At 50.4% G+C, this 230686-nt stretch carries 201 protein-coding genes, 2 tRNA genes and 12 pseudogenes (2 of these 215 only partly in view); 132 read left to right on the forward strand and 83 right to left on the reverse strand.

Annotated elements, in window-relative coordinates; all coding sequences use genetic code 11:
* Window positions 1-163, reverse strand: partial view of a two-component system sensor histidine kinase YpdA gene (gene ypdA / locus KXD89_RS06630; protein ID WP_000544359.1) — the start only. The gene continues 1535 nt to the left of window position 1, outside the view; only the first 163 of its 1698 coding nucleotides appear in the window; its start codon is at window positions 161-163; the stop codon falls past the left edge of the window.
* Between the two features lie 375 nt (window positions 164-538).
* Here ypdA and alaC point away from each other — a divergent pair, with 375 nt between their 5' ends.
* Complete coding sequence (gene alaC / locus KXD89_RS06635) at window positions 539-1777, forward strand: alanine transaminase (protein ID WP_000785931.1); 1239 nt, start codon at window positions 539-541, stop codon at window positions 1775-1777.
* Between the two features lie 64 nt (window positions 1778-1841).
* Here the strand turns inward: alaC and ypdK are convergent, their stop codons facing one another.
* Window positions 1842-1913, reverse strand: a complete 72-nt coding sequence (gene ypdK, locus KXD89_RS06640; RefSeq protein WP_010723117.1) for a membrane protein YpdK — start codon at window positions 1911-1913, stop codon at window positions 1842-1844.
* A 355-nt stretch (window positions 1914-2268) separates the two neighbouring features.
* Window positions 2269-3189: a kdo(2)-lipid IV(A) palmitoleoyltransferase gene (lpxP, locus tag KXD89_RS06645; protein ID WP_000484404.1), complete on the reverse strand. Its 921-nt coding sequence runs from the start codon at window positions 3187-3189 to the stop codon at window positions 2269-2271.
* A 352-nt stretch (window positions 3190-3541) separates the two neighbouring features.
* Here lpxP and KXD89_RS06650 point away from each other — a divergent pair, with 352 nt between their 5' ends.
* Window positions 3542-3784 (forward strand): YfdY family protein, encoded by a 243-nt coding sequence (locus KXD89_RS06650; protein ID WP_000609275.1) that lies wholly within the window; start codon window positions 3542-3544, stop codon window positions 3782-3784.
* 76 nt (window positions 3785-3860) lie between these two features.
* Here the strand turns inward: KXD89_RS06650 and ypdI are convergent, their stop codons facing one another.
* On the reverse strand, window positions 3861-4136 hold the full coding sequence (ypdI, locus tag KXD89_RS06655; RefSeq protein ID WP_000867631.1) for a colanic acid biosynthesis lipoprotein YpdI: 276 nt from the start codon (window positions 4134-4136) through the stop codon (window positions 3861-3863).
* Window positions 4137-4431: 295 nt separating this feature from the next.
* Between ypdI and KXD89_RS06660 the strand changes: the two genes are divergently transcribed.
* The 5 genes from KXD89_RS06660 to yfdE all read left to right on the forward strand — a co-directional run bounded on the left by KXD89_RS06660 (window position 4432) and on the right by yfdE (window position 10811).
* Window positions 4432-5067, forward strand: a complete 636-nt coding sequence (locus KXD89_RS06660; protein WP_000825600.1) for a YfdX family protein — start codon at window positions 4432-4434, stop codon at window positions 5065-5067.
* A 512-nt stretch (window positions 5068-5579) separates the two neighbouring features.
* On the forward strand, window positions 5580-6830 hold the full coding sequence (frc, locus tag KXD89_RS06665) for a formyl-CoA transferase (RefSeq protein ID WP_000106759.1): 1251 nt from the start codon (window positions 5580-5582) through the stop codon (window positions 6828-6830).
* A gap of 53 nt (window positions 6831-6883) precedes the next feature.
* Window positions 6884-8578 (forward strand): oxalyl-CoA decarboxylase, encoded by a 1695-nt coding sequence (gene oxc / locus KXD89_RS06670; RefSeq protein WP_001283490.1) that lies wholly within the window; start codon window positions 6884-6886, stop codon window positions 8576-8578.
* Between the two features lie 69 nt (window positions 8579-8647).
* Window positions 8648-9592, forward strand: a complete 945-nt coding sequence (gene yfdV, locus KXD89_RS06675; protein ID WP_000955028.1) for a transporter YfdV — start codon at window positions 8648-8650, stop codon at window positions 9590-9592.
* A gap of 73 nt (window positions 9593-9665) precedes the next feature.
* On the forward strand, window positions 9666-10811 hold the full coding sequence (gene yfdE, locus KXD89_RS06680) for a CoA:oxalate CoA-transferase (RefSeq protein WP_001296867.1): 1146 nt from the start codon (window positions 9666-9668) through the stop codon (window positions 10809-10811).
* A gap of 55 nt (window positions 10812-10866) precedes the next feature.
* Here the strand turns inward: yfdE and evgS are convergent, their stop codons facing one another.
* Window positions 10867-14460 carry an acid-sensing system histidine kinase EvgS gene (gene evgS, locus KXD89_RS06685; RefSeq protein WP_001326970.1) on the reverse strand — a complete coding sequence of 1198 codons (3594 nt, stop codon included), beginning with the start codon at window positions 14458-14460 and terminating at the stop codon, window positions 10867-10869.
* A 4-nt stretch (window positions 14461-14464) separates the two neighbouring features.
* On the reverse strand, window positions 14465-15079 hold the full coding sequence (gene evgA / locus KXD89_RS06690) for an acid-sensing system DNA-binding response regulator EvgA (RefSeq protein ID WP_000991370.1): 615 nt from the start codon (window positions 15077-15079) through the stop codon (window positions 14465-14467).
* A gap of 415 nt (window positions 15080-15494) precedes the next feature.
* Here evgA and emrK point away from each other — a divergent pair, with 415 nt between their 5' ends.
* Window positions 15495-16658 carry a multidrug efflux MFS transporter periplasmic adaptor subunit EmrK gene (gene emrK / locus KXD89_RS06695; RefSeq protein WP_000435167.1) on the forward strand — a complete coding sequence of 388 codons (1164 nt, stop codon included), beginning with the start codon at window positions 15495-15497 and terminating at the stop codon, window positions 16656-16658.
* Window positions 16658-18196: a multidrug efflux MFS transporter permease subunit EmrY gene (gene emrY, locus KXD89_RS06700; protein WP_001018714.1), complete on the forward strand. Its 1539-nt coding sequence runs from the start codon at window positions 16658-16660 to the stop codon at window positions 18194-18196. The genes emrK and emrY overlap by 1 nt, the downstream gene beginning before the upstream one ends.
* A gap of 107 nt (window positions 18197-18303) precedes the next feature.
* Here emrY and dsdA read toward each other — a convergent pair whose 3' ends face one another.
* Window positions 18304-19632 (reverse strand): D-serine ammonia-lyase, encoded by a 1329-nt coding sequence (dsdA, locus tag KXD89_RS06705; protein WP_000426427.1) that lies wholly within the window; start codon window positions 19630-19632, stop codon window positions 18304-18306.
* A gap of 17 nt (window positions 19633-19649) precedes the next feature.
* The gene (dsdX, locus tag KXD89_RS06710; protein WP_000556048.1) at window positions 19650-20987 is read right to left on the reverse strand and encodes a D-serine transporter DsdX; all 1338 of its coding nucleotides are present in this window, start codon (window positions 20985-20987) and stop codon (window positions 19650-19652) included.
* A 217-nt stretch (window positions 20988-21204) separates the two neighbouring features.
* Here dsdX and dsdC point away from each other — a divergent pair, with 217 nt between their 5' ends.
* The gene (gene dsdC / locus KXD89_RS06715; protein ID WP_001326971.1) at window positions 21205-22140 is read left to right on the forward strand and encodes a DNA-binding transcriptional regulator DsdC; all 936 of its coding nucleotides are present in this window, start codon (window positions 21205-21207) and stop codon (window positions 22138-22140) included.
* Window positions 22141-22323: 183 nt separating this feature from the next.
* Here dsdC and torI read toward each other — a convergent pair whose 3' ends face one another.
* The 6 genes from torI to yfdP form a co-directional block, all read right to left on the reverse strand.
* A complete protein-coding gene (gene torI, locus KXD89_RS06720; RefSeq protein ID WP_001163428.1) occupies window positions 22324-22524 on the reverse strand; it encodes a response regulator inhibitor TorI in 201 nt (66 codons plus the stop codon).
* 131 nt (window positions 22525-22655) lie between these two features.
* Window positions 22656-22961: a protein YfdT gene (yfdT, locus tag KXD89_RS06725; RefSeq protein WP_000206809.1), complete on the reverse strand. Its 306-nt coding sequence runs from the start codon at window positions 22959-22961 to the stop codon at window positions 22656-22658.
* The gene (locus tag KXD89_RS06730) at window positions 22961-23323 is read right to left on the reverse strand and encodes a phage protein (protein ID WP_001242717.1); all 363 of its coding nucleotides are present in this window, start codon (window positions 23321-23323) and stop codon (window positions 22961-22963) included. The genes yfdT and KXD89_RS06730 overlap by 1 nt, the downstream gene beginning before the upstream one ends.
* Complete coding sequence (gene yfdR, locus KXD89_RS06735; protein ID WP_000008183.1) at window positions 23314-23850, reverse strand: 5'-deoxynucleotidase; 537 nt, start codon at window positions 23848-23850, stop codon at window positions 23314-23316. Before yfdR ends, KXD89_RS06730 begins: the two co-directional genes overlap by 10 nt.
* A 127-nt stretch (window positions 23851-23977) precedes the next feature.
* Window positions 23978-24802, reverse strand: coding sequence for a YfdQ family protein (locus KXD89_RS06740; RefSeq protein WP_000081278.1), 825 nt, complete (start codon window positions 24800-24802; stop codon window positions 23978-23980).
* A 65-nt stretch (window positions 24803-24867) separates the two neighbouring features.
* Window positions 24868-25230: a protein YfdP gene (gene yfdP / locus KXD89_RS06745; RefSeq protein WP_000135673.1), complete on the reverse strand. Its 363-nt coding sequence runs from the start codon at window positions 25228-25230 to the stop codon at window positions 24868-24870.
* Window positions 25231-25248: 18 nt separating this feature from the next.
* On the opposite strand from yfdP, the pseudogene KXD89_RS06750 reads away from it, so the two are divergent.
* The 5 genes and pseudogenes from KXD89_RS06750 to KXD89_RS06770 form a co-directional block, all read left to right on the forward strand.
* Window positions 25249-25956 (forward strand): annotated as a pseudogene (locus KXD89_RS06750) (helix-turn-helix domain-containing protein); the annotation flags it as partial.
* Window positions 25953-26447, forward strand: a complete 495-nt coding sequence (locus tag KXD89_RS06755) for a PerC family transcriptional regulator (protein WP_001393497.1) — start codon at window positions 25953-25955, stop codon at window positions 26445-26447. The pseudogene KXD89_RS06750 and the gene KXD89_RS06755, both read left to right, overlap by 4 nt.
* Window positions 26447-26713: pseudogene (locus KXD89_RS06760) on the forward strand (phage N-6-adenine-methyltransferase); the annotation flags it as partial. The gene KXD89_RS06755 and the pseudogene KXD89_RS06760, both read left to right, overlap by 1 nt.
* Window positions 26655-27290, forward strand: a complete 636-nt coding sequence (locus KXD89_RS06765; protein ID WP_042405267.1) for a hypothetical protein — start codon at window positions 26655-26657, stop codon at window positions 27288-27290. The pseudogene KXD89_RS06760 and the gene KXD89_RS06765, both read left to right, overlap by 59 nt.
* A 26-nt stretch (window positions 27291-27316) precedes the next feature.
* Complete coding sequence (locus tag KXD89_RS06770; RefSeq protein WP_001106835.1) at window positions 27317-27757, forward strand: tail fiber assembly protein; 441 nt, start codon at window positions 27317-27319, stop codon at window positions 27755-27757.
* On the opposite strand, the pseudogene KXD89_RS06775 reads toward KXD89_RS06770, so the two are convergent.
* Window positions 27729-28019 (reverse strand): annotated as a pseudogene (locus KXD89_RS06775) (tail fiber assembly protein); the annotation flags it as partial. The gene KXD89_RS06770 and the pseudogene KXD89_RS06775 sit on opposite strands and share 29 nt — an antisense overlap.
* Window positions 28020-28190: 171 nt before the next feature.
* On the opposite strand from KXD89_RS06775, the gene KXD89_RS06780 reads away from it, so the two are divergent.
* Window positions 28191-28337: a protein YodE gene (locus KXD89_RS06780; protein WP_211180502.1), complete on the forward strand. Its 147-nt coding sequence runs from the start codon at window positions 28191-28193 to the stop codon at window positions 28335-28337.
* 34 nt (window positions 28338-28371) lie between these two features.
* Here KXD89_RS06780 and KXD89_RS06785 read toward each other — a convergent pair whose 3' ends face one another.
* The 8 genes and pseudogenes from KXD89_RS06785 to KXD89_RS06815 form a co-directional block, all read right to left on the reverse strand.
* Window positions 28372-29703 carry a hypothetical protein gene (locus KXD89_RS06785; protein ID WP_001030215.1) on the reverse strand — a complete coding sequence of 444 codons (1332 nt, stop codon included), beginning with the start codon at window positions 29701-29703 and terminating at the stop codon, window positions 28372-28374.
* Window positions 29700-30536 (reverse strand): annotated as a pseudogene (locus KXD89_RS06790) (glycosyltransferase family 2 protein); the annotation flags it as partial. The pseudogene KXD89_RS06790 and the gene KXD89_RS06785, both read right to left, overlap by 4 nt.
* A 30-nt stretch (window positions 30537-30566) precedes the next feature.
* A protein-coding gene (locus tag KXD89_RS06795) for an IS3-like element IS3 family transposase (RefSeq protein WP_085947771.1) occupies window positions 30567-31729 on the reverse strand; the annotation gives its coding sequence in 2 pieces (ribosomal slippage) (window positions 30567-31468 and window positions 31468-31729; 1164 coding nt in all).
* A 65-nt stretch (window positions 31730-31794) separates the two neighbouring features.
* Window positions 31795-31881 (reverse strand): annotated as a pseudogene (locus tag KXD89_RS22280) (hypothetical protein); the annotation flags it as partial.
* A complete protein-coding gene (locus KXD89_RS06800; protein ID WP_000915541.1) occupies window positions 31878-32240 on the reverse strand; it encodes a bactoprenol glucosyl transferase in 363 nt (120 codons plus the stop codon). The pseudogene KXD89_RS22280 and the gene KXD89_RS06800, both read right to left, overlap by 4 nt.
* 152 nt (window positions 32241-32392) lie before the next feature.
* Window positions 32393-33550, reverse strand: a complete 1158-nt coding sequence (gene intS, locus KXD89_RS06805; RefSeq protein WP_000958671.1) for a prophage integrase IntS — start codon at window positions 33548-33550, stop codon at window positions 32393-32395.
* 161 nt (window positions 33551-33711) lie between these two features.
* A tRNA-Arg gene (locus KXD89_RS06810) sits at window positions 33712-33786 on the reverse strand.
* A 75-nt stretch (window positions 33787-33861) separates the two neighbouring features.
* A complete protein-coding gene (locus KXD89_RS06815; RefSeq protein WP_000368140.1) occupies window positions 33862-34794 on the reverse strand; it encodes a formate/nitrite transporter family protein in 933 nt (310 codons plus the stop codon).
* A 293-nt stretch (window positions 34795-35087) separates the two neighbouring features.
* Here KXD89_RS06815 and mlaA point away from each other — a divergent pair, with 293 nt between their 5' ends.
* Complete coding sequence (mlaA, locus tag KXD89_RS06820; protein ID WP_000776765.1) at window positions 35088-35843, forward strand: phospholipid-binding lipoprotein MlaA; 756 nt, start codon at window positions 35088-35090, stop codon at window positions 35841-35843.
* Window positions 35844-36024: 181 nt separating this feature from the next.
* Here mlaA and yfdF read toward each other — a convergent pair whose 3' ends face one another.
* Window positions 36025-37083 (reverse strand): protein YfdF, encoded by a 1059-nt coding sequence (yfdF, locus tag KXD89_RS06825; RefSeq protein ID WP_000937788.1) that lies wholly within the window; start codon window positions 37081-37083, stop codon window positions 36025-36027.
* Window positions 37084-37448: 365 nt separating this feature from the next.
* Window positions 37449-38789 carry a long-chain fatty acid transporter FadL gene (gene fadL, locus KXD89_RS06830; protein ID WP_001295701.1) on the reverse strand — a complete coding sequence of 447 codons (1341 nt, stop codon included), beginning with the start codon at window positions 38787-38789 and terminating at the stop codon, window positions 37449-37451.
* Window positions 38790-39160: 371 nt separating this feature from the next.
* Between fadL and KXD89_RS06835 the strand changes: the two genes are divergently transcribed.
* The 11 genes and pseudogenes from KXD89_RS06835 (at window position 39161) to yfcO (ending at window position 50867) form a co-directional block, all read left to right on the forward strand.
* Window positions 39161-39445, forward strand: coding sequence for a YfcZ/YiiS family protein (locus tag KXD89_RS06835; protein ID WP_001296261.1), 285 nt, complete (start codon window positions 39161-39163; stop codon window positions 39443-39445).
* 180 nt (window positions 39446-39625) lie between these two features.
* Window positions 39626-40936, forward strand: coding sequence for an acetyl-CoA C-acyltransferase FadI (gene fadI, locus KXD89_RS06840; protein WP_000531952.1), 1311 nt, complete (start codon window positions 39626-39628; stop codon window positions 40934-40936).
* Window positions 40936-43080, forward strand: coding sequence for a fatty acid oxidation complex subunit alpha FadJ (gene fadJ, locus KXD89_RS06845; protein WP_000426176.1), 2145 nt, complete (start codon window positions 40936-40938; stop codon window positions 43078-43080). Before fadI ends, fadJ begins: the two co-directional genes overlap by 1 nt.
* Before the next feature lie 202 nt (window positions 43081-43282).
* On the forward strand, window positions 43283-43768 hold the full coding sequence (gene sixA, locus KXD89_RS06850; RefSeq protein WP_001195819.1) for a phosphohistidine phosphatase SixA: 486 nt from the start codon (window positions 43283-43285) through the stop codon (window positions 43766-43768).
* A gap of 680 nt (window positions 43769-44448) precedes the next feature.
* Window positions 44449-45012, forward strand: coding sequence for a fimbrial protein (locus KXD89_RS06855; RefSeq protein WP_000033316.1), 564 nt, complete (start codon window positions 44449-44451; stop codon window positions 45010-45012).
* Window positions 45013-45093: 81 nt separating this feature from the next.
* A pseudogene (yfcU, locus tag KXD89_RS06860) lies at window positions 45094-47739 on the forward strand (fimbrial usher protein YfcU).
* Between the two features lie 19 nt (window positions 47740-47758).
* Window positions 47759-48511, forward strand: a complete 753-nt coding sequence (locus KXD89_RS06865) for a fimbria/pilus periplasmic chaperone (protein ID WP_001281606.1) — start codon at window positions 47759-47761, stop codon at window positions 48509-48511.
* On the forward strand, window positions 48511-49023 hold the full coding sequence (locus KXD89_RS06870) for a fimbrial protein (RefSeq protein ID WP_001311011.1): 513 nt from the start codon (window positions 48511-48513) through the stop codon (window positions 49021-49023). Before KXD89_RS06865 ends, KXD89_RS06870 begins: the two co-directional genes overlap by 1 nt.
* Entirely contained in the window at window positions 49020-49508 is a 489-nt protein-coding gene (locus KXD89_RS06875; protein WP_001232541.1) for a fimbrial protein, read from the forward strand. Before KXD89_RS06870 ends, KXD89_RS06875 begins: the two co-directional genes overlap by 4 nt.
* Window positions 49505-50044, forward strand: a complete 540-nt coding sequence (locus tag KXD89_RS06880) for a fimbrial protein (RefSeq protein WP_001043398.1) — start codon at window positions 49505-49507, stop codon at window positions 50042-50044. Before KXD89_RS06875 ends, KXD89_RS06880 begins: the two co-directional genes overlap by 4 nt.
* Window position 50045: 1 nt before the next feature.
* A complete protein-coding gene (gene yfcO / locus KXD89_RS06885; RefSeq protein WP_072647328.1) occupies window positions 50046-50867 on the forward strand; it encodes a fimbrial adhesin YfcO in 822 nt (273 codons plus the stop codon).
* 70 nt (window positions 50868-50937) lie between these two features.
* On the opposite strand, the gene smrB is transcribed toward yfcO, so the two are convergent.
* Window positions 50938-51489, reverse strand: a complete 552-nt coding sequence (smrB, locus tag KXD89_RS06890) for an endonuclease SmrB (RefSeq protein ID WP_000730806.1) — start codon at window positions 51487-51489, stop codon at window positions 50938-50940.
* 165 nt (window positions 51490-51654) lie between these two features.
* Between smrB and prmB the strand changes: the two genes are divergently transcribed.
* The 6 genes from prmB to KXD89_RS06920 are packed head-to-tail and all read left to right on the forward strand — an operon-like array spanning window position 51655 to window position 56204.
* Entirely contained in the window at window positions 51655-52587 is a 933-nt protein-coding gene (gene prmB, locus KXD89_RS06895) for a 50S ribosomal protein L3 N(5)-glutamine methyltransferase (RefSeq protein ID WP_001300582.1), read from the forward strand.
* A 34-nt stretch (window positions 52588-52621) separates the two neighbouring features.
* On the forward strand, window positions 52622-53707 hold the full coding sequence (gene aroC, locus KXD89_RS06900) for a chorismate synthase (protein WP_001333535.1): 1086 nt from the start codon (window positions 52622-52624) through the stop codon (window positions 53705-53707).
* A 3-nt stretch (window positions 53708-53710) separates the two neighbouring features.
* Complete coding sequence (gene mepA / locus KXD89_RS06905) at window positions 53711-54535, forward strand: penicillin-insensitive murein endopeptidase (protein WP_001043825.1); 825 nt, start codon at window positions 53711-53713, stop codon at window positions 54533-54535.
* Window positions 54535-55344 carry a sulfite exporter TauE/SafE family protein gene (locus tag KXD89_RS06910; protein ID WP_000447361.1) on the forward strand — a complete coding sequence of 270 codons (810 nt, stop codon included), beginning with the start codon at window positions 54535-54537 and terminating at the stop codon, window positions 55342-55344. The genes mepA and KXD89_RS06910 overlap by 1 nt, the downstream gene beginning before the upstream one ends.
* Complete coding sequence (epmC, locus tag KXD89_RS06915) at window positions 55344-55892, forward strand: elongation factor P hydroxylase (RefSeq protein WP_001089222.1); 549 nt, start codon at window positions 55344-55346, stop codon at window positions 55890-55892. Before KXD89_RS06910 ends, epmC begins: the two co-directional genes overlap by 1 nt.
* A gap of 33 nt (window positions 55893-55925) precedes the next feature.
* Window positions 55926-56204: a YfcL family protein gene (locus KXD89_RS06920; RefSeq protein ID WP_000559764.1), complete on the forward strand. Its 279-nt coding sequence runs from the start codon at window positions 55926-55928 to the stop codon at window positions 56202-56204.
* Window positions 56205-56324: 120 nt separating this feature from the next.
* On the opposite strand, the gene mnmC is transcribed toward KXD89_RS06920, so the two are convergent.
* Window positions 56325-58331: a bifunctional tRNA (5-methylaminomethyl-2-thiouridine)(34)-methyltransferase MnmD/FAD-dependent 5-carboxymethylaminomethyl-2-thiouridine(34) oxidoreductase MnmC gene (mnmC, locus tag KXD89_RS06925; protein WP_000683799.1), complete on the reverse strand. Its 2007-nt coding sequence runs from the start codon at window positions 58329-58331 to the stop codon at window positions 56325-56327.
* Between the two features lie 158 nt (window positions 58332-58489).
* Between mnmC and fabB the strand changes: the two genes are divergently transcribed.
* Window positions 58490-59710 (forward strand): beta-ketoacyl-ACP synthase I, encoded by a 1221-nt coding sequence (fabB, locus tag KXD89_RS06930; protein WP_000817178.1) that lies wholly within the window; start codon window positions 58490-58492, stop codon window positions 59708-59710.
* Between the two features lie 264 nt (window positions 59711-59974).
* Entirely contained in the window at window positions 59975-61153 is a 1179-nt protein-coding gene (locus KXD89_RS06935; protein WP_000127781.1) for an MFS transporter, read from the forward strand.
* Here the strand turns inward: KXD89_RS06935 and flk are convergent.
* The gene (flk, locus tag KXD89_RS06940) at window positions 61150-62145 is read right to left on the reverse strand and encodes a flagella biosynthesis regulator Flk (protein WP_000615834.1); all 996 of its coding nucleotides are present in this window, start codon (window positions 62143-62145) and stop codon (window positions 61150-61152) included. The genes KXD89_RS06935 and flk overlap by 4 nt on opposite strands.
* Before the next feature lie 98 nt (window positions 62146-62243).
* On the opposite strand from flk, the gene pdxB reads away from it, so the two are divergent.
* The 16 genes from pdxB (at window position 62244) to rpnB (ending at window position 77446) form a co-directional block, all read left to right on the forward strand.
* Window positions 62244-63380, forward strand: a complete 1137-nt coding sequence (gene pdxB / locus KXD89_RS06945; RefSeq protein ID WP_000699148.1) for a 4-phosphoerythronate dehydrogenase PdxB — start codon at window positions 62244-62246, stop codon at window positions 63378-63380.
* Between the two features lie 65 nt (window positions 63381-63445).
* Window positions 63446-64459: an aspartate-semialdehyde dehydrogenase gene (locus KXD89_RS06950; protein WP_001289167.1), complete on the forward strand. Its 1014-nt coding sequence runs from the start codon at window positions 63446-63448 to the stop codon at window positions 64457-64459.
* Window positions 64459-65271 carry a tRNA pseudouridine(38-40) synthase TruA gene (gene truA / locus KXD89_RS06955; RefSeq protein ID WP_001283586.1) on the forward strand — a complete coding sequence of 271 codons (813 nt, stop codon included), beginning with the start codon at window positions 64459-64461 and terminating at the stop codon, window positions 65269-65271. The genes KXD89_RS06950 and truA overlap by 1 nt, the downstream gene beginning before the upstream one ends.
* Before the next feature lie 82 nt (window positions 65272-65353).
* The gene (locus KXD89_RS06960; protein ID WP_000364335.1) at window positions 65354-66013 is read left to right on the forward strand and encodes a DedA family protein; all 660 of its coding nucleotides are present in this window, start codon (window positions 65354-65356) and stop codon (window positions 66011-66013) included.
* A 155-nt stretch (window positions 66014-66168) separates the two neighbouring features.
* Entirely contained in the window at window positions 66169-67083 is a 915-nt protein-coding gene (gene accD / locus KXD89_RS06965; RefSeq protein ID WP_072647329.1) for an acetyl-CoA carboxylase, carboxyltransferase subunit beta, read from the forward strand.
* Between the two features lie 69 nt (window positions 67084-67152).
* Window positions 67153-68421, forward strand: coding sequence for a bifunctional tetrahydrofolate synthase/dihydrofolate synthase (gene folC / locus KXD89_RS06970; protein ID WP_000584546.1), 1269 nt, complete (start codon window positions 67153-67155; stop codon window positions 68419-68421).
* Complete coding sequence (gene dedD, locus KXD89_RS06975) at window positions 68411-69073, forward strand: cell division protein DedD (RefSeq protein ID WP_000146992.1); 663 nt, start codon at window positions 68411-68413, stop codon at window positions 69071-69073. The genes folC and dedD overlap by 11 nt, the downstream gene beginning before the upstream one ends.
* Before the next feature lie 258 nt (window positions 69074-69331).
* Window positions 69332-69820 carry a colicin V production protein gene (cvpA, locus tag KXD89_RS06980; RefSeq protein ID WP_000262111.1) on the forward strand — a complete coding sequence of 163 codons (489 nt, stop codon included), beginning with the start codon at window positions 69332-69334 and terminating at the stop codon, window positions 69818-69820.
* A 36-nt stretch (window positions 69821-69856) separates the two neighbouring features.
* On the forward strand, window positions 69857-71374 hold the full coding sequence (purF, locus tag KXD89_RS06985; protein ID WP_000334220.1) for an amidophosphoribosyltransferase: 1518 nt from the start codon (window positions 69857-69859) through the stop codon (window positions 71372-71374).
* A gap of 94 nt (window positions 71375-71468) precedes the next feature.
* Window positions 71469-72038 (forward strand): flavin prenyltransferase UbiX, encoded by a 570-nt coding sequence (gene ubiX, locus KXD89_RS06990; RefSeq protein ID WP_000825700.1) that lies wholly within the window; start codon window positions 71469-71471, stop codon window positions 72036-72038.
* A 265-nt stretch (window positions 72039-72303) separates the two neighbouring features.
* Window positions 72304-73086: a lysine/arginine/ornithine ABC transporter substrate-binding protein ArgT gene (gene argT, locus KXD89_RS06995; protein WP_000748271.1), complete on the forward strand. Its 783-nt coding sequence runs from the start codon at window positions 72304-72306 to the stop codon at window positions 73084-73086.
* A 220-nt stretch (window positions 73087-73306) separates the two neighbouring features.
* On the forward strand, window positions 73307-74089 hold the full coding sequence (gene hisJ / locus KXD89_RS07000; protein ID WP_000737621.1) for a histidine ABC transporter substrate-binding protein HisJ: 783 nt from the start codon (window positions 73307-73309) through the stop codon (window positions 74087-74089).
* Between the two features lie 89 nt (window positions 74090-74178).
* Window positions 74179-74865 carry a histidine ABC transporter permease HisQ gene (gene hisQ, locus KXD89_RS07005; RefSeq protein ID WP_000965522.1) on the forward strand — a complete coding sequence of 229 codons (687 nt, stop codon included), beginning with the start codon at window positions 74179-74181 and terminating at the stop codon, window positions 74863-74865.
* Window positions 74862-75578, forward strand: a complete 717-nt coding sequence (locus tag KXD89_RS07010; protein ID WP_000569958.1) for an ABC transporter permease — start codon at window positions 74862-74864, stop codon at window positions 75576-75578. Before hisQ ends, KXD89_RS07010 begins: the two co-directional genes overlap by 4 nt.
* A 7-nt stretch (window positions 75579-75585) precedes the next feature.
* Entirely contained in the window at window positions 75586-76359 is a 774-nt protein-coding gene (hisP, locus tag KXD89_RS07015; RefSeq protein ID WP_001293613.1) for a histidine ABC transporter ATP-binding protein HisP, read from the forward strand.
* A gap of 196 nt (window positions 76360-76555) precedes the next feature.
* Entirely contained in the window at window positions 76556-77446 is an 891-nt protein-coding gene (gene rpnB / locus KXD89_RS07020; RefSeq protein ID WP_000156149.1) for a recombination-promoting nuclease RpnB, read from the forward strand.
* Window positions 77447-77493: 47 nt separating this feature from the next.
* On the opposite strand, the gene KXD89_RS07025 is transcribed toward rpnB, so the two are convergent.
* Genes KXD89_RS07025 through yfcG form a run of 3 tightly spaced genes read right to left on the reverse strand, consistent with a single transcriptional unit; the run spans window position 77494 to window position 79474 of the window.
* Window positions 77494-78387 carry a TIGR01777 family oxidoreductase gene (locus KXD89_RS07025; protein ID WP_001028341.1) on the reverse strand — a complete coding sequence of 298 codons (894 nt, stop codon included), beginning with the start codon at window positions 78385-78387 and terminating at the stop codon, window positions 77494-77496.
* A 20-nt stretch (window positions 78388-78407) separates the two neighbouring features.
* Entirely contained in the window at window positions 78408-78770 is a 363-nt protein-coding gene (folX, locus tag KXD89_RS07030; protein ID WP_000068457.1) for a dihydroneopterin triphosphate 2'-epimerase, read from the reverse strand.
* Between the two features lie 56 nt (window positions 78771-78826).
* A complete protein-coding gene (gene yfcG / locus KXD89_RS07035) occupies window positions 78827-79474 on the reverse strand; it encodes a GSH-dependent disulfide bond oxidoreductase (protein ID WP_000566471.1) in 648 nt (215 codons plus the stop codon).
* Between the two features lie 135 nt (window positions 79475-79609).
* Between yfcG and yfcF the strand changes: the two genes are divergently transcribed.
* The 3 genes from yfcF to yfcD are packed head-to-tail and all read left to right on the forward strand — an operon-like array spanning window position 79610 to window position 81461.
* On the forward strand, window positions 79610-80254 hold the full coding sequence (gene yfcF, locus KXD89_RS07040) for a glutathione transferase (protein ID WP_000042442.1): 645 nt from the start codon (window positions 79610-79612) through the stop codon (window positions 80252-80254).
* A gap of 55 nt (window positions 80255-80309) precedes the next feature.
* On the forward strand, window positions 80310-80861 hold the full coding sequence (gene yfcE, locus KXD89_RS07045) for a phosphodiesterase (RefSeq protein ID WP_000772452.1): 552 nt from the start codon (window positions 80310-80312) through the stop codon (window positions 80859-80861).
* 57 nt (window positions 80862-80918) lie between these two features.
* Window positions 80919-81461: an NUDIX hydrolase YfcD gene (gene yfcD / locus KXD89_RS07050; RefSeq protein WP_000437935.1), complete on the forward strand. Its 543-nt coding sequence runs from the start codon at window positions 80919-80921 to the stop codon at window positions 81459-81461.
* Window positions 81462-81493: 32 nt separating this feature from the next.
* Here yfcD and yfcC read toward each other — a convergent pair whose 3' ends face one another.
* The 3 genes from yfcC to ackA all read right to left on the reverse strand — a co-directional run bounded on the left by yfcC (window position 81494) and on the right by ackA (window position 86625).
* Window positions 81494-83014, reverse strand: a complete 1521-nt coding sequence (gene yfcC, locus KXD89_RS07055; protein ID WP_001274493.1) for a putative basic amino acid antiporter YfcC — start codon at window positions 83012-83014, stop codon at window positions 81494-81496.
* Window positions 83015-83203: 189 nt separating this feature from the next.
* A complete protein-coding gene (gene pta / locus KXD89_RS07060; RefSeq protein ID WP_000086722.1) occupies window positions 83204-85348 on the reverse strand; it encodes a phosphate acetyltransferase in 2145 nt (714 codons plus the stop codon).
* Window positions 85349-85422: 74 nt separating this feature from the next.
* Window positions 85423-86625, reverse strand: coding sequence for an acetate kinase (ackA, locus tag KXD89_RS07065; RefSeq protein ID WP_000095707.1), 1203 nt, complete (start codon window positions 86623-86625; stop codon window positions 85423-85425).
* 337 nt (window positions 86626-86962) lie between these two features.
* Between ackA and yfbV the strand changes: the two genes are divergently transcribed.
* The 4 genes from yfbV to KXD89_RS07085 all read left to right on the forward strand — a co-directional run bounded on the left by yfbV (window position 86963) and on the right by KXD89_RS07085 (window position 90575).
* Entirely contained in the window at window positions 86963-87418 is a 456-nt protein-coding gene (gene yfbV / locus KXD89_RS07070; RefSeq protein WP_000106627.1) for a terminus macrodomain insulation protein YfbV, read from the forward strand.
* Window positions 87419-87500: 82 nt separating this feature from the next.
* Window positions 87501-87995, forward strand: coding sequence for a YfbU family protein (locus KXD89_RS07075; RefSeq protein WP_000426124.1), 495 nt, complete (start codon window positions 87501-87503; stop codon window positions 87993-87995).
* 10 nt (window positions 87996-88005) lie between these two features.
* Complete coding sequence (gene hxpA / locus KXD89_RS07080; protein WP_001203392.1) at window positions 88006-88656, forward strand: hexitol phosphatase HxpA; 651 nt, start codon at window positions 88006-88008, stop codon at window positions 88654-88656.
* Window positions 88657-88742: 86 nt separating this feature from the next.
* Window positions 88743-90575 (forward strand): SLC13 family permease, encoded by a 1833-nt coding sequence (locus tag KXD89_RS07085; protein ID WP_001012899.1) that lies wholly within the window; start codon window positions 88743-88745, stop codon window positions 90573-90575.
* A 58-nt stretch (window positions 90576-90633) separates the two neighbouring features.
* Here the strand turns inward: KXD89_RS07085 and yfbR are convergent, their stop codons facing one another.
* Window positions 90634-91233, reverse strand: coding sequence for a 5'-deoxynucleotidase (gene yfbR / locus KXD89_RS07090; protein WP_000813859.1), 600 nt, complete (start codon window positions 91231-91233; stop codon window positions 90634-90636).
* An 83-nt stretch (window positions 91234-91316) separates the two neighbouring features.
* Window positions 91317-92534, reverse strand: a complete 1218-nt coding sequence (alaA, locus tag KXD89_RS07095) for an alanine transaminase AlaA (protein WP_000074527.1) — start codon at window positions 92532-92534, stop codon at window positions 91317-91319.
* A gap of 919 nt (window positions 92535-93453) precedes the next feature.
* Between alaA and lrhA the strand changes: the two genes are divergently transcribed.
* From lrhA to nuoN, 14 genes are all read left to right on the forward strand, one after another.
* Window positions 93454-94392 carry a transcriptional regulator LrhA gene (gene lrhA, locus KXD89_RS07100; RefSeq protein WP_000622280.1) on the forward strand — a complete coding sequence of 313 codons (939 nt, stop codon included), beginning with the start codon at window positions 93454-93456 and terminating at the stop codon, window positions 94390-94392.
* Between the two features lie 630 nt (window positions 94393-95022).
* Window positions 95023-95466, forward strand: a complete 444-nt coding sequence (gene nuoA / locus KXD89_RS07105; protein ID WP_000062997.1) for an NADH-quinone oxidoreductase subunit NuoA — start codon at window positions 95023-95025, stop codon at window positions 95464-95466.
* Window positions 95467-95481: 15 nt separating this feature from the next.
* Complete coding sequence (gene nuoB / locus KXD89_RS07110; protein ID WP_000386733.1) at window positions 95482-96144, forward strand: NADH-quinone oxidoreductase subunit NuoB; 663 nt, start codon at window positions 95482-95484, stop codon at window positions 96142-96144.
* Window positions 96145-96237: 93 nt separating this feature from the next.
* Window positions 96238-98040 (forward strand): NADH-quinone oxidoreductase subunit C/D, encoded by a 1803-nt coding sequence (gene nuoC / locus KXD89_RS07115; RefSeq protein ID WP_000247879.1) that lies wholly within the window; start codon window positions 96238-96240, stop codon window positions 98038-98040.
* A gap of 2 nt (window positions 98041-98042) precedes the next feature.
* Window positions 98043-98543, forward strand: coding sequence for an NADH-quinone oxidoreductase subunit NuoE (nuoE, locus tag KXD89_RS07120; RefSeq protein ID WP_000545042.1), 501 nt, complete (start codon window positions 98043-98045; stop codon window positions 98541-98543).
* Window positions 98540-99877, forward strand: a complete 1338-nt coding sequence (gene nuoF, locus KXD89_RS07125) for an NADH-quinone oxidoreductase subunit NuoF (RefSeq protein WP_000789500.1) — start codon at window positions 98540-98542, stop codon at window positions 99875-99877. Before nuoE ends, nuoF begins: the two co-directional genes overlap by 4 nt.
* A 52-nt stretch (window positions 99878-99929) precedes the next feature.
* Complete coding sequence (gene nuoG / locus KXD89_RS07130; RefSeq protein ID WP_000190939.1) at window positions 99930-102656, forward strand: NADH-quinone oxidoreductase subunit NuoG; 2727 nt, start codon at window positions 99930-99932, stop codon at window positions 102654-102656.
* Window positions 102653-103630, forward strand: a complete 978-nt coding sequence (gene nuoH / locus KXD89_RS07135) for an NADH-quinone oxidoreductase subunit NuoH (protein WP_000118507.1) — start codon at window positions 102653-102655, stop codon at window positions 103628-103630. The genes nuoG and nuoH overlap by 4 nt, the downstream gene beginning before the upstream one ends.
* A 14-nt stretch (window positions 103631-103644) precedes the next feature.
* Window positions 103645-104187, forward strand: a complete 543-nt coding sequence (gene nuoI / locus KXD89_RS07140) for an NADH-quinone oxidoreductase subunit NuoI (protein WP_000172749.1) — start codon at window positions 103645-103647, stop codon at window positions 104185-104187.
* A gap of 11 nt (window positions 104188-104198) precedes the next feature.
* On the forward strand, window positions 104199-104753 hold the full coding sequence (gene nuoJ, locus KXD89_RS07145) for an NADH-quinone oxidoreductase subunit J (protein WP_000393511.1): 555 nt from the start codon (window positions 104199-104201) through the stop codon (window positions 104751-104753).
* Window positions 104750-105052 (forward strand): NADH-quinone oxidoreductase subunit NuoK, encoded by a 303-nt coding sequence (gene nuoK / locus KXD89_RS07150; RefSeq protein ID WP_000612644.1) that lies wholly within the window; start codon window positions 104750-104752, stop codon window positions 105050-105052. The genes nuoJ and nuoK overlap by 4 nt, the downstream gene beginning before the upstream one ends.
* Window positions 105049-106890 carry an NADH-quinone oxidoreductase subunit L gene (nuoL, locus tag KXD89_RS07155; protein ID WP_072647330.1) on the forward strand — a complete coding sequence of 614 codons (1842 nt, stop codon included), beginning with the start codon at window positions 105049-105051 and terminating at the stop codon, window positions 106888-106890. The genes nuoK and nuoL overlap by 4 nt, the downstream gene beginning before the upstream one ends.
* Before the next feature lie 163 nt (window positions 106891-107053).
* On the forward strand, window positions 107054-108583 hold the full coding sequence (nuoM, locus tag KXD89_RS07160) for an NADH-quinone oxidoreductase subunit M (RefSeq protein ID WP_000926441.1): 1530 nt from the start codon (window positions 107054-107056) through the stop codon (window positions 108581-108583).
* Between the two features lie 6 nt (window positions 108584-108589).
* Window positions 108590-110047, forward strand: coding sequence for an NADH-quinone oxidoreductase subunit NuoN (gene nuoN, locus KXD89_RS07165; RefSeq protein ID WP_000156701.1), 1458 nt, complete (start codon window positions 108590-108592; stop codon window positions 110045-110047).
* An 83-nt stretch (window positions 110048-110130) separates the two neighbouring features.
* On the opposite strand, the gene yfbP is transcribed toward nuoN, so the two are convergent.
* Both yfbP and yfbO read right to left on the reverse strand, forming a co-directional pair.
* The gene (yfbP, locus tag KXD89_RS07170) at window positions 110131-110979 is read right to left on the reverse strand and encodes a tetratricopeptide repeat protein YfbP (protein ID WP_000767280.1); all 849 of its coding nucleotides are present in this window, start codon (window positions 110977-110979) and stop codon (window positions 110131-110133) included.
* A 58-nt stretch (window positions 110980-111037) separates the two neighbouring features.
* A complete protein-coding gene (yfbO, locus tag KXD89_RS07175) occupies window positions 111038-111460 on the reverse strand; it encodes a protein YfbO (RefSeq protein ID WP_000188051.1) in 423 nt (140 codons plus the stop codon).
* 208 nt (window positions 111461-111668) lie between these two features.
* Here yfbO and yfbN point away from each other — a divergent pair, with 208 nt between their 5' ends.
* A complete protein-coding gene (gene yfbN, locus KXD89_RS07180) occupies window positions 111669-112385 on the forward strand; it encodes a protein YfbN (protein ID WP_000455114.1) in 717 nt (238 codons plus the stop codon).
* Between the two features lie 272 nt (window positions 112386-112657).
* Here the strand turns inward: yfbN and KXD89_RS07185 are convergent, their stop codons facing one another.
* Window positions 112658-113161: a YfbM family protein gene (locus tag KXD89_RS07185; protein WP_000525360.1), complete on the reverse strand. Its 504-nt coding sequence runs from the start codon at window positions 113159-113161 to the stop codon at window positions 112658-112660.
* 102 nt (window positions 113162-113263) lie between these two features.
* On the reverse strand, window positions 113264-114235 hold the full coding sequence (locus KXD89_RS07190; RefSeq protein ID WP_000719999.1) for a M28 family metallopeptidase: 972 nt from the start codon (window positions 114233-114235) through the stop codon (window positions 113264-113266).
* Window positions 114236-114372: 137 nt separating this feature from the next.
* On the opposite strand from KXD89_RS07190, the gene KXD89_RS07195 reads away from it, so the two are divergent.
* Window positions 114373-116100, forward strand: coding sequence for a VWA domain-containing protein (locus KXD89_RS07195; RefSeq protein ID WP_001244806.1), 1728 nt, complete (start codon window positions 114373-114375; stop codon window positions 116098-116100).
* A gap of 70 nt (window positions 116101-116170) precedes the next feature.
* Here the strand turns inward: KXD89_RS07195 and elaD are convergent, their stop codons facing one another.
* Window positions 116171-117382 carry a deubiquitinase ElaD gene (gene elaD, locus KXD89_RS07200; RefSeq protein ID WP_001393504.1) on the reverse strand — a complete coding sequence of 404 codons (1212 nt, stop codon included), beginning with the start codon at window positions 117380-117382 and terminating at the stop codon, window positions 116171-116173.
* A gap of 187 nt (window positions 117383-117569) precedes the next feature.
* Window positions 117570-118487, reverse strand: coding sequence for a ribonuclease BN (rbn, locus tag KXD89_RS07205; RefSeq protein WP_001300687.1), 918 nt, complete (start codon window positions 118485-118487; stop codon window positions 117570-117572).
* 64 nt (window positions 118488-118551) lie between these two features.
* Between rbn and KXD89_RS07210 the strand changes: the two genes are divergently transcribed.
* The 9 genes from KXD89_RS07210 to pmrD all read left to right on the forward strand — a co-directional run bounded on the left by KXD89_RS07210 (window position 118552) and on the right by pmrD (window position 126823).
* On the forward strand, window positions 118552-119013 hold the full coding sequence (locus KXD89_RS07210; RefSeq protein ID WP_000574091.1) for a GNAT family N-acetyltransferase: 462 nt from the start codon (window positions 118552-118554) through the stop codon (window positions 119011-119013).
* A gap of 54 nt (window positions 119014-119067) precedes the next feature.
* Window positions 119068-119373, forward strand: coding sequence for a stress response protein ElaB (elaB, locus tag KXD89_RS07215; protein ID WP_000070621.1), 306 nt, complete (start codon window positions 119068-119070; stop codon window positions 119371-119373).
* 78 nt (window positions 119374-119451) lie between these two features.
* Window positions 119452-120747, forward strand: coding sequence for an isochorismate synthase MenF (gene menF / locus KXD89_RS07220; RefSeq protein ID WP_001191419.1), 1296 nt, complete (start codon window positions 119452-119454; stop codon window positions 120745-120747).
* A gap of 88 nt (window positions 120748-120835) precedes the next feature.
* On the forward strand, window positions 120836-122506 hold the full coding sequence (gene menD, locus KXD89_RS07225) for a 2-succinyl-5-enolpyruvyl-6-hydroxy-3-cyclohexene-1-carboxylic-acid synthase (RefSeq protein ID WP_001295284.1): 1671 nt from the start codon (window positions 120836-120838) through the stop codon (window positions 122504-122506).
* Window positions 122503-123261: a 2-succinyl-6-hydroxy-2,4-cyclohexadiene-1-carboxylate synthase gene (gene menH, locus KXD89_RS07230; RefSeq protein ID WP_000600499.1), complete on the forward strand. Its 759-nt coding sequence runs from the start codon at window positions 122503-122505 to the stop codon at window positions 123259-123261. Before menD ends, menH begins: the two co-directional genes overlap by 4 nt.
* 14 nt (window positions 123262-123275) lie before the next feature.
* Entirely contained in the window at window positions 123276-124133 is an 858-nt protein-coding gene (gene menB / locus KXD89_RS07235) for a 1,4-dihydroxy-2-naphthoyl-CoA synthase (RefSeq protein WP_000639996.1), read from the forward strand.
* Window positions 124133-125095: an o-succinylbenzoate synthase gene (gene menC / locus KXD89_RS07240; protein WP_001255628.1), complete on the forward strand. Its 963-nt coding sequence runs from the start codon at window positions 124133-124135 to the stop codon at window positions 125093-125095. The genes menB and menC overlap by 1 nt, the downstream gene beginning before the upstream one ends.
* Entirely contained in the window at window positions 125092-126447 is a 1356-nt protein-coding gene (gene menE, locus KXD89_RS07245; protein ID WP_000577625.1) for an o-succinylbenzoate--CoA ligase, read from the forward strand. Before menC ends, menE begins: the two co-directional genes overlap by 4 nt.
* Before the next feature lie 109 nt (window positions 126448-126556).
* Window positions 126557-126823 carry a signal transduction protein PmrD gene (gene pmrD, locus KXD89_RS07250; RefSeq protein WP_001295285.1) on the forward strand — a complete coding sequence of 89 codons (267 nt, stop codon included), beginning with the start codon at window positions 126557-126559 and terminating at the stop codon, window positions 126821-126823.
* Here the strand turns inward: pmrD and arnF are convergent.
* Genes arnF through arnB form a run of 7 tightly spaced genes read right to left on the reverse strand, consistent with a single transcriptional unit; the run spans window position 126817 to window position 134167 of the window.
* The gene (arnF, locus tag KXD89_RS07255) at window positions 126817-127203 is read right to left on the reverse strand and encodes a 4-amino-4-deoxy-L-arabinose-phosphoundecaprenol flippase subunit ArnF (protein ID WP_000523880.1); all 387 of its coding nucleotides are present in this window, start codon (window positions 127201-127203) and stop codon (window positions 126817-126819) included. The two genes, pmrD and arnF, sit on opposite strands and share 7 nt — an antisense overlap.
* Window positions 127203-127538 carry a 4-amino-4-deoxy-L-arabinose-phosphoundecaprenol flippase subunit ArnE gene (gene arnE, locus KXD89_RS07260; RefSeq protein ID WP_000638031.1) on the reverse strand — a complete coding sequence of 112 codons (336 nt, stop codon included), beginning with the start codon at window positions 127536-127538 and terminating at the stop codon, window positions 127203-127205. The genes arnF and arnE overlap by 1 nt, the downstream gene beginning before the upstream one ends.
* Window positions 127535-129187, reverse strand: a complete 1653-nt coding sequence (gene arnT / locus KXD89_RS07265) for a lipid IV(A) 4-amino-4-deoxy-L-arabinosyltransferase (RefSeq protein WP_000844057.1) — start codon at window positions 129185-129187, stop codon at window positions 127535-127537. Before arnT ends, arnE begins: the two co-directional genes overlap by 4 nt.
* Window positions 129187-130077, reverse strand: a complete 891-nt coding sequence (gene arnD, locus KXD89_RS07270) for a 4-deoxy-4-formamido-L-arabinose-phosphoundecaprenol deformylase (protein ID WP_000169728.1) — start codon at window positions 130075-130077, stop codon at window positions 129187-129189. The genes arnT and arnD overlap by 1 nt, the downstream gene beginning before the upstream one ends.
* Window positions 130074-132056 (reverse strand): bifunctional UDP-4-amino-4-deoxy-L-arabinose formyltransferase/UDP-glucuronic acid oxidase ArnA, encoded by a 1983-nt coding sequence (gene arnA / locus KXD89_RS07275; RefSeq protein ID WP_000860273.1) that lies wholly within the window; start codon window positions 132054-132056, stop codon window positions 130074-130076. The genes arnD and arnA overlap by 4 nt, the downstream gene beginning before the upstream one ends.
* Entirely contained in the window at window positions 132056-133024 is a 969-nt protein-coding gene (gene arnC, locus KXD89_RS07280) for an undecaprenyl-phosphate 4-deoxy-4-formamido-L-arabinose transferase (protein WP_000461657.1), read from the reverse strand. Before arnC ends, arnA begins: the two co-directional genes overlap by 1 nt.
* A 3-nt stretch (window positions 133025-133027) precedes the next feature.
* Entirely contained in the window at window positions 133028-134167 is a 1140-nt protein-coding gene (gene arnB, locus KXD89_RS07285) for a UDP-4-amino-4-deoxy-L-arabinose aminotransferase (protein WP_001295286.1), read from the reverse strand.
* Window positions 134168-134474: 307 nt separating this feature from the next.
* On the opposite strand from arnB, the gene ais reads away from it, so the two are divergent.
* Entirely contained in the window at window positions 134475-135077 is a 603-nt protein-coding gene (ais, locus tag KXD89_RS07290) for a lipopolysaccharide core heptose(II)-phosphate phosphatase Ais (RefSeq protein WP_000879112.1), read from the forward strand.
* Window positions 135078-135115: 38 nt separating this feature from the next.
* Here the strand turns inward: ais and nudI are convergent, their stop codons facing one another.
* Window positions 135116-135541, reverse strand: coding sequence for a nucleoside triphosphatase NudI (gene nudI / locus KXD89_RS07295; protein WP_001300564.1), 426 nt, complete (start codon window positions 135539-135541; stop codon window positions 135116-135118).
* 278 nt (window positions 135542-135819) lie between these two features.
* Between nudI and KXD89_RS07300 the strand changes: the two genes are divergently transcribed.
* The 6 genes from KXD89_RS07300 to yfaU all read left to right on the forward strand — a co-directional run bounded on the left by KXD89_RS07300 (window position 135820) and on the right by yfaU (window position 142053).
* The gene (locus KXD89_RS07300) at window positions 135820-136362 is read left to right on the forward strand and encodes a YfaZ family protein (RefSeq protein ID WP_001300392.1); all 543 of its coding nucleotides are present in this window, start codon (window positions 135820-135822) and stop codon (window positions 136360-136362) included.
* A 99-nt stretch (window positions 136363-136461) separates the two neighbouring features.
* Window positions 136462-137664 (forward strand): nicotinamide mononucleotide deamidase-related protein YfaY, encoded by a 1203-nt coding sequence (locus tag KXD89_RS07305; protein WP_000921621.1) that lies wholly within the window; start codon window positions 136462-136464, stop codon window positions 137662-137664.
* 219 nt (window positions 137665-137883) lie between these two features.
* A complete protein-coding gene (locus tag KXD89_RS07310) occupies window positions 137884-138666 on the forward strand; it encodes an IclR family transcriptional regulator (RefSeq protein ID WP_000894185.1) in 783 nt (260 codons plus the stop codon).
* Between the two features lie 14 nt (window positions 138667-138680).
* Window positions 138681-139886 carry an L-rhamnonate dehydratase gene (gene rhmD, locus KXD89_RS07315; protein ID WP_001319848.1) on the forward strand — a complete coding sequence of 402 codons (1206 nt, stop codon included), beginning with the start codon at window positions 138681-138683 and terminating at the stop codon, window positions 139884-139886.
* Window positions 139887-139942: 56 nt separating this feature from the next.
* Complete coding sequence (locus KXD89_RS07320) at window positions 139943-141232, forward strand: MFS transporter (RefSeq protein ID WP_000100890.1); 1290 nt, start codon at window positions 139943-139945, stop codon at window positions 141230-141232.
* A 17-nt stretch (window positions 141233-141249) separates the two neighbouring features.
* Entirely contained in the window at window positions 141250-142053 is an 804-nt protein-coding gene (yfaU, locus tag KXD89_RS07325; protein ID WP_000992954.1) for a 2-keto-3-deoxy-L-rhamnonate aldolase, read from the forward strand.
* A 40-nt stretch (window positions 142054-142093) separates the two neighbouring features.
* Here yfaU and KXD89_RS07330 read toward each other — a convergent pair.
* The 5 genes and pseudogenes from KXD89_RS07330 to glpA form a co-directional block, all read right to left on the reverse strand.
* Window positions 142094-142291, reverse strand: a pseudogene (locus KXD89_RS07330) (hypothetical protein); the annotation flags it as partial.
* Complete coding sequence (locus tag KXD89_RS07335) at window positions 142292-143191, reverse strand: ISNCY family transposase (RefSeq protein WP_000140592.1); 900 nt, start codon at window positions 143189-143191, stop codon at window positions 142292-142294.
* Between the two features lie 192 nt (window positions 143192-143383).
* Window positions 143384-144574, reverse strand: a complete 1191-nt coding sequence (glpC, locus tag KXD89_RS07340) for an anaerobic glycerol-3-phosphate dehydrogenase subunit GlpC (RefSeq protein WP_001000379.1) — start codon at window positions 144572-144574, stop codon at window positions 143384-143386.
* Complete coding sequence (glpB, locus tag KXD89_RS07345; protein WP_001209927.1) at window positions 144571-145830, reverse strand: glycerol-3-phosphate dehydrogenase subunit GlpB; 1260 nt, start codon at window positions 145828-145830, stop codon at window positions 144571-144573. The genes glpC and glpB overlap by 4 nt, the downstream gene beginning before the upstream one ends.
* Complete coding sequence (glpA, locus tag KXD89_RS07350; RefSeq protein ID WP_000857257.1) at window positions 145820-147448, reverse strand: anaerobic glycerol-3-phosphate dehydrogenase subunit A; 1629 nt, start codon at window positions 147446-147448, stop codon at window positions 145820-145822. The genes glpB and glpA overlap by 11 nt, the downstream gene beginning before the upstream one ends.
* Before the next feature lie 272 nt (window positions 147449-147720).
* Here glpA and glpT point away from each other — a divergent pair, with 272 nt between their 5' ends.
* Window positions 147721-149079, forward strand: coding sequence for a glycerol-3-phosphate transporter (gene glpT, locus KXD89_RS07355; protein WP_000948731.1), 1359 nt, complete (start codon window positions 147721-147723; stop codon window positions 149077-149079).
* Between the two features lie 4 nt (window positions 149080-149083).
* On the forward strand, window positions 149084-150160 hold the full coding sequence (glpQ, locus tag KXD89_RS07360; RefSeq protein WP_000779105.1) for a glycerophosphodiester phosphodiesterase: 1077 nt from the start codon (window positions 149084-149086) through the stop codon (window positions 150158-150160).
* Window positions 150161-150201: 41 nt separating this feature from the next.
* Here the strand turns inward: glpQ and KXD89_RS07365 are convergent.
* Window positions 150202-150444: pseudogene (locus KXD89_RS07365) on the reverse strand (LysR family transcriptional regulator); the annotation flags it as partial.
* On the opposite strand from KXD89_RS07365, the pseudogene KXD89_RS22285 reads away from it, so the two are divergent.
* Both KXD89_RS22285 and inaA read left to right on the forward strand, forming a co-directional pair.
* A pseudogene (locus KXD89_RS22285) lies at window positions 150439-150543 on the forward strand (hypothetical protein); the annotation flags it as partial. The pseudogenes KXD89_RS07365 and KXD89_RS22285 sit on opposite strands and share 6 nt — an antisense overlap.
* 79 nt (window positions 150544-150622) lie before the next feature.
* Window positions 150623-151273: a lipopolysaccharide kinase InaA gene (inaA, locus tag KXD89_RS07370; RefSeq protein WP_000301050.1), complete on the forward strand. Its 651-nt coding sequence runs from the start codon at window positions 150623-150625 to the stop codon at window positions 151271-151273.
* 53 nt (window positions 151274-151326) lie between these two features.
* On the opposite strand, the gene yfaE is transcribed toward inaA, so the two are convergent.
* The 3 genes from yfaE to nrdA all read right to left on the reverse strand — a co-directional run bounded on the left by yfaE (window position 151327) and on the right by nrdA (window position 155230).
* Window positions 151327-151581 (reverse strand): ferredoxin-like diferric-tyrosyl radical cofactor maintenance protein YfaE, encoded by a 255-nt coding sequence (gene yfaE, locus KXD89_RS07375; protein WP_000135040.1) that lies wholly within the window; start codon window positions 151579-151581, stop codon window positions 151327-151329.
* Window positions 151581-152711, reverse strand: a complete 1131-nt coding sequence (nrdB, locus tag KXD89_RS07380) for a class Ia ribonucleoside-diphosphate reductase subunit beta (RefSeq protein ID WP_000332037.1) — start codon at window positions 152709-152711, stop codon at window positions 151581-151583. The genes yfaE and nrdB overlap by 1 nt, the downstream gene beginning before the upstream one ends.
* Window positions 152712-152944: 233 nt before the next feature.
* The gene (gene nrdA, locus KXD89_RS07390) at window positions 152945-155230 is read right to left on the reverse strand and encodes a class 1a ribonucleoside-diphosphate reductase subunit alpha (RefSeq protein ID WP_001075164.1); all 2286 of its coding nucleotides are present in this window, start codon (window positions 155228-155230) and stop codon (window positions 152945-152947) included.
* A 127-nt stretch (window positions 155231-155357) separates the two neighbouring features.
* On the opposite strand from nrdA, the gene ypaB reads away from it, so the two are divergent.
* Together ypaB and yfaL are read left to right on the forward strand one after the other, a co-directional pair.
* Window positions 155358-155501 carry a protein YpaB gene (gene ypaB / locus KXD89_RS22425; protein ID WP_001753443.1) on the forward strand — a complete coding sequence of 48 codons (144 nt, stop codon included), beginning with the start codon at window positions 155358-155360 and terminating at the stop codon, window positions 155499-155501.
* 424 nt (window positions 155502-155925) lie between these two features.
* On the forward strand, window positions 155926-159678 hold the full coding sequence (gene yfaL, locus KXD89_RS07395) for an AIDA-I family autotransporter adhesin YfaL/EhaC (protein ID WP_001220077.1): 3753 nt from the start codon (window positions 155926-155928) through the stop codon (window positions 159676-159678).
* Between the two features lie 127 nt (window positions 159679-159805).
* Here yfaL and ubiG read toward each other — a convergent pair whose 3' ends face one another.
* Window positions 159806-160528: a bifunctional 2-polyprenyl-6-hydroxyphenol methylase/3-demethylubiquinol 3-O-methyltransferase UbiG gene (gene ubiG, locus KXD89_RS07400; RefSeq protein ID WP_000990765.1), complete on the reverse strand. Its 723-nt coding sequence runs from the start codon at window positions 160526-160528 to the stop codon at window positions 159806-159808.
* A gap of 146 nt (window positions 160529-160674) precedes the next feature.
* On the opposite strand from ubiG, the gene gyrA reads away from it, so the two are divergent.
* From gyrA to KXD89_RS07430, 6 genes and pseudogenes are all read left to right on the forward strand, one after another.
* A complete protein-coding gene (gyrA, locus tag KXD89_RS07405; RefSeq protein ID WP_072647331.1) occupies window positions 160675-163302 on the forward strand; it encodes a DNA topoisomerase (ATP-hydrolyzing) subunit A in 2628 nt (875 codons plus the stop codon).
* 148 nt (window positions 163303-163450) lie between these two features.
* Window positions 163451-165139: a DUF2138 domain-containing protein gene (locus KXD89_RS07410; protein WP_000012305.1), complete on the forward strand. Its 1689-nt coding sequence runs from the start codon at window positions 163451-163453 to the stop codon at window positions 165137-165139.
* Window positions 165136-165759, forward strand: a complete 624-nt coding sequence (locus KXD89_RS07415) for a DUF1175 domain-containing protein (RefSeq protein WP_001295211.1) — start codon at window positions 165136-165138, stop codon at window positions 165757-165759. Before KXD89_RS07410 ends, KXD89_RS07415 begins: the two co-directional genes overlap by 4 nt.
* A gap of 23 nt (window positions 165760-165782) precedes the next feature.
* Window positions 165783-170297, forward strand: a pseudogene (locus tag KXD89_RS07420) (alpha-2-macroglobulin).
* On the forward strand, window positions 170298-171947 hold the full coding sequence (locus tag KXD89_RS07425) for a YfaQ family protein (RefSeq protein ID WP_001104549.1): 1650 nt from the start codon (window positions 170298-170300) through the stop codon (window positions 171945-171947).
* Between the two features lie 4 nt (window positions 171948-171951).
* Window positions 171952-172728: a YfaP family protein gene (locus tag KXD89_RS07430; protein WP_001225852.1), complete on the forward strand. Its 777-nt coding sequence runs from the start codon at window positions 171952-171954 to the stop codon at window positions 172726-172728.
* A 73-nt stretch (window positions 172729-172801) separates the two neighbouring features.
* Here the strand turns inward: KXD89_RS07430 and atoB are convergent, their stop codons facing one another.
* The 6 genes from atoB to atoS all read right to left on the reverse strand — a co-directional run bounded on the left by atoB (window position 172802) and on the right by atoS (window position 180052).
* The gene (gene atoB, locus KXD89_RS07435; protein WP_000786547.1) at window positions 172802-173986 is read right to left on the reverse strand and encodes an acetyl-CoA acetyltransferase; all 1185 of its coding nucleotides are present in this window, start codon (window positions 173984-173986) and stop codon (window positions 172802-172804) included.
* A 30-nt stretch (window positions 173987-174016) separates the two neighbouring features.
* Entirely contained in the window at window positions 174017-175339 is a 1323-nt protein-coding gene (locus KXD89_RS07440) for a TIGR00366 family protein (RefSeq protein ID WP_000580275.1), read from the reverse strand.
* The gene (gene atoA, locus KXD89_RS07445) at window positions 175336-175986 is read right to left on the reverse strand and encodes an acetate CoA-transferase subunit beta (protein WP_000339065.1); all 651 of its coding nucleotides are present in this window, start codon (window positions 175984-175986) and stop codon (window positions 175336-175338) included. The genes KXD89_RS07440 and atoA overlap by 4 nt, the downstream gene beginning before the upstream one ends.
* A complete protein-coding gene (gene atoD / locus KXD89_RS07450) occupies window positions 175986-176648 on the reverse strand; it encodes an acetate CoA-transferase subunit alpha (protein ID WP_000850540.1) in 663 nt (220 codons plus the stop codon). Before atoD ends, atoA begins: the two co-directional genes overlap by 1 nt.
* A 195-nt stretch (window positions 176649-176843) precedes the next feature.
* Window positions 176844-178229, reverse strand: coding sequence for an acetoacetate metabolism transcriptional regulator AtoC (atoC, locus tag KXD89_RS07455; RefSeq protein WP_000125282.1), 1386 nt, complete (start codon window positions 178227-178229; stop codon window positions 176844-176846).
* Complete coding sequence (gene atoS / locus KXD89_RS07460) at window positions 178226-180052, reverse strand: two-component system sensor histidine kinase AtoS (protein ID WP_000559125.1); 1827 nt, start codon at window positions 180050-180052, stop codon at window positions 178226-178228. Before atoS ends, atoC begins: the two co-directional genes overlap by 4 nt.
* A gap of 166 nt (window positions 180053-180218) precedes the next feature.
* On the opposite strand from atoS, the gene rcsC reads away from it, so the two are divergent.
* Window positions 180219-183068 carry a two-component system sensor histidine kinase RcsC gene (rcsC, locus tag KXD89_RS07465; RefSeq protein WP_000876011.1) on the forward strand — a complete coding sequence of 950 codons (2850 nt, stop codon included), beginning with the start codon at window positions 180219-180221 and terminating at the stop codon, window positions 183066-183068.
* Between the two features lie 199 nt (window positions 183069-183267).
* On the opposite strand, the gene rcsB is transcribed toward rcsC, so the two are convergent.
* Together rcsB and rcsD are read right to left on the reverse strand one after the other, a co-directional pair.
* Window positions 183268-183918 carry a response regulator transcription factor RcsB gene (gene rcsB / locus KXD89_RS07470; protein ID WP_001061917.1) on the reverse strand — a complete coding sequence of 217 codons (651 nt, stop codon included), beginning with the start codon at window positions 183916-183918 and terminating at the stop codon, window positions 183268-183270.
* A gap of 16 nt (window positions 183919-183934) precedes the next feature.
* Window positions 183935-186607 carry a phosphotransferase RcsD gene (gene rcsD / locus KXD89_RS07475; RefSeq protein WP_001249081.1) on the reverse strand — a complete coding sequence of 891 codons (2673 nt, stop codon included), beginning with the start codon at window positions 186605-186607 and terminating at the stop codon, window positions 183935-183937.
* A 738-nt stretch (window positions 186608-187345) separates the two neighbouring features.
* On the opposite strand from rcsD, the gene ompC reads away from it, so the two are divergent.
* The 6 genes from ompC (at window position 187346) to mqo (ending at window position 194987) form a co-directional block, all read left to right on the forward strand.
* Window positions 187346-188449, forward strand: coding sequence for a porin OmpC (gene ompC / locus KXD89_RS07480; protein WP_000865568.1), 1104 nt, complete (start codon window positions 187346-187348; stop codon window positions 188447-188449).
* Between the two features lie 111 nt (window positions 188450-188560).
* The gene (apbE, locus tag KXD89_RS07485; RefSeq protein ID WP_000406064.1) at window positions 188561-189616 is read left to right on the forward strand and encodes an FAD:protein FMN transferase ApbE; all 1056 of its coding nucleotides are present in this window, start codon (window positions 188561-188563) and stop codon (window positions 189614-189616) included.
* Between the two features lie 73 nt (window positions 189617-189689).
* Window positions 189690-190754, forward strand: coding sequence for a bifunctional DNA-binding transcriptional regulator/O6-methylguanine-DNA methyltransferase Ada (gene ada / locus KXD89_RS07490; protein WP_000710375.1), 1065 nt, complete (start codon window positions 189690-189692; stop codon window positions 190752-190754).
* Window positions 190754-191404 carry a DNA oxidative demethylase AlkB gene (gene alkB / locus KXD89_RS07495; protein WP_000884971.1) on the forward strand — a complete coding sequence of 217 codons (651 nt, stop codon included), beginning with the start codon at window positions 190754-190756 and terminating at the stop codon, window positions 191402-191404. Before ada ends, alkB begins: the two co-directional genes overlap by 1 nt.
* Before the next feature lie 75 nt (window positions 191405-191479).
* Complete coding sequence (gene yojI / locus KXD89_RS07500) at window positions 191480-193123, forward strand: microcin J25 efflux ABC transporter YojI (protein ID WP_000422182.1); 1644 nt, start codon at window positions 191480-191482, stop codon at window positions 193121-193123.
* 217 nt (window positions 193124-193340) lie between these two features.
* Window positions 193341-194987, forward strand: coding sequence for a malate dehydrogenase (quinone) (gene mqo / locus KXD89_RS07505; protein WP_000758077.1), 1647 nt, complete (start codon window positions 193341-193343; stop codon window positions 194985-194987).
* Window positions 194988-195475: 488 nt separating this feature from the next.
* On the opposite strand, the gene eco is transcribed toward mqo, so the two are convergent.
* Both eco and yojO read right to left on the reverse strand, forming a co-directional pair.
* Window positions 195476-195964 (reverse strand): serine protease inhibitor ecotin, encoded by a 489-nt coding sequence (eco, locus tag KXD89_RS07510; RefSeq protein ID WP_000849209.1) that lies wholly within the window; start codon window positions 195962-195964, stop codon window positions 195476-195478.
* A gap of 134 nt (window positions 195965-196098) precedes the next feature.
* Window positions 196099-196263: a protein YojO gene (gene yojO, locus KXD89_RS07515; RefSeq protein ID WP_001310984.1), complete on the reverse strand. Its 165-nt coding sequence runs from the start codon at window positions 196261-196263 to the stop codon at window positions 196099-196101.
* A 108-nt stretch (window positions 196264-196371) separates the two neighbouring features.
* On the opposite strand from yojO, the gene napF reads away from it, so the two are divergent.
* Genes napF through ccmH form a run of 15 tightly spaced genes read left to right on the forward strand, consistent with a single transcriptional unit; the run spans window position 196372 to window position 208511 of the window.
* Window positions 196372-196866 carry a ferredoxin-type protein NapF gene (gene napF / locus KXD89_RS07520; RefSeq protein ID WP_000686723.1) on the forward strand — a complete coding sequence of 165 codons (495 nt, stop codon included), beginning with the start codon at window positions 196372-196374 and terminating at the stop codon, window positions 196864-196866.
* The gene (napD, locus tag KXD89_RS07525) at window positions 196856-197119 is read left to right on the forward strand and encodes a chaperone NapD (protein ID WP_000557378.1); all 264 of its coding nucleotides are present in this window, start codon (window positions 196856-196858) and stop codon (window positions 197117-197119) included. Before napF ends, napD begins: the two co-directional genes overlap by 11 nt.
* Entirely contained in the window at window positions 197116-199602 is a 2487-nt protein-coding gene (gene napA / locus KXD89_RS07530) for a periplasmic nitrate reductase subunit alpha (RefSeq protein WP_000778061.1), read from the forward strand. Before napD ends, napA begins: the two co-directional genes overlap by 4 nt.
* A gap of 6 nt (window positions 199603-199608) precedes the next feature.
* On the forward strand, window positions 199609-200304 hold the full coding sequence (gene napG, locus KXD89_RS07535; RefSeq protein ID WP_000091291.1) for a ferredoxin-type protein NapG: 696 nt from the start codon (window positions 199609-199611) through the stop codon (window positions 200302-200304).
* Window positions 200291-201154, forward strand: a complete 864-nt coding sequence (gene napH, locus KXD89_RS07540; protein ID WP_000013515.1) for a quinol dehydrogenase ferredoxin subunit NapH — start codon at window positions 200291-200293, stop codon at window positions 201152-201154. Before napG ends, napH begins: the two co-directional genes overlap by 14 nt.
* A complete protein-coding gene (napB, locus tag KXD89_RS07545) occupies window positions 201151-201600 on the forward strand; it encodes a nitrate reductase cytochrome c-type subunit (protein WP_000835174.1) in 450 nt (149 codons plus the stop codon). Before napH ends, napB begins: the two co-directional genes overlap by 4 nt.
* 9 nt (window positions 201601-201609) lie before the next feature.
* Window positions 201610-202212, forward strand: a complete 603-nt coding sequence (napC, locus tag KXD89_RS07550) for a cytochrome c-type protein NapC (protein ID WP_000528376.1) — start codon at window positions 201610-201612, stop codon at window positions 202210-202212.
* A 12-nt stretch (window positions 202213-202224) separates the two neighbouring features.
* Entirely contained in the window at window positions 202225-202848 is a 624-nt protein-coding gene (gene ccmA / locus KXD89_RS07555) for a cytochrome c biogenesis heme-transporting ATPase CcmA (RefSeq protein WP_000525587.1), read from the forward strand.
* Window positions 202845-203507, forward strand: a complete 663-nt coding sequence (gene ccmB, locus KXD89_RS07560) for a heme exporter protein CcmB (protein WP_000971730.1) — start codon at window positions 202845-202847, stop codon at window positions 203505-203507. Before ccmA ends, ccmB begins: the two co-directional genes overlap by 4 nt.
* A 41-nt stretch (window positions 203508-203548) precedes the next feature.
* Window positions 203549-204286, forward strand: a complete 738-nt coding sequence (gene ccmC, locus KXD89_RS07565; protein WP_001295447.1) for a heme exporter protein CcmC — start codon at window positions 203549-203551, stop codon at window positions 204284-204286.
* Window positions 204283-204492: a heme exporter protein CcmD gene (ccmD, locus tag KXD89_RS07570; protein WP_000186540.1), complete on the forward strand. Its 210-nt coding sequence runs from the start codon at window positions 204283-204285 to the stop codon at window positions 204490-204492. Before ccmC ends, ccmD begins: the two co-directional genes overlap by 4 nt.
* Window positions 204489-204968: a cytochrome c maturation protein CcmE gene (gene ccmE / locus KXD89_RS07575; RefSeq protein ID WP_001026418.1), complete on the forward strand. Its 480-nt coding sequence runs from the start codon at window positions 204489-204491 to the stop codon at window positions 204966-204968. Before ccmD ends, ccmE begins: the two co-directional genes overlap by 4 nt.
* Complete coding sequence (gene ccmF, locus KXD89_RS07580) at window positions 204965-206908, forward strand: cytochrome c-type biogenesis heme lyase CcmF (protein ID WP_000982447.1); 1944 nt, start codon at window positions 204965-204967, stop codon at window positions 206906-206908. The genes ccmE and ccmF overlap by 4 nt, the downstream gene beginning before the upstream one ends.
* Window positions 206905-207462 (forward strand): thiol:disulfide interchange protein DsbE, encoded by a 558-nt coding sequence (gene dsbE, locus KXD89_RS07585; protein WP_000824439.1) that lies wholly within the window; start codon window positions 206905-206907, stop codon window positions 207460-207462. Before ccmF ends, dsbE begins: the two co-directional genes overlap by 4 nt.
* Window positions 207459-208511 carry a cytochrome c-type biogenesis thiol:disulfide oxidoreductase CcmH gene (ccmH, locus tag KXD89_RS07590; RefSeq protein ID WP_001211575.1) on the forward strand — a complete coding sequence of 351 codons (1053 nt, stop codon included), beginning with the start codon at window positions 207459-207461 and terminating at the stop codon, window positions 208509-208511. The genes dsbE and ccmH overlap by 4 nt, the downstream gene beginning before the upstream one ends.
* 210 nt (window positions 208512-208721) lie before the next feature.
* Here the strand turns inward: ccmH and narP are convergent, their stop codons facing one another.
* Window positions 208722-209369 (reverse strand): nitrate/nitrite response regulator protein NarP, encoded by a 648-nt coding sequence (gene narP / locus KXD89_RS07595; protein WP_001113639.1) that lies wholly within the window; start codon window positions 209367-209369, stop codon window positions 208722-208724.
* A 319-nt stretch (window positions 209370-209688) separates the two neighbouring features.
* Between narP and KXD89_RS22550 the strand changes: the two are divergent.
* The 3 genes and pseudogenes from KXD89_RS22550 to yejO form a co-directional block, all read left to right on the forward strand.
* Window positions 209689-209757: pseudogene (locus KXD89_RS22550) on the forward strand (hypothetical protein); the annotation flags it as partial.
* A 66-nt stretch (window positions 209758-209823) separates the two neighbouring features.
* A complete protein-coding gene (locus KXD89_RS07600) occupies window positions 209824-210804 on the forward strand; it encodes an IS5-like element IS5 family transposase (protein WP_000019403.1) in 981 nt (326 codons plus the stop codon).
* A gap of 131 nt (window positions 210805-210935) precedes the next feature.
* Window positions 210936-213479: pseudogene (gene yejO / locus KXD89_RS07605) on the forward strand (autotransporter YejO); the annotation flags it as partial.
* 102 nt (window positions 213480-213581) lie between these two features.
* Here the strand turns inward: yejO and KXD89_RS07610 are convergent.
* From KXD89_RS07610 to KXD89_RS07620, 3 genes are all read right to left on the reverse strand, one after another.
* A tRNA-Pro gene (locus tag KXD89_RS07610) sits at window positions 213582-213658 on the reverse strand.
* Window positions 213659-213732: 74 nt separating this feature from the next.
* The gene (gene yejM / locus KXD89_RS07615; protein ID WP_000256203.1) at window positions 213733-215493 is read right to left on the reverse strand and encodes an LPS biosynthesis-modulating metalloenzyme YejM; all 1761 of its coding nucleotides are present in this window, start codon (window positions 215491-215493) and stop codon (window positions 213733-213735) included.
* A gap of 19 nt (window positions 215494-215512) precedes the next feature.
* On the reverse strand, window positions 215513-215740 hold the full coding sequence (locus KXD89_RS07620; RefSeq protein WP_001135667.1) for a YejL family protein: 228 nt from the start codon (window positions 215738-215740) through the stop codon (window positions 215513-215515).
* A 181-nt stretch (window positions 215741-215921) separates the two neighbouring features.
* Here KXD89_RS07620 and yejK point away from each other — a divergent pair, with 181 nt between their 5' ends.
* Complete coding sequence (gene yejK, locus KXD89_RS07625) at window positions 215922-216929, forward strand: nucleoid-associated protein YejK (RefSeq protein ID WP_000050793.1); 1008 nt, start codon at window positions 215922-215924, stop codon at window positions 216927-216929.
* 138 nt (window positions 216930-217067) lie between these two features.
* Here yejK and rplY read toward each other — a convergent pair whose 3' ends face one another.
* Window positions 217068-217352, reverse strand: a complete 285-nt coding sequence (gene rplY / locus KXD89_RS07630) for a 50S ribosomal protein L25 (RefSeq protein ID WP_000494183.1) — start codon at window positions 217350-217352, stop codon at window positions 217068-217070.
* A gap of 124 nt (window positions 217353-217476) precedes the next feature.
* Window positions 217477-219237, reverse strand: coding sequence for a DEAD/DEAH box helicase (locus tag KXD89_RS07635; RefSeq protein ID WP_000578061.1), 1761 nt, complete (start codon window positions 219235-219237; stop codon window positions 217477-217479).
* A gap of 148 nt (window positions 219238-219385) precedes the next feature.
* Between KXD89_RS07635 and rsuA the strand changes: the two genes are divergently transcribed.
* From rsuA to KXD89_RS07650, 3 genes are all read left to right on the forward strand, one after another.
* On the forward strand, window positions 219386-220081 hold the full coding sequence (rsuA, locus tag KXD89_RS07640) for a 16S rRNA pseudouridine(516) synthase RsuA (RefSeq protein WP_001234850.1): 696 nt from the start codon (window positions 219386-219388) through the stop codon (window positions 220079-220081).
* Window positions 220082-220108: 27 nt separating this feature from the next.
* Window positions 220109-221299, forward strand: coding sequence for a multidrug efflux MFS transporter Bcr (gene bcr / locus KXD89_RS07645; RefSeq protein ID WP_000213361.1), 1191 nt, complete (start codon window positions 220109-220111; stop codon window positions 221297-221299).
* Between the two features lie 332 nt (window positions 221300-221631).
* On the forward strand, window positions 221632-221976 hold the full coding sequence (locus tag KXD89_RS07650; protein WP_000202798.1) for a YejG family protein: 345 nt from the start codon (window positions 221632-221634) through the stop codon (window positions 221974-221976).
* A 3-nt stretch (window positions 221977-221979) separates the two neighbouring features.
* Here the strand turns inward: KXD89_RS07650 and yejF are convergent, their stop codons facing one another.
* The 7 genes from yejF to lpxT form a co-directional block, all read right to left on the reverse strand.
* Complete coding sequence (gene yejF, locus KXD89_RS07655; RefSeq protein WP_000194927.1) at window positions 221980-223569, reverse strand: microcin C ABC transporter ATP-binding protein YejF; 1590 nt, start codon at window positions 223567-223569, stop codon at window positions 221980-221982.
* A 1-nt stretch (window position 223570) separates the two neighbouring features.
* Entirely contained in the window at window positions 223571-224596 is a 1026-nt protein-coding gene (locus KXD89_RS07660) for an ABC transporter permease (protein ID WP_000088923.1), read from the reverse strand.
* Window positions 224596-225690 carry a microcin C ABC transporter permease YejB gene (locus KXD89_RS07665; protein ID WP_000501604.1) on the reverse strand — a complete coding sequence of 365 codons (1095 nt, stop codon included), beginning with the start codon at window positions 225688-225690 and terminating at the stop codon, window positions 224596-224598. The genes KXD89_RS07660 and KXD89_RS07665 overlap by 1 nt, the downstream gene beginning before the upstream one ends.
* Complete coding sequence (locus KXD89_RS07670) at window positions 225691-227505, reverse strand: extracellular solute-binding protein (RefSeq protein ID WP_000637046.1); 1815 nt, start codon at window positions 227503-227505, stop codon at window positions 225691-225693.
* An 81-nt stretch (window positions 227506-227586) separates the two neighbouring features.
* Window positions 227587-229143, reverse strand: a complete 1557-nt coding sequence (locus KXD89_RS07675; RefSeq protein ID WP_000470560.1) for a cyclic di-GMP phosphodiesterase — start codon at window positions 229141-229143, stop codon at window positions 227587-227589.
* A 180-nt stretch (window positions 229144-229323) separates the two neighbouring features.
* The gene (gene mepS / locus KXD89_RS07680) at window positions 229324-229890 is read right to left on the reverse strand and encodes a bifunctional murein DD-endopeptidase/murein LD-carboxypeptidase (RefSeq protein ID WP_000241011.1); all 567 of its coding nucleotides are present in this window, start codon (window positions 229888-229890) and stop codon (window positions 229324-229326) included.
* Between the two features lie 411 nt (window positions 229891-230301).
* Window positions 230302-230686, reverse strand: the 3' portion of a protein-coding gene (gene lpxT, locus KXD89_RS07685) for a Kdo(2)-lipid A phosphotransferase (protein WP_000594599.1). It continues 329 nt past the right edge of the window; the window shows 385 of its 714 coding nt (coding positions 330-714); the start codon falls outside the window, past its right edge — the gene reads right to left on this strand; it ends in the stop codon at window positions 230302-230304.

The raw sequence follows: 230686 nt of genomic DNA on the forward strand, positions 1-230686 counted from the left end.
ACAGCGAGAAAATGGCGGTAACGGCGAGCAATTCTTTTGGGGAGTGCGCCGACTTGTGCAACAGTTCGCGAAACAGGCGGATACGGATGAGAAAGAACAGGCAGATAAGCATTAACGCTGCCCGATCGAAGACCGCCAGCAGCATGTTGAATATTTCGTGCACGGGTGACTCTGAATAAGGATTAAACCTCTATGATAGGTAACCTGAAGGCTGATGACCAGCAGGCCGTTTTTGAGGAAAAACCACAATTTTAAAAGGGGATTGATAGATAAATGGTGTATTAGCAATGCATCTCTTGATAATGCACTTCTGGTTAGTAAATTTATTGAAATTATTATGTTAATAAAATGAGTGGTAATTTTCTTGTTAGCGCAGATAAATTTCCTGTTTTTAAAGCAGAGTTCCTCATTTAACGTCATTAATAAAATGTTCTAAAACGCTGGACAGACAGAAATTAATCAGGCTATTTTCAAAACAGCCACCATCGTGGCAGCGTCGCTCGGACGGTCCGGGCGCTAACGTTAATCTGAGGAAATTATGGCTGACACTCGCCCTGAACGTCGCTTTACGCGCATTGATCGTCTCCCGCCCTACGTTTTTAACATCACCGCTGAACTGAAAATGGCTGCGCGTCGGCGCGGCGAAGATATTATCGATTTCAGCATGGGTAACCCGGACGGTGCGACTCCGCCGCATATCGTCGAAAAATTATGTACTGTGGCCCAGCGCCCGGACACGCATGGTTACTCCACTTCACGCGGCATTCCGCGGTTACGTCGCGCCATTTCCCGCTGGTATCAGGATCGCTACGACGTTGAAATCGACCCGGAATCAGAAGCCATCGTCACTATTGGTTCGAAAGAGGGCCTGGCGCATCTGATGCTGGCGACGCTGGATCATGGTGACACGGTGCTGGTGCCGAATCCAAGTTACCCGATCCATATTTATGGCGCGGTGATTGCCGGGGCGCAGGTACGCTCAGTGCCGCTGGTGGAAGGTGTCGATTTCTTCAACGAACTGGAGCGAGCCATTCGTGAAAGTTATCCGAAACCGAAGATGATGATCCTCGGCTTCCCGTCAAACCCAACCGCGCAATGCGTGGAACTGGAGTTCTTCGAAAAAGTAGTGGCGCTGGCGAAACGCTACGATGTGCTGGTGGTCCATGACCTGGCCTATGCCGATATCGTCTACGATGGCTGGAAAGCGCCGTCAATTATGCAGGTACCGGGTGCACGCGATGTGGCAGTCGAGTTCTTTACGCTGTCGAAAAGCTACAACATGGCGGGCTGGCGTATCGGCTTTATGGTTGGCAACAAAACGCTGGTCAGCGCCCTGGCTCGTATTAAAAGCTATCACGATTACGGCACCTTTACGCCGTTGCAGGTGGCGGCGATTGCGGCGCTGGAGGGCGATCAACAGTGCGTGCGCGACATTGCCGAACAGTACAAACGCCGCCGTGATGTATTGGTTAAAGGGCTGCATGAAGCGGGCTGGATGGTTGAAATGCCGAAGGCTTCGATGTATGTCTGGGCGAAAATCCCGGAACCATATGCGGCCATGGGATCGCTGGAATTTGCCAAGAAGCTCCTTAACGAAGCGAAGGTTTGTGTCTCGCCGGGGATTGGCTTTGGCGACTATGGTGATACGCATGTTCGCTTTGCACTGATTGAAAACCGCGACCGTATTCGTCAGGCCATCAGAGGGATTAAAGCGATGTTCCGTGCCGACGGTTTACTACCCGCCAGCAGCAAACATATTCACGAAAACGCGGAATAAACACCGTCGTCAGAAATGCAAACAGGAGCCTGATGGCTCCTGTTTTTCATTGCACAGTTTGCTTTTAGATCATCAGGGCAAAAGTACCGGCCCAAACGATGACCATAAAAGAAATGCCCATAAAGAAATATTTCACTTTACATCTCTCCGCGTAATTACTGTTACGCCTGAATGACTTCATTACACCTGATACAGTGAGTTGACACCGGGCAAAGCGACCTTAAAAGCCCTGTATTTTACCGTGGGCATCACCCCAGAATTCTGAGCTAAACTGCTCGAGACGGCGCTAATGTACGCCTAAAACTGAAACGAGACAAGAGGCATTTTCTTATTTACTTTTAGTAACTTACAAGTGTCTCATATCGGCGACAGTTTAATTTCTGACGGTAATAATTAGATATTCAGCGAAGGAAAAAACCTTAAGAAAAAAGCCATAAAAACCATGAGGTTATTATGGCCGATTTGAGGAGGGAAAGAGTAAGAGCAGTTTGTTAAATGTACAACGACGATTCTCCCACCGGGCGCGTTTTAAAGCGACGGTGGATCCAGAGGTACTGCTCCGGTGCGCGCATGATCTCTTTCTCGATAATCTTGTTCATATAGGCAGCGGCTTGATTTTCATCTGTCGGGTAGCCTTCCATCTCTGGGGTGATGAACAAACGATATCCGCTGTAATCCGCTTTTCTTACCATCGTTACGGTCAACATGGCTGCGCCAGAGAGACGGGAGAGAACATAGGTGCCATTGGTTGTGGCGACATTTTCCACCGCAAAGAACGGCGCGAAGGAGCTGCCTTTACGACCATAATCCTGATCGGGAGCAAACCATACCGCTTCACCTTTCTTCAGTGCACCGACAATGCCGCGCAGATTATTTCTGCCGATCATCGCTTTGTTAGAGCGCATGCGCCCACGGGTCTGCACCCATTCCATCAGCTGATTATTATGTGGACGATAGGTAGCCATCATTGGTTGGCACAGTCCCATCACGCGGCCGCCCAGTTCCAGCGACATAAAATGGACGCCGACAACCATTACGCCGCGATTTTGCATTTGTGCGCGTTTAAGGTTATCCAACCCTTCAACATCAAACCATTTACGTACGCGACTGTCGGGCCAGAACCATGCCATGCCGGTTTCTACCAGCGCCATGCCGAGTGAACGAAAGTTTTCGGCAATCATCTTCTCGCGTTCTTCCGCAGAATGCTGCGGGAAACAAAGTTCCAGGTTTTTACGGGCGATAGATTCACGACGTTTCAGGAATGGTCGCGCCATTGCGCCAATACGCGTGCCGAGAAAGCAGAGAACAGGATAAGGAAGCTGTACCCAAAGCCAGAGTACACCAAGCCCAAACCATGTGAGCCAGTAGCGAGGATGTAGAAACTCGCGGGAAAATTTGCATTGTGGAAACATAGTTACCTTCTGTAGATACGAATTGTTGTATCGCAGAAGATTCCATGTCGACAGCGGTACACTCAATTGGTTGGGCCATCATGTACGACAATGGTTCCTGTAAAGAGTGTAAAGACTAGTCAGGACATAACCACGAGGAGCATGAATGCGGTATCTGTACTTTATCACTCGCTGACTGCTTTCAGCTACTGATTATTAATCGTGCAAAGTAAATATTTTTCCGTACACAACAGTCTTGCATTTAACATGCTGTTTTCATTGATGCTTAGCAAAAATTGCCAGAGGTTAAGGATTGTCTTACTATTAAAGTGACTGAAGTTACAGGTTTTTTAGCGCGGCAGGAGGTTGAGCTATGATTAATTTATGGATGTTTCTCGCCCTGTGTATTGTCTGCGTAAGCGGCTACATCGGTCAGGTACTGAACGTGGTATCGGCGGTCTCTTCTTTCTTCGGCATGGTGATCCTCGCTGCACTCATTTATTACTTCACCATGTGGTTAACTGGCGGTAATGAACTAGTGACGGGGATATTTATGTTTCTTGCCCCGGCTTGTGGCTTGATGATTCGCTTTATGGTGGGGTATGGCAGGCGGTAGTGGGTCAGGATGGCTCATTTGGGCAGGTGTTCACATCAGCATCAGACATGATTGTTCACCTGCCATGTGAAAGACGCTATCGCACAGGATGAATAAGATAATTCGCCTTTGTCGGAAAAGGGGGCGGCATTTCTTCTGTGAGGTTTAATGGTGGCGCATCTTCTCTCATCTTAAACAAAATCGCCTGTGATGGCTGAAGTTTTGTAGAGTGTGTGGTCGTCATCGCTGATGTTTTTTCAGTCTCTTTATAGCTCCTCTCACTTCCACCACCCGAAATGGAAAATGCAAAAACATTGCATGCCATAATAGAGACCAATAAAAATAAGCTGAAAAGTATTAAGTTTACTTTCATAGAAAGTTATCCTGAAAATGGTTCACTGAGAACCTACGATGTTATGGCTGTATTTACATTTAATTAATCAGTATTTACATCGATATAATAAATGACATCTCTTTGTGGTATATAAGAATAGTTCTCTGCGACAGGAAGCATATTCCTACAATTGTAAGACTAAAATACTTCTTGCGATAATAACTACAACTGTAAGATAACCCTTTCAAAATGACCGTTGCTCTCTGATTTCTCATTTCATGCTCACCCAATATGATGGCGGCGTTTTCTAAAACTGTTAAAGAATGAGGTAAGTATGAAACGTTTAATTATGGCCACGATGGTCACAGCAATTCTGGCATCTTCAACTGTATGGGCTGCTGATAATGCTCCGGTAGCGGCACAACAGCAAACTCAGCAAGTTCAGCAAACCCAGAAAACGGCAGCGGCAGCAGAGCGTATCTCTGAACAAGGTTTATATGCGATGCGTGACGTGCAGGTAGCGCGCCTGGCTCTGTTTCATGGCGATCCAGAAAAGGCAAAAGAACTGACCAATGAAGCTTCCGCTTTGCTGTCAGATGACAGTACCGAATGGGCAAAGTTCGCTAAGCCAGGTAAAAAGACCAATCTCAATGATGACCAATATATTGTCATTAATGCATCTGTCGGAATTTCTGAGAGTTATGTAGCAACTCCCGAAAAAGAAGCCGCGATAAAAATTGCCAATGAAAAAATGGCGAAAGGGGATAAAAAGGGCGCAATGGAAGAGCTTCGCCTGGCCGGTGTTGGCGTAATGGAAAACCAATATCTGATGCCACTTAAACAGACTCGTAATGCACTTGCTGATGCGCAGAAACTGCTTGATAAAAAGCAATACTACGAGGCAAACCTGGCGCTTAAAGGTGCGGAAGATGGAATCATCGTCGATAGCGAAGCACTGTTTGTGAACTAATGCTGACAGGCAGTATATTGAGGTAAAGGATTTAACTCCCTCCAGCCGACAATTTTTTATGACCACAATACGACAGGTTGTGGTCATAAAATTATTTGGCGCTCGCGGTGCTATAAACTCGCATTTTATATTCCTCAAAGTAAACCGCAATAATCCCGTGTCATCACAAATCATTTATTATGTTATGTTTTATGGTACGCTTTAAAAAGCGTAATCATACCCTTGCTTGTAAATCACCGGCGCTTCTTACAGTTGTAAGAATAACATCACAAATGTCGCGACTCTCTCTGATTACCACGAATCAATATTTATCATATTCTTCTTTTCGTCCTCACTACTTACCATGCAGAAAGGAATTGGAAGTGGCGATGAAATGATTTTCAGCACTTGATACAGGATTTTAAAAATATCGAGTGCAGCTACGACGATATTTTGCGGGTTATTTATAGAAGATATTACGCCTTAAATAAACGCTAAATTAACACATATTTAATTAACTAATAGGTATTGCTATGTCAACTCCACTTCAAGGAATTAAAGTTCTCGATTTCACCGGTGTGCAATCTGGCCCATCTTGTACTCAAATGCTGGCCTGGTTTGGCGCTGACGTTATTAAAATTGAACGTCCCGGCGTTGGTGACGTAACGCGTCACCAGCTGCGAGATATTCCTGATATCGATGCGCTTTACTTCACCATGCTTAACAGTAACAAACGTTCTATTGAGTTAAATACCAAAACAGCGGAAGGCAAAGAGGTAATGGAAAAGCTGATCCGCGAAGCTGATATCTTAGTCGAGAACTTTCATCCAGGGGCCATTGATCACATGGGCTTCACCTGGGAGCATATTCAAGAAATCAATCCACGTCTGATTTTTGGTTCGATCAAAGGGTTTGATGAGTGTTCGCCTTATGTGAATGTAAAAGCCTATGAAAACGTTGCTCAGGCAGCGGGTGGCGCGGCATCCACTACGGGTTTTTGGGATGGTCCGCCGCTGGTAAGCGCTGCAGCGTTGGGTGACAGCAACACCGGAATGCATTTGCTGATCGGTTTACTTGCTGCTTTGCTGCATCGCGAAAAAACGGGGCGTGGGCAACGAGTCACCATGTCAATGCAGGATGCCGTATTGAACCTTTGCCGCGTGAAATTACGTGACCAGCAGCGTCTCGATAAATTGGGTTATCTGGAAGAATACCCGCAGTATCCGAATGGTACATTTGGTGATGCAGTTCCCCGCGGTGGTAATGCAGGTGGTGGCGGTCAGCCTGGCTGGATCCTGAAATGTAAAGGCTGGGAAACCGATCCTAACGCCTATATTTATTTCACTATTCAGGAGCAAAACTGGGAAAACACCTGTAAAGCCATCGGCAAACCAGAATGGATTACCGATCCGGCATACAGTACAGCCCATGCACGACAGCCACATATTTTCGATATTTTTGCTGAAATCGAAAAATACACTGTCACTATTGATAAACATGAAGCGGTGGCCTATTTGACTCAGTTTGATATTCCTTGTGCACCGGTTTTAAGTATGAAAGAAATTTCACTTGATCCCTCTTTGCGCCAAAGTGGCAGTGTTGTTGAAGTGGAACAACCGTTGCGTGGAAAATATCTGACCGTTGGTTGTCCAATGAAATTCTCTGCCTTTACGCCGGATATTAAAGCTGCGCCGCTATTAGGTGAACATACCGCTGCTGTATTGCAGGAGCTGGGTTATAGCGACGATGAAATTGCTGCAATGAAGCAAAACCACGCCATCTGATATTAACGGGGGCTTCTGGCTCCCAATTTATAAAAATTTCGAGGTTATTAATCATGTCAGATCAACTTCAAATGACAGATGGTATGCATATCATCGTTGAAGCATTAAAACAGAATAATATTGACACTATTTATGGTGTTGTAGGTATTCCTGTGACGGATATGGCACGCCATGCCCAGGCGGAAGGCATTCGTTATATTGGTTTTCGTCATGAGCAGTCGGCAGGCTATGCCGCTGCGGCAAGCGGTTTTCTTACCCAAAAACCGGGGATCTGCCTGACAGTTTCTGCGCCAGGATTCCTCAATGGTTTGACCGCATTGGCCAACGCAACGGTAAATGGTTTTCCGATGATCATGATTAGCGGCTCCAGCGACCGCGCGATCGTCGACCTACAGCAAGGTGATTATGAAGAGCTGGACCAAATGAATGCGGCAAAACCGTATGCCAAAGCAGCATTTCGCGTTAATCAGCCGCAGGATCTTGGCATTGCATTGGCACGCGCTATCCGGGTCTCTGTATCGGGTCGCCCTGGCGGAGTTTATCTTGATTTGCCAGCAAATGTCCTGGCCGCGACGATGGAAAAAGACGAAGCGTTAACCACGATTGTTAAAGTTGAAAATCCGTCGCCAGCATTATTGCCATGCCCGAAGTCAGTCACTAGCGCAATTTCGCTTTTAGCAAAAGCTGAACGGCCATTAATTATCCTTGGCAAAGGCGCGGCGTATTCACAAGCTGATGAACAGCTTCGTGAATTTATTGAAAGTGCTCAGATTCCATTCCTGCCAATGTCTATGGCGAAAGGGATCCTTGAAGATACGCATCCACTTTCTGCGGCAGCTGCGCGTTCGTTTGCCCTGGCAAATGCTGACGTTGTCATGCTTGTTGGTGCACGACTGAATTGGTTATTGGCACACGGTAAAAAAGGATGGGCGGCAGATACACAGTTTATTCAACTGGATATTGAACCGCAGGAAATTGACAGCAACCGCCCCATTGCTGTGCCAGTCGTTGGTGATATTGCATCCAGTATGCAAGGTATGCTGGCAGAACTGAAACAAAACACATTTACGACTCCACTGGTATGGCGCGATATTTTAAATATCCACAAGCAGCAAAATGCACAAAAAATGCATGAAAAATTAAGTACAGATACTCAACCATTAAATTACTTTAATGCATTAAGTGCTGTGCGCGACGTATTGCGCGAGAACCAGGATATTTATTTAGTTAATGAAGGTGCAAATACCCTGGATAATGCACGAAATATTATTGATATGTATAAACCACGTCGTCGTCTGGATTGTGGTACCTGGGGTGTCATGGGCATCGGTATGGGCTATGCCATCGGTGCTAGCGTGACTTCTGGTTCTCCGGTTGTCGCCATTGAAGGTGATAGTGCTTTTGGTTTCAGTGGGATGGAAATTGAAACGATTTGTCGATATAACCTGCCGGTGACGATCGTTATTTTTAATAATGGCGGCATCTACAGAGGAGACGGTGTTGATCTCAGTGGCGCTGGTGCACCATCACCAACGGATCTGTTGCACCATGCAAGGTATGACAAATTAATGGATGCGTTTCGTGGCGTTGGCTATAACGTCACCACGACAGATGAACTTCGTCATGCTTTAACCACCGGTATTCAGTCGCGCAAACCGACCATTATTAATGTGGTCATCGACCCTGCAGCAGGAACTGAAAGTGGCCATATTACCAAACTTAACCCAAAACAAGTCGCTGGTAATTAAATACTGACATCGTCTCCTCTTGCCAACTCATTATGCGATGGTGAGGGGACCCTTATCGGAAATACTATTATGCTAACATTTTTTATTGGCGATTTATTGCCTATTATCGTAATCATGCTGTTGGGTTATTTTAGCGGCAGACGAGAAACATTTTCAGAAGATCAAGCTCGGGCATTTAATAAACTGGTATTAAACTACGCGCTTCCTGCGGCTCTATTTGTATCTATTACTCGGGCAAACAGGGAAATGATTTTTGCGGACACTCGTCTGACCCTTGTATCACTTGTGGTTATTGTCGGATGTTTCTTTTTCTCCTGGTTCGGTTGCTACAAATTTTTTAAACGTACCCATGCAGAAGCAGCTGTATGTGCATTAATTGCAGGTTCACCTACCATTGGATTCCTGGGGTTTGCAGTTCTCGATCCTATTTATGGTGATTCCGTATCAACAGGTTTAGTGGTAGCAATTATTTCTATTATTGTTAACGCAATTACTATTCCTATTGGTCTGTATTTGCTGAATCCTTCTTCAGGAGCGGATGGTAAGAAGAATAGTAATCTGAGCGCATTAATTTCTGCGGCAAAGGAGCCAGTAGTATGGGCACCTGTTCTGGCAACGATCCTGGTGTTGGTTGGGGTAAAAATTCCGGCAGCATGGGACCCAACCTTTAATCTGATTGCGAAGGCTAACTCAGGGGTAGCGGTATTCGCTGCGGGGTTGACTCTGGCTGCACATAAATTCGAGTTCAGTGCCGAAATTGCTTATAACACCTTCCTGAAGCTGATTCTGATGCCACTGGCACTGCTTCTCGTTGGTATGGCATGTCATTTGAACAGCGAACATCTGCAGATGATGGTACTGGCAGGCGCATTACCGCCGGCATTCTCCGGAATCATTATTGCCAGCCGGTTTAATGTCTACACCCGTACTGGTACAGCGTCATTGGCTGTGAGCGTACTGGGCTTTGTCGTCACGGCTCCCTTGTGGATTTATGTCAGTCGACTGGTTTCATAATTAATCATGTTATTGATTTTACATAAATGCCGAAGTGTCTTTTCACCTTCGGCTTTTTTCAAGGCATAAGCAAATGACAAATAATGAAAGCAAAGGGCCGTTTGAAGGCTTATTAGTTATCGATATGACACATGTCCTTAATGGACCTTTCGGAACTCAACTTCTTTGTAATATGGGCGCAAGGGTAATTAAAGTTGAGCCGCCGGGTCATGGTGATGATACCCGCACATTTGGTCCCTATGTGGATGGACAGTCACTCTATTACAGTTTTATTAATCATGGCAAAGAGAGTGTGGTTCTTGATTTAAAGAATGATCACGATAAAAGTATATTTATAAATATGCTCAAACAAGCTGATGTATTAGCTGAGAATTTTCGCCCAGGTACAATGGAAAAACTGGGGTTTTCATGGGAAACGCTTCAAGAAATCAACCCGCGCCTCATATATGCTTCATCGTCAGGTTTCGGACATACCGGTCCGCTAAAAGATGCTCCTGCCTACGATACCATCATTCAGGCAATGAGCGGGATAATGATGGAAACAGGATATCCTGATGCTCCGCCAGTGCGCGTTGGTACATCTCTTGCGGATCTATGCGGCGGTGTCTATTTATTCAGCGGAATAGTGAGTGCACTTTATGGCCGCGAAAAGAGCCAGAGAGGGGCGCATGTCGATATAGCGATGTTTGATGCCACGCTGAGTTTTCTGGAGCATGGTCTGATGGCATATATCGCAACTGGGAAGTCACCACAACGTCTGGGAAATCGCCATCCCTACATGGCACCTTTTGATGTTTTCAATACTCAGGATAAGCCGATTACGATTTGTTGTGGTAATGACAAGCTTTTTTCTGCGTTATGCCAGGCACTGGAGCTTACGGAACTGGTTAATGATCCCCGATTTAGCAGCAATATTTTACGCGTACAAAACCAGGCTATTCTTAAACAATATATTGAGCGGACGTTAAAAACGCAGGCAGCTGAAGTTTGGTTAGCCAGAATACATGAAGTTGGTGTACCCGTCGCGCCGTTATTAAGTGTGGCTGAGGCCATTAAATTGCCACAAACTCAGGCGAGAAATATGTTGATTGAAGCCGGGGGAATAATGATGCCGGGTAATCCGATAAAAATCAGCGGCTGCGCGGACCCGCATGTTATGCCGGGAGCGGCAACGCTCGACCAGCATGGGGAACAAATTCGCCAGGAGTTCTCATCATAAATGTAAGATGTGCTGGTAAATAGCTCCCACATTTGAACATTGTGGGAGCCGCTATTTAGTCATTTTTCTGACAGAAAACAGCAATCTCCTGGTCCAGCTCTGCAATGTGTTCTTTTACAGAGTTCAGCAACTGAAGAATTTCAGGCTTACTGTCATCTGAAACAGGTGTTATTTCTAACTGATGGCTAATATTAATCAACTTTTGCAAATTCAGGATGTTAGCCGCACCGTGGATGCGATGAATACACTGATGGAAAGTTCTGTTATCGCCAGCTTCTAGTGCTTGAAACGCAGCGGGTAGATCTTTATGCGTTTCATGCTGGAAAGTCATGAGAATCTCCTGCATCAGTTGTAGATCGTTCGCCGTATTATTTTTCAGGGCTTCGATATCAAGGTGGCGATACTGAGGTGCAATATGCGCAACTTGGTGTAACTGACTTAAATGTGTTTTCAGTACATCCAGGGTCAACGGTTTGAACAAACATAAGTTCATGCCGCAACTTAACCCTTTTTCACGTTCGTTAGCCTGTGCGTTGGCTGTAAGCCCCCAGATGGGTAAGGAAGAATTTTGCTCACGGAGTTTGCGAGTCAACTCAAAACCATCCATATTCGGCATATTAACGTCAGTAATAAGCAGATCATAATGTTGCATACTGACTTTGTGTAGCGCTTGCACACCATCAGTGGCTTCATCAACATCATATCCTAATAGATTTAGCTGGCGTTTGAGTAATAGCCTGTTGGTCGGATGATCATCCGCGATTAATATGCTCAACTTTTCAGGTAGTGTGATGGGTTGTTCTGCTTTTGCCTCGACAGTCGCCACTTGCTGGCTAATTTCTACCGGGATTGTGATCGTAAATGTTGTTCCTATGCCTGGATGACTTTCTAATGACAAATCGCCCTGCATATTTTTAATTAATTCTTTGCAGATCATTAAGCCTAAACCAGAACCTGTTTGCTGACGACCTGCACTTGTTTGGCTGTAGCGTTTAAACAGTTGTTGTTGTTCTTCCTGCGATAATCCACTTCCAGAATCCATAATCGTCATTTTGATAACAGCGTGGTTGTCATCAATGTGACCCAGGGAGGTCGTAATTTTTACTGCCCCCTCGGTGGTAAATTTGAGAGCATTACTCAGTAAATTTGATAAGACCTGCTTAAACGCCTGAGGGTCGATCTTAACCAGGTAATGTTCAGGAAACGTACTGCTGCAACTTAATGCGATCGATTTGCTTGCAGCAATCGCACCGAAAGAGTGACAAGTGTTCTGGACTAAAGTAGGGATATCGACCCATTGTGGTTGAAGTTGATAGTTACCCGATTCAATTTTGTCGACATCAAGGATTTCACCAATTAAGCCGAGGAGTGATTGTCCGGTGGCGTAGGCAAGTGAAATCGCCTCCACCCGTTGCTCCTTGCTAAGACCAGAACCCGACAGAAGTTCCAGGAAGCCCATAATAGAGCTTATTGGTGTTCTTATTTCGTGACTCATCGTTGCCAGAAACTGACTTTTTGCTACGGTAGCCTTTATCGCTTTATTTTTTTCTACCTCGAGTGCATTAATTAGATCACGCGTTTCAGTAATATCTTGCCAACCACAAATATATACTGCATTGTCACTTGCAGGAAGATTGCATAATGTATGCCAGTGATTAATGCATCTTTTCTCGATGCCATTATCAATTTCAAATACCTGTGTGTATATTGTTCGATTTTCTTTCGTTTCTGCTGTGACTTCATGCGCATTAGAAAAAACATCTTTAAAGGGTGAGTCACTGTTTTCTAATGGTAACATTGCATTTTTGTAGTAATCCGCAGTGAAATAATGTTCAAAAGCACTATTATGACTAATGACATTACCTTGCCAGTTTACAACATAAGTTGGATTCGGTAAGGAATCCGAGAGTGCTTTTCGGAATGATATTTGGTTTTCTAAATCACCCTGAATGACTTTACGACGACGAACTGAGCGTAACAGGTAGAATCCCCATAAAAGGCTACTGCCAACTAATAAAACGGATAATGTCGTAACAATATAAAATTGCTCGCTATATAGGTCCCATGTGTCAATGGTCACATTGGGCATTTTAATCCATTTTTCCGTCAGGCGCAGAACTTCGCTTGGGGGAATTGCATTCAGTGCTTTATTAATAATATCCTTAAGTTCCGGTTCTCCGCGAGGAAAAGCGAACGAAAGCGATGCATTCGGAACGCCAGGAATAAGAAAATGATAAAGTTCATTAGGATAGTAATGATCGATCATGTAACGCGAATTTAGCTGTGTCGCGACCAGAGCATCAAGTTCACCTTCCTTAACCTTGTGAAATGCAGCGCTGGCATTATCGACCTGTATCCATTCAACCTCCGGATACATCTCTTTTAATTGCGAATGCAGCTCATAATAATATGGAATGGCAACTTTCATTCCTTTTTTTAATGTTTGTTCACTGTCAGGCGCTTTTTGCATGACAAAAACGTAAGGCGTTGTTATGAAGGCTTCAGCAAATAAAACATTATTTTCTCGATCTTCACTATAAATAGCGCCAGGTATTATATCCCATCCTCCGGGGCTAAGCTGTGTTCCAGCATGGATATTGTGTGAAACGGTGATCGGAGAAAAATTTAAACCTGTTTGCAAGGTAATAATATTAAGAATGTCCCCCATAACGCCCCGAACCGAGCCATTTTCATCCGTCATAGAATAGGGGGGCGAGTAAGGATTTTCCAGCACCTTTAAATTGGGATGCTGCTTAATCCACTGTTTTTCATGTTCAGTGAGTTCTAATGGTTTGTTCAGAAAGGCCAGGTTTCCTGTATCAAGCCAATTTTGTGATACTTCATAGCGAACTTCATTTGTTAAAGCATCAACAAATCTATTGAGTACTTCATTAAGAATGACAGATTCTTTTCTGGTCAAGAAAAAATTATATTGACGCGGCGAGTTATAATATTTCACTACATTTAAGGAGTGAGTGAAATAGCGGGAAATCATACTGCTGGTAATGATGTTACTACCAATAAAGTAATCATTGTGCCCAGCTGAGACGGATGCTAATGCCTGATATAAATTTGTAAAAGAGATAATTGTTGCTTTTGGAAATGATTGATGAATTACCTCGTCTGGGGGGTAATTTGCTACCCGAGCAATATTTACTGGTTTTGGTGAGGTAAGCGGTCGCATTGAGTCGTGAAGGGTGGTTACCAGCGCCGGAAAGGTAATTATCAATGGTTTGGTTGCAGCAATGTCATTATTAAGAGGCGGCGAAGTAACTAAATGTGATAACACTATATCGACTTCACCTTCTGCAAGCGCGTCCATTGCTTTTTGATGATCTGCGTATTCCCGGAGTGTTAATTTGATATTTAACGCTCTTTTTAAAAGATTTAAATAATCAGCATTAATACCACGAACCCGTTGCTGCGAATCGGTATGCAACAACGTAGCCGTTTGGGACTTATGTACTGCAATCACAAGATTTTTTTTGCTCGCTAACCAACGTAATTCCTTGTTGCTCAGACGTAGTGGATCAAGTGTGACACGGTTGTTACTACTGATGCCACGATATTCGATGTAATCTTCGTCTGCGAAACTTATGGTCGACCAAAGACCACAACAGAGAAGAAAAATATAGGGTAAAAACTTCATGTGGTTAGCCGATTTTGTTACGTTGTGCGAATGTGTAAAGATCCATCAGTGATTTACATTCTAATTTTTCCATCAGGCGACTTTTATAAGTGCTGACAGTTTTGTTGCTGATGAACATTTTTTCAGCAATGTCATTATTATCCTTGCCATCAAGAATATACCGCATGACACTAATTTCTTGTTTCGATAAGGAGTCGAGTTTTTGCTGGTCGGACGTTAAACTTCCAACAAACCGGTTGAGAGAGAAGGGGAAATAGCAGTAGCCATTTTTTGCAGCTTCAATAGCCGCAATGATATTGTTCATGCCTTCTTTTTTACTCACGAAACCATTAGCGCCAGCATCAGCACAATGTTTCCCGTAAAAATGGTCATTTTTAGCGGAGACGATAATAATAATTCCGCTATATTGGCGCTTCCTCAGCGTTTCTAACACCTGGATACCGTTAACTCCGGGGATATCGACATCAATGATGACGATATCAGGCTTAAGTGTTTCCACCCGCTGAACGGCACTTCCGCCTTCAGTCAACTCTGCTAAGATTTCAATATCGTTTTTGATCAATAAATTACGAATTGCTGCGATAGCAAGAGGATGGTCATCAATAATTATTGCGTTCATAGATTATTCCCTTTGCAATGAAGCATCTCCCTTCTCCCTGTAGTAATACAGACATAAGGCGTCATCTCATTTTCTCAATAAAAATAAGAAAATCTGAGCTTCCTTTAAGATAATTCGACAAGTATACCATATAAATAGTCGGCATAAATGAAATGTCAACAATAAAATCAGGGATTGTACCGATGATTTATAGTTTCAAGTTGGCACTATAAGTCTTCTTACTAATCCTACAGGCGTAAGAATTGTATTGCAAAAGCCACGGTTTAGTCCTCTGTTGTTTTTTTTGCACCTCATTTAAATTAGGCCTCCAACGTTCCTGGGATAATGTGCAACACATGCACTGTGTTTGATATGAAGAATGAATGCTCTTTTCATTCAATTCATAAATTTCATCTATGAGAAATGAGAGATAATAGTGGAACAGATTAATTCAAATAAAAAACATTCTAACAGAAGAAAATACTTTTCTTTATTGGCGGTAGTTTTATTTATTGCGTTTTCAGGTGCCTATGCCTATTGGTCAATGGAATTAGAAGACATGATTAGTACAGATGACGCCTATGTCACGGGGAATGCAGATCCAATTTCTGCACAAGTCTCAGGTAGTGTCACTGTCGTTAATCATAAAGATACGAACTACGTTCGACAAGGTGACATTTTAGTTTCACTGGATAAAACTGATGCCACTATCGCACTCAATAAAGCTAAAAATAATCTGGCAAATATTGTTCGGCAAACGAATAAACTATACTTACAGGATAAACAATACAGTGCCGAAGTCGCTTCAGCACGTATTCAGTATCAACAATCTTTAGAAGATTATAACCGTCGAGTGCCGTTAGCGAAGCAGGGGGTTATTTCAAAAGAAACGCTGGAGCATACCAAAGATACGTTAATAAGTAGCAAAGCGGCATTGAATGCCGCTATCCAGGCTTATAAAGCGAATAAAGCTTTAGTAATGAACACACCATTAAACCGTCAGCCACAAGTCGTTGAAGCGGCGGATGCAACTAAAGAAGCCTGGTTGGCGCTTAAACGTACGGATATTAAGAGTCCGGTTACCGGCTATATTGCCCAGAGAAGTGTTCAGGTCGGCGAAACAGTGAGCCCCGGACAATCGTTAATGGCTGTCGTACCGGCACGTCAAATGTGGGTTAATGCCAACTTTAAAGAAACACAACTCACGGATGTACGGATTGGTCAATCGGTCAATATTATCAGCGATCTTTATGGTGAAAATGTTGTGTTTCATGGTCGGGTGACAGGGATCAATATGGGAACCGGCAATGCGTTCTCCTTATTACCTGCACAAAATGCGACAGGGAACTGGATCAAAATCGTTCAGCGTGTACCGGTTGAAGTTTCTCTTGATCCAAAAGAACTCATGGAACACCCCTTGCGTATTGGTTTATCGATGACAGCAACTATTGATACGAAGAACGAAGACATTGCCGAGATGCCTGAGCTGGCTTCAACCGTGACCTCCATGCCGGCTTATACCAGTAAGGCTTTAGTTATCGATACCAGTCCGATAGAAAAAGAAATTAGCAACATTATTTCGCATAATGGACAACTTTAATGGCAATCACTAAATCAACTCCGGCACCATTAACCGGTGGGACGTTATGGTGCGTCACTATTGCATTGTCATTAGCGACATTTATGCAAATGTTGGATTCCACTATTTCTAACGTCGCAATACCGACAATATCTGGCTTTCTGGGAGCATCAACAGACGAAGGCACCTGGGTTATCACCTCGTTTGGTGTAGCAAATGCCATTGCGATCCCTGTTACTGGCAGGTTGGCACAAAGAATAGGCGAATTAAGATTATTTTTACTTTCAGTCACTTTTTTTTCGCTGTCTTCATTAATGTGTAGCCTATCGACCAATCTTGATGTGCTGATATTTTTTAGAGTCGTTCAGGGGTTAATGGCGGGGCCGTTAATTCCACTGTCACAGAGTTTATTATTAAGGAATTATCCGCCAGAAAAAAGAACATTTGCTCTGGCATTATGGTCAATGACCGTGATTATCGCTCCGATATGTGGGCCGATATTGGGCGGTTATATTTGTGATAACTTTAGCTGGGGTTGGATATTTTTAATCAATGTCCCTATGGGGATTATCGTCCTGACATTATGCTTAACCTTACTTAAAGGAAGAGAAACTGAGACTTCACCGGTCAAAATGAATCTACCAGGACTGACCCTGTTAGTGCTCGGTGTTGGTGGCTTGCAAATTATGCTTGATAAAGGGCGCGATCTGGATTGGTTCAACTCGAGTACAATAATAATATTAACAGTAGTATCAGTTATTTCTCTGATCTCTTTAGTCATTTGGGAGTCGACCTCAGAGAACCCGATTCTTGATCTCAGTTTGTTTAAGTCCCGTAACTTCACCATTGGTATTGTGAGTATCACATGCGCGTATTTATTTTACTCTGGAGCGATCGTCCTTATGCCGCAGTTACTCCAGGAAACGATGGGGTATAATGCGATATGGGCCGGACTTGCTTATGCGCCCATCGGCATCATGCCACTATTAATTTCACCTTTGATAGGACGTTATGGCAACAAAATAGACATGCGGTTGTTAGTGACATTTAGTTTTTTGATGTATGCGGTTTGCTATTACTGGCGTTCTGTGACATTTATGCCAACGATTGATTTTACAGGCATCATTTTGCCGCAGTTTTTTCAGGGATTCGCCGTTGCCTGTTTCTTTTTACCCTTAACAACGATTTCGTTTTCAGGCTTGCCAGATAATAAATTTGCCAATGCCTCGAGTATGAGTAATTTTTTTCGTACCTTGTCAGGATCAGTTGGTACGTCGTTGACAATGACGCTGTGGGGACGACGCGAATCGTTACACCATAGTCAGTTGACAGCAACCATCGATCAATTTAACCCCGTGTTTAATTCATCGTCACAAATTATGGATAAATATTATGGTTCGCTTTCAGGAGTTCTTAATGAAATTAATAATGAAATAACCCAGCAGTCACTTTCTATTTCTGCAAATGAGATTTTCCGTATGGCGGCTATTGCTTTTATCTTACTTACGGTTTTGGTTTGGTTTGCGAAACCGCCGTTTACAGCGAAAGGCGTTGGGTGATGATAAAAGGAGGGGGTTATAGCGGGTAAGACCGGGGATCTTAAGTCTGCGCCATCGGCAGCATCGCTCACCCAGGGAAAGGATTGCGATGCTGCGTTGAAACGTTATTAACGGCCTTTTGCCAGATATTGATTCATCTCTTCTTCCGGCACCATTCCACCTCCCGTCGCCCACACCAGATGAGTGGTATTACGCAGTTGTTCTGCGCTGAAACCGTGCATCTGTTGGTAACTTACTGATGCACACACGCGCTGAGGTCCGGCCATACCCGCCAGTGCCGAAGGTTCAAGACGAATACCTTCTTCCTGCGCCAGCCAGCCAAGCATGTCATACATGGTTTGATCGCTAAGGGTATAGAAGCCATCCAGCAGACGCTCCATTGCCCGCCCGACAAAGCCTGATGCGCGACCAACTGCAAGGCCATCCGCTGCGGTAAGGTTGTCGATACCAATATCCTGAACAGAAATCTGATCGTGTAATCCTGTATGGACGCCTAACAACATACAAGGGGAGTGCGTTGGTTCGGCAAAAAAGCAGTGAACATGATCGCCAAACGCCAGTTTAAGCCCGAATGCGACGCCACCAGGACCACCGCCAACACCACACGGCAGATAGACAAACAGAGGGTTATCAGCATCGACGATACGGCCTTGCTGGGCAAATTGCGCTTTAAGACGCTGGCCAGCGACGGAATACCCAAGGAACAACGTGCGGGAATTTTCGTCATCAATAAAGAAACAGTTCGGGTCAGACTGCGCTGCTTTACGTCCTTCCTCGACGGCAACACCATAATCTTGCTCATATTCCACGACCGTAACGCCATGGCTGCGCAGTTTCGCTTTTTTCCATGCCCGGGCATCAGCAGACATATGAACTGTCACCTTAAAGCCAATGCGGGCGCTCATAATGCCGATTGATAACCCCAGATTTCCGGTTGAGCCCACAGCAATGCTGTATTGGCTAAAGAACTGTTTAAACTCCGGAGAAAGCAGTTTGCTGTAGTCATCATCAAGCGTCAGCAACCCCGCTTCCAGAGCCAGTTTTTCTGCGTGTGCCAGGACTTCATAAATCCCGCCGCGTGCTTTTATGGAGCCGGAAATGGGCAAATGGCTATCTTTTTTCAGTAACAGTTGCCCGCTGATCGGTTGCTGATATTCTTTTTCCAGCCGTTTTTGCATAGCTGGAATGGCAACCAGTTCTGATTCAATAATCCCCCCAGTGGCAGCAGTTTCAGGAAATGCTTTTGCCAGATAGGGTGCAAAACGGGATAAGCGCGCATGGGCGTCCTGAACATCCTGTTCGGTCAGGCCAACATAAGGTAAACCTTCAGCCAATGAGGTCGTGCCAGGATTAAACCAGGTGGTTTCTTTAAGAGCAACCAGATCCTTTACCAACGGATACTGGGCGATGAGCGAGTTCATTTTAGCGTTTTCCATAGTACGTCTCTTTGCGCTTAGATGATAAATGACAGCAGGAATGTGCCCGCCAGAGCGACGACTGAAGCGATAAATGTCGCTGTCGTATAGTATTTAAATGTTTCATTGAGCGTAGCGCCGCAATATTGCTTCACTAGCCAGAAAAGCGAGTCCGTAACGATAGTGCAGCCAATTGCACCTGAACCGATAGCAATCGCAATAATTTCCGGGCTGATGTCGGGATACAGCGGCAGCATGGGTGCAACAATTGCCGTTGCCCCCATCATTGCCACGGTAGCGGAGCCCACTGCCGCATGCAGAATAAGAGCCACTAACCAGGCCAGAAGAATCGGGTGCATATGCATATTGGAGAGAATAACTGCCAGCGTATCAGCGAGACTGCTGCTTTTTAAAATGGCGTTGAATGCGCCTCCGGCCCCGATAATCAGCAAAATATTAGCAATAGAACCGAAGCCATTTTCCGTATGTGTGAGCATCGTCCCCATGCTCATATGCTGGCGTATACCCAACACATAATAGGCGACAAACACGGCGATAAACATGGCAGTGATAGGGTTGCCAATAAACTCAACCAAGATATACAAACCACTCTCACGCGCCATATTCAATTCGGCAATCGTTTTAACCAACATCAGCGCAATGGGTAGCAGTATGGTGAATAACGTTGCGCCTAATGACGGTAGTGTTTTTTCATCGCGAACTTTGAGATCTGCAAACTCTGTGGGTACAGGTTTAAAGGGCAGTCGTTGACCCAGAAATTTAAGGAAAAGTGGGCCACCGATCAGTGATGCCATCAGCCCAACCAGCAAACCGTAGACGATCACCGAACCGATATCTGCGCCCAGCTTATTGGCAACATATAAAGCAGCCGGATGTGGAGGAACCACGCAGTGCACTGCCATCAATGCGGTACATAGCGGAATGGCAAGCTTTAATAATGAGGTATTGGTTTTTTTGGCAATTGAAAAAGCCAGAGGAATCAATAGCACGACGCCCACTTCAACAAACAGCGTGATGCCACAAATCAGGCCAACCAGCACCATAATGACATCAACTGAAAGCCAGCGGCAGCGTTGAAGTGTCAGACCAATTCTTTCTGCGGCCCCGGATACTTCCATCATTTTTCCCAGTATCGTGCCAAGGCCGATAACCGCTGCGAGGAACCCCAGCGTTCCGCCAATTCCACTTTCAATAGCATTTACCATATCCAGTGGCCCCATGCCCATCATCGTTCCCACGAAGAAGCTGGCCAGCAACAGCGCCAGAAACGGGTGGAATTTGAACTTCACGATGGTCAGTACAATTAACACGATGCTGATAAGCAGCGTGCTCACAACCCAGATTTGAGAGTGCATATCTCACCTTCCCCTGTGATTAACCTGATGATATTGGACAAAAAAACAACGCAGGCTGACAAACGATAAAATTTGCCTTTCACATGAGGTAAATTGCATCAATGGAGTGATTTACATCTAAAAATGAAGGTGAATTGAGATATGGTTCACTTTAGCTCATCTCATAGCTGAAATTTTGCCGCTATTTTTTTACACTTAAGCGAAAAATGAGGTGATTATGGAACCCCTTCGTGAAATAAGAAATCGGCTGCTTAACGGCTGGCAATTATCAAAAATGCATACTTTTGAAGTGGCTGCCAGGCATCAGTCCTTCGCCCTGGCGGCAGAGGAATTGTCGCTGAGCCCCAGTGCGGTAAGTCACCGTATCAATCAGCTGGAAGAAGAATTGGGCATTCAGTTGTTTGTTCGTTCCCATCGCAAAGTGGAATTAACGCACGAGGGGAAACGTGTTTATTGGGCGCTAAAATCGTCGCTGGATACCCTGAACCAGGAAATTCTTGATATCAAAAATCAGGAGTTATCGGGAACGTTAACTCTGTATTCCCGGCCCTCTATCGCCCAATGCTGGTTGGTGCCCGCATTAGGTGACTTTACACGCCGGTATCCGTCTATTTCGCTCACCGTGCTCACTGGTAATGACAACGTCAATCTGCAACGTGCCGGAATCGATTTGGCGATCTACTTTGATGATGCGCCGTCAGCGCAACTCACTCATCACTTTCTGATGGATGAAGAAATCCTGCCAGTATGTAGCCCGGAATACGCTCAAAGACATGCTTTAACCAACACGGTAATTAACCTGTGTCACTGTACGTTGCTCCATGACAGACAGGCATGGAGCAACGACTCCGGTACGGATGAATGGCATAGTTGGGCGCAACATTATGCGGTTAATTTGCCGACATCTTCTGGAATTGGCTTTGATCGTTCTGATTTAGCTGTTATTGCCGCGATGAATCATATTGGGGTGGCGATGGGAAGAAAACGCCTGGTACAAAAAAGGCTTGCCAGTGGTGAGCTCGTCGCGCCGTTTGGCGATATGACGGTGAAATGCCATCAGCATTATTACATCACCACATTACCGGGCAGGCAGTGGCCAAAAATTGAAGCGTTTATTATCTGGCTAAGAGAACAGGTAAAAACCACTTCATAATGAATAAAACCACGAGTTCCTGGTGTGCCTTATTCGGCCTGCTAGTTCGAATTTAATTTACGGTTTTTATGTGGTTTTAGGGATAAACACAAGGATGGTGTCCCCTGCAGACATCTACTTGAAGCAGCAGGGGATTGATTGGAATGGTGTTTTTTAGATGTGAGAAATATTTTACCCGCTATTTTACCCATTGGCGCGGCTTAAGAGCTTATTTTTGAATTCACAATGGTCACGATATAACCATCTTGCTCGCCCGTGGATAACTTTGGCTTTTGGCAGGTCGCCTGACTTAATCCGGTCATAGATGAAGGTTTTACCAAAGCCAGTATCAGCCATGATGAATTTCAAATCAACCAGTGAATCAGGCTGTAGTTCGTGTTGCATGAGTGCTATCTCCGAATAGGGAATCGAACCTGCAAATCAGGTAATAAAAATACGCTCTATGACGGCGATGGTAGATCAGGATATTTTAAGAAACTGACAGGCCTCATCGAGTGTGAGGCTGTATGGCTCTATTATTTCACCTCTTGTTGTGACATTGTTGAAAAATGGATACCAGCTCGTTGCTGCCAGATGATCCAACCGAGAGTCATATCCCATGCCATGTATTCGTTATCGCCGTTTTTTGCTCTCCGACGATCTACTAAGTCACCGAAACGCTTTTCCATGAATAATTCATAGGCTTCGCGTTCATCTGGCTCTACTTCCAGAGATACGAGTGCGATTTCATAAGCACGGCGCTCAATATCGTCTCGAACCTCTAGGCTGCTGATTCGTTCTTTGATTTCTTTAATCAGTTCTTTATTGGTAAATGTGGTCATTATGCTCCAGCCTCCGGTGCTTTTGGCATTACTGCCCAGTGAGTGATATTGACGTTTTCAAGGTCCCCAACCTGAAATGTCCACTGCCATTCTCCGGTTTCTTTTTGTCCCCAGGTGTACCAGAGAGAACGCCAGCCAATCAGCCAGCCTTCTCCGTTAGCATCAAATAACAGAACACTTTCATTTGCTGGTGGCAGTTCAGCTGACACTGGTATTATTTTGTTTTCCAGTGCCGCACATTTAGCTTCAAGCGCGTCGAATTTACGTACCAGGTACTCAGCATTTGTTTCGTTCACTTTCAGATCTCGCGGTACACATTTCCCGCGAAGAAACCCTTCCATTTCGAAAACATTCATGCGCATTTGCGTAACTCCGATAAATCGTTAAAACGTTCCATAAACATCCCGTAGGCATGACCCGGTGCCAGTGGAATCACGTTGAACATCTCTGTTGCCGGGATGCCTTCCAGTACAGGCCAGAAAGAGCCATCATCAAGCCCGAGATCACGGCGTTCGGTTGCCAGCATAATGAGATCGGCATATTTCACTGGCGTGCTCATAACAGGAGGTAACCCGTATTTCTCACGGATTACTGCATCTATTTTTTCTTCCATCCGTTTATAGTCAGGAAGAAGGCGTTTCAGTGGTGCGGGGATGTCCTGGCAATACGCTTCTGTTGCATCATGCATTAATGCTTCAAAAGCAAATTCCTGCGGCACCAGCTGGCTGCAAAGCACCGCATGTTGGGCGACACTGTAGAAGTGAGAAAGATGACCGGCAAAGCGGCAGATATTTGAAAGGGAAACCGCGATATCGTTAATCACGATGTCGTCTTTATTTATCTTGTCATAATAAAAATGCTTCCCGGAAAAAGTTTTAATAAATGACATTTTGTTCTCCACGTATATGCGCTGCACCGCGCTGAGTTTGGGTAAAAGGAAGCCCTCACCATCCGGTGATTATTGAGTTAATTACGTTTCCATAAATGCCCCCGCAGGGGCATTTGCAGTAATGAAATCAGGCGGTGAAAGTACCAATAAAGGTTTCTACTTTGCTGTCTTTGAATTTCTCAACAAGCAGATCACGAAATTCGTTAGCCATATCTTCCTGCACCGCTTCCAGCTGAATAATGCGCAGAACCAGTACAGGACGATCGCCAGTGATAATGCTGAGGCGTAATTTAAACGGACGTTCTTTCAGACCTTCAAACGGAACGCATTTAAATTCAAATGCCACTGGCATAATGTCTTTGGTCTTCGCTTCGACAGATTCCATCAGGGAGCGTTTGCCGCTGAAGTCATTATCTTCAAAATCAGCGGTCTGGTTTGCTTCAATCGTGATTTTACGGATTGCCGCAGCCGCTTTTGTTGCCTGAATGGCGTCACCATTAGCATCAAAGCCCACAAGGTAGTCGGCCCAGTCTTCAATCCATTCTGCCAGTGATTTCTGGGAGTTACGCTCGCCGTTAACAGACAACAGGGCAGAGAACGGTGCTGTCTTTTTCAGTTTGAGAGTGGCGGTGTTATCTGCGTGACCTGGTTCATCAATAGTACCCAGGTTAAGCACACTGACGGCACGCATATTATCAGCATCGATAAAGCAGCGGGTGCCTTCATCTGCAAGATCTTTAGAATAACGGGTAAAGTCATCGATGCTGGCAGTGGAAAGCGCACCACGGAAACGGAAGCGATTTAAATTAAATTTTTCCAGATCATGAATGCGGAAATTCTCAGGCAATGCCACAGCATCGGCACCAATCTTACTGATAATTTCATTAACACCCTGAGCAGAAATAAGGGCATGGATTTGATTAATTGCGGTTGCGTCTAAGTTCTGAGACATAATAAGTCCTCACTATATTAAGATATTCAGTGATGAGATAAATAATTAGTTAATTAAGAATGATATTAATGACCTGCTGCGCGGAGTTTTCCGTCAGGCTCACCGGCAAGAGTCAGTAATTGTCCCTGGTCTTCCTGCAGAATAGTCAGGCGACCACCGCGATTGACATACATCGGCGTTTCGGTGGTGTCTTCTTCGGAAATTTTCCCACGGTTAGTCGGGCGAACATATGAGAGTTTGTGTTTGATTTTCAGACGGTTCTCATCAAATGGTTCGATTTCCAGGTTGAGTGAGACCTTACCTTTGGTTTTCGTGTTCATCACACCGGAAGCGACTTCACTGAGAACTGCGCCGATTTTGGTTTCAAATACGCCGCCGTCCAGCTCCCCGATAAATGCCTGCACATCAGTACTGCGTTCGCTAGCCATTTTGCTGCTCCTCATCATAACCGCAATGCGTCGAATGTTTATCAGCTTAACGTTGCGAAGCTTCAGGCAGCGGCATTTTCTCAACTGTCAGACTCTGACCCGTCAAAATCTGACGCATCAAAATCTGACCCGTCAAAATTTGATGCGTCGAAATCTGGCAAAAAATCGGGTTTTCACCCGTCAGAATCTGGCGGGGATCCGTCAGTAAAATCAAAACATGATCCGTCAGATAAAAAACCTTCTCGTCCGGACGCTTCGCAACCGGACACGCAGACGGATGAACAGGATTTTTTAACTCGCCATCCTGATGCGGTTGTATTCAGCCCTAAAAAGCGCCAGTGGGGAACGCAGGATGATTTGACCTGCGCACAGTGGCTCTGGAAAAAAATCATCGCCCTGTACGAGCAGGCCGCCGAATGTGACGGCGAGGTGGTTCGTCCCAAAGAACCGAACTGGACAGCCTGGGCAAACGAAATTCGCCTGATGTGTGTGCAGGATGGTCGTACTCACAAACAAATCTGCGAGATGTACAGCCGCGTCAGCCGCGATCCGTTCTGGTGCCGTAACGTGCTCAGCCCGTCGAAGCTGCGGGAAAAATGGGATGAGCTTTCCCTGCGCTTATCGCCGTCCGTCAGCACGTACACAGAAAAACGCGAAGACCCGTACTTCAAAGCCAGTTACGACAATGTGGACTACAGCCAGATCCCGGCAGGATTCAGGGGGTGAGCATGAGTCTTTTGAATGACGTTCAGAAATTCATTGAAGCCCATCCGGGCTGTACTTCCGGAGACATTGCGGATGCTTTTGCAGGTTACTCACGGCAGCGCGTTCTGCAGTCAGCAAGCAAGTTACGTCAGAGTGGGCGTGTGGCTCACCGTTGTGAAGGAGATACACACAGACATTTCCCGCGCCTGACTGAGAGAGCGCAGGATCCGGAACCACAACCAGTTCGTGAAACCAGACCTGTGCGCAATTTCTATGTCGGCACTAACGACCCGCGGGTGATTTTGTGCCTGACCCGCCAGGCGGAAGAACTGGAGTCCAGGGGCTTATACCGTCGTGCTGCAACGGTGTGGATGGCGGCATTCCGTGAAAGCCACTCCCAGCCAGAACGAAACAATTTTCTGGCGCGTCGTGAACGGTGTTTACGGAAAAGCAGTAAGCGGGCTGCATCAGGTGAAGAGTGGTATCTCTCAGGGAATTACGTGGGGGCTTAATGAGTAATAAATATTGCCAGGCGCTGGTGGAGCTGCGGAACAAACCAGCCCATGAACTGAAGGAAGTGGGCGATCAGTGGCGCACGCCGGACAACATTTTCTGGGGAATTAACACCCTGTTTGGCCCGTTTGTTCTGGATCTGTTTACTGATGGTGATAACGCCAAATGTGCCGCGTATTACACTGCGGAAGACAACGCGCTGGCGCATGACTGGTCAGAACGTCTTGCGGAGCTTAAAGGTGCTGCCTTTGGTAATCCCCCGTACCCGTGGTAACCCCCAGACCGGCACGCCTGCCACCGATCTGGATGATGACTACTTTGACATGTTGCAGGAGGAGCTTTGCAGCGTTGTGGAGGCCTCCGGTGCCAGCCTGGAGAAGGGGCGGCATGACCAGCTGCTTACCGCGCTTCGTGCGCTGCTGTTAAGCCGCAAGAATCCGTTTGGCGATATCAAATTGGACGGCACGGTGCAAAAGGCTCTCGAAAACCTTGGTTTGGGAGAAGCGGCTAAAAGAAATGTAGGGACAGGGGCGAATCAGATACCTGATATGGGTAGTTTTATGCTTTCTGCTTCAGTTCCTGGATATCAAAAATTGCCATCCGGTTTAATTATTCAATGGGGGCCAATTGATGTTCCGCTGACGTCTCAGGACACAGTAACCTATTTTCCGATTGCATTTCCGAATAGATGTCTGCGGGTATTTGCGACTCAGGATTACACTCCCGGCAGTGCAAATGTTGGCTATATAGCTTGTGCCGGTTATAACCAGGACCCGGTGAAATTTATTTCCAGAGCAGGCGTACCCGGTATCGGTGCTTCATTTTTCGCATTAGGGTGTTAATTTCTTTTAACTTTATGGAGTGAAAAATGAATTACATATATTCCGCGACTACAAACTCTTTCTATCCCTTGGAGATGAAAGAGGATTACACGCAAGCTGGCTCATGGCCAGATGATGCTGTTGAAGTTGATGAGCAAGTGTATATTGAGTTTTCCGGATTACCGCCGAAAGGAAAAATCCGTATCGCTGGAGAAAATGGTTTTCCTGCATGGTCTGAAATTCCACCACCAACACATGAGGAACAGATTGCTGCAGCCGAACTGAAAAAGCAGCAATTGATTAATCAGGCCAACGATTATATGAACAGTAAACAATGGGCTGGTAAAGCGGCTATTGGTCGTCTGAAAGGTGAGGAACTGGCGCAATATAATTTGTGGCTGGATTATCTGGACGCACTGGAGCTGGTCGATACTTCCAGTGCGCCAGATATTGAATGGCCTACTCCTCCGGCAGTTCAGGCCAGATGACATCCGGCGCGGTGCTGGTATCTGTTGCCGTCACCGCGTCAATGTAATCCAGCACAGTGTTAAGTCGGGAGGTCTCTGCCTGCATCAGCTTCCGCCCAGCCTGTAATTTCAGTTGAATCAGACTAATGGAAGCCATTGCAGTATCAATCAGCGACTGGCGCTGTGCTTCTGCTGCATCTACTGCGACGCTATGCTGTGCCTCGGTATCCGTCACCCATTTCTCACCATCCCATTTATCGTATGGCGTTAATGGGGCGATAGTCGCGGGACGCATACAAACATAACCCCTGGATGTTATGTGTCTATCGAGAATCAAAGTGGAAGTCCTTATGTTAAGTATAAGACAGGAATCACTTATAACGATAATCAGTTAGTATATGTATCTATCACTGTTGATGATAATATCAGCACTTGGTTCTGGAGGGGGTTTGTTGTGGGCAATGATGCATTTAAGTTATCGTCTGCAGATAGAGGAGATATTACAATAAACAACGAATCAGGGCATTTGATAGTCAATACCGCAATTCTATCAGGAGATATAGTCACTCTAAGAGGAGGAGAAATTAGGTTGGTATTATAGCTTGTGCGCGCCATGATTGGCGCGCAATTTAAACTTAGTGCTTTACATCGCTATTGTCTTGATTTCTTTGAATTATTTTATAAATTAAAAAAACGACTGTTATGTATAAGCAAAGGTCGAACGAAAAATACATTCCAAATAAATGCTTGCTTAAATCTCTATATCCTTCCCCGAAAAATGACACATAAAATTGAGATATTCCAAAAAGAGATACTACAAATAAAGATGCCTTTATTTTATTATTTCTAATAAAAATAGAAGCAATAAAAAATAATAACAATGATATAAATCTAATGTTTTTAAATATATTGTCTTTTATGTTAGTAATAGTCGTTAGTATGTTTGATTCTCCATATATTACGTGTAGTTTTTTATATACATGGAAATAATTTTCTTTATACTGAGACATCACACCATCATCAAATGGAAGTTTGAAGATGGTGCTTGGTTTGCTAACCAATAAAAAGAGTGCATTCGAAAACGTTTCATCTTTATGAGATTCGAAACATTCCGTTCCAACTTCTGTTGGGGTTGCGCCAAATGATATGTCGAATTTATTACCCCAGGCATCTAACCCAACACACTTATCATCAACATACGATGGCATTTTATACCCGTTGTTTTTCATATAAAGATAACTACCGAAGTATGTTGCATGGTACTTATTTAATTCAACAACACCTTTTGAATAAGATATTGCAAATATTGACGCAAGCAAGCACACCACGCATATTACAGATTTAATAATTAGTTTGTGTCTATCAAAAAAAATATAATATGAATACACTATTAGTGGGGTTAATATAAATTGATTTTTAGCAGTAGATATTATTAGCAACGAAAAAAATAGCAAAAGCATAGATTTATTGTTTTTGCATGTTAATGAATACACCAAAAATGGAAGGAAAATTATAACTATTTGCTCTTGATAGAATGATGCAAACATTGACAGTGTTGATGAAGAACACATAAGAAAAGCTAAAATAAAGAATGTAAATAAAGTTACATACCTTTCTGTTTTTATATATGAAGTAAATATCGCATATAATGAATAAATATATATTACTTTTAGAAATAACGATAACACCCTAGCATCAAGATATTCAGTAAAAATGCTAATAAACAGGACGTATGTATACAAAATATAACTATATGAACTTATATACTCATAGCTATCAATTGAATCAATATGACCTTTCAATTTATACAATAAAGGTAAGTCATATGTAAATGCTGGTATGTCTTCAATTAATGGCTTAATGGCTCTTCCGAAATCAGATGTATTTAACATCATTATGTTTTTAGATAAGGCGCAAATAATCAAAACAAAAGATATATACAATGATACTTTTATTGCTTTATTCATTTTTTGACTCTCTTGATGATGTATTTCGGGCGTTTTTTGGTTTCAATGTATGTGCGTCCAATATATTCACCTAATACTCCTATTCCAATCATCTGAATTCCACCTAAAAACAGTATTGAAACAAGTAGTGAAGGATATCCCCTAACAGCATTTCCAAATATGATAGTATCTAAAATCATCCACGCCCCATAAATAAATGCTACACTGGCTACCACTAACCCTATGTATGTCCAGATGCGAAGAGGGAATGTGGAAAAGCTTGTAATACCCTCAAGTGCTAAATTCCAAAGTTTCCATCCATTAAATTTTGTATCTCCAGCAATTCTTTCCGCTCGCACGTATTCAACAATATCTGTCTTTCCTCCTACCCAGCTCAGAATACCTTTCATGAAAAGGTTTCGTTCTGGCATAAGTTTAATATTTTCGACAACATCACGGCTCATCAGCCTGAAATCACCAACATTCTCTTCAATTTTAGGATTGCTTATTTTATTGTGGAGCTTATAGAACCACTCAGCCGTTTTTCGCTTCAGGCGTCCATCAGTTGAGCGGTCAGATCTTTTAGCAAGAACCATATCAGCACCTGCTTGCCATTTTTCAATAAGATGAGGAATAACCTCAATCGGGTCTTGCAGGTCAACATCAATTGGGATTATCGCATCCCCGGTTGCATGGTCTAACCCTGCAAACAATGCTGGTTCTTTACCAAAGTTGCGTGTAAATGACAGCGGAACAACTAGAGGATCTGAAACAGCCAGAGCATTAATGATTGACTCCGTAGCGTCTTTGCTGCCGTCATTTATGAAAACGATTTCCACTTCATATGACTTCAATGATCCTACCCACGTAATATGGACACAGGCCTAAGCGAGGTTCTTGTTTTCAAATTGTTCCGGACTGAGGCCGCCACACCAACTGTGCCGCCGCCACCGATTGTAATCACATTCGATATAATTAAACACCGTTGCCCGCATTATTTCCCGGCTGATAAAGTGTTCTCCATGGATACATTCCACTTTCAGCGAATGAAAGAAGCTTTCCACGCAGGCATTATCGTAGCAGCAACCTTTTGCGCTCATACTTCCACGCAGATTATGCCGCTTCAGTTGCGCCTGATAATCTGCTGAACAGTACTGGCCTCCACGGTCCGTGTGAACGATAACGTTCCGGGGCCTCTTACGCCGCCACAGCGCCATCTGCAGGGCATCGCAGGCCAGTTGCGCCGTCATGCGTGGCGACATTGACCAGCCAATAACGGCACGTGACCACAGGTCAATGACCACTGCCAGATACAGCCAGCCTTCATCTGTACGTAAGTACGTGATGTCTCCTGCCCACTTCTGGTTCGGGCCACTGGCGTAAAAATCCTGCTCCAACAGATTTTCTGACACAGGCAGGCCGTGTGCGCGGTAGCTGACCGGGCTGAACTTCCGGGAGGCCTTTGCCCTCAGTCCCTGACGGCGCAGGCTTGCCGCCACGGTTTTTACGTTAAAGGGGTAACCCTGAGCACGCAGTTCATCCGTCAGGCGTGGGGCACCGTAACGCTGTTTTGACCGGGTAAAAGCCGCGAGGACAACGCTGTCGCAGTGTTGGCGGAACTGCTGACGCGTGCTTATCCTTGTCCGCCGCTGACACCACGTATACCAGCCGCTGCGGGCCACCCGGAGCACGCGGCACATTGCTTTGATGCTGAACTCAGCCTGATGTTTTTCAATAAAGACATACTTCATTTCAGGCGCTTCGCGAAGTATGTCGCGGCCTTTTGGAGGATAGCCAGCTCTTCATCCCGTTCTGCCAGCTGGCGTTTGAGACGTGCAATCTCGGTAGACATCTCCAGTTCACGTTCAGAAGACGTCTGCTGATTTTGCTGTTTACTGCGCCAGTTGTAGAGTTGTGATTCATACAGGCTGAGTTCACGGGCTGCGGCAGTAACACCGATGCGTTCAGCAAGCTTCAGGGCTTCACTGCGAAATTCAGGCGAATGCTGTTTACGGGGTTTTTTACTGGTTGATACTGTTTTTGTCATGTGAGTCACCTCTGACTGAGAGTTTACTCACTTAGCCGCGTGTCCACTATTGCTGGGTAAGATCACAATTCTTCGAATTCACGTACCGTTTTATAAAAAATTGGTATCGCTTCTTCTTCATTGAAGACAGGAACTACAAGAGATATCTTCATTTCGCATCCCTAAAGACAATGAACTTTGAATAGACGAAACCGCACACCAGGCTGATGGCGGAGAAGGTGACAAGAGTTATCATCGGGGGAAGTGCGCATCTATCAGCAGCCCATCCAACAGTAGCACTCAGTGTCCCCATGAACCCAACATATAGCATGTAGCGCATCGTTGTAGTCGATGCCTTGAATGTGAATTTTGCATTCGCGAAGAAGCTAAAGCTCACAGCCACAACGAAACCTGCGAAGTTTGCAAGAGCTTGGTTTGTATGCGCGACATAGATACAAACACCAAAAACCACCCAGTGTATAAGGGTGTTCAGCACACCAATAGAGGTGTACTTTGCAAATAGCTTTAACATTTCTTCTATCAGCTAATAATCAAAGGAATGAAGTCTATCATCCAAGTCTTAATCGATCGATACTTGCTGTGGTTGATGAGACAAAACTTATACACACAAAGCTTTGCACTGGATTGCAAGACTTTGTGCTATTCGATAGTTGTTAAGGTCGCTCACTCCACCTTCTCATCAAGCCAGTCCGCCCACCATTGCATCATTTCTCTGCGTTTATCGAGATACTGAGCATGGTTGTAAATCCCACGCACAGATCCGCCGTTTGCATGTGCCAGTTGCACTTCAATAGCGTCAGCAGGCCATTCGTGCTCGTTCATAATCGTGCTGAATTCATGCCTGAATCCGTGACCGCTTTCCAGACCCTCATAGCCGATTTGTTTGATCACAAGCAGTACCGCGTTCTCGCAGATTGGCTTCTTCTTATCGTTGCGCCCGGCAAAAACAAACTCTGAGACTGGTTTGGTGATGGAGCTTAGCGTAGTGAGAAGTTCAACTACCTGGTCTGACATAGGAACCACATGAATTTTGCGTCCTTTCATCACACTGGCGTCGATGGTGATAATCCTATTTTCAAAATCGACGTTCTTCCATAGCATGGAACGAAGCTCTTTCGTTCTTAGGGCTGTGTAGCGTAAAACTTTGGTCGCAATGAGCGATACGATACTTCCTGAAAATGTTGCCAGTGCTTTGTTGAATGCCGGGATCTGGTCTGCAGGAAGAAACGGGAAGTTCTTCTTGCGGTATCCCTTCATGGCGTCAGCAAGGTCAGGTGCCGGGTTATATTTAGCCCTTCCGGTGACAATAGCGTAACGGAAAACCTCGCCGCATCTTCTGCGTGCTTTGTTGGCTCGTTCCATTGCACCGCGATCTTCAAACCTGCGGATTACTTCCAGCAGTTGCATCGGCTCAATATCCTGAATTTCAAGGCCGCCAATGATAGGTAAAATGTCGTCGTCAAACATTTTGGCAAGTTCAGTTGCATACCCTACTGACCATACTTGCTTCTTGTGCTCGTACCATTCCTTGTAAATCGCACTAAAGGAATTGTTGTTAGACGAAGCCTTTTTCGCCTTTACAGGATCGATGCCAACCGAGATGTCTTTCCTCGCAGTCCATGCTTTATCCCTTGCCTCCTGCAAAGTCATAAGCGGATATTTTCCGACGGTCAGGATTTTCTCCTTACCGTCAATCTTGTAGCGAAGCTGCCATACCTTTTTCCCTGACACAGGGACATAAAGGTACAGGCCATTACCATCGAGAAGGCGGTATGGTTTTTCTTTCGGCTTTGCTGCTTCAATCTGCTTAACGGTGAGCATGGGTAAAAATCCGGTGGGTAAAATTATTTTATCCACTTTTTACCCGTCATGGAGTGCGGCTGTCAACGATCTGAAGCGAACCATGACGAACTGTAAATCTACGGAATGCTTGATATTCAGGGGATTTTGCGGACTGGTACGGATGGGAGCGAACTGATAAATGGTGTCCCCTGCAGGAATCGAACCTGCAATTAGCCCTTAGGAGGGGCTCGTTATATCCATTTAACTAAGAGGACAATGCGGCATGAGTATACCCGCTAATGGAGTGCGGGGTAAGTACGCTGCCGCTCGATTGCTTAAACCCTCGCCATTTATGCCGGGTTTTTATAATTTTTCTTAATGTTTTCCGCACGTTCTGCTTTTTGGCGTGCTTCTGCTTTACGCTTATTGCTCATGTCGTTACGAATCTGTGCATGACTCATTAACGCGAAGATAAAGGTGCCGCCGCAGATGTTCCCCGCTAAAGTAGGTAGTGCGAAGGGCCAGATGAAATCGCTCCAGTGCAGCGTACCGTTAAACACCAGATAGAGGATTTCAACAGAACCGACCACGATATGGGTGGTGTCACCCAGGGCAATAAGCCAGGTCATCAATATAATCACCACAATCTTTGCCGCACCCGCTGCAGGAAACATCCAAACCATAGTGGCGATCAGCCAGCCGGAAATGATCGCGTTGGCAAACATCTCGCTGGGGGTGTTCTTCATCACATCCATGCCGATTTTGACAAATGCATCGCGAGTTTCTTCATTGAAGATAGGCATATATTCAAATGCCCACGCCGCAATACCTGTCCCGAGAATATTACCCAGCAGCACGACGCCCCATAACCGTATAAGTAAGCCGACGTTGCTCATTGTCGGTTTTTGCATGACGGGTAGTACCGCAGTCACGGTATTTTCGGTAAATAATTGCTGGCGGGCCATAATGACGATAATAAAACCAAAGGTATAACCGAGATTCTCCAGCAAGAAGCTGCCCGGCACACCTTCCAGTTCGACTTGAAATATCCCTTTTGCCAGTAACGAAGCGCCCATCGACAGACCCGCCGCAATGGCTGACCACAGTAGCGCCATTGCGTCGCGTTCCAGCTCTTTTTCACCATCCTGGCGGATATGCTCATGAATTGCCATCGCCCGGGAGGGGAGTCGGTCTTCATCTATTTCTATTTTTTTGCCGCGCTCTTTTTCTTCGCTCTCAACTTCAATTTCGTCGCTGTGTTGATCAATTTTGTCGTTGTCCATGGTCTCTTCTCTTGAATTAGCACGTATAGCTAAAGCGTAGCGGCTTTTTTGCTCGCAACTGACGGGAGTTACTCTGAAAATGTAGAAAAGGCTGCGTTTGCCTTTTTCTGTTTCTATAGAATCAAGTAGCCTACAGGGCGGCGATTACCAGGCTATGATCAAATCAGCAAATCAGGGCGTCTGGACATCAGTTGACGTGCTGTTACAATCGCCCACACCTAAACAGGCGGATACGGTATCGTTCCGTCATGGATGGCAAACTGCATAAGCCATAAAAAAACAGGGAGACATTTATGAAGCTTCGCCTGTCGGCGCTTGCTCTGGGAACTACGCTTCTGGTGGGGTGTGCGAGTTCCGGTACAGATCAGCAAGGGCGTTCTGACCCGTTAGAAGGGTTCAACCGCACCATGTACAACTTCAACTTCAATGTATTAGACCCGTATATTGTTCGACCGGTCGCTGTCGCCTGGCGTGATTATGTTCCGCAACCGGCGCGTAACGGTTTGAGCAACTTTACTGGCAACCTTGAAGAACCTGCGGTGATGGTTAACTACTTCTTGCAGGGCGACCCTTATCAGGGGATGGTCCACTTTACCCGCTTTTTCCTGAACACCATTTTGGGGATGGGCGGTTTTATTGATGTTGCAGGGATGGCGAACCCGAAACTGCAACGGACTGAACCTCACCGCTTCGGTAGTACGCTTGGTCATTATGGCGTGGGTTATGGGCCTTACGTTCAGTTACCGTTCTACGGTAGCTTCACGCTGCGTGATGACGGTGGTGATATGGCGGATGGTTTTTACCCGGTTCTTTCCTGGCTGACCTGGCCGATGTCTGTGGGTAAATGGACGCTTGAAGGGATCGAAACCCGCGCTCAGCTGCTGGATTCCGATGGTCTGCTGCGTCAGTCGTCCGATCCTTATATTATGGTGCGCGAAGCGTACTTCCAGCGTCATGATTTCATCGCTAATGGCGGCGAACTCAAACCGCAGGAAAATCCGAACGCACAAGCGATTCAGGATGATTTAAAAGATATTGATTCTGAATAAGAAACAAATAAAAAAGGTGAGTCGCAAAACTCACCTTTTTTGTTGTTATCCCTCAATTACCACAAGTAAAAGGAGATAAACCGACAATGACCTAGACGTAATTATGTAAAAATACTGATGTTCGTCACTGACTATTTCCGATATTCAGCTGTTGAAAAATCAAAAAACTGGAAAAATAATTTTAAATATCATCAAAATTAACACCTGGCGCAGATGGTTGATTAATTTCATTTTGATATTCAGCCTGGCGATTTTGAAGCCTTTCTTCAATTTTACCTTCGAGATCCTTAAAATGCTTATATATTTTTTGAGAATGGCCAACGTTAATTTTGTTACCGACTAAAGTAGAAACTATTTCTTTTAGATGGTCGCATTTATATTTTGCATCGTCCACTTGAAAATCATATCTTATTGCTCGACCATAACGTTTAAAAACGTCGTTTGGTTCTCTCAGTCTTTCCCCGTTGAGCTCGTTTACAACCTGATGATCGGAACCAGTTGCAAATGATTCTGCCATGATAGCTTTACTGCTTTCAAACCACGCTGAAGCACTCCTGGCGTTTTCACTACAATATTGGGTGAGACTATCACCATTAATACGAATTCCTCTTTGAATGTGGTAGTCGTCCTGATCGTAGTAACCGAGAGATAAGTAATCATTTCCGTTTTTATTTTTAATTACAATAGCGAGAGAGTCGCCTTTTTTATCTTTACCGTACCAGGTAAATAAGTCCGTTGGTTCGCTTTTCCCGCTCTCATCAAATTCCGTTACCGTATGTCTGAGTTTGTGTGATATCTTATCGAAGATAAAACCAGGATCTCCATCATATATTTCTTTTAATGCGCTGAAGATCATTTCCTTGTTATTGATATCATGAGTCTTCTCAACTATGTTGTCATTAATGATAGTACGGACGAGTTCTTTGTCTTTATAGTTCGCAGGTAATTCTATTGGTTCTTGGTTGTCGATACCAATAGTAATATGGTCTGTATCATTGGAGTCAATATCAATATAAGTAACTGAGGAATTATTAATATTAAATCTATAAGGATCGTCGTTTACTCGTATGGCGTTTTTTATAAGCTCAAGTAGATGTTTAATACAGGTGCTTATTCCTTCCTTACCATTAAAAAGGTTTTTGAACTCTTGTACTAATCCATTAACTTCATCATTGTTATTTTCATTGATGGATTCTGGGTAAGCTGCGCTGGTATTGTTGATTGAAATAGATGGTAGCATGATTTTATTCCATTTTGATTGATTTGTTACAAATATATATTACCTAATGAAATAGACTATCAAAAAACGCTCATTTATTTAGAACCTATCTTTAATTTGAGTGTATGAGCGCACAATAGCCAGGGGGGGGGAGTATCCTGGAAATGCAGAAAAGTAAACTCTTTGAGAAGGACGAGCAGAACGCCTGAAAATATGCCTTTCCCTTCAGGTTTGTCTGTGGATACCGCTTATTGATTTGAAAGGGCAAGCTGCCAACAGGCTGTTTGCAAAACTCAGGAGGTAAGCAATGAGGACACTACTTTCGGTGAAGTGGGGGAGTTAAAGTCACCTGCTATGCAGGTGACTTTATCCAGGCGAACGCGTTATCAGAACGCGTAGTTAAAGTTAGTACCGAACAGCCAGGCTTTACCTTCAGACTCGAACTGGTATGGGCCTTCGTTAATTTTCACGCTCTGACCGTGCATATAAGAAACACCAACGTCGACTGAAGCATCTTTATTAAATGCGTAAGTCGTACCTGCACTCAGCCAGAAACGGTCCTGGTCCGGAATGGAGATAGAACGATTCTGTGCAGGAACTGGGCTGTCATCAAAGGCGATACCGGTACGGAAGGTCCAGTTATCATCGTAGTAATAAGTGGTACCCAACGCGATGCGGTAAGCATCTTTAAAGCCTTCATGTTTCTGGAACAGCGTGTCGCCACTGGTTGAGGTCGCTTTCAGCTGCTGGAACTGACTCCAGCTGGTGTAAGCCAGGCTATAGTGAATCGCCCACTGTGGATCAACACGGTTATAACCTGACACTTCCCACATTTCAGGCAGGTTCAGCGTCAGATAACCCGATTGCGTTGCGCCACCTGTCGCGGTAGGAATTGGCAAACCGTAGTTATTAAACGCACGATTAAGATCGCTGCTGTAGTTACCTTTGAAGTCAATTTTCACTTCAGAACGGTAGGTCAGTGCATAGCGGTTATTTTTATCCAGTTCATACAGGATTCCGGCGTTCCAGCCAAAGCCCCACTGGTTACCGTTCAGATGAGCGATTTTGGTATTACTGTCAATACCGTTGGCGGTAGCTGCCAATGCTTGCCCTTGCTGAGTTTGGCCAGCAGGAGATTGCATAATTTGGCCAGCAACCAACTGCCCCAGATCGCCTGCGAAACGTTCAATTTTCGCGCGAGCGTAGACGGCGTTGAAACCAAGACCAAAGCTCCATGCATTATTTAAGCGATACGCACCGCTTAAGTTCAGGTTCATGGTTTCAAGGTCGGTTGTACCCCCGACAGAGCCGCCTGCATAAGTATCGTTAAACTCTGTAGCCAGACCATAGTTAGAGGTAATAGAAGCGCCCCAACCAAATTGGTCGTTAATCGGTGCAACAAAGTGCATGTTCGGAACCCATGCCGTAGGCGCGATGTTATCGGCTTTCAGGCTACGACCAGATGGAGACGTTCCGCTGATATTTACATCCGGGTCAATATAAACCGCACCCGCAGAAAATGTCGGGCGGTCAAACATAGTAATCAATGCGGGGTTACGGCTGACGTTACCTGCATCATCGGCAATTGCGCCTTCCCCTGAATAAGCCCGGCCCAGGCCAGAGGAAGAAAATTCGTTTAACTGAAAGCCTGCCGACCAGGCCTGGGTGGAGATAAGTGCCACTGCGACTGCGAGAGCAGACTTTGTAAACAGGGTTTTCTGGCTCATGACCATAACCTCAATGATTTATTTTTATACAAACTATGTTACGTGCTGTAACAGGAGCGCGAAGTGTAGGGTCTGAGGTACATCTTAGAAATCAGACCAGTGGCGAGAGTATAGGTCGGACCAGCTGGAATGTTGCAAGTATGTTTCTATCTTTTTTCAAATATGATCTAAGAAACGCGATCCAGCTGGCAAAATTTGGAGGTGGCGCACTCATGGATTCGGGTGAATTTTGTTTTAGATCATTTTTAAGTGTGATTTCGGTCACTTATCCGATTTTGCAGAATTAACAACTGGAGCAGCACTTTCCGGAAGCGTAAAATATCCACAACGTTTATCTGGCACCTTGGGTGCACATACAGAGGAAATCAACGATGAGTAAATGTAGTGCTGATGAAACCCCGGTTTGCTGCTGTATGGATGTTGGCACCATTATGGACAACTCCGACTGCACCGCGTCTTACAGCCGCGTGTTTGCAAACCGCGCAGAAGCAGAGCAAACGCTGGCGGCGCTGACTGAAAAAGCCCGTAGCGTGGAATCTGAACCTTGCAAAATCACCCCGACTTTCACTGAAGAGTCTGACGGTGTGCGCCTGGATATCGATTTCACTTTTGCCTGCGAAGCTGAAATGCTGATTTTCCAGCTGGGTCTGCGTTAATTCCTCTCGGGTACGTACGCCCCTGTCAGTTGCTGGCAGGGGCGTTTTCTTTTCTCTTCTTCTTTTCTCTCTGTGTCATAGCTCCCACTTTCCCTTTTCTCCACTTGGCTAAATGTAAAAAAATGGTTAAGACTATGATCAGGTCAGACCACTTTATTTATTTTTTTACAGGGGAGTGTTATGGGTCAGGTTTTACCGCTGGTTACCCGCCAGGGCGATCGTATCGCCATTGTTAGCGGTTTACGTACGCCTTTTGCCCGTCAGGCGACGGCTTTTCATGGCATTCCCGCGGTTGATTTAGGGAAGATGGTGGTAGGCGAACTGCTGGCACGCAGCGAGATCCCCGCCGAAGTGATTGAACAACTGGTCTTTGGTCAGGTCGTACAAATGCCTGAAGCCCCCAACATTGCGCGTGAAATTGTTCTCGGTACGGGAATGAATGTACATACCGATGCTTACAGCGTCAGCCGCGCTTGCGCTACCAGTTTCCAGGCAGTTGCAAACGTCGCAGAAAGCCTGATGGCGGGAACTATTCGAGCGGGGATTGCCGGTGGGGCAGATTCCTCTTCGGTATTGCCAATTGGCGTCAGTAAAAAACTGGCGCGCGTGCTGGTTGATGTCAACAAAGCTCGTACCATGAGCCAGCGACTGAAACTCTTCTCTCGCCTGCGTTTGCGCGACTTAATGCCCGTACCACCTGCGGTAGCAGAATATTCTACCGGCTTGCGGATGGGCGACACCGCAGAGCAAATGGCGAAAACCTACGGCATCACCCGAGAACAGCAAGATGCATTAGCGCACCGTTCGCATCAGCGTGCCGCTCAGGCATGGTCAGACGGAAAACTCAAAGAAGAGGTGATGACTGCCTTTATCCCTCCTTATAAACAACCGCTTGTCGAAGACAACAATATTCGCGGTAATTCCTCGCTTGCCGATTACGCAAAGCTGCGCCCGGCGTTTGATCGCAAACACGGAACGGTAACGGCGGCAAACAGTACGCCGCTGACCGATGGCGCGGCAGCGGTGATCCTGATGACTGAATCCCGGGCGAAAGAATTAGGGCTGGTGCCGCTGGGGTATCTGCGCAGCTACGCATTTACTGCGATTGATGTCTGGCAGGACATGTTGCTCGGTCCAGCCTGGTCAACACCGCTGGCGCTGGAGCGTGCCGGTTTGACGATGAGCGATCTGACATTGATCGATATGCACGAAGCCTTTGCAGCTCAGACGCTGGCGAATATTCAGTTGCTGGGTAGTGAACGTTTTGCTCGTGAAGCACTGGGGCGTGCACATGCCACTGGCGAAGTGGACGATAGCAAATTTAACGTGCTTGGCGGTTCGATTGCTTACGGGCATCCCTTCGCGGCGACCGGCGCGCGGATGATTACCCAGACATTGCATGAACTTCGCCGTCGCGGCGGTGGATTTGGTTTAGTTACCGCCTGTGCTGCCGGTGGGCTTGGCGCGGCAATGGTTCTGGAGGCGGAATAATGGAAATGACATCAGCGTTTACCCTTAATGTTCGTCTGGACAACATTGCCGTTATCACCATCGACGTACCGGGTGAGAAAATGAATACCCTGAAGGCGGAGTTTGCCTCGCAGGTGCGCGCCATTATTAAGCAACTCCGTGAAAACAAAGAGTTGCGAGGCGTGGTGTTTGTCTCCGCTAAACCGGACAACTTCATTGCTGGCGCAGACATCAACATGATCGGCAACTGCAAAACGGCGCAAGAAGCGGAAGCTCTGGCGCGGCAGGGCCAACAGTTGATGGCGGAGATTCATGCTTTGCCCATTCAGGTTATCGCGGCTATTCATGGCGCTTGCCTGGGTGGTGGGCTGGAGTTGGCGCTGGCGTGCCACGGTCGCGTTTGTACTGACGATCCTAAAACGGTGCTCGGTTTGCCTGAAGTACAACTTGGATTGTTACCCGGTTCAGGCGGCACCCAGCGTTTACCGCGTCTGATAGGCGTCAGCACAGCATTAGAGATGATCCTCACCGGAAAACAACTTCGGGCGAAACAGGCATTAAAGCTGGGGCTGGTGGATGACGTTGTTCCGCACTCCATTCTGCTGGAAGCCGCTGTTGAGCTGGCAAAGAAGGAGCGCCCATCTTCCCGCCCTCTACCTGTACGCGAGCGTATTCTGGCGGGGCCGTTAGGTCGTGCGCTGCTGTTCAAAATGGTCGGCAAGAAAACAGAACACAAAACTCAAGGCAATTATCCGGCGACAGAACGCATCCTGGAGGTTGTTGAAACGGGATTAGCGCAGGGCACCAGCAGCGGTTATGACGCCGAAGCTCGGGCGTTTGGCGAACTGGCGATGACGCCACAATCGCAGGCGCTGCGTAGTATCTTTTTTGCCAGTACGGACGTGAAGAAAGATCCCGGCAGTGATGCGCCGCCTGCGCCATTAAACAGCGTGGGGATTTTAGGTGGTGGCTTGATGGGCGGCGGTATTGCTTATGTCACTGCTTGTAAAGCGGGGATTCCGGTCAGAATTAAAGATATCAACCCGCAGGGCATAAATCATGCGCTGAAGTACAGTTGGGATCAGCTGGAGGGCAAAGTTCGCCGTCGTCATCTCAAAGCCAGCGAACGTGACAAACAGCTGGCATTAATCTCCGGAACGACGGACTATCGCGGCTTTGCCCATCGCGATCTGATTATTGAAGCGGTGTTTGAAAATCTCGAATTGAAACAACAGATGGTGGCGGAAGTTGAGCAAAATTGCGCCGCTCATACCATCTTTGCTTCGAATACGTCATCTTTACCGATTGGTGATATCGCCGCTCACGCCACGCGACCTGAGCAAGTTATCGGCCTGCATTTCTTCAGTCCGGTGGAAAAAATGCCGCTGGTGGAGATTATTCCTCATGCGGGGACATCGGCGCAAACCATCGCTACCACAGTAAAACTGGCGAAAAAACAGGGTAAAACGCCAATTGTCGTGCGTGACAAAGCCGGTTTTTACGTCAATCGCATCTTAGCGCCTTACATTAATGAAGCTATCCGCATGTTGACCCAAGGTGAACGGGTAGAGCACATTGATGCCGCGCTAGTGAAATTTGGTTTTCCGGTAGGCCCAATCCAACTTTTGGATGAGGTAGGAATCGACACCGGGACTAAAATTATTCCTGTACTGGAAGCCGCTTATGGAGAACGTTTTAGCGCGCCTGCAAATGTTGTTTCTTCAATTTTGAACGACGATCGCAAAGGCAGAAAAAATGGCCGGGGTTTCTATCTTTATGGTCAGAAAGGGCGTAAAAGCAAAAAACAGGTCGATCCCGCCATTTACCCGCTGATTGGCACACAAGGGCAGGGGCGAATCTCCGCACCGCAGGTTGCTGAACGGTGTGTGATGTTGATGCTGAATGAAGCAGTACGTTGTGTTGATGAGCAGGTTATCCGTAGCGTGCGTGACGGGGATATTGGCGCGGTATTTGGCATTGGTTTTCCGCCATTTCTCGGTGGACCGTTCCGCTATATCGATTCTCTCGGCGCGGGCGAAGTGGTTGCAATAATGCAACGACTTGCCACGCAGTATGGTTCCCGTTTTACCCCTTGCGAGCGTTTGGTCGAGATGGGCGCGCGTGGGGAAAGTTTTTGGAAAACAACTGCAACTGACCTGCAATAAGAAGGTCAAAGCTATATGAATCCGCGCTGAATGGCGGAGTGTTGGTCAAAATGTAAACGCATATTGACTATACTTACGCCATTGAGGTAAAAAACAGCGTTTCATTCGGTGAATGGATAAGGCACAATGCCGGCCACCGTTTTCTTTCTCTGGTTTCAGATGAAAGAAAACGGGCGAATCTGGTTAACAAAAGCGGTGCAATATGCAAGTTTTTATCATGCGTCACGGCGACGCAGCCCTCGATGCCGCCAGTGATTCCGTTCGTCCTCTGACCACTAATGGTTGTGACGAATCTCGCCTGATGGCGAACTGGCTGAAAGGTCAAAAAGTGGAAATCGAACGCGTTCTGGTGAGCCCGTTCCTGCGAGCCGAGCAAACACTGGAAGAAGTAGGGGATTGTCTGAACCTGCCTTCCAGTGCAGAAGTTCTGCCGGAGTTAACGCCCTGCGGCGATGTTGGTCTGGTCAGTGCCTATTTGCAGGCGTTGACCAATGAAGGTGTTGCTTCGGTACTGGTGATCTCTCACTTACCGTTAGTCGGGTATCTGGTTGCCGAGTTATGTCCGGGCGAAACGCCGCCTATGTTTACCACCTCGGCCATTGCCAGCGTAACGCTTGATGAAAGCGGAAACGGCACATTCAACTGGCAGATGAGCCCGTGTAATCTGAAGATGGCAAAAGCTATCTGATGAGTTCCAAATTATGCCCAATGAGGTAGATTCATTGGGCATAATTGCTCATCAGGCAGCGGATATCTGTCAACCTCACTACTATCGAAGACTCTCCCCATCTATAAATAAAACACCTTTAACTTTCATTCGGAAAGTATTCTTCTGCGCGTATCTTGATTTTGCCCAAAGTTACATGTTGAAATGAATAATGTCTGTTTGACACTCATTATCATTTATTAATACAGATAATGGAGAAAATAGAGTTGAATAATCAGGCAGGACGTAATTGAAACTTGATTAAATTCTGGCTATAGTGTTTATATATTATATCGACAAAAGCGGGTTAATGCCAATCGCATTATATGTTCATTGTTTGTTTTTTAAGCTATTGGCATTCATTGTTGATATGCTTCCTGTTTTTTCTAAATATATATTTCGTGTTTTTTTAGAAGATCCTTAAGATAATCTTTCCCCTATCAATATATTAATTAAATCTACATTTACTCATTAGTAAAATTAAATTGAATCAGGGGAGTGAAAACATCACTATTCGACCCCACACCAACGAATACATTTTTTACGACCTGTTTTTTTGGATCGCATGCCGTATTCAATGGCTGGGTATAAACATTGGCTATTGACTGAATCAATGTATTGCAATGTTTATATTTTAATTATTTATAGTTTAAGGACAAATAATGAGTAAGTTTGTTAAAACAGCTATTGCTGCGGCAATGGTGATGGGCGCGTTCACCTCTACGGCAACAATCGCTGCGGGTAACAACGGTACTGCACGTTTTTACGGCACCATTGAAGACTCAGTGTGTTCTATCGTTCCGGACGATCACAAACTGGAAGTTGATATGGGTGATATCGGTGCCGAAAAACTGAAAAATAACGGCACCACCACGCCGAAAAATTTCCAGATTCGCCTGCAAGATTGCGTATTTGATACTCAGGAAACAATGACCACTACCTTTACTGGTACCGTTTCTTCTGCAAATAGCGGCAATTATTACACCATTTTCAATACCGATACCGGTGCGGCATTTAACAATGTTAGCCTGGCGATCGGTGACTCTCTGGGTACCTCTTACAAAAGCGGCATGGGTATTGACCAGAAAATCGTGAAAGATACTGCCACTAATAAAGGCAAAGCGAAGCAGACTCTGAACTTTAAAGCCTGGCTGGTCGGCGCAGCTGATGCGCCAGATCTGGGTAATTTCGAAGCAAATACCACCTTCCAGATTACTTACCTGTAAGGCATACCCCCATAGCGACACTGCTATGGGGTATTTAAATGGATTTTGACCGAACAAGAATAAAAACGGATAAAAACGTGTATGCCTGACCATTCTCTTTTTCGATTACGGATTCTTCCGTGGTGCATTGCGCTGGCAATGTCAGGGAGTTATAGCAGTGTCTGGGCTGAAGACGACATTCAGTTTGATTCCCGTTTTCTGGAATTAAAAGGCGACACAAAAATTGATCTGAAGCGTTTTTCCAGCCAGGGGTATGTTGAGCCCGGAAAATACAATTTACAGGTTCAACTAAATAAACAGCCATTGGCGGAAGAGTACGATATTTACTGGTATGCTGGTGAAGATGACGTTAGCAAAAGCTATGCTTGTCTGACACCGGAACTGGTGGCGCAGTTTGGTTTAAAAGAAGACGTGGCGAAAAATCTGCAATGGAGCCACGATGGTAAATGCCTGAAGCCCGGTCAACTGGAAGGCGTGGAAATTAAGGCTGATTTAAGCCAGTCCGCATTAGTCATTTCACTACCGCAGGCTTACCTCGAATATACCTGGCCCGACTGGGATCCACCTTCTCGTTGGGATGATGGCATCTCCGGGATCATTGCGGACTACAGCATCACTGCGCAAACACGACACGAAGAAAATGGCGGCGATGACAGTAACGAGATCAGCGGCAACGGGACGGTCGGGGTTAACCTGGGGCCATGGCGTATGCGCGCTGACTGGCAGACCAACTATCAACATACGCGCAGTAATGATGATGACGATGAATTTGGCGGCGATGACACACAAAAAAAATGGGAGTGGAGTCGCTATTATGCCTGGCGGGCGTTACCGTCATTAAAAGCCAAACTGGCGCTGGGCGAAGATTACCTCAATTCCGATATTTTCGACGGTTTTAATTATGTTGGTGGCAGTGTCAGCACTGACGATCAAATGTTGCCTCCCAATCTGCGCGGCTACGCGCCAGACATTTCCGGCGTGGCACACACCACAGCAAAAGTGACCGTCAGCCAGATGGGGCGTGTGATTTACGAAACGCAGGTTCCGGCTGGACCGTTTCGTATTCAGGATCTTGGTGATTCCGTCTCCGGTACGTTGCATATTCGCATTGAAGAACAGAACGGCCAGGTGCAGGAATATGACATCAGCACCGCCTCGATGCCATACCTCACTCGCCCAGGCCAGGTTCGCTATAAGATCATGATGGGACGTCCGCAAGAGTGGGGCCACCATGTCGAGGGGGGATTTTTCTCTGGTGCTGAAGCCTCCTGGGGCATCGCTAACGGCTGGTCGTTATATGGCGGTGCGCTGGGTGATGAAAACTATCAGTCTGCGGCGCTGGGCGTCGGTCGCGATTTGTCTACCTTCGGCGCGGTCGCGTTTGATGTTACTCATTCGCATACCAAACTGGATAAAGACACCGCTTATGGCAAAGGTTCGCTGGACGGTAACTCCTTCCGTGTGAGTTATTCCAAAGACTTTGACCAGCTCAACAGCCGCGTCACTTTCGCTGGATATCGCTTCTCGGAAGAGAACTTTATGACCATGAGCGAGTATCTGGATGCCAGTGACAGCGAAATGGTCCGTACGGGCAACGACAAAGAGATGTACACCGCCACTTATAACCAGAACTTCCGCGATGCGGGTGTTTCGGTTTATCTCAACTATACCCGCCATACCTACTGGGATCGTGAGGAGCAGACAAACTACAACATCATGCTCTCCCACTATTTCAATATGGGCAGCATTCGTAATATGAGCGTTTCCCTGACTGGCTACCGCTACGAGTATGACAACCGGGCGGATAAGGGCATGTAGATTTCGCTCAGTATGCCGTGGGGCGACAACAGTACCGTTAGCTATAACGGCAACTATGGCAGTGGGACGGACAGCAGCCAGGTCGGTTATTTTAGCCGTGTCGATGACGCGACTCACTATCAGTTGAACATCGGCACCAGTGACAAACACACCAGCGTTGATGGCTACTACAGCCATGATGGTTCGCTGGCGCAGGTTGACCTCAGTGCGAACTACCATGAAGGGCAATACACCTCTGCGGGCTTGTCGTTACAGGGCGGCGCAACGCTTACTACCCACGGCGGCGCACTTCACCGTACCCAGAATATGGGCGGGACACGCCTGCTGATTGATGCCGATGGCGTTGCCGATGTTCCGGTGGAAGGTAACGGGGCTGCTGTTTATACCAATATGTTTGGTAAAGCCGTCGTTTCTGACGTTAACAATTATTATCGCAATCAGGCGTATATCGACCTCAACAAATTGCCGGAAAACGCCGAAGCAACCCAGTCGGTGGTGCAAGCCACGCTAACTGAAGGAGCCATTGGCTACCGCAAATTTGCCGTCATCAGTGGTCAAAAAGCGATGGCGGTGCTGCGTTTACAAGATGGCAGCCATCCACCGTTTGGCGCAGAAGTAAAAAATGATAACGAGCAGACAGTGGGCCTTGTCGATGATGACGGTAGTGTCTATCTGGCTGGGGTGAAACCTGGCGAACATATGAGTGTGTTCTGGAGTGGTGTTGCGCATTGCGATATCAACCTGCCGGACCCGCTGCCTGCCGATCTGTTTAACGGCTTGTTACTGCCATGCCAGCATAAAGGCAACGTCGCGCCGGTTGTTCCTGATGACATAAAGCCTGTCATTCAGGAGCAGACGCAACAGGTGACACCCACCGATCCCCCTGTTTCTGTTTCAGCTAACCAATAACGTGATTAAGGAATGATCCATGTCTGATTTACTTTGCTCTGCCAAATTGGGTGCTATGACGCTGGCGTTACTGCTTAGCGCTACCAGTTTGTCTGCCCTGGCGTCTGTAACGCCAGATCGTACCCGTTTGATATTTAATGAAAGCGACAAATCAATCAGCGTGACGCTGCGTAATAACGATCCGAAACTCCCTTATCTGGCTCAAAGCTGGATTGAAGATGAAAAGGGTAACAAGATCACCTCGCCGTTAACTGTGCTGCCGCCAGTGCAACGCATCGATTCAATGATGAACGGGCAGGTAAAAGTGCAGGGAATGCCGGATATCAACAAATTGCCAGCCGATCGTGAAAGCATGTTCTACTTTAACGTGCGCGAGATCCCGCCAAAATCAAACAAACCCAATACCCTGCAAATCGCGCTGCAAACGCGTATCAAGTTGTTCTGGCGACCAAAGGCGCTGGAAAAGGTCAGTATGAAAAGTCCGTGGCAGCACAAGGTGACGCTCACCCGCAGCGGTCAGGCATTTACCGTCAATAACCCAACGCCGTACTACGTGATTATCAGCAACGCCAGTGCGCAGAAAAACGGTAATCCAGCTGCAGGGTTCTCGCCTCTGGTCATTGAGCCGAAAACCACGGTACCGCTGAATGTGAAAATGGATAGCGTACCGGTGCTGACTTACGTCAACGACTTTGGCGCACGGATGCCGCTGTTCTTCCAGTGCAATGGCAACAGCTGCCAGGTGGATGAAGAGCAGAGCCGCAAAGGCTGATGACGGGGGGAGTTATGAGTCAAAAGTTTGTAGTGGGCGCAGGGCTGCTGGTATGCAGTGTCTGTAGTTTATCTGCTATGGCTGGTAGTAAACCCGTGGATTTAATTCTGCGCGTGTTGGTCGATGCTCCGCCACCCTGTTCAATCAAGGGCAGCCAGGTAGAGTTCGGCAATATGATTGCTGATAACGTTGATGGCACCAATTATCGGCAAGATGCGAAATACACGTTGAACTGCACAAACAGTCTTGCTAACGACTTGCGGATGCAACTTAAGGGCAATACCTCAACGATTAACGGCGAAACGGTACTCAGTACCAATATCACCGGGCTGGGCATTCGGATAGAAAATAGCGCCGATAACTCATTGTTTGCCGTCGGTGAAAATAGCTGGACGCCATTTAATATCAATAACCAGCCACAGTTGAAGGCTGTACCTGTGAAGGCAAGCGGGGCGCAACTTGCTGCGGGCGAGTTTAACGCCAGTTTGACCATGGTGGTGGACTATCAATGAGAAAGACTTTCTTAACCCTGCTTTGTGTCAGTAGCGCCATAGCTCATGCTGCTGATGAAGACATCACCTTTCACGGGACATTATTGTCACCGCCAACCTGTAGCATCAGCGGTGGTAAAACCATTGAAGTCGAATTTCGCGATCTCATTATCGACGACATCAACGGCAACTATGGTCGTAAAGAGGTGCCATATGAACTCACTTGTGACTCGACGACCCGTCATCCAGATTGGGAGATGACCCTCACCTGGACTGGTACACAAACCAGTTTTAATGATGCAGCAATTGAAACTGATGTACCCGGTTTTGGTATCGAGCTTCAGCACGATGGTCAGCGTTTTAAACTCAATACTCCGCTTGCTATCAACGCCACTGATTTTACGCAAAAGCCGAAGCTGGAGGCCGTACCGGTAAAAGCGAGTGATGCTGTGTTAAGCGATACGAATTTTTCGGCTTACGCAACATTACGGGTGGATTATCAATGAATAAATCAATGATTCAGTCCGGTGGTTACGTCCTGTTAGCGGGGCTGATATTGGCAATGAGTAGCACGTTATTCGCGGCAGATAATAATCTGCATTTCTCCGGTAATTTATTAAGTAAATCCTGTGCGCTGGTGGTGGATGGCCAATATCTGGCAGAGGTGCGCTTTCCCACGGTCAGTCGTCAGGATTTGAACGTTGCAGGCCAGTCCGCTCGTGTACCCGTAGTCTTTAAGCTGAAAGATTGCAAAGGGCCGGCGGGATACAACGTAAAAGTCACGCTCACGGGGGTAGAAGACAGCGAACAACCCGGTTTTCTGGCACTGGATACGTCATCAACCGCTCAGGGAGTGGGAATTGGCATGGAAAAAACCGACGGAATGCAGGTTGCCATCAACAATACAAATGGGGCGACCTTTGCGCTAACCAATGGCAATAACGATATCAATTTCAGAGCCTGGCTACAGGCGAAAAGCGGCCGTGATGTGACGATCGGTGAATTTACCGCCTCTTTAACTGCGACATTTGAGTATATTTAAAATGAAAATACTACGATGGTTGTTCGCTCTGGTCATGCTTATTGCTACTACAGAAGCTATGGCTGCCGGGCATAGCGTTGACGTTTACTACGGTTACAACGGTGATTCGCGTAATATTGCGACTTTTAATTTAAAAATAATGATGCCATCCGCAGTGTACGTTGGTGAATATAAAAGTAGTCAATGGCTCATGACTGGGGAAATATTGCAAAATGTGAGCTGGAGTGGTCCTCCTCCTGCCCCTTCGGTTAAGCTGATTGGCTACCATCAAAATATCAACAAAGCAAGTTGTCATGGATTACCGTCTGGGTGGAACTGCGGGTATTATACATTTGAGGTTATTGTCTCTGCAGAGATTGAATCTTACTTTTCTTGTCCATGGTTGGTTATTATGAATGACTCTGAAGCCTCTCCAGGGGGCGTGACGTATCAGGGGCCTGATAGTCACGACACGATTTGTCCATCCGTTTCTGTTCAACCTTATGACGTTTCATGGAATGAGAATTATGTCAGTAAGTCAAAACTGCTCACCCTGCAGTCGACGGGCGGTGTGGTTGAGAAAACGCTTTCAACGTATTTGATGAAAGATGGGAAGTTGTGCGACAGTACGCAGATGAATGAAACAGGTGGTTACTGCCGCTGGGTTGCACAGATGATAACTTTTACCGCGTCGGGATGTGACAAGGCGGAAGTCTCGGTCACGCCAAATCGACACCCTATAACGGACAAACAGTTACACGATATGGTCGTGCGTGTTGATACCAGCAGTATGCAGCCAATCGATTCTACTTGCCGGTTCCAGTACATACTGAATGAGTTGTAGCCCTTAGATACACCAGGCAGGGGCATTCGCCCCTGCCATTACCCGTACCTGGCGCAACGCGCTCAACTCCTCAGGGCAACTCCGGCGGCAGCCACTCTTCGACTTCAATCAACACCAACAACGCCGCATCACCGCCATACTCTTTTGGTGCCTGATGAAAGGCCATCACATGCGGATGTTGTGCCAGCCACAGCGGTGTTTGTTGCTTCAAAATATGCTTCCCGTGCCCATGCATCACGCAGGCGCAAAACACATGTTCACGGCGGCAGGCGGCAATCAACGCCCCCAGTTCCTGCTTGGCCTGCAGCTGCGTCAGACCGTGTAAATCCAAAAACAACTCCGGCGAATAATCGCCACGGCGCAGTTTCTTCGCCTCAAAATGGCTGACATCCGGGCGAACATATTTCACCGGACCTTCGGTATTTAATAACGGCTGAAACTCATCGGAGAAATAATGGCTGGCATCAGCCTGCTCCTGGATCAAGCGTTTCACCGGCACTTCGCTGATTTTTTTACGCTGCGGTCGGTGGACAATCGTGTCCTGCTTAATCTTGCGAGTCCCCGCCATCAACTGGCGAAACAGAGCCTGGTCCTCCTCGCTAAGTGTTGTTTTCTTTTTCATTTATCTGTCTCTATTTCTAATTTTCCTACAGTTTACCCGACTCGTAGCGCAATCGATCGTTTTAAACGTATTTTTCCTCACTCACCGCGCGTGAATGCTGATTTATCGTCATCTTCATGGCAAACTAGCCGCCGAAATTATTGCGATCATGCCCTGGAGGAATACGTGGATAAAATTTTCGTTGATGAAGCAGTAAATGAGCTGCAAACCATTCAGGACATGTTGCGCTGGTCGGTGAGCCGCTTCAGCGCGGCAAATATCTGGTACGGTCACGGTACCGATAACCCGTGGGATGAAGCCGTACAGCTGGTGTTGCCTTCGCTCTACCTGCCGCTGGATATTCCGGAAGATATGCGCACCGCGCGTCTGACCTCCAGCGAAAAACACCGTATTGTTGAACGCGTGATCCGCCGCGTCAATGAACGCATTCCGGTGGCTTACCTGACCAACAAAGCGTGGTTCTGCGGCCATGAATTTTACGTCGATGAACGCGTGCTGGTGCCGCGCTCGCCGATTGGTGAACTGATCAACAATAAATTTGCCGGACTTATCAGCAAGCAACCGCAGCATATTTTAGATATGTGTACTGGTAGCGGCTGCATCGCCATTGCCTGTGCTTATGCCTTCCCGGATGCAGAAGTCGACGCGGTGGATATCTCTCCAGACGCGCTGGCGGTTGCTGAACAGAACATCGAAGAACACGGTCTGATCCACAACGTCATTCCGATTCGTTCCGATCTGTTCCGCGACTTGCCGAAAGTGCAGTACGACCTGATTGTCACTAACCCGCCGTATGTCGATGCGGAAGATATGTCCGACCTGCCAAACGAATACCGCCACGAGCCGGAACTGGGCCTGGCATCTGGCACTGACGGCCTGAAACTGACGCGTCGCATTCTCGGTAACGCGGCAGATTACCTTGCTGATGATGGCGTGTTGATTTGTGAAGTCGGCAACAGCATGGTACATCTTATGGAACAATATCCGGATGTTCCGTTCACCTGGCTGGAGTTTGATAACGGCGGCGATGGTGTGTTTATGCTCACCAAAGAGCAGCTTATTGCCGCACGAGAACATTTCGCGATTTATAAAGATTAAGTAAACACGCAAACACAACAATAACGGAGCCGTGATGGCTGGAAACACAATTGGACAACTCTTTCGCGTAACCACCTTCGGCGAATCGCACGGGCTGGCGCTCGGCTGCATCGTCGATGGTGTTCCGCCAGGCATTCCGCTGACGGAAGCGGACCTGCAACATGACCTCGACCGTCGTCGCCCTGGGACATCGCGCTATACCACCCAGCGCCGCGAGCCGGATCAGGTCAAAATTCTCTCCGGTGTTTTTGAAGGCGTTACTACCGGCACCAGCATTGGCTTGTTGATCGAAAACACTGACCAGCGCTCTCAGGATTACAGTGCGATTAAGGACGTTTTCCGTCCAGGCCATGCCGATTACACCTACGAACAAAAATACGGTCTGCGCGATTATCGCGGCGGTGGACGTTCTTCCGCCCGCGAAACCGCCATGCGCGTGGCGGCAGGAGCTATTGCCAAAAAATATCTCGCCGAGAAATTTGGTATTGAAATCCGTGGCTGCCTGACCCAGATGGGCGACATTCCGCTGGATATCAAAGACTGGTCGCAGGTCGAGCAAAATCCGTTTTTTTGCCCGGACCCCGACAAAATCGACGCGTTAGACGAGTTGATGCGTGCGCTGAAAAAAGAGGGCGACTCCATCGGCGCTAAAGTCACCGTTGTTGCCAGTGGCGTTCCTGCCGGACTTGGCGAGCCGGTCTTTGACCGCCTGGATGCTGACATCGCCCATGCGCTGATGAGCATCAACGCGGTGAAAGGCGTGGAAATTGGCGACGGCTTTGACGTGGTGGCGCTGCGCGGCAGCCAGAACCGCGATGAAATCACCAAAGACGGTTTCCAGAGCAACCATGCGGGCGGCATTCTCGGCGGTATCAGCAGCGGGCAGCAAATCATTGCCCATATGGCGCTGAAACCGACCTCCAGCATTACCGTGCCGGGTCGTACCATTAACCGCTTTGGCGAAGAAGTTGAGATGATCACCAAAGGCCGTCACGATCCCTGTGTCGGGATCCGCGCAGTGCCGATCGCAGAAGCGATGCTGGCGATCGTTTTAATGGATCACCTGTTACGGCAACGGGCGCAAAATGCCGATGTGAAGACTGATATTCCACGCTGGTAAAAAATGAATAAAACCGCGATTGCGCTGCTGGCTCTGCTTGCCAGTAGCGCCAGCCTGGCAGCGACGCCGTGGCAAAAAATAACCCAACCTGTGCCGGGTAGCGCACAATCGATAGGCAGTTTTTCTAATGGCTGTATTGTCGGCGCTGACACGCTGCCGATACAGTCCGAACATTATCAGGTCATGCGTACCGATCAGCGTCGCTATTTCGGTCACCCGGATCTGGTGATGTTTATCCAGCGTCTGAGTAGCCAGGTGAGCAATCTGGGCATGGGTACGGTGCTGATTGGCGATATGGGGATGCCCGCTGGTGGGCGTTTCAACGGCGGTCATGCCAGCCACCAGACCGGACTGGATGTCGATATCTTTCTGCAACTGCCGAAAACTCGCTGGACCTCCGCGCAGCTCTTGCGCCCGCAAGCACTGGACTTAGTTTCCCGCGACGGTAAACACGTTGTCTCCACGCTGTGGAAGCCAGAAATTTTCAGCTTGATCAAACTCGCCGCCCAGGACAAAGACGTCACGCGCATTTTTGTTAATCCGGCGATTAAACAACAACTTTGCCTTGATGCGGGCACCGATCGCGACTGGTTGCGCAAAGTGCGACCCTGGTTCCAGCATCGCGCGCATATGCATGTACGATTACGTTGCCCTGCCGATAGTCTGGAGTGTGAAGATCAACCTTTACCGCCATCAGGCGATGGTTGCGGGGCAGAACTGCAAAGCTGGTTTGAACCTCCAAAACCGGGAACAACAAAGCCTGAGAAGAAGACACCGCCTCCGTTGCCGCCTTCCTGCCAGGCGCTACTGGATGAGCACGTGATCTAATGGAAACGTTTAATAGCCTGTTTATGGTTTCCCCGCTGTTGCTGGGAGTTCTCTTTTTTGTCGCCATGCTGGCGGGATTTATCGACTCGATTGCCGGTGGCGGTGGGTTACTCACCATTCCGGCATTGATGGCAGCGGGGATGTCTCCCGCTAATGCGCTGGCAACCAATAAACTGCAAGCCTGCGGCGGCTCTATTTCCGCTACTATCTACTTTATTCGCCGCAAAGTGGTTAGTTTAAGCGATCAGAAACTCAATATCGCCATGACCTTTGTCGGCTCAATGAGCGGCGCACTGCTGGTGCAATACGTTCAGGCTGATGTCTTACGGCAGATTTTGCCCATTCTGGTAATTTGTATCGGCCTCTATTTCTTGCTGATGCCAAAGCTAGGTGAAGAAGACCGCCAGCGCCGGATGTACGGTTTACCCTTCGCGTTAATAGCCGGTGGCTGCGTCGGTTTTTATGATGGATTCTTTGGCCCGGCTGCCGGGTCGTTTTACGCGCTGGCCTTCGTTACGCTGTGCGGATTTAACCTCGCCAAAGCCACGGCTCACGCCAAATTACTCAACGCAACGTCAAACATCGGCGGTTTACTGCTGTTTATTCTCGGCGGCAAAGTGATTTGGGCGACGGGCTTTGTCATGCTGGTGGGGCAGTTCCTCGGCGCGCGCATGGGTTCACGACTGGTGTTGAGCAAAGGACAAAAGCTGATCCGCCCGATGATTGTTATCGTCTCGGCGGTGATGAGTGCCAAATTACTTTACGACAGCCACGGACAGGAGATCCTCCACTGGTTGGGGATGAACTAATGAACAGTACACACCACTACGAGCAGTTGATTGAAATTTTTAATAGCTGCTTTGCCGATGATTTTAATACCCGTCTGATTAAAGGCGACGACGAACCGATCTATCTTCCTGCTGATGCGGAAGTACCGTATAACCGAATCGTCTTTGCTCATGGCTTTTATGCCAGCGCAATTCATGAGATTTCGCACTGGTGTATTGCCGGGAAAGCGCGCCGTGAGCTGGTTGATTTCGGCTACTGGTATTGCCCGGACGGACGCGATGCCCAAACGCAAAGCCAGTTTGAAGATGTTGAAGTGAAGCCGCAGGCGCTCGACTGGTTGTTCTGTGTGGCGGCGGGATATCCGTTTAACGTCAGTTGCGACAATCTGGAAGGGGATTTCGAACCGGATCGTGTGGTGTTTCAACGGCGAGTACATGCGCAGGTGATGGATTATCTGACAAATGGCATTCCGGAACGTCCGGCACGCTTCATTAAAGCACTACAAAATTATTATCACACGCCGGAACTTACGGCGGAACAGTTCCCGTGGCCGGAAGCGCTCAACTGAAGCCAGCGCCACGTTTTACAATGAGGAAAGAAGATGATCGCGGAGTTTGAATCACGCATTCTGGCATTAATCGACGGTATGGTTGACCATGCCAGTGATGATGAGTTGTTTGCCAGTGGGTATTTGCGTGGCCACCTGACATTAGCCATCGCAGAACTGGAAAGTGGTGATGACCACTCCGCTCAGGCGGTGCATACGACCGTTAGCCAGAGTCTGGAAAAAGCCATTGGTGCTGGTGAATTGTCGCCGCGTGACCAGGCGCTGGTGACCGATATGTGGGAAAACCTGTTTCAGCAGGCGTCACAGCAGTAAGTTGCGGCGTCTGGAGCAGCATGCCTGATGCGACGCTTATCGCGTCTTATCAGGCCTACACGTCACACGTAGGTCGGATAAGGCGTTCACGCCGCATCCGGCAAACACTGCGAGAGCAGATTACCCCGCCTTAACCGCTTTACCCTTCAACAATTTCCGCACCCATAACCGATTCGGGTTTAACGCCGCCAGCGTACTGGCATCCATCGGAATCGGTTCGTCGCTCATCTGCGCCGCCAGAATCTCGGCACACAGCGGGGCAGAACACAAACCGCGAGAACCTAAAGCCGCAAACATAAAGAGATCGTCAAAAACCGGCGCGCTTACCGCCTCATCTTTCTGCTCCGCCAACGACGCATATTCCACGAGTGTTGCCTCATAATCGGGAACATTGCCTACCATTGGCAGATGATCGCGGGTGGCACAACGCACACCGCAGCGCGCCTCTTTATCACTGACATCAACCTCTTTTGCCCACTGTGCCTGCGGGAAACAATCAATCAACCGCTGGCGATTCTGCTGCTGATCGTCCTCACTGTACGCCGTATCTTCGCTGCCGCGATGATAACTGGCACCAATACAATGATGTTGATTCGCCGGATTTTGTGGCGTGAGATAACCGTCATAGCACAGCACCTGCTTCAGCTCTGCCAATTCCGGCGTTGTCGGAATATGGCTGACCTGCCCGGCAACCGAATACACCGGGAGAGTCGACGTTTGGCTGAATCGGCTGATTTGATGCCCGTTCGCCAGTACCACTACGCTGTGTGTTGCTTGCTGATCTCCTGCAAAATTCAACAACCAACAGTCATCCTTACGGGATAAATTCTGTAACTGATATTGATAATAAATCTGCAAACCCTGCTGTTGCGCCAGTTCCAGCACATTACGGGTCAGTTCTGCTGGGCACAGCCAACCACCTTGCGGATAAGTAATGCCGCTGCAATTTGTCGCAACGCCCGTAATTTGTTCAACCGCATTTGCCTCAACGGCTACAGCCAGTTCTGCGGGTAAATCCATTGACAACATCTGTGCGATTTTATGCTGGCTTTTCTCATCCCAGCCTAACTGCGTGACGCCGCACCAGTCATGATCAAATTTAACGGGTAATTGGTCGTAAAACCGACGAGCAAAAGTAAACGCATTAGAGAAAAAGCGGTTTAGCGCCTCATCGTGTTTGCTTAATAACGGATACAGCGCCCCCTGGCGATTGCCGGAAGCACCCAGTGCGGGGGCCTCATCCGCGCAATAAAGCGTTACCTGCCAGCCGCGCCGTAATAGCGCCAGCGACAACAACGCGCTGGCAATACCACCGCCGATAATCGCCGCTTCCCGTTTGCTGCTGCCCGTGCGGTTAAACCACGGCGCGGAGCAGGGGAGCGGTAATGTCTGTTCCATCACCCCGCAAAGCATTTCCCGTTTGCGCCCAAAGCCCTTACGTTTTTGCATCGTGAATCCGGCGTCCTGCAAACCGCGGCGGACAAAACCGGCAGACGTAAATGTCGCCAGCGTGCCGCCCGGACGCGCCAACCTTGCCATGGCGTTAAACAGATTTTGCGTCCACATATCCGGGTTTTTCGCTGGCGCAAAGCCGTCCAGAAACCAGGCATCTACTTTTTGATTTAGCGAATCGTCCAGTTGGCTGGTCAGTTCGTTAATATCGCCAAACCATAAATCCAGCGTCACGCGGCCTTCATCGAGCAATAAACGATGGCAACCGGGCAAGGGCATTGGCCACTGCGCCTGAAGTTGTTCTGCCCACGGAGCCAGTTCCGGCCAGTGTTGATGCGCTAAGGCTAAATCCGCACGGGTGAGGGGAAATTTCTCAAAACTAATGAAATGTAAGCGTTGTAATTGCGCTTGCGGATGCGCTTCGCGAAACTGATCAAATGCCTGCCATAGCGTCAGGAAGTTTAATCCGGTGCCGAAGCCGCTCTCTGCTACCACAAACAGAGGATGTGGATGCTCAGGAAAGCGTACCTCTAATTGGTTGCCTCCCAGAAAAACATAACGCGTCTCTTCCAGCCCGTTATCGTTGGAAAAATAGACATCGTCAAAATCTCGGGAAACAGGTGTACCCTCAGCATTAAATTCGAGGTTGGCAGGTTGTATGGAGTAGTGTTTCACGTAAGTTACTCGTCTTACAGGCGGTGGCTCGATCTTAGCGATGTGTGTAAGGCTGCGCAAATTTCTCTATTAAATGGCTGATCGGACTTGTTCGGCGTACAAGTGTACGCTATTGTGCATTCGAAACTTACTCTATGTGCGACTTACAGAGGTATTGAATGAAACGTGCAGTGATTACTGGCCTGGGCATTGTTTCCAGCATCGGTAATAACCAGCAGGAAGTCCTGGCATCTCTGCGTGAAGGACGTTCAGGGATCACTTTCTCTCAGGAGCTGAAGGATTCCGGCATGCGTAGCCACGTCTGGGGCAACGTAAAACTGGATACCACTGGCCTCATTGACCGCAAAGTTGTGCGCTTTATGAGCGACGCATCCATTTATGCATTCCTTTCTATGGAGCAGGCAATCGCTGATGCGGGCCTCTCTCCGGAAGCTTACCAGAATAACCCGCGCGTTGGCCTGATTGCAGGTTCCGGCGGCGGCTCCCCGCGTTTCCAGGTGTTCGGCGCTGACGCAATGCGCGGCCCGCGCGGCCTGAAAGCGGTTGGCCCGTATGTGGTCACCAAAGCGATGGCATCCGGCGTTTCTGCCTGCCTCGCCACCCCGTTTAAAATTCATGGCGTTAACTACTCCATCAGCTCCGCGTGTGCGACTTCCGCACACTGTATCGGTAACGCAGTAGAGCAGATCCAACTGGGCAAACAGGACATCGTGTTTGCTGGCGGCGGCGAAGAGCTGTGCTGGGAAATGGCTTGCGAATTCGACGCAATGGGTGCGCTGTCTACTAAATACAACGACACCCCGGAAAAAGCCTCCCGTACTTACGACGCTCACCGTGACGGTTTCGTTATCGCTGGCGGCGGCGGTATGGTAGTGGTTGAAGAGCTGGAACACGCGCTGGCGCGTGGTGCTCACATCTATGCTGAAATCGTTGGCTACGGCGCAACCTCTGATGGTGCAGACATGGTTGCTCCGTCTGGCGAAGGCGCAGTACGCTGCATGAAGATGGCGATGCATGGCGTTGATACCCCAATCGATTACCTGAACTCCCACGGTACTTCGACTCCGGTTGGCGACGTGAAAGAGCTGGCAGCTATCCGTGAAGTGTTCGGCGATAAGAGCCCGGCGATTTCTGCAACCAAAGCCATGACCGGTCACTCTCTGGGCGCTGCTGGCGTACAGGAAGCTATCTACTCTCTGCTGATGCTGGAACACGGCTTTATCGCCCCGAGCATCAACATTGAAGAGCTGGACGAGCAGGCTGCGGGTCTGAACATCGTGACCGAAACGACCGATCGCGAACTGACCACCGTTATGTCTAACAGCTTCGGCTTCGGCGGCACCAACGCCACGCTGGTAATGCGCAAGCTGAAAGATTAATTCGCAGTAGGTCGGAGTAGACGCGCCAGCGTCGCATCCGACGTTACGCGCCAATGCGGCCTCCGGCACTAACGCAAAAGGGAACCTGATGGTTCCCTTTTTCACATCATTGACAATCGCCGCCAGTTCCAGGCAAACTTCCCGCTTTGTCGATTTCCTTCTGAAAAGACGTACGCGTTAAATCCTGCCAACGCACCGTAACCCTGAAACCAGAGAGATGAGACGGGGATACTCCTCGCCTTGCGCTGCATTCTGGAGTAATGCATGACTGCTGTAAGCCAAACCGAAACACGATCTTCTGCCAATTTTTCGCTCTTCCGCATCGCTTTTGCGGTTTTTCTCACCTACATGACCGTAGGGTTGCCGTTGCCGGTTATCCCGCTGTTTGTTCATCATGAACTGGGCTATGGCAATACCATGGTCGGCATTGCCGTCGGGATTCAGTTTCTGGCTACGGTGCTGACGCGTGGTTACGCCGGGCGACTGGCCGATCAATATGGTGCAAAACGTTCGGCGCTTCAGGGAATGTTAGCTTGTGGTCTGGCTGGCGGCGCGTTGCTGCTGGCGGCGATTTTGCCTGTCTCCGCACCGTTCAAATTTGCTCTGTTGGTCGTCGGGCGTTTGATTCTTGGCTTTGGTGAAAGCCAGTTACTGACAGGCGCTCTGACCTGGGGACTAGGCATCGTAGGGCCAAAACACTCTGGCAAAGTGATGTCATGGAACGGAATGGCGATTTACGGTGCCCTCGCTGTTGGTGCTCCGCTTGGCCTGTTGATTCATAGCCATTACGGTTTTGCCGCACTGGCGATCACCACAATGGTATTACCCGTACTGGCGTGGGCCTGTAACGGCACAGTGCGCAAAGTACCGGCCCTGGCGGGAGAACGTCCATCGCTGTGGAGCGTTGTCGGGCTTATCTGGAAACCAGGGTTAGGTCTGGCACTACAAGGCGTTGGTTTTGCTGTTATCGGGACTTTCGTTTCGCTCTACTTTGCCAGCAAAGGATGGGCGATGGCGGGCTTTACTCTTACCGCGTTTGGCGGCGCATTTGTCGTGATGCGCGTCATGTTTGGCTGGATGCCGGACCGTTTTGGCGGCGTGAAAGTGGCGATTGTCTCTCTGCTTGTAGAAACGGTGGGCTTGTTGCTGCTCTGGCAAGCCCCAGGTGCATGGGTCGCATTAGCGGGCGCGGCGTTAACCGGAGCCGGATGTTCGCTTATCTTTCCTGCGCTGGGCGTGGAGGTGGTTAAACGCGTCCCCTCACAAGTTCGCGGCACCGCACTGGGCGGTTACGCCGCGTTTCAGGATATCGCCCTCGGCGTCTCCGGGCCGCTGGCGGGAATGCTGGCGACCACGTTTGGTTACTCTTCGGTATTTCTTGCCGGGGCGATCTCTGCGGTGCTGGGTATTATTGTCACGATACTGTCATTTCGTCGGGGTTAACGAACCAGCCAGACCAGCATCAGGATAATCGCGACTAACAGTATCCACAGCGCGGGACGCGTTGCCATATTTTGCAACGTGTCCATCATCGGTGGAAAAGGATTAAGCAGCGGTTGCATAACACGCGGATCAATCCCTTTAACCCGCCGTTGATAAAGCTGATTAAGAATATCCTCGGCCTGGGCAGAAGAAAGCGATGATTGCGCAGAAAGACCATATTTTTGCTGGATATATGCCGATAACGCCGCCAGTTCACTGGCATCTAAAGGTTGTTTTAGCGTCATCTGTAGTGATTCCAGCGTCGGCGTATTTTGCTGGCTTAGCGTCTGACGCGCCTGTAGCCAGGTCACCAGATGGTTAAACAGTTTCGCTGGAATTAACTCGCCATCTTTCACCCCGGAAAGTTCCAGCATCGATTGCCAGATCTGTTTGCTGGGTTCCCCCGTTGCCGCCGCAAGTTTGGTCACCAGCTGTTTTAGCGCATTGTGCTCCGCCGGTAATAAAGGACGGTCGGTCGCCTCGCGCTGCTGTGGTTGCGGAATAACCATCTTCCCTTCCTGCAACAGGGTGAGAATGGTTTTTAATTGCTCCGGTGAGAGCTGATTCAGCGGCGTCTGACCAAAGTTATGACGGATATAATCCGTGACCGCCTGACGATTATTCCCCAGACGTAAATACTCCCCTAATTGCGCTAAAAGCTGGCGGGCAGAATGGCTTTTTTGCGCGGCCAGCAGACGTTGCGCCAGATTATGCTCAGCGGCAGGGAAGTGACGCGAAAGCAGCGGTGAATCTCCCGACAGACCAATATCGTGCCTGATACCCGCCCACAGTTCTGCTCTTTGCTGTTGCGTCAGTGAGGTCACTTTCGTCATTAAGCTTTCCAGCGAAGTACGTTGCTGACTGGATAAAGGCTGATTGCCCGTGCCAGACGGCAGATTATCTCCCTGACCTGGTGGTTGCCCAGGAGGAGGGCCGGAAATAGGTTGTATCATTACGTATCCTTATACCTGAAATCTTCGCAAGTATGCCTGGCCGCGAGATTATGGCACACTTGTCCGGTTAACTCTCGTCTCATACAGGTAACACAAACGTGAAAATCCTTGTTGATGAAAATATGCCTTATGCCCGCGACTTATTTAGCCGTTTGGGTGAGGTGACCGCGGTTCCCGGGCGTCCAATCCCCGTCGCTCAACTGGCAGACGCGGATGCGCTGATGGTGCGTTCGGTCACGAAAGTGAATGAATCTTTGCTGGCAGGAAAACCCATTAAATTTGTTGGCACTGCCACTGCGGGGACCGACCATGTCGATGAAGCATGGTTGAAGCAGGCGGGAATTGGTTTTTCCGCTGCACCTGGCTGTAATGCGATTGCGGTGGTGGAATATGTTTTCTCCTCCCTGCTGATGCTTGCCGAACGCGATGGATTTTCACTGTACGACCGTACGGTGGGGATCGTGGGCGTTGGTAACGTTGGACGTCGATTGCAGGCGCGACTGGAAGCGTTAGGGATTAAAACCTTACTTTGCGATCCGCCTCGCGCCGACCGTGGGGATGAGGGTGATTTCCGCTCGCTGGATGAGTTAGTCCAGCGCGCGGATATTCTGACTTTCCATACGCCACTCTTTAAAGATGGTCCGTACAAAACGCTACATCTGGCGGATGAAAAACTGATCCGTAGCCTGAAGCCCGGAGCGATTCTGATTAACGCCTGCCGTGGCGCAGTCGTCGATAATACTGCGTTGCTGACCTGCCTGAATGAAGGCCAGAAGTTAAGCGTAGTGCTGGATGTCTGGGAAGGCGAACCGGAACTCAACGTCGAGCTGCTGAAAAAAGTGGATATCGGCACGTCGCATATCGCAGGCTATACCCTGGAAGGTAAAGCACGCGGTACTACGCAAGTGTTTGAAGCTTATAGCAAGTTTATTGGGCATGAACAGCACGTTGCGCTGGATACATTACTGCCTGCGCCAGAGTTTGGTCGCATTACGCTGCATGGCCCGCTCGATCAACCGACGCTGAAAAGGCTGGTGCATTTGGTGTATGATGTGCGCCGCGATGACGCACCGCTGCGTAAAGTCGCCGGGATACCGGGTGAGTTCGATAAACTGCGCAAAAACTATCTTGAGCGCCGTGAATGGTCATCTCTGTATGTAATTTGTGATGACGCCAGTGCGGCATCATTGCTGTGTAAACTGGGTTTTAACGCCGTTCATCATCCGGCACGTTAATCTCTTCTTCATGCTCTCTGCTGTAACATTGGCAGGGAGCTTTGCTATTTCTGGAGTAAACCACCATGTCTGAAGGCTGGAACATTGCCGTCCTGGGCGCAACTGGCGCTGTGGGCGAAGCCCTGCTTGAAACGCTGGCTGAACGTCAGTTCCCGGTTGGGGAAATTTATGCACTGGCACGTAACGAAAGCGCAGGCGAACAACTGCGCTTTGGTGGTAAGACAATCACCGTGCAGGATGCCGCTGAATTCGACTGGACGCAGGCGCAGCTGGCATTTTTTGTCGCAGGCAAAGAAGCTACCGCTGCCTGGGTTGAAGAAGCGACCAACTCAGGTTGCCTGGTGATCGACAGCAGTGGATTGTTTGCTCTCGAACCCGACGTACCGCTGGTGGTGCCGGAAGTAAACCCGTTTGTACTGACAGATTACCGGAACCGGAATGTCATCGCCGTACCAGACAGTCTGACCAGCCAGCTGCTGGCGGCACTGAAACCGTTAATCGATCAGGGCGGTTTATCACGTATCAGCGTTACCAGCCTGATTTCAGCCTCCGCCCAGGGCAAAAAAGCGGTCGATGCGTTAGCGGGGCAGAGTGCGAAATTGCTCAACGGCATTCCGATTGACGAAGAAGATTTCTTCGGGCGTCAGCTGGCGTTCAACATGCTGCCGTTACTGCCGGATAGCGAAGGTAGCGTGCGTGAAGAACGTCGTATCGTTGACGAAGTACGCAAAATCCTGCAGGACGAAGGGCTGATGATTTCGGCTAGCGTCGTCCAGGCACCGGTATTCTACGGTCATGCCCAGATGGTCAACTTTGAAGCTCTGCGTCCACTGGCAGCAGAAGAAGCGCGTGATGCGTTTGTTCAAGGCGAAGATATTGTGCTCTCTGAAGAGAACGAATTCCCAACTCAGGTAGGTGATGCTTCGGGTACGCCGCATCTTTCTGTTGGCTGCGTGCGTAATGACTACGGTATGCCGGAGCAAGTCCAGTTCTGGTCGGTGGCCGATAACGTTCGCTTTGGCGGCGCGCTGATGGCAGTAAAAATCGCCGAGAAACTGGTGCAGGAGTATCTGTACTAATGTCCGACCAGCAACAACCGCCAGTTTATAAAATTGCGCTGGGCATTGAGTACGACGGCAGTAAGTATTACGGCTGGCAACGGCAGAACGAAGTCCGCAGTGTGCAGGAGAAGCTGGAAAAGGCGCTCTCCCAGGTGGCGAACGAACCCATCACCGTCTTCTGCGCCGGGCGTACTGACGCAGGGGTACACGGTACCGGGCAGGTTGTGCATTTCGAAACAACCGCGCTGCGCAAAGACGCGGCGTGGACCTTGGGCGTAAATGCGAATTTACCTGGTGACATCGCTGTGCGTTGGGTTAAAACTGTACCTGATGATTTTCATGCCCGATTTAGCGCCACGGCTCGCCGTTATCGCTACATCATCTACAATCATCGGCTGCGCCCGGCGGTACTGAGTAAAGGGGTAACCCATTTTTACGAACCGCTGGACGCTGAACGGATGCATCGGGCTGCGCAATGCTTGCTGGGCGAGAATGATTTCACCTCGTTCCGTGCGGTGCAGTGCCAGTCCCGAACCCCGTGGCGCAACGTTATGCATATTAATGTCACGCGTCACGGTCCTTATGTGGTGGTAGATATTAAAGCGAATGCTTTTGTACATCATATGGTCAGGAATATTGTCGGCAGCCTGATGGAAGTCGGTGCCCACAACCAGCCGGAGAGCTGGATAGCAGAGTTGCTGGCGGCAAAGGACAGAACGCTGGCGGCAGCAACGGCAAAAGCGGAAGGGCTGTATCTGGTCGCGGTGGATTACCCTGACCGGTATGATCTTCCAAAACCGCCAATGGGCCCGCTATTTCTGGCGGACTAACGAGAATAATGCTCGGAACATTTCAGGCTGTAGCCAACGTAGTTACAGCCTGAAAGATGACGAGTACAAGGCATAGGCAAATATGGACCTGATTTATTTCCTCATCGATTTTATCCTGCACATTGACGTGCATCTGGCAGAGCTGGTCGCGGAGTACGGCGTCTGGGTTTATGCCATTTTGTTCTTAATTTTGTTCTGTGAAACCGGTCTGGTGGTAACGCCGTTTTTACCGGGTGATTCATTGCTGTTTGTTGCCGGAGCGTTGGCATCACTGGAAACCAACGATCTCAACGTCCATATGATGGTGGTGCTGATGCTGATCGCCGCGATTGTGGGTGACGCGGTCAATTACACTATCGGGCGGTTGTTCGGTGAAAAGTTGTTCAGTAATCCCAATTCGAAAATTTTCCGTCGCAGTTATCTCGACAAAACCCATCAGTTTTATGAGAAACATGGCGGCAAAACGATTATTCTCGCCCGTTTTGTGCCGATCGTCAGAACGTTCGCCCCGTTTGTTGCGGGAATGGGCCACATGTCGTACCGTCATTTCGCCGCTTATAACGTGATCGGCGCACTGTTGTGGGTACTGCTTTTTACCTACGCAGGCTATTTCTTCGGTACAATCCCGATGGTTCAGGATAACCTTAAGCTGCTGATCGTCGGGATTATTGTGGTTTCTATTTTGCCGGGCGTCATCGAAATAATCCGTCACAAACGCGCTGCGGCACGCGCCGCAAAATAAAAAGTAACTCCGCGGTTCGACCACTTTTTTATCCAAAGTTTCGGGCTGTTATGTTTTAATGTGCAACATTCATGGTCTGTTGGGGGCAAAAATGGCATTATGCGTCCCCAAAGATAAAACTGGCATCGAACCAGGTTCAGACAGAAAGGTCCCTAATGAGCTGGATTGAACGAATTAAAAGCAACATTACTCCCACCCGCAAGGCGAGCATTCCTGAAGGGGTGTGGACTAAGTGTGATAGCTGCGGTCAGGTTTTATACCACGCTGAGCTGGAACGTAATCTTGAGGTCTGTCCGAAGTGTGACCATCACATGCGTATGACAGCGCGTAATCGCCTGCATAGCCTGTTAGATGAAGGAAGCCTTGTGGAGCTGGGTAGCGAGCTTGAGCCGAAAGATGTGCTGAAGTTTCGTGACTCCAAGAAGTATAAAGACCGTCTGGCATCTGCGCAGAAAGAAACCGGCGAAAAAGATGCGCTGGTGGTGATGAAAGGCACTCTGTATGGAATGCCGGTTGTCGCTGCGGCATTCGAGTTCGCCTTTATGGGCGGTTCAATGGGGTCTGTTGTGGGTGCACGTTTCGTGCGTGCCGTTGAGCAGGCGCTGGAAGATAACTGCCCGCTGATCTGCTTCTCCGCCTCTGGTGGCGCACGTATGCAGGAAGCACTGATGTCGCTGATGCAGATGGCGAAAACCTCTGCGGCACTGGCAAAAATGCAGGAGCGCGGCTTGCCGTACATCTCCGTGCTGACCGACCCGACGATGGGCGGTGTTTCTGCAAGTTTCGCCATGCTGGGCGATCTCAACATCGCTGAACCGAAAGCGTTAATCGGCTTTGCCGGTCCGCGTGTTATCGAACAGACCGTTCGCGAAAAACTGCCGCCTGGATTCCAGCGCAGTGAATTCCTGATCGAGAAAGGCGCGATCGACATGATCGTCCGTCGTCCGGAAATGCGCCTGAAACTGGCGAGCATTCTGGCGAAGTTGATGAATCTGCCAGCGCCGAATCCTGAAGCGCCGCGTGAAGGCGTAGTGGTACCCCCGGTACCGGATCAGGAACCTGAGGCCTGATAACTGATAAGGGCAGGGCCACTGGCTCTGCCCTTTTGCTATTCTCACCGTAACGAATCAGCGGATACCATGATTATCAAACGCACTCCTCAAGCCGCGTCGCCTCTGGCTTCGTGGCTTTCTTATCTGGAAAACCTGCACAGTAAAACTATCGATCTCGGCCTTGAGCGCGTGAGCCTGGTCGCGGCGCGTCTTGGCGTCCTGAAACCAGCGCCATTTGTGTTTACCGTTGCGGGTACGAATGGCAAAGGCACCACCTGCCGTACGCTGGAGTCGATTCTGATGGCGGCAGGGTACAAAGTGGGCGTCTACAGTTCGCCTCATCTGGTGCGTTATACCGAGCGCGTACGTGTGCAGGGCCAGGAATTGCCGGAATCGGCCCACACCGCCTCTTTTGCGGAGATTGAATCGGCACGCGGTGATATTTCCCTGACCTATTTCGAGTACGGTACGCTGTCGGCGTTGTGGCTGTTCAAGCAGGCACAACTTGACGTGGTGATTCTGGAAGTAGGGCTGGGCGGTCGTCTGGACGCAACCAATATTGTCGACGCCGATGTCGCGGTAGTAACCAGTATTGCGCTGGATCATACCGACTGGCTGGGTCCAGATCGCGAAAGTATTGGTCGCGAGAAAGCAGGCATCTTCCGCAGCGAAAAACCGGCAATTGTCGGTGAGCCGGAAATGCCTTCTACCATTGCTGATGTGGCGCAGGAAAAAGGTGCACTGTTACAACGTCGGGGCGTTGAGTGGAACTATTCCGTCACCGATCATGACTGGGCGTTTAGCGATGCTCACGGCACGCTGGAAAATCTGCCGTTGCCGCTTGTCCCGCAACCGAATGCCGCAACAGCGCTGGCGGCACTGCGTGCCAGCGGGCTGGAAGTCAGTGAAAATGCCATTCGCGACGGGATTGCCAGCGCAATTTTGCCGGGACGTTTCCAGATTGTGAGCGAGTCGCCACGCGTTATTTTTGATGTCGCGCATAATCCACATGCGGCGGAATATCTCACCGGGCGTATGAAAGCGCTACCGAAAAACGGGCGCGTGCTGGCGGTTATCGGTATGCTACATGATAAAGATATTGCCGGAACTCTGGCCTGGTTGAAAAGCGTGGTTGATGACTGGTATTGTGCGCCACTGGAAGGGCCGCGCGGTGCCACGGCAGAACAACTGCTTGAGCATTTGGGTAACGGCAAATCATTTGATAGCGTTGCGCAGGCATGGGATGCCGCAATGGCGGACGCTAAAGCGGAAGACACCGTGCTGGTGTGTGGTTCTTTCCACACGGTCGCACATGTCATGGAAGTGATTGACGCGAGGAGAAGCGGTGGCAAGTAAGTTTCAGAATCGGTTAGTGGGCACGATCGTGCTGGTGGCGCTGGGGGTGATTGTACTTCCAGGGCTGCTGGACGGGCAGAAAAAACATTATCAGGATGAGTTCGCGGCTATCCCGCTGGTGCCGAAAGCGGGCGATCGTGATGAGCCTGATATGATGCCAGCCGCCACCCAGGCGTTACCGACGCAGCCGCCGGAAGGCGCAGCGGAAGAGGTGCGGGCAGGTGATGCCGCAGCACCGTCGCTCGATCCGGCCACTATTGCAGCCAATAACACCGAGTTTGAACCGGAACCTGCACCGGTCGCCCCACCGAAGCCGAAACCGGTGGAGCCGCCTAAACCAAAGGTTGAAGCACCACCTGCGCCGAAGCCAGAACCGAAGCCGGTCGTGGAAGAAAAAGCTGCACCGACGGGTAAAGCCTATGTTGTGCAACTGGGTGCGCTGAAAAATGCCGATAAAGTGAATGAGATTGTCGGTAAGCTGCGCGGTGCCGGTTATCGGGTTTATACGTCGCCATCCACGCCAGTGCAGGGTAAAATTACCCGTATTCTGGTTGGGCCGGATGCCTCGAAAGATAAGCTGAAAGGTTCGCTGGGTGAGTTGAAGCAACTTTCTGGCTTAAGTGGCGTGGTAATGGGCTATACGCCGAATTAATACGGTCTTGCCTGATGCGACGCTGGCGCGTCTTATCAGGCCTACGCAGGGGTAGAACCGTAGGTCGGATAAGGCGTTTACGCCGCATCCGACACGCATTGCCCGATGCCGCAAAGGCATAAAAAGTCGATGGCGTTGAATATTTTTTCAGCGCCATTTTTATTGATGCGCGGGAAGGAAATCCCTACGCAAACGTTTTCTTTTTCTGTTAGAATGCGCCCCGAACAGGATGACAGGGCGTAAAATCGTGGGACACATATGGTCTGGATTGATTACGCCATAATCGCGGTGATTGCTTTTTCCTCTCTGGTTAGCCTGATCCGCGGCTTTGTTCGTGAAGCGTTATCGCTGGTGACATGGGGTTGTGCTTTCTTTGTTGCCAGTCATTACTACACTTACCTGTCAGTCTGGTTTACGGGCTTTGAAGACGAACTGGTTCGAAATGGGATTGCCATCGCGGTACTGTTTATCGCTACCCTGATCGTTGGTGCTATCGTGAACTTCGTGATAGGCCAGTTGGTGGAGAAAACGGGGTTGTCAGGCACCGATCGGGTGCTGGGCGTCTGTTTCGGTGCGTTGCGCGGTGTGTTGATTGTTGCTGCCATTCTCTTCTTTCTCGACTCCTTTACCGGGGTGTCGAAAAGCGAAGACTGGAGCAAATCACAGCTGATCCCGCAATTCAGTTTTATCATCAGATGTTTTTTTGATTATCTGCAAAGCTCGTCAAGTTTCTTGCCCAGAGCGTAAGTGCTCTGAGATGTGGCTTAACGAGGAAAAAGACGTATGTGCGGTATTGTCGGTATCGCCGGTGTTATGCCGGTTAACCAGTCGATTTATGATGCCTTAACGGTGCTTCAGCATCGCGGTCAGGATGCCGCCGGCATCATCACCATAGATGCCAATAACTGCTTCCGTTTGCGTAAAGCGAACGGGCTGGTGAGCGATGTATTTGAAGCTCGCCATATGCAGCGTTTGCAGGGCAATATGGGCATTGGTCATGTGCGTTACCCCACGGCTGGCAGCTCCAGCGCCTCTGAAGCGCAGCCGTTTTACGTTAACTCCCCGTATGGCATTACGCTTGCCCACAACGGCAATCTGACCAACGCTCACGAGTTGCGTAAAAAACTGTTTGAAGAAAAACGCCGCCACATCAACACCACTTCCGACTCGGAAATTCTGCTTAATATCTTCGCCAGCGAGCTGGACAACTTCCGCCACTACCCGCTGGAAGCCGACAATATTTTCGCTGCCATTGCTGCCACAAACCGCTTAATCCGCGGCGCGTATGCCTGTGTGGCGATGATTATCGGCCACGGTATGGTTGCTTTCCGCGATCCAAACGGGATTCGTCCGCTGGTACTGGGAAAACGTGATATTGACGAGAACCGTACAGAATATATGGTCGCTTCCGAAAGCGTAGCGCTCGATACGCTGGGCTTTGATTTCCTGCGTGACGTCGCGCCGGGCGAAGCGATTTACATCACTGAAGAAGGGCAGTTGTTTACCCGTCAATGTGCTGACAATCCGGTCAGCAATCCGTGCCTGTTTGAGTATGTATACTTTGCCCGCCCGGACTCGTTTATCGACAAAATTTCCGTTTACAGCGCGCGTGTGAATATGGGCACGAAACTGGGCGAGAAAATTGCCCGCGAATGGGAAGATCTGGATATCGACGTGGTGATCCCGATCCCAGAAACCTCGTGTGATATCGCGCTGGAAATTGCTCGTATTCTGGGCAAACCGTACCGCCAGGGCTTCGTTAAAAACCGCTATGTTGGCCGCACCTTTATCATGCCGGGCCAGCAGCTGCGTCGTAAGTCCGTGCGCCGTAAACTGAATGCCAACCGCGCCGAGTTCCGCGATAAAAACGTCCTGCTGGTCGACGACTCCATCGTCCGTGGCACCACTTCTGAGCAGATTATCGAGATGGCACGCGAAGCCGGAGCGAAGAAAGTGTACCTCGCTTCTGCGGCACCGGAAATTCGCTTCCCGAACGTTTATGGTATTGATATGCCGAGCGCCACGGAACTGATCGCTCACGGTCGCGAAGTTGATGAAATTCGCCAGATCATCGGTGCTGACGGGTTGATTTTCCAGGATCTGAACGATCTGATCGACGCCGTTCGCGCTGAAAATCCGGATATCCAGCAGTTTGAATGCTCGGTGTTCAACGGCGTCTACGTCACCAAAGATGTTGATCAGGGCTACCTCGATTTCCTCGATACGTTACGTAATGATGACGCCAAAGCAGTGCAACGTCAGAACGAAGTGGAAAATCTCGAAATGCATAACGAAGGATGATGCCTTCGCTGAGGGTGCCGGTCTGGCACCCTGACTTGCAACTCCCGCCGAAATCCTGCAAAGTCTGCCTGCAAGTCTGACAGGGCAACTATTTATGAAACGACTCATTGTAGGCATCAGCGGTGCCAGCGGCGCGATTTATGGCGTGCGCTTATTACAGGTTCTGCGCGATGTCACAGATATCGAAACGCATCTGGTGATGAGCCAGGCAGCGCGCCAGACCTTATCCCTCGAAACGGATTTTTCTCTGCGCGAAGTGCAGGCATTAGCCGATGTCACGCACGATGCGCGCGATATTGCCGCCAGCATCTCTTCCGGTTCTTTCCAGACGCTGGGGATGGTGATTTTACCCTGTTCAATCAAAACCCTTTCCGGCATTGTCCATAGCTATACTGATGGCTTACTGACCCGTGCGGCAGATGTGGTGCTGAAAGAGCGTCGCCCGTTGGTGCTCTGCGTGCGTGAAACACCATTGCACTTAGGCCATCTGCGTTTAATGACTCAGGCGGCAGAAATCGGTGCGGTGATTATGCCTCCCGTTCCGGCGTTTTATCATCGCCCGCAATCCCTTGATGATGTGATAAATCAGACGGTTAATCGTGTTCTTGACCAGTTTGCGATAACCCTTCCTGAAGATCTCTTTGCCCGCTGGCAGGGCGCATAACTCCGCTGTTGCCCTGTTTCAGGGCAATTTTGCAACCGCGATCAAATCCTCGACATTTTGTTTCTGCCATTCAATCGAAACGCTGCGATTCAACCGCTATACCTGCTATCTTCAACTTCAGGACAATAATGCAACGTCTTATTAACATATTTAACGTTGAATGTTACTGTTGTCGTCAAGATGGCATAAGACCTGCATGAAAGAGCCTGCAAACACACAACACAATACACAACATAAAAAAGCCATTTTCACTTGAGGGTTATGTATGAAGAAGTCGATTCTCGCTCTGTCTTTGTTAGTCGGTCTCTCCACAGCGGCTTCCAGCTATGCGGCGCTACCGGAGACGGTACGTATCGGAACCGATACCACCTACGCACCGTTCTCATCGAAAGATGCTAAAGGTGATTTTGTTGGCTTTGATATCGATCTCGGTAACGAGATGTGCAAACGGATGCAGGTGAAATGTACCTGGGTTGCCAGTGACTTTGACGCGCTGATCCCCTCACTGAAAGCGAAAAAAATCGACGCTATTATTTCGTCGCTTTCCATTACCGATAAACGTCAGCAGGAGATTGCCTTCTCCGACAAGCTGTACGCCGCAGATTCTCGTTTGATTGCGGCCAAAGGTTCACCGATTCAGCCAACGCTGGATTCACTGAAAGGTAAACATGTTGGTGTGCTGCAGGGATCAACCCAGGAAGCTTACGCTAACGAGACCTGGCGTAGTAAAGGCGTGGATGTGGTGGCCTATGCCAACCAGGATTTGGTCTATTCCGATCTGGCTGCAGGACGTCTGGATGCTGCGTTACAAGATGAAGTTGCTGCCAGCGAAGGATTCCTCAAGCAACCTGCTGGTAAAGATTTCGCCTTTGCTGGCTCATCAGTAAAAGACAAAAAATACTTCGGTGATGGCACCGGTGTAGGGCTACGTAAAGATGATGCTGAACTGACGGCTGCCTTCAATAAGGCGCTTGGCGAGCTGCGTCAGGACGGCACCTACGACAAGATGGCGAAAAAGTATTTCGACTTTAATGTCTACGGTGACTGATACGTCGCTGGGAAGCTGTACCTGATGGAATGATCATCATGGTGCACGCCAGGTTTGTTGCACTATCGTGGTGCATTGAAATGCATACTTAAGCATTTTTAATGAAAAATAATACGTCTAACGGGGCGGGATATTTTGCCTTGATGGTCAATTTTATGGCACGATAAGTGTAACAAACCTGTAAATATTCCCTATAAAAAGACTGTCAGTTGAGGACATTATGAAAAAACTGGTGCTATCGCTCTCTCTGGTTCTGGCCTTCTCCAGCGCAACTGCGGCGTTTGCTGCGATTCCGCAAAACATCCGCATCGGTACCGACCCGACCTATGCGCCATTTGAATCAAAAAATTCACAAGGCGAACTGGTTGGCTTCGATATCGATCTGGCAAAGGAATTATGCAAACGCATCAATACGCAATGTACGTTTGTCGAAAATCCGCTGGATGCGTTAATCCCGTCCTTAAAAGCGAAGAAGATTGACGCCATCATGTCATCGCTTTCCATTACGGAAAAACGTCAGCAAGAAATAGCCTTCACCGACAAACTGTACGCTGCCGATTCTCGTTTGGTGGTGGCGAAAAATTCTGACATTCAGCCGACAGTCGAGTCGCTGAAAGGCAAACGGGTAGGCGTATTGCAGGGCACCACCCAGGAGACGTTCGGTAATGAACATTGGGCACCAAAAGGCATTGAAATCGTCTCGTATCAGGGGCAGGACAACATTTATTCTGACCTGACTGCCGGACGTATTGATGCCGCGTTCCAGGATGAGGTCGCTGCCAGCGAAGGTTTCCTCAAACAACCTGTCGGTAAAGATTACAAATTCGGTGGCCCGTCTGTTAAAGATGAAAAACTGTTTGGCGTAGGGACCGGCATGGGCCTGCGTAAAGAAGATAACGAACTGCGCGAAGCACTGAACAAAGCCTTTGCCGAAATGCGCGCTGACGGTACTTACGAGAAATTAGCGAAAAAGTACTTCGATTTTGATGTTTATGGTGGCTAATCGCCATCGGTGAAAGAAAGCCCGCTCCCTTCGGGTAACCGGAGGGAGACAAGAGGCGGTAATTCACCACACACGACAGGACAGGCAGCATGTTGTATGGGTTTTCAGGTGTTATTTTACAGGGTGCGCTCGTCACGCTGGAGCTGGCTATCAGCTCTGTAGTGCTCGCTGTAATCATCGGTTTAATTGGCGCTGGCGGTAAGCTCTCGCAAAATCGGCTTTCGGGGCTGATTTTCGAAGGGTACACCACGCTGATTCGTGGCGTGCCGGACTTAGTGTTGATGCTGCTGATTTTCTACGGTTTGCAGATTGCGCTAAACACGGTGACGGAGGCGATGGGCGTCGGGCAGATTGATATCGATCCGATGGTCGCTGGTATTATCACTCTCGGTTTTATCTACGGTGCTTATTTTACCGAAACGTTCCGTGGTGCTTTTATGGCAGTGCCGAAAGGACATATAGAGGCGGCGACGGCGTTCGGTTTTACTCGTGGGCAAGTGTTTCGGCGGATCATGTTTCCGTCGATGATGCGTTACGCCCTGCCAGGCATTGGCAACAACTGGCAGGTGATCCTCAAATCTACCGCACTGGTTTCGTTACTCGGCCTGGAAGATGTGGTCAAAGCCACCCAACTGGCAGGCAAAAGTACCTGGGAACCGTTCTATTTCGCCATCGTCTGTGGCGTGATTTACCTGGTTTTCACCACTGTTTCCAATGGTGTGCTGCTGTTCCTTGAGCGCCGCTACTCCGTGGGTGTGAAGAGGGCTGACCTGTGATCGAAATCTTACATGAATACTGGAAACCGCTGCTGTGGACCGACGGTTATCGCTTTACTGGTGTGGCGATCACTCTGTGGCTGCTTATTTTGTCGGTAGTGATAGGCGGAGTCCTGGCGCTGTTTCTGGCGATTGGTCGTGTCTCCAGTAATAAATACATCCAGTTTCCAATCTGGTTATTTACCTATATTTTTCGCGGTACGCCGCTGTATGTTCAGTTGCTGGTGTTCTATTCCGGCATGTACACGCTTGAGATTGTTAAGGGAACCGAATTCCTTAACGCTTTCTTCCGCAGTGGCCTGAACTGTACCGTGCTGGCGCTGACGCTTAACACCTGCGCTTACACTACCGAGATTTTTGCTGGGGCAATCCGTTCGGTTCCGCATGGGGAAATTGAAGCCGCCAGAGCCTATGGCTTCTCGACTTTTAAAATGTATCGCTGCATTATTTTGCCTTCTGCGCTGCGTATTGCGTTACCGGCATACAGCAACGAAGTGATCCTGATGCTGCACTCTACTGCGTTGGCATTTACTGCCACGGTGCCGGATCTGCTGAAAATAGCCCGCGATATTAACGCCGCCACGTATCAACCTTTTACCGCCTTCGGCATTGCCGCGGTGCTCTATTTAATCATCTCTTATGTCCTGATCAGCCTCTTTCGCAGAGCGGAAAAACGCTGGTTGCAGCATGTGAAACCTTCTTCAACGCACTGAGAATACGATGTCCGAGAATAAATTAAACGTTATCGATTTGCACAAACGCTACGGCGAACATGAAGTGCTGAAAGGGGTATCACTGCAAGCGAATGCCGGAGATGTAATAAGCATCATCGGATCGTCGGGATCGGGGAAAAGTACCTTTCTGCGCTGCATTAACTTCCTCGAAAAACCGAGTGAAGGGTCGATCGTGGTCAATGGCCAGACGATCAATCTGGTGCGCGACAAAGACGGTCAACTCAAAGTCGCCGATAAAAATCAACTGCGCTTACTGCGCACACGCCTGACGATGGTATTCCAGCACTTCAATCTCTGGAGCCATATGACGGTGCTGGAAAACGTCATGGAAGCGCCGATTCAGGTGTTGGGCCTGAGCAAGCAGGAAGCGCGCGAGCGGGCGGTGAAGTATCTGGCAAAAGTCGGGATAGACGAACGTGCGCAGGGGAAATATCCGGTGCATCTTTCCGGCGGTCAGCAACAGCGTGTTTCTATCGCGCGGGCGCTGGCGATGGAACCGGAAGTTTTACTGTTTGATGAACCTACCTCGGCGCTCGATCCTGAACTGGTAGGCGAAGTGTTGCGTATTATGCAGCAACTGGCAGAAGAGGGGAAAACCATGGTGGTAGTGACTCACGAAATGGGCTTTGCTCGCCATGTTTCTACTCATGTCATTTTCCTCCATCAGGGGAAAATAGAAGAAGAGGGCGCGCCGGAGCAGTTATTTGGCAACCCGCAAAGCCCTCGTCTGCAACGGTTCCTTAAGGGATCGCTGAAATAATTTCCTCTCCGGTGGCTAACGCTGCCGGAGTATTTTCATGGGGAATTTGCGAGTCAGCTTCCGCTGAAATGTAAAAGTTACAGTCCGCTAAAAATACTTCTGAATTCGCTGTCCAAAGATAAAAACTGCCTGCTGCATTGGGTGTTAATCGTGGTTATTGTCGCGTCATCTTAAATTTGAGGGGTGACGGAACGCCATGACAATATCGACAACTTCCACGCCGCATGATGCGGTATTTAAATCTTTTTTACGCCATCCAGACACCGCGCGGGATTTTATTGATATTCATCTTCCCGCGCCGCTGCGCAAACTGTGTGATTTAACGACGCTTAAACTGGAACCAAACAGTTTTATTGATGAAGACCTGCGGCAATATTATTCCGACCTCTTGTGGTCTGTGAAAACGCAGGAGGGAGTGGGTTATATTTATGTAGTGATAGAGCACCAAAGTAAGCCGGAAGAATTAATGGCTTTTCGCATGATGCGTTATTCCATTGCGGCAATGCAAAACCATCTTGATGCGGGCTATAAAGAGCTTCCATTGGTGCTCCCGATGCTGTTTTATCATGGTTGCAGAAGTCCTTATCCTTATTCACTCTGCTGGCTTGATGAATTTGCCGAGCCTGCTATAGCCCGCAAAATATATTCATCGGCTTTTCCGTTGGTGGATATTACCGTGGTGCCGGATGACGAGATTATGCAACACCGCAAAATGGCGCTGTTGGAGTTAATTCAGAAACATATTCGTCAGCGCGATCTGTTGGGATTAGTCGACCAAATTGTTTCGCTGCTAGTTACAGGGAACACTAATGACAGACAGCTAAAAGCCCTGTTTAATTACGTATTACAAACAGGGGATGCCCAGCGTTTTCGTGCATTTATTGGTGAGATAGCGGAACGCGCACCACAAGAAAAGGAGAAACTGATGACCATTGCTGACAGATTACGTGAAGAAGGCGCAATGCAGGGCAAACACGAAGAAGCCCTGCGTATTGCTCAGGAGATGCTGGATAGAGGTTTAGACAGAGAGTTAGTTATGATGGTGACCCGACTTTCACCAGACGATCTTATCGCGCAAAGCCACTAATCCTGTAACACCGGGAGTTAACTGGCGGATGTTTGCTGTAAACCACATCAGCGAACGACATCCGCCAGCGCCTCTTCTAAATCGTACCAGCGAAACGCAAAACCCGCTTCTTCCAGCCGTTTAGGCAGCGCGCGTTGTCCACCTAATACCAGTACTGAAGATTCGCCCATTAACAGTCGAATGGCGGTCGCGGGGACGCGCAAAATGGCCGGGCGATGCAGCGCATGACCGAGCGCATGGGCAAATTGTTCATTGCGTACCGGGTAGGGCGAAACCATATTAAATGGCCCGCGCAGCTCGTTATCCAGCAGCCAGAGAATACCGTTGACCATATCATCAATATGAATCCAGGCCAGATACTGCCGACCAGAGCCAATCGGCCCGCCCAGGCCAAGACGAAACGGCGGCAGCATTTTACCGAGAATACCGCCATCCGGTGCCAGCACTACACCGGTACGCAGCAGGCACACTCGCGTTTTGTCACTTTGCGCCCGGCAGGCAATTTCTTCCCAGCGAGCGCAGAGTTTATGGGTAAATTCGTTATGCGGCGGTTCCTCTTCGGTAACCACCACTTCACCTAAGTCACCATAATAGCCCGTTGCCGAGCCGGAAATGAGTACCGACGGTGGCGTGTCGCTGGCATTAATCAAATCGACCAGTTTTTGCGTGATATTCCAGCGGCTTTGGCAGAGACGCTCTTTTTGCTCGTGAGTCCAGCGTTTATCAGCAATCGGTTCTCCGGCCAGGTTGATTACCGCATCAACGCCGTTGAGGTTGCTTTGATCGGCAAGCCCTTGCCATAGTGTCACCCGAGGGCCGAGAACGGAACTGGCTTTCTGCGGGTTACGCGTCACTACCGTAATTTGATGGCCCAGCTCCAGCAAACGCGGAATCAAATGGCGACCAATTAATCCTGTCCCTCCGGTGATCACTATGTTCATGCAGCCTCCCGATATGGCGATTAACGCTGCCAGCTTAAGGTCATGGATACCGAATCGGCGTAGCGCAGCGCGTGCAGTTTATCGATCTCCACTTCAGCATACGTCACCCAGTGATGTTCACGTGCGATATCGAGCACATCCTGAGTTAATTTTTCCAGCAAAGAGAAACGGTTATTCTCTACATGCTGAATAATGTTTTTCGTTACGGTGCGATAATTCAGCGCATCGTTGATATCTTCGCTAGTGCGCGCTTTATCGGCGGGGTAGTGGATCGTCACATTGATAACAATATCCTGACGGTTGTTAATTTCTTCTTCCTTAATTCCGATAAACGTACGCAAACGAAGGTTCTTTATACGAATAATAGCGGCAGGTTGTGCCATTGCAGGTTCTCCGTTGTTTTACTTAGGATGAAATAATACACGAGAACCTGTTTCTGTTAACTATCCGAACGCTCATCACCGAGTTGTGCTTTTAGCAGTGCCTGCCCGGTGGCAGGGCGCGAACGGATCCGCTCATGCCAGTTCTTGACTGCCGGATACATTGCTAGGTCAATTCGCTGGCGAGTCCAGGCATTAACCCACGGCCAGCAGGCAATATCCGCAATGCTGTAGTTCTCGCCTCCCAGCCAGGGCGAGTTTTCCAGCCGCTTGTTCAGTACATGGTAAAGACGCTGAGTTTCAACCTGATAACGTTCAATAGCGTAAGGAATGGTTTGGGGGGCTGCGTGATTAAAATGATGATTTTGCCCAAGCATCGGCCCCAGTCCGCCTACCTGCCAGAATAACCACTGTAATGTGGCGGCGCGCTCACGCGTTTCATGACTCAAAAAGAGTCCTGTTTTCTCAGCCAGATACAACAAAATGGCACCAGACTCAAAGAGGCTTAGCGGTTCGCCGCCATCGGCAGGAGAATGATCAACAATTGCCGGAATTTTGTTGTTGGGCGAAATGCGCAAAAATTCCGGACGAAACTGACCGCCTTTCCCCAGGTCTACCTTAATCAAGCGATAATCCAGCTCTGCTTCTTCGAGAAACAGCGTAATTTTGTGACCATTGGGTGTCGGGGCGAAATAGAGATCGATCATTGCAGCTCCGGTTGTTTAATCATCTGAACACCACAAGTATAGAAAGCGCGGCGACTTACGTGAGTATTCGTCACGTGACAGTGACAAAAAGGCTCTATAGTTTGATAGCCAGCCCCCTTTATTGCCGAGGACATAATGAGTAAACCCGCTATCACGCTTTGGTCAGATGCCCACTTTTTCTCCCCTTATGTGTTATCCGCCTGGGTGGCGTTGCAGGAAAAAGGCCTGTCGTTTCATATCAAGACCATCGACCTCGACAGCGGTGAACATTTGCAGCCGACGTGGCAAGGTTACGGTCAGACACGCCGTGTGCCGTTATTACAAATCGATGATTTTGAGTTGAGTGAATCTTCTGCCATTGCGGAGTATCTGGAAGATCGATTTGCGCCACCGACCTGGGAACGTATTTATCCGCTTGATTTAGAAAATCGTGCGCGTGCACGACAGATTCAGGCCTGGCTGCGCAGCGATCTGATGCCCATCCGCGAAGAGCGTCCGACGGATGTTGTCTTTGCGGGGGCGAAAAAAGCGCCACTAACGGCCGAGGGAAAAGCCAGTGCAGAGAAACTGTTCGCGATGGCAGAACATTTGTTAGTACTGGGTCAGCCGAATTTATTTGGTGAATGGTGCATTGCTGATACTGATCTGGCGCTAATGATTAACCGCCTGGTACTACATGGCGATGAGGTGCCAGAACGCCTGGTGGATTATGCAACATTCCAGTGGCAGCGAGCGTCTGTCCAGCGTTTTATTGCACTTTCGGCGAAGCAATCTGGCTGATAGCAACGACAGAATCCAGTATCATAGCTTACGTTTTTTCGACGAGGAGTGAGTGATGAAACTGATGTTTGCATCGGACATTCATGGGTCGTTACCGGCGACGGAACGTGTTCTGGAGTTGTTTGCCCAAAGCGGTGCCCAGTGGCTGGTGATCCTTGGCGACGTGTTGAATCACGGCCCGCGTAATGCTTTACCGGAGGGTTACGCGCCAGCCAAAGTCGCTGAACGGCTTAATGAAGTGGCACATAAGGTTATCGCTGTGCGCGGCAACTGCGACAGCGAAGTGGATCAAATGCTGCTGCATTTCCCGATAACCGCGCCGTGGCAACAGGTATTACTGGAAAAACAACGTCTGTTTTTGACGCATGGTCATCTTTTTGGCCCGGAAAATCTGCCTGCTTTAAACCAGAACGATGTGCTGGTGTACGGTCATACCCATCTGCCAGTGGCAGAACAGCGGGGGGAGATTTTCCACTTCAACCCCGGCTCGGTGAGTATTCCGAAAGGCGGTAATCCGGCGAGTTATGGCATGCTGGATAATGACGTACTTAGTGTAATCGCACTCAATGATCAAAGTATCATTGCGCAGGTCGCGATTAATCCGTAATTTACCCACAACTCAAAATGCGCCGTAAGAGCGCCAGAAAAAGAAGGTTTCCTGATAATGGAACAGCGTCGTTTGGCAAGTACTGAATGGGTGGATATTGTCAATGAAGAGAACGAAGTCATTGCACAAGCCAGCCGGGAACAAATGCGGGCACAGTGTCTGCGTCATCGTGCAACTTACATCGTCGTGCATGATGGCATGGGCAAAATTCTGGTCCAGCGTCGTACCGAGACAAAAGACTTTTTACCCGGCATGTTAGATGCGACCGCAGGCGGTGTAGTCCAGGCCGATGAGCAACTGCTGGAATCCGCGCGTCGCGAAGCGGAAGAAGAGTTGGGCATTGCCGGTGTCCCCTTTGCCGAGCACGGGCAGTTCTATTTCGAAGATAAAAATTGCCGTGTCTGGGGCGCATTGTTCAGCTGCGTCTCTCACGGTCCCTTCGCACTACAGGAAGATGAAGTCAGTGAAGTTTGCTGGCTGACGCCGGAAGAAATCACCGCACGCTGCGATGAGTTCACTCCAGACTCGCTGAAAGCGCTAGCGTTGTGGATGAAGCGCAATGCCAAAAATGAAGCCGTAGAGACTGAAACGGCAGAATGAAAAAAGAGCCGCAATTGCGGCTCTTAACATTTTTAGTGGTAGCCCATCAACTGAGCGCCGATCACTACGACGCTGGACATAATAAACAGCAGTCCAAGTAGGGTCGCGCCCACCTTCAGCCAGTTACGGAAGTCCACCCTGCACACACCGAGCGTTGCCATTAACGACGCTGAGGTTGGGTAAATGATGTGACTGAAGCCATCACCAAACTGGAACGCCAGCACGGTAACCTGACGGTTAACACCGACCAGATCGCCAAGCGGTGCCAGTAACGGCATGGTTAACGCCGCCTGACCAGAACCGGACGTCACGAAGAAATTAAATACCGCCTGGAAGAGCAACATAAACCAGGCCGCGACCGCGTTGTCCAGACCGCTAATGGCATTGGCAATGCTGTTGAGGATGGTATTTAACACGCTGGCATCACCCGCTTCACCATTACCGACCAGCAGCAAAATCCCTTTGGCGAAACCCACCAGCAGGGCAGGGGCGATCATCATTCGCGCCCCTTCGGTAAAGGATGAAGCCATGGTATTAACCGTCATGCCGTTAAGGCGGAAAACAACGCCGATGATGCCAATCACCAGACCCATGGTGAAGAACTGGCTGGCAATTTCTGGAATAAACCAGGCATTAACGATCACGCCCCAAATCACCCAGACCATTACGGCGGTCAGGACAATCAATACCAGCCAGTCACCAAAGGTAAACGGACGTTGTTCAACATCAGCCTGCTTTTCACGAAAGAAGCGGTCGGACTCATGCACGCGTGACAGAAGAGGATTCTTTTTCACTCGTGAGGCGTACACCATGGTAAAGATCAGGCCAATCAGAGTGGCGATAACCCACACCACGATGCGCAACCCGGAGCCAGAAAGCACCGGAACGCCGGCAATCCCCTGAGCAACGACCACACAAAACGGGTTCATCCACGAACTGGCAAAACCGATTTGCGTGGCAATATAGGTCACCAGGACGGTGGTAATACTGTCATAGCCCAGCCGGACCATTAGCGGTGCGATGATAATGGCAAAGGCGACGGCCTCTTCTCCCATACCAAATACCGCGCCGCCAAGTGAAAACAGAATAAACAGCGCAGGAATAAAGAGAATTTCATTCCCGCGGGTATGGCGAATAAGCGCCAGGATACCGTTATCAATGGTTCCTGTACGCATCACAATGCCAAACGCGCCGCCAATCACCAGCATAAACATGATGATGCCAACGGCTGTCCCGTATTTCGATCCTGAGGTTAATCCTTCAAACGGGAAGTTCATCAGGCCCGGGCGTTCATCGCCCGTCGTGAACAGCTGTACGCGGTGATACTCAGGTTCGCCTGCTTCGTTAGTCAGAATGCGAAATGAGTGTGGATCTACGACTTTGCGTGTTTTTGTTTGACCATCAACCTGATACTGCACTTCCTGACTGTCAAACATCCCCACCGGAACTACCCAGGTGGCAAGGCTGGTTAAAATAGCAACAAAAAAGATAATCACCAACGTATCGGGCATTGCCCATCTTCTTGTTGGTTTGGATTCAGTGATTGCGGACATAGCGCAAATATTCCCTTGCACAAAACAAAGTGGTAAGTATGCAAAGTGGGATGGCGCAATTCATTGATGCAGCGCAGTTAAGCAAGATAATCAGAAAGGATTAATGCAAATTAAGAGAATAAAAAACCGGAAATAGTGATTATTTCCGGTTCAGATATCCGCAGCGCAAAGCTGCGGATGATGACGAGATTACTGCTGCTGTGCAGACTGAATCGCAGTCAGCGCGATGGTGTAGACGATATCGTCAACCAGTGCGCCACGGGACAGGTCGTTAACCGGCTTGCGCATACCCTGCAGCATCGGCCCGATGGAGATCAGGTCGGCAGAACGCTGTACCGCTTTGTAGGTGGTGTTACCGGTGTTCAGATCCGGGAAGATGAACACGGTAGCGCGACCTGCAACCGGAGAGTTCGGCGCTTTGGATTTCGCAACGTCAGCCATTACCGCAGCGTCGTACTGCAGCGGACCGTCGATCATCAGGTCAGGACGTTTTTCCTGCGCCAGACGAGTTGCTTCGCGAACTTTTTCTACGTCGCTACCTGCACCAGAAGTACCGGTGGAGTAGGAGAGCATAGCAACGCGCGGTTCGATACCGAAGGCCGCAGCGGAATCAGCGGACTGAATCGCGATTTCTGCCAGCTGTTCAGCGGTCGGATCCGGGTTGATCGCACAGTCACCGTAAACGTAAACCTGTTCCGGCAGCAGCATGAAGAACACGGAAGATACCAGGGAGCTGCCCGGTGCAGTTTTGATCAGCTGCAGCGGCGGACGGATGGTGTTTGCGGTAGTGTGAACAGCACCGGAAACCAGACCATCAACTTCATCCTGTTCCAGCATCAGCGTACCGAGCACCACGTTGTCTTCCAGCTGTTCGCGGGCAACGGTTTCGGTCATGCCTTTGTTCTTACGCAGTTCGACCAGACGACCAACATAGCTTTCGCGAACCACTTCTGGATCAACGATTTCAATCCCTGCACCCAGTTCTACACCCTGAGACGCTGCAACACGGTTGATCTCTGCCGGATTACCCAGCAGTACGCAAGTTGCGATACCACGTTCAGCACAGATAGCGGCTGCTTTAACGGTACGCGGTTCGTCACCTTCCGGCAGTACGATACGTTTGCCCGCTTTGCGCGCAAGTTCAGTCAGCTGATAACGGAACGCAGGCGGAGACAGACGACGGCTGCGCTCAGAAGTGGCAGTCAGAGATTCGATCCAGTCAGCGTTGATGTAGTTAGCAACGTATTCCTGAACTTTCTCGATACGTTCGTGATCGTCAACCGGAACTTCCAGGTTGAAGCTCTGCAGGCTCAGAGAGGTCTGCCAGGTGTTGGTGTTCACCATAAATACCGGCAGGCCGGTAGCGAAAGCACGTTCGCACAGTTTAGAAATGCGCGCGTCCATTTCGTAACCGCCAGTCAGCAGCAGGGCACCGATTTCTACGCCGTTCATGGCTGCCAGGCAAGCGGCCACCAGCACGTCAGGACGGTCTGCGGAAGTCACCAGCAGAGAACCGGCACGGAAGTGCTCCAGCATGTGCGGAATGCTGCGTGCGCAGAAAGTGACGGATTTAACGCGGCGAGTATTGATGTCGCCTTCGTTGATGATGGTCGCATTCAGGTGGCGAGCCATATCGATCGCACGAGTCGCGATCAGGTCAAAGCTCCACGGCACAGCGCCGAGAACCGGCAGCGGGCTGGATTCTTGCAGCTTCGCCGGATCAACATTGTTTACTTTAGCTTTGGAAGAGTCGTCGAAAATCTCGGACAGATCCGGGCGAGTACGACCCTGTTCATCAACCGGTGCGTTCAGTTTGTTAACGATAACGCCGGTGATGTTGGTGTTTTTGGCACCGCCGAAGCTGTTGCGGGTCAGTTCGATACGCTCTTTCAGCTGTTCCGGGGTGTCAGTGCCCTGAGACATAACGAAGACGATTTCCGCATTCAGCGTTTTAGCGATTTCGTAGTTCAGAGACTGGGCAAACTGGTGCTTACGTGTCGGGACCAGACCTTCAACCAGAACGACTTCAGCGTCTTTGGTGTTAGCGTGGTAGTTTGCGACGATCTCTTCCATCAGCACATCTTTCTGATTGCTGGAAAGCAGACCTTCAACGTAGCTCATTTTCAGCGGTTCAGCGGCCGTCGTGGTGGAAGAGTTCGCACGCACGATAGTCGTAGTCTGATCGGGCGCATCGCCACCGGTACGCGGCTGAGCGATAGGTTTGAAAACGCTCAGACGAACGCCTTTGCGTTCCATTGCACGGATCACGCCAAGGCTGACGCTGGTCAGACCGACGCTGGTTCCGGTAGGGATCAGCATAATAATACGGGACACGGTTTATCCTCTTTCGTTACCGCCGATTTGGCGGGTTACAAAACAGCACCGCCAGCTGAGCTGGCGGTGTGAAATCAGGCAGTCAGGCGGCTCGCGTCTTGCGCGATAACCAGTTCTTCGTTGGTTGGGATAACCACCGCAGGACGGGTACCTTCTTTGTTGATGAAACCAGATTTGCCGAAACGTGCAGCCAGGTTGCGTTCATGATCAACTTCAAAGCCCAGCACGCCCAGTTTGCCCAGAGACAGTTCACGAACCATTGCGGCATTTTCACCGATACCACCAGTGAATACAACAGCGTCCAGACGACCATCCATCAGCGCAGTGTAGGCACCGATGTATTTCGCCAGGCGGTGGCAGTAAACGTCCATTGCGCGCTTCGCGTCTTCTTTCGTCGCGTAGTTGTCTTCAACATAGCGGCAGTCGCTGGTCACTTCGGTCAGACCCAGCAGGCCAGACTCTTTGGTCAGCAGTTTGTTGATTGCGTCAACGCTCATGCCCAGGGTGTCGTGCAGGTGGAAGATGATCGCCGGATCGATATCACCAGAACGGGTACCCATGACCAGACCTTCCAGCGGGGTCAGGCCCATAGAGGTGTCAACGCATTTACCGTTGCGGATAGCAGAAACGGAACCACCGTTGCCCAGGTGGCAGGTGATGATGTTCAGTTCTTCTACCGGTTTGTTCAGCATTTTTGCCGCTTCCTGGGTTACATAGAAGTGGCTGGTGCCGTGCGCGCCGTAACGACGGATGCCGTGCTCTTTGTACAGGTTGTAAGGCAGGGCGTAGAGGTAAGACTCTTCCGGCATAGTCTGGTGGAACGCGGTGTCAAATACAGCAACGTTTTTGTCTTTCAGCTGTGGGAAAGATTTCAGAGCTTCTTCGATACCGATCAGGTGAGCCGGGTTGTGCAGCGGTGCAAAAGAAGCTGCATCTTTGATACCCTGAATAACAGACTCATCGATCACTACGGAGCTGGTATACTTTTCGCCGCCGTGTACGATACGGTGACCGATAGCAGTCAGCTGCGCAGACAGTTCTGGTTTTTGTGCCAGAATAGTATTAACGATAAAGTTGAGCGCTTCGCTGTGAGCGGCGCCTGCACCTAAAGCCGCTTCCTGTTTATTGCCGTCCATTTTCCATTTGATACGTGCTTCGGGCAGGTGGAAACATTCGGCTAAACCAGAAAGGTACTCTTCACCATTTACTGCATCGATGATGGCAAATTTCAGTGAAGAACTACCGCAGTTCAGAACCAGTACTAACTTACTCGACATGGAAGTACCTATAATTGATACGTGGCTAAAAAAACGTCAGGGAGCCATAGAGCGTAGCGCATGATGACACCGACATTTATGATTAACATCATGCACTGCAAATTTTTTTTGCATGATGGAAGAAATATCTTGAGTCTATGCCATTTTGCGTAATTTTCAGCCAATGGCATAATGTATATGAATTTGACGACTCAATGAATATGTACTACTTAGGCCTTCAGGCTGCTAAAGGATACCTGATAGTGGGTATGGAAGACAAAATGTTTTGAACGTTGTCCCGCTGAGTTGTGAATTTGCACAAATTTTTGAATCTTTATATGTGAAGTTGAGGTGAAGCATGTCAACGCCGGATAATCGTTCTGTTAATTTTTTTAGCTTGTTTCGCCGGGGACAGCATTACTCAAAGACGTGGCCGCTGGAAAAACGCCTTGCCCCGGTCTTTGTCGAAAATCGCGTTATCAAGATGACGCGTTATGCGATCCGTTTTATGCCGCCGATCGCCGTATTTACTCTCTGCTGGCAGATTGCCCTGGGCGGTCAGCTTGGGCCGGCAGTTGCCACTGCCCTGTTCGCCTTAAGTTTACCCATGCAGGGATTGTGGTGGCTGGGCAAGCGTTCTGTCACGCCATTACCCCCTGCAATCCTTAACTGGTTTTATGAAGTTCGCGGTAAATTGCAGGAGTCTGGACAGGTGTTGGCACCCGTTGAAGGCAAGCCTGATTACCAGGCATTAGCTGACACGCTTAAGCGCGCCTTCAAACAACTGGATAAAACTTTCCTTGATGATTTGTAATTGACCCCTGATTACGCATATAAAAGAAGGCATACTCAGCCTTCTTTTTTTTCACCGTAGTAGAGTGATACAGGAGTCAACAATGGAAATGACCAACGCGCAACGTCTTATTTTGTCTAATCAGTACAAGATGATGACTATGCTCGATCCGGCAAATGCTGAACGTTACCGTCGCCTGCAAACAATTATTGAGCGTGGTTACGGATTACAGATGCGTGAATTGGATCGCGAGTTTGGCGAGCTGAAAGAAGAAACCTGCCGCACTATCATCGACATTATGGAGATGTATCATGCGTTGCATGTTTCCTGGTCTAATTTGCAGGACCAGCAATCCATCGATGAACGTCGTGTCACCTTCCTCGGCTTTGACGCCGCCACTGAAGCACGTTACCTCGGTTATGTCCGCTTTATGGTTAATGTGGAAGGGCGCTATACCCATTTTGACGCCGGAACTCACGGTTTTAACGCCCAGACGCCAATGTGGGAAAAATATCAGCGCATGCTTAATGTGTGGCATGCCTGCCCGCGTCAGTACCATTTGAGCGCCAACGAAATTAATCAAATTATCAATGCCTGAGGAGGCCCGCGTGCGGTGCAAAGGTTTTCTGTTTGATCTTGATGGAACGCTGGTGGATTCCCTGCCTGCGGTAGAACGGGCGTGGAGCAACTGGGCCAGACGTCATGGGTTAGCGCCGGAAGAGGTGCTGGCTTTCATTCACGGTAAACAGGCGATCACCTCTCTGCGCCATTTTATGGCGGGCAAATCCGAGGCTGATATTGCCGCCGAGTTTACGCGTCTGGAGCACATCGAGGCCACGGAAACCGAAGGTATTACCGCGCTTCCGGGGGCAATCGCCTTACTCAGTCATTTGAATAAAGCAGGTATTCCGTGGGCCATTGTGACTTCTGGCTCCATGCCGGTAGCGCGAGCGCGCCATAAAATAGCTGGGCTTCCCGCACCAGAGGTGTTTGTAACCGCTGAGCGAGTGAAGCGCGGAAAACCAGAACCTGATGCGTATCTGTTAGGCGCGCAGCTGCTGGGGCTTGCGCCGCAGGAGTGTGTGGTGGTGGAAGATGCTCCCGCTGGCGTGCTTTCTGGCCTGGCGGCGGGTTGTCATGTCATTGCGGTTAACGCTCCGGCAGATACCCCGCGCCTGAATGAGGTCGATTTGGTCCTCCACAGTCTGGAGCAAATTACTGTGACCAAACAGCCAAATGGCGATGTTATTATTCAGTGAAACACCTGATCATGATTTAGCCCCGTCTCGTCGGGGCTTTTTTATGGCAGAATCAAGTCATCCCCCTCAATTAACAAGGATAAGTTGTGAACGGTGAATTGATTTGGGTTCTTTCATTACTGGCCGTTGCCATCGTCTTGTTTGCGACGGGCAGAGTGCGTATGGATGCGGTCGCTTTGTTTGTTATTGTCGCGTTTGCATTAAGCGGAACGCTGACAGTCCCAGAAGTATTTTCCGGCTTTTCTGATCCTAACGTTGTCCTGATTGCCGCCTTGTTTATTATTGGCGATGGTTTGGTCCGTACCGGTGTTGCCACCGTAATGGGAACATGGCTGGTCAAAGTTGCGGGCAATAGTGAAATCAAAATGTTGGTTTTGTTGATGCTGACCGTCGCGGGGCTTGGCGCGTTTATGAGTTCAACCGGCGTTGTCGCTATCTTTATTCCCGTGGTGTTAAGCGTTGCCATGCGTATGCAAACGTCGCCGTCACGTCTGATGATGCCGTTAAGTTTTGCCGGGCTGATTAGCGGCATGATGACGCTGGTGGCGACGCCGCCGAACCTGGTAGTCAACAGTGAATTGCTGCGTGAAGGCTATCACGGCTTCAGTTTCTTTAGCGTAACACCTATTGGCCTGGTCGTGCTGGTGCTGGGTATTTTGTATATGTTAGTGATGCGTTTCATGCTGAAAGGGGATACCCAGACCCCGCAGCGCGAAGGCTGGACGCGTCGAACCTTTCGCGATCTTATCCGTGAATATCGACTGACCGGGCGTGCGCGACGTCTGGCTATTCGCCCCGGATCGCCAATGATTGGTCAACGGCTGGATGATCTCAAATTACGTGAGCGTTATGGCGCTAACGTCATCGGTGTTGAACGCTGGCGGCGTTTTCGTCGCGTTATCGTGAACGTTAATGGGGTTTCTGAATTTCGCGCGCGTGACGTTTTGCTTATTGATATGTCTGCGGCTGATGTCGATCTCCGGCAATTTTGTAGTGAGCAATTGCTGGAGCCGATGGTACTGCGCGGCGAGTATTTTTCTGACCAGGCCCTTGATGTGGGCATGGCAGAGATTTCATTAATTCCTGAGTCAGAACTGATTGGTAAATCGGTGCGCGAAATTGGTTTTCGTACCCGCTACGGACTGAATGTGGTGGGGCTAAAGCGCAATGGCGTGGCGCTGGAAGGTTCGCTGGCGGATGAGCCTCTGCTGCTGGGCGATATCATCCTGGTTGTGGGTAACTGGAAACTGATCGGTATGCTGGCCAAACAGGGCCGCGACTTCGTAGCGCTGAACTTACCGGAAGAGGTGAGTGAAGCATCACCCGCGCACAGCCAGGCACCCCATGCCATTTTCTGTCTGGTGCTAATGGTGGCGTTAATGCTGACAGATGAAATTCCTAATCCTGTTGCCGCTATCATCGCCTGCCTGCTGATGGGGAAATTCCGCTGTATAGATGCTGAAAGCGCCTATAAATCCATTCACTGGCCGAGCATTATTTTGATCGTTGGGATGATGCCGTTTGCTGTGGCATTACAGAAAACGGGAGGTGTCGCGCTGGCGGTGAAAGGGCTGATGGACATTGGCGGTGGTTACGGGCCACATATGATGCTGGGGTGTTTGTTTGTCTTGTCGGCGGTTATTGGGCTATTTATCTCTAATACCGCGACGGCGGTGTTGATGGCTCCGATTGCGCTGGCTGCTGCCAAAACGATGGGGGTGTCGCCTTATCCATTCGCGATGGTCGTGGCGATGGCAGCATCCGCCGCCTTTATGACACCGGTTTCTTCACCTGTTAACACACTGGTTTTAGGTCCGGGAAATTACAGCTTCAGTGACTTTGTGAAGTTGGGGGTACCGTTCACCATTATCGTGATGGCGGTTTGTGTGGTGATGATCCCGATGCTGTTTCCGTTTTGACAAGAGCCTGATGTCGCATCCGGCGCTTATTGCCTGATGCGACGCAGACTCCGGCTGCTTACAGCGGTGAATCCTGGCTAATCTCATCGAGCGAAAGATGGAAGCTGGGAACAAATATTTCCATGAAGTAGTCCATCTCCTGGCTGCGACGCGCTTCAAGCGTCGCTTCCAGTCGCGTTTTTGCCAGCAAGAATTCATTATTTCCGGCCGCGAGTTCTTCCAGACATTTCAGATATGCACACAGTGCATCTGCCTGTTTCACCAGCGATTTTTCTTCATCGCTATATGCATGCTCGTCAATTAACGGCGCAAAGATATCCCGCAGCTCTTCCGGAACCATATCGACCAGTTTTTGCTGAGCGATTTTTTCAATAGCCTTGTACTCCTGAGCGATTTGCGAATTGAAGTATTTCACCGGAGTAGGGAGATCGCCGGTGAGCACTTCTGAGGCATCGTGGTACATCGCCAGTAAAGCGATACGTTCGGCGTTGACATTACCGCCAAATTTTCGATTTTTGATAGCTGCCAGCGCATGGGCGACCATCGCTACCTGCAAACTGTGTTCGGACACATTTTCCGTCCGCACGTTGCGCATGAGCGGCCAGCGGTTAATGAGTTTCAGGCGGGAGAGATGGGCAAAAAAATGGCTCTGTTTCATAGTGACCTTACGTATGATGACATCATCAGGTCATTGTGGCGGGATAACGCTGCCGGATGCAATCTCCGGCAGTGAAATTAAGATTACAGCTGATGATAACCAGAAAGGAAACGCGCGAACTTGCTCAAAGACAGCTCGATATCATCGACACGCGGTAGCGTGACAATGCGGAAGTGATCCGGCCACGGCCAGTTGAATGCCGTCCCTTGCACCAACAGAACTTTTTCCTGCAACAGGAAATCCAACACCATTTTCTGATCGTCGTGAATGTTAAAGCGTTTGGCGTCGATTTTCGGGAACATATACAGCGCACCACGAGGTTTCACGCAGGAAACGCCCGGAATATCGTTGATCAGTTCCCACGCGCGGTTACGCTGCTCATAAAGACGACCGCCAGGGGTAATAAATTCACTGATGCTCTGATAACCACCTAGCGCGGTCTGAATGGCGTGTTGCGCAGGAACGTTAGCACACAGGCGCATTGAAGCCAGCATTTCCAGACCTTCGATGTAGCCTTTGGCGTGTTTTTTCGGCCCGTTCAACACCATCCACCCCTGACGGAAGCCTGCAACGCGGTACGTTTTCGACAGTCCGTTAAAGGTAATGGTCAGCAGGTCAGGTGCCAGCGGCGCAATTGAGTGATGCTCAGCGTCGTCGTAGAGAATTTTGTCATAAATTTCATCGGCGAAGATAATGAGATTATGCTGACGTGCAATCTCCACAATCTCCATTAAAAGCTCTTTGGAATATACCGCGCCGGTTGGGTTATTTGGGTTGATAATAACGATCCCACGCGTACGAGGCGTAATTTTAGCGCGAATATCATCGAGGTCCGGGAACCAGTCAGAGGATTCATCGCAAAGATAATGCACCGCTTTACCGCTGGAAAGCGAAACCGCCGCGGTCCAGAGTGGGTAATCTGGTGCAGGAACCAACATTTCGTCCCCGCTGTTCAGCAATGCCTGCATTGCCTGAACGATAAGCTCCGATACACCATTGCCGATGTAAATATCTTCCACGGTAACATCACGCATGCCACGAGCCTGGTAGTGCTGCATGATGGCTTTACGCGCGGAGTAAAGACCTTTGGAATCGCAATACCCTTGAGCGGTAGGCAGGTTGCGTATCACGTCAACGAGGATTTCATCTGGCGCGTCAAAACCGAACGGGGCTGGGTTGCCGATGTTCAGTTTCAGTACCTTGTTACCTTCTTCTTCCAGGCGTTTTGCTTCTTTCAGCACCGGACCACGGATGTCATAACAGACATTCTCTAATTTGCTGGATTTTTCAATGGGGGACATGAATCTTGACCTTTTTTGCTGTTATCGCCACTCCCTGCCGTGGAAGTCAGCTTAGAACAATGTACTCCCCCAGGACGGTGTTTTGAAGGTCTGCAGAATAAGATTTTGCCAGAGGGGAAGGCTCGATTGTGCTGTTAATAACTTAATAATGACAAAATAATGAGGTGTATATGCTTTACATGCAATGTTATATAGTGAATTGTTCTGATTCTTAATTGTAAGTCTGGTTTTTTTATCTGTAAGATAATTGTGTGAAAATGCCTCATTTAAGAATTCACTAATGAAACGCGATGATGATATTTCCTCATTACGGAGAGTTTAACTGCGTGATGATTTCCGAGGTGTCGCAATGGGGGCAAGGTGTGAAACTATTGTTAAGCGGAATTAATGAATGAGGATGATGCTAATTAATTATTATTTAATATTCAAAAAGGTTTTGATGTGCTTATTAATAATAGAAGATTACTTTGCCTAACATAACATAACTTTGCATCAGATAATTCGCAATGACCCTTATAAATAAAAGGTTTTTGGGGTAAAATGCTCGGATAAATGACGGATCCCTGCTCTTGATGCCGCCTCACCATTGCTGTTGGTACGTGTTCGCGTATGACCAGCGATGCTGCACGAGAGTGGAACAAGGACTCACATTTACATTTATACAAACACGCGCATGTCATAAATAGAAAAGAGTGAGTAACTTAATAGATATGCGATCCCTGAAGATATATTCTGTGATCTACTTCAGGCATTATAACGGAACAATGTGAGTCGCTTTTTTAGTGCAACTCATATGCATTTTTACTTTCGTCCGGGTTCCGGATGAAACTGCCAGGGAGGCACATTACAAATGGAATTGCTTGTTTGTGTGTGCACAGCATTAACCAGCTCAGTATGAGCCGCCAGTAAGTGATAATATATGATAAGTGCAAATCGTCCGATAATTAACCTCGACCTCGATCTGCTGAGAACATTTGTTGCTGTTGCCGATCTGAACACTTTTGCTGCCGCAGCTGCCGCTGTGTGTCGTACTCAGTCCGCCGTAAGTCAGCAAATGCAGCGTCTGGAACAACTCGTTGGGAAAGAACTGTTCGCTCGTCACGGTCGCAACAAACTGTTAACTGAACATGGCATTCAACTTCTTGGTTACGCCAGGAAAATCCTGCGTTTTAATGATGAGGCCTGCTCATCATTAATGTTCAGTAATCTTCAGGGCGTATTAACTATCGGTGCTTCAGATGAATCTGCCGATACGATCTTACCTTTCCTGTTAAATCGCGTGAGTTCGGTTTATCCGAAATTAGCGCTGGATGTCCGCGTTAAACGTAATGCCTATATGGCAGAAATGCTGGAATCCCAGGAAGTGGATTTGATGGTAACCACCCATCGTCCTTCAGCGTTTAAGGCATTGAACCTGCGTACCTCGCCAACACACTGGTACTGCGCAGCGGAATACATATTGCAAAAAGGCGAGCCGATCCCTCTTGTATTGCTGGATGATCCTAGCCCGTTTCGCGATATGGTGCTGGCGACGCTTAATAAAGCAGATATTCCATGGCGACTGGCTTATGTCGCCTCGACGCTTCCGGCCGTTCGTGCGGCAGTGAAAGCCGGTCTTGGCGTGACGGCAAGGCCGGTTGAGATGATGAGCCCGGACCTGCGTGTGCTGAGTGGAGTAGATGGCTTACCGCCGCTACCTGATACCGAATATTTGCTGTGCTATGATCCGTCCAGTAATAATGAGCTGGCCCAGGTGATCTATCAGGCGATGGAGAGCTACCATAATCCGTGGCAATACAGCCCAATGTCTGCTCCGGAAGGGGATGATTCATTGTTGATTGAAAGGGATATCGAGTAATCGACGGACGATAGATAATTCCTGAGACAATAGTGTAAAAAACGAGCCGCTGGGGGTGTTTTAAACCCCAGCGGCTTTTTTTTAGTAAAAATCCTTCATCGCATAGTGCAGAACGTACAAAACTGTTCATTTTTCAACCACCAGAGATTCACGTCCCGAACGCACAAATAATCGCCTGAAAAAAATCACCTGCTACAATGATGTTAAAAAATACGTAAATTTGTTGCTGCGTTTTTGTTATGGAATGACAAAAGCGTGTCACAGATCAAGAAAATACTCTCTTTTGGGGGGAGGAATCGACACAAATTCCTGTCAAAATAGACCCGTATTTTTTCCATTGCTTCACAACGGACACGATTCAACAACATCTAATTATCCTGGAGTCGTCAAGGATCTGGGGTGAAAGGGCATTAAATGCTAATGGTGTTGATATTATGTAAACTAATGTGAAGAAACTTTTGTTAAAGTTGACAAAAGGTTATAGAAAGGAGTAAAAAACCACATCAATTAGCTGTATAAAAGAATTTCTACAGTGATTGTAAGGTTTTTTTTATTCCTCCCCATGAATCGATGTGGCGTCCATCTGCCGTGAAGAGCAGTGAATCTGGCGCTACTTTTGATGAGTAAGCAATGAGTATGTCAACATCCACTGAAGTCATCGCTCATCACTGGGCATTCGCTATCTTTCTTATCGTTGCCATTGGCCTGTGTTGCCTGATGCTGGTAGGCGGTTGGTTTTTAGGCGGTCGCGCACGCGCGAGGTCGAAAAACGTGCCGTTTGAATCCGGTATCGACTCGGTCGGCTCCGCCCGCTTACGCCTGTCCGCCAAGTTTTATCTGGTGGCCATGTTCTTCGTTATCTTCGACGTTGAAGCGCTGTATCTGTTCGCATGGTCAACCTCTATCCGCGAAAGCGGCTGGGTAGGCTTTGTGGAAGCTGCAATTTTTATTTTTGTGTTACTGGCAGGTCTGGTTTATCTGGTGCGTATTGGCGCGCTGGACTGGACGCCCGCGCGTTCACGCCGCGAGCGTATGAACCCGGAAACGAACAGTATCGCTAATCGTCAACGCTAACCGCGAGGCATTAAGATGGATTATACGCTCACCCGCATAGATCCCAACGGTGAGAACGACCGTTACCCCCTGCAAAAGCAGGAGATCGTAACCGACCCTCTGGAGCAAGAAGTTAACAAAAACGTGTTTATGGGCAAGCTCAATGACATGGTTAACTGGGGTCGTAAAAACTCAATTTGGCCGTATAACTTCGGTCTTTCCTGCTGTTACGTTGAGATGGTGACTTCGTTTACCGCGGTGCATGACGTGGCGCGTTTTGGCGCAGAAGTATTGCGTGCTTCGCCGCGTCAGGCTGACCTGATGGTGGTTGCAGGAACCTGCTTTACCAAAATGGCACCGGTTATTCAGCGTCTGTATGACCAGATGCTGGAACCAAAATGGGTTATCTCAATGGGTGCCTGTGCCAACTCTGGTGGTATGTACGATATTTATTCCGTTGTGCAGGGCGTCGATAAATTCATCCCGGTTGATGTGTATATCCCGGGCTGCCCGCCGCGTCCTGAAGCGTACATGCAGGCACTGATGCTGTTGCAGGAATCTATCGGCAAAGAACGTCGTCCGCTCTCCTGGGTGGTTGGCGATCAGGGCGTTTATCGCGCCAATATGCAATCAGAGCGCGAACGCAAGCGCGGTGAACGCATTGCCGTAACTAACCTGCGTACACCTGACGAGATTTAATTTGCGCCTGTCGGCAAAGGGATTTTTCTTCGCTTATTCCTAAATCTATTTCGCGAAGCTTACTGCGCCGACAGTCACCACGGACCATTTGCAATGGTGAACAATATGACCGACTTAACCGCGCAAGAACCCGCCTGGCAGACCCGCGATCATCTTGATGATCCGGTGATTGGCGAACTGCGCAACCGTTTTGGGCCGGATGCCTTTACTGTTCAGGCGACTCGCACCGGGGTTCCCGTTGTGTGGATCAAGCGTGAACAATTACTGGAAGTTGGCGATTTCTTAAAGAAACTGCCGAAACCTTACGTCATGCTGTTTGACTTACACGGCATGGACGAACGTCTGCGCACACACCGCGAAGGGTTACCTGCCGCGGATTTTTCCGTTTTCTACCATCTGATTTCTATCGATCGTAACCGCGACATCATGCTGAAGGTGGCGCTGGCAGAAAACGACCTGCACGTACCGACCTTCACCAAACTGTTCCCGAACGCTAACTGGTATGAGCGTGAAACCTGGGATCTGTTTGGCATTACTTTCGACGGTCACCCGAACCTGCGACGCATCATGATGCCGCAAACCTGGAAAGGTCACCCGCTGCGTAAAGATTATCCGGCGCGCGCTACCGAATTCTCGCCGTTTGAGCTGACCAAAGCCAAACAGGATCTGGAGATGGAAGCCCTGACCTTCAAACCGGAAGAGTGGGGGATGAAGCGCGGCACCGAAAACGAGGACTTCATGTTCCTCAACCTCGGTCCGAACCACCCGTCGGCGCACGGGGCTTTCCGTATCGTTTTGCAACTCGATGGCGAAGAGATTGTCGACTGCGTACCAGACATCGGTTACCACCACCGTGGTGCGGAGAAAATGGGCGAACGCCAGTCCTGGCACAGCTACATTCCGTATACTGACCGTATCGAATACCTCGGCGGCTGCGTTAACGAAATGCCTTACGTGCTGGCGGTAGAGAAACTGGCCGGGATCACCGTGCCGGATCGCGTTAACGTCATTCGCGTTATGCTCTCCGAACTGTTCCGCATCAACAGTCACCTGCTGTATATCTCGACCTTTATTCAGGACGTCGGCGCAATGACGCCAGTGTTCTTCGCCTTTACCGATCGTCAGAAAATTTACGATCTGGTGGAAGCAATCACTGGTTTCCGTATGCACCCGGCGTGGTTCCGTATTGGCGGCGTAGCGCACGACCTGCCGCGCGGCTGGGATCGCCTGCTGCGTGAGTTCCTCGACTGGATGCCGAAACGTCTGGCGTCTTACGAGAAAGCGGCGCTGCAAAACACCATTCTGAAAGGTCGTTCCCAGGGCGTTGCCGCCTATGGCGCGAAAGAGGCGCTGGAGTGGGGCACCACTGGCGCGGGCCTGCGTGCTACCGGGATCGACTTCGACGTGCGTAAGGCGCGTCCTTATTCTGGCTATGAAAACTTCGACTTTGAAATCCCGGTGGGTGGTGGCGTTTCTGACTGCTACACCCGCGTAATGCTTAAAGTGGAAGAGCTGCGCCAGAGTCTGCGCATTCTTGAGCAGTGCCTCAACAACATGCCGGAAGGCCCGTTCAAAGCGGATCACCCGCTGACCACGCCGCCGCCGAAAGAGCGCACGCTGCAACATATCGAAACCCTGATCACCCACTTCCTGCAAGTGTCGTGGGGTCCGGTGATGCCTGCCAATGAATCTTTCCAGATGATTGAGGCGACCAAAGGGATCAACAGTTACTACCTGACCAGCGACGGCAGCACCATGAGTTACCGCACCCGTGTTCGTACCCCGAGCTTTGCGCATTTGCAGCAAATTCCGGCGGCGATCCGCGGCAGCCTGGTGTCTGACCTGATTGTTTATCTGGGCAGTATCGATTTTGTTATGTCAGATGTGGACCGCTAATTATGCACGAGAATCAACAACCACAAACCGAGGCTTTTGAGCTGAGTGCGGCAGAGCGTGAAGCGATCGAGCACGAGATGCACCACTACGAAGACCCGCGTGCGGCGTCCATTGAAGCGCTGAAAATCGTTCAGAAGCAGCGTGGCTGGGTGCCGGATGGTGCGATCCACGCGATCGCCGATGTGCTGGGTATTCCGGCAAGCGACGTCGAAGGTGTGGCAACGTTCTACAGTCAGATCTTCCGCCAGCCGGTTGGTCGCCATGTGATCCGTTATTGTGACAGCGTGGTCTGTCATATCAACGGTTATCAGGGTATTCAGGCGGCGCTCGAGAAAAAGCTGAACATCAAACCAGGGCAAACGACATTTGATGGCCGCTTTACGCTGCTGCCAACTTGCTGCCTGGGGAACTGTGATAAAGGGCCAAACATGATGATCGATGAGGACACTCACGCGCATCTGACCCCGGAAGCGATCCCTGAACTGCTGGAGCGGTATAAATGAAAAACATTATCCGTACTCCCGAAACGCATCCGCTGACCTGGCGTCTGCGCGATGACAAACAGCCAGTGTGGCTGGACGAATACCGCAGCAAAAACGGTTACGAAGGCGCGCGTAAGGCGCTGACCGGGCTGTCTCCGGACGAAATCGTTAATCAGGTAAAAGACGCTGGTCTGAAAGGGCGCGGCGGCGCGGGCTTCTCGACTGGCCTGAAATGGAGCCTGATGCCGAAAGACGAATCCATGAACATCCGTTACCTGCTGTGTAATGCCGATGAAATGGAGCCGGGCACCTATAAAGACCGCCTGTTGATGGAGCAACTGCCGCACCTGCTGGTGGAAGGTATGCTCATCTCCGCGTTTGCGCTGAAAGCTTACCGTGGCTACATCTTCCTGCGTGGCGAATATATCGAAGCGGCAGTTAATCTGCGCCGTGCCATTGCCGAAGCCACCGAAGCGGGTCTGCTTGGCAAAAACATTATGGGAACAGGTTTCGATTTCGAACTGTTCGTCCATACCGGGGCAGGGCGCTACATCTGCGGGGAAGAAACAGCGTTAATCAACTCCCTGGAAGGACGTCGTGCTAACCCACGCTCGAAGCCACCCTTCCCGGCAACCTCCGGCGCATGGGGTAAACCGACCTGTGTCAACAACGTCGAAACCCTGTGTAACGTTCCGGCGATCCTCGCTAACGGCGTGGAGTGGTATCAGAACATCTCGAAAAGTAAAGATGCTGGCACCAAGCTGATGGGCTTCTCCGGTCGGGTGAAAAATCCGGGACTGTGGGAACTGCCGTTCGGCACCACCGCACGCGAGATCCTCGAAGATTACGCCGGTGGTATGCGTGATGGTCTGAAATTTAAAGCCTGGCAGCCAGGCGGCGCGGGGACTGACTTCCTGACCGAAGCGCACCTTGATCTGCCGATGGAATTCGAAAGTATCGGTAAAGCGGGCAGCCGTCTGGGTACGGCGCTGGCGATGGCGGTTGACCATGAGATCAACATGGTGTCGCTGGTGCGTAACCTGGAAGAGTTTTTCGCCCGTGAGTCCTGCGGCTGGTGTACGCCGTGCCGCGACGGTCTGCCGTGGAGCGTGAAAATTCTGCGTGCGCTGGAGCGTGGTGAAGGTCAGCCGGGCGATATCGAAACACTTGAGCAACTGTGTCGATTCTTAGGCCCGGGTAAAACTTTCTGTGCCCACGCACCTGGTGCAGTGGAGCCGTTACAGAGCGCCATCAAATATTTCCGCGAAGAATTTGAGGCGGGAATCAAACAGCCGTTCAGCAATACCCATTTGATTAATGGGATTCAGCCGAACCTGCTGAAAGAGCGCTGGTAACCGAATTTCGATTAACGCTCAGTCTCTGACTGAGAAAACTGGAAGCATGCTAATGGCTACAATTCATGTAGACGGCAAAGAATACGAGGTCAACGGAGCGGACAACCTGCTGGAAGCTTGTCTGTCTCTGGGCCTTGATATTCCTTACTTTTGCTGGCATCCGGCGCTGGGAAGTGTCGGTGCTTGCCGCCAGTGTGCGGTGAAGCAATACCAAAACGCGGAAGACACGCGTGGTCGCCTGGTGATGTCCTGTATGACACCGGCTTCCGATGGCACCTTTATTTCCATTGACGACGAAGAAGCGAAACAGTTCCGTGAAAGCGTGGTCGAGTGGTTGATGACCAACCACCCGCACGACTGTCCGGTATGTGAAGAGGGCGGTAACTGCCATCTTCAGGATATGACTGTGATGACCGGACACAGCTTCCGTCGCTACCGTTTCACCAAACGTACCCACCGTAATCAGGATTTGGGGCCATTCATCTCTCACGAAATGAACCGCTGCATCGCCTGCTACCGCTGTGTGCGTTACTACAAAGATTACGCTGACGGTACAGATCTGGGCGTTTACGGTGCGCACGACAACGTCTACTTCGGTCGCCCGGAAGACGGCACGCTGGAAAGCGAATTTTCCGGTAACCTGGTCGAAATTTGCCCGACCGGCGTATTTACCGACAAAACGCACTCCGAGCGTTACAACCGTAAATGGGATATGCAGTTTGCGCCGAGCATCTGCCAGCAATGTTCCATCGGCTGTAACATCAGCCCCGGTGAACGTTACGGCGAACTGCGTCGTATCGAAAACCGTTACAACGGTACGGTAAACCACTACTTCCTCTGCGACCGTGGTCGTTTCGGTTACGGTTACGTCAACCTGAAGGATCGTCCGCGTCAGCCAGTACAGCGTCGTGGCGATGATTTCATTACCCTCAACGCCGAACAGGCAATGCAGGGCGCGGCAGATATTCTGCGTCAGTCGAAGAAAGTGATCGGTATTGGTTCTCCGCGTGCCAGCGTGGAAAGCAACTTTGCGCTGCGTGAACTGGTGGGCGAAGAAAACTTCTACACCGGTATCGCTCACGGTGAGCAGGAACGTCTGCAACTGGCGCTGAAAGTGCTGCGTGAAGGCGGCATTTATACTCCGGCTCTGCGCGAAATCGAATCTTACGATGCGGTACTGGTGCTGGGCGAAGACGTTACCCAGACCGGCGCGCGCGTCGCGCTGGCAGTGCGTCAGGCTGTGAAAGGTAAAGCGCGCGAAATGGCGGCAGCACAGAAAGTGGCTGACTGGCAGATTGCGGCAATCCTCAACATCGGTCAACGTGCGAAGCATCCGCTGTTTGTTACCAACGTTGATGACACCCGTCTGGATGATATCGCGGCGTGGACTTACCGCGCACCGGTTGAAGATCAGGCGCGTTTAGGTTTTGCCATCGCCCATGCGCTGGATAACTCTGCACCAGCGGTTGACGGTATCGAACCTGAGCTGCAAAGCAAAATCGACGTCATCGTGCAGGCACTGGCAGGTGCGAAGAAACCGTTGATTATCTCCGGGACGAACGCCGGTAGCTTAGAGGTGATTCAGGCGGCGGCTAACGTCGCGAAAGCCCTGAAAGGTCGCGGCGCTGACGTCGGTATCACCATGATTGCCCGTTCCGTCAACAGCATGGGGCTGGGCATTATGGGTGGCGGTTCGCTTGAAGAAGCGTTAACCGAACTGGAAACCGGACGCGCCGACGCGGTGGTGGTGTTGGAAAACGATCTGCATCGTCACGCTTCTGCTATCCGCGTGAATGCTGCGCTGGCTAAAGCACCGCTGGTGATGGTGGTTGATCATCAACGCACAGCGATTATGGAAAACGCCCATCTGGTACTTTCTGCTGCCAGCTTTGCTGAAAGCGACGGTACGGTGATCAACAACGAAGGCCGCGCCCAACGTTTCTTCCAGGTTTACGATCCTGCTTATTACGACAGCAAAACTGTCATGCTGGAAAGCTGGCGCTGGTTACACTCGCTGCACAGCACCCTGCTGAGCCGTGAAGTGGACTGGACGCAGCTCGACCATGTGATTGACGCTGTTGTGGCGAAAATCCCGGAACTGGCAGGTATCAAAGATGCTGCGCCGGATGCGACATTCCGTATTCGTGGGCAGAAACTGGCCCGTGAACCGCACCGTTACAGCGGTCGTACCGCCATGCGCGCCAATATCAGCGTTCATGAGCCGCGTCAGCCGCAGGATATTGACACCATGTTCACCTTCTCGATGGAAGGTAACAACCAGCCGACTGCGCACCGTTCGCAAGTGCCGTTTGCCTGGGCGCCGGGCTGGAACTCCCCGCAGGCGTGGAACAAATTCCAGGACGAAGTGGGCGGCAAACTGCGCTTTGGCGATCCGGGCGTGCGTCTGTTTGAAACCAGCGAAAATGGTCTGGATTACTTCACCAGCGTACCGGCACGCTTCCAGCCGCAGGACGGGAAATGGCGTATCGCGCCGTATTACCACCTGTTTGGCAGCGATGAATTGTCACAGCGTGCTCCGGTCTTCCAGAGCCGTATGCCGCAGCCGTACATCAAACTCAACCCAGCGGATGCCGCGAAGTTGGGTGTGAACGCAGGTACACGCGTCTCCTTTAGTTACGATGGCAACACGGTCACGCTGCCGGTTGAAATCGCCGAAGGACTGACGGCAGGGCAGGTGGGCTTGCCGATGGGTATGTCCGGCATTGCTCCGGTGCTGGCTGGCGCGCATCTTGAGGATCTCAAGGAGGCACAACAATGAGTTGGATATCACCGGAACTGATTGAGATCCTGCTGACCATCCTCAAAGCGGTGGTGATCCTGCTGGTGGTTGTCACCTGCGGGGCATTCATGAGCTTTGGCGAACGTCGCCTGCTGGGTCTGTTCCAGAACCGTTACGGACCTAACCGTGTTGGCTGGGGCGGTTCGCTCCAGCTGGTTGCGGACATGATCAAAATGTTCTTTAAAGAAGACTGGATCCCGAAATTCTCGGATCGCGTCATCTTTACCCTGGCACCGATGATTGCCTTTACCTCGCTGCTGCTGGCCTTTGCGATTGTGCCAGTCAGTCCGGGTTGGGTGGTTGCCGACCTGAACATCGGGATTTTGTTCTTCCTGATGATGGCAGGTCTGGCGGTTTACGCGGTGCTGTTTGCGGGCTGGTCAAGTAACAACAAATACTCGTTGCTGGGTGCGATGCGTGCTTCTGCGCAGACCCTGAGCTACGAAGTGTTCCTCGGGCTTTCCTTGATGGGCGTGGTGGCGCAGGCCGGTTCATTCAACATGACCGACATCGTCAACAGCCAGGCGCATGTGTGGAACGTTATCCCGCAATTCTTTGGTTTTATTACCTTTGCCATCGCGGGCGTGGCGGTATGTCACCGTCACCCGTTTGACCAGCCGGAAGCCGAGCAGGAACTGGCGGATGGTTACCACATTGAATATTCCGGTATGAAGTTCGGTCTGTTCTTCGTGGGTGAGTACATCGGGATTGTGACCATCTCTGCATTGATGGTGACGCTGTTCTTCGGTGGCTGGCAAGGCCCGTTGTTACCGCCATTCATCTGGTTCGCGCTGAAAACCGCGTTCTTTATGATGATGTTCATTTTGATTCGTGCGTCGTTACCGCGTCCGCGTTATGACCAGGTAATGTCCTTCGGCTGGAAAATCTGCCTGCCGCTGACGCTGATCAACTTGCTGGTAACGGCGGCTGTCATTCTCTGGCAGGCGCAATAAGGGGCAATAAGACCATGACCTTAAAAGAATTGTTAGTAGGTTTCGGCACCCAGGTTCGTAGTATCTGGATGATCGGCCTGCACGCGTTCGCCAAACGCGAAACGCGAATGTACCCGGAAGAGCCGGTCTATCTGCCGCCCCGTTATCGTGGTCGTATCGTTCTGACCCGCGACCCGGACGGCGAAGAGCGTTGCGTAGCCTGTAACCTCTGCGCGGTAGCCTGCCCGGTCGGCTGTATCTCGCTGCAAAAAGCAGAAACCAAAGACGGTCGCTGGTACCCGGAATTTTTCCGCATCAACTTCTCACGCTGCATTTTCTGTGGTCTGTGCGAAGAAGCCTGTCCGACCACGGCGATTCAGTTAACCCCGGATTTCGAAATGGGGGAATACAAGCGCCAGGATCTGGTTTACGAGAAAGAGGATCTGCTGATCTCCGGTCCGGGCAAATACCCGGAATATAACTTCTACCGGATGGCAGGTATGGCAATCGACGGCAAAGATAAGGGCGAAGCAGAGAACGAAGCCAAGCCTATCGACGTCAAGAGCCTGTTACCGTAAGGAGAGGGGCAATGGAGTTCGCTTTTTATATCTGTGGCCTGATAGCCATACTTGCGACCTTGCGAGTGATCACCCATACCAATCCGGTACACGCACTGCTGTACCTGATTATTTCGCTGCTGGCGATTTCCGGGGTGTTCTTCTCACTGGGCGCTTACTTCGCCGGTGCGCTGGAAATTATCGTCTACGCGGGTGCCATTATGGTGCTGTTCGTGTTCGTGGTGATGATGCTCAACCTGGGCGGTTCAGAAATCGAACAGGAACGCCAGTGGCTGAAACCGCAGGTGTGGATTGGTCCGGCAATTTTGTCGGCCATCATGCTGGTGGTGATTGTTTACGCCATCCTCGGTGTTAACGATCAGGGTATCGACGGTACGCCAATCAGTGCTAAAGCAGTGGGTATTACGCTGTTCGGGCCTTACGTACTGGCGGTGGAACTGGCTTCTATGCTGCTGCTCGCAGGTCTGGTTGTGGCCTTCCACGTCGGTCGTGAAGAGCGTGCGGGTGAAGTGCTGAGCAATCGTAAAGACGACAGCGCGAAAAGAAAAACGGAGGAGCACGCATGATCCCCTTACAACATGGACTGATCCTCGCGGCAATCTTATTCGTTCTTGGCTTAACCGGTCTGGTTATCCGTCGCAATCTGCTGTTTATGTTGATTGGTCTGGAAATCATGATTAACGCCTCCGCGCTGGCCTTCGTGGTCGCCGGAAGCTACTGGGGCCAGACCGACGGTCAGGTGATGTACATTCTCGCCATCAGCCTCGCGGCGGCAGAAGCGAGTATCGGCCTTGCGCTGCTGCTGCAACTTCACCGTCGTCGCCAGAACCTGAACATCGATTCAGTAAGTGAGATGCGCGGATGAACATGCTTGCCTTAACCATTATTTTGCCATTGATTGGCTTCGTCCTGCTGGCATTCTCCCGTGGGCGCTGGTCTGAAAACGTCTCGGCGATCGTCGGCGTAGGCTCTGTGGGCCTGGCGGCGCTGGTAACCGCCTTTATCGGCGTTGATTTCTTCGCTAACGGCGAGCAGACATACAGCCAGCCGCTGTGGACGTGGATGTCGGTAGGCGACTTTAACATCGGTTTTAACCTGGTGCTGGACGGCCTGTCGCTGACCATGCTCTCGGTGGTCACTGGTGTGGGTTTCCTTATTCACATGTACGCCTCCTGGTATATGCGCGGTGAAGAGGGCTACTCTCGCTTCTTCGCTTACACCAACCTGTTCATCGCCAGCATGGTGGTTCTGGTGCTTGCCGACAACCTGCTGCTGATGTACCTCGGCTGGGAAGGCGTGGGCCTGTGCTCCTATCTGCTGATCGGGTTCTATTACACCGATCCGAAGAATGGCGCAGCGGCAATGAAAGCGTTCGTCGTGACCCGTGTGGGTGACGTGTTCCTCGCTTTCGCACTGTTCATTCTTTACAACGAACTGGGCACCCTGAACTTCCGCGAAATGGTGGAACTGGCACCAGCGAACTTTGCTGACGGCAATAACATGCTGATGTGGGCGACGCTGATGCTGCTGGGCGGTGCGGTCGGTAAATCTGCGCAGTTGCCGTTGCAGACATGGCTTGCCGACGCGATGGCGGGCCCGACGCCTGTCTCCGCGCTGATCCACGCCGCAACCATGGTAACCGCGGGTGTCTACCTGATCGCCCGTACCCACGGCCTGTTCCTGATGACGCCGGAAGTTCTGCATCTGGTGGGTATTGTCGGGGCGGTTACGCTGCTGCTGGCCGGTTTTGCCGCGCTGGTACAGACCGACATCAAACGTGTTCTCGCTTACTCTACCATGAGCCAGATTGGCTACATGTTCCTCGCGCTTGGCGTGCAGGCATGGGATGCGGCGATTTTCCACTTGATGACCCACGCGTTCTTTAAAGCGCTGCTGTTCCTGGCATCCGGTTCCGTCATTCTGGCCTGCCATCACGAACAGAACATCTTCAAGATGGGCGGTCTGCGTAAATCTATTCCGCTGGTTTATCTCTGCTTCCTGGTGGGCGGCGCAGCACTGTCGGCACTACCGCTGGTCACTGCGGGCTTCTTCAGTAAGGATGAGATCCTCGCGGGTGCGATGGCGAATGGTCATATCAATCTGATGGTGGCAGGTCTGGTCGGTGCGTTTATGACCTCGCTCTACACCTTCCGTATGATTTTCATCGTCTTCCACGGAAAAGAACAAATTCACGCTCACGCCGTGAAAGGGGTAACTCACAGCCTGCCGCTGATTGTGCTGCTGATCCTTTCCACCTTCGTTGGCGCACTGATTGTACCGCCGCTGCAGGGCGTGCTTCCGCAAACGACGGAACTGGCGCACGGCAGCATGTTGACCCTGGAAATTACCTCTGGCGTGGTCGCGGTGGTCGGCATTCTGCTGGCAGCCTGGCTGTGGCTGGGTAAACGTACTCTGGTGACCTCCATCGCCAACAGTGCGCCGGGCCGTCTGCTGGGCACCTGGTGGTACAACGCCTGGGGATTTGACTGGCTGTATGACAAAGTGTTCGTCAAGCCGTTCCTGGGTATTGCCTGGTTGCTGAAACGCGATCCGCTGAACTCAATGATGAACATCCCGGCTGTCCTTTCCCGCTTTGCAGGTAAAGGTCTGCTGTTAAGTGAGAACGGCTATCTGCGCTGGTATGTGGCATCCATGAGCATCGGTGCGGTCGTGGTGCTGGCACTGTTGATGGTACTGCGTTGAGTTAAGGATTGTGGGATTGCCCCTGGGCATATAAGAACGTAGGTCGGATAAGCCGCCTTCGCGGTGCATCCGACACTACCCCCAGTCCGAAGAGAATTTTCTGTCGTGAGAATTCGTTGAAAATCCGGTCCTGACGGGACTTTTACAAGGAATAAAGATCGCCATGTTACTACCCTGGCTAATATTAATTCCCTTTATTGGCGGCTTCCTGTGCTGGCAGACCGAACGCTTTGGCGTCAAGGTGCCACGCTGGATCGCGCTGATCACCATGGGATTGACGCTGGCGCTGTCGCTGCAACTGTGGTTGCAGGGCGGTTATTCACTGACGCAATCCGCCGGAATTCCGCAGTGGCAGTCTGAATTCGACATGCCGTGGATCCCGCGTTTTGGTATCTCTATTCATCTCGCCATTGACGGGCTGTCGCTGCTGATGGTCGTGCTGACCGGTCTGCTCGGTGTGCTGGCGGTACTATGTTCGTGGAAAGAGATCGAAAAATATCAGGGCTTCTTCCACCTCAACCTGATGTGGATCCTGGGCGGCGTTATCGGCGTGTTCCTTGCCATCGACATGTTCCTGTTCTTCTTCTTCTGGGAAATGATGCTGGTGCCGATGTACTTCCTGATCGCACTGTGGGGGCATAAAGCCTCTGACGGTAAAACGCGTATCACGGCGGCAACCAAGTTCTTCATTTACACCCAGGCGAGTGGCCTGGTGATGTTGATTGCCATCCTGGCGCTGGTTTTTGTTCACTACAATGCGACCGGCGTCTGGACCTTCAACTATGAAGAGCTGCTGAATACGCCAATGTCCAGTGGTGTGGAATACCTGTTAATGCTGGGCTTCTTCATCGCCTTCGCAGTCAAAATGCCGGTGGTTCCGCTGCATGGCTGGCTGCCGGATGCGCACTCCCAGGCTCCGACCGCCGGTTCCGTTGACCTCGCGGGGATCTTGCTGAAAACTGCCGCTTACGGTTTGCTGCGTTTCTCCCTGCCGCTGTTCCCGAACGCGTCGGCAGAGTTCGCGCCAATTGCTATGTGGCTGGGTGTTATCGGCATCTTCTACGGTGCGTGGATGGCCTTCGCCCAGACCGATATCAAACGTCTGATCGCCTACACCTCGGTTTCCCACATGGGCTTCGTGCTGATTGCTATCTACACCGGCAGCCAGTTGGCCTACCAGGGCGCGGTAATCCAGATGATTGCGCACGGTTTGTCGGCGGCGGGTCTGTTTATTCTTTGTGGTCAGCTTTATGAACGTATCCATACCCGCGACATGCGCATGATGGGCGGTCTGTGGAGCAAGATGAAATGGCTGCCAGCACTGTCGCTGTTCTTTGCGGTGGCAACGCTTGGGATGCCTGGCACCGGTAACTTCGTCGGCGAATTTATGATTCTGTTCGGCAGCTTCCAGGTTGTACCGGTGATTACCGTTATCTCTACCTTTGGGCTGGTCTTTGCATCTGTTTATTCGCTGGCGATGTTACATCGCGCTTACTTCGGTAAAGCGAAAAGCCAGATTGCCAGCCAGGAACTGCCAGGGATGTCGCTGCGTGAGCTGTTTATGATCCTGTTGCTGGTGGTGCTGCTGGTACTGCTGGGCTTCTATCCGCAGCCGATTCTGGATACCTCGCACTCCGCGATTGGCAATATCCAGCAGTGGTTTGTTAATTCCGTTACTACTACAAGGCCGTAAATCGCCATGACAATAACTCCACAAAACCTGATCGCACTGCTACCGTTGCTGATCGTCGGCTTGACGGTGGTGGTTGTGATGCTCTCCATTGCGTGGCGACGCAATCATTTCCTCAACGCTACGCTCTCGGTTATTGGGCTTAACGCGGCGCTGGTTTCGCTCTGGTTTGTTGGCCAGGCGGGCGCTATGGACGTTACGCCGCTGATGCGCGTTGATGGTTTCGCCATGCTTTACACCGGGCTGGTATTGTTGGCGAGCCTCGCCACCTGTACTTTCGCCTACCCGTGGCTTGAAGGCTATAACGACAACAAGGATGAGTTCTACCTGTTGGTGTTAATTGCCGCGCTGGGCGGGATCCTGCTGGCGAATGCCAACCATCTGGCGTCTCTGTTCCTCGGTATCGAACTGATCTCTTTGCCGCTGTTTGGCCTGGTCGGTTACGCTTTCCGCCAGAAACGTTCACTGGAAGCCAGTATCAAATACACCATCCTTTCTGCCGCAGCGTCTTCTTTCCTGCTGTTTGGTATGGCGCTGGTGTATGCGCAGTCTGGCGACCTGTCGTTTGTCGCGTTGGGTAAAAACCTTGGCGACGGTATGCTCAACGAGCCGCTGTTGCTGGCAGGTTTCGGCCTGATGATTGTTGGCCTCGGCTTCAAACTCTCTCTGGTGCCGTTCCACCTGTGGACGCCAGACGTATACCAGGGCGCGCCTGCGCCGGTTTCCACTTTCCTGGCGACGGCGAGCAAAATCGCTATCTTCGGTGTGGTGATGCGTCTGTTCCTCTACGCACCGGTGGGTGACAGCGAAGCGATTCGCGTGGTGCTGGCGATTATCGCCTTTGCCTCCATCATCTTCGGTAACCTGATGGCGCTGAGCCAGACCAATATCAAACGTCTGCTCGGTTACTCATCTATCTCTCACCTCGGCTATCTGCTGGTAGCGCTGATTGCGCTGCAAACCGGCGAGATGTCGATGGAAGCGGTAGGGGTTTACCTGGCCGGTTATCTGTTCAGCAGCCTCGGCGCGTTCGGCGTGGTCAGCCTGATGTCCAGCCCGTATCGTGGCCCGGATGCTGATTCCCTGTTCTCTTACCGCGGTCTGTTCTGGCATCGTCCGATCCTCGCGGCAGTGATGACGGTGATGATGCTGTCTCTGGCCGGTATCCCGATGACGCTGGGCTTTATCGGTAAGTTCTACGTGCTGGCGGTCGGTGTCCAGGCACACTTGTGGTGGCTGGTGGGTGCCGTGGTTGTCGGTTCGGCAATCGGCCTCTACTACTACCTGCGCGTGGCGGTGAGCCTGTATCTTCACGCCCCGGAACAACCGGGTCGCGATGCACCATCAAACTGGCAGTACAGCGCGGGCGGTATCGTTGTGCTGATCTCTGCACTGTTGGTACTGGTGCTGGGTGTATGGCCACAACCGCTGATTAGCATTGTGCGTTTGGCAATGCCGCTGATGTAATCTGTTACTTTGTAAGTCAGAAAGCCGCCGACATGCTCGGCGGTTTTTCTGAAAAAGAAGGGATAGTAGATAGACGCAGAGCGTTAAGTGAACTGTGTACGACTATCGCCAAAATACTCTAAACATAACTGCCTGAATTTTGCCCGCCATTCATCGATATTAAAATCATAGCGTTCCTGAAATGCAGTCGTTTCACTGGACATTATCCAGGCATAATTATGTAACAGGGTTAATGCCTGAAGCGGTTTTCTCTGCGCAAAATAAGTATCAACACACATCTGCATCAAGGGGTAATTATTATTTTCCTTTGTTCCTCCAAAGCTAAGATCTAATCCTTGTTCTTTAATGCACTGAATCACAGGATCATCCTGGAAATTCGGGACATCTGCGGCCTGTGACAGCAAATGAATGACTTTATTGTCAGGAACACCAAATGCCCAATTGCCAAGATAAGCATTAAGCGCAGCCTGTGCTGCAGCTTCTGTTTTTTTACATCGGCGATACTGGATTGCCAGTGCTAACCAATATTCGCTGACTTCAGGCAATTGTTCTGTTGCTCGCTGTAACAGTGGCAGTGCGTCATCAAGCCTTCCCGTTGAAAGACATTTCCGAGCAACACGGAAGAGATTTGCTGCAAAGTCTTGATCTTCGATGCTGATGCCATTTTCATGGGGATCATCATCATTCACTTCCAGCCATTCTTCGAACTTCTTAATGCTGGAAAAGGCAGGTACGATTCGCCATTCGTCATGGTACGTTTCGCACACTATAGGTAGTTTATGCTCCTGACCAATAGGCCAGTACAAACCGAAACAGTCTCCGTTACCATATGCTGCATCTGTAAGTACGGTAAATCCGTTCGGAGGAAAAGGCCCCGGGCAAATTCCATCAATGCCAGGTGAAATATCACTACTGCGAGGAATAAGTTTCATCATGTTCCTTCACATAAAAATTTATGTAAACATCCGCTTATCTGTTTATATAAATGTTTTAATCCCACCAACAAGTAACCGGATGCATACCCACAGGGACTTCAACCCATCCATGCTCCGTATCTTCTGACCATCCTTCCCAGCACTCATCAGGGGCAATTTCTTCTACAAACCAGCTCTGAACTTCTTCTGGTGAAGCAGTGGTGATAACTAAAATACTTTCACTAAAGGGCCAGTCTGGGTCATCGAACATCGTAATTTCTACCAAAACATCACTAACATTGTTACGCTCACGTATTTTCAGAAAATGGTGATAGATAGCTTGCGGAGATTGTTCTGGAATCACATTGCAACATATTGAACCATGGATATTATTGTCAATAAAAAAATCCTCAAGAGATAACAATGGACGAGGAGTATCAGGATTATTAACATCACCATTGATATTAACAAGTTGGGTAATGCGTTCTAAAGGTGTCATAATTATTCCCTGAAATAATATATTCATCAAACGAATGACATTGTTTGAATTCATTAGCAGATAAATAGTGACAATTCCATACGTATTATTAGTTTCAAGAGCATCATAACATGAATGTTAAGCAGGAAAACGTGAGATATTCAGTCAGGCCGGGTCGTTATCCAGACGTTGTTATATTTAATATCATAAATATTTAAAGGGGTTTGACATGGAATGGTTAAGTGAAATTCGTAAACTTCGGAAGAACGTACCTGTCGGTATCCAGGTTGCCAGACGTTTGTTAGAGAGGACTGGCGGTGATGTTGATGAAGCCATCAAGTTGTTTCATATTGACCAAATCAATATATTGACGGCAAAAGCAGACGTCACTCATCAGGAAGCAGAGAATGTTTTGTTGGCTACAAACTATGATATTGCAGAAGCTCTTCGGCGTATTGATGAACAACGCTATACACTGACGGAATTGATTTTGCGTAAAAATAAGGATGCCGGAGATGCCTTAAACAATATAGCATTGGCGATTGAATATGAGTGGGATCTCAAGCGTAAGTTTTGGTTTGGTTTTGCAGATATCCAATTATTACCGCCAGTTTTACAAACATTTATGCTGGTTTATGAATGGCATGAATATGTTGGTTGGGAAGGAATGGAGTGTGGGATATTTTTTGAAAGTGATCATACTCACCAGCAATTGCAAGCTTTGGGGTTATTAGAACTCGCCCAAAAAATGGTTACTGCAAGAATCCGATATGATGAGCTAAAAGACAAGGCCGAAAATTTTCACGAGATTACAGAGGATGACATATTCAAAATGCTTATAATACATTGTGACCAACTTGCAAGAGAGGTTGATTCTATATTACTGCAATTTGTGAAGGACAATATTGATGTTTTCCCGTGTCGCCATAACAGACACGAGTTATAAAAAATAATCCCAAAATTGAACAGGCTTTTTATCTACCTGGTAATGACAGGTTCAATTCCGTTTTCATCAAGCATGACAGATCGTTGCCAGCACAGAGGATATCGCTGTTACATACCGAATATACGGTATTGCATTTAACAATGCGACTAAGCAAGCATTTAGTAATATTTATACAAGGGGATAAAAACCGGACCATGGTTAAAGATTTTTTCAAGATGATCCTGGCGTAAATCTTAACTAATGGGTCTTTCTCCCCCAGGCATCAAGCTATATCACCCAACAATAACCGTCAGCGCATGATTCCCTTGTCGCAGCATACGTCGATACGCGCTAATCAGCTTTTCCATATCAAGCATGATCGAGGCAAAGAGTTGCCCCTCTAACTCTTCTGAAAAGGTCACTCCCGGATAAATCTCCATTTCATTGAGTCGCTTAATGGAAAACTGTTTACGCAGTTCATTTCGATCCAGTGATTCCAGTCGGTCGATTGTCGCGGCTAACTCCTGATTCCAGGTCAATCCAAGGAAGCCATCTATGCCATCTTCGAGGCTGTGTTCACCAAGCACGGCACGACTCAGCGGATCATTCTTCGCGGGATCAAAAGCAGAGGTGCCTGTCAGCCCAAAGTGTAAAAAATCCCAGCGTTTATCAATATCCAGTCGGCGTAATCCTGAAAGCGTGTCATGTATATTATCCATCAAAGGTTTTTCAGTAGACTCAAGCAGTTGGTTAATCTTTTCTGAGTCAATTTCTGCAAAATAGCCAATCATTCCCATTTATTTTTCCTCCGTTGAATTTCATGTTTCGCATCTTAAAACAGATGAGGGAAAATAAAATGTGCATGTCGCTTTTTCTGGACCCGCCTCGAGAAATTTTTATTATTTACTGTTGTATAACAAAGTTATAACACCATCCACTACCTGAGCCATTTTCTGATAATTCAATCTGTCTGCGGTATCACCGGGCAAGTGGTATTGTTTATTACGATAAAAAGCGGTGTCAGTAATCATTATGGCGGGAATATCGTGTTGCCAATAATTCAGGTGGTCAGAGAAATCAATACCGGGAATAAACCCTGGGGTATTCATAGAATAAACAGATAAATCCTGAGATGACAACAATGCCGCTTTTACCTGACGAACGGCGTTGATATCCTGTATTCTGCCGACCACGGCAATAAAGTCTCCCCGATCGGGATAAAGCCAGGACATTGCCGGGTAAGGGTAATTCTGGCTTCCAGGCGCAGAGTCGTAATAGCCAATCATCTCCAGTGCTATCATTAATTTCACTGGACGCTCAAGCGAAGCTGCATGCACCGCGCTCCCCATTTCATCGCTACGAAAGAAGGGCGGTTCTTCCGACGCATAGGCGACCAGCTGCACGCCTGTTTTCGGTACTTGCTGATGTAACAAACGTGCCAGTTCGAGTAATCCTGCCACACCGCTGGCGTTATCATCCGCGCCCGGCGTATAGGTCAATTGATCGTTTTCATAACTGCTGGCAGAGTCATAATGCGCACCAATAATAATCAGCGGTCCATCGGCAGGACCATAATCAGCAACAATGTTTTTGTAGGGGCCACCCGTAATGGGGACGTCCTGCGAGGTAACTCTGGCACCGCTACTGACAAAGACCTCTTTTATATATTCTGCGGACCTATTCAGATTATCAATATTGTCGGCACTACGTGGATGCACAGTTTGTGTAAGATAACGAACTGTTTTTTCTAATTGCTCAGGACTTGCGTGTCGGGGCGTTGACGGTAATGCATTGACCCAGGGTTGGTAAAAAATAATCATAGGGAGTAAAAACACAAATAATATAATAAAAGCAAAGATTATTTTTTTCATATGCAAATTATTAATGGGTTGCGTTGTTGAATCATTATTTGCTATGGGTTTCGATATTGTATTTTATTAAGATTAGCAGGATTATACAAAGAGTATATTTTATGTCTGGTGCCTGAGTTTATTTAAAAGGATTTTATATGCGAAATAAAAATATAATCATGTTGCTTATGAGTAGTTTGATTTTGTCAGGATGTGGGCCGCAACCTGAGAATAAGGAAAGTCAGCAACAACAACCCAGTACTCCCACAGAGCAGCAAGTGCTTGCCGCGCAGCAAGCTGCAATAAAAGAGGCTGAGCAAAGCGCCGCCGCCGCGAAAGCCTTGGCCCAGCAAGAAGTGCAACAATATTCAGACAAACAGGCTTTACAGGGGCGATTGCAGGAAGCGCCAACATTTGCAAGAGCGGCTAAAGCAAAAGCTACACATATCGCAAATCCAGGAACCGCTCGCTACCAGCAGTTCGATGATAATCCGGTTAAGCAGGTAGCGCAAAATCCGTTGGCGACGTTTAGTCTTGACGTTGACACTGGCAGTTATGCGAATGTAAGGCGTTTCCTCAATCAAGGGCTGTTACCTCCGCCAGACGCTGTGCGGGTGGAGGAGATAGTCAATTATTTCCCGTCTGATTGGGATATCAAAGACAAACAATCTATTCCGGCCTCTAAGCCAATACCTTTCGCTATGCGCTACGAATTGGCACCTGCACCATGGAATGAACAGCGAACATTGCTGAAAGTTGATATCCTGGCGAAAGATCGCAAAAGTGAAGAGTTACCAGCTTCTAATCTGGTCTTTCTTATCGACACTTCTGGTTCAATGATTTCTGATGAACGTTTGCCACTTATCCAGTCTTCGTTGAAATTATTGGTCAAAGAACTTCGTGAGCAGGATAACATTGCCATCGTGACCTACGCTGGCGACTCCCGTATTGCATTGCCTTCTATCTCCGGGAGTCATAAGGCGGAAATTAATGCCGCAATTGATTCGCTGGATGCCGAAGGCAGTACCAATGGCGGTGCCGGGCTGGAACTGGCTTATCAGCAGGCGACGAAGGGGTTTATTAAGGGCGGCATCAATCGCATTTTATTAGCCACTGACGGTGACTTTAACGTTGGCATTGACGATCCAAAATCGATTGAATCAATGGTCAAAAAACAGCGGGAGTCTGGTGTTACTCTGTCGACGTTTGGCGTGGGGAATAGCAATTACAACGAGGCAATGATGGTGCGAATTGCCGATGTTGGTAACGGCAACTACAGCTACATTGATACCCTCTCTGAAGCGCAGAAAGTATTGAATAGTGAAATGCGGCAGATGTTGATTACCGTAGCAAAAGATGTCAAAGCGCAAATTGAGTTTAACCCCGCGTGGGTAACGGAATACCGTCAGATTGGTTATGAAAAGCGCCAACTTCGGGTGGAACATTTTAATAACGACAACGTTGATGCAGGGGATATAGGCGCAGGCAAACATATAACGTTGTTATTCGAATTAACGCTGAACGGGCAAAAAGCATCAATTGATAAGTTACGCTATGCCCCGGATAACAAATTAGCGAAATCGGACAAAACGAAAGAACTGGCCTGGTTAAAAATTCGCTGGAAATACCCGCAGGGAAAAGAAAGTCAGTTAGTTGAATTCCCGCTGGGGCCAACAATAAACGCGCCCTCTGAAGATATGCGTTTTCGCGCAGCAGTAGCTGCATATGGGCAAAAGTTACGCGGTTCTGAATACCTGAACAATACCTCCTGGCAGCAGATCAAACAGTGGGCTCAGCAGGCAAAAGGGGAAGATCCACAGGGTTACAGGGCGGAATTTATTCGCCTGATTGAACTGGCGGATGGTGTGACTGACATCAGTCAGTGATGACTGTTTAGCAAACTATGTTCGACCAGTCAGCATATTTGCTGACTGGTCGAATTAATTAACAATGATGTTAACTCACTCTTTTGCCGGATGCTCTATTTTTGGGTTGTGAGTGTTTTATTTCTAAGTTTCTATAATAATGATTGATATTTGCATCGCCATATTTATCTAAATAACAATTTCTGTTTGCCAGTCGATGTTGAAAATCAATTTCGTACTGCTCTTCTGCTGAATATTTTTTAAATCTGTCAGCATGGTTTTTTAATAACGTATAGGGGGCGCTGTCAGAATTGCTTTCCCTTTGTTCAATCACTTCCTGGGCTGCCATGCACACAAATGCACCGCAACTTTGGCTTAAGTATTGCTGAAGATCGGCATGTAAAAATATTATCTCTGGTTCATTTAAATGAACTTTTATATTATTATTCGACATTTCTCCCATGAGTTCAGAATTAAAACTATTAATGACACGCTTAAGTGAATTTTCTTTATCATAGCCTAGTGCACGCAATGAGTTGAATATGACGCATTTTATTTGTAGTTTATTATTTTTTTTATTTACTATTTTCTGTAGCGAAACTAATATCCAGTGTCCGCCAGTATTTATGGGGAATAACTGGACTTCATTCGGCCATGATGGATCGCTCTTAATATTTTCATTGAGAGCGTCTTCCAGGTGAGTTCTGGTGGAGTAGGGGACGTAGAGACCAGTAGGATAATTGACTTGAGTATTTTTTGCATTAGCGGCGATCTTCTGAAGATAGCAAGCTATTTCATCTGTGGTTAATTGACGATTTTTATCCCAGAAGTTTGTACCATCACTCAGTTCATTATTCTCATCATTTAAAAGCACCTTTGAAAGCGACTGTTTTTCAGATATAAGAGGAATTTCATCACCGATAATTGTCATTAATTTCGAAGGGGAGAATAGTTTTTTGAACAGGAGATCATCTGAATCATGTGATTTGAGGGGGGAGTTGGTTGCGATATGTGCCAGATTATATAATTTTAAACAAGCATTTTTGATAAGTCGGATAATCGATAGGGTCTCATTTGTTGGGGTTCTAACAATATGGTAAAGAATATCTTCAGCTTCTTTCCCAAATTTATCATAACCTAACGCAATATTATGCAGTAACTCAATGCTTTCTTCATCTCCGGATAACGCTGTTTTTTTTAAAGACTGCAGTAATTCCTCGGTCACAGTAAATTTTTCTGCAAATGTCTGACTGAGTTGCGTTTGAGATAATTGACAATAATTGCTGACAACTGTAACCATCATGGGCTCCTTTTAGTTGCAAAGGTTGTGCTGAATCAAGATGAAAAGAGGCAACTTATTGCTCTGAATATAGTGCGTAAGGAGATGAATAAATATCAAAAATCGCTCAATATGCCTGTGTGGGTGGATATATGTAGCGCGGGTTGCGATAACAGGGCAAGTTTCGCCCTGTTTTTAATAATAAGCAGAGTTAAACGTTAAACACGGTGAAATCATTCGCCAGTTCAGTCGCCGGGAAAATTGACCTGCATTCACGTAACAGGTGCTGACAACCTTTGTCATCATAGCGCGAGCTGACGTGGGTAATGATTAGCTTGCCGACTCCAGCCTCACGGGCTAGTGTCGCAGCCTGGCGTGTAGAGCTATGGCCGCGACTATTGGCTTTGGCTTCCATGGTTATATCCAGCGTCGCTTCGTGCACCATGACATCGACACCTTTAGCCAGGTCAAGTGCGGCATCGCAGGGGCCGGTATCGCCGAAAATAGCGAGCGCTTTACCTGGCACTGGAGCAGCTAAGTAATCTGCGCCGTTAATCTGCCTTCCATCTTCCAGCGTGATTGTTTTGCCCGCTTTTAATTCCTGAAACAGTGGGCCAGGCGGCACGCCAGCAGCTTTTAATGCCTGGGCATTTAATGCACCCGGTTTATCATGTTCTTCAATACGATAGCCATAACATTCCAGTGGGTGTTCCAGCGGATAAGCGGTTACTTTGCGCAGGCCATCATCGAGAATTTCGCCAGCGCCAATTTCGACAATTTCCAGCGGATAATCGGTCCATGAGCCGCTAATCCGCAGCGCGGTTTCCACAAATTCACGGATACCTTGCGGACCATAAATCGTTAAGGGTTGGATAATGCCTGACATAGAACGACTGCACAGCAAGCCGGGTAAACCAAAAAGATGATCGCCATGAAGGTGACTGATAAAAATCTTGTCCAGTTTTCCAGGGTTAAAGGCGGTATGCAGTAGCTGATGCTGGGTGCCTTCACCGCAGTCAAACAACCAAAGTCCGCTCTGGGTCGGATGTTGCAGGTTAAGCAATATTGCCGTGACATTGCGCGTGCGGGTTGGCACACCGGCTGAAGTACCTAAAAAAATTAATTCCATGAGTTCATCACGTTTCAAAAAATATTCCGGCTAGTATAAGGCATACATCTAAAAGGAGAGCATTATGATTGAATGGCAAGATCTGCATCACTCTGAATTATCGGTTTCCCAGCTTTATGCCTTATTACAACTGCGTTGCGCGGTGTTTGTTGTCGAGCAGAATTGCCCTTATCAGGATATCGATGGTGATGATTTGACGGGGGATAATCGCCATATTCTCGGTTGGAAAAATGATGAACTGGTGGCGTATGCGAGGATTCTGAAAAGTGATGATGATCTTGAGCCGGTCGTTATAGGTCGGGTGATTGTCAGTGAAGCGTTGCGTGGCGAAAAAGTGGGGCAGCAGCTGATGAGTAAAACACTCGAAACATGTACGCATCACTGGCCTGATAAGCCTGTTTACCTCGGGGCGCAGGCGCATCTGCAAAACTTCTACCAGAGTTTCGGTTTTATCCCTGTGACGGAGGTCTATGAAGAAGATGGTATCCCACACATTGGGATGGCACGCGAGGTAATTCAGGCGTAATCAACAACCCTTGTCTATAGTTAGTGACAGGTTTTACGCAAATGGAGAACGAGAATGTCTAATCAGTTTGGTGATACACGTATCGATGACGACCTGACGCTGCTTAGTGAAACACTGGAAGAGGTGCTCCGCTCCTCTGGCGATCCCGCCGATCAGAAATATGTTGAGCTGAAAGCGCGTGCAGAAAAAGCGCTGGATGATGTGAAAAAACGGGTTAGCCAGGCTTCAGACAGTTATTACTATCGGGCGAAGCAGGCAGTTTATCGTGCTGATGACTACGTCCACGAAAAACCCTGGCAAGGAATTGGTGTGGGCGCGGCCGTTGGGCTGGTACTAGGACTGTTGCTGGCACGCCGTTAAAACCTCCCTACACCGGGGTACTGCATTTTTTTTGTAGTACCCCGTATAATGTGAGGCTTTTAACAGGGAGAGGTCCGCGTGCAATCACTTACTACGGCGCTGGAAAATCTACTGCGCCATTTGTCGCAAGAGATTCCGGCGACACCCGGCATTCGGGTTATCGATATTCCTTTCCCTCTCAAAGACGCTTTTGATGCCTTGAGCTGGCTGGCCAGTCAGCAAACATACCCGCAATTCTACTGGCAACAACGTAATGGTGATGAAGAAGCTGTCGTCCTGGGCGCGATTACCCGTTTTACGTCGTTGGACCAGGCACAACGTTTTCTTCGCCAGCACCCGGAACACGCCGACTTACGCATTTGGGGGCTGAATGCTTTTGACCCGTCGCAGGGCAATTTACTTTTACCCCGCCTGGAATGGCGACGCTGTGGCGGTAAAGCCACGCTGCGGCTGACGCTATTCAGCGAAAGCTCCCTTCAGCACGATGCGATTCAGGCAAAAGAATTTATCGCCACACTGGTGAGTATCAAGCCCTTGCCTGGGTTACATTTAACCACCACGCGAGAACAACACTGGCCGGACAAAACGGGCTGGACGCAATTAATCGAACTGGCAACGAAAACCATCGCCGAAGGTGAGCTCGACAAAGTGGTGCTCGCTCGGGCAACTGACCTGCATTTCGCAAGTCCGGTCAACGCGGCGGCGATGATGGCTGCCAGTCGTCGACTGAATCTGAATTGCTACCATTTTTACATGGCCTTTGATGGCGAAAATGCTTTTCTTGGCTCTTCACCGGAACGGTTATGGCGGCGGCGTGACAAAGCGCTGCGTACTGAAGCGCTGGCGGGAACAGTAGCAAATAATCCTGATGATAAGCAGGCGCAGCAGTTAGGAGAGTGGCTGATGGCGGATGATAAAAACCAGCGCGAGAACATGCTGGTGGTGGAAGATATCTGTCAACGATTACAGGCCGATACCCAGACGCTGGATGTTTTACCGCCGCAGGTACTGCGTCTGCGTAAAGTGCAGCATCTTCGCCGCTGTATCTGGACTTCACTCAACAAAGCGGATGATGTGATCTGTTTACATCAGTTGCAGCCAACGGCAGCAGTTGCTGGCTTACCGCGCGATCTGGCGCGACAGTTTATCGCCCGTCACGAACCGTTCACCCGAGAATGGTACGCCGGTTCTGCGGGCTATCTCTCATTACAACAAAGCGAATTCTGCGTTTCCCTGCGCTCAGCAAAAATTAGCGGCAATGTCGTGCGATTATATGCTGGCGCGGGCATTGTCCGTGGTTCCGACCCCGAGCAAGAGTGGCAGGAAATCGACAACAAAGCGGCAGGGCTGCGTACTTTATTACAAATGGAATAGTAATGAGTCGCATCATTACCGATTCATATCAATAATCTATTTTTGTAGCTCCTTATACTTAGCCGCAATATTGATACCGGACAAACTCATGTCAGTAAGCGCATTTAACCGACGCTGGGCGGCGGTCATTCTGGAAGCATTAACGCGTCACGGCGTCAGACACATCTGTATCGCCCCAGGCTCGCGTTCTACACCGTTAACGTTAGCGGCGGCGGAGAATTCCGCATTCATTCACCACACCCATTTCGATGAGCGTGGGTTGGGGCATCTGGCGCTGGGGCTGGCGAAAGTCAGCAAGCAGCCGGTGGCGGTGATTGTGACCTCCGGCACGGCGGTGGCAAATCTCTATCCGGCACTGATTGAAGCCGGGTTAACCGGAGAAAAACTGATTCTCTTAACCGCCGATCGCCCGCCGGAGCTAATTGACTGCGGCGCGAATCAGGCAATTCGCCAGCCGGGAATGTTCGCCTCTCACCCCACGCACAGTATTTCATTGCCGCGCCCGACCCAGGATATCCCCGCACGTTGGCTGGTTTCTACCATCGACCACGCTCTCGGTACGCTTCATGCGGGGGGAGTCCATATCAACTGCCCGTTTGCTGAACCGCTGTATGGCGAAATGGACGATACCGGGCTTAGCTGGCAACAGCGTCTGGGTGACTGGTGGCAGGACGACAAACCGTGGCTGCGTGAAGCGCCTCGTCTGGAAAGTGAAAAACAGCGCGACTGGTTCTTCTGGCGACAAAAGCGCGGCGTGGTGGTTGCCGGGCGCATGAGTGCGGAAGAGGGCAAAAAAGTTGCCCTGTGGGCGCAAACTCTTGGCTGGCCGCTGATTGGCGATGTGCTGTCACAAACCGGGCAGCCGCTGCCGTGTGCCGATCTTTGGTTAGGCAATGCCAAAGCGACCAGCGAGCTGCAGCAGGCGCAAATTGTGGTGCAACTGGGAAGCAGCCTGACGGGGAAACGGCTCCTGCAATGGCAGGCAAGCTGTGAACCAGAAGAGTACTGGATTGTTGATGACATTGAAGGGCGACTTGATCCGGCACACCATCGCGGACGTCGCTTAATTGCCAATATTGCCGACTGGCTGGAGCTGCATCCGGCAGAAAAACGCCAGCCCTGGTGCGTTGAAATCCCGCGCCTGGCGGAACAGGCAATGCAGGCGGTTATTGCCCGCCGTGATGCGTTTGGCGAAGCGCAACTGGCGCATCGCATCTGCGACTATCTGCCTGAACAGGGGCAATTGTTTGTTGGTAACAGCCTGGTGGTACGTCTGATTGATGCGCTTTCGCAACTTCCGGCAGGTTACCCGGTGTACAGCAACCGTGGGGCCAGCGGTATCGACGGGCTGCTTTCGACCGCCGCCGGCGTTCAGCGGGCAAGCGGCAAACCGACGCTGGCGATTGTGGGCGATCTCTCCGCACTTTACGATCTCAACGCGCTGGCGTTATTGCGTCAGGTTTCTGCGCCGCTGGTATTAATTGTGGTGAACAACAACGGCGGGCAAATTTTCTCGCTGTTGCCAACGCCGCAAAGCGAGCGTGAGCGTTTCTATCTGATGCCGCAAAACGTCCATTTTGAGCACGCCGCCGCGATGTTCGAGCTGAAATATCATCGTCCGCAAAACTGGCAGGAACTTGAAACGGCATTTGCCGACGCCTGGCGCACGCCAACCACCACGGTGATTGAAATGGTGGTTAACGACACCGATGGTGCGCAAACGCTCCAGCAACTTCTGGCGCAGGTAAGCCATTTATGATCCTGCACGCGCAGGCAAAACACGGAAAACCAGGTTTACCCTGGCTGGTGTTTTTGCACGGTTTTTCCGGCGATTGCCACGAATGGCAAGAAGTGGGCGAGGCGTTTGCCGACTACTCACGGTTGTATGTTGATCTCCCAGGTCACGGTGGTTCGGCGGCGATTAGCGTCGATGGATTTGATGATGTCACCGACTTACTGCGTAAAACCTTGGTTAGTTACAACATCCTTGACTTCTGGCTGGTGGGGTACTCGCTTGGTGGACGGGTGGCGATGATGGCGGCTTGCCAGGGGCTGGCGGGGCTTTGTGGGGTTATTGTCGAAGGCGGGCATCCGGGGCTGCAAAATGCTGAACAACGTGCGGAACGTCAGCGTTCCGATCGCCAATGGGTGCAGCGTTTTCTCACAGAACCGTTAACGGCGGTATTTGCCGACTGGTATCAACAGCCTGTTTTTGCCTCACTCAATGACGATCAACGCCGGGAGCTGGTGGCGCTGCGCAGCAACAATAATGGCGCAACGCTTGCCGCCATGCTGGAGGCGACTTCTCTCGCCGTCCAGCCTGATTTACGTGCTAACCTTAGCGCCCGCACATTTGCGTTTTATTATTTATGTGGTGAACGTGACAGCAAATTCCGCGCCCTGGCGGCGGAACTGGCTGCCGACTGCCATGTCATTCCTCGCGCCGGACATAACGCGCATCGGGAAAATCCCGCTGGCGTAATCGCAAGTCTGGCGCAGATCTTGCGTTTCTGACTAAAGGACACAATATGATTTATCCTGATGAAGCAATGCTTTACGCACCGGTTGAATGGCACGACTGCTCCGAAGGTTTCGAGGACATTCGTTATGAAAAATCCACCGACGGTATCGCAAAAATCACCATTAATCGTCCGCAGGTGCGCAATGCCTTCCGTCCTCTGACGGTAAAAGAGATGATCCAGGCGCTGGCAGATGCGCGTTATGACGACAACATCGGCGTGATCATTCTGACTGGTGCAGGCGATAAAGCGTTCTGCTCCGGTGGTGACCAGAAAGTGCGTGGTGATTACGGCGGCTATAAAGATGATTCCGGCGTACATCACCTGAATGTGCTGGACTTCCAGCGTCAGATCCGTACCTGTCCGAAACCGGTTGTCGCGATGGTGGCTGGCTACTCCATCGGCGGCGGTCACGTTCTGCACATGATGTGCGACCTGACTATCGCGGCAGATAATGCCATCTTCGGTCAGACTGGCCCGAAAGTCGGTTCCTTCGACGGCGGCTGGGGCGCTTCCTACATGGCTCGCATCGTCGGGCAGAAAAAAGCGCGTGAAATCTGGTTCCTGTGCCGTCAGTACGACGCAAAACAGGCGCTGGATATGGGCCTTGTGAACACCGTGGTACCGCTGGCGGATCTGGAAAAAGAAACCGTCCGTTGGTGCCGCGAAATGCTGCAAAACAGCCCGATGGCGCTGCGCTGCCTGAAAGCTGCACTGAACGCCGACTGTGACGGGCAGGCGGGGCTGCAGGAGCTGGCGGGCAACGCCACCATGCTGTTCTACATGACGGAAGAAGGTCAGGAAGGTCGCAACGCCTTCAACCAGAAACGTCAGCCTGACTTCAGCAAATTCAAACGGAATCCGTAATGCGTAGCGCGCAGGTATACCGCTGGCAGATCCCCATGGACGCGGGGGTGGTTCTGCGCGACAGGCGGTTAAAAACCCGCGACGGGCTGTATGTTTGCCTGCGTGAAGGCGAGCGCGAAGGGTGGGGGGAGATCTCCCCACTGCCGGGCTTCAGTCAGGAAACCTGGGAAGAGGCGCAAAGTGTGCTGCTTGCCTGGGTAAATAACTGGCTGGCAGGCGATTGCGAGCTACCGCAGATGCCTTCCGTGGCCTTTGGCGTAAGCTGTGCATTGGCAGAACTGACAGATACGTTGCCGCAAGCAGCCAACTACCGTGCGGCACCGCTGTGTAATGGCGATCCGGACGATCTGATCCTCAAACTTGCAGATATGCCAGGCGAGAAAGTGGCGAAGGTCAAAGTGGGATTGTACGAAGCGGTGCGCGACGGCATGGTGGTGAATCTGTTGCTGGAGGCAATTCCGGATCTGCATTTGCGTCTTGACGCAAATCGCGCCTGGACACCGCTGAAAGGTCAGCAGTTTGCCAAATACGTTAACCCGGATTATCGCGACCGCATCGCGTTTCTCGAAGAGCCGTGCAAAACCCGCGATGATTCGCGAGCGTTTGCCCGTGAAACCGGCATTGCCATTGCCTGGGATGAAAGCCTGCGCGAGCCGGATTTTGCCTTTGTGGCTGAAGAGGGCGTGCGCGCGGTAGTTATCAAACCCACGCTCACGGGCAGTCTGGAAAAAGTACGCGAGCAGGTACAGGCGGCGCACGCGCTGGGGCTGACGGCGGTGATCAGTTCTTCCATTGAATCGAGCTTAGGCTTAACGCAACTGGCGCGGATTGCCGCCTGGTTAACGCCGGACACCATTCCAGGGCTGGACACGCTGGATCTGATGCAGGCGCAGCAGGTACGTCGCTGGCCGGGTAGCACGCTGCCTGTCGTGGAAGTTGATGCACTGGAGCGGTTGTTATGATCTTCTCTGACTGGCCGTGGCGTCACTGGCGGCAAGTGCGGGGAGAAACCATCGCCTTACGTCTTAATGACGAGCAACTCAACTGGCGCGAGCTTTGTGCTCGCGTCGATGAATTAGCCTCCGGATTTGCGGTGCAGGGGGTGGTTGAGGGCAGCGGCGTGATGTTGCGGGCGTGGAATACGCCGCAAACGCTGCTCGCCTGGCTGGCGTTACTGCAATGCGGGGCGCGGGTGTTGCCCGTGAACCCTCAGCTGCCGCAACCGTTGCTTGAAGAATTGCTGCCCAATCTGACGCTGCAATTTGCTCTGGTGCCGGATGGGGAAAACACGTTTCCGGCATTAACGTCGCTGCACATTCAGCTGGTTGAAGGCGCACATGCCGCTACGTGGCAGCCGACGCGTCTGTGCTCAATGACGTTGACCTCGGGTTCTACCGGTTTGCCGAAAGCCGCTGTCCATACTTATCAGGCCCATCTTGCCAGTGCGCAAGGTGTGTTATCGCTGATTCCGTTTGGCGATCACGATGATTGGTTGCTCTCTTTACCGCTGTTTCACGTCTCCGGTCAGGGAATTATGTGGCGCTGGTTATACGCTGGTGCGCGGATGACGGTACGTGATAAACAGCCATTGGAGCAAATGCTGGCAGGCTGTACTCACGCTTCACTGGTGCCAACACAACTCTGGCGTTTGCTGGTTAACCGTAGTTCCGTTTCCCTGAAAGCGGTGTTACTTGGCGGCGCGGCTATCCCGGTCGAGTTGACGGAACAGGCGCGCGAGCAGGGGATTCGTTGCTTTTGCGGCTATGGTCTGACCGAGTTTGCCTCCACGGTGTGTGCGAAAGAAGCCGACGGCCTGGCAGACGTTGGTTCGCCGCTGCCGGGTCGGGAAGTGAAAATCGTTAATAATGAAGTGTGGCTGCGGGCTGCCAGTATGGCAGAAGGTTACTGGCGTAACGGGCAACTGGTTTCACTGGTTAATGACGAAGGCTGGTACGCTACGCGCGATCGCGGTGAGATGCATAATGGCAAGCTGACCATTGTCGGACGTTTAGACAATCTATTCTTCAGTGGCGGAGAGGGTATTCAGCCGGAAGAAGTCGAGCGCGTAATTGCTGCACATCCTGCGGTTTTGCAGGTGTTTATCGTCCCCGTTGCCGACAAGGAGTTTGGTCATCGACCGGTGGCGGTGATGGAGTATGACCACGAGAGCGTTGATCTTAGTGAATGGGTGAAAGATAAGCTGGCCCGTTTTCAACAACCGGTGCGCTGGCTAACTCTGCCGCCGGAGCTGAAAAACGGCGGTATTAAAATTTCACGTCAGGCGCTAAAAGAGTGGGTGCAACGTCAGCAATAATTAACCCTCCGTTTCACTTCTCATTTCTGCCATTCCATTGCCGTTGATAAAGAGTTTATCTGTTAATCTGTAAATTGATGTGAAAACTCTTAGCAAACAGGATAATGCAATGGAATGGCTGGTCAAAAAATCGTGCTGCAATAAACAAGATAACAGACATGTACTTATGCTCTGCGATGCTGGCGGCGCGATAAAAATGATCGCCGAAGTGAAGAGTGACTTCGCCGTGAAAGTGGGGGATTTACTCTCGCCTTTGCAGAATGCGCTTTATTGTATTAATCGTGAAAAGCTGCATACGGTGAAAGTCCTCTCGGCAAGCAGTTATAGCCCCGATGAGTGGGAACGGCAGTGTAAAGTGGCAGGGAAAACTCAGTAACGTTGTTTTGTCGTGGGCAGGAAAATCAGCATCAACCCGCTCATAATACAGGCTACTCCCAGTAGTGCTTTCAGCGAAAAAGTCCCTTCCCAGCCGGGAAGTACCATTGAAGCAATCCATACCAGCACATAACTCATACTGAGCAAGGCATAGGCTTTGCTTAGCGCAAGTTTATGAAGCGTTTTATACCAACAAAAAACGGAAAGCAGATAACCCAGCAGCCCGAGTAACAGTATCCGGGCATCCAGGCCAAAAGCTAACAGAGCCGCGATAAAATCCCATAAGTGCGTCATCGGCGGCAGATGACTCGCCGCAAAACCCAGGCTTAATTGCGCAACTGAGGCAATAATGACGCTGAATAATCCCCACATCAGGCCCATTACACCGTACTCCCGAGGATCACAATGCCGCCAATAATGAACGCCACCCCACACCAGTGACGCGGCGATACCGGTTCGTGCCACAGTTTTACTGCAGCCAGCGTCACCCAGACAAAATTCAGACTTAACATCGGGTAAGCAATGCCTACCGGTACGTTCTGCAAGACCAGCAGCCAGAGCACCATGGCAAGACCAAGACAAGCCAGCGCCAGTCCCAGCCACAGCACGATATGTTTGCGCCGTTTGTTTATCGCCACAAAGCAGGTTGCCTGTTTCTGACACAACTGCCCGGCAACGCTAAGCAAGCTGGCAAAGACTAATGTTAGCCAGATCATTTGGGACGATACTGAATCAGCACCAGACGCTCCTGACGATCGATGGCATCTGCGGGCGGAATGGCGAGACTGTTGATATCTTCATCGCGGTCAACCGAAAGCACGAGAGTAATAATCCCCTCCTGACGATGTTGATTAAGCCAGTTTGCGAACTCATCACCGCTGACAAATCTCCCTTTCGCATCCGGATAATTAAGGCCGTATTTCAACTCACCTGTCTGGCGATACATGATGATGTCATCGCGTTGCAGGCTCCATGCCAGACCTGCGGCAACACCGACGCTATCAGTAAGAATATAGCGGCTTGGCTGAAGTGATTCTTGTGTCATCTCGACAAAAAATTGCGGATGTTTTCCTTCCATAACTCTGTCAGGAATTGAAAATCCTACCAGCAACGCCAGCCCCAGCGGGCAAAGCGCGGCAAAAGGCCAGGTCTTTTCGACGTTTGTTAAGGTGTACCAGCCGAAAAATGCCCATAGCGAAAAAATCGACCAGGCACAAAAGACTTTATAGCTCTCGAAGGTTTGCCACACCGGCGTGTTCATTGGTCCCCACGGGGAGACCACAAATGTGGCAATAATGCCAGTGACGCCAAAAGCGATGTTAATCCAGCCATTAATCCGCAGCGCCAGAGGATTATTTTTTGCTGCCAGCAAAGCGTAATGCGCCATCAGCATTGCCAGAGATGCAAAGCAGGAAAGAATATAGGTGGGCAATTTACCTTTAGCGACGGAGAAAAACAGCAGCGGCATTATCGTCCAGCTCAACAAATAGACGGTTGCGGAATGCTTGCGGTTTTTCCAGCCTGTGTACAGTGCACCGGGGAGTAATCCCAGCCACGGCAGGCTACCGGCAATGATGACCGGCACGTAGTACCAGAACGGAGCTCTATGTTGGGCATCATCCAGTGCAAAGCGTTGAATATGCTCAACCCAGAAAAAATAGTGCCAGAAGTTAGGCTCCCGCTGCGCTATCGCCAGTCCCCAAGGGAGAACCGTCAGTACGCAACTGATAACCGCCAGCCAGCCGTAAATAAAGAGATCTTTCCAGCGTTTTTGCGTCGCTACCCATGGCAGCACGCTTAATACCGGCACGGCAAGGGCGAGAAAACCTTTGGTCATCACCCCCATGCCGCAGGTGATTCCCAGCAGTAAAAATCCTGCGCTTTTGCCTTTCCACGTCTGTGCCTGCATTGCCAGCCAGAAGCTGCACATTCCCGCCACCAGCCAGAATGCAATAAACGGATCGAGCACGGCATAAGTGCCGATGGCATAGACAATAAACAATGAGAGATAAATTACTGTGGCGAGTAGAGCCAGACGTTTATCGCGCCATAAGCGCAGAGTAAACCAGGTCACCAGCGCGGCAGTTAACAGGGTCGCAAAGATAACGCCTGCCCGCACACCAAAGTTATTCGCGCCAAATAGCCATTGCCCAATGCTGTTAATCCAGTATCCGGCAATGGGTTTTTCGAAATAACGTAGCCCTAACAGATGGGGCACAATCCAGTCGCCGGATGCCAGCATTTCTCGACTGATTTCCGCATAACGCGTTTCATCGGGTTGCCAGAGCAGACGCGTGCTGATCGGTAACAGGTAATAGCAGGCAATAAACGCGAAGAGGCCGATAAGGTAACGTACCGATTTCATCAGCGACTACCCGCAATTTGTTGGCAACCCAGCCAGCCTTCACGTCCGGCAATATTTCCGCGAACAACTTGTCCGAGCGGCAACGTCTCTGATAACAGTTCGCTTAAAGGGCAAAATGTCACGCCTTCCTGAGCTGCGCGTTTGAGGAGATCCACAAAATTATGCTGATAAGCGCAGCCTTCAACTTCTGCATGAATGGTATAAACCGGCGTGCCTTTATCTCGCAGGATGCGGTTGAGTAACCAACCGTTAAAATCTTCTGCTTTCACATCCCGACCAATCACTTCATCCCAGGTGGGTAAGGTCACCGGAATTTGCGCAGTGCCAGGGTTTCCTGATTCGAGCAATGGACGGAACGGCATGGCCCCACGACAATCGCTGTTGTAGCGCAAATGGAACGCTTCTTTTGCTTCGATCACCTTCTGGTCGGCACGCCAGCCCGCAGCGGCAGAACAGGTTACCGGTTGACCGATAATCTCTTCCAGAGTGCGAAGACCGCGTGCAATATCGTCGATCATTGTTTGCCGATCCCAGTTACCGCTACGGGCTTGCCAGGCATGGTGATCCCAGGCGTGCAGGCCGACTTCGTGATGTTTAGCCGCTTCACGAATGATATCGGCATTGGCATGACCAATCTCTTTACCTGGCCAGGCCGTACCTGCCAGTAAAATATCCCAGCCATAAAGCGATGCCGCGTTTGAGCGCAGCATCTTCCACAAAAACTGTGGCTTCACCAGTCGCCAGAGATGGCGGCCCATATTGTCCGGGCCGACGCTGAAAAAAATGCTGGCCTGAATATTATGCTTACTCAAGATTTCCAGCAGACGCGGCACGCCTTCACGGGTGCCACGAAAGGTATCGACATCAATGCGTAAGCCTACTTTGGTCATGATGGTTTATCCGTAAGATCAACGGTGCGCAGGAAGAAATCCAGCGTTTCGTCGATGGTTTCCTGCATATCAATTTTCGGCTCCCAGTCCAGGCAGCGGTGGGCATTGCGGATGCTCGGTTTACGATGCTCTACGTCCTGATATCCTTTGCCGTAGTAGCTGCTACTTTCGACAACGCGAAAGCCCGCAAACGGTGGGAAATGATGGCGCAGCGGATGTTTTTCGAAGCTCGCCAGCAGCATCTCGCCCAGTTCCTCAATGCTCGCTTCGTTCTCAGGATTGCCAATGTTGATAATTTCACCGTCGCAGCGATTTCCCGCATTTTCGATAATGCGGTATAACGCCTCGATACCATCGCGAATATCAGTAAAGCAGCGTTTTTGTTTTCCGCCATCAATCAGCTTAATCGGTGAACCTTCTACCAGATTGAGAATGAGTTGCGTAATAGCGCGGGAGCTGCCAATTCGCGCTGCATTAAGGTTATCCAGTCGTGGTCCCATCCAGTTAAACGGGCGGAAGAGGGTGAACTGTAAACCCTCTTTTTCGCCATAGGCCCAGATCACCCGATCAAGTAATTGTTTTGATACCGAATAAATCCAGCGTGGTTTATTCACCGGGCCGACGATTAAATTAGAATGGTCCTCATCGAAGTATTTATCGCTACACATCCCATAAACTTCTGAAGTTGACGGGAAGATGATTCGCTTACGGTACTTCACGCAGTAGCGGATAATGCGCAGATTCTCTTCAAAATCGAGTTCAAATACGCGCAGCGGGTTGCGGGTATATTCAATCGGCGTGGCTATCGCCACCAGCGGCAAGACGACATCACATTTTTTGACATGATACTCAATCCATTCGGAATGAATACTGATATCGCCTTCAACAAAGTGAAAATGCGGATGATTCAGAAAACGGCTTATCGCATCGCTGCCAATATCCAGACCGTAAACTTCATAATGATCTTCGCGCAGCAGGCGTTCTGTCAGATGGTTGCCAATAAAGCCATTCACCCCGAGGATGAGTACCCGGGTACGGCGTCGGGCGGTGCAGGCAGGCTGGCTATTCAAGCGTGAACCTTGCACCAGGCCCAGCGTCTGCGCTAATTGCGAGCCCTGCATAGTAATGCCGTCGCCCGCCTGTCCGGTGACGATTTCCAGCGCGCCATCGCCACAGGCAATCAGCAGTGGCGCAACAGAAATCACGCTCCCCGGCTGTGCTTTGCTGGCATGAGGATGAACACGCGACGACCAGACGGTGAATTTCTGATTGCCAACATAGCTGAAGGCACCCGGCCACGGATCGGCAACGGCACGTACCATGTTGTGCAGTACGGATGCCGGTTTATGCCATTCAAGGAAACTGTCATCCGGCGTTCTGCGACCAAAACAGGTGGCTTCGTTTTCGCGCTGGGCGATTTCCAGAATATTACCGTGTTTAATGGCGGGTAATGTCTGTTCCAGTAGCTGGCGCGCGGCATGGCACAATTTATGATGCAGCGTAATAGCGATATCGTCTGGCGCAATGGCAATGCGCAGTTGCGCCACAATGGCCCCGGCATCGGCACGTTTCACCATTCGGTGCAATGTAACGCCAGTTTCCGTTTCACCGTTGACCAGCACCCAGTTCAGCGGCGCGCGACCACGATATTTTGGTAACAGCGAACCATGCAGATTAAATGCACCTGCGGGAGCGAGCTGCAAAATTTCGTCGTAAATAAGATGGCGATAATAAAAAGAGAAAATCACATCTGGCGACAGTTGGGCAATGCGTTCCACCCACAGCGGATGATTAACGTTATCCGGCGCATAAACCGGAATGCCTCTTTCCGCCGCCAGACGAGCCACCGAACCATAAAAGGCTTTTTCACCGGGATTATCAGTATGGGTAAAAATGGCGCTAATTTCGTAACCGGCAGCCAGCAGGGCTTCAATACCGAGGCATCCCATATCGTGGTAGGCAAAAACGACGGTTTTCATTATTCATTTTCCTTGCTGGATGGACGGATAACTTGCTGAACAAAATAGCGGGGGCGGGCGCGGACATCGGTGTAGATCCTGCCGATATATTCACCGAGTAATCCCATGCCGATAAACTGAGCGCCAATAAAAGTAAACAGCACGGCAAATAGCATAAAGACGCCTTCTGCCGCCCATTGTGGTCCGAAGGTCAGGCGTAAAATCACCAGCAGCACCGCAATGCTAAAACCTCCAATCGCAATAATGCTGCCGAGCAGACTCAGCATACGTAGCGGCGTTGTGGTAAGGCAGGTCACCAGGTCGTACATCAAATTAATCAGGCGCATAAAACTGTATTTGGATTCACCAAACTCACGCTCGGCATGATGTACTGGAATTTCAATGGCACGGCGGGCGAAGATATTCGCCAGAATCGGGATAAAGGTGCTGCGTTCATGGCAGTGCAACATCGCATCGACAATATGACGGCGATAGGCGCGCAGCATACAACCGTAATCACCCATCGCTTTGCCAGTGGTGCGCTGAATAAGCCGGTTAATCATCTTCGAAGCGGTTTTACGAAACCAGCTGTCCTGGCGGTTCTGGCGTACAGTCCCTACCACGTCGTAACCTTCATCGGCTTTTGCCACCAGGCGGGGGATTTCTTCTGGCGGATTCTGGAGATCGGCATCAAGGGTAATAATTAAGTCGCCAGTAACGTGACTGAATCCCGCCATAATCGCTGAATGTTGCCCGTAATTGCGGTTAAGCAAAATAGACACAATATGGCTGTTCTCCGCTTGTGAGGCTTCGACCAGCATATGCGCGGAATTATCGCTACTGCCGTCATCAATCAGCAGGATCTCATACTCTTTCCCCAACGATTCACAGGCTGTGGTGGTGCGCCTGATTAATTCCGGTAAGCTTTCCTGCTCGTTATAAACGGGAATAACCACCGAGACTTTCTTAACAGGGTGGATTTCAAACATGGCTTATTGTCCTGCGAGTTGCTGAAGGGCTGTGATGACATGGTCGGCATCGGCGGTAGTCATATCCGGGAACAGCGGCAAAGAACAGATGCGTTCGCTATTCCATTCGGTATTCGGTAACGACAGCGTGGGAAAACGCTCGCGATAATATTTTTGTGTGTGAGCGGCGCGGAAATGTAACCCGGTACCAATGCCTCTTTCTTTTAACGCTTCCATCAACGCATCGCGACTGATACCACAACGTTGTTCATCGACACGAATAATAAACAGATGCCAGGCGTGAACGTGCGGCCAGGCGGGAAGGCTTAATGGCTGAAAGGGGAGAGCTGCCAGTGCTTGCTGATATTGCTGGGCAATTTCGCGCCGACGGGTGTTGAGGTGCTCTAATTTGACTAACTGTGTCAGGGCAATCGCGGCGTTAATATCGGTCAGATTGTACTTATAGCCCGGTGTTAAGACTTCAGCCTGCGGTGCACGGCCCCAGGTTTGTCTGTCATAGGCATCGACACCCAGACCGTGAAATTTCAGCATCCGTAGCTGGCGGGCAAGGTTTTCATTATCAGTTACAATCAGGCCACCTTCAGCACAGGTAATATTTTTAATGGCATGAAATGAAAAAATAGCGGTACCTTTTGCGCCAATATGTCGCCCTTTGTAATACGTACCGACGGCATGGGCAGCATCTTCGATAACTGCGATGCCGTAACGTTCGCCAATGGCGCGAATGGCGTCAATATCTGCTGGCGCACCGGCATAATGCACCGGAATGATGGCTTTAGTGCGTGGCGTAATGGCTGACTCGATAGCTTCAGGCGTGACCATCAGCGTATCGCGGTCGACATCCACCATTACCGGCGTTGCACCCAACAAGGAAATCATATTGAGGGTTGAAACCCAGGTCAGGGAAGGCGTAATCACTTCATCGCCCTTGCCAATTTTCAACGCCATTAGCGTGATATGCATTCCGGCGGTGGCTGAACTGACCGCGATGGCATGCTGATTTCCCGTCAACTGGCAAAAAGCTTGCTCAAGCGCCTGATTCTTCGGACCGGTTGTGATCCAACCGGATTCGAGAACCTCTTTAACTGCAGCGAGTTCCTCCACGCCCATTGCTGGTCGCGAAAAAGGCAAAAATTCTGACATTGCTTTTCCTTCCGCCATTGAATACCTGTCCACTTATATTTGCTATAAAGAGTGTTGTGTATATTTTGCCATTTGGAGCGAAATTTTAAGGATAGAATATTAACTTAACCTTAAGAAACTAATATTAGACGTAAATATTGAAATTTTTATATTTTTTCTTATTTAGGCTTTGCATTTGGCAAAATTTTGAGGCATTTTGCCGACATCGTAGGATTTTTAATATTACACCAACTGCGAATTATCGCCAGAAATGTAGCTCAATTTCACGGTAATTGTCTGGTTGCGCTTGTCTATAGGTGGAGTTTACGTGTTAGCTTTTTGCCGCTCTTCGTTGAAGTCAAAAAAATATATCATCATTTTACTGGCGCTCGCTGCAATTGCCGGACTGGGTACTCATGCCGCCTGGAGTAGCAATGGTTTGCCACGTATCGACAATAAAACACTGGCCAGACTGGCACAGCAGCACCCGGTTGTCGTTTTGTTTCGTCATGCTGAACGTTGCGACCGTTCAACCAATCAATGCTTGTCAGATAAAACAGGTATTACGGTTAAAGGTACCCAGGATGCCCGTGAACTGGGCAACGCTTTTAGTGCTGATATCCCTGATTTCGATCTTTATTCCAGTAATACCGTCCGGACCATTCAGTCGGCTACCTGGTTTTCAGCGGGTAAAAAATTGACGGTAGATAAACGACTTCTTCAGTGCGGTAATGAGATTTATAGTGCAATTAAGGACTTACAAAGCAAAGCGCCTGATAAAAATATCGTTATTTTCACCCATAATCATTGCCTGACATATATTGCTAAAGATAAGCGTGACGCGACATTTAAACCTGATTATCTGGATGGTTTAGTCATGCATGTGGAAAAAGGCAAAGTTTATCTGGATGGGGAATTCGTTAACCACTAAATTTTCAATCTGACAGCCAGTAATGGCTGTCATCATTGTTACAGAAGACCTTTCAAACGTAACGTTTTTCGGGTGGCGACATTCAAATCATAATGCACCAGATCTTCAGGTTTTACCCACGCGTAGTCCTGAAACTCTTCGTTTATTTTCACTTCTCGGTTGGCAGAAACGCAGTCAAAAATCAGGTAAATCATATAAATCTCTTCCTTGCGACCATCTGCATACGTCTTGGTGCGAATATCATCGCTGAAGGTCCACGGCGTGATTTCTGTCAAAAGCAGCTGTTCTCCCAGTTCTTCGCGAATTTCGCGGCGTAGTGCCTCTTCAATTCGTTCGCCAGGCTCCACGCCGCCACCCGAAATCGCCCATTGACCGGGGAAAACGCCGCGATCGTCGGCCATTTTACACAGCAAATAAGCACCATCATTTTGAATCAAAGGGCATACAATAGTCCGTTGTCGCACAGGGATATTCCTTATAAATAAAAAGAAACCATGAGAATACGGTAACTCACAAATATGTGAAAGTGACAGTAATCTCTTTTGCGATGATAACTGTACTTATTATTATTTTTGTGTGTATCGATAAAGTGTGTTTATTTTTTCGGCATTTAATTATTTAAGAAGTATTTAGTTACAATAAGTGACTAGATCCTTTTTTTCGCTCATTGAATCCTCTGTGCCAGGCAGTACAATCCCGCAGCTTTGGGAATTTTGATTAATTGCTTGTGGGAAAGGGGATAATGAAAAAAATTGCGCTAGCAGGTCTGGCCGGAATGCTGTTGGTTTCTGCATCGGTCAATGCAATGAGCATCAGCGGTCAGGCGGGTAAAGAATACACCAATATTGGTGTCGGTTTTGGGACTGAAACGACGGGCCTGGCGTTAAGCGGTAACTGGACACATAACGACGACGACGGTGATGTCGCTGGCGTGGGGCTGGGGTTGAATCTGCCTCTCGGGCCGTTAATGGCGACCGTTGGCGGAAAAGGCGTTTACACCAACCCGAATTACGGCGATGAAGGTTATGCCGCAGCGGTAGGAGGTGGTTTGCAGTGGAAAATTGGCAACAGCTTCCGTTTGTTTGGCGAGTATTACTACTCTCCGGATTCGCTCTCCAGCGGTATTCAAAGTTATGAAGAAGCGAATGCTGGCGCGCGTTACACCATTATGCGTCCAGTCAGTATTGAGGCGGGTTATCGCTACCTGAATCTGTCGGGTAAAGACGGTAACCGCGACAACGCCGTGGCTGACGGCCCGTATGTTGGGGTTAACGCCAGTTTCTGATCCCTTCCGGCGCGGCATTCTGTCGCGCCATTCAGTTTCTTACTACGCCTTATCTCCCTTTGCGTTATAGTGATTCGATAACAAAAGCAGGAGATAACCATGTTAAAAGTGGAAATGTTATCCACCGGGGATGAAGTGTTACACGGGCAAATCGTTGACACTAACGCTGCCTGGCTGGCCGATTTTTTCTTTCATCAGGGGTTGCCATTATCTCGCCGCAATACGGTGGGGGATAACCTTGATGACTTAGTCACCATTCTTCGCGAACGTAGTCAGCACGCCGATGTGCTGATCGTTAACGGCGGGCTGGGACCGACCAGCGATGATTTAAGCGCACTCGCCGCTGCGACAGCAAAAGGTGAAGGCCTGGTGCTGCATGAAGCCTGGCTCAAAGAGATGGAACGCTATTTCCACGAACGTGGACGAGTAATGGCACCGAGCAACCGTAAACAAGCGGAGCTGCCTGCCAGTGCTGAATTTATCAATAACCCGGTAGGCACCGCCTGTGGTTTTGCCGTGCAGCTTAATCGTTGCCTGATGTTCTTTACTCCCGGCGTACCGTCAGAATTTAAGGTGATGGTCGAGCACGAAATCCTGCCGCGCCTGCGCGAGCGTTTTTCTTTACCGCAGCCGCCGGTTTGTCTGCGTTTGACTACTTTTGGTCGTTCGGAAAGCGATCTGGCACAAAGCCTGGACACTCTACAACTGCCGCCGGGCGTAACAATGGGCTATCGCTCCTCAATGCCTATCATCGAACTGAAACTCACCGGACCGGCAAGCGAGCAACAGGCGATGGAAAAACTGTGGCTGGATGTTAAACGTGTTGCCGGACAGAGCGTGATTTTCGAAGGCACTGAAGGACTGCCCGCGCAGATCAGTCGCGAATTGCAAAACCGCCAGTTCAGCCTGACGTTGAGCGAGCAATTCACCGGTGGTTTATTGGCTTTGCAACTTTCTCGCGCAGGTGCTCCATTGCTGGCGTGTGAAGTGGTTCCTTCACAGGAGGAAACCCTGGCGCAAACTGCGCACTGGATTACAGAACGGCGGGCCAACCATTTTGCCGGGCTGGCACTGGCTGTTTCGGGTTTCGAGAACGAGCATCTCAACTTTGCGCTAGCCACGCCAGACGGCACTTTCGCTCTGCGTGTGCGTTTCAGCACTACGCGCTACAGCCTGGCTATCCGTCAGGAAGTGTGCGCAATGATGGCACTGAATATGCTGCGCCGTTGGTTAAACGGCCAGGATATCGCCAGTGAGCATGGCTGGATTGAGGTTGTTGAGTCCATGACCTTATCTGTCTGATTCCGCCACTCTGTGCCGGTTTACTGCACCGGCACATTCCCCCTCCGGCAAAATTTGTCCAACCTGTTGTACTCAATAAGAAAAAATCCGTGCGCTGATTCACAAATTTGTGCGTAATTTCTCCAGTCTGCTGGACGAGGAGCGGGATTTGATGCGCTTCACAATTTTACTCCCCCTGAGCAACGAGACTGATTCCAGTATCTAAGACTGGAGTCCAGTATGTTGGAATCAAGCAAAGTTCCCGCCCTGACACGGGCTATTGATATTCTCAATTTGATTGCCCGCATTGGCCCCTGTAGTGCTGCGACGATCATTGACACATTGGGAATCCCTAAAAGCACGGCCTATTTGCTGCTTAATGAACTCAGGCGTCAGCGTTTTCTTAGCCTTGATCACCAGGAAAATTTTTGTTTGTGGACCAGGCTGGTGGAGCTTTCCGGTCATGCGTTAAGCAAGATGGATCTCCGGGAACTGGCTCGACCGCGTTTGACGCAACTGATGGATACCACCGGGCTGTTATGTCACCTGGGGATTATTGATAACGGCAGCGCTTATTACATTTTGAAAGTGGAGTCATCAGCCACTATCAGCGTGCGTTCCCATGAAGGAAAAAGCCTTTCGCTTTATCGCTCCGGAATAGGTAAATGCCTGCTTGCCTGGCAACCTGCAGCGGTACAGCAAAGTATTATCGAAGGGCTGGTCTGGGAGCAGGCGACACCCACAACGATTACTCATCCACAGCAACTTCACGAAGAACTGGCGCGTATTCGCCGTCAGGGCTGGAGCTATGACAACGGCGAAGATTACGCCGATGTCCGTTGTGTCGCTGCGCCGGTGTTTAACGCCAATAACGAGCTTACCGCTGCGATCTCGGTGGTCGGTACCCGCTTACAAATCAATGAAGAATACCGTGATTATCTGGCGGGCAAGGCCATTGCCTGCGCCAGGGATATTTCACGTCTGTTGGGATGGAAAAGTCCCTTTGACTTACAAGCCTCATAACAATGGAGAACATCATGACCCTACCAAAAATTAAACAGGTTCGCGCCTGGTTTACTGGCGGTGCGACAGCAGAAAAAGGCGCTGGCGGCGGTGATTATCACGACCAGGGGGCGAATCACTGGATAGACGATCATATTGCCACCCCGATGAGTAAATACCGCGATTACGAGCAGTCACGCCAGTCATTTGGCATTAACGTTCTTGGCACGTTGGTTGTTGAAGTCGAAGCAGAAAACGGCCAGACCGGATTCGCCGTTTCGACAGCCGGTGAAATGGGCTGTTTTATTGTCGAAAAACATCTTAACCGTTTCATTGAGGGTAAATGTGTCAGTGATATCAAACTGATCCACGATCAAATGCTCAGTGCCACCCTGTATTACTCCGGCTCTGGTGGCCTGGTGATGAATACGATTTCTTGTGTCGATCTGGCTCTGTGGGATCTGTTCGGCAAAGTGGTCGGGCTTCCGGTTTATAAACTTTTAGGCGGCGCTGTTCGTGATGAGATTCAGTTCTACGCCACAGGTGCGCGTCCGGATCTGGCAAAAGAGATGGGCTTTATCGGTGGCAAAATGCCGACGCACTGGGGGCCACATGATGGCGATGCGGGGATCCGCAAAGATGCCGCTATGGTCGCGGATATGCGTGAAAAATGCGGTGAGGATTTCTGGTTAATGCTCGACTGCTGGATGAGTCAGGACGTGAACTATGCGACCAAACTGGCCCACGCTTGCGCGCCCTATAACCTGAAATGGATCGAAGAGTGCCTGCCGCCACAGCAGTATGAAAGTTATCGCGAACTGAAACGCAACGCGCCAGTCGGAATGATGGTCACCAGCGGTGAGCACCACGGCACACTGCAATCTTTTCGTACGCTTTCAGAAACCGGTATCGACATTATGCAGCCGGATGTTGGCTGGTGCGGTGGTTTAACCACGCTGGTGGAAATTGCCGCAATCGCCAAATCCAGGGGGCAACTGGTGGTGCCGCACGGTTCGTCTGTTTACTCTCACCATGCGGTGATCACCTTCACCAATACGCCATTCAGCGAATTCCTGATGACCAGCCCGGATTGTTCAACGATGCGTCCGCAGTTTGACCCGATTCTGCTCAATGAGCCGGTTCCGGTGAATGGTCGTATTCATAAATCAGTGCTTGATAAACCCGGTTTTGGCGTCGAACTCAATCGTGACTGCAATTTGAAACGCCCCTACAGCCACTAATCACTCCGGGCGTTGCTGTGACAACGGTAACGCCCACATATTCTAAGGAGCTTTTTATGAGCACCGCTTTGCTTGACGCCGTGGTGAAGAAAAACCGTGTGCGTTTAATTCCGTTTATGTTGGCGCTGTATGTGCTGGCGTTTCTCGACCGTTCGAATATCGGTTTTGCCAAACAGACCTACCAGATTGATACCGGGTTGAGTAATGAAGCTTATGCGCTGGGAGCAGGCATTTTCTTTGTGGTATATGCGTTTCTGGGTGTTCCGGCGAATCTTTTGATGCGCAAACTGGGGGCCAGAACCTGGATTGGTACGACAACACTGCTGTGGGGATTTCTTTCGGCAGCCATGGCATGGGCCGATACTGAAGCGAAATTTCTGATAGTTCGCACTCTGCTTCGTGCTGCGGAGGCCGGATTTTTCCCTGGTATGATTTATCTCACCTCGCAATGGTTTCCGCAGCGTAATCGCGCCAGCATTATGGGGCTGTTCTATATGGGCGCACCGCTGGCGTTAACACTGGGATCACCGCTTTCCGGCGCGCTGTTGGAGATGCATGGATTTATGGGGCATCCCGGCTGGTTCTGGATGTTTGTGATTGAAGGATTGTTGGCAGTCGGTGCTGGGGTATTCACATTCTTTTGGCTTGATGACACACCGGAGCAGGCACGTTTTCTGAGTAAACAAGAAAAAACGTTGCTTATCAATCAACTGGCAAGTGAAGAACAACAGAAAGTGACTTCTCGGCTGAGCGATGCGCTGCGTAATGGCCGAGTCTGGCAACTAGCGATTATCTACCTGACCATTCAGGTGGCGGTTTACGGATTAATTTTCTTCCTGCCGACCCAGGTTGCGGCATTGCTGGGAACAAAAGTGGGCTTTACAGCGTCGGTGGTCACCGCCATTCCGTGGGTTGCGGCCTTGTTTGGGACCTGGCTTATTCCGCGCTATTCCGATAAAACCGGCGAACGGCGTAATGTCGCAGCGCTGACATTACTGGCGGCGGGCATTGGTATTGGTCTGTCCGGGCTGCTTTCTCCAGTAATGGCGATCGTAGCGCTGTGTGTTGCAGCTATCGGGTTTATTGCCGTGCAGCCAGTGTTCTGGACGATGCCGACACAACTGCTTTCCGGTACGGCGCTGGCTGCGGGAATTGGTTTTGTAAACCTGTTTGGTGCAGTGGGCGGGTTTATTGCCCCGATCCTGCGCGTGAAAGCAGAAACGTTATTTGCCAGCGATGCGGCGGGATTACTGACGCTGGCAGCGGTGGCGGTCATCGGTTCGCTGATTATTTTCACTCTGCGTGTAAATCGCACTGTTGCGCAGACCGACGTGGCACATCATTAAATAGGTTAAGGAACACGATGAACGCATTATTAAGCAATCCCTTTAAAGAACGTTTACGCAAGGGCGAAGTGCAAATTGGTCTGTGGTTAAGCTCAACGACTGCCTATATGGCAGAAATTGCCGCCACTTCTGGTTATGACTGGTTGCTGATTGACGGGGAGCACGCGCCAAACACCATTCAGGATCTTTATCATCAGCTACAGGCGGTAGCGCCCTATGCCAGCCAACCCGTGATCCGTCCGGTGGAAGGCAGTAAACCGCTGATTAAACAAGTCCTGGATATTGGCGCGCAAACTCTACTGATCCCGATGGTCGATACTGCCGAACAGGCACGTCAGGTGGTGTCTGCCACGCGCTATCCTCCCTACGGTGAGCGTGGTGTCGGGGCCAGTGTGGCACGGGCTGCGCGCTGGGGACGCATTGAGAATTACATGGCGCAAGTTAACGATTCGCTTTGTCTGTTGGTGCAGGTGGAAAGTAAAACGGCACTGGATAACCTGGACGAAATCCTCGACGTCGAAGGGATTGATGGCGTGTTTATTGGACCTGCGGATCTTTCTGCGTCGTTGGGCTACCCGGATAACGCCGGGCACCCGGAAGTGCAGCGAATTATTGAAACCAGTATTCGGCGGATCCGTGCTGCGGGTAAAGCGGCTGGTTTTCTGGCTGTGGCTCCTGATATGGCGCAGCAATGCCTGGCGTGGGGAGCGAACTTTGTCGCTGTTGGCGTTGACACGATGCTCTACAGCGATGCCCTGGATCAACGACTGGCGATGTTTAAATCAGGCAAAAATGGGCCACGCATAAAAGGTAGTTATTGATATCAAAGGCCCATGGGGATCGGCTGTGGGCCTGTGTTAATTAGTGGTTATTCGCTGCCAGATCGGCTTCGCTTAGCTGGGTGGCCGCGAGCACCTGGTCACGATCAAAGCCCTGTTCCAGCATGCGCAAAGCAATTTTAATGGCTTGTTCATGCAAACCTTCTAATTTACCTTCCTGCCAGCCAATTTGATGTCCTTCCTGCCGCAGCCGTTCAGCAATAGTCATTAATCTCTCCTTTTAATGACAGTTCGGAATATCAGCATCAGTGAGTTGGGTTGTCGCCAGCACAATCTCACGTTCAAAGCCCTGCTCCAGCATGCGCAAAGCAATTTTAATGGCTTGTTCATGCATACCTTCCTGCCAGCCAATTTGATGCCCTTCCTGCCGTAGCCGTTCAGCAATAGTCATTAATCTCTCCTTTTGTAGTGGTGAACGTTCGGCAATCTCCTCAATAAAACGGGTGAAACGGGAGGTATCGCCGCATTGCAGCAGATAATTAAACAGTGTTTGTAGCTGGCTGTCATTAGTGAAGCCTCTAACCAAAAGCGTGGTGATCCTGTCGACCATGCCGATTAAATCGCGGTCGCGAATATGCTTTTGAATCAGTTCCAGCAGAGCTATACGCCGATGTTGCATGATCTCATCGTCAGGTACGATGGTGATATCCACCAACAGAAAAGCTTCGGTGTACAACTGCCGGGCAAGTTGCGGATCGTCAAACTCATCCAGCCAGTTGAGTGAGTACGGGTAAGGCGAGGTTTCGCCATGATAAAACAGCAACGGCACCACCAGCGGGACTCTGTCATAGCCTTTGTCCTGGTGACGCTGCATGGCGGCAGTGGCATAGCGCATTAGCCGAAAAGCCATATTCTTTTCTGCAGAGCTTTGATGTTCAATCACGCAGTAGATATAGCCGTCACCGTCGCTGGTTTCCACGGACCACAAAACATCCGAGTAGTAAGCGCGTAAACTTTTTTCAATAAAACTAGTGGGTTCCAGGCGTAAGGTTTGCAGGTTGCAAAGCTTGCGCAGTGGTTCTGGTAAATGTATTTCGAGAAAATCCCGTGCGGTTTCGGGTGTGAACATAAAGGTTTTAAATACCGCATCATGCGGGGAGGAGGTTGTTGATTCGGTCATGGTTGTCCGTCACCTGATATTTATGATGACGCGACATTACGGTTATCCCAGGCCTTTGACATCTGCCAGTTTCAGCCTTTGCGAGACGTTTTCAGAGGAATTTTCACTGCGTTGCAACGCATACATTGGGCACGGAATCGTGTACGCAAAAATGCCCGGTAACCACATGCTTACCGGGCATCAGAAAGGAGTTTAAGCCAGCGCCTGGGCCAGTAGCGTAATCGGATGTTCGCAGCGAAGACTTGTGGACATCTCAATCTGCCATTTACAGGTTTCGCAGTCGGTGACCACCAGATCTGCGCCGCTTTCTTCTATCTGGCGGAACAGTGGTGCGCCGATGGCTTGTGAGGTGGGGTAGTTCTCTTTTTTGAAACCGTAAGTACCCGCAATACCGCAGCACTGGGAATCCAGCACCGTTAACTCAAGCCCCGGGATGTTACGCAACAGCTCCAGGGTGTAGAGCGTCCAGCCCATTTTTTCCATATGGCACGGAGTGTGATAAACCACTTTCAGCGGCAGCGGTTTCAGCGGTAACGTTTTGCCTTCGTCCAGCTTGCGCCACAGCCAGCGGGTTGCCAGTTCGATATGATCGCGCAAGCCTTTGTTGTCGACATTCAGCACTTCCGGGTATTCGTCGCGCAGGGCAAATGTACAGGTTGAGGAGGTGGCAATCACCGGAATGCCTTTTACTCCCACAGCTTCGCGGATCGACTCTACATTCGTAATTGCCTGTTTGCGTGCTTTATCGGTAAAGCCGTTGGCGATTAGCGGTACGCCGCAGCATTTTTCTTTGCTGAGCAGTTGTACACCGGTACCCATTGCGTTGAGCACTTTAATTAAATCTTTACCTAACTGCGGATGGTTGTAGTTAACGAAGCAGCCGTGAAAGAAAGCGACCTGGTCTTTATATTGTGCTTGCTGAGCCGCCACGCTGCGATACCAGCGACGGAACGTGCCGAAGGAGTATTTCGGTAGCGTGCGGCGATGATCGATTTTTAACGCCGCATCAAGCAGCTGCCGCACCGGTTTCAGCGAGGTAGCGGTGTTGACGATTGGTGCGAACGGCGTGGAAACGCTACCCATCAGGTCGGTATGACTCAACACAAAATTACGCAGCGACGGGCGCGTGGTGTCATATTTCGCCCGCGCGCGCTGGATAATATCGCCAATCTTCACATCGGACGGGCAGGCGACTTCACAACGTTTGCAGTTGATGCAATATTTCAGCGCCTCGTCATACAGTGCGCCATCTTTCAAACGCAGACGCTCGCCATCCGGCCCGGCTTGTTTTGGCCCTGGATAACCGGGATTCACCCGGCTCACCGGGCAGGCGGTGGTGCAGACGGTGCACTTAATGCAGTTTTCGAAGCTGGTGTCATTCATTGTTGGCCTCCTGCGCGTTGGGCAATCTGTTGAGCGGCATGTAAAGCACTGACGGCACAAACACCGCCGCCGCATCCCTGGGCGATGGGATCAAATCCGCCCAGCACCGAACCGATGGCAAACAGGTTTTCAATGGTTTGCCCTGCCTGTGACGGGCGTAGCGTCTCATCAGTGGTTACACCGAACTGCTGCCACGGTTGCGGCGCAAAAAAATCTCCCTTATACCATTCACCCCGCGTGGCGGTTTGTAGCACATCAAGGCCGAGAATCGGCTCTCGAATGCCGTTACGTTCCGCTACCAGTCCGCCACTAAAGAAACTGCCGCTGGCGAGAACCGCGAAACGTGGACGTAGCGGAATATCGGCGTGATTGCGGGTCCAGATTTCGTTCACTACGCCATTTTTACAGGTCACTTTTTTCACTTCATCGCCCGGCATCCACACGCCACCCTGGCGCACAAACTGGCGCTGTAACTGGTTTTGCAGACGAATGCCCAGCACGGAAGGCGGCAGCGTTGGCAAAAGCATCAGTGAACAAGGTAGTTTTTCATTCAACCAACGCCACAGTTTGTCATCGGCCAGACCGAAGCAGGCGGGCATCAGGATCATTTCGCAGGTATTGGCGACAGGAATAAGCGCATCAAGTAACAGCGGCCAGTTTTCTTCATTATCAAGGAAACGGGCGATATTCACCGCGCGAAATTCGGTGGCGTTATTGCGCAGCACATCCAGTTCCGGCAGCTCTATTTCTGCGGTTTCAACGGCAAGGCCGAGTTCACGCAACGAAGCTGCCGCAAGGTGCGCCTGAAAATCCATCAGGCCGCTAATTCCCACTACACATATTTTCTTCGCGGGCAGCGGCCAGACGGGGACTTCTGGCGAACTTAGCCAGGTAGAGCGCAGAGTGCCGAGCGGCGTAACCCGCTGGTGAGCAAGTTCTACGCTGCCCTGCAATTGCGCACCGCTTTCAGCGATTAATGCCTGCGCCTGGCAAGCGAGATCGAGCACGCGTTGTGGCTCGAGAAGGGAGTAAGGATGGGCTGGTGCCTGCTGACGCAAAGATTCCAGTCCACTGTGAATGTCTGTCACCGGTTGACCATCTGGCAGATGGCTCAGCAAATCCAGCGATCCGGATGAGAAATGCAGTGCGCTTTGACCACGAGTGACAATGGCACAGCGCAGGCCGTGTTTTTGCAGTTGCAGGCCACAGAGTAATCCGGCGAGGCCGCCGCCCATAATGACAGTATCAAAGCGCATCTTTCTGCTCCTTCTCCAGACCACACAATCCCTGATAAACCCAGCGGGTAAATTCGCTTTCGCGCAGTGCATCTCCCCAGGCGATGGGTTGCACGCCTTTCCAGCGTTCGTTAAGGAAGGTGGAAAGTTGCTCGATAGATTGCGCGGACGTCGTGACGTTAAAACGTTGCAGCAGTCCGGCAGCGCGGCAGGCGCAGAGTTCGCCCTGGCAGGTGCCCATCCCCACACGGGTACGACGGCGTAAATCCAGCAGGCTATTAACGTTTAAATTTTCTACCGCGTACTGCACTTCACCCGCAGTTACCGCTTCGCACTCACATACCAGGCTACGGTGCAGACGGCCTTCGCTCAGCCAGGCAGGCGTGCGATCGCCATGACGATAAACCGCAGAACCGCGCAGCGGGGCAGGCAGGGAGATGACTTTACGCAAGGTAACTTCAGCGGGTTCTTGTGAACCAGGCAGTGCCAGATCGGCAGTCGTACAGGGGCGCGTGTTGCCCAGTTTGCGGCATACCGCGTCGGTAGCCCATTCAGCCATCAGCCGATAGGTCATCAGTTTGCCACCGGTGATGGTGATAAATCCGTCCAGACCATCGCGTTCAGCATGGTCGAGCAGCACGATGCCACGGCTGACGTTACGTCCGCTCGGGTCGTCATCGCTGGCAACCAGCGGGCGCACGCCAGAATAGGCCCGCAAAATGCGCGTTTTCGCCATCACGGGGGCCAGTTTTTCCCCTTCACGCAGCAGAATATCAACCTCTTCTGCCGTCACTCGATTATCGTCAATCTCGTTGTAATCAATACGTAAAGAGGTGGTACCAATCAGCGAAATGGTATCGCCAGGCACCAGAATATCGGCGTCGGAAGGTTTACGGCAGCGGTTGATCACATGCTGGTTAATGCGGTGATCCATGATCAGCAGCGATCCTTTCGCCGGGAACATGCGAATGCGCAGATCGGCATATTCGGCAATGTGTTGCCCCCAGATCCCAGCGGCATTAACCACGACAGGTGCATGAAGGGCCTGAGTTTCGCCGGTGAGATGGTTACGTACACGAACACCGCACACCGTCGCGCCTTCACGAATCAGCCCCGTGACTTCATGAGCGGTAAGGATAACGGCACCGTGTTCTTTGGCATCCAGCATGTTTGCTGCGGTCAGACGAAATGGATCAACGGTGCCATCCGGAACTTTCACCGCGCCAATCAGTGCCGGGTTAACGGCAGGTTCGATAATGCGCGCTTGCTGCGGGTCTATAGCTTCTGCGCTGATCCCTGCTTCTTCGCAGGCGCGAATAAAAGTGGCCTGGAAGGAGAGGTCATCTTCCGGCAGGGTGATAAACAGGCCGTTGGTTGGTTCAACGCAGTGACGTGCAATGCGTTTCAGGATCTGGTTTTCACTAATGCATTCGCGGGCCGATTCCGCATCGGTTACCGCATAGCGCGCACCGCTGTGCAGCAGGCCGTGGTTACGCCCGGTGGCACCGGTTGCGATGTCGTGGCGCTCAACCAAAATCACGCGCAGCCCGCGCAGGGCACAGTCGCGGGCAATCCCGGCTCCCGTTGCGCCGCCGCCAATGATAATCACGTCACTTGATTGCGAGTCGCGAGTTTTCATTGTTATCCCTCTGAAGTTCGTTTTTTACCATTTAGCCATAGTAAAAACATGAATTGTTTGATTTCGCGCATATTCGCTCATAATTCGAAAGTGAAACGTGATTTCATGCGTCATTTTGAACATTTTGTAAATCTTATTTAATAATGTGTGCGGCAATTCACATTTAATTTATGAATGTTTTCTTAACATCGCGGCAACTCAAGAAACGGCAGGTTCTCTCACTGAATCAGGCTGTTAATCATAAATAAGACCACGGGCCACGGAGGCTATCAATGTTGAGTATTTTTAAACCAGCGCCACACAAAGCGCGCTTACCTGCCGCGGAGATCGATCCGACTTATCGTCGATTGCGCTGGCAAATTTTCCTGGGGATATTCTTTGGCTATGCGGCTTACTATTTGGTTCGTAAGAACTTTGCGCTTGCTATGCCTTATCTGGTTGAGCAGGGATTCTCACGCGGTGATTTAGGTTTTGCCCTTTCGGGGATCTCGATTGCTTATGGATTTTCGAAATTCATCATGGGTTCGGTATCGGATCGCTCGAATCCGCGCGTTTTCCTGCCCGCAGGTTTGATTCTGGCGGCGGCAGTGATGTTGTTTATGGGCTTTGTGCCATGGGCGACGTCGAGCATTGCGGTGATGTTTGTACTGTTGTTCCTCTGCGGTTGGTTCCAGGGGATGGGGTGGCCGCCGTGTGGTCGTACTATGGTGCACTGGTGGTCGCAGAAAGAACGTGGCGGCATTGTGTCAGTGTGGAACTGTGCGCACAACGTCGGTGGTGGTATTCCGCCGCTGCTGTTCCTGCTGGGGATGGCCTGGTTCAATGACTGGCATGCGGCGCTCTATATGCCTGCTTTCTGCGCCATTCTGGTGGCATTATTCGCCTTTGCGATGATGCGCGATACCCCGCAATCCTGTGGCTTGCCGCCGATCGAAGAGTACAAAAATGATTATCCGGACGACTATAACGAAAAAGCGGAACAGGAGCTGACGGCGAAGCAAATCTTCATGCAGTACGTACTGCCGAACAAACTGCTGTGGTATATCGCCATCGCCAACGTGTTCGTTTATCTGCTGCGTTACGGCATCCTCGACTGGTCACCGACTTATCTGAAAGAGGTTAAGCATTTCGCGCTAGATAAATCCTCCTGGGCCTACTTCCTTTATGAATATGCAGGTATTCCGGGCACTCTGCTGTGCGGCTGGATGTCGGATAAAGTCTTCCGTGGCAACCGTGGGGCAACCGGCGTTTTCTTTATGACACTGGTGACCATCGCGACTATCGTTTACTGGATGAACCCGGCAGGTAACCCAACCGTCGATATGATTTGTATGATTGTTATCGGCTTCCTGATCTACGGTCCTGTGATGCTGATCGGTCTGCATGCGCTGGAACTGGCACCGAAAAAAGCGGCAGGTACGGCAGCGGGCTTTACCGGGCTGTTTGGTTACCTGGGCGGTTCGGTGGCGGCGAGCGCGATTGTTGGCTACACCGTGGACTTCTTCGGCTGGGATGGCGGCTTTATGGTAATGATTGGCGGCAGCATTCTGGCGGTTATCTTGTTGATTGTTGTGATGATTGGCGAAAAACGTCGCCATGAACAATTACTGCAAGAACGCAACGGAGGCTAATGGCATGAAATTGACGCTGAAAAACCTTAGCATGGCGATCATGATGAGCACTATAGTCATGGGAAGCAGTGCAATGGCGGCGGACAGCAACGAAAAAATAGTCATCGCCCATCGCGGTGCCAGTGGATATTTGCCGGAGCATACGCTGCCAGCAAAAGCGATGGCGTATGCGCAGGGAGCGGATTATCTGGAACAGGATTTGGTGATGACCAAAGACGACAATCTGGTTGTTCTGCATGACCATTACCTCGATCGTGTTACTGATGTTGCCGATCGTTTCCCGGATCGGGCGCGCAAAGACGGTCGTTACTACGCGATAGATTTCACGCTGGATGAAATTAAGTCGTTGAAATTTACCGAAGGTTTCGATATTGAAAACGGTAAAAAAGTGCAGACTTATCCGGGGCGTTTCCCAATGGGTAAGTCCGACTTCCGGGTGCACACCTTTGAAGAAGAGATTGAATTTGTTCAGGGGTTAAATCACTCTACCGGGAAAAATATCGGTATTTATCCAGAAATCAAAGCGCCGTGGTTCCATCATCAGGAAGGGAAGGATATTGCGGCAAAAACGCTGGAAGTGCTGAAGAAATATGGTTACACCGGTAAAGACGATAAAGTTTATTTGCAATGTTTTGATGCTGATGAGCTGAAGCGTATTAAGAATGAGCTGGAACCCAAAATGGGCATGGAGCTCAATCTGGTACAGCTGATTGCCTATACCGACTGGAATGAAACGCAGCAGAAACAGCCGGATGGAAGCTGGGTTAATTACAACTACGACTGGATGTTTAAGCCGGGTGCCATGAAACAGGTGGCGGAATATGCAGATGGTATTGGTCCGGATTACCATATGTTGATTGAGGAGACATCGCAGCCGGGTAATATCAAACTCACTGGCATGGTGCAAGATGCTCAGCAGAATAAACTGGTAGTGCATCCTTATACCGTGCGGTCAGATAAACTGCCTGAATACACTCCTGATGTGAATCAGTTATATGATGCTCTGTATAACAAAGCGGGTGTAAATGGGCTGTTTACTGATTTCCCTGATAAGGCAGTAAAATTTCTTAATAAAGAGTAATGTTACTGCAGGATGGCGTTCATGCGCCATCCTGTCTCATATCAAATTTTTCCAATCGCCACTAATTGTTCCATGCACATTTGTAGTAAAAACAGTGGACTGCCTTCTACCGGCTTTTCTTTAGCCAGCAACGAAATCTGTCGATAGAAAGTTGGTTCGAGAGGAACGGAACACAATTCACCTGCAATGCTTTTCAGCGTTAACTCTGGTTGTAAGGCGATGCCTAATCCCTGTCGAATAAAATTCATCGCTGTATCCGCCTGATTAAATTCACATTTTATCTGCTGGGCGCACTATTAGTGGTAGTGGCTGGTGGAATCTATGCGCTGCAAATGAAGGGTAAAAGCGGTGTCAAGCTAGTAGTGGCAAAAGAAATTCATTAATACGACACGTTTCATTAAGATTTTCCTCAGGTAACCACCTATAGTCATTGTCGTTAATAAAAATGACAGGCGATAGGGTATGGCAGTTTCAGCAAAGTACGACGAATTTAATCACTGGTGGGCAACAGAGGGCGACTGGGTTGAAGAGCCTAACTATCGCCGTAATGGTATGAGCGGGGTGCAATGCGTCGAGCGCAACGGCAAAAAGCTGTATGTAAAGCGCATGACGCATCATCTGTTTCATTCCGTACGTTATCCGTTCGGCCGACCAACGATTGTCCGTGAGGTTGCGGTAATTAAAGAACTGGAACGGGCCGGTGTCATCGTGCCGAAGATCGTTTTTGGTGAAGCGGTGAAAATTGAGGGTGAATGGCGAGCGTTGCTGGTGACTGAAGATATGGCGGGGTTCATCAGCATTGCTGACTGGTATGCCCAGCATGCAGTATCGCCTTATTCTGACGAAGTACGGCAAGCCATGTTGAAAGCAGTGGCGCTGGCGTTTAAGAAAATGCATAGCATTAATCGTCAGCATGGCTGTTGTTATGTTCGCCATATCTATGTGAAAACAGAAGGTAATGCAGAAGCTGGTTTTCTTGACCTGGAGAAAAGTCGTCGCCGCTTGCGTCGCGATAAAGCGATTAATCATGACTTCCGCCAGCTGGAAAAATATCTGGAGCCAATCCCCAAAGCGGACTGGGAGCAGGTGAAAGCGTATTACTACGCCATGTAATCGTTGTAGGCCAGATAAGACGCATAAGCGTTGTATCTGGCACTACAACCAATTCACATCTCGATTTCAATATCGCCTTTTGCCCGGCAACAACAGGGCAAAATTTCCCCCGGCTGAATAAAGGCTAACGGTTCGGCAATCCAGTCAACTTGACCTGCAACCAGGCGTGTGCGACAGGAGCCGCAGTAACCTTCGCGACACTGGTACTCAACCGCCACATTGTGGGATTCCAGCGCCGCCAGAAGGGAAGGGTGTTCATCCTGGCACAGCAGTTGTGTGCCAGTGATGCGCAGGGTAACGCGGGCCATCAGAGCTGGAAGTTACTCAAATCGTCGGTGTCCACTTCCGAGTCAATCTGCCCGACCAGATAAGAACTGACTTCCACTTCCTGCGGAGCAACCTGCACGTTATCAGACACCAGCCAAGTGTTGATCCACGGGATCGGGTTGGAGCGCGTCTGGAACGGCAGATCCAAACCGACTGCCTGCATACGGATATTGGTGATGTATTCAACGTACTGGCAGAGAATGTCTTTATTCAGACCAATCATCGAACCGTCGCGGAACAGATAATCCGCCCAGTCTTTCTCCTGTTGAGCTGCCTGAACAAACAGGTCATAGCACTCCTGCTTACACTCTTCGGCAATTTCCGCCATCTCAGGATCGTCCGCGCCGCTGCGCAGCAGATTCAGCATATGCTGGGTGCCGGTCAGGTGCAGGGCTTCGTCGCGGGCAATCAGGCGAATAATTTTGGCGTTGCCTTCCATCAATTCGCGTTCTGCAAATGCGAAGGAACAAGCAAAGCTGACGTAGAAACGAATCGCTTCCAGCGCGTTAACGCTCATCAGGCAGAGATACAGTTTTTTCTTCAGCTCGCGCAGGCTAACGGTCACAGTTTTACCGTTAACGGTGTGGGTACCTTCGCCCAGCAGATGCCAGTAGCTGGTCATTTCGATCAGCTCATCGTAATAGCTGGAGATCCCTTCCGCACGTTTCTGGATCTGCTCGTTGGTGACGATATCGTCAAACACAACAGACGGATCGTTAACGATATTACGAATGATATGAGTATAGGAACGGGAATGAATCGTTTCTGAGAACGCCCAGGTTTCGACCCAGGTTTCCAGTTCCGGAATAGAAATAAGCGGCAATAGCGCCACGTTCGGGCTACGACCCTGAATGGAATCCAGCAGCGTCTGATATTTCAGGTTGCTGATAAAGATGTGTTTTTCGTGCTCCGGCAGCGCCTGGTAATCTATACGGTCGCGGGAGACGTCAACTTCTTCCGGACGCCAGAAGAAAGAGAGCTGCTTTTCGATCAGCTTTTCGAAGATGTCATATTTTTGCTGATCGTAGCGAGCCACGTTGACCGGCTGACCAAAGAACATCGGTTCTTTGAGCTGATCATTTTTCGTCTGTGAAAAGGTGGTATATGCCATGAGTGTGTCCTGTTGGGAGTTTAATGCCGGATAAGGCATTTTACGCCGCATCCTGTGCCTGATGCGACGCTGGCGCGTCTTATCAGGCCTACAAATCCGAGCCGTAGGCCGGATAAGGCGTTCACGCTGCATCCGGCACCCGGAGCCTGATGCGACGCTGGCGCGTCTTATCAGGCCTACAAACCGAGCCGTAGGCCGGATAAGGCGTTTACGCCGCATCCGGCATCTCAATATCAGATCTTACATGCGCCGCTTTCGCAGCCATCGTCCTGGATTGACGGCACCAGATCGTCTTGTGCGTCTTCAGCGCCGTCACGGGTGTTCTGATAATACAGTGTTTTGACCCCGAATTTGTAGGCGGTGAGCAGGTCTTTCAGCAACTGCTGCATCGGCACTTTTCCTGACGGGAAGCGTGACGGATCGTAGTTGGTGTTGGCAGAGATCGACTGATCGATAAATTTCTGCATGATACCCACCAGTTGCAGATAACCATCGTTACCCGGCATTTCCCACAGCAGCTCATAGGCGTCGTGCAGGTGCTCGTAGTCCGGCACCACCTGGCGCAAAATACCGTCTTTCGACGCTTTGATGCTGACGTAACCGCGCGGCGGTTCAATACCGTTAGTGGCGTTAGAGATCTGCGAAGAAGTCTCGGACGGCATCAGAGCAGAAAGCGTGGAGTTACGCAGACCGTGCGTTTTGATTGACTCACGCAGAGCTTCCCAGTCGTAATGCAGCGGCTCATTAGCGATGGTATCCAGATCTTTCTTATAGGTATCGATCGGCAGGATCCCTTTCGCGTAAGTGGTTTCGTTAAACCACGGGCACGCGCCTTGCTCTTTCGCCAGCTCATTAGAGGCTTTCAGCAGGTAATACTGAATGGCTTCGAAGGTTTTATGCGTCAGGTTGTTGGCGCTGCCGTCGGAGTAGCGTTTACCGTGCTTCGCCAGGTAGTAAGCGAAGTTGATCACACCAATACCCAGCGTACGACGACCCATCGCTCCACGTTTGGCGGCCGGGATCGGGTAATCCTGATAATCCAGCAGCGCGTCAAGTGCACGAACCGCCAGAATTGCCAGCTCTTCCAGTTCATCCAGGTTATTAATTGCGCCCAGGTTGAAAGCAGACAGCGTACACAGCGCGATTTCACCGTTCTCGTCGTTGACGTCGTTCAGCGGTTTGGTCGGCAGGGCTATCTCCAGGCACAGGTTAGACTGACGCACTGGCGCGATGGCCGGATCAAACGGGCTATGGGTATTGCAGTGGTCAACGTTCTGAATATAGATACGACCGGTAGACGCACGTTCCTGCATCATCAGCGAGAACAGCTCAACGGCTTTCACACGCTGCTTGCGGATGCTGTCGTCTTTCTCATATTTGGTATACAGACGTTCAAACTCTTCCTGATCGGCGAAGAACGCGTCGTACAGCCCCGGTACGTCGGACGGGCTGAACAGGGTGATATCTTCACCTTTCAGCAGACGGGTATACATCAGTTTGTTGATTTGTACCCCGTAGTCCATATGACGCACGCGGTTGCCTTCCACACCACGGTTGTTTTTCAACACCAGCAGGCTTTCCACTTCCAGATGCCACATCGGGTAGAACAGCGTTGCCGCACCGCCGCGCACACCGCCCTGAGAGCAGGATTTCACCGCTGTCTGGAAATGTTTGTAGAACGGAATGCAGCCGGTATGGAACGCTTCACCACCGCGAATCGGGCTACCCAGCGCACGAATACGCCCGGCGTTGATGCCGATCCCGGCACGCTGGGAAACGTATTTAACAATCGCGCTGGAGGTGGCGTTGATGGAATCCAGGCTGTCACCGCACTCGATCAGTACGCAGGAGCTGAACTGACGAGTCGGGGTACGCACGCCGGACATGATTGGCGTCGGCAGCGAAATTTTAAATGTGGAAACCGCGTCGTAAAAACGCTTCACATATTGCAGGCGCGTTTCACGCGGGTAGTTCGAGAACAAGCACGCGGCAACTAGAATATAAAGGAACTGGGCGCTCTCATAGATTTCGCCGGTCACGCGGTTCTGTACCAGATATTTGCCTTCCAGCTGCTTAACGGCAGCATAAGAGAAGGTCATATCACGGTCGTGATCGATAAAGGTGTCCATCTGCTTGAACTCTTCTTCCGTGTAGTCTTCCAGCAGATGATTATCGTATTTGCCCATCTCGACCATTTTCACCACGTGGTCGTACAGCGCAGGCGGCTCAAACTGGCCGTAGGCTTTTTTACGCAGGTGGAAGATCGCCAGGCGCGCGGCGAGATACTGATAATCCGGCGCATCACGGGAGATCAGGTCTGCGGCAGCCTTGATAATGGTTTCGTGGATGTCAGAGGTCTTGATACCGTCATAAAACTGAATGTGGGAGCGCAGCTCGACCTGGGAAATCGAAACGTTATGCAGTCCTTCTGCCGCCCAATCCAGAACGCGATGGATTTTGTCGAGATTGATGCGCTCTGTGCTACCGTCGCGCTTTGTCACCAGCAGATTCTGATTCATGTATGTCGTACCTGTTTTTGGAATTCTTTCCGCAATAGTTTCATGCAGACTACCTGTAGTACGGGAAGCTGCTTAGAACACTATATATAGGGGGTATGTTTGGGATTCACTGCAAGATAGTGTGAAAATGACCCTCTTGCAAGTGCATAACTTTGTGGATAACTCAGGAAGGAAAAAGTGGCTTTCGCGCACCTTAGGTCAGACAAGGTGTCCGGGAAAGTCAATGGGAAGAGAAAAATTTGTTAAAAATAACTGTTCGGCGATTTCTTGAACGGCATAATAGGTTAGATAAATTGATATAGATGGCTTATTAATCTTTTTGCTAATGATTGCAAAAATTGATCTAAGCACGAGTCATCACATAATCTGATGTATCAGTTGTGGTCAATATATAAGCGAATGTAAGAGATTGTTGATGGCGAAATGGTTGTTTTCTATTCGGTTATTGTTAAATGCTAAGCCATTTTGTTAATTTACCTTATATTATAAGAAAATTATTCATGACTTTAATTTAGTTTAAATATAACTGATATCCCTGAAGGTTATTAACTTGAATTATGACGCACTGATATTATTCATCAAATAATAACAAAATAGCCATTGCACCGGGTTGAACAATTTACAAAAGAAAGATATTCCATATCGTATAATGCGATTAAATACGCCGTCTTATAGAAAATGATGGTTAGATTAATATGCGGATTATCTTTCTACGCAAGGAGTATTTATCTTTACTCCCGTCAATGATTGCATCTCTTTTCTCTGCTAACGGTGTCGCGGCGGTCACTGATTCATGCCAGGGATATGATGTCAAAGCGAGTTGTCAGGCCAGCAGGCAAAGCCTTTCAGGCATTACGCAGGACTGGAGTATCGCTGATGGGCAATGGCTGGTTTTTTCGGATATGACCAATAACGCCAGCGGTGGGGCCGTATTTTTGCAACAAGGAGCGGAATTTTCACTATTACCAGAAAATGAAACTGGAATGACTCTGTTTGCCAATAACACCGTTACAGGAGAATATAATAACGGCGGGGCCATATTTGCTAAAGAAAACTCAACGCTGAATCTTACTGATGTTATTTTTTCCGGTAACGTCGCAGGCGGCTATGGTGGCGCAATCTATTCTTCTGGTACTAACGATACTGGTGCCGTCGATTTACGTGTCACTAACGCCATGTTTCGCAATAACATCGCTAATGATGGCAAAGGTGGCGCAATTTATACCATTAATAATGACGTTTATTTAAGTGATGTTATTTTTGATAACAACCAGGCATATACATCAACAAGTTACAGTGATGGCGATGGCGGGGCAATCGATGTTACCGATAATAATAGCGACAGCAAGCATCCTTCAGGTTATACGATAGTAAATAACACTGCCTTTACAAATAACACTGCCGAAGGTTATGGCGGGGCGATATATACCAATAGCGTGACGGCTCCCTATCTTATTGATATTTCTGTTGATGACAGCTACAGCCAGAACGGAGGCGTGTTAGTCGATGAGAACAATAGCGCAGCAGGCTATGGAGATGGTCCTTCCTCTGCGGCGGGTGGCTTTATGTATCTCGGCTTAAGTGAAGTTACCTTTGATATTGCCGACGGAAAAACGCTGGTTATTGGCAATACAGAGAATGACGGAGCTGTTGACTCTATTGCTGGTACCGGGTTAATCACCAAAACAGGTTCCGGCGATCTGGTACTTAATGCAGATAACAATGACTTTACTGGTGAGATGCAGATTGAAAACGGTGAAGTTACCCTGGGCCGCAGCAACTCCCTGATGAATGTCGGCGATACGCATTGCCAGGACGATCCGCAAGACTGCTACGGTCTGACGATAGGGAGTATTGATCAGTATCAGAATCAGGCTGAGCTAAACGTTGGCTCGACCCAACAAACTTTTGTGCACGCATTGACGGGCTTTCAGAATGGCACTTTAAATATCGATGCTGGTGGCAACGTTACTGTTAATCAGGGCAGTTTTGCTGGCATCATCGAAGGTGCTGGTCAGCTCACCATTGCGCAAAACGGCAGCTACGTGCTGGCAGGGGCGCAGTCGATGGCGCTAACCGGCGATATAGTCGTTGATGATGGTGCGGTGCTTTCGCTGGAAGGCGACGCGGCAGATCTTACCGCTCTCCAGGACGATCCGCAGTCGATCGTGTTAAACGGCGGTGTGCTCGATCTCTCTGATTTCTCCACCTGGCAGAGCGGCACATCATACAACGATGGCCTTGAAGTCAGTGGCAGCAGCGGAACGGTTATCGGCAGTCAGGATGTGGTAGATCTTGCAGGTGGCGACAATTTGCATATCGGCGGCGACGGGAAAGATGGCGTCTACGTGGTGGTCGATGCGAGCGACGGGCAGGTAAGTCTGGCAAACAATAATAGTTATTTGGGCACAACACAAATCGCCTCCGGTACGCTGATGGTGAGCGACAACTCGCAGCTTGGAGATACCCACTATAACCGCCAGGTTATCTTTACCGATAAGCAACAAGAAAGCGTGATGGAGATTACCTCCGACGTTGACACGCGTTCAGATGCGGCAGGCCACGGACGTGATATTGAAATGCGCGCCGACGGTGAAGTGGCAGTTGATGCGGGGGTAGACACGCAGTGGGGCGCACTGATGGCTGACAGCAGCGGGCAGCATCAGGATGAGGGTAGCACATTGACTAAAACGGGGGCTGGTACACTGGAGCTGACCGCCAGCGGTACAACGCAGTCGGCGGTACGTGTCGAAGAAGGCACCCTGAAAGGTGATGTTGCTGATATCCTTCCTTATGCTTCGTCACTGTGGGTTGGTGATGGGGCAACGTTCGTTACTGGCGCGGATCAGGATATTCAGTCAATTGATGCTATTTCCAGCGGCACTATCGACATCAGCGATGGTACGGTTTTGCGCCTGACCGGGCAGGATACTTCCGTCGCCCTTAATGCCTCACTATTTAACGGCGATGGGACGCTGGTGAATGCCACCGATGGTGTGACGTTGACAGGTGAGCTTAATACCAACCTTGAAACTGACAGCCTGACTTATCTTTCCAACGTGACGGTTAATGGCAATCTGACCAATACGTCCGGTGCGGTTAGCCTGCAAAATGGCGTCGCTGGCGATACGCTGACGGTAAACGGTGATTATACCGGCGGCGGTACGCTACTGCTCGATAGCGAATTAAACGGCGATGACTCGGTAAGCGATCAATTGGTGATGAACGGTAATACTGCTGGCAACACAACTGTGGTGGTTAACTCCATTACAGGGATTGGTGAGCCGACATCGACAGGCATTAAAGTGGTTGATTTCGCAGCTGATCCCACGCAGTTTCAAAACAATGCGCAGTTCAGTCTGGCAGGCAGCGGCTACGTCAATATGGGAGCGTATGACTACACGCTGGTGGAAGATAACAACGACTGGTATCTGCGATCGCAAGAAGTAACGCCGCCATCGCCACCTGATCCAGACCCGACTCCCGATCCTGATCCCACGCCGGATCCTGATCCAACACCCGACCCGGAACCTACGCCTGCTTACCAGCCGGTGTTGAATGCCAAAGTTGGCGGTTATCTTAATAACCTGCGGGCGGCAAATCAGGCGTTTATGATGGAGCGACGCGATCACGCAGGTGGCGATGGTCAGACGCTGAATTTACGTGTTATCGGCGGAGATTATCATTACACAGCAGCGGGGCAACTGGCTCAACATGAAGACACTTCTACGGTGCAACTTAGCGGCGATCTGTTTAGCGGGCGCTGGGGCACGGATGGCGAGTGGATGCTTGGGATTGTTGGTGGCTACAGCGATAACCAGGGCGACAGCCGCTCGAATATGACCGGAACTCGCGCCGATAACCAGAACCACGGTTATGCCGTTGGGCTGACATCAAGCTGGTTTCAGCACGGTAATCAGAAGCAAGGGGCCTGGCTGGATAGCTGGCTGCAATACGCGTGGTTTAGCAATGATGTTTCCGAACAAGAAGATGGCACAGATCATTACCACTCGTCGGGGATTATCGCCTCGCTGGAGGCGGGGTATCAGTGGTTACCGGGGCGTGGTGTGGTGATTGAACCGCAGGCGCAGGTGATTTATCAGGGCGTGCAGCAGGATGATTTTACCGCCGCTAACCGTGCGCGCGTGTCACAATCGCAGGGTGATGATATTCAGACGCGGCTGGGTTTACACAGCGAATGGCGTACCGCTGTTCATGTCATACCAACATTAGATCTGAATTATTATCACGATCCCCATTCGACGGAAATTGAAGAGGATGGCAGCACTATCAGTGACGATGCGGTGAAGCAACGGGGTGAAATAAAAGTGGGAGTCACGGGCAATATCAGTCAGCGAGTGTCCCTGCGCGGCAGCGTGGCGTGGCAGAAAGGGAGTGATGATTTTGCCCAGACGGCAGGGTTTTTGTCGATGACGGTGAAATGGTAATCACTGTCTAGTCGGCACGGTTGCCGGATGCGGCGTAAACGCCTTATCCGGCCTACGGGGAGCATTTGTAGGCCTGATAAGACGCGGCAAGCGTCGCATCAGGCATTGGCGCGGCCAAACATCAACCTCACTTATTCTGCGTGTGCAGCATATAGTTCACATCCACGCCGGGGCCGAGTTTAAAAGTATTAGTGATCGGGTTGTAATGCAGCCCAGTGATATGCCGCTCTTTTAAACTGGTCTGATCCACCCAGCCCAGCAATTCTGCCGGTTTAATAAACTTCTTCACATCATGCGTGCCTTTGGGCACCATGCGCAAAATATATTCCGCACCAACCACCGCCATCAGCCATGACTTGCCGTTGCGGTTAAGTGTCGAGAAAAAGACATCGCCGCCTGGTTTCACCAGTTGCGCACAGGCTCTGACCACTGACTGCGGATCGGGGACGTGCTCCAGCATCTCCATGCAGGTCACCACATCATACTGCCCGGCATGTTTTGCCGCGTGCTCTTCCACGGTTTCCTGCACGTAATCCACCTGAATGCCGCTTTCCAGTGCGTGCAGTTTTGCCACCTGCAATGGCTCAAAGCCCATATCCAGACCGGTCACCGTCGCGCCTTCGCGCGCCATACTCTCGGCCAGAATGCCGCCGCCACAACCGACATCGAGCACCTTTTTGCCAAATAAACCGCCAGCACGCTCGGCAATATAGCCCAGACGCAGCGGGTTAATGCGGTGCAGCGGTTTGAACTCACCTTCCAGATCCCACCAGCGGGAGGCGACGGCTTCAAATTTAGCGATCTCTTCGTGGTCTACGTTATGGTTTACCGGCGATTTTTCGGCATTCATTGGCACTTCTACTCCGTAATTGGCAAGACAAACGAGTATATCAGGCATTGGATGTGAATAAAGCGTATAGGTTTACCTCAAACTGCGCGGCTGTGTTATAATTTGCGACCTTTGAATCCGGGATACAGTAGAGGGATAGCGGTTAGATGAGCGACCTTGCGAGAGAAATTACACCGGTCAACATTGAGGAAGAGCTGAAGAGCTCCTATCTGGATTATGCGATGTCGGTCATTGTTGGCCGTGCGCTGCCAGATGTCCGAGATGGCCTGAAGCCGGTACACCGTCGCGTACTTTACGCCATGAACGTACTAGGCAATGACTGGAACAAAGCCTATAAAAAATCTGCCCGTGTCGTTGGTGACGTAATCGGTAAATACCATCCCCATGGTGACTCGGCGGTCTATGACACGATCGTCCGCATGGCGCAGCCATTCTCGCTGCGTTATATGCTGGTAGACGGTCAGGGTAACTTCGGTTCTATCGACGGCGACTCTGCGGCGGAAATGCGTTATACGGAAATCCGTCTGGCGAAAATTGCCCATGAACTGATGGCCGATCTCGAAAAAGAGACGGTCGATTTCGTTGATAACTATGACGGCACGGAAAAAATTCCGGACGTCATGCCAACCAAAATTCCTAACCTGCTGGTGAACGGTTCTTCCGGTATCGCCGTAGGTATGGCAACCAACATCCCGCCGCACAACCTGACGGAAGTCATCAACGGTTGTCTGGCGTATATTGATGATGAAGACATCAGCATTGAAGGGCTGATGGAACACATCCCGGGGCCGGACTTCCCGACGGCGGCAATCATTAACGGTCGTCGCGGTATTGAAGAAGCTTACCGTACCGGTCGCGGCAAGGTGTATATCCGCGCTCGCGCAGAAGTGGAAGTTGACGCCAAAACCGGTCGTGAAACCATTATCGTCCACGAAATTCCGTATCAGGTAAACAAAGCGCGCCTGATCGAGAAGATTGCGGAACTGGTAAAAGAAAAACGCGTGGAAGGCATCAGCGCGCTGCGTGACGAGTCTGACAAAGACGGTATGCGCATCGTGATTGAAGTGAAACGCGATGCGGTCGGTGAAGTTGTGCTCAACAACCTCTACTCCCAGACCCAGTTGCAGGTTTCTTTCGGTATCAACATGGTGGCATTGCACCATGGTCAGCCGAAGATCATGAACCTGAAAGACATCATCGCGGCGTTTGTTCGTCACCGCCGTGAAGTGGTGACCCGTCGTACTATTTTCGAACTGCGTAAAGCTCGCGATCGTGCTCATATCCTTGAAGCATTAGCCGTGGCGCTGGCGAACATCGACCCGATCATCGAACTGATCCGTCATGCGCCGACGCCTGCAGAAGCGAAAACTGCGCTGGTTGCTAATCCGTGGCAGCTGGGCAACGTTGCCGCGATGCTCGAACGTGCTGGCGACGATGCTGCGCGTCCGGAATGGCTGGAGCCAGAGTTCGGCGTGCGTGATGGTCTGTACTACCTGACCGAACAGCAAGCTCAGGCGATTCTGGATCTGCGTTTGCAGAAACTGACCGGTCTTGAGCACGAAAAACTGCTCGACGAATACAAAGAGCTGCTGGATCAGATCGCGGAACTGTTGCGTATTCTTGGTAGCGCCGATCGTCTGATGGAAGTGATCCGTGAAGAGCTGGAGCTGGTTCGTGAACAGTTCGGTGACAAACGTCGTACTGAAATCACCGCCAACAGCGCAGACATCAACCTGGAAGATCTGATCACCCAGGAAGATGTGGTCGTGACGCTCTCTCACCAGGGCTACGTTAAGTATCAGCCGCTTTCTGAATACGAAGCGCAGCGTCGTGGCGGGAAAGGTAAATCTGCCGCACGTATTAAAGAAGAAGACTTTATCGACCGACTGCTGGTGGCGAACACTCACGACCATATTCTGTGCTTCTCCAGCCGTGGTCGCGTCTATTCGATGAAAGTTTATCAGTTGCCGGAAGCCACTCGTGGCGCGCGCGGTCGTCCGATCGTCAACCTGCTGCCGCTGGAGCAGGACGAACGTATCACTGCGATCCTGCCAGTGACCGAGTTTGAAGAAGGCGTGAAAGTCTTCATGGCGACCGCTAACGGTACCGTGAAGAAAACTGTCCTCACCGAGTTCAACCGTCTGCGTACCGCCGGTAAAGTGGCGATCAAACTGGTTGACGGCGATGAGCTGATCGGCGTTGACCTGACCAGCGGCGAAGACGAAGTAATGCTGTTCTCCGCTGAAGGTAAAGTGGTGCGCTTTAAAGAGTCTTCTGTCCGTGCGATGGGCTGCAACACCACCGGTGTTCGCGGTATTCGCTTAGGTGAAGGCGATAAAGTCGTCTCTCTGATCGTGCCTCGTGGCGATGGCGCAATCCTCACCGCAACGCAAAACGGTTACGGTAAACGTACCGCAGTGGCGGAATACCCAACCAAGTCGCGTGCGACGAAAGGGGTTATCTCCATCAAGGTTACCGAACGTAACGGTTTAGTTGTTGGCGCGGTACAGGTAGATGACTGCGACCAGATCATGATGATCACCGATGCCGGTACGCTGGTACGTACTCGCGTTTCGGAAATCAGCATCGTGGGCCGTAACACCCAGGGCGTGATCCTCATCCGTACTGCGGAAGATGAAAACGTAGTGGGTCTGCAACGTGTTGCTGAACCGGTTGACGAGGAAGATCTGGATACCATCGACGGCAGTGCCGCGGAAGGGGACGATGAAATCGCTCCGGAAGTGGACGTTGACGACGAGCCAGAAGAAGAATAATTTTACTTCTTCATGCCAAAAGGGAGCTATCTCCCTTGTTTGAATTGAAAAGTCCAGGCTGCAAAGTCTGGGCTTTTGTCGTATTAGGGCACGGTAAAGTTTGGCTGTGCCCGTAAAAAATGGCTGGCTATACACAAGGAATGTGGCAATGAGTGGTGAAAAAAAGGCGAAAGGCTGGCGGTTCTATGGTCTTGTAGGTTTTGGCGCAATAGCACTGCTTTCCGCTGGCGTCTGGGCGTTGCAATATGCTGGCAGTGGGCCAGAAAAAACGTTGTCGCCGCTGGTGGTGCACAACAATCTGCAAATCGATCTCAATGAGCCGGACCTCTTTCTCGACAGCGACTCTCTGAGCCAGCTTCCCAAAGATCTCCTCACCATTCCGTTTCTCCACGATGTTCTGAGCGAAGATTTCGTTTTCTATTATCAGAATCATGCCGATCGTCTGGGCATTGAAGGCAGCATTCGTCGTATTGTCTATGAACACGATCTCACGCTGAAAGATAAGCTCTTTTCGTCACTCTTAGATCAGCCCGCGCAGGCAGCGCTGTGGCACGATAAACAAGGCCATCTTTCACATTATATGGTGCTGATCCAGCGCAGTGGTTTAAGCAAACTGCTGGAGCCATTGTTGTTTGCCGCTACCAGCGACAGCCAGTTAAGCAAAACGGAAATCAGTAGCATCAAGATAAATAGTGAAACTGTTCCTGTTTATCAGTTGCGCTATAACGGCAATAACGCCCTGATGTTCGCGACTTATCAGGACAAGATGCTGGTGTTTTCCAGCACGGATATGTTGTTTAAAGATGATCAGCAGGATACCGAAGCCACGGCGATCGCAGGTGATTTGTTGAGCGGCAAAAAACGCTGGCAAGCAAGCTTTGGCCTGGAAGAGCGTACTGCCGAAAAAACGCCAGTACGCCAGCGCATCGTAGTCAGCGCCAGGTGGCTGGGGTTTGGCTACCAGCGGTTAATGCCTTCTTTTGCTGGCGTACGCTTCGAAATGGGTAACGACGGCTGGCACAGTTTTGTGGCGTTAAATGATGAATCCGCCAGCGTAGATGCCAGTTTCGATTTTACGCCGGTATGGAACAGTATGCCTGCCGGAGCCAGCTTCTGTGTGGCGGTGCCGTATTCACACGGTATTGCCGAAGAGATGCTTTCGCACATCAGCCAGGAAAACGACAAGCTGAATGGGGCGTTAGACGGTGCCGCGGGGCTGTGCTGGTATGAAGACTCAAAATTGCAAACCCCGCTGTTTGTCGGTCAGTTTGATGGCACTGCCGAACAGGCGCAATTGCCAGGGAAACTGTTTACGCAAAATATTGGTGCGCACGAAAGCAAAGCGCCAGAAGGTGTTTTGCCGGTAAGCCAGACTCAGCAGGGCGAAGCGCAAATCTGGCGTCGCGAAGTGAGTTCCCGATACGGCCAGTATCCGAAAGCGCAGGCGGCGCAACCCGATCAATTAATGTCGGATTATTTTTTCCGTGTGTCGCTGGCGATGCAAAACAAAACGCTGCTTTTCTCCCTCGATGACACGCTGGTTAATAACGCGCTGCAAACACTGAATAAAACCCGCCCGGCAATGGTGGATGTAATACCCACTGATGGCATCGTTCCGCTCTATATCAATCCACAAGGAATAGCGAAACTGCTGCGTAACGAAACGTTGACCAGTCTGCCGAAGAATCTCGAACCGGTTTTTTATAACGCCGCACAAACTTTATTAATGCCGAAGCTGGACGCTTTATCTCAACAACCGCGTTATGTCATGAAGCTGGCCCAGATGGAACCCGGTGCCGCCTGGCAGTGGCTACCCATAACCTGGCAGCCGCTATGAGGCACGGGCTGCTGGCGCTGATTTGCTGGCTGTGTTGTGTTGTTGCCCATAGCGAAATGCTGAATGTCGAACAATCCGGGCTGTTTCGCGCCTGGTTTGTACGCATTGCACAAGAACAGCTCCGCCAGGGGCCAAGTCCACGCTGGTATCAGCAGGATTGTGCGGGCCTGGTGCGATTTGCGGCGAACGAGACGCTGAAAGTTCACGACAGTAAATGGCTAAAAAGTAACGGTTTATCTAGCCAGTATTTGCCGCCAGAGATGACGCTAACACCTGAACAGCGTCAACTGGCGCAAAACTGGAATCAGGGGAACGGGAAAACCGGCCCCTATGTGACCGCGATTAATTTGATTCAGTACAACAGCCAGTTTATTGGCCAGGACATAAACCAGGCGCTGCCTGGCGATATGATTTTTTTCGATCAGGGCGATGCCCAGCACTTAATGGTCTGGATGGGGCGTTACGTCATCTACCACACCGGAAGCGCCACGAAAACTGACAACGGAATGCGCGCAGTCAGTCTGCAACAACTTATGACATGGAAGGACACCCGATGGATACCCAACGATTCCAATCCCAATTTCATTGGCATTTATCGTTTAAATTTTCTGGCGCGATAGCAGCGTGCTTGTCCCTGTCTCTTGTGGGAACAGGGCTTGCTAATGCTGATGATTCGCTTCCTTCCAGCAACTATGCGCCGCCTGCCGGGGGAACATTCTTTTTGCTTGCTGACAGCAGTTTTAGCAGCAGTGAAGAGGCGAAAGTGCGACTGGAAGCGCCGGGGCGTGATTATCGGCGCTATCAGATGGAAGAGTACGGCGGCGTGGACGTTCGCCTGTATCGTATTCCTGACCCGATGGCATTTTTGCGCCAGCAGAAAAACCTGCATCGCATTGTGGTGCAACCGCAATATCTGGGCGACGGGCTGAACAATACGCTAACCTGGCTGTGGGATAACTGGTACGGCAAATCTCGCCGCGTGATGCAGCGTACTTTCTCTTCTCAGTCACGGCAGAATGTGACTCAGGCGTTACCCGAATTACAGCTCGGCAATGCCATTATTAAACCTTCCCGTTATGTACAGAACAACCAGTTTTCCCCGCTGAAAAAATATCCCCTGGTGAAACAGTTCCGTTATCCACTATGGCAGGCTAAACCGTTCGAGCCGCAGCAAGGGGTAAAACTGGAAGGCGCATCCAGCAATTTCATCTCGCCGCAGCCGGGTAACATTTATATTCCTCTCGGCCAACAAGAGCCGGGACTGTACCTCGTCGAGGCGATGGTTGGTGGGTATCGGGCGACGACGGTGGTGTTTGTTTCCGATACCGTGGCGCTTAGCAAAGTGTCAGGCAAAGAGCTTCTGGTGTGGACCGCGGGTAAAAAACAGGGTGAAGCGAAGCCCGGCTCAGAGATCTTGTGGACTGACGGTCTTGGCGTGATGACCCGCGGTGTGACCGATGACAGCGGTACCTTGCAGTTACAACATATATCGCCAGAACGTTCATACATTCTGGGTAAGGATGCTGAAGGCGGCGTTTTTGTCTCCGAGAACTTCTTCTACGAAAGCGAAATCTACAACACCCGCTTGTATATTTTTACCGATCGCCCGCTATATCGCGCAGGCGATCGTGTCGATGTTAAAGTGATCGGCCGCGAGTTCCACGATCCGTTGCATTCATCCCCCATCGTCAGCGCCCCGGCGAAGCTTTCGGTGCTGGACGCCAACGGCAGTCTGTTGCAAACCGTCAATGTCACGCTGGATGCGCGCAATGGCGGGCAGGGAAGTTTCCGCCTGCCAGAAAATGCCGTAGCCGGAGGTTATGAGTTACGTCTTGCTTACCGCAATCAGGTCTATAGCAGCAGTTTTCGCGTGGCAAACTACATCAAGCCACATTTCGAGATTGGTTTAGCTCTCGCCAAAAAAGAGTTCAAAACTGGCGAAGCGGTCAGCGGCAAACTGCAACTGCTCTACCCGGATGGCGAGCCGGTAAAAAATGCCCGCGTGCAGTTAAGTTTGCGCGCTCAGCAATTATCAATGGTCGGTAACGATTTGCGTTATGCCGGACGTTTCCCCGTGTCGCTGGAAGGCAGCGAAACGGTGTCCGACGCCAGCGGTCATGTGGCGTTAAATCTCCCCGCCGCCGATAAACCGAGCCGCTATTTGTTAACCGTCTCCGCCAGTGACGGCGCGGCGTATCGCGTCACCACCACCAAAGAGATCCTCATTGAACGCGGTCTGGCGCATTACTCATTAAGTACTGCCGCACAATACAGTAATAGCGGCGAGTCGGTTGTGTTCCGTTATGCCGCGCTGGAATCTTCAAAACAGGTTCCTGTTACGTATGAATGGTTGCGTCTCGAAGACCGCACGAGCCATAGCGGAGAGCTACCGTCAGGCGGCAAATCCTTTACCGTCAATTTCGCTAAACCTGGCAACTACAATCTGACATTACGCGATAAAGACGGCTTAATTCTCGCTGGGTTAAGTCATGCCGTCAGCGGTAAGGGCAGCACGGCGCATACTGGTACGGTAGATATCGTGGCGGATAAAACGCTGTACCAGCCAGGCGAAACCGCGAAGATGCTGATTACCTTTCCGGAGCCAATTGATGAAGCATTATTGACGCTGGAACGCGATCGCGTGGAACAGCAGTCGCTGCTTTCGCATCCGGCAAACTGGCTAACGCTACAACGTTTAAACGATACCCAGTATGAAGCCCGGGTTCCAGTGAGCAATTCCTTTGCGCCTAACATCACTTTTTCGGTGCTGTATACCCGTAACGGTCAGTACAGTTTTCAGAACGCCGGGATCAAAGTTGCCGTTCCCCAGCTGGATATCCGGGTGAAAACGGACAAAACCCATTACCAGCCTGGTGAACTGGTCAATGTCGAATTAACCTCGTCGCTGAAAGGTAAACCTGTTTCTGCGCAGCTAACGGTAGGCGTGGTCGATGAAATGATCTACGCGCTGCAACCAGAAATCGCGCCGAATATCGGCAAATTTTTCTATCCGCTGGGGCGTAACAATGTGCGTACCAGCTCCAGTCTGTCGTTTATCAGCTACGACCAGGCGCTCTCCAGCGAGCCGGTTGCGCCTGGCGCAACTAACCGCAGCGAGCGGCGAGTAAAAATGCTTGAACGTCCACGGCGTGAAGAGGTGGATACCGCGGCATGGATGCCGTCACTCACAACCGATAAACAAGGCAAAGCGTATTTCACGTTCCTGATGCCTGATTCGTTAACCCGCTGGCGTATCACCGCGCGTGGGATGAACGGCGACGGGCTGGTCGGGCAGGGGCGTGCTTATCTGCGTTCGGAAAAAAATCTCTACATGAAGTGGAGTATGCCAACGGTGTATCGCGTGGGCGACAAACCGGCGGCAGGACTGTTTATCTTCAGTCAGCAGGATAACGAACCGGTGGCGCTGGTGACTAAATTTGCAGGCGCTGAGATGCGCCAGACGCTGACGCTGCACAAAGGGGCGAATTATATTTCGCTGACGCAGAATATTCAGCAATCTGGCTTGTTAAGTGCAGAACTGCAACAAAATGGGCAAGTGCAGGACAGCATTAGCACAAAACTGTCTTTTGTGGATAACAGCTGGCCCGTTGAACAGCAGAAAAATGTCATGCTCGGTGGTGGCGATAACGCGCTGATGTTGCCCGAGCAGGCGAGCAATATCCGGCTACAAAGTAGTGAAACGCCGCAGGAGATTTTCCGCAACAATCTTGATGCGTTAGTCGATGAACCGTGGGGTGGCGTAATCAACACCGGTAGCCGTCTGATCCCGCTCAGTCTCGCCTGGCGTTCGCTTGCCGATCATCAAAGTGCCGCCGCTAACGACATTCGTCAGATGATTCAGGATAACCGTCTGCGGCTGATGCAACTGGCGGGGCCCGGAGCGCGCTTTACCTGGTGGGGTGAAGATGGCAATGGTGACGCCTTCCTTACGGCATGGGCATGGTACGCCGACTGGCAGGCCAGCCAGGCGATCGGCGTAACGCAACAACCGGAATACTGGCAGCATATGCTCGACAGCTACGCGGAGCAGGCAGATAACATGCCGTTATTGCATCGGGCGCTGGTGCTGGCATGGGCGCAGGAGATGAATTTGCCGTGCAAAACGTTGTTGAAAGGGTTGGATGAAGCTATCGCCCGGCGCGGAACTAAAACTGAAGATTTCTCTGAGGAAGACACCCGCGATATCAATGATAGCCTGATCCTCGATACACCGGAGTCTCCACTGGCAGATGCGGTGGCAAACGTCTTAACCATGACGTTGCTGAAAAAAGCGCAGTTGAAGTCCACGGTGATGCCACAGGTTCAGCAATATGCGTGGGATAAAGCGGCAAACAGCAATCAGCCGCTGGCGCACACGGTTGTGCTGCTTAATAGCGGTGGCGACGCTACCCAGACGGCCGCTATTTTAAGTGGTTTGACCGCTGAGCAATCCACTATTGAGCGCGCGCTGGCCATGAACTGGCTGGCGAAATATATGGCGACAATGCCTCCAGTTGTTTTGCCTGCGCCTGCGGGCGCATGGGCTAAACATAAGTTAACTGGAGGGGGCGAAGACTGGCGTTGGGTTGGTCAGGGCGTGCCGGACATTCTCTCTTTTGGTGACGAATTATCGCCGCAAAATGTGCAGGTCCGCTGACGTGAGCCGGCAAAAATGGCTCAACAAAGTAACATTCCGGTGACCGTTGAACGCCAGTTGTATCGGCTTATCCCTGGTGAAGAAGAGATGAGCTTTATTCTGCAACCGGTGACCAGCAATGAGATTGACAGCGATGCGCTGTATCTCGATGAAATCACGCTTACCAGCGAGCAGGATGCAGTTCTGCGCTACGGTCAGGTGGAAGTACCGCTGCCACCGGGAGCCGACGTTGAGCGCACAACATGGGGCATTTCGGTCAATAAACCCAACGCCGCGAAACAGCAGGGGCAATTGCTGGAAAAAGCGCGAAATGAAATGGGCGAACTGGCCTATATGGTGCCGGTGAAAGAACTGACGGGAACGGTCACTTTCCGCCATTTGCTGCGCTTCTCGCAAAAAGGGCAATTCGTTCTGCCTCCTGCTCGTTATGTGCGTTCCTATGCACCTGCGCAGCAAAGTGTTGCGGCAGGGAGTGAATGGACCGGGATGCAGGTGAAATAAGTGAACTGGCGCAGAATCGTCTGGCTATTGGCGTTGGTTACTCTGCCAACACTTGCGGAGGAGACGCCGTTACAACTGGTGCTGCGCGGTGCGCAGCACGATCAACTGTATCAGCTGTCGTCATCAGGCGTGACCAAAGTCTCAGCATTACCTGACTCGCTCACCACGCCGTTAGGGAGTTTGTGGAAACTGTATGTTTACGCCTGGCTGGAGGATACCCATCAACCGGAGCAGCCCTACCAGTGTCGCGGAAACTCCCCGGAAGAGGTTTATTGTTGTCAGGCTGGGGAGAGCATAACGCGCGATACCGCGCTGGTACGTTCCTGTGGGCTCTATTTTGCGCCGCAGCGGTTGCATATTGGCGCAGATGTGTGGGGGCAATACTGGCAACAGCGTCAGGCACCTGCGTGGTTAGCGTCTCTGACTACGCTGAAGCCAGAAACCTCGGTAACGGTTAAATCGCTGCTTGATTCATTAGCGACGTTACCCGCGCAAAACAAAGCTCAGGAAGTCTTACTGGATGTGGTGCTGGACGAGGCGAAAATCGGTGTCGCATCCATGCTCGGTAGTCGGGTACGGGTGAAAACCTGGAGCTGGTTTGCCGATGATAAACAGGAAATCCGTCAGGGTGGTTTTGCTGGCTGGTTAACCGATGGTACACCGCTGTGGGTTACTGGCAGTGGCACCAGCAAAACGGTACTAACCCGTTATGCGACGGTGCTTAATCGGGTTTTGCCAGTGCCGACGCAGGTTGCCAGTGGGCAATGTGTAGAGGTGGAGCTGTTTGCCCGCTATCCGCTGAAGAAAATCACAGCGGAAAAGAGTACGACGGCAGTAAATCCCGGCGTACTTAATGGGCGCTATCGTGTGACGTTTACTAATGGTAACCACATTACGTTTGTCAGCCACGGTGAGACGACCTTACTGAGCGAAAAGGGCAAACTGAAATTGCAGTCGCATCTCGATCGTGAAGAGTACGTTGCCAGAGTTCTGGATCGCGAGGCGAAAAGTACGCCCCCTGAGGCAGCGAAAGCCATGACCGTGGCGATTCGCACTTTTTTACAGCAAAACGCCAATCGGGAAGGCGATTGCCTGACCATCCCCGACAGCAGCGCCACGCAGCGTGTTTCTGCTTCGCCAGCGACCACGGGGGCGCGAACGATGACCGCCTGGACGCAGGATCTCATCTATGCAGGCGATCCGGTTCATTATCATGGCAGTCGCGCTACCGAAGGGACACTTTCCTGGCGGCAAGCCACGGCCCAGGCGGGGCAGGGAGAGCGTTACGATCAGATACTCGCGTTTGCTTATCCCGACAACAGTCTTAGCCGCTGGGGAGCGCCACGCTCAACCTGCCAGTTATTACCCAAAGCGAAAGCCTGGCTGGCGAAAAAAATGCCGCAGTGGCGGCGTATATTACAAGCTGAGACGGGGTACAACGAACCAGACGTGTTTGCGGTTTGCCGTTTAGTCTCAGGTTTCCCCTATACCGATCGGCAGCAGAAACGGCTGTTTATTCGTAACTTCTTTACGCTTCAGGATCGGCTGGATTTAACCCATGAGTATCTGCACCTGGCCTTTGATGGTTATCCCACCGGGCTTGATGAGAACTATATCGAAACGCTGACCCGACAATTATTAATGGACTAATGCTATGCGAAAGATTTTTCTTCCGTTGTTACTGGTGGCGCTTTCGCCTGTCGCTCACAGTGAAGGTGTGCAGGAAGTCGAGATTGATGCACCGCTCTCAGGCTGGCATCCGGCAGAGGGCGAAGATGCCAGTTTTTCACAATCGATCAATTACCCGGCGTCGTCCGTCAACATGGCAGATGATCAAAATATCTCAGCGCAGATCCGCGGCAAAATAAAGAATTATGCTGCGGCGGGTAAAGTTCAGCAGGGCCGGCTGGTGGTCAACGGTGCCAGTATGCCGCAGAGAATTGAATCCGATGGTTCATTTGCACGCCCTTATATTTTCACTGAAGGCAGCAACAGCGTGCAGGTCATCAGCCCGGATGGGCAAAGCCGACAAAAAATGCAGTTTTACTCAACGCCGGGTACAGGAACGATTCGTGCACGTTTACGGCTGGTTCTCTCGTGGGATACGGACAATACCGACCTCGACCTTCACGTTGTTACGCCCGATGGCGAACACGCCTGGTACGGTAACACCGTGCTGAAAAACAGTGGTGCACTGGATATGGATGTCACGACGGGGTACGGACCCGAGATTTTCGCCATGCCCGCGCCAATTCACGGGCGCTATCAGGTGTATATCAACTACTATGGTGGGCGCAGCGAAACGGAATTAACCACCGCCCAACTGACGCTGATCACCGATGAAGGATCGGTCAATGAGAAACAGGAAACATTTATTGTACCGATGCGTAATGCTGGCGAGCTGACGCTGGTGAAAAGTTTTGACTGGTGATTAATGGGGTTACCTTCGCCGTCGATGTTCAAGAAAACACCCGATAACTTTCGCTATCGGGTGTTTTTATTGATTAATTCAACCGTTCAATCACCATCGCAATTCCCTGACCGCCGCCAATGCACAGTGTTGCCAGCCCCAGCGTTTTATCGCGTGCCTGCATGGCATGTAATAGTGTGACCAGAATACGAGCACCACTGGCACCGATAGGATGCCCGAGCGCGATGGCCCCGCCGTTGACATTCACTTTCTCAGAATCAAAGCCCAGGTTTTTCCCAACGGCAAGGAACTGTGCAGCAAATGCTTCATTAGCCTCAATGAGATCAATATCCGCCAGTTGCAGCCCCGCCAGTTGTAACGCTTTTTGCGTGGCAGGTACTGGCCCCATACCCATCAATGCGGGGGGCACGCCACCGCTGGCATAACTTTTAATGCGAGCCAGGGGGGTAAGGCCTGCTGCCAGCGCCGCAGATTCTTCCATAATCACCAGAGCGGCAGCACCGTCGTTAATACCAGACGCGTTCCCAGCGGTGACTGTTCCTGCTTTATCGAAGGCCGGGCGCAATGCACCTAACGCTTCAGCCGTTGAATTCGCTTTCGGGAATTCGTCTTGACTGAAGACGAAGGTTTTCTTTCGAGTGACAACATTTACCGGGACGATTTCGGCTGTAAAAGCACCGGACTCAATTGCGGCTGCCGCTTTACGCTGTGAATGTAGCGCCAGTTCATCCTGCATTTCACGGGTAATTCCGTACTCTTTAGCCACGTTTTCGGCGGTAATCCCCATATGATAACCATGGGTGGCGCACATCAGGCCATCGCGCAGGATTACGTCATAAACCTGTCCGTCTCCAAGACGATAACCAGAGCGTGCTTTTGCATCGAGTAAGTAGGGGGCTAAACTCATATTTTCCATACCCCCCGCCACAATGCTCTGCGCCTGACCTGCCTGAATGGCCTGGGCGGCAAGCGCCACACTTTTAAGACCCGAACCACATACTTTATTGACCGTGAATCCGCACACCGTTTCTGCCAGCCCGCTTTTTAACAGTGCCTGACGCGCCGGATTTTGCCCCAGCCCGGCTTGTAACACGTTACCCATAATCACTTCATCAACGTGTTGTGAATCGATTTTTGCACGTTCAATGGCGGCTTTAATTACTGTCGCCCCCAGGTCGATGGCGCTGGTGGAAGCGAGTGAACCGTTAAAACTACCGATAGCAGTACGTACCGCACTGACGATGACACAATTTTTCATTTTATATTCCTTCTGTTTGTAGGGGTGCCGTCAGAACAGCGTTAAACCAATGACGAAAATGACACCGGAGAAGAGCAGGGCAGTGATGCAGTAGCCCATGATGTCGCGGACACCGAGTCCGGCGATTGCCAGTGCTGGCAGCGCCCAGAATGGTTGTGCCATGTTCATCCATTGCTCGCCGTAGGCGATCGCCATTACCGATTTACCGAGATCAGCGCCCAGCGCCTGGGCTGCGGGTATCACGAAAGGTCCCTGAATAACCCAGTGACCGCCGCCAGACGGAACGGCGAAGTTAATCAGTGCAGAACTAAAAAAGGTCATTACCGGGAAGGTGTCTTTGTTCGCAACATTGATGAAGAATTCGGTAATGAGTCCGCCCAGACCGGAATGCTCCATCATCAGTTGGATCCCAGCGTAGAAGGGGAATTGCACCAGAATACCGGCAGTACTGCGTGCTGCCGCGCTGATAGCACGCATATAAGCCATTGGCGTTTTATGTAGCAGCAGACCCGCAATCATAAACATCAGGTTGACGGTATTGATGGTGATGTTGAAGCCATGTTCGCTGAAGTACATCGCAAGGTAAGCGATACCGAGTGCGCCGATGATCAACGTCAGAATGCGGCTTTCTTCCAGTCGCTCGGATGGTGGGGCATCTTTCGGTAGCTGCTTTTGAAAATCAGCCTCTTCCATGAGTAGTTTTGGATCGATACTCACCACGTCAGACGGTTTTGGCATCATCATGCGGGTGATAAATGGCATCACCACAATCAACGCCACAGTGATGAAAATGTTAAAACCACTGAACAGAGTATCGCCCACCGGGATCAGCCCGGCGATATGCTCAACCGGGTTGCCCGGTGTTGCAGCCAACAGAGGCATTGATCCAGAGAAGCCGCCACCCCAGGTGAGAAAACCAATGTAGGCGCAGGCAATGAGCAACGGATAATCAGAACCGGGGACTCGCCGGGCGACTTCACGGGCAAACATTGCGCCGACAACCAAACCAAATCCCCAGTTGATGACACAAGCGACTGAACCGAAGAAAGTGACCAGCATGACGCCCTGTACGGGCGTCTTTGCGGCGGAGGCGGCAGTACGCAGCAAACTTTTCACCGGAGCAGAGCTGGCAAGGGCATGACCGGTAACGATGATAAGCGCCATCTGCATACCAAACGCCAGCAAGTTCCAGAAACCGTCACCCCACATTTTCACCATGCTGATCGGCGTTTGTGGTGTTAACCAAAGCGCGATCACGAATGTTAGCAATGTCAGCAACATGGCAAAGATCAGTGGATCGGGAAGCCACCGGCTGACAAAACGCGTCATAAAACGCGATATGCGACCAATCATAAATCACCCCGTTGCGTATTCAGATCGGCGGCGACTTCAAACCGAGCTTCTGTTTTGGCACGCACGGTGGCTAAATCACACCCGTCGGCAATTTCGGTGAGCCACATTTTGCCGTCAATAAAACGAAAGACAGCCAGTTCAGTAACCAGCATATGCACCGCATGTTGCGCAGTGAGTGGCATGGTGCAGCGGCGCAAAATTTTTGCTGAACCATCTTTGGCGCAATGTTCCATGGCGATGATCACTTTGCGCGACCCGGTCACCAGATCCATCGCGCCACCCATACCGGGCACCATTTTCCCAGGCACTACCCAGTTCGCGAGGTTTGCTTCTTCGTCTACTTGCAAACCGCCGAGCACGCAGGCATCAATATGACCGCCACGGATTAGCGCAAATGACATGGCGCTATCAAACATGGCTGCACCGGGTAAAACACCGCACGGTTGCCCGCCAGCGTTCACCAGATCTGGATGCGCTGTCGTGACCGGGCCTAAACCGAGGAAGCCGTTTTCCGATTGCAGAGTGATATGAATACCCTCCGGTAAATAATTGGCGACCATTGTGGGTAAACCGATCCCTAAGTTAACGATGTCACCATCACGAAGCTCTTGCGCCACACGGCGCGCAATACGTTGTTTCGCATCCATTATTTGCTCTCCTGTGAAACGATGATGTGGTCGATAACGGCACCAGGGGTGACAATATGGTCAGGTTGCAGCTCGCCGGTTTCGACCAGTTCATCTGGCTCTACCAGCGTGATATCAGCCGCAAGGGCTATCAGGGGGTTAAAGTTGCGGGCGCTAAGTTGATAGGTCAGGTTGCCAAGTGTGTCGCAACGATGAGCGCGAATTAGCGCCAGGTCGGCGCGCAGTGGGCGTTCGAGCAGCCAGGTTTTACCGTCGAGTGTCAGTGTCTGTTTGCCTTCCTCTACGACGGTGCCGACACCCGTTGGGGTGAGAAAACCACCAAGTCCAGCTCCACCACAGCGAATTTGCTCGATTAGCGTACCTTGCGGCACCAGAACGACGTCCATCTCACCAGATATCATGCGCCGACCTGTTTCCGGGTTGGTGCCGATATGTGAAGCAATCACTTTGCGGACTCGACCATTGACGATGAGCGGACCGATGCCGGTATCAACAAACGCGGTATCATTGGCTATCAATGTCAGGTCGCGAACACCAGATTCCAGTAATGCTTCAACCAGGCGGGATGGAGTGCCAATCCCCATAAATCCGCCCACCATGATGGTCATGCCGTCACGAAAGAAGCCGGTGGCGTCTTGTAATGTCATCAATTTTGTTTTCATTTTTTATCCCTCTTGCATACACCGTTGTGGGTACAGTCAGGCAATAGCAAGGGGAGTGCCAGAATGAGATTATTGGATTTAGTTATTTAACTAATTGAATATGAAGGGATAAATTGGATGGGGATTTATAAGGAGAATGAGCGGCTATGCAGAAAATTGCGCACTGTGCAAATTTCTGCATAGCAAGTTTTGGTGTTATACATCCGCCGGATCGATACCGTATTCCTGGAGTTTATACATCAATGCACGGCGACTGATGCCCAGCATTAAAGCAGTGCGGGTTCGGTTTCCTTCTTGTTGTTCCAGCACTTCCATAATGATGCGTTTTTCGACGCGTTTAATTTCCTCTTTTAAATTACGCTCACCGACAGGGGCTGTTTTTACCTCGCCAGCATTACAGACTGGCTGACGAATCTGTGGCGGAAGATCCTCAGAAAAAATGATCGGGCCTGAATTCATCACGACGGCGCGTTCAATAACGTTGGAAAGCTCTCGAATATTTCCCGGCCATGACCAGGCGGTAAGCAGTGACATTGCCATCGGATCGATGTCGATAATATCGCGCTGATTCTCACTACTGAATTTTTGCAAAAAGTGATTAGCTAACAGGGAAATATCTTCCCGGCGATCGCGCAGAGGCGGCAGTATTAAATGAATAACGTTAAGGCGATAAAAGAGATCTTCACGGAAGGTGCCTTCTTTTACCATTGCCTGCAAGTCGCGGTTGGTGGCAGCAATGATGCGGATATCAACTTTTATGGTCTGATGGCCGCCAATCCGTTCAAATTCCCGTTCCTGTAGAATGCGTAGTAATTTGGCTTGTAGTACCAGCGGCATTTCGCCAATTTCGTCGAGGAGCAGAGTACCTTCGTTGGCTCGTTCAAATAATCCCTGACGCAAGGTTTGTGCACCAGTAAATGCACCTTTTTCATGACCAAACAGTTCACTTTCGAGCAACGATTCCGGCAGCGCCGCGCAGTTGACTTTAATGAACGGCCCCTTTGCCCGCCGCGAATTGTAGTGAATCGCTCTGGCAATCAACTCTTTCCCGGTGCCGCTTTCACCGCTAATCAAGACGCTGGCCTGAGAAAGGGCAATTTTGGCGGTGTCTTTGCAGATGTCCATCATCGCCGGGCTGTTGGTGAGAATGTGCCCCCATTGCCAGCTGGTGCTCAGTGCCTGGTGCAGATGACGGATCTCTTTTTTCATTGACTGGAGTTGTAAAGCGCGCTGAACGATTAAATTCAACTCATCGAGATCAAACGGTTTAATAACATAGTCGAAGGCTCCGCAGCGTAGCGCTTCGACGGCGGTTTCCACTTCCGCATAGGCCGTCATCAGAATAACGGGTGTCCGGGTCTCATGGCTGCGCATCTCCTTTAGTGCCTTGATGCCGTCCATCTCTGGCATGCGGATATCCATCAACACCACATCAGGGTGAATATCGGCAAACAGGTGTAATGCTGTGCGTCCGTTGTTCGCACAATGTGTTTCGAATCCTTGTAGTGCAAAAGCGGTGCTCAGCATACGGCGAACATTATCTTCATCATCCACAATAAGGATGCGATTAATAGCAGTCATACAGTCTGATTTCCCTGCGGGTTGATCGGTAAAATAAGCGTGAAGGTTGCGCCGTAGCCCGGCAAACTGGCGACGCGAATATCACCCTGATGGGCATTAATGATGCGTTGACTTAACGCCAGACCAAGCCCGGTTCCTGAGGCTTTGGTGGTGAAAAAGGGATCGAAGATCTTTTTTTGCAGCGAGAGATCAATGCCACAGCCGTTGTCCTCTATCGAAATGGCCTGTTGTGAGTCGCTGTATTGCCAGGTTTGAATGCGAATTTTCCCTCGTGCGCTGATAGCCTGGACGGCATTGATCAGGATATTCAGTAGTACCTGTTTGAGCAGTTCACGATCGGCGTTAATCGGGCTTAATTCATTATCCAGTTCGCTTATGAAGTCGACCCGCGCTTGTACGCCGGCGGTTTGTACCAGTACCAGAGTTTCTTCAACCAATGCATTGAGGCTGACTTGTTGCCATTGACTGTGGCGTGGACGTGAAAATTCGAGCAATTGCTGAATAACTTTGTTAATTGAATCGATTTCTTTGAGTACTACGGACAGATATTCCTGATGTATTGGGTCACTGGTTTGTTGGCGCAAGATCTGTACATAACCACGAATAGCCGTTAACGGATTACGTACTTCATGCGCGACGCCAGCCATCAGCTCACCCAGTGTGGCGAGGCGTTCTGCTTGCGCCATGCGGCGCTGGGTTTCTTTGCGGGCAGTTAAATCAGAGAAAATCACCAAAGCACCTATCATTTCACCGTGCGTGTTATGAATACGACTGGTAGTGACACTGAGTTCAATGGTGCGGTCACGACCTGGAAAACTGATCTCCAGCGCCACATGTTCGGTGCCATGTTCCAGCGTATCCAGTACTGGACTGTAGAACTGAGTATTGTCGAACAACATGGAGTAAGGCTGCCCTACCAGTTCATGGCGTTGATAGCCAGTGATAACTTCTGCTGCTGGGTTCATGGTGGTTACATCACCCTGGCGGTCAATGGCAATGACGCCATCGGCAGCGTTTTCAATAATCAGATCGTTAAGTGTCCGCGTTTCACGCAGTGCCTGGGCGAGGTTATTAACACTCTGACTGATTTGCCCCATTTCACCGGGCAATTGTGGTAATCGAGTGGGAATATTTTGTGCCAGAGTCGAGAGGCCATCGGTGATGATATCAATATTGGCGCTCAGGCGACGGGAGAAAAGGACAATCAACAGCAGGCTTATCAGCAAACCAGCGGTGAGCACAATGATAATCCTCACATCCATTTTCCAGGCCTGGCGGCGAATATCTTCGGTTAATTCATTGGCCCAGATATAGCCGAGGATTTCACCATTACGCTCAATGGGGAGCATTGAATTCAAAATATCGCCGCGCACCTGCCTGCCTGAATAAACTAAAGGGGTATTTGTACGCATCACTTCGCGACCAGGGTGATCTGCGGCAATGGTAACGCCGACATTATTCTGATATAGCGCTGAAGGCGCGTAGGTGATTATCGCATCCAGCATTTTGTTGTAATAACCAGCACCGATGCCAGGGAAGGCGTGAGTGATATTTTCGGTAATGGGGGCAAGTTCTGCATTTAATGCGCGGATACGCTCCTCACGTGGTAAGTCGATGTAGAGATCATAGCGATCGCCTAGTGCCTGATTAAGCAGGTTGACCACGGCAGAAAGTTTTTTCTCTTTTTCAGATAAGACTGCTGAACGTCCTTCCGTTTCTACGATATAACCAATAGTAAGCGTTGGGACAATGACCATCAGGATTGCCATCAGGATCATTTGATTGCGTAAGCGGCGTGGATAAATCCACTTCATATAATGCATGCTGAAATCCACTAGTCTTGTCCGGTATATGACGATTATCAGAGGTTAAGGTGATGATTTCTCGGCGGTGTATCATATTCCAGAGAAGAGAGAACATTGCGGTAACACGCTTTTACCGCTACCTTAACCACACTCCATCGGTCACCTGAGGCGGAGCTTCGCCCCTTTGAAATACCTTGCTTCTTTTCGTACAACCCTGAAAGCCTCGCGCTACATGTTCAGAGCATTGGCGTTAGTGCTCTGGCTGTTGATTGCTTTTTCATCCGTTTTTTACATCGTTAATGCGTTACATCAGCGAGAATCGGAAATTCGTCAGGAATTTAATCTGAGTTCCGATCAGGCTCAGCGCTTTATTCAACGCACCTCTGATGTGATGAAAGAGCTGAAGTACATCGCCGAAAATCGCTTATCGGCAGAAAACGGTGTGCTTTCCCCGCGTGGACGAGAAACGCAGGCGGATGTGCCTGCGTTTGAACCGCTGTTTGCCGACTCCGATTGTTCCGCAATGAGTAACACCTGGCGAGGTTCTCTGGAGTCATTGGCGTGGTTTATGCGCTACTGGCGCGATAATTTTTCTGCGGCTTACGATCTAAACCGGGTATTTTTAATCGGCAGCGATAACCTCTGCATGGCCAATTTCGGTCTGCGTGATATGCCAGTGGAACGCGATACCGCGTTGAAAGCTTTGCATGAACGCATCAATAAATATCGAAATGCACCACAAGATGATAGCGGCAGTAACCTCTACTGGATCAGCGAAGGTCCGCGCCCTGGCGTCGGGTATTTTTACGCGTTGACGCCAGTTTATCTGGCGAACCGGTTGCAGGCGCTTTTGGGTGTCGAGCAGACCATCCGGATGGAGAACTTTTTCTTACCGGGTACGTTGCCGATGGGGGTTACCATTCTTGATGAAAATGGTCATACCCTGATTTCGCTTACCGGACCAGAAAGTAAAATTAAGGGCGATCCTCGCTGGATGCAGGAACGCTCCTGGTTTGGCTATACGGAAGGGTTCCGGGAGCTGGTGCTGAAGAAAAATCTGCCACCCTCATCGCTAAGCATCGTGTATTCGGTGCCGGTTGATAAGGTGCTGGAACGCATTCGCATGTTGATCCTTAACGCAATTTTGCTGAATGTGCTTGCCGGAGCTGCATTGTTTACTCTCGCACGGATGTACGAGCGACGTATTTTCATTCCGGCGGAAAGCGACGCCCTGCGACTGGAAGAACATGAGCAGTTCAATCGCAAGATTGTCGCCTCCGCGCCAGTGGGTATCTGCATTTTGCGTACCGCTGATGGCGTCAATATTTTAAGTAACGAACTGGCGCATACCTATCTCAATATGCTTACGCATGAGGACCGCCAACGACTGACGCAAATTATCTGTGGGCAGCAGGTCAATTTTGTTGATGTCCTGACCAGCAACAATACCAATCTGCAAATCAGCTTCGTCCATTCGCGCTATCGTAATGAAAACGTGGCCATTTGTGTGCTGGTGGATGTTTCTTCGCGCGTGAAGATGGAAGAGTCGTTGCAGGAGATGGCACAAGCAGCGGAACAGGCGAGCCAGTCAAAATCGATGTTCCTTGCCACCGTCAGTCATGAGCTGCGAACGCCGCTGTATGGCATTATCGGTAACCTGGATCTGTTGCAAACCAAAGAGTTACCGAAAGGCGTCGATCGGCTGGTGACGGCAATGAACAACTCTTCCAGCCTGTTGTTGAAAATTATCAGCGATATTCTCGATTTCTCGAAGATTGAATCGGAACAGTTGAAGATCGAACCGCGTGAGTTTTCACCGCGTGAAGTGATGAACCACATCACCGCCAACTATTTACCGCTGGTGGTACGCAAGCAGTTAGGCTTGTACTGCTTTATTGAACCGGATGTGCCAGTGGCCTTAAATGGCGACCCGATGCGTTTACAGCAGGTCATCTCCAACCTGTTGAGTAACGCCATAAAATTCACCGATACCGGCTGTATAGTTTTGCATGTTCGCGCGGATGGCGATTATCTCTCTATCCGTGTTCGCGATACCGGCGTGGGGATACCGGCGAAAGAAGTGGTGCGCTTGTTTGATCCCTTCTTCCAGGTCGGAACGGGCGTACAGCGTAATTTCCAGGGGACCGGTCTGGGTCTGGCGATTTGTGAAAAACTGATCAGCATGATGGACGGCGATATCTCGGTAGATTCAGAACCGGGAATGGGCAGCCAGTTTACCGTGCGTATTCCGTTGTACGGCGCTCAGTACCCGCAGAAAAAAGGCGTGGAAGGGTTGAGTGGTAAACGCTGCTGGCTGGCGGTCCGCAATGCGTCGCTCTGTCAGTTCCTGGAAACCAGTTTGCAGCGCAGCGGCATCGTCGTTACAACATACGAAGGGCAGGAACCGACTCCCGAAGATGTGTTGATCACTGACGAGGTAGTGAGTAAAAAATGGCAGGGCAGAGCGGTAGTGACCTTCTGTCGTCGCCATATTGGTATTCCGCTGGAGAAAGCGCCAGGGGAGTGGGTACACAGTGTGGCTGCTCCGCATGAGCTACCGGCATTGTTGGCGCGTATTTATTTGATCGAGATGGAGAGCGACGATCCTGCTAACGCTCTGCCGTCAACGGACAAAGCGGTCAGCGATAATGACGATATGATGATTCTGGTCGTGGATGATCATCCGATTAACCGGCGTTTGCTGGCAGATCAGTTGGGATCGTTGGGCTATCAATGTAAAACCGCGAATGATGGCGTCGATGCGCTTAATGTACTTAGCAAGAATCATATTGATATCGTGCTTAGCGACGTCAACATGCCAAATATGGATGGTTACCGCTTGACGCAACGCATTCGTCAGTTGGGACTGACGTTGCCGGTAATCGGAGTAACTGCTAATGCGTTGGCTGAAGAGAAGCAGCGGTGTCTGGAGTCCGGTATGGACAGCTGCCTGTCGAAGCCGGTAACGCTGGATGTGATAAAACAGACGCTGACGTTATATGCCGAGAGGGTCAGGAAATCGCGGGATTCGTAGGACGGATAAGGCGTTTACGCCGCATCCGGCATTCAGTGCAAATGCCAGATGCGACGCTGACGCGTCTTATCTGGCCTACTTTAATGTAATTTGTTGAAATAATGGGAATCGTAGGCCGGATAAGGCGTTTACGCCGCATCCGGCAATCGGTGCAAATGCCAGATAAGACACTAACGCGTCTTATCTGGCCTACAGGTGATTAGTCTTTATCTGCCGGACTTAAGGTCACTGAAGAGAGATAATTCAGCAGGGCGATATCGTTCTCGACACCCAGCTTCATCATCGCAGATTTCTTCTGGCTACTGATGGTTTTAATACTGCGGTTCAGCTTTTTAGCGATCTCGGTCACCAGGAAGCCTTCCGCAAACAGGCGCAGAACTTCACTCTCTTTTGGCGAGAGACGCTTGTCACCGTAACCACCAGCACTGATTTTTTCCAACAGGCGAGAAACGCTTTCCGGGGTAAATTTCTTCCCTTTCTGCAGCGCGGCGAGAGCTTTCGGCAGATCGGTCGGTGCACCTTGTTTCAGCACGATCCCTTCGATATCCAGATCCAATACCGCACTAAGAATCGCCGGGTTGTTGTTCATAGTCAGAACAATGATCGACAGGCTTGGGAAATGGCGCTTGATGTACTTGATTAAGGTAATGCCATCGCCGTACTTATCGCCAGGCATGGAGAGATCGGTAATCAACACATGCGCATCCAGTTTCGGCAGGTTGTTGATCAGTGCTGTAGAGTCTTCAAATTCGCCGACAACATTCACCCACTCAATTTGCTCAAGTGATTTGCGAATACCGAACAAGACTATCGGATGGTCATCGGCAATAATTACGTTCATATTGTTCATGTAATAGGCTACCTTGCTACAGCAAGCTCTTGACATAACTGTCAATGTCGCTGATGTATTTTTCTATTCCTGGAACATCCTTCTCACGAATCAGATGTTCCAGCGTTTCACATAACTGCTTGCCGGGTACCAGATTTAGCATGGCAAATACGCCTTTAAGACGATGAGCCGTTTGGGCTAACGCAGCAAAGTCACTGGTTGCTGCTTCAGTATACAGCCTCTTAACATCATCCGGTACTGTGTCTACAAAGAGCGCATAATAGCCGCTGGCATGGAGTTGCGCATTTTCATCTCCGCCCAGAGGCGATTCTGTCACCTCTTCCTGCGCCAGTTGCACTTCAATTAATTGTAAGACCGCTTCCTGCATAGCGTTGCTCATATTGAAGTTGACGCACAATTGACCAGGCCCAATTTCCCGTACGCCAGACTCATCATCGCTTAAAAGCAAGCCAGAGGCAGTAAGATTAGACGGATTATCCGTTAAAAAGATATCATAATCTTGACTAATTAATCTTTCATCGGGTGTGATACAGGTTGCACCCCAATTTTCTAACTGGCGAGTGACAATATTCCGAATTTCTGCCGAAGTAACATCCACCATTACGCAGACATCATCCAGTAAACGCTCTTCTTCCTCTTCAACTTCCGGGTCAGCTGCGAGCATTTTGATATGCACAGAGTAGCGTGTACCAAGCCCATCCCGCGTTTTGATGTTTAAATGACCGCCCAGTTTACGTGCCAGTTGATCGCTCAGCCAGAATGCCAGCGGGTCCGCCTTGCCATAGCGATCGTTTTGGGTCTGGTTGATAAACGGGAAGTGCAAATTATCCATTTCATGAATACTTACGCCTTCTCCCGTGTCCAGAATGCGGAACGTCAGGCGGTCTTCGGAGGACTCATCCTGATCAACCTCAAGGGTGATTTTTCCCAATTGCGTTGAGGTCACGGCATATTGCATCAGTAGCAGCAAAATACGTCGTAAGGCATCGCGATCGCCGCGGCGCATATCGTGTGCTTTCAGATGATTGTTAATCAGCAGTTGCAGACCTTTACGCTTGATGGCAGGCAACACTGAAGGCACAACTTCATCAATTAAATCCTGCACGGAGAACAGCACCGTCTCACTTTTCCAGCTATCATCCGCAAGCATGTTCGCTAACTGTATTTCATCAACCAGCCGCACCAGCACATCTGCCTGATTCGCCAGTTGTTTGCTTTCCGGGGCGTTGAGTTTAGCCGCGCTCTCCGCCAGGGACTGTGCGGGTTCTTTCAGCGCATCGCCAATGTTTTTCATAAAGATCATCCGCCCCTGCTGGTTTTTCTCATACAGACGCTGCGCCTGCTTGAGTTTCTTGTTTACCAGCACTTCGCGATCCTGATCGCGAATAATGAAAATTTGTGTGCGCGGCGCGACCTGGCTGCGGAACATGCGGATCTCATACAGCTCGTTATTGATCGTCGCCTGAATAATCCCCTGATGCTGTTCCGCCATGGTGGTGATGTTTTGCAGATTCAAATGCGGCAGCAAATGATCGGCAATTTTGTTACTTATGACAGTGCGGTTCGATTCCTGATCGTGAACCAGCAGGCCGAGCGGCAGCAGTGAGACTATCTCTTCATTGATTGCCCGTAAAATGCGCAATTCGTTATTGACCGCCGTGCTGGGGACGTTTTCTGTACTGCGGCTGGAGAAATGGCGGAATGTGGTATAGCCAAATAACGCCAGCGCCAGCAAACCGATGTTCAGCAGCAGTGGCAGCAGAATGTTTTGCAACGTATCCAGCAATAAGGTGCCATAAGGAACCTGCCAGACCAGGCGCATATCGGTAGAGTTGAGTGCCGAGGAGATTTCAATCTTCGTACTGTTAAAGTGGATACTGACGCTATCCGTCCCTTCTTTCTCATTATCATTGTTTCCCGTTGCCGTCGCGTCTGGCTCAAGGCGGAAACTGTCCAGCGGCATACCCGGTGGGATCAAATCATTAATCGGCAGATCAAAAGCCACGACCGTTGCCAGATGTCCTGGCTGGTTAAAGGTAGTACGCAATGTAAAGTAATGACCGTTCTGCCAGGCCAGGCGGCGCATGTTAGAAAAGCTTTCGCGTTCATCGAGGGCGTTGGCCTGTTGCAACATCTCTGCACGACGTGAATCAACAATGTCGCTGACGGTCGATTCTTTAAATCCGGAGGTGAGATCTTTAAGGGGTAGGGTTGAGATCAGCACCAGACTGTTATCCTGACCATTCAGGTAATACATCGACCACGGTACATTTTCTGCGCCCCACAATGTATCCAGATAAGTGGACATCCGCTGAGTCATCTCAAGCGTTGAGTTGTCGTGAGAGCCAAAGATTAACGCTTCCGTTTTGCGGCGTGGTTTCTCCAGATAGTAGACATCCTGTTTCAGGCGCGTCTCTTGTAAACCTTCGCCGGAGGAGGGGGAGGTCGTCGCGGCAATGTTGTCGTAGATCTGCCAGGTCACGTAACGCCAGTTATCGACGCGCTTTTGGATAGCATGGGTAATGTCGACAATCTGGTAACTTTTATCTTTCAGCCAGGCGTTAACGGCGCTTTGTACCATTACACCCATCGTCACCAGTAACACAATGATCAACAGTAAAAAGAAGCGGGTAATGCTCCCCGGTAGGAGTGAAAAGCGGGTCGTGGCCGTTGTCTCTTTCTGACGCATTCGTGTTTATGACCTGTTAAAACTTCGCGAAGTGATAGGGCAGTATAAAGGGTACAGTGTGAAATTCCAGACTCTTACCTGATTGATGATTCTCTATTCTCCCGTGATATTTATCATCCTGCATTGGGGGAAATAGATGTACAAGCGCCATTTTGCTGTACAAATAACCTACAAAAAGCCCAACAAAAATAATTGCAAATAAACAAAGATTGCTGGAAATTATGCGGATGTTAATTATTTGTGAAATAGTTAACAAGCGTTATAGTTTTTCTGTGGTAGCACAGAATAATGAAAAGTGTGTAAAGAAGGGTAAAAAAAACCGAATGCGAGGCATCCGGTTGAAATAGGGGTAAACAGACATTCAGAAATGAATGACGGTAATAAATAAAGTTAATGATGATAGCGGGAGTTATTCTAGTTGCGAGTGAAGGTTTTGTTTTGACATTCAGTGCTGTCAAATACTTAAGAATAAGTTATTGATTTTAACCTTGAATTATTATTGCTTGATGTTAGGTGCTTATTTCGCCATTCCGCAATAATCTTAAAAAGTTCCCTTGCATTTACATTTTGAAACATCTATAGCGATAAATGAAACATCTTAAAAGTTTTAGTATCATATTCGTGTTGGATTATTCTGCATTTTTGGGGAGAATGGACTTGCCGACTGATTAATGAGGGTTAATCAGTATGCAGTGGCATAAAAAAGCAAATAAAGGCATATAACAGAGGGTTAATAACATGAAAGTTAAAGTACTGTCCCTCCTGGTCCCAGCTCTGCTGGTAGCAGGCGCAGCAAACGCTGCTGAAGTTTACAACAAAGACGGCAACAAATTAGATCTGTACGGTAAAGTAGACGGCCTGCACTATTTCTCTGACAACAAAGATGTAGATGGCGACCAGACCTACATGCGTCTTGGCTTCAAAGGTGAAACTCAGGTTACTGACCAGCTGACCGGTTACGGCCAGTGGGAATATCAGATCCAGGGCAACAGCGCTGAAAACGAAAACAACTCCTGGACCCGTGTGGCATTCGCAGGTCTGAAATTCCAGGATGTGGGTTCTTTCGACTACGGTCGTAACTACGGCGTTGTTTATGACGTAACTTCCTGGACCGACGTACTGCCAGAATTCGGTGGTGACACCTACGGTTCTGACAACTTCATGCAGCAGCGTGGTAACGGCTTCGCGACCTACCGTAACACTGACTTCTTCGGTCTGGTTGACGGCCTGAACTTTGCTGTTCAGTACCAGGGTAAAAACGGCAACCCATCTGGTGAAGGCTTTACTAGTGGCGTAACTAACAACGGTCGTGACGCACTGCGTCAAAACGGCGACGGCGTCGGCGGTTCTATCACTTATGATTACGAAGGTTTCGGTATCGGTGGTGCGATCTCCAGCTCCAAACGTACTGATGCTCAGAACACCGCTGCTTACATCGGTAACGGCGACCGTGCTGAAACCTACACTGGTGGTCTGAAATACGACGCTAACAACATCTACCTGGCTGCTCAGTACACCCAGACCTACAACGCAACTCGCGTAGGTTCCCTGGGTTGGGCGAACAAAGCACAGAACTTCGAAGCTGTTGCTCAGTACCAGTTCGACTTCGGTCTGCGTCCGTCCCTGGCTTACCTGCAGTCTAAAGGTAAAAACCTGGGTCGTGGCTACGACGACGAAGATATCCTGAAATATGTTGATGTTGGTGCTACCTACTACTTCAACAAAAACATGTCCACCTACGTTGACTACAAAATCAACCTGCTGGACGACAACCAGTTCACTCGTGACGCTGGCATCAACACTGATAACATCGTAGCTCTGGGTCTGGTTTACCAGTTCTAATCTCGATTGATATCGAACAAAGGGCCTGCGGGCCCTTTTTTCATTGTTTTCAGCGTACAAACTCAGTTTTTTGGTGTACTCTTGCGACCGTTCGCATGAGGATAATCACGTATGGAAATAAGCTTTACCCGCGTGGCACTGCTGGCTGCCGCGCTCTTCTTTGTTGGTTGCGATCAAAAACCACAACCCGCCAAAACCCACGCTACTGAAGTTACCGTTCTTGAAGGCAAAACTATGGGTACCTTCTGGCGTGCCAGCATCCCGGGCATTGACGCCAAACGCAGCGCCGAACTTAAAGAAAAGATTCAGACCCAACTGGACGCCGACGATCAGCTGCTTTCGACCTATAAAAAAGATTCCGCGCTGATGCGCTTTAACGACTCGCAAAGTTTATCGCCGTGGCCGGTAAGTGAAGCGATGGCCGATATCGTCACCACCTCGCTGCGCATTGGCGCGAAGACCGATGGCGCGATGGATATAACCGTCGGGCCGCTGGTGAATCTGTGGGGCTTTGGCCCGGAACAACAGCCGGTTCAAATTCCGAGCCAGGAACAGATCGATGCGATGAAAGCCAAAACCGGCTTACAGCACCTGACGGTCATCAATCAGTCGCATCAGCAATATCTGCAAAAAGACCTGCCGGATTTATATGTCGATCTCTCCACCGTCGGCGAAGGCTATGCGGCCGATCATTTGGCACGCTTGATGGAGCAGGAAGGGATTTCCCGCTATCTGGTGTCGGTGGGCGGCGCGCTGAACAGCCGTGGTATGAACGGTGAAGGCCTGCCGTGGCGGGTAGCGATTCAAAAACCAACCGATAAAGAAAACGCGGTTCAGGCTGTGGTGGATATCAACGGTCATGGGATTAGCACCTCTGGCAGCTACCGTAACTATTACGAACTGGACGGCAAACGTCTTTCCCATGTTATCGATCCGCAAACCGGGCGTCCCATCGAACACAATCTGGTATCCGTGACGGTGATTGCTCCGACGGCGCTGGAAGCCGATGCCTGGGATACTGGCTTGATGGTACTCGGGCCGGAGAAAGCTAAAGAGGTTGTTCGCCGGGAAGGGCTGGCGGTTTATATGATCACCAAAGAAGGCGATAGCTTTAAAACCTGGATGTCACCACAGTTTAAAAGCTTCCTTGTCAGCGAAAAAAATTAAAGCGCAAGATTGTTGGTTTTTGCGTGATGGTGACCGGGCAGCCTAAAGGCTATCCTTAACCAGGGAGCTGATTATGAAAAAAGCCACATGCTTAACTGACGATCAACGCTGGCAATCTGTCTTAGCCCGCGACCCGAATGCCGACGGCGAATTCGTTTTCGCCGTGCGTACCACAGGCATCTTTTGCCGTCCGTCTTGCCGCGCCAGACATGCTTTGCGGGAAAACGTCTCCTTCTACGCAAATGCCAGCGAGGCACTCGCCGCTGGCTTTCGCCCCTGCAAACGTTGTCAGCCAGAAAAAGCCAATGCCCAGCAACATCGGTTGGATAAAATCACCCACGCGTGTCGACTGCTGGAACAGGAAACGCCTGTAACGCTGGAAGCCTTAGCCGACCAGGTGGCGATGAGTCCATTTCATCTACATCGGTTGTTTAAAGCGACTACCGGAATGACGCCTAAAGCCTGGCAACAGGCCTGGCGCGCTCGCCGTTTGCGCGAATCGCTGGCGAAAGGGGAGAGCGTGACGACGTCTATTCTTAACGCCGGATTCCCCGACAGCAGCAGTTACTATCGCAAAGCTGACGAAACGCTGGGCATGACGGCTAAACAATTCCGTCACGGTGGCGAAAATCTGGCGGTGCGTTACGCGCTGGCTGATTGTGAGCTGGGTCGTTGCCTGGTGGCAGAAAGCGAGCGGGGGATTTGCGCGATATTGCTGGGCGATGATGACGCGACACTAATCAGCGAGTTGCAGCAGATGTTTCCCGCTGCCGACAACGCGCCTGCCGATCTGATGTTTCAGCAACATGTGCGTGAAGTGATCGCCAGCCTCAATCAACGCGATACGCCGCTGACGTTACCGCTGGACATTCGCGGCACTGCTTTTCAGCAACAAGTCTGGCAGGCACTGCGCACGATACCTTGCGGTGAAACCGTCAGTTATCAGCAACTGGCTAACGCCATCGGCAAACCGAAAGCGGTACGGGCCGTTGCCAGCGCCTGTGCCGCCAACAAGCTGGCTATCATAATACCCTGTCATCGGGTGGTCCGTGGTGATGGCACACTTTCCGGTTACCGCTGGGGCGTGTCGCGTAAAGCGCAACTGCTGCGCCGCGAAGCTGAAAATGAGGAGAGGTAATGTTGGATCTGTTTGCCGATGCTGAACCGTGGCAAGAGCCACTGGCGGCTGGTGCGGTAATTTTACGGCGTTTTGCTTTTAACGCTGCGGAGCAACTGATCCGCGATATTAATGACGTTGCCAGCCAGTCGCCGTTTCGCCAGATGGTCACCCCCGGGGGATATACCATGTCGGTGGCGATGACCAACTGTGGGCATCTGGGCTGGACGACCCATCGGCAAGGTTATCTCTATTCGCCCATTGATCCGCAAACAAATAAACCGTGGCCCGCCATGCCACAGAGTTTTCATAATTTATGTCAACGTGCGGCTACGGCGGCGGGCTATCCAGATTTCCAGCCAGATGCTTGTCTTATCAACCGCTACGCTCCTGGCGCGAAACTGTCGCTGCATCAGGATAAAGACGAACCGGATCTGCGCGCGCCAATTGTTTCTGTTTCTCTGGGCTTACCCGCGATTTTTCAATTTGGCGGCCTGAAACGAAATGATCCGCTCAAACGTTTGTTGTTGGAACATGGCGATGTGGTGGTATGGGGCGGTGAATCGCGGCTGTTTTATCACGGTATTCAACCGTTGAAAGCGGGGTTTCATCCACTCACCATCGACTGCCGCTACAACCTGACATTCCGTCAGGCAGGTAAAAAAGAATAAAAATAAGAATTATTATTGCTGTGCGCGCGAAGATGTTTAAACTGCGGGCTGTAATTCATTGTCCGGGTTTTCTGCATGGAACTTCTTGTACTTGTCTGGCGGCAGTATCGCTGGCCATTTATCAGTGTGATGGCGCTAAGCCTCGCCAGTGCGGCATTAGGCATTGGCTTAATTGCTTTTATCAATCAGCGCCTTATCGAAACGGCGGATACCAGTCTGCTGGTGTTGCCGGAGTTTCTGGGATTATTGCTGCTGTTGATGGCAGTCACTCTCGGATCGCAACTGGCGCTCACCACTTTGGGGCATCACTTCGTTTACCGACTGCGTAGTGAATTTATCAAGCGGATTCTGGATACTCACGTCGAGCGCATTGAACAACTCGGTAGCGCCTCGTTGCTGGCGGGGTTAACCAGCGATGTGCGCAATATCACCATTGCTTTTGTGCGTCTGCCGGAACTGGTGCAGGGGATCATTCTCACTATCGGTTCAGCGGCGTATCTGTGGATGCTGTCGGGCAAAATGTTGCTGGTAACGGCTATCTGGATGGCGATCACCATCTGGGGCGGTTTTGTGCTGGTGGCGCGGGTGTACAAACATATGGCGACCCTGCGTGAAACCGAAGACAAGCTGTACACGGATTTTCAAACTGTACTTGAAGGGCGCAAAGAGCTGACTCTGAACCGGGAACGCGCCGAGTATGTGTTTAACAACCTCTACATTCCTGATGCGCAAGAGTATCGCCACCATATTATTCGCGCAGACACCTTCCATCTTAGTGCCGTGAACTGGTCAAACATCATGATGCTGGGCGCAATCGGCCTGGTGTTCTGGATGGCGAACAGCCTCGGTTGGGCTGATACCAACGTTGCCGCGACCTATTCGTTGACGCTTTTATTCCTGCGTACGCCGCTGCTTTCGGCGGTTGGCGCATTGCCGACGCTGCTGACGGCGCAGGTGGCGTTTAACAAGCTGAACAAATTCGCGCTCGCGCCTTTCAAAGCAGAGTTTCCGCGCCCGCAGGCGTTTCCCAACTGGCAAACGCTGGAGCTGCGTAACGTGACGTTTGCTTATCAGGATAACGCGTTTTCCGTTGGTCCGATTAATCTCACCATCAAACGTGGCGAGCTGCTGTTTCTGATTGGCGGCAACGGTAGCGGAAAATCGACGCTGGCGATGTTGTTGACGGGCTTGTATCAGCCACAAAGCGGCGAAATCTTGCTGGATGGCAAACCTGTCAGCGGCGAACAACCGGAAGATTATCGCAAACTGTTTTCGGCAGTGTTTACCGATGTCTGGCTGTTTGATCAACTGCTGGGGCCGGAGGGTAAACCCGCTAACCCGCAACTGGTTGAGAAGTGGCTGGCGCAGCTGAAAATGGCTCATAAGCTTGAGTTAAGCAACGGGCGTATTGTTAACCTGAAGTTATCAAAAGGGCAGAAAAAACGCGTGGCGCTGTTGCTGGCGCTGGCAGAAGAACGCGATATTATCCTGCTGGATGAATGGGCGGCGGATCAGGATCCACACTTCCGTCGTGAGTTTTATCAGGTGTTGCTGCCGCTGATGCAGGAGATGGGTAAAACTATTTTCGCTATCAGTCATGATGATCATTACTTTATCCACGCCGACCGCCTGCTGGAAATGCGCAATGGGCAACTTAGCGAGCTGACGGGCGAAGAGCGCGATGCCGCTTCGCGTGATGCCGTTGCCCGGACGGCATAATATTACGACGCTGACCTGGCGGACTGCTGCCGTCAGGTCAATATGCTAAAAATCCCTTCATTTCTAATAACCCTATAATTAATCAACGAAATTATAATGTTTCTAAAATTAGAATATAATTTATAAACATTATTTAAATGTTGTTACTTAAGTGTTACCGTTGATGCCGCGCAAATCTCACCTGCAATAAAGCGACTAAAAGTAAGGCATTAACAAGATGAAAAAAGTGACTGCCATGCTCTTCTCGATGGCCGTGGGGCTTAATGCCGTTTCGATGGCGGCAAAAGCGAAAGCGTCCGAGGAGCAGGAAACTGATGTACTGTTGATTGGCGGCGGCATTATGAGCGCCACGTTGGGGACCTATTTACGCGAGCTGGAGCCTGAATGGTCGATGACCATGGTGGAGCGCCTGGAGGGTGTCGCGCAGGAGAGTTCGAACGGCTGGAATAACGCCGGAACCGGGCATTCTGCACTGATGGAACTGAACTACACCCCGCAAAACGCCGATGGCAGCATCAGTATTGAAAAAGCAGTCGCCATTAACGAAGCATTTCAGATTTCCCGCCAGTTCTGGGCGCACCAGGTTGAGCGCGGCGTGCTGCGTACTCCGCGTTCATTTATCAATACCGTTCCGCATATGAGCTTTGTCTGGGGCGAGGATAACGTCAATTTCCTGCGCGCCCGTTACGCCGCGTTGCAACAAAGCTCGCTGTTTCGCGGTATGCGTTACTCTGAAGATCACGCGCAGATCAAAGAGTGGGCACCGTTAGTGATGGAAGGGCGCGATCCGCAACAGAAAGTGGCAGCCACGCGTACGGAAATTGGTACCGATGTGAACTACGGCGAGATCACCCGCCAGTTAATTGCTTCCTTGCAGAAGAAATCTAACTTCTCGCTGCAACTCAGCAGCGAAGTCCGCGCCCTAAAGCGTAATGACGATAACACCTGGACCGTTACCGTTGCCGATCTGAAAAATGGCACTGCACAGAACATTCGTGCCAAATTTGTCTTTATCGGCGCGGGCGGTGCGGCGCTGAAGCTGTTACAGGAATCGGGGATTCCGGAAGCGAAAGACTACGCCGGTTTCCCGGTGGGCGGACAGTTCCTTGTTTCGGAAAACCCGGACGTGGTTAATCACCATCTGGCGAAGGTTTACGGTAAAGCATCCGTTGGCGCACCACCGATGTCGGTTCCGCATATCGATACCCGCGTTCTGGACGGTAAACGCGTAGTGCTGTTTGGGCCATTTGCCACCTTCTCAACCAAATTCCTCAAAAACGGTTCATTGTGGGATCTAATGAGTTCCACCACCACCTCTAACGTGATGCCGATGATGCACGTCGGGCTGGATAATTTCGATCTGGTGAAATATCTGGTGAGTCAGGTGATGTTGAGTGAAGAGGATCGTTTTGAAGCGTTGAAAGAGTACTATCCGCAGGCGAAAAAAGAGGACTGGCGTTTGTGGCAAGCGGGGCAGCGCGTGCAGATTATCAAGCGTGATGCCGAGAAAGGTGGCGTACTGCGTCTGGGTACTGAAGTCGTCAGTGACCAGCAAGGAACCATTGCCGCGCTCCTGGGGGCATCGCCAGGGGCGTCAACCGCCGCGCCGATTATGTTGAATCTGCTGGAAAAAGTATTTGGCGATCGTGTTTCCAGCCCGCAATGGCAGGCTACGTTGAAAGCGATCGTTCCGTCTTATGGACGCAAGCTGAACGGTGATGTAGCGGCAACAGAACGCGAGTTGCAGTACACCAGCGAAGTGCTGGGGTTGAACTACGACAAGCCGCAGGCAGCAGATAGTACGCCGAAACCGCAGTTGAAACCGCAACCCGTTCAAAAAGAAGTGGCGGATATTGCGTTGTAATGATACGCCACATCCGGCATGGTATGCCGGATGTGGCGTATGCTGATAAGACGCGCCAGCGTCGCATCAGGCAACCGGCTCGGGCGTTAGATGTTGGATGCGGCGTAACCGCCTTATCCAACCTACGGGGTGGAGCACTTCACAGCGGTGTAGGCCTGATAAGACGCGCCAGCGTCGCATCAGGCAACCGGCTTGGGCGTTAGATGTCGGATGCGGCGTAACCGCCTTATCCGACCTACGGGGTGGAGCACTTCACAGCGGTGTAGGCCTGATAAGACGCGCCAGCGTCGCATCAGGCAACCGGCTCGGGCGTTGGATGTCGGATGCGGCGTGACCGCCTTGTCTGACCTACGGGGTGCCGCACTTCACAGCGGTGTAGGCCTGATAAGACGCGCCAGCGTCGCATCAGGCAACCGGCTCGGGCGTTGGATGTCGGATGCGGCGTGACCGCCTTGTCTGACCTACGGGGTGCCGCACTTCACGGCAGTTTAGCGAACTACCGCGTTGTCAATTTTCTCTTCCGCCTTCCAGACGCGGTACTTCACATCTACATTGTCTGGCGTATACACCACGATCGGCAGCTTGCTGTTGTAACGCAGCATTCCAGCATCGCCCAGATACGCGGTGACAAATTTCTTCTCTTTCTTGCCATCCGGGCAGGCCATCATCGTTGAAACCGGGGAACTGACTTTATCAAAGACATAATAATCATAGCCCCAGCCTTCCAGCGTTTTGTTTTCCAGCTTCCCGCCGAGACGATGCAAATTGCAATCGACTTCCAGCGTCTGACCGATTAACAGTTCTACTTTCAGGGTAGATTCATCTTCTTGCGGGGTTAACTGAATCACCTGACGCTTCATCCCTTTTTCAGCTTGTGGATAAGGCGCGATTTTTTCCAGTGGCTGGACGCTTTCTGCCGCCCAGGCGGAAGTGGTAGCGAAAGCGGCAAACAATACTGCAGGTAGAATGGTCTTCATTTTTTTGCTTTCCTTCTTCATTTATAGGTTTTCACCGATGATGTCGCTGAAGGTTAACATATTCATCAGATTTATTAATTTGCTTTATGAATAACTTAAAGAACATTCAGACAATTTTACCTGCTCTTTTAGTGTTAAATTCTAATGAGAGAGCAAACCAGCAGAAATATCTCTGGTGAATCAATCGCTATATAAATATATTTATAACCATTTGAAATGTGAGCAAAAGCCCGTTTTTGCCACGCTTCCCGCCACTCTTTTGATCCTGCTACAGGTTTTACCCCGATCGGGGTATGCATCTTTGACACATCCTTTAATATCTTAGCGGCTATAAAAATGGCTTATTAATTATGCGGTTTATTTGGTCGCTCTCAATTTTCAGAGCGCGTTAATGATGGAAGGTCAATGTGAAGATTGATGCATCCCGTCGGGGCATACTCACTGGTCGCTGGCGCAAAGCCAGTAACGGTATCCGTCCGCCCTGGTCCGGTGATGAATCTCATTTTCTGACCCATTGCACCCGCTGCGACGCCTGTATTAATGCTTGTGAAAACAACATTCTGCAACGCGGCGCGGGCGGCTATCCGAGCGTTAATTTCAAAAATAACGAGTGCAGCTTCTGTTACGCCTGCGCGCAGGCTTGCCCCGAATCGCTATTTTCTCCGCGCCACACCAGGGCCTGGGATTTGCAGTTCACCATCGGGGACGCGTGCCTGGCGTATCAGTCAGTTGAATGCCGCCGCTGTCAGGATAGCTGTGAGCCAATGGCAATTATCTTTCGCCCGACGCTCTCCGGGATCTACCAGCCGCAACTTAATAGCCAACTTTGCAACGGATGTGGAGCATGTGCAGCCAGCTGTCCGGTATCAGCCATAACTGCGGAGTATCTCCATGCACACTAACTGGCAAGTTTGCAGCCTGGTCGTGCAGGCCAAAAGCGAACGAATTTCAGACATCAGCACCCAACTGAACGCCTTTCCCGGCTGTGAAGTTGCTGTCAGCGACGCGCCGAGCGGTCAGTTGATTGTGGTGGTGGAAGCAGAAGACAGCGAAACGCTGATCCAAACCATTGAGTCAGTACGCAACGTAGAGGGCGTGCTGGCGGTGTCGCTGGTTTATCACCAGCAGGAAGAGCAAGGTGAGGAAACACCATGAAACTCAGTCGTCGTAGCTTTATGAAAGCTAACGCCGTTGCGGCCGCTGCGGCGGCTGCCGGTCTCAGCGTGCCGGGCGTTGCCCGCGCCGTTGTTGGTCAGCAGGAAGCCATCAAATGGGATAAAGCGCCGTGCCGTTTCTGCGGTACTGGTTGCGGCGTTCTGGTCGGAACGCAGCAGGGACGTGTGGTGGCCTGTCAGGGCGACCCGGACGCACCGGTTAACCGTGGCCTGAACTGCATTAAGGGCTATTTCCTGCCCAAAATCATGTACGGTAAAGACCGTTTGACGCAGCCGCTGCTGCGTATGAAAAACGGTAAATATGACAAAGAAGGCGAATTTACCCCAATCACCTGGGATCAGGCCTTCGATGTGATGGAAGAGAAATTCAAAACCGCCCTGAAAGAAAAAGGGCCGGAATCGATCGGTATGTTCGGTTCTGGTCAGTGGACTATCTGGGAAGGTTATGCCGCGTCCAAGCTGTTTAAAGCGGGCTTCCGTTCGAACAACATCGACCCGAACGCGCGTCACTGTATGGCGTCGGCAGTAGTTGGCTTTATGCGTACCTTTGGTATGGATGAGCCGATGGGCTGCTATGACGACATCGAGCAGGCTGACGCGTTTGTGCTGTGGGGCGCAAACATGGCGGAAATGCACCCGATCCTCTGGTCGCGCATCACTAACCGTCGTCTCTCTAACCAGAACGTCACCGTGGCGGTGCTTTCTACCTACCAGCATCGTAGCTTCGAGCTGGCGGATAACGGCATCATCTTTACGCCGCAATCTGACCTGGTGATCCTGAACTACATCGCCAACTATATCATTCAAAACAATGCGATAAATCAGGACTTCTTCAGCAAGCACGTTAACCTGCGCAAAGGGGCGACGGACATCGGCTACGGTTTACGTCCGACCCATCCGCTGGAAAAAGCAGCGAAGAATCCGGGTTCTGACGCCTCCGAACCGATGAGCTTTGAAGATTACAAAGCCTTCGTTGCCGAGTATACGCTGGAAAAAACTGCCGAAATGACCGGCGTGCCGAAAGACCAGTTAGAACAACTGGCGCAGCTGTATGCCGATCCGAACAAGAAAGTCATCTCCTACTGGACGATGGGCTTCAACCAGCATACTCGTGGCGTGTGGGCTAACAACCTGGTCTACAACCTGCACCTGCTGACCGGCAAAATTTCCCAGCCGGGTTGCGGTCCGTTCTCCCTGACCGGGCAACCTTCTGCGTGTGGTACTGCGCGTGAAGTGGGCACCTTTGCTCACCGTCTGCCTGCGGACATGGTGGTGACCAACGAGAAACACCGTGATATCTGCGAGAAGAAGTGGAATATCCCGAGCGGCACCATTCCGGCGAAAATCGGTCTGCACGCGGTGGCACAAGACCGTGCGCTGAAAGACGGCAAACTGAATGTTTACTGGACCATGTGTACCAACAACATGCAGGCCGGGCCGAACATCAATGAAGAGCGTATGCCGGGCTGGCGCGATCCGCGCAACTTCATCATCGTCTCCGATCCGTATCCGACAGTCAGTGCGCTGGCCGCCGACTTGATCCTGCCGACCGCAATGTGGGTAGAGAAAGAGGGCGCTTACGGTAACGCCGAACGCCGTACTCAGTTCTGGCGTCAACAGGTACAGGCACCGGGCGAAGCGAAATCGGATCTCTGGCAGTTAGTCCAGTTCTCCCGCCGCTTCAAAACTGAAGAAGTATGGCCGGAAGATCTGCTGGCGAAGAAACCGGAACTGCGTGGCAAAACGCTGTACGAAGTGCTGTATGCCACACCGGAAGTGAGCAAATTCCCGGTATCCGAACTGGCGGAAGATCAGCTGAACGATGAATCCCGCGAGCTGGGCTTCTATCTGCAAAAAGGGCTGTTCGAAGAGTACGCATGGTTTGGTCGCGGTCACGGTCACGATCTGGCACCGTTCGATGACTACCACAAAGCGCGCGGTCTGCGCTGGCCGGTGGTGAACGGTAAAGAAACGCAGTGGCGTTACAGCGAAGGTAACGACCCGTACGTGAAAGCGGGCGAAGGCTATAAGTTCTACGGTAAACCGGATGGCAAAGCGGTGATCTTCGCACTGCCATTCGAACCGGCGGCGGAAGCACCGGATGAAGAGTACGACCTGTGGCTCTCTACCGGACGCGTTCTGGAGCACTGGCACACCGGCAGTATGACTCGCCGTGTACCAGAACTGCACCGCGCCTTCCCGGAAGCGGTCCTGTTTATTCACCCGCTGGATGCGAAAGCGCGCGATCTGCGCCGTGGCGACAAAGTGAAAGTGGTTTCTCGCCGTGGCGAAGTGATCTCGATTGTTGAAACGCGCGGTCGTAACCGTCCGCCACAGGGCCTGGTGTACATGCCGTTCTTCGACGCCGCACAGTTGGTTAACAAACTGACGCTGGATGCGACCGATCCGCTCTCGAAAGAGACGGACTTCAAGAAGTGCGCGGTCAAACTGGAGAAGGTGTAAGCCATTATGTCCCGGTCAGCGAAACCTCAAAATGGTCGCCGCCGCTTTCTGCGCGATGTCGTTCGCACAGCAGGCGGGCTGGCTGCCGTGGGTGTGGCGCTGGGGTTACAACAGCAAACCGCACGCGCATCTGGCGTGCGGTTGCGCCCGCCCGGAGCCATAAACGAGAACGCCTTTGCCAGTGCCTGTGTGCGTTGCGGTCAGTGTGTTCAGGCTTGCCCTTACGACACCTTAAAACTGGCGACGCTGGCCTCTGGTCTGTCGGCGGGCACGCCATATTTTGTCGCACGGGATATTCCTTGCGAAATGTGTGAGGACATTCCGTGCGCCAAAGTGTGCCCAAGCGGTGCGCTGGATCGTGAGATTGAATCGATCGACGACGCGCGGATGGGGCTGGCGGTACTGGTGGACCAGGAAAACTGTCTCAACTTTCAGGGGCTGCGCTGCGATGTTTGTTATCGCGAATGCCCGAAAATTGATGAGGCCATCACCCTGGAGCTGGAGCGCAACACGCGTACCGGTAAGCACGCCCGCTTTCTGCCGACGGTTCACAGCGACGCCTGTACCGGTTGCGGTAAGTGCGAAAAAGTATGCGTGCTGGAACAACCGGCAATCAAGGTGTTACCGCTGTCACTGGCGAAAGGGGAGTTAGGTCACCATTACCGCTTCGGCTGGCTGGAGGGGAACAATGGCAAATCGTAAACGTGACGCCGGGCGCGAGGCGCTGGAGAAAAAAGGCTGGTGGCGCAGTCACCGTTGGCTGGTGTTACGTCGCCTTTGTCAGTTCTTCGTGCTGGGGATGTTTTTGAGCGGTCCATGGTTTGGTGTGTGGATCTTGCACGGCAACTACAGCAGTAGCCTGTTATTCGACACCGTTCCGCTGACCGATCCGCTGATGACGCTGCAAAGTCTTGCCAGTGGTCATCTGCCTGCCACGGTGGCGTTGACCGGTGCGGTGATTATCACCGTGCTCTACGCCCTGGCGGGAAAGCGATTATTTTGCAGCTGGGTCTGCCCGCTGAACCCGATTACCGACTTAGCGAACTGGTTACGCAGGCGCTTTGACCTCAATCAGTCTGCGACGATCCCTCGCCACATTCGCTACGTGCTGTTGGTGGTCATTCTGGTGGGATCAGCCTTAACTGGCACGCTCATTTGGGAATGGATCAACCCCGTTTCTCTGATGGGGCGTAGCCTGGTAATGGGCTTCGGCAGCGGCGCGCTGCTTATTCTCGCGCTGTTTTTATTTGATCTACTGGTCGTTGAACACGGCTGGTGCGGGCACATTTGTCCGGTTGGCGCGCTGTATGGCGTGCTGGGTAGCAAAGGTGTGATTACCGTTGCGGCCACCGATCGGCAGAAATGTAACCGCTGTATGGATTGTTTTCATGTTTGCCCGGAACCGCATGTGCTACGTGCCCCGGTGCTGGATGAACAAAGCCCGGTGCAGGTCACCAGCCGCGATTGCATGACGTGCGGTCGCTGCGTGGATGTCTGTTCTGAGGATGTATTTACAATAACTACACGATGGAGTTCGGGAGCGAAATCATGAAAAGCCATGACCTGAAGAAAGCGCTGTGTCAATGGACGGCGATGCTGGCCCTGGTGGTAAGCGGCGCGGTTTGGGCGGCTAATGGCGTCGATTTTAGCCAGTCGCCGGAAGTATCCGGGACACAGGAAGGGGCCATTCGGATGCCAAAAGAGCAGGATCGGATGCCGCTGAACTATGTGAATCAGCCGCCAATGATCCCGCATAGCGTTGAAGGTTATCAGGTAACGACCAATACCAATCGCTGCTTGCAGTGCCACGGTGTCGAAAGCTATCGCACCACTGGCGCGCCGCGTATCAGTCCTACTCACTTTATGGACAGCGACGGCAAAGTGGGCGCGGAAGTGGCTCCGCGTCGTTATTTCTGTCTGCAATGTCACGTACCGCAGGCCGATACCGCGCCAATCGTGGGGAATACCTTTACCCCATCAAAAGGTTACGGGAAATAAGAGGTTATTATGGGAAATTCTGACCGTAAGCCTGGTCTGATTAAGCGCCTGTGGAAATGGTGGCGTACCCCCAGCCGTCTGGCGCTGGGGACGCTGCTGTTGATCGGTTTTGTTGGCGGCATCGTCTTCTGGGGTGGCTTTAACACCGGGATGGAAAAAGCCAATACCGAAGAGTTCTGCATTAGCTGCCACGAAATGCGCAACACGGTGTATCAGGAATACATGGATTCCGTGCACTACAACAACCGTAGCGGCGTCCGTGCGACCTGTCCGGATTGTCACGTTCCGCACGAGTTTGTGCCGAAGATGATACGCAAGCTCAAAGCAAGTAAAGAGCTGTATGGTAAAATTTTTGGCGTTATTGACACGCCGCAGAAATTTGAAGCTCATCGTCTGACGATGGCACAGAATGAGTGGCGGCGCATGAAGGACAATAACTCGCAGGAGTGCCGTAACTGTCACAACTTCGAGTATATGGATACAACCGCCCAGAAATCGGTTGCCGCGAAGATGCATGACCAGGCGGTGAAAGATGGGCAAACCTGTATTGATTGCCATAAAGGGATAGCGCACAAGCTGCCCGATATGCGTGAAGTCGAGCCAGGTTTTTAACAGGGTTATTGCGTGGGTATGCTTGAAGCCAGAGAGTTACTTTGTGAGCGGGATGAACGAACCTTATTTAGTGGCTTGTCATTTACGCTGAACGCAGGAGAGTGGGTACAAATCACCGGTAGCAACGGCGCGGGGAAGACAACGCTTCTCCGTTTGCTGACGGGGTTGTCTCGCCCTGACGCAGGCGAGGTTCTCTGGCAAGGGCAGCCCTTGCATCAGGTACGCGACAGCTACCATCAAAACCTGTTATGGATAGGCCATCAGCCGGGGATCAAAACCCGGCTGACGGCGTTAGAAAATCTGCACTTTTATCATCGCGATGGCGATACCGCACAATGTCTGGAAGCCCTGGCGCAGGCCGGGCTTGCCGGATTCGAAGATATTCCTGTAAATCAGCTCTCGGCCGGGCAACAACGCCGCGTCGCTTTAGCGCGTCTGTGGCTGACCCGTGCCACGTTATGGATCCTCGACGAGCCTTTTACCGCGATTGACGTTAACGGTGTCGATCGTCTGACCCAGCGTATGGCGCAGCATACGGAGCAGGGGGGGATTGTGATTCTGACTACCCACCAGCCGCTCAACGTTGCTGAAAGTAAAATTCGCCGCATTTCACTGACGCAAACGAGGGCCGCATGATGTTCTGGCGCATTTTCCGTCTTGAGCTGCGTGTAGCGTTTCGCCATAGCGCCGAAATCGCCAACCCGCTGTGGTTCTTCCTGATTGTAATTACCCTTTTTCCGCTCAGTATCGGTCCGGAGCCGCAACTGCTGGCGCGTATTGCACCGGGCATTATCTGGGTTGCTGCGCTGCTTTCATCCTTGCTGGCGCTGGAACGACTGTTCCGTGACGATTTGCAGGACGGCAGTCTTGAACAATTGATGTTGTTGCCGTTACCCTTGCCCGCCGTTGTGCTGGCGAAGGTGATGGCGCACTGGATGGTAACCGGTCTGCCGTTACTCATCCTTTCGCCACTGGTAGCAATGCTACTGGGAATGGATGTTTATGGCTGGCAAGTGATGGCGCTGACGCTGCTGCTGGGAACGCCTACGCTTGGCTTTCTCGGTGCACCGGGCGTGGCGCTGACAGTGGGACTTAAGCGCGGTGGTGTGCTGCTCAGCATACTGGTGTTACCGCTGACTATCCCATTACTCATCTTTGCCACCGCCGCGATGGACGCGGCTTCTATGCATTTGCCCGTTGACGGGTATCTGGCAATTTTAGGCGCGTTGCTGGCAGGCACCGCGACATTAAGTCCTTTTGCGACGGCGGCAGCGTTACGAATCAGCATTCAATAACGCTGGATTACTGATTTTTGTTCGAGTCTGGTATCGAAACTATGTGGAAAACACTGCATCAACTGGCGATCCCACCACGGCTGTATCAAATCTGTGGCTGGTTTATACCGTGGCTGGCAATTGCCAGTGTGGTCGTGCTTACCGTCGGCTGGATCTGGGGATTCGGCTTTGCTCCGGCTGATTATCAGCAGGGAAATAGCTACCGCATTATCTACCTGCATGTGCCTGCGGCGATCTGGTCGATGGGCATTTATGCATCAATGGCAGTGGCAGCGTTTATTGGCCTTGTCTGGCAGATGAAAATGGCCAACCTGGCGGTGGCGGCGATGGCCCCCATTGGTGCCGTGTTTACCTTTATTGCCCTGGTTACCGGCTCTGCATGGGGAAAACCGATGTGGGGCACCTGGTGGGTATGGGATGCACGTCTGACTTCTGAACTGGTGCTGCTGTTTTTGTATGTGGGTGTGATTGCCCTGTGGCACGCCTTCGACGACCGCCGTCTGGCGGGCCGTGCGGCAGGTATCCTGGTGCTGATTGGCGTGGTGAATCTGCCGATTATTCATTACTCCGTGGAGTGGTGGAACACCCTGCATCAGGGATCAACGCGGATGCAGCAAAGTATCGATCCGGCGATGCGTTCGCCGCTGCGCTGGTCGATTTTTGGCTTCCTGCTCCTGTCTGCCACGCTGACGCTGATGCGGATGCGTAATTTGATTTTGCTGATGGAAAAACGCCGTCCGTGGGTGAGTGAACTGATACTGAAAAGAGGCCGTAAATGACCCCTGCATTTGCTTCCTGGAATGAATTTTTCGCAATGGGCGGTTACGCCTTTTTTGTCTGGCTGGCGGTGGTGATGACCGTTATTCCGCTGGTGGTTTTGGTCGTGCACTCGGTGATGCAACATCGCGCAATTCTGCGTGGCGTGGCGCAACAGCGGGCGCGTGAGGCGCGTTTACGTGCTGCGCAACAGCAGGAGGCTGCATGAATATTCGCCGTAAAAACCGCTTGTGGATTGCCTGTGCCGTGTTGGCAGGGCTGGCGCTGACTATCGGTCTGGTGCTATATGCGCTGCGCTCGAATATCGATCTCTTTTATACGCCGGGGGAAATTCTCTACGGCAAGCGTGAAACTCAGCAAATGCCGGAAGTCGGTCAGCGTCTGCGCGTTGGCGGGATGGTGATGCCGGGTAGTGTGCAGCGCGATCCCAATTCGCTGAAAGTGACCTTCACCATTTACGATGCTGAAGGCTCAGTGGATGTCTCTTACGAAGGCATTTTGCCGGATCTGTTCCGTGAAGGGCAGGGCGTTGTGGTGCAGGGCGAACTGGAAAAAGGCAATCATATCCTCGCGAAAGAAGTGCTGGCGAAACACGATGAAAACTATACGCCGCCAGAAGTTGAGAAAGCGATGGAAGCTAACCACCGTCGCCCGGCGAGTGTTTATAAGGACCCAGCATCATGATGCCAGAAATTGGTAACGGACTGCTGTGCCTGGCGCTGGGAATTGCGCTGCTGCTGTCCGTGTATCCGCTATGGGGCGTGGCGCGCGGAGATGCGCGCATGATGGCGTCTTCCCGCTTGTTTGCCTGGCTGCTGTTTATGTCTGTGGCTGGCGCATTTCTGGTGCTGGTCAATGCTTTCGTGGTCAACGACTTCACCGTCACCTATGTTGCCAGCAACTCCAATACCCAGCTTCCGGTGTGGTATCGCGTGGCGGCTACCTGGGGCGCGCATGAAGGCTCGCTACTGCTGTGGGTGCTGCTGATGAGCGGCTGGACCTTTGCGGTGGCGATTTTTAGTCAGCGTATTCCGCTGGATATTGTGGCCCGTGTACTGGCGATAATGGGGATGGTCAGTGTCGGCTTTTTGCTGTTCATTCTCTTTACCTCTAACCCGTTCTCTCGCACGTTGCCGAACTTCCCGATTGAAGGTCGCGATCTTAACCCGCTATTGCAGGATCCGGGGCTGATCTTCCATCCGCCTCTGCTTTATATGGGGTACGTGGGTTTCTCGGTGGCGTTTGCTTTTGCCATTGCTTCTTTGCTGAGCGGGCGTCTGGACAGCACTTATGCGCGTTTTACTCGTCCGTGGACGCTGGCAGCGTGGATCTTCCTGACGCTCGGCATCGTGCTCGGTTCCGCATGGGCCTATTACGAACTCGGCTGGGGTGGCTGGTGGTTCTGGGATCCGGTAGAAAACGCCTCGTTTATGCCGTGGCTGGTGGGGACTGCGCTGATGCACTCACTGGCGGTCACTGAACAACGCGCCAGCTTCAAAGCGTGGACATTACTGCTGGCAATCAGTGCCTTCTCGTTGTGTCTGTTGGGGACTTTCCTCGTGCGTTCCGGCGTGCTGGTATCGGTACACGCGTTTGCGTCTGATCCGGCGCGCGGTATGTTTATCCTCGCCTTTATGGTGCTGGTGATTGGCGGTTCGCTGCTGCTGTTTGCCGCGCGTGGACACAAAGTTCGCTCACGCGTAAACAATGCGCTGTGGTCGCGGGAATCTTTGCTGTTAGCGAACAATGTTTTGCTGGTCGCTGCGATGCTGGTGGTGTTGCTGGGGACGCTGCTGCCGTTGGTGCATAAGCAACTGGGACTGGGCAGTATTTCGATTGGCGAACCGTTCTTCAACACCATGTTTACCTGGCTGATGGTGCCGTTTGCGCTACTGCTTGGTGTCGGTCCTCTGGTGCGCTGGGGGCGGGATCGCCCGCGTAAGATCCGCAATTTATTGATTATCGCCTTCATCTCTACGCTGGTGCTGTCGCTGCTGTTGCCGTGGCTGTTCGAAAGCAAAGTTGTGGCGATGACGGTGCTCGGCCTGGCAATGGCCTGCTGGATTGCGGTGCTGGCAATTGCGGAAGCTGCGCTACGTATTTCACGCGGCACGAAAACCACCTTCAGTTATTGGGGGATGGTGGCGGCTCACCTTGGGCTGGCAGTGACAATTGTTGGCATTGCCTTTAGCCAGAACTATAGCGTTGAGCGTGATGTGCGCATGAAGTCCGGCGATAGCGTCGATATTCATGAATATCGCTTCACCTTCCGTGATGTCAAAGAGGTGACTGGCCCGAACTGGCGTGGCGGTGTGGCGACTATCGGCGTAACGCGCGATGGCAAGCCGGAAACGGTGCTGTATGCGGAAAAACGTTATTACAACACTGCCGGGTCGATGATGACCGAAGCGGCAATTGACGGCGGCATCACGCGTGACCTGTACGCGGCCCTCGGTGAAGAGCTGGAAAACGGCGCGTGGGCCGTGCGTCTTTACTACAAACCATTTGTTCGCTGGATTTGGGCGGGCGGGCTGATGATGGCGTTGGGCGGACTGCTGTGTCTGTTTGATCCTCGCTATCGTAAGCGCGTGAGTCCGCAAAAAACTGCGCCGGAGGCCGTATGAAGCGCAAAGTATTGTTAATTCCGTTGATTATCTTCCTGGCGATTGCCGCGGCGCTGCTGTGGCAGCTGGCGCGTAATGCCGAAGGGGATGATCCGACCAATCTGGAATCGGCGCTCATTGGCAAGCCTGTGCCGAAGTTTCGTCTCGAATCACTGGACAATCCGGGGCAGTTTTATCAGGCGGATGTGCTGACTCAGGGCAAACCAGTACTGCTTAACGTCTGGGCGACCTGGTGTCCGACCTGCCGTGCGGAACATCAATATCTGAATCAGCTTTCTGCGCAGGGCATCCGCGTGGTCGGCATGAACTATAAAGACGATCGCCAGAAGGCAATCAGCTGGCTGAAAGAGCTGGGCAATCCTTACGCGCTAAGCCTGTTTGATGGCGATGGCATGTTAGGGCTGGATCTCGGTGTCTATGGCGCGCCAGAAACGTTTCTTATTGACGGCAACGGCATCATTCGCTATCGCCATGCGGGCGATCTGAATCCTCGCGTCTGGGAAGAAGAGATCAAGCCGCTGTGGGAGAAATACAGTAAGGAGGCCGCACAATGAGGTTTTTATTGGGCGTGCTGATGCTGATGATCTCCGGCTCAGCGCTGGCGACCATCGATGTGTTGCAGTTTAAAGATGAAGCACAGGAACAACAGTTCCGTCAGCTCACTGAAGAACTGCGCTGCCCGAAATGCCAGAACAACAGCATTGCCGATTCCAACTCGATGATTGCCACCGACCTGCGTCAGAAAGTGTATGAACTGATGCAGGAAGGTAAAAGTAAAAAAGAGATTGTCGATTATATGGTGGCGCGTTACGGCAACTTCGTCACTTACGATCCGCCGTTAACGCCGCTGACCGTGCTGCTGTGGGTGCTGCCAGTAGTGGCTATTGGCATTGGCGGTTGGGTCATATACGCCCGCTCGCGGCGTCGGGTACGCGTGGTGCCGGAAGCGTTTCCTGAACAAAGCGTGCCGGAAGGTAAGCGTGCCGGATATGTTGTTTATCTGCCGGGTATTGTGGTGGCGTTAATTGTGGCTGGCGTCAGCTACTACCAGACTGGCAATTATCAGCAGGTGAAAATCTGGCAGCAGGCCACGGCACAGGCTCCGGCGTTGCTGGACAGGGCGCTGGATCCGAAAGCCGATCCGCTCAACGAAGAAGAGATGTCGCGTCTTGCGCTGGGGATGCGTACTCAACTGCAAAAAAATCCGGGAGATATAGAAGGCTGGATTATGTTGGGCCGCGTTGGCATGGCGCTGGGTAACGCCAGTATCGCCACCGATGCATACGCCACTGCGTATCGCCTCGATCCGAAAAACAGTGATGCTGCACTGGGATACGCTGAAGCGTTGACTCGTTCATCTGATCCCAACGACAACCGCCTCGGCGGTGAACTGCTACGTCAGCTGGTGAGAACGGACCATAGCAATATCCGTGTGCTAAGCATGTATGCGTTTAATGCCTTTGAGCAGCAGCGATTTGGCGAAGCCGTTGCCGCGTGGGAGATGATGTTGAAACTCTTACCTGCCAACGATACTCGCCGTGCGGTGATTGAACGTAGTATCGCGCAGGCGATGCAACATTTGTCGCCGCAGGAGAGTAAATAAAAAGAGGCCCGATGGTGATGCCATCGGGCTAGACTGTTGACAAAGTGCGCTTAGTTTATGCCGGATGCGGCGTGAACGCCTTATCCGGCCTACAAAATTGTGTAAATTCAATAAATTGATCGATCCACGTAGGCCTGATAAGCGTAGCGCATCAGGCAGTTTTGCGTTTGTCATAAATCTCAGCCCGATGATAAATCCATCGGGCTATTTTTATTGTGCCCCGCGTTGTTGCAGGAACAGAATGGTGGCCGCCACGCGTGAGCGGACATTGAGTTTACGCAGCAGATTGCGAATATGTACTTTTACTGTCTGCTCGGAAATATTCAACACCGAGGCAATCTGTTTATTTGACAGCCCCTGTGCCAGCTCGTGCAGAACATCCAGCTCGCGCTCCGTCAGCACGCTGAAGGGATCTTCTTCCGCGCCAAACATTTCACGTTCACGTAAGTACTGATTGACGCGTTCGCTAAAGACTTTGCTGCCTTTCGCTCCGGCACGAATCGCTTCCAGCAATACTTCCGGGTCGCTGTCTTTCAACAGATAACCGTCTGCGCCTGCGTCTATCAGCGCAAAGACATCGCTGGAGGCATCGGATACGGTCAGGATAATAATTTGCGCGGTAACGCCATCCCTGCGCAAGGCATTGAGAGTATCCAGGCCACTCATACCTTTCATATTGAGATCCAGCAAGATCACGTCGATATCCAGTCTATTCGCCAGATCGATAGCGCTCGCGCCGTCGCCCGCTTCGGCGACCACTTCAGAGCCAGGATCAAGCTCCAGTAACTGACGAACACCGCGTCGCATAAGTGGATGATCATCCACAATCATCACCTGAAAAGGTGTTGCTTCAGGCATAGTAGTCTCCTGAGGTTTTATTAGAATCATTATGTTTGAGCGTAGCGTTGGTAACGCTACCAGGCGCGTGAATGTTACCCCATTTTATGTATGGACATGTAGTGAAAACTACAACCTTGTCGTTCGCTTTGGCATCATTTTCATTATAAAGACGGAATTTTGCATCAGCTTCTCATCAAGAAAAACAACTAAAAAATCAATCACAATACTTGTGCATTTCTTTAAACAGTTTTTAAAAACTGACTCCGGGTATGGAGCTATGGGTATTTTCTGTACCCAATGCTTTTAACAGCAATTAATTTCATAGGATGAAAGCTCAATGCATCAATCTGGTTCTGTTTCTCTTTGTCGTTCCGCAATATCTGTTCTGGTGGCTACAGCGTTATGGAAGGTGCGAACAAGTCCCTGATATGAGATCATGTTTGTCATCTGGAGCCATAGAACAGGGTTCATCATGAGTCATCAACTTACCTTCGCCGACAGTGAATTCAGCAGTAAGCGCCGTCAGACCAGAAAAGAGATTTTCTTGTCCCGCATGGAGCAGATTCTGCCATGGCAAAACATGGTGGAAGTCATCGAGCCGTTTTACCCCAAGGCTGGTAATGGCCGGCGACCTTATCCGCTGGAAACCATGCTACGCATTCACTGCATGCAGCATTGGTACAACCTGAGCGATGGCGCGATGGAAGATGCTCTGTACGAAATCGCCTCCATGCGTCTGTTTGCCCGGTTATCCCTGGATAGCGCCTTGCCGGACCGCACCACCATCATGAATTTCCGCCACCTGCTGGAGCAGCATCAACTGGCCCGCCAATTGTTCAAGACCATCAATCGCTGGCTGGCCGAAGCAGGCGTCATGATGACTCAAGGCACCTTGGTCGATGCCACCATCATTGAGGCACCCAGCTCGACCAAGAACAAAGAGCAGCAACGCGATCCGGAGATGCATCAGACCAAGAAAGGCAATCAGTGGCACTTTGGCATGAAGGCCCACATTGGTGTCGATGCCAAGAGTGGCCTGACCCACAGCCTGGTCACCACCGCGGCCAACGAGCATGACCTCAATCAGCTGGGTAATCTGCTGCATGGAGAGGAGCAATTTGTCTCAGCCGATGCCGGCTACCAAGGGGCGCCACAGCGCGAGGAGCTGGCCGAGGTGGATGTGGACTGGCTGATCGCCGAGCGCCCCGGCAAGGTAAGAACCTTGAAACAGCATCCACGCAAGAACAAAACGGCCATCAACATCGAATACATGAAAGCCAGCATCCGGGCCAGGGTGGAGCACCCATTTCGCATCATCAAGCGACAGTTCGGCTTCGTGAAAGCCAGATACAAGGGGTTGCTGAAAAACGATAACCAACTGGCGATGTTATTCACGCTGGCCAACCTGTTTCGGGCGGACCAAATGATACGTCAGTGGGAGAGATCTCACTAAAAACTGGGGATAACGCCTTAAATGGCGAAGAAACGGTCTAAATAGGCTGATTCAAGGCATTTACGGGAGAAAAAATCGGCTCAAACATGAAGAAATGAAATGACTGAGTCAGCCGAGAAGAATTTCCCCGCTTATTCGCACCTTCCTTATATTCACCCATAGCATTGGCATCAACTGTTGAGTATGGTGAGACAGTTGATGGTGTTGTCCTGGAAAAAGATATCCAGCTGGTTTATGGGACCGCCAATAATACGAAAATCAATCCTGGCGGAGAACAGCATATAAAAGAATTTGGTGTAAGTAATAATACTGAAATTAACGGAGGGTATCAGTACATTGAAATGAATGGCGCCGCAGAATACTCAGTATTAAATGACGGTTATCAAATTGTTCAAATGGGTGGCGCGGCAAACCAGACTACGCTCAATAATGGTGTGCTACAGGTTTATGGCGCAGCGAATGATACCACGATTAAAGGCGGGCGCTTAATCGTTGAAAAAGATGGGGGGGCCGTCTTTGTCGCTATCGAAAAGGGAGGACTACTGGAGGTTAAAGAGGGGGGATTTGCATTTGCGGTAGATCAGAAAGCAGGCGGTGCTATTAAAACAACCACGCGGGCCATGGAGGTATTCGGAACAAACCGTCTCGGTCAGTTCGATATCAAGAATGGTATTGCTAATAATATGTTGTTGGAAAACGGCGGAAGTTTGCGAGTTGAAGAAAATGACTTCGCTTATAATACCACTGTAGATAGTGGCGGCTTACTGGAGGTTATGGATGGCGGGACTGTAACTGGCGTTGATAAAAAAGCAGGCGGAAAATTAATTGTCTCAACGAATGCGCTGGAAGTGAGTGGTCCAAACAGTAAAGGCCAATTTAGTATAAAAGATGGTGTGTCAAAAAATTATGAACTGGATGATGGTTCCGGGCTCATTGTTATGGAGGACACGCAGGCCATTGATACTATCCTTGATAAGCATGCCACTATGCAATCGCTGGGAAAGGATACTGGTACGAAAGTGCAGGCAAATGCGGTATATGATCTCGGTCGATCATATCAGAATGGAAGTATCACGTATTCCTCAAAAGCCATCTCTGAAAATATGGTTATCAACAATGGCCGCGCTAACGTCTGGGCTGGCACAATGGTTAACGTTTCAGTCAGAGGGAATGATGGCATTCTTGAGGTCATGAAGCCGCAAATAAATTATGCACCCGCAATGTTGGTGGGTAAGGTAGTGGTTTCTGAGGGCGCTTCTTTTAGAACGCATGGTGCCGTGGATACCAGCAAAGCGGACGTTTCGCTCGAAAATAGCGTATGGACCATCATTGCCGATATCACTACGACGAACCAAAACACCCTCCTCAACTTAGCCAACCTTGCGATGTCTGACGCAAATGTGATTATGATGGATGAGCCAGTGACTCGTTCATCAGTGACGGCAAGTGCGGAAAATTTCATTACGTTGACCACCAATACCCTGTCGGGAAACGGCAATTTTTATATGCGTACCGATATGGCTAATCATCAGAGCGATCAGCTCAACGTCACCGGTCAGGCAACAGGTGATTTCAAAATATTCGTGACGGACACCGGTGCCAGCCCGGCAGCAGGAGATAGCCTTACACTGGTAACAACGGGCGGCGGTGATGCTGCATTTACGTTGGGCAATGCCGGAGGCGTTGTTGATATCGGTACGTATGAATATACCTTGCTGGATAATGGCAACCATAGCTGGAGTCTGGCAGAGAATCGCGCGCAAATTACCCCTTCAACCACTGATGTGCTGAATATGGCGGCCGCACAACCGCTGGTATTTGATGCAGAACTGGACACCGTGCGTGAGCGTCTTGGTAGCGTAAAAGGCGTTAGTTACGATACGGCGATGTGGAGTTCGGCAATTAACACCCGCAACAACGTGACCACTGATGCGGGAGCTGGTTTTGAGCAAACATTGACGGGCCTGACGCTCGGTATCGATAGCCGTTTCTCCCGTGAAGAAAGCAGTACAATTCGCGGCTTGATCTTTGGTTACTCTCATTCTGATATTGGTTTTGATCGCGGCGGCAAAGGTAATATCGATAGCTATACCCTGGGGGCTTATGCCGGTTGGGAGCATCAGAACGGTGCCTATGTTGATGGGGTGGTGAAAGTTGACCGTTTTGCCAACACCATCCATGGCAAGATGAGTAATGGGGCAACAGCGTTTGGCGATTACAATAGTAACGGCGCGGGTGCTCATGTTGAGAGCGGGTTCCGTTGGGTTGACGGATTGTGGAGTGTTAGACCCTATCTGGCCTTTACCGGCTTTACCACAGATGGTCAGGACTACACGTTATCAAACGGCATGCGCGCGGATGTGGGAAATACCCGGATATTACGCGCTGAAGCGGGAACGGCGGTAAGCTATCACATGGACCTGCAAAACGGTACGACGCTGGAACCCTGGCTGAAAGCGGCCGTGCGTCAGGAATACGCCGATTCTAACCAGGTGAAAGTTAATGACGATGGCAAATTTAATAATGATGTGGCTGGAACCAGTGGCGTTTATCAGGCTGGTATAAGGTCATCGTTTACCCCGACGTTAAGCGGTCATTTGTCAGTCAGCTATGGCAATGGCGCAGGGGTAGAATCGCCGTGGAATACTCAGGCGGGTGTGGTCTGGACGTTCTGATAACAGAAAATAAACAGGCTGTGATGTGTCACGGTCTGTTTATCGAATTAATTGCAGATATAAAAAAACCAACCGTAAGGGTTGGTTTTTTCTTGGGATTTTTGGTCGGCACGAGAGGATTTGAACCTCCGACCCCCGACACCCCATGACGGTGCGCTACCAGGCTGCGCTACGTGCCGACTCGTGGCTGCTAATACTACCGTTTTCCACACCGATTGCAAGTAAGATATTTCGCTAACTGATTTATAATTAATCAGTTAGCGATAAAACGCTTCTCGTCTGTCAGCACTTGCAATAACAAACTTAACTGTGGTTTTTCATCTTTCACTCTTTCACCACGTAAGTTGTAAGTGCGGTATTTACCGTTATTGTTCAGTACCAGCGTCTTTTTCGGGGTGGTAATTGCCAGCGTATCGTTATCCGCTGCGGTAACCCAGTAATGACGGCGTTGAGGGTTGAACAAATCCTGACCTTGCGAATATTCGCTGGCAGGTGTGCTGACATGTAGCAGGCGTTGCATCAGCGTCGTCATCAGATCGGTATGATCAGTCAGAGCATTAATACGCTGCGCCGGCGTGCCTGGCCAGTGAATCACTAATGGCACCTGCAGATGACCGTGGGACCAGTCAAAGGTTTCTTCCTCTTCGCTCAGTGGAATACCCCGACCGGCAGTGATAATCACCACCGTATTGTCCAGTTTGCCAGAATCACGCAGTGCATTGAGCACGCGGTTGATCTGGTCATCGACATTGCCTGCCGCCCGGCTATATTTCCGTGCAAATGCCTGCTGATTGCTGTCGTCAATGTTAGTACCATTGAAAGAAACCCACGAGAACCAGCGGTTATCTTCTTGTGCGTAGCGTCCCAGCCAGTTGATCCACTGCGTGGCGGTCTGCTCGTCGGATTGGGTGCGTACGCTCGGCATCGAGAAATCTGACAACAATGCCTGGCGATACAGCGGGCTGGTAAAGCCATCTGATGAGAATAACCCCAGCTGATAGCCTTGCTGATTAAGCGCAGTAATTAATGCCGCAGGCGTACGGGTCGACAGAATGCCGTCCATATAGCTCGGCGAGATGCCATAGAACAGGCCAAAGATGCCGTTGTCTGTAGTGTTGCCGGAGCTCATATGGCGCGTGAACGAAATATTTTGCTCAGCAAAACCTGCCAGCGCAGGCATCTGCTTCTCGAAGCGTGAGTAGTTCAGGCCATCGACAGTAATCAACAGCACATTCTGCCCGGTGCCCATATCGCGATAGCGCAGTTCGCTTAACGGATACTGAACGGAAACGGCGTCTGGATTACCTTGCTCAATAAGACGGCGTTGATACTCCTGCGCATCAAGCAGACCATGCTTCTCAAGAAAACGTCGCGCCGTCATCGGGTACGAAAGCGGCAGGTTAGCGCGCTGCATGGTGATCGGGCGATAGAAGTTGGCATCGGCCCAGATATACACCACATGCGAGGCGATAAAGGCGATAAATAAGAATGCGGCCAGCGGGCGCGCGAAGCGTCGACGACGCGTCAGGCTGCGCAGCTTTTGCCAGCTCCACGTCGCAAACACCAGTTCAAGCAATAAAATAACCGGCACGCTGATGAACATCAGCTGCCAGTCGCGCGCCATCTCATTTTCGTCTGGGTTGATAACCAGTTGCCAGACGATGGGATTAAGATGGAGATGGAAACGAGTAAAGACTTCGCTATCGATCAGTAATAGCGTCATTCCCGCCGTTGCCAGAATGACGGACAAAAACCTCATCAGCCTCTGGGAGCCGACGATAAAGGTCAGCGGGAAGAGGATCAGCAAGTAGGTGGCGAACACCAGGAAGCTGAAATGGCCGATAATGCTTACGTAGGAATAAATGCGACCAGCAAGCGTTGTCGGCCAGTCGGCGATAAACAGGTAACGGCTGCCAATGACGAGCGAAAGCAGAATATTGAACAGTGCAAACCAGTGCCCCCAACTGACCATCTGGGAGACTTTTTCACGGTAGCGCTGACGATGAGTTACCATAACCTGTTATCTGTTTCCCTTAGTGCGCTTTGTCTTCGTTGATAGAGGACTGTAAGGCGCGGGCAAAAGAGTTGGCAATTGCCTGGCGTTGGGCCGGGGCAATGCTGGTGTTGATAAGGTTAGTGACCATGTTGCCTAACACCATCAGGGAAAGGTCGGTCGGAGCCTTATGTTTTTCCAGTACGTTGAGCAGCTCTGCGAGCAATTGTTCAACCTGTTCATCACTGTAGCGGGAAATTTGTGGCATAAATCGAAATCAGTTAGTTGATGAAAGGGCAACATATTACCGTAGCAACGGTTTTTTTTCTGCTTTTTTATGCGTTAAATCATTCTCGTTACGCTGCCTTCTGTAAAATGACCGCCATCTTTTATTGCGTCGCTTAACCGGCGGTGGTTGAATACCGCCCGGTCTTAAAGGAGAGTTTATCATGAGTCTGGATATCAACCAGATTGCTCTGCACCAGCTTATCAAGCGTGATGAGCAGAACCTTGAGCTGGTGTTGCGCGATTCATTGCTGGAACCGACAGAAACCGTCGTTGAGATGGTGGCAGAACTGCATCGGGTCTATAGCGCCAAAAATAAAGCTTACGGCTTGTTTAGCGAAGAGAGTGAACTGGCGCAGACGCTGCGCTTACAGCGTCAGGGCGAAGAGGACTTCCTGGCATTTAGCCGCGCGGCAACCGGCCGCCTGCGTGACGAATTAGCGAAATATCCTTTTGCTGACGGTGGATTCGTGCTGTTTTGCCACTATCGCTATCTGGCGGTGGAGTATTTGCTGGTGGCAGTTCTGAGCAACCTGAGCAGTATGCGCGTTAACGAAAATCTCGACATCAACCCAACCCATTATCTTGATATCAATCATGCGGATATTGTTGCGCGTATCGATTTAACCGAATGGGAAACCAATCCAGAGTCCACCCGCTATCTCACTTTCCTGAAAGGGCGAGTAGGGCGCAAAGTGGCGGATTTCTTTATGGATTTCCTCGGGGCCAGCGAAGGGTTAAACGCGAAAGCGCAAAACCGTGGGCTGTTGCAAGCGGTTGATGATTTCACTGCCGAAGCACAACTGGATAAAGCAGAGCGACAGAACGTGCGCCAGCAGGTTTATAGCTACTGTAATGAGCAGCTGCAGGCAGGCGAAGAGATCGAACTGAAATCGCTGTCGAAAGAGCTGGCAGGCGTAAGCGAAGTGAGCTTCACGGAGTTTGCGGCTGAAAAAGGCTACGAACTGGAAGAGAGCTTCCCGGCAGACCGTAGCACACTGCGTCAGTTGACGAAGTTTGCCGGTAGCGGCGGTGGCTTGACTATTAACTTTGATGCGATGCTGTTAGGTGAACGCATCTTCTGGGATCCAGCAACCGATACCTTGACCATTAAAGGCACGCCGCCGAATTTGCGCGACCAATTGCAGCGCCGGACGTCTGGCGGCAATTAATCGGTTTTGTGTTCTGAATGCCAGATGCGGCGTGAACGCCTTATCTGGCCTGCAAAAAATAGCAATACCGTAATCAGGCATAATCTGCAGATACAAAAAACCCCGCCGGAGCGGGGTTTTTTACAACTTATTCAGCAATTAAGCGCGAACGAAGTCGATGTGCTGCAGCTTCGGTTTGTACGGGTGACGCTGTACGTCCTGAGCTTTAACTTTGATTTCTTTACCGTCAACAACGATGGTCAGAACTTCGCTGTAGAATTCAGCTTTAGCTTGCATGTTCATGACTTTGTCGTGATCCAGCTCGATAGCCAGCGGCGCTTCTTTGCCACCGTAGATGATTGCCGGGAACTTGTTAGCGGCACGCAGGCGGCGGCTCGCACCCTTACCCTGCTCTTTACGTACTTCTGCGTTGATAGTAAACATTTCTTTCTCTCTTAAATTAATCCTGCTACAGGCGACCCAGCAACAGGTAAGTGATCTGCTTTGCGTATGCAAAAGCGGGCGAGATTCTATACTCAATCGCCTTATACATCAATCAAAACTACCATTAACCGCGTAATTCGTGCGCCAGACGAAAACGACCTTCGTAATCGAACACTTTTTCACGCACCTGCCAGTACTGGCCTTTCATGCGGGCGACGACAAAATCCGGGTGTCGCAATAAGGCTTGCTGGGCGAGGATATCGGCGGCGGTGATCCAGCGCAGCGGGATGCCCGGTGTGCGCGTATGCGGGCGGATAAAAAGCTGCTCGAAGGCGGTACGCTGGGCAGGTGTTTGCAGACGGAAACGCTCACTCACATCCGCGCCGTCTTCATCGTAATAGGTGATTTTCAACCATTCGCCTTTCTCGTCGTGCCCATGTTGCAAAGACATGCCGCTACAGCGTAATACCAGCGCGTCTTTCAGTCGTAGCGCCGCTTTTAACATATCGTCCGGATCAACCAGTACGGTGTCACATTCGCGGCAGCGGCGGGCGGCAATATCGTTTTCCGCGTTACATTGCGGGCAATTTTTAAAACGGAAACGGAAGTCACATTGTTCGCGATGACCGTCGTCATCTTCAAACCATCCCTGACAGCGACGACCAAAGTGTTCAATCAATGTCCCGTCGGCGGTCGTTTTCCCCCAAAAGGTGTTGGCAAAACCGCAGGCAGGGCAGAAAACCTGTACCGGAACGTTGTCACTTTTGCCTTTTGGTGTACCAACTTCCGGCGCGTAGAGATCGTGAGGATTACCCGCATAATCAAGAATTAAGCAATCAGTCTTGCCCGGAGCGAGACGCAGACCGCGCCCGACAATTTGTTGGTAAAGACTCACTGATTCGGTAGGGCGCAGAATGGCGATAAGATCGACGTGCGGGGCGTCAAATCCGGTGGTCAGTACCGCGACGTTGACCAGATAGCGAAAACGCTGGGCTTTAAAATTTTCAATTAACACATCGCGCTCAGCGCCGGGGGTGTCGCCAGTAATCAGTGCTGCATCTTCGGCAGGCAGTAATCCCACAATCTCTTTTGCGTGTTCAACCGTCGCGGCAAAAATCATCACCCCTTTGCGCGTTGCAGCAAACTCCATAATCTGGCTGATGATGTGCGGGGTAATACGTTGTTGTTTTTTCAGCTCACGGTTGAGATCGGCTTCGCTGAACAGCCCGTTACTCTGTGCCTGCAAGCGGCTGAAATCGTATTGCACTACTGGCATATCCAGTCGTTCTGGCGGCGTCAGATAGCCGTGTTTAATCATATAACGCAGCGGCAGCTCATAAATGCAGTCACGGAAAAGGGCTTTCTCATCGCCGCGTACCATGCCGTGATAATGAAACTGGTAGATCCAGCCTTTGCCCAATCGAAAAGGCGTGGCAGTCAGCCCCAGCAGGCGTAAGTGGGGATTCACTTTTGTCAGGTGAGTGAGGATTTGCTGATACTGGCTCTCTTCATCGTCACCAATACGGTGACATTCATCGACAATCAACAGCGAAAATTCACCCTGAAAGGCATCAAGATTACGGGCGACAGACTGCACGCTGCCAAATACCACTTTACCGTGGCTCTCTTTGCGCTTTAGCCCGGCGGCAAAAATATCGGCTTCCAGCCCCAGCGCCTGATACTTTGCATGGTTTTGCGCCACCAGTTCTTTAACGTGTGCCAGCACCAGCACGCGACCACGAGCCAGCCGTGCCAGTTCCGCTATCACCAGGCTTTTACCTGCGCCGGTGGGCAGCACGATAACGGCAGGGGTTTTATGACGACGAAAATGGTTGAGCGTGGCATCCACGGCTTCTTGCTGATATGGGCGAAGTGTAAAAATCATGGTCTCGCGTAGGTAGATTATTCTGCTAATAGTATGCCATGGATCTTTTTCCCTTGAGGGATGTTATTAGACCGCTATACTGGGCAGACAACAGTTCAGATTTTCGGGTCAATGCCCGACCTCCGTTTTTACAGGCAAAATCACACACATGCGACTTGATAAATTTATCGCACAGCAACTCGGCGTTAGCCGTGCTATTGCCGGGCGTGAAATCCGCGGCAATCGTGTCACCGTCGATGGCGAAATCGTCCGTAATGCAGCGTTCAAACTGCTTCCTGAACATGATGTCGCTTACGATGGCAACCCGCTGGCGCAGCAACACGGTCCACGTTACTTCATGCTCAATAAGCCTCAGGGCTATGTTTGCTCCACGGACGACCCTGATCACCCAACGGTGCTCTATTTTCTTGATGAACCGGTAGCGTGGAAACTGCATGCGGCGGGGCGGTTGGATATTGATACCACCGGTCTGGTGCTGATGACTGATGATGGTCAGTGGTCGCACCGCATTACTTCTCCGCGCCATCATTGCGAGAAGACCTATCTGGTGACACTGGAATCACCTGTAGCTGACGATACGGCAGAGCAATTTGCTAAAGGCGTGCAGCTGCATAACGAAAAAGATCTCACTAAGCCTGCGGTGCTGGAAGTGATTACCCCAACGCAGGTTCGTCTGACCATCAGCGAAGGGCGTTATCATCAGGTGAAACGCATGTTCGCCGCCGTGGGTAACCACGTGGTTGAGCTGCATCGTGAACGTATTGGCGGTATTACGCTGGATGCTGATTTAGCCCCCGGTGAATATCGTCCGTTAACTGAAGAAGAAATTGCCAGCGTCGTCTAACTTTTCAATGACTTTCAGGAGCCCGTTGTGACCACCCGACAGCATTCGTCGTTTGCTATTGTTTTTATCCTTGGCCTGCTGGCCATGTTGATGCCGCTGTCGATTGATATGTATCTGCCCGCGCTACCGGTAATTTCAGCGCAGTTTGGCGTACCGGCGGGCAGTACGCAGATGACCCTCAGTACTTATATTCTGGGCTTTGCGTTGGGGCAGTTAATCTACGGGCCGATGGCAGACAGCTTCGGGCGTAAGCCGGTGGTGCTCGGCGGTACGCTGGTGTTTGCCGCCGCCGCGGTGGCGTGTGCGTTGGCAAACACCATCGATCAGCTGATTGTGATGCGTTTCTTCCACGGGCTGGCTGCGGCTGCGGCCAGCGTGGTCATTAACGCCCTGATGCGCGATATTTACCCGAAAGAAGAGTTCTCGCGGATGATGTCGTTTGTCATGCTGGTGACAACCATTGCACCGCTGATGGCACCGATAGTTGGCGGCTGGGTGCTGGTGTGGCTGAGCTGGCATTACATCTTCTGGATCCTGGCATTAGCGGCGATTCTGGCTTCGGCAATGATTTTCTTCCTGATTAAAGAAACCTTACCACCGGAGCGTCGTCAGCCATTTCACATTCGTACCACTATTGGTAACTTTGCGGCGCTGTTCCGCCATAAACGTGTCCTGAGCTACATGCTTGCCAGTGGTTTCAGCTTTGCCGGGATGTTCTCATTCTTAAGCGCCGGACCGTTTGTTTATATTGAAATTAACCACGTCGCGCCGGAAAACTTTGGTTATTACTTTGCGCTAAACATTGTTTTTCTGTTCGTGATGACCATCTTTAACAGCCGCTTCGTCCGCCGCATTGGCGCGTTAAATATGTTCCGCTCGGGGTTGTGGATACAATTTATTATGGCAGCGTGGATGGTCATCAGTGCGCTGCTGGGGCTGGGATTTTGGTCGCTGGTGGTTGGCGTTGCGGCGTTTGTGGGCTGCGTGTCGATGGTGTCATCCAATGCGATGGCGGTCATTCTTGATGAGTTTCCCCATATGGCGGGAACGGCATCTTCGCTGGCAGGAACCTTCCGTTTTGGCATAGGGGCAATTGTTGGCGCATTGCTTTCTCTTGCGACCTTTAACTCTGCATGGCCGATGATTTGGTCAATTGCATTCTGCGCAACCAGCTCCATTCTCTTCTGTCTGTACGCCAGTCGGCCGAAAAAACGGTGATCTATTGCACAACGAGGAAGCTAAAAGGCTTCCTTTGTTGATGCATGTCAACCACAAATCTATCATTCCCCCGATATATGTTTATTTTATGTAAAATCAATTTATGTAAAAAGTCACATCATTGTAGTTAAAAAGGTTGAGTTAGATCGCAGAAACGGGTACATATAGCCCCGCAAACGTGACCACGCCCGCAGATATTACTTAAATCAGAGCCATAGAGGCCACGCAGGCGAGGCATCAATCTTTACGATCTGTATAAAGACGGATTGTTGATGATGTGTTAAAATTGATGTAAACAAATTGTGAAGTGAATGTGCTTCCGGGGAAAATAAGTGACTTCATTACAACTCTCAATCGTCCATCGACTGCCGCAGAACTATCGCTGGTCTGCTGGTTTCGCAGGTTCGAAGGTTGAACCGATTCCGCAAAATGGACCGTGCGGTGACAACAGCCTGGTGGCGCTTAAATTGCTTAGCCCGGATGGTGATAATGCATGGTCGGTGATGTATAAACTAAGCCAGGCGTTAAGCGACATCGAAGTTCCATGTTCGGTGCTGGAGTGTGAAGGTGAGCCGTGCCTGTTTGTAAATCGCCAGGACGAGTTTGCTGCAACATGCCGATTGAAAAATTTTGGTGTGGCAATTGCCGAACCCTTTTCAAACTACAATCCTTTTTAAGCGTCAGCTCAACGCCAGTAGCTGACGCGTATACTCCTGCTGCGGTGTGGCAAACACGCGCGCGCACGGTCCTTGTTCCACTACTTCCCCTTGTCGCAGTATGATAACCTGATGACATAACGCGCGGACAACGTGCAAATCGTGGCTGATAAACAAATAGGCCAGTTGATGCTTTTGTTGCAATGATTTCAATAGCGTCAATATTTGCGCCTGTACCGTTTTGTCGAGTGATGATGTCGGTTCATCAAGTATGATCAGCGAGGGCTTAAGAATTAATGCCCTGGCAATCGCAATACGTTGTCGCTGACCACCAGAGAACTCCGCCGGATAACGGTGGCGTGTTTCAGGATCTAATCCCACTTCATGCATCACGGCTATCACTTGTTGTTCGCGTTGTGCGGCAGAAAGCGTCGGCTGGTGAACCCGTAAGCCTTCCTCAATAATCTGCAAAACGTTGAGTCGTGGGTTGAGCGAGGAGTTTGGATCCTGAAATACCACCTGAATGCGATGACGAATAGGTAACAGCTGGCGGCGATTTAAATTTTGCAGTGGCTGACCGTCAAAGATGATGCTGCCCTGAGAATTAATCAGTCGCAGCAGCGCCAGTCCCGTCGTACTTTTCCCGGAACCGGACTCGCCCACTAAACCCAGTGTTTCACCCGCTCGTAGCGTAAAACTGATGTTTTTCACCACCACATTATGATCCACAATGCGCTTCAAAATCCCTTTGCGAATGGGGAAGGCAACCTGAAGCTGTTCAACATCCAGCAACGTTGAGGCAGGTTCTGGCAACGGCACTGGATCGCCTGACGGTTCACTGTTGAGTAGCTTTTGTGTGTAAGGATGAGTGGGTGATGCAAATAGCGTAGCGGCGTAATTTTGCTCGACACAGCGACCGTTTTGCATTACCGCCACGCGGTGGGCCAGTTTTCTGACAATGCTGAGGTTATGAGTAATAAACAGCATGCCCATATTCAGCTCGCCTTGCAGTTCGCGCAACAGCTGTAAAATCTGCGCCTGGACAGAGACGTCCAGTGCGGTGGTCGGTTCATCGGCAATTAATAATTCCGGTCGCGTTAACAGCGCCATCGCAATCATCACCCGCTGCCGTTCGCCGCCGGAGAGCTGATGCGGATAATCTGTCAGCCGTTTTGCCGCCTGGCGGATACCAACGCGATCAAGGCAGTTAAGAATTTCGCCACGAGCCGCTTCCCGACGCATCCCGCGGTGGAGTGAAAGCACTTCATAAAGCTGTTTTTCCAGGGTATGCAATGGATTTAACGACACCATCGGTTCCTGAAAAATCATGGCGATCTTATTACCGCGTACACCGCGCAACGTTTGATCGCTGGCGTGAAGCAGCGATTCGCCATGAAAACGAATATCGCCGGAGAGATATTCAACCGGCGGGGAAGGGAGCAGGCGTAAAATTGACAGCGCGGTAACGCTTTTGCCTGAACCTGACTCACCCACCAGCGCCAGCGTTTCGCCAGCCTCAATCTGTAGTGAAACATCATTGACTACTGTACGTACGGTTTGCTGATGGCGAAAACCCACCGACAAATTTTCAATCGCTAACAGAGTTTGCGTCATGCTACACCGCCTTATTAGGATCAAATGCGTCGCGGACGGCTTCACCAATAAAGATCAGCAAAGACAATAATATCGCCACCGACAAGAAGGCGGTGATCCCAAGCCACGGGGCCTGAAGGTTATTTTTCCCTTGTAACAGCAGTTCACCGAGTGACGGTGAACCGAGCGGTAGACCGAAGCCGAGGAAATCGAGCGAGGTCAGGGTGGTTATCGAACTACATAAAATAAACGGTAAAAAGGTGAGGGTCGCGACCATGGCATTAGGCAACATATGACGCAGGATGATACTGCGATCGCTGACGCCAAGCGCCTGTGCCGCACGAATGTAGTCGAAATTACGAGTACGTAAAAACTCCGCCCGCACCACGCCGACCAGACTCATCCAGCCAAACAAGACAGTAATTGCCAGCAGCCACCAGAAGTTAGGCTGTACGACGCTGGAAAGTAAAATAATCAAAAACAGCGTCGGCATCCCCGACCATACTTCAATAAAGCGTTGTCCCCAGAGATCGACTTTACCGCCGTAATAGCCTTGTAGCGCCCCCGCCAGCACGCCCATCACGCTGGAACAGAGAGTCAGCATCAGGCCAAACAGAACCGAGATCCGCGTGCCATAGAGAATGCGTGCCAGCACATCGCCGCCGTTGGCATCCGTTCCCAGCCAGTTTTGCCGGGAGGGTGGAGAAGGGAAGGGCTTATTGGTAGCAAAGTTGATACTGGTAGCACCAAAGCGAATCGGTGCCCACAGTACCCAGCCGTTATTTTCCAGCCGTTGTTTCAGCCACGGGTCCTGATAATCAGCCTGACTTGCCAGCGGGCCGCCAAAATCGCTTTCGCTGTAGTTTTTCAATAACGGGAAATACCAACTGCCGTCATAACGCACCAGCAACGGTTTATCGTTGGCGATAAGTTCAGAACACAAACTCAAACCAAACAAGACGAGGAAAATCCATAACGACCAGTAGCCGCGACGGTTATGACGAAAACGCGCCCAACGGGCCTGATTGACGGGGCTGAGTCGCGACATTAACGTCCCTCAAAATCAATACGCGGATCAACCAGCGTATAGCTGATATCACTGACAATATTCAGCAGCAGGCCAATCAGGGTGAAAATATACAAGGTACCAAACATTACAGGATAATCGCGCGAGACGGTCGCTTCGTAGCCCAGTAAGCCCAGACCATTGAGTGAAAACATCACCTCAATCAGCAGCGAGCCGGTAAAAAACATGCTGATAAACGTCGCCGGAAAACCGGCAATCACCAGCAGCATGGCGTTGCGGAACACATGTTTCCAGAGAATATTTTTTTCACTTACCCCTTTCGCACGCGCGGTCACCACGTATTGCTTGCGCACTTCATCAAGGAATGAGTTTTTTGTCAGCATGGTCAGCGCCGCAAAGCCACCAATCACTGTCGCCAGCACCGGCAGCGTGATATGCCACAGATAATCGGTGATTTTCTGATACCACGGCAGCGAATCAAAGTTAGCGGAAACCAGGCCGCGTAGAGGGAACAGGTCGAAATAGCTGCCGCCCGCGAAGAAGACAATCAGCAGGATGGCAAACAAAAAGGCCGGAATGGCGTAGCCGATGATGATAAATGCGCTACTCCAGACGTCAAAGCGGCTCCCATTATAAACAGCTTTGCGAATGCCTAACGGAATCGACACCAGATAGATAATCAGCGTGCTCCACAATCCGAGGGTGATGGAAACCGGCAGACTGTCTTTAATCAGCGTCAGCACCGAGGCGCTGCGAAACAGGCTATCGCCAAAATCAAAGCGGATGTAGTCCCAGAGCATTTTGAAGTAACGTTCGTGGATCGGCTTATCAAAACCGTAGCGATGAGTGATCTCAGCGATCACTTCTGGATCTAATCCGCGTCCGCCACGGTAATTACTGTCGCTGATATTGCCGACACCCGTTTGCGCATGGCTGGCACGAACACCTTCACCGCCTGCGCCGGGTAATACTCCGGCATTACCAAACTCAATGGCGGCGATGGCCTGGTCGACCGGACCGCCAGGCGCAATTTGCACGATGAAAAAGTTGATGGTGATAATCGCCCATAATGTTGGGATCACCAGCAACAGACGGCGAATCAGGTAAGCGCCCATCTACTCTCCCTGTTTGCTGGCGGACGGCAGTTTGGCCGCTTTATTGACGTCATACCACCAGGTATCGATACCGAGGCTATAGATGGGGCGCACGGCCGGCTGGGAGAATTTATCCCACCAGGCGAGACGGTCTTCCGCCATGTACCACATTGGCAGCATGTAATAATTCCACGTTAATACGCGATCCAGTGCTCGCCCCAACGGCAGTAATTTTTCTTTATTTCCCTGCGCGGCAATAATTTGGTTGATCAGCGAGTCGATAACCGGGCTTTGCACGCCGGGGGCATTATAAGTGGAATTGATATATTCCGATGACCAGGAAATCTGTAAATCGGAACTGGGCCACGGCATCGCCCGCCATACGCGCGGCATCATGTCATAGTCGCGACTGCGCATGCGGTTAGTGATTTGCGAGTTATCCACCTTGCGAATGTCCATGTTGATACCCAGCCGTTGCAGGCTGTGCTGGAACGGCAATACCCACTGACTATTGCTGCTTGCGGGAAGCAATAATTCAAAGCTGAGTGGCTGACCCGTTGTGGCATTAACGCGTTGCTGACCCTTCAGCACCCAGCCCGCTTCGTTGAGAAGTTTGTCGGCTTTTAACAGGTTGTCACGATCGTAGCCATCGCCTTTGGATACCGGCGGCTGGTAGATTTGTGTGAAGACTTCTGACGGTAGATCTTTTTTCATTGGTGCCAGAAGCACCAGCTCCGCGGCGTCGGGGTAATTTCTGGCCGCGTATTCGGTATTCTGAAAATAACTGTTCGTGCGACTCCAGGCATTGTAAAACAACGCCTTGTTCATCCATTCAAAGTCAAAGGCGAGAGTGATAGCTTCCCGGACCCGGCGATCGCTGAATACCGGACGTTGGATATTAAACGCCAGCCAACGCGTATCCTGGGCTGATTCGTTCTTTTGCTCATCTTTGATGATGTATTTTTTATCGAAATTTTTACCGGTATAACGCGTGGCCCAGTTTTTGGCGTCGTTTTCCATACGCAAATCAAAGGCACCTGCTTTAAACGCTTCAAAGGCGACATTATCATCGAGGTAATAATCGTAGCGAATGGTGTCGAAATTCCAGCGTCCACGGTTTACCGGTAAGTTTGCTGCCCAGTAATCTTTCACACGGGAATAGACAATATTTTGCCCCATTTTCCAGGACGTAACGCGGTACGGACCACTGGCAAGCGGAGGCGTGGCGAGCGGGTCGCTAAGTTTGTGATCCTTCCAGTACTTTTCTGGAAATACCGGCAGCGAAAACAGACTCAGCATATCTTCTTTGCCGGGTTTAGCTAACTCAATGCGCACGGTTAACGGTGCAATGGCTTTGACGGTGGTGCCTTTGTAGACCAGACGAAATTGCGGCACGCCTTCGGTCATAAATTTTTGAAAAGTAAACTCTACATCGCGGGCAGTAATGGGCGAACCATCATGAAAACGGGCGCGCGGATTAATAGCGACCTCCACCCAGGAATAATCGTCAGCATAGCGTGCGCTTTCAGCAATCAGCGGGTAATAACTGCCTGGTTCGTCATCGGAAGTCGTAAATAGCGTGTCGTACAGCTGCTCGGTGCGTGCGCCCGGGTTGCCGCGCAGTGCATAGCGGTTGAAATTATCGAAGGTGCCGAGGGCTGACAACGTTATCTGCCCACCTTTTGGCGCGGCGGGGTTCACATAATCAAAATGGTTGAAATTAAACGCGTACCGGGGTTCGCCCAGCACGGCAAAGGCATAGCTTTCCTTGATAGCCTGCGCCTGCACACCAAAGGTGAACAGAGCGATAAACAGCAGCAGTATGCGCACAATCATCTGCAACGGATTTCCTTTTACTCATCATTAGCCGCAATCCGGCATGCTTTCACTATGAATAATAAGGGACGTAAGCACACCTTACCACTGCGGCGTATACGGTTTCTTTAGCCAGCGAACAAAATCGTCCAGCGGTAACGGGCGGCTAATCCAGTAGCCTTGCATGAAATTAACGCCGCGTTCGCTTAGCCATCGCGCCTGTTCCGGCGTTTCGACCCCTTCAGCAACCGTCAGCATATTGAGGCGTTTCGCCAGCGTCAGCACCGCGTCAAGTACGGGGGAAGTGATCGTTTCCGTACCGATGGCGTTGATAAATCCACGGTCAATTTTCAGATAATCGAGCGTAAAACGCTCAAGATAGATAAGCGCGCTGTGCCCGGTGCCGAAGTCATCAATAGCAATTTCTACGCCGACCGAGTGCAGCCAGGCGAAGAGTTGTGTGGCTTCTTGCTCTTTCAACATATCGCGCTCGGTAATTTCCAGCACAATCTGGAAATGGTGTGCGGGCAGGGAAGTGAGCAGTTTCTGGATATCTGCTTTAAAGCTTTCGCTGTGCAGATGGTCCGGCGCAATGTTAATACCAAATTTGACGCCTACCGGCAGCACTTTTTCTAATTCTGCGGCATCGCGGGCAATTAACTCAAACAGGTGCTGAGTCAGCGGCACAATCATCTTTTGCGATTCGGCAAAGTTAATGAAGGCATCCGGGGGAATTTCTCCCGCGACAGGATGCCGCCAGCGTAGCAGTACTTCCAGGCCCGTTACTCGCAAAGCTTGTGTATCCACCACCGGTTGATACGCCACGTAAAATTGTTCGCGCTTGATGGCGGTCATGATTTCTCTGCCGGGGCGCATACGTACGCTCATCAGGTAATAGCAGAGCAGGCCAACGACAGTTCCACTCATGCCGCCCAGTAAAAATGCGTACCACACATCGTTCCATGTCCAGTCATCTGCATAAAGCCGAACGGTCAGAGGAATGCCCGCAATTTTAGTTTCACGGACTGGCATGTCGGTTAATTCGTTAACGTTCATCAAACGTGAAGAAAAGGTAGATAGCGCAGTATTGCCAATAATGAGGGCGACGCCATCGTAATCTTCCTGCCGTGAACTATAAAAGAGTGAAGGCGTCAGGTTGAGATTCAGAGCGGCAAAGACGCCGCTATTTTTCAGCAAAGGGTTGCGATACCAGATGACGATTGCGGGTTTGTTCGGCACCATCGGCGTGCCGGGTAAGATCGCCATATCGACGTTTTTATTAATGTCGAGCGCCGGAATCAATTCATTGAGTGGAATGTCCATCTCACCGGTCGCAGATGAACAGAATGTTTTTTTATCTTTCACCAGCACAAACGTTCGGACATTCATGCTAAACGCTGCGCGGGCGGTCAGTTCGGGGTTAGCTTGCTGGCAGGTATCTAAGGTCAGCGGCTGGAGCCGGTCAGTAGTGGATTTCAGGTCGGCAAAATAGGTATCGAGATACTTTTGTACGTCGGTAATCAGTGTGTCGTATTTGACTTCGTGCTTATGCCAGGCCACTAAAAACTGAAGGCAACTCACCAGTATCGCAATCATTACGCCTGCAACAATGCAGGTAAGCAGGAGCTTACGTCCAAAATTGGGAGCGCGTATGAACATGATTCCGTTAATTTCCTGAAATTACGACAACATTTAAAAGATAACAATGACCGGACTATAGCCTGGATCAAGACGCGGAAACATCATTTTCTCTGATGAATGAAAACAAAAAAGCACTGCCTAAGCAGTGCTTTCAGTTAACTCGTCAGGATAGCCAAGGGATTGCATCCAAACGGTTTATTAGCTGCGGCTGAGAACCCGGCGTGCTTCGTTGTAACGCTTCTTCCAGTACGGTTCATTCATGCTGGAAATAATAACACCACTGCTGGTGGAAGCATGGACAAACTGATTGTTGCCGATATAAATACCGACATGGCGTCCCGTTGAACCGGCACGGAACAGAACTAAATCACCCGTACGCAAATTACTGCGGGAAACAGATTTACCCATTTCCTGCTGTTCGTAAGTCGAACGCGGAAGTTCTAAGCCAAATTGCTCACGGAATGTACGCTGTACGAAACCAGAACAATCGATACCTTTTTTAGTGCTGCCGCCCAGACGATAACGTACGCCTTTCCAGTCAGCATACTGATCCATAATTCGCGATTTTACGTCGACATTACGAACCAGGTTTTCAAATTCATCCTGAGAAGCTTGCAGTGATGATGTTTCACTACCCACTGCACGTGTCTCAGGATGCATATTCTTTGCGGTGTTATTTGCACTACATGCAGAAAGCAGAACCGCTACTGCAATCGCGGGAATCCCGCGCAAGATATATCTCAAAATCGGTTGAGATTTGACCATGTTGTTTGTTTTCCCTTGAAGTCCTTAACGACAAATATCGTTATAAAAAAATGCCAAGCGACACGAGACTAATTACCTGGGCATGTTGAAACAATTCCTTAAGGCCAAATCTGTGGACTAACGCACAAAATTATATGCTGTGAGGATAATCTACCGCCGAGGCAAAACGAGTTCGAGATTACCCGATTGGTGCGGTCTTGGCGAGCGGTTTTACATGATTTTTTATAAGAAAAAGTGATACAGAAAGTTAATAAGCGGGGTTGGTCAATTAAAGTACAATTGAGTGAAACGCATGCAATCCATTCATTTACTTAGAGAATGATTTTTGCGTTCGATAGATGAAAGCACGGTGCGCATCATCAGGATTATCCTCACTATAAAAATAACCCTGATGATGTTAATTACTGTGAGTTATTTGTTTTGGAAATGTTTGTTTTTTCCTGGTAGTGATTTGTCAAAAAAGGTGATTAATCGATCACTTAATGGCGTCAGCAACACCCAGGGCAAACCGATCAATATCACGGTCATCGAACCGACAATGATGTCAGTAAACCAGTGTGCGCCAATCATTACTCTGGGAAATGCAAAAACCACAAAAATAATAAGGGCGATAAGGCCTGCAACTTTGCCGAAATAACGCCACATGAATGCCGAAAAAATAAGCAGCATCATGCCGTGATCGCCGGGAAAGCTATCTCGTGAGGCATCTTTCGTGGGAACAGAGAGCAGTTCGCTGACGCGGTTAATATCGGTAAAAGTCAATGTTGGGCTGGCCCGTTTTACAGGAATTAATGCC

The sequence above is a fragment of the Escherichia sp. TC-EC600-tetX4 genome (assembly GCF_019356055.1).
Classification (GTDB): Bacteria; Pseudomonadota; Gammaproteobacteria; order Enterobacterales; family Enterobacteriaceae.

Bases quoted from the DNA above. Each gene is read 5' to 3' on its own strand.
- alaC (WP_000785931.1), top strand. From the start codon at position 539: ATGGCTGACACTCGCCCTGAACGTCGCTTTACGCGCATTGATCGTCTC.
- lpxP (WP_000484404.1), bottom strand. From the start codon at position 3,189: ATGTTTCCACAATGCAAATTTTCCCGCGAGTTTCTACATCCTCGCTAC.
- KXD89_RS06650 (WP_000609275.1), top strand. From the start codon at position 3,542: ATGATTAATTTATGGATGTTTCTCGCCCTGTGTATTGTCTGCGTAAGC.
- ypdI (WP_000867631.1), bottom strand. From the start codon at position 4,136: ATGAAAGTAAACTTAATACTTTTCAGCTTATTTTTATTGGTCTCTATT.
- KXD89_RS06660 (WP_000825600.1), top strand. From the start codon at position 4,432: ATGAAACGTTTAATTATGGCCACGATGGTCACAGCAATTCTGGCATCT.
- frc (WP_000106759.1), top strand. From the start codon at position 5,580: ATGTCAACTCCACTTCAAGGAATTAAAGTTCTCGATTTCACCGGTGTG.
- oxc (WP_001283490.1), top strand. From the start codon at position 6,884: ATGTCAGATCAACTTCAAATGACAGATGGTATGCATATCATCGTTGAA.
- yfdV (WP_000955028.1), top strand. From the start codon at position 8,648: ATGCTAACATTTTTTATTGGCGATTTATTGCCTATTATCGTAATCATG.
- yfdE (WP_001296867.1), top strand. From the start codon at position 9,666: ATGACAAATAATGAAAGCAAAGGGCCGTTTGAAGGCTTATTAGTTATC.
- evgS (WP_001326970.1), bottom strand. From the start codon at position 14,460: ATGAAGTTTTTACCCTATATTTTTCTTCTCTGTTGTGGTCTTTGGTCG.
- evgA (WP_000991370.1), bottom strand. From the start codon at position 15,079: ATGAACGCAATAATTATTGATGACCATCCTCTTGCTATCGCAGCAATT.
- emrY (WP_001018714.1), top strand. From the start codon at position 16,658: ATGGCAATCACTAAATCAACTCCGGCACCATTAACCGGTGGGACGTTA.
- dsdA (WP_000426427.1), bottom strand. From the start codon at position 19,632: ATGGAAAACGCTAAAATGAACTCGCTCATCGCCCAGTATCCGTTGGTA.
- dsdX (WP_000556048.1), bottom strand. From the start codon at position 20,987: ATGCACTCTCAAATCTGGGTTGTGAGCACGCTGCTTATCAGCATCGTG.
- dsdC (WP_001326971.1), top strand. From the start codon at position 21,205: ATGGAACCCCTTCGTGAAATAAGAAATCGGCTGCTTAACGGCTGGCAA.
- torI (WP_001163428.1), bottom strand. From the start codon at position 22,524: ATGCAACACGAACTACAGCCTGATTCACTGGTTGATTTGAAATTCATC.
- yfdT (WP_000206809.1), bottom strand. From the start codon at position 22,961: ATGACCACATTTACCAATAAAGAACTGATTAAAGAAATCAAAGAACGA.
- KXD89_RS06730 (WP_001242717.1), bottom strand. From the start codon at position 23,323: ATGCGCATGAATGTTTTCGAAATGGAAGGGTTTCTTCGCGGGAAATGT.
- yfdR (WP_000008183.1), bottom strand. From the start codon at position 23,850: ATGTCATTTATTAAAACTTTTTCCGGGAAGCATTTTTATTATGACAAG.
- KXD89_RS06740 (WP_000081278.1), bottom strand. From the start codon at position 24,802: ATGTCTCAGAACTTAGACGCAACCGCAATTAATCAAATCCATGCCCTT.
- yfdP (WP_000135673.1), bottom strand. From the start codon at position 25,230: ATGGCTAGCGAACGCAGTACTGATGTGCAGGCATTTATCGGGGAGCTG.
- KXD89_RS06765 (WP_042405267.1), top strand. From the start codon at position 26,655: ATGACTGGTCAGAACGTCTTGCGGAGCTTAAAGGTGCTGCCTTTGGTA.
- KXD89_RS06770 (WP_001106835.1), top strand. From the start codon at position 27,317: ATGAATTACATATATTCCGCGACTACAAACTCTTTCTATCCCTTGGAG.
- KXD89_RS06785 (WP_001030215.1), bottom strand. From the start codon at position 29,703: ATGAATAAAGCAATAAAAGTATCATTGTATATATCTTTTGTTTTGATT.
- KXD89_RS06800 (WP_000915541.1), bottom strand. From the start codon at position 32,240: ATGTTAAAGCTATTTGCAAAGTACACCTCTATTGGTGTGCTGAACACC.
- intS (WP_000958671.1), bottom strand. From the start codon at position 33,550: ATGCTCACCGTTAAGCAGATTGAAGCAGCAAAGCCGAAAGAAAAACCA.
- KXD89_RS06815 (WP_000368140.1), bottom strand. From the start codon at position 34,794: ATGGACAACGACAAAATTGATCAACACAGCGACGAAATTGAAGTTGAG.
- mlaA (WP_000776765.1), top strand. From the start codon at position 35,088: ATGAAGCTTCGCCTGTCGGCGCTTGCTCTGGGAACTACGCTTCTGGTG.
- yfdF (WP_000937788.1), bottom strand. From the start codon at position 37,083: ATGCTACCATCTATTTCAATCAACAATACCAGCGCAGCTTACCCAGAA.
- fadL (WP_001295701.1), bottom strand. From the start codon at position 38,789: ATGAGCCAGAAAACCCTGTTTACAAAGTCTGCTCTCGCAGTCGCAGTG.
- KXD89_RS06835 (WP_001296261.1), top strand. From the start codon at position 39,161: ATGAGTAAATGTAGTGCTGATGAAACCCCGGTTTGCTGCTGTATGGAT.
- fadI (WP_000531952.1), top strand. From the start codon at position 39,626: ATGGGTCAGGTTTTACCGCTGGTTACCCGCCAGGGCGATCGTATCGCC.
- fadJ (WP_000426176.1), top strand. From the start codon at position 40,936: ATGGAAATGACATCAGCGTTTACCCTTAATGTTCGTCTGGACAACATT.
- sixA (WP_001195819.1), top strand. From the start codon at position 43,283: ATGCAAGTTTTTATCATGCGTCACGGCGACGCAGCCCTCGATGCCGCC.
- KXD89_RS06855 (WP_000033316.1), top strand. From the start codon at position 44,449: ATGAGTAAGTTTGTTAAAACAGCTATTGCTGCGGCAATGGTGATGGGC.
- KXD89_RS06865 (WP_001281606.1), top strand. From the start codon at position 47,759: ATGTCTGATTTACTTTGCTCTGCCAAATTGGGTGCTATGACGCTGGCG.
- KXD89_RS06870 (WP_001311011.1), top strand. From the start codon at position 48,511: ATGACGGGGGGAGTTATGAGTCAAAAGTTTGTAGTGGGCGCAGGGCTG.
- KXD89_RS06875 (WP_001232541.1), top strand. From the start codon at position 49,020: ATGAGAAAGACTTTCTTAACCCTGCTTTGTGTCAGTAGCGCCATAGCT.
- KXD89_RS06880 (WP_001043398.1), top strand. From the start codon at position 49,505: ATGAATAAATCAATGATTCAGTCCGGTGGTTACGTCCTGTTAGCGGGG.
- yfcO (WP_072647328.1), top strand. From the start codon at position 50,046: ATGAAAATACTACGATGGTTGTTCGCTCTGGTCATGCTTATTGCTACT.
- smrB (WP_000730806.1), bottom strand. From the start codon at position 51,489: ATGAAAAAGAAAACAACACTTAGCGAGGAGGACCAGGCTCTGTTTCGC.
- aroC (WP_001333535.1), top strand. From the start codon at position 52,622: ATGGCTGGAAACACAATTGGACAACTCTTTCGCGTAACCACCTTCGGC.
- mepA (WP_001043825.1), top strand. From the start codon at position 53,711: ATGAATAAAACCGCGATTGCGCTGCTGGCTCTGCTTGCCAGTAGCGCC.
- KXD89_RS06910 (WP_000447361.1), top strand. From the start codon at position 54,535: ATGGAAACGTTTAATAGCCTGTTTATGGTTTCCCCGCTGTTGCTGGGA.
- epmC (WP_001089222.1), top strand. From the start codon at position 55,344: ATGAACAGTACACACCACTACGAGCAGTTGATTGAAATTTTTAATAGC.
- KXD89_RS06920 (WP_000559764.1), top strand. From the start codon at position 55,926: ATGATCGCGGAGTTTGAATCACGCATTCTGGCATTAATCGACGGTATG.
- fabB (WP_000817178.1), top strand. From the start codon at position 58,490: ATGAAACGTGCAGTGATTACTGGCCTGGGCATTGTTTCCAGCATCGGT.
- KXD89_RS06935 (WP_000127781.1), top strand. From the start codon at position 59,975: ATGACTGCTGTAAGCCAAACCGAAACACGATCTTCTGCCAATTTTTCG.
- flk (WP_000615834.1), bottom strand. From the start codon at position 62,145: ATGATACAACCTATTTCCGGCCCTCCTCCTGGGCAACCACCAGGTCAG.
- KXD89_RS06950 (WP_001289167.1), top strand. From the start codon at position 63,446: ATGTCTGAAGGCTGGAACATTGCCGTCCTGGGCGCAACTGGCGCTGTG.
- truA (WP_001283586.1), top strand. From the start codon at position 64,459: ATGTCCGACCAGCAACAACCGCCAGTTTATAAAATTGCGCTGGGCATT.
- KXD89_RS06960 (WP_000364335.1), top strand. From the start codon at position 65,354: ATGGACCTGATTTATTTCCTCATCGATTTTATCCTGCACATTGACGTG.
- accD (WP_072647329.1), top strand. From the start codon at position 66,169: ATGAGCTGGATTGAACGAATTAAAAGCAACATTACTCCCACCCGCAAG.
- folC (WP_000584546.1), top strand. From the start codon at position 67,153: ATGATTATCAAACGCACTCCTCAAGCCGCGTCGCCTCTGGCTTCGTGG.
- cvpA (WP_000262111.1), top strand. From the start codon at position 69,332: ATGGTCTGGATTGATTACGCCATAATCGCGGTGATTGCTTTTTCCTCT.
- purF (WP_000334220.1), top strand. From the start codon at position 69,857: ATGTGCGGTATTGTCGGTATCGCCGGTGTTATGCCGGTTAACCAGTCG.
- ubiX (WP_000825700.1), top strand. From the start codon at position 71,469: ATGAAACGACTCATTGTAGGCATCAGCGGTGCCAGCGGCGCGATTTAT.
- argT (WP_000748271.1), top strand. From the start codon at position 72,304: ATGAAGAAGTCGATTCTCGCTCTGTCTTTGTTAGTCGGTCTCTCCACA.
- hisJ (WP_000737621.1), top strand. From the start codon at position 73,307: ATGAAAAAACTGGTGCTATCGCTCTCTCTGGTTCTGGCCTTCTCCAGC.
- hisQ (WP_000965522.1), top strand. From the start codon at position 74,179: ATGTTGTATGGGTTTTCAGGTGTTATTTTACAGGGTGCGCTCGTCACG.
- hisP (WP_001293613.1), top strand. From the start codon at position 75,586: ATGTCCGAGAATAAATTAAACGTTATCGATTTGCACAAACGCTACGGC.
- rpnB (WP_000156149.1), top strand. From the start codon at position 76,556: ATGACAATATCGACAACTTCCACGCCGCATGATGCGGTATTTAAATCT.
- KXD89_RS07025 (WP_001028341.1), bottom strand. From the start codon at position 78,387: ATGAACATAGTGATCACCGGAGGGACAGGATTAATTGGTCGCCATTTG.
- folX (WP_000068457.1), bottom strand. From the start codon at position 78,770: ATGGCACAACCTGCCGCTATTATTCGTATAAAGAACCTTCGTTTGCGT.
- yfcG (WP_000566471.1), bottom strand. From the start codon at position 79,474: ATGATCGATCTCTATTTCGCCCCGACACCCAATGGTCACAAAATTACG.
- yfcF (WP_000042442.1), top strand. From the start codon at position 79,610: ATGAGTAAACCCGCTATCACGCTTTGGTCAGATGCCCACTTTTTCTCC.
- yfcE (WP_000772452.1), top strand. From the start codon at position 80,310: ATGAAACTGATGTTTGCATCGGACATTCATGGGTCGTTACCGGCGACG.
- yfcD (WP_000437935.1), top strand. From the start codon at position 80,919: ATGGAACAGCGTCGTTTGGCAAGTACTGAATGGGTGGATATTGTCAAT.
- yfcC (WP_001274493.1), bottom strand. From the start codon at position 83,014: ATGTCCGCAATCACTGAATCCAAACCAACAAGAAGATGGGCAATGCCC.
- ackA (WP_000095707.1), bottom strand. From the start codon at position 86,625: ATGTCGAGTAAGTTAGTACTGGTTCTGAACTGCGGTAGTTCTTCACTG.
- yfbV (WP_000106627.1), top strand. From the start codon at position 86,963: ATGTCAACGCCGGATAATCGTTCTGTTAATTTTTTTAGCTTGTTTCGC.
- KXD89_RS07075 (WP_000426124.1), top strand. From the start codon at position 87,501: ATGGAAATGACCAACGCGCAACGTCTTATTTTGTCTAATCAGTACAAG.
- yfbR (WP_000813859.1), bottom strand. From the start codon at position 91,233: ATGAAACAGAGCCATTTTTTTGCCCATCTCTCCCGCCTGAAACTCATT.
- alaA (WP_000074527.1), bottom strand. From the start codon at position 92,534: ATGTCCCCCATTGAAAAATCCAGCAAATTAGAGAATGTCTGTTATGAC.
- lrhA (WP_000622280.1), top strand. From the start codon at position 93,454: ATGATAAGTGCAAATCGTCCGATAATTAACCTCGACCTCGATCTGCTG.
- nuoA (WP_000062997.1), top strand. From the start codon at position 95,023: ATGAGTATGTCAACATCCACTGAAGTCATCGCTCATCACTGGGCATTC.
- nuoB (WP_000386733.1), top strand. From the start codon at position 95,482: ATGGATTATACGCTCACCCGCATAGATCCCAACGGTGAGAACGACCGT.
- nuoC (WP_000247879.1), top strand. From the start codon at position 96,238: ATGGTGAACAATATGACCGACTTAACCGCGCAAGAACCCGCCTGGCAG.
- nuoE (WP_000545042.1), top strand. From the start codon at position 98,043: ATGCACGAGAATCAACAACCACAAACCGAGGCTTTTGAGCTGAGTGCG.
- nuoF (WP_000789500.1), top strand. From the start codon at position 98,540: ATGAAAAACATTATCCGTACTCCCGAAACGCATCCGCTGACCTGGCGT.
- nuoG (WP_000190939.1), top strand. From the start codon at position 99,930: ATGGCTACAATTCATGTAGACGGCAAAGAATACGAGGTCAACGGAGCG.
- nuoH (WP_000118507.1), top strand. From the start codon at position 102,653: ATGAGTTGGATATCACCGGAACTGATTGAGATCCTGCTGACCATCCTC.
- nuoI (WP_000172749.1), top strand. From the start codon at position 103,645: ATGACCTTAAAAGAATTGTTAGTAGGTTTCGGCACCCAGGTTCGTAGT.
- nuoJ (WP_000393511.1), top strand. From the start codon at position 104,199: ATGGAGTTCGCTTTTTATATCTGTGGCCTGATAGCCATACTTGCGACC.
- nuoK (WP_000612644.1), top strand. From the start codon at position 104,750: ATGATCCCCTTACAACATGGACTGATCCTCGCGGCAATCTTATTCGTT.
- nuoL (WP_072647330.1), top strand. From the start codon at position 105,049: ATGAACATGCTTGCCTTAACCATTATTTTGCCATTGATTGGCTTCGTC.
- nuoM (WP_000926441.1), top strand. From the start codon at position 107,054: ATGTTACTACCCTGGCTAATATTAATTCCCTTTATTGGCGGCTTCCTG.
- nuoN (WP_000156701.1), top strand. From the start codon at position 108,590: ATGACAATAACTCCACAAAACCTGATCGCACTGCTACCGTTGCTGATC.
- yfbP (WP_000767280.1), bottom strand. From the start codon at position 110,979: ATGAAACTTATTCCTCGCAGTAGTGATATTTCACCTGGCATTGATGGA.
- yfbO (WP_000188051.1), bottom strand. From the start codon at position 111,460: ATGACACCTTTAGAACGCATTACCCAACTTGTTAATATCAATGGTGAT.
- yfbN (WP_000455114.1), top strand. From the start codon at position 111,669: ATGGAATGGTTAAGTGAAATTCGTAAACTTCGGAAGAACGTACCTGTC.
- KXD89_RS07185 (WP_000525360.1), bottom strand. From the start codon at position 113,161: ATGGGAATGATTGGCTATTTTGCAGAAATTGACTCAGAAAAGATTAAC.
- KXD89_RS07190 (WP_000719999.1), bottom strand. From the start codon at position 114,235: ATGAAAAAAATAATCTTTGCTTTTATTATATTATTTGTGTTTTTACTC.
- KXD89_RS07195 (WP_001244806.1), top strand. From the start codon at position 114,373: ATGCGAAATAAAAATATAATCATGTTGCTTATGAGTAGTTTGATTTTG.
- elaD (WP_001393504.1), bottom strand. From the start codon at position 117,382: ATGATGGTTACAGTTGTCAGCAATTATTGTCAATTATCTCAAACGCAA.
- rbn (WP_001300687.1), bottom strand. From the start codon at position 118,487: ATGGAATTAATTTTTTTAGGTACTTCAGCCGGTGTGCCAACCCGCACG.
- KXD89_RS07210 (WP_000574091.1), top strand. From the start codon at position 118,552: ATGATTGAATGGCAAGATCTGCATCACTCTGAATTATCGGTTTCCCAG.
- elaB (WP_000070621.1), top strand. From the start codon at position 119,068: ATGTCTAATCAGTTTGGTGATACACGTATCGATGACGACCTGACGCTG.
- menD (WP_001295284.1), top strand. From the start codon at position 120,836: ATGTCAGTAAGCGCATTTAACCGACGCTGGGCGGCGGTCATTCTGGAA.
- menH (WP_000600499.1), top strand. From the start codon at position 122,503: ATGATCCTGCACGCGCAGGCAAAACACGGAAAACCAGGTTTACCCTGG.
- menB (WP_000639996.1), top strand. From the start codon at position 123,276: ATGATTTATCCTGATGAAGCAATGCTTTACGCACCGGTTGAATGGCAC.
- menC (WP_001255628.1), top strand. From the start codon at position 124,133: ATGCGTAGCGCGCAGGTATACCGCTGGCAGATCCCCATGGACGCGGGG.
- menE (WP_000577625.1), top strand. From the start codon at position 125,092: ATGATCTTCTCTGACTGGCCGTGGCGTCACTGGCGGCAAGTGCGGGGA.
- pmrD (WP_001295285.1), top strand. From the start codon at position 126,557: ATGGAATGGCTGGTCAAAAAATCGTGCTGCAATAAACAAGATAACAGA.
- arnF (WP_000523880.1), bottom strand. From the start codon at position 127,203: ATGGGCCTGATGTGGGGATTATTCAGCGTCATTATTGCCTCAGTTGCG.
- arnE (WP_000638031.1), bottom strand. From the start codon at position 127,538: ATGATCTGGCTAACATTAGTCTTTGCCAGCTTGCTTAGCGTTGCCGGG.
- arnT (WP_000844057.1), bottom strand. From the start codon at position 129,187: ATGAAATCGGTACGTTACCTTATCGGCCTCTTCGCGTTTATTGCCTGC.
- arnD (WP_000169728.1), bottom strand. From the start codon at position 130,077: ATGACCAAAGTAGGCTTACGCATTGATGTCGATACCTTTCGTGGCACC.
- arnA (WP_000860273.1), bottom strand. From the start codon at position 132,056: ATGAAAACCGTCGTTTTTGCCTACCACGATATGGGATGCCTCGGTATT.
- arnC (WP_000461657.1), bottom strand. From the start codon at position 133,024: ATGTTTGAAATCCACCCTGTTAAGAAAGTCTCGGTGGTTATTCCCGTT.
- arnB (WP_001295286.1), bottom strand. From the start codon at position 134,167: ATGTCAGAATTTTTGCCTTTTTCGCGACCAGCAATGGGCGTGGAGGAA.
- KXD89_RS07300 (WP_001300392.1), top strand. From the start codon at position 135,820: ATGAAAAAAATTGCGCTAGCAGGTCTGGCCGGAATGCTGTTGGTTTCT.
- KXD89_RS07305 (WP_000921621.1), top strand. From the start codon at position 136,462: ATGTTAAAAGTGGAAATGTTATCCACCGGGGATGAAGTGTTACACGGG.
- KXD89_RS07310 (WP_000894185.1), top strand. From the start codon at position 137,884: ATGTTGGAATCAAGCAAAGTTCCCGCCCTGACACGGGCTATTGATATT.
- rhmD (WP_001319848.1), top strand. From the start codon at position 138,681: ATGACCCTACCAAAAATTAAACAGGTTCGCGCCTGGTTTACTGGCGGT.
- KXD89_RS07320 (WP_000100890.1), top strand. From the start codon at position 139,943: ATGAGCACCGCTTTGCTTGACGCCGTGGTGAAGAAAAACCGTGTGCGT.
- yfaU (WP_000992954.1), top strand. From the start codon at position 141,250: ATGAACGCATTATTAAGCAATCCCTTTAAAGAACGTTTACGCAAGGGC.
- KXD89_RS07335 (WP_000140592.1), bottom strand. From the start codon at position 143,191: ATGACCGAATCAACAACCTCCTCCCCGCATGATGCGGTATTTAAAACC.
- glpC (WP_001000379.1), bottom strand. From the start codon at position 144,574: ATGAATGACACCAGCTTCGAAAACTGCATTAAGTGCACCGTCTGCACC.
- glpB (WP_001209927.1), bottom strand. From the start codon at position 145,830: ATGCGCTTTGATACTGTCATTATGGGCGGCGGCCTCGCCGGATTACTC.
- glpA (WP_000857257.1), bottom strand. From the start codon at position 147,448: ATGAAAACTCGCGACTCGCAATCAAGTGACGTGATTATCATTGGCGGC.
- glpT (WP_000948731.1), top strand. From the start codon at position 147,721: ATGTTGAGTATTTTTAAACCAGCGCCACACAAAGCGCGCTTACCTGCC.
- glpQ (WP_000779105.1), top strand. From the start codon at position 149,084: ATGAAATTGACGCTGAAAAACCTTAGCATGGCGATCATGATGAGCACT.
- inaA (WP_000301050.1), top strand. From the start codon at position 150,623: ATGGCAGTTTCAGCAAAGTACGACGAATTTAATCACTGGTGGGCAACA.
- yfaE (WP_000135040.1), bottom strand. From the start codon at position 151,581: ATGGCCCGCGTTACCCTGCGCATCACTGGCACACAACTGCTGTGCCAG.
- nrdB (WP_000332037.1), bottom strand. From the start codon at position 152,711: ATGGCATATACCACCTTTTCACAGACGAAAAATGATCAGCTCAAAGAA.
- nrdA (WP_001075164.1), bottom strand. From the start codon at position 155,230: ATGAATCAGAATCTGCTGGTGACAAAGCGCGACGGTAGCACAGAGCGC.
- ypaB (WP_001753443.1), top strand. From the start codon at position 155,358: ATGACCCTCTTGCAAGTGCATAACTTTGTGGATAACTCAGGAAGGAAA.
- yfaL (WP_001220077.1), top strand. From the start codon at position 155,926: ATGCGGATTATCTTTCTACGCAAGGAGTATTTATCTTTACTCCCGTCA.
- ubiG (WP_000990765.1), bottom strand. From the start codon at position 160,528: ATGAATGCCGAAAAATCGCCGGTAAACCATAACGTAGACCACGAAGAG.
- gyrA (WP_072647331.1), top strand. From the start codon at position 160,675: ATGAGCGACCTTGCGAGAGAAATTACACCGGTCAACATTGAGGAAGAG.
- KXD89_RS07410 (WP_000012305.1), top strand. From the start codon at position 163,451: ATGAGTGGTGAAAAAAAGGCGAAAGGCTGGCGGTTCTATGGTCTTGTA.
- KXD89_RS07415 (WP_001295211.1), top strand. From the start codon at position 165,136: ATGAGGCACGGGCTGCTGGCGCTGATTTGCTGGCTGTGTTGTGTTGTT.
- KXD89_RS07430 (WP_001225852.1), top strand. From the start codon at position 171,952: ATGCGAAAGATTTTTCTTCCGTTGTTACTGGTGGCGCTTTCGCCTGTC.
- atoB (WP_000786547.1), bottom strand. From the start codon at position 173,986: ATGAAAAATTGTGTCATCGTCAGTGCGGTACGTACTGCTATCGGTAGT.
- KXD89_RS07440 (WP_000580275.1), bottom strand. From the start codon at position 175,339: ATGATTGGTCGCATATCGCGTTTTATGACGCGTTTTGTCAGCCGGTGG.
- atoA (WP_000339065.1), bottom strand. From the start codon at position 175,986: ATGGATGCGAAACAACGTATTGCGCGCCGTGTGGCGCAAGAGCTTCGT.
- atoD (WP_000850540.1), bottom strand. From the start codon at position 176,648: ATGAAAACAAAATTGATGACATTACAAGACGCCACCGGCTTCTTTCGT.
- atoC (WP_000125282.1), bottom strand. From the start codon at position 178,229: ATGACTGCTATTAATCGCATCCTTATTGTGGATGATGAAGATAATGTT.
- atoS (WP_000559125.1), bottom strand. From the start codon at position 180,052: ATGCATTATATGAAGTGGATTTATCCACGCCGCTTACGCAATCAAATG.
- rcsB (WP_001061917.1), bottom strand. From the start codon at position 183,918: ATGAACAATATGAACGTAATTATTGCCGATGACCATCCGATAGTCTTG.
- rcsD (WP_001249081.1), bottom strand. From the start codon at position 186,607: ATGCGTCAGAAAGAGACAACGGCCACGACCCGCTTTTCACTCCTACCG.
- ompC (WP_000865568.1), top strand. From the start codon at position 187,346: ATGAAAGTTAAAGTACTGTCCCTCCTGGTCCCAGCTCTGCTGGTAGCA.
- apbE (WP_000406064.1), top strand. From the start codon at position 188,561: ATGGAAATAAGCTTTACCCGCGTGGCACTGCTGGCTGCCGCGCTCTTC.
- ada (WP_000710375.1), top strand. From the start codon at position 189,690: ATGAAAAAAGCCACATGCTTAACTGACGATCAACGCTGGCAATCTGTC.
- alkB (WP_000884971.1), top strand. From the start codon at position 190,754: ATGTTGGATCTGTTTGCCGATGCTGAACCGTGGCAAGAGCCACTGGCG.
- yojI (WP_000422182.1), top strand. From the start codon at position 191,480: ATGGAACTTCTTGTACTTGTCTGGCGGCAGTATCGCTGGCCATTTATC.
- mqo (WP_000758077.1), top strand. From the start codon at position 193,341: ATGAAAAAAGTGACTGCCATGCTCTTCTCGATGGCCGTGGGGCTTAAT.
- eco (WP_000849209.1), bottom strand. From the start codon at position 195,964: ATGAAGACCATTCTACCTGCAGTATTGTTTGCCGCTTTCGCTACCACT.
- yojO (WP_001310984.1), bottom strand. From the start codon at position 196,263: ATGCATACCCCGATCGGGGTAAAACCTGTAGCAGGATCAAAAGAGTGG.
- napD (WP_000557378.1), top strand. From the start codon at position 196,856: ATGCACACTAACTGGCAAGTTTGCAGCCTGGTCGTGCAGGCCAAAAGC.
- napA (WP_000778061.1), top strand. From the start codon at position 197,116: ATGAAACTCAGTCGTCGTAGCTTTATGAAAGCTAACGCCGTTGCGGCC.
- napG (WP_000091291.1), top strand. From the start codon at position 199,609: ATGTCCCGGTCAGCGAAACCTCAAAATGGTCGCCGCCGCTTTCTGCGC.
- napH (WP_000013515.1), top strand. From the start codon at position 200,291: ATGGCAAATCGTAAACGTGACGCCGGGCGCGAGGCGCTGGAGAAAAAA.
- napB (WP_000835174.1), top strand. From the start codon at position 201,151: ATGAAAAGCCATGACCTGAAGAAAGCGCTGTGTCAATGGACGGCGATG.
- napC (WP_000528376.1), top strand. From the start codon at position 201,610: ATGGGAAATTCTGACCGTAAGCCTGGTCTGATTAAGCGCCTGTGGAAA.
- ccmB (WP_000971730.1), top strand. From the start codon at position 202,845: ATGATGTTCTGGCGCATTTTCCGTCTTGAGCTGCGTGTAGCGTTTCGC.
- ccmC (WP_001295447.1), top strand. From the start codon at position 203,549: ATGTGGAAAACACTGCATCAACTGGCGATCCCACCACGGCTGTATCAA.
- ccmD (WP_000186540.1), top strand. From the start codon at position 204,283: ATGACCCCTGCATTTGCTTCCTGGAATGAATTTTTCGCAATGGGCGGT.
- ccmE (WP_001026418.1), top strand. From the start codon at position 204,489: ATGAATATTCGCCGTAAAAACCGCTTGTGGATTGCCTGTGCCGTGTTG.
- ccmF (WP_000982447.1), top strand. From the start codon at position 204,965: ATGATGCCAGAAATTGGTAACGGACTGCTGTGCCTGGCGCTGGGAATT.
- dsbE (WP_000824439.1), top strand. From the start codon at position 206,905: ATGAAGCGCAAAGTATTGTTAATTCCGTTGATTATCTTCCTGGCGATT.
- ccmH (WP_001211575.1), top strand. From the start codon at position 207,459: ATGAGGTTTTTATTGGGCGTGCTGATGCTGATGATCTCCGGCTCAGCG.
- narP (WP_001113639.1), bottom strand. From the start codon at position 209,369: ATGCCTGAAGCAACACCTTTTCAGGTGATGATTGTGGATGATCATCCA.
- KXD89_RS07600 (WP_000019403.1), top strand. From the start codon at position 209,824: ATGAGTCATCAACTTACCTTCGCCGACAGTGAATTCAGCAGTAAGCGC.
- yejM (WP_000256203.1), bottom strand. From the start codon at position 215,493: ATGGTAACTCATCGTCAGCGCTACCGTGAAAAAGTCTCCCAGATGGTC.
- KXD89_RS07620 (WP_001135667.1), bottom strand. From the start codon at position 215,740: ATGCCACAAATTTCCCGCTACAGTGATGAACAGGTTGAACAATTGCTC.
- yejK (WP_000050793.1), top strand. From the start codon at position 215,922: ATGAGTCTGGATATCAACCAGATTGCTCTGCACCAGCTTATCAAGCGT.
- rplY (WP_000494183.1), bottom strand. From the start codon at position 217,352: ATGTTTACTATCAACGCAGAAGTACGTAAAGAGCAGGGTAAGGGTGCG.
- KXD89_RS07635 (WP_000578061.1), bottom strand. From the start codon at position 219,237: ATGATTTTTACACTTCGCCCATATCAGCAAGAAGCCGTGGATGCCACG.
- rsuA (WP_001234850.1), top strand. From the start codon at position 219,386: ATGCGACTTGATAAATTTATCGCACAGCAACTCGGCGTTAGCCGTGCT.
- yejF (WP_000194927.1), bottom strand. From the start codon at position 223,569: ATGACGCAAACTCTGTTAGCGATTGAAAATTTGTCGGTGGGTTTTCGC.
- KXD89_RS07660 (WP_000088923.1), bottom strand. From the start codon at position 224,596: ATGTCGCGACTCAGCCCCGTCAATCAGGCCCGTTGGGCGCGTTTTCGT.
- KXD89_RS07665 (WP_000501604.1), bottom strand. From the start codon at position 225,690: ATGGGCGCTTACCTGATTCGCCGTCTGTTGCTGGTGATCCCAACATTA.
- KXD89_RS07670 (WP_000637046.1), bottom strand. From the start codon at position 227,505: ATGATTGTGCGCATACTGCTGCTGTTTATCGCTCTGTTCACCTTTGGT.
- KXD89_RS07675 (WP_000470560.1), bottom strand. From the start codon at position 229,143: ATGTTCATACGCGCTCCCAATTTTGGACGTAAGCTCCTGCTTACCTGC.
- mepS (WP_000241011.1), bottom strand. From the start codon at position 229,890: ATGGTCAAATCTCAACCGATTTTGAGATATATCTTGCGCGGGATTCCC.